The sequence below is a fragment of the Janibacter sp. FSL W8-0316 genome, assembly GCF_038004165.1.
GTDB lineage: Bacteria > Actinomycetota > Actinomycetes > Actinomycetales > Dermatophilaceae > Janibacter > Janibacter indicus.
The window spans coordinates 3266930-3441915 of sequence record NZ_JBBOQX010000001.1 but is presented as its reverse complement, the minus strand read 5'-3'; the positions used below and the strand labels follow the sequence as shown (position 1 = coordinate 3441915).

Here is a 174986-nt window from a genome sequence, read left to right as displayed (position 1 = left end):
CGAAGGACAACCGCGACGCCGCGGAGGTGATCACCGGGATGCCGAGCCGCACGCTGGCCTGCACCTCGACGCCTCGCAGGGTCAGGTCCGCCAGGGCGTTCGCCCGCGCGGCGCCGGCGGTCAGCTCGGGGTCCTCGGCCCGCGCCTCACGAGCGACCTCGTCGACCGCGGCCTGGATCGCGAGCGCCGCCTCGGTGGGCAGCGTCGCGTACATGTCGCTGCAGCCGACCGGCCCCTCGGCGAAGCCGACCTGCAGCAGGTCTCGCCGGTTGCGCTTGGCCTTGCGCTCCAAGACCTCGGGCTCGACCCGGGTGAGCATCCGTCGGATCGCCTTGCGCAGCTCACGGTCGTCGAGATCACCGGCGCGCACCGTGTCGGGCCGCCCACGAAGGGGGCCGAGCAGGTGATCGACGACCTCCGCCACCGCATCGGCGCTGGCACCGCGGGTCTCCTTGGCGACGATCTCGAGCGACCGCTCGCGCATCCGGCCGGCCGCCACCAGGTCGGCCAGGCAGCTCAGGTCGGTGACCGCTCGAGCCGCCAGGTCGCAGCGGCGCCCGGCTTCAGGAGGACCCGCGCCGACGGCCAGTGCGACGGCCTCGATCGCGAAGTCGGCGACCTCACCGGCGGGCAGGTGCACGGGTCGGTAGACGTGATCGTCACCGATCTCTTCGCCCCACCGCGCCGCGTGCCCGATCACGGTCAAGGCAAGCGCGTCGGCCGCACGTCTGAGGCGCTCGGCCGCCTGCAGCATCTCGCCCAGCGACGCCTCGTCAGCCCGCGTGGCCTGCTCCCCCACCCCCTCGCGGACCCGTCCCAGCCCCCTGAAGGACTCCTCCACCACGGCCAGCTCGTCTTCGAACATGTGTCCATGTTTGCAGCATCCACCGACAACGCTTCCCGGAACGAGTCGAGGCTCACTGGTCAATCACCTCGATGAACTGCATCAGGACTGCCCAGCCTTCTAAGCTCGCGACCGTCCGGGTCGAGTCCAACTCAGGGGGCCGAGTGAGCGCCATCGAGGTTGTTGGAGCGGTCATCCTCCACAACGGACTGGTCCTCTGCACTCAGCGAGGTCCAGAAGGCGACCTCGCCGGCCTCTGGGAGTTCCCCGGGGGCAAGGTCGAACAAGACGAATCACCACCGGACGCCCTTCGTCGCGAGATTCGTGAGGAGCTCGGCTGCCGGGTCTCCGTCGGCGAGAGCGTCATCGCAACTCGCCACGTCTACCCGTTCGCCACAGTCGTCCTCACGACCTACTGGTGCAGGCTCACAGCGGGTCAGCCAGCGCTGACCGTGCACTCAGATCTGGCATGGCTGCGACCCGAGGAGTTGCCGCAACTCCCGTGGGCACCCGCTGACATCCCCGCCGTCGAAATGATTGCGTCCGCAGCGACACCGGGTACGCGCTAGTTCCCTCGTCGTCGCTCGGGGCTGGCAAGCTCACATTCGTGAGCGATGGAGACGCACTTCCCGAGGGCCTCTACGAGTCATTGCTGACTCGCCGCCTGCAAGAGCTGCTCGACCAGCGCACCGGCGTGCAGCACATTATGAACAACGTCGACGAAGGCGATCAGCCACACGTCCTCGCGCGTCACGTCGCCGCGTCGCTTCAGCGAGCGCTGGCCGCGGAGAAGGACGCGGATCGCCGCCTCGCACTCGTCAATCACCTGTTGTCCGAGATGGGTGACAACTCCGACGAGGTTCTCGGGCGCAGTAGCCAACTCTTCTTCTTGCACCGCCCACCAGGGCCGGGCATGGACTACGTCCTGCCAGAAAGGGGGGCCTGACCCCGGTTCTTGGACACGCTGAATCCAGCATCTGCTGGGGAAGCGAGATGATCGAGGGACCATGGCCAGGAAGAACTACTCCGAGGAGTTCCGTCGTCAGGCCGTCGACTTGTATGAGTCCACGCCGGGGGCCACGGTCCGCGGTATCGCTGAGGACTTGGGCATCGTGCGCGGCACGCTGCGTCAGTGGCTCCGGGCGTACGGGTCGGGCAAGAAGACCGCTGCCGACGGGACGGCGACCTCCAGCCCCTTGCAGTCCAAGGCAGCGCCACCGGGGCCGAGCGAGAAGGAGTCGCTCGAGCAGCGGGTGGCTCGGTTGGAGGCCGAGAACGCGACGCTGAGGGTGCAGGCGACGAAGCTGACCACCGAGCGGGAGATCCTGCAGAAGGCGGCCAAGTATTTCGCCGGGGAGACGCGCTGGTGAGTCGCTTCCAGTTCGTCGCCGACAACTCCGCCACCTACCCGGTGAAGCGACTGTGCGAGCTCCTCGAGGTGAGGCGCTCATCGTTCTACGCCTGGCAGGCAGGCGCACCAGCCAGGACCGAACGGGCTGCGGCGGACGCCGAGCTCGAGACTCGGATCCGCAAGGTCCACACCGCCGACAACACCGTCGGAGCCCCGAGGATCACTGCCGAGCTCAATGACGGGGTCCCCCAGGGCGAGCGGGTCAACCACAAGCGGGTGGCGCGGGTGATGCGCGCGGCCGGGATCACCGGATACGTCAAGCGACGCAAGGTCCGCACGACCGTGCCCGAGCCGGCCGATCGGAAGGTGCCTGACCTGCTCAAGCGCGACTTCACCGCCACCGCGCCGAACCGGCGCTACGTCGGTGACATCACCTACCTGCCGTTGTCCCAGGCAGCCGGCGGTGGGAATCTCTACCTCGCGACCGTGATCGACTGCTACTCCCGTCGCCTCGTCGGCTGGGCCATCGCCGACCACATGCGCACCGAGCTCGTCGAAGACGCGCTCAAGGCCGCCGCCGCGACCAGAGGATCACTCGCTGGGGCCGTCTTTCACAGCGACCACGGGTCGGTCTACTGCTCGAAGGACTACGCCACACTCTGCAGCACGCTCGGCGTCGCTCAGTCCATGGGCGCCGTCGGCTCCTCGGCCGACAACGCACTGGCAGAGTCGTTCAACGCCGCTCTGAAGCGAGAGGTCCTCCAGGACGCCAAGACCTGGCCCGACGAGCTCACCTGCCGCCGGCAGACCTTCAAATGGCTCACCCGCTACAACACCAAGCGCCGCCACTCCTGGTGCCGCTACAACACGCCGATCACCTACGAGATCGCCGCCACGGCTACGCTGCAACCTGCTGCGTAATCACACCCCGTGTCCAAGGACCGGGGGTAGGGCCCAGGCCTGCCACCCCGCTGTCCGAAGCCGCACTGCTCACGAACACTGCTGGCGAACCGAACCTTGGGTCGGAGCTGCGAGCGGAGCTCGAGACTGCTGATTCAGTCGATCTGCTGATCGCCTTCGTCAAGTGGCACGGGCTCCGACTGCTCGAACCGCAGTTGCGCAGGCTGTTGGCTCGAGGCGTCTCTTTGCGCGTGATCACCACGACCTACATGGGAGCGACAGAACGCCAGGCTCTGGATCGACTGGTCACGGAATTCGGGGCAGAGGTGAGGATCCAGTACGACGCCCTCCGCACCCGGCTTCATGCCAAGGCATGGCTCTTTCGGCGCGAGACCGGTTTCGACACCGCCTACGTCGGTTCGTCCAATCTTTCGCGCGCCGCCCTCCTCGACGGCGTCGAATGGAATGTACGGCTCTCCGCCATAGCTACCCCGGCGCTCATGAACAAGTTCTCAGCCACCTTCGAGACGTACTGGAACGACCCGACGTTCGAGCCATACGACCCCCGGCAGGACCGGGACCGACTCGACGACGCACTGGCAGAGGCCTCCGGTCGACGCCAACCGGCGCCTACGCAATTGGGCATTGCCAGCCTCGATGTTCAGCCGTATCCGTACCAGGCGGAGATGCTCGAGTCCCTGGACGTCGAGCGGCTGGTCCACGACCGGCATCGCAACCTCGTCGTCGCGGCGACGGGGACTGGTAAGACCGTGCTGGCCGCGCTCGACTACCGCCGGATCAGCGAACGACTCGGTCGATTCCCCCGCCTGCTGTTCGTTGCTCACCGTCAAGAGATCCTGACCCAGAGTCAACGGACCTACCGCGAGGTGCTGCGCCGACAGGACTTCGGGGAGCTCCATGTCGGCGGCGCTCGGCCCGAACGATGGGACCACGTCTTTGCGTCCGTTCAATCGCTGACTTCCTATGGAGTCACCGATATCCCGGCCGACCACTTCGACATCGTCGTTATTGACGAGTTTCACCACGCGCAGGCGCGGACCTACCGAGACGTCTTGGCGCACTTGGCCCCGCAGGAACTCTTGGGACTCACCGCGACGCCTGAGCGTTCGGATGGAACCGACGTCGCCGCGACGTTCTTCGAGGGACGAACAGCGGCTGAACTGCGGCTGTGGGACGCCTTAGGGTCTGAGCTTCTCTCCCCGTTCCACTACTTCGCCGTCGCCGACGGCACGGACCTCTCGGGACTCTCGTGGAAGCGGGGCGCGTACGACACCGAGGCCCTGAGCGACCTGTACACGGGCAACGACGCGCGGGCGGCACTCATCCTGAAGGCCGTAGGCGACAAGATCGCCGATCCGCGATCCATGCGTGCGCTGGGCTTTTGCGTCTCGATCGCGCATGCCCAATACATGGCCCGGGTCTTCAGCGATGCGGGAGTGCCTGCCGCCGCCGTGACAAGTGCCCCCGAGAGCCCTGACCGGGCGCAGACCCTCACCGCCCTGCGCGACGGGCGGATCGCAGCCATCTTCACCGTGGACATGTTCAACGAGGGTGTGGACCTGCCGACCATCGATACCGTTCTCTTCCTCCGCCCCACCGAGTCCTCGACGATCTTCCTCCAGCAGCTCGGCCGTGGTCTTCGGCGCGCCAACGGCAAGGCCGTGCTCACGGCTCTGGACTTCGTGGGCCATCAAAACAAGCAGTTCAGGTTTGCGGATCGTTTCCGCGCCTTGACCGGGAGCACGCGAAAGGCTCTGCAGGACCAGATCGCCAGAGGCTTCCCCTTCCTCCCCTCGGGATGCCAGATCATCCTCGATGAGCAGGCTCAAAACATCATCCTTGACAACGTCAAGGGCCAGCTGATCACCACTCGCCCAGCCCTCGTGCGTGAGCTGAGGGCCCGTCCGACCAACGACTTGGCTCAGTTCCTTGATCAGGCCGATGTTGAGCTCTCGGAGATCCTCAAGTCGGATCGCTCGTGGACACGGCTTCGACGTGAGGCGGGCATCGAACTCCCCCCGCAGGGTCAGAACGAAACCGCGCTCCTCAAGCGTGTTCGAGCCTTCGCGCACGTCGACGACCCTGAACGGGCTCACGCCTACCTGTCCTTGCTCGACGACGACGCGACGTCGTACGACGCGTTGTCTCCCCGAGCCCGAGAGTTCGCCCGGATGCTCTTCTTCTCCTTGTGGCCATCCGGGGGCGAGTTCGCGACCTATGACGACGGCTTGCGATCGCTGCGCGCCGAGCCAAACGTCCGCGACGACCTCCGGCAGGTGATCTCAATCGGGCTGGCACAGGCTCAGCACGTCACACACCCACTCGTGGGCGAACTGGGTCACCTCCCACTGCATGTGCATGCTCGATACACCCGCGAGGAAGCCGTCAGCGCACTGCGTTACGCCTCGCTCGAGGGTCGCGCCCCCAACAGCTTCAGGGAGGGCGTTCTCTACTCGCCCGAGATCGCCACCGACGCATTCTTCGTCACCTTGAAGAAGTCCGAGGCCGACTACTCGCCCACGACGATGTACCGGGACTACGCCATCAGCCCAGAGAGATTTCACTGGGAATCTCAGTCCAGCACGGCGATCGCGTCGCGGACCGGGCAGCGATACATCCACCACGCTGAGCGTGGCAGTTATGTCCTTCTGTTCGCCCGCGCGACGAAACTCAATGAGTTCGGATCGGGTGTTCCCTACGTCTTCCTGGGACCTGCCACCTACGAGAGCCACCGTGGCGAGCGCCCAATTGCGTTTACCTGGCGCCTCCACACTCCGCTGCCGCAGAGCATCTACCTGACGGCCGCGGCTGCTGCTTCATAGCTCGCCTCTTCGCGGCACGCCGAAGGGGGCCAACCGGACTCGCCGGTTGACCCCCTTCGTCAGCTACGGATGCGGATCAGCTGCAGCCGCTGGTGGAGCCACAGCCCTCGCAGACGTAGCAGGAGCCGGCGGGACGCATCTTGGTGCCGCAGGTCATGCACATCGGTGCGTCGGCGGTCTTGCCCTGGAACTTCTCGAGCAGCTCGGCCGAGGAGTGGACCGTGGCGTCGACCTCGCGGACGGAGGCGGCACCGGAGCCGGTGTGGTCAGCGGACTCCTGCTCGGAGGTGGCGACGGCGGCCGTGGGCGACTCCTTGGCCTCCTTGACTTCCGAGGTGGCGGCCGACTGGCTGAAGGACTCGTCGTAGTCGCTGTCGTCGTCGGACGCCTCCGGGGCGTAGGAGCCCGTCTCTAGCTGGCGAGCACGCTCCTCGGCGGTGTGGATGCCCATGAAGGACCGGGTGTCGAAGTCCAGGTAGTCCAGCGCCAGGCGACGGAAGACGTAGTCCATGATCGACTGCGCCATCCGCACGTCCGGGTCGTCCGTCATGCCGGCCGGCTCGAAGCGCAGGTTGGTGAACTTCTCGACGTAGGTCTCCAGCGGCACACCGTGCTGCAGCGCGATCGAGATCGCGATGGAGAAGGCGTCCATCAGACCGGCCAGGGTCGAGCCCTGCTTGCCGAACTTCAGGAAGATCTCGCCGAGCTCGCCGTCGTCGTAGGTGCCCGCGGTGAGGTAACCCTCCGCGCCACCCACGGCGAAGCTCGTGGTCTGCGAGGTGCGGCGCTTGGGCAGGCGGCGACGCAGCGGGCGGTACTCGACGACCTTCTCGGTCTCGACCGCAGCGGCCTCGGCACCGGCCTTGGCGTCCTTGGCGGTGGACCCACCGTCGGACAGCGGCTGGCCGACCTTGCAGTTGTCGCGGTAGACGGCGAGCGCCTTGAGGCCGAGCTTCCAGCCCTGGACGTAGACGTCCTCGATCTCCTCGACCGTGGCCGACTCCGGCAGGTTGACCGTCTTGGAGATCGCGCCGGAGAGGAAGGGCTGCACCGCAGCCATCATCCGCACGTGCCCCATCGGGGCGATGGCGCGGGCGCCCATGGCGGTGTCGAAGACCTCGTAGTGCTCGGGCTTGAGGCCCGGGGCGTCGATGACGTGACCCTTGTCGGCGATGAACTCGACGATCGCCTCGATGGTCTCCTCGGCGTAGCCGAGCTTCTTCAGCGCGCGCGGGATCGTCAGGTTGACGATCTGCATCGAGCCGCCGCCGACGAGCTTCTTGAACTTCACCAGCGAGAAGTCGGGCTCGATGCCGGTGGTGTCGCAGTCCATCATGAAGCCGATGGTCCCGGTGGGGGCGAGCACCGACGCCTGGGCGTTGCGGTAGCCGTTCTTCTCGCCCGTCTTGACGACCGCGTCCCAGGCCTTCGTGGCGAAGGCGTGGATGTCCTTGTCCATGGTGTGCATGGTGCGGATCTGGTCGTTGGCCGCCTGGTGCTTGCGCATGACGCGCTTGTGCGCGTCGGCGTTGCGGGCGTAGCCGTTGTACGGGCCGACGATGCCGGCGAGCTCCGCGGAGCGCTTGTAGGACGCACCGGTGAGCAGCGAGGTGATCGCCGCGGCCAGCGCACGGCCGCCGTCGGAGTCGTAGCCGTGACCGGTCGCCATGAGCAGGGCGCCGAGGTTGGCGTAGCCGATGCCCAGCTGGCGGTAGTCACGCGTGGTCTCGCCGATCGACTCGGTCGGGAAGTCCGCGAAGCAGATCGAGATGTCCATCGCGGTGATGACCAGCTCGGCGACGGCCTGGAAGCGCTCGGCGTCGAAGGTGTCGTCGTCCCCCAGGAACTTCAGCAGGTTGAGCGAGGCCAGGTTGCACGAGGAGTTGTCGAGCGACATGTACTCGCTGCACGGGTTGGACGCGGTGATCCGACCGGTCTCGGGGTTGGTGTGCCAGTCGTTGATCGTGCCGTCGTACTGGATGCCCGGGTCGGCGCACTCCCACGCGGCGGTCGCGATCTTCTTCATCAGCTGGCGCGCGTCGACGGTCTCGATGACCGAGCCGTCCTTGCGCGAGGTCAGACCGAAGTCGGTGCCCTCCTCGACCGCACGCATGAACTCGTCGGTGACCCGAACGGAGTTGTTGGCGTTCTGGTACTGGACGGAGGTGATGTCGGCGCCACCGAGGTCCATGTCGAAGCCGGCGTCACGCAGCGCGCGGATCTTGTCCTCCTCGCGCGCCTTGGTCTCGACGAACTCCTCGATGTCCGGGTGGTCGACGTCCAGGACGACCATCTTGGCCGCGCGACGGGTGGCGCCACCGGACTTGATGGTGCCGGCGGAGGCGTCGGCACCGCGCATGAAGGAGACCGGGCCGGAGGCGGTGCCGCCGGAGGAGAGCAGCTCCTTGGAGGAGCGGATGCGGGAGAGGTTGAGGCCGGCGCCGGAGCCGCCCTTGAAGATGAAGCCCTCCTCCTTGTACCAGTTGAGGATCGAGTCCATCGAGTCGTCGACCGAGAGGATGAAGCAGGCGCTGACCTGCTGCGGGCTCGCGGTGCCGACGTTGAACCACACGGGCGAGTTGAAGCTGAAGATCTGGTGCAGCAGCGCGTAGGTCAGTTCGTGCTCGAAGATCTCCGCGTCGGCGGGCGTCGCGAAGTAGCCGTGCTCCTTGCCCGCCTTGACGTAGGTCAGGACGACGCGATCGATCAGCTGCTTGAGACCGGCCTCACGCTCCGGGGAGCCCACCGCGCCGCGGAAGTACTTCGTCGTGACGATCGTCGAGGCGTTGACCGACCAGAAGTCGGGGAACTCGACGCCGCGCTGCTCGAAGATCGTCGCACCCGTCTTCCAGTTCTGCTGGACGACGTCGCGCTTCTCCCAGGTCACCTCGTCGTAGGGGTGGACGCCCTCGGTAGTGTGGATGCGCTTGATCGTCAGGCCCTTGGTGCGGGACCCGCGACGGGCGCTCGGCTTGCCGGCGGTCTCGGTCATGCTGCTTCTCCTCGATCCGTGTGGTGACGGTCTGCTGCTGGTCGGTGTGGAGTGCTGGTCTGGTCTAGGGAGCGGGCGCGTGCTCGGCGCGCAGCCGCTCGATGGCGGTCTCGAAGTCCTCGAGCGAGTCGAACGACTGGTAGACCGACGCGAAGCGCAGGTAGGCGACCTCGTCGAGCTCGCGCAGCGGCGGCAGGATCGCCATGCCCACCTCGTGGGCGTCGATCTCGGCGCTGCCCTGCGAGCGGATGCTCTCCTCCACGCGCTGAGCGAGGATGGCGAGCTGGTCCTCGGTGACCGGTCGGCCCTGGCAGGCCTTGCGGACACCGGCGAGCACCTTGGCCCGGCTGAAGGGCTCCGCCGCACCGGACCGCTTGGTCACGGTCAGGCTGGCGCTCTCCAGGGTGGTGAAGCGCCTGCTGCACTCGGGGCACTGACGGCGGCGCCGGATGGCGCTGCCGTCCTCGGTCGTGCGGCTGTCGATGACCCGGGAGTCGGTGTGCCGGCAGAACGGGCAGTGCATGCCTACTCCCTTCGATCGACGCCGTCCTGTGGACGGTGCGGTGGACAGATCTGGGGACGAAACCCCATTTCCTGTGGAGAACCGGCTTCATCCTGTGCACTAGATGTGGACGAATGACAACGGTGTAACCACTAGATGTAGTGACCATTAGAAACCCTTGTGAGCCGCGACGCAAGTCCCCCGGCAGGTCGGTCGACGAACGGCACATCGGCCGCCTCCACGCGCTGTGGAGACGGCCGATGGCGGGCCCGGGCTGGGTCGAAGAGCCCGGGAGTCAGGGGCGCCTCAGGGCGCGGGGATGGTCAGCGTCTGACCGGCGTGCACGTGGCTCGAGGGCAGGTCGTTGGCCAGCTGGATGCGGGTGACGGCCTCACGGGTGGGCACGTCGGACAGCTCGGTGGCGGCGATCTGACCCAGGGTCTGCCCGGGCTCGACCGTCACGGTCTGCGGCGTGGCGGCCGGGCCGCCGAAGGCCATCGTCGCGCCGGCGATGCTCGCGACGAGCACGGTCGTGGTCGTGATGGCCAGGCGCCCACGACGGGTCAGGCGAAGGGAGGCCGGCGCACGGTCGGTGACCGCGTCACCCGTCGGCACGGAGACGAGGTGACGGGAGCGTGCCGGCCGGCCGGGGCGCACGTCGATGCGGACGGGGGCGGCGGTGAGAGCGGTCATGCGGTCCTCCTCGTGGCGGCTCTGTCGAACCGGTGTTCGATAGAACGTCTGTACGATGTCTAGCACGGCTGTTCGAAAGAAATCAACAACACGCTCGAACATGTGTTTGAAATACGTGTTCGACCGGCCTACTGTCGGTCACACCGAGAAGTTGACCAGCGACCACCGACAACGGTGTCGCGGCAGACGGACGAAGGGGTCGAGATGGGCGACGAGGACAACATCCACCAGCTCCCGCAGCGGGACACCGGCGACGGGCTGACGGTGCGCCAGCGCAAAGTGCTCGAGGTGATCCGCAATGCCGTCGCCACCCGTGGTTACCCGCCGAGCCTGCGCGAGATCGGTGAGCTCGTCGGGCTGACCTCCCCCAGCTCTGTCGCCCACCAGCTCTCCTCCCTCGAGCGCAAGGGCTACCTGCGGCGCGACCCCAACCGCCCCCGCGCCATCGAGGTCATCTCCCCCGACGGCGAGCCGACGCCGACCGAGCCCGCCGCGGTCGCCGACATGGCCGGCATGCGTGGTGGCGCGAGCGCCGACGACGAGGTCGTCGACCCGACCGGCTCCGGCGACGAGCACCCCGAGGCGAGCTATGTCCCCGTCCTGGGCCAGATCGCCGCCGGCGTCCCGATCACCGCCGAGGAGGTCGTCGACGACGTCTTCCCGCTGCCCAAGCAGATCGTCGGCGAGGGCTCGCTCTTCCTGCTCAAGGTCGTCGGCGACTCGATGATCGACGCGGCGATCTGCGACGGCGACTGGGTCGTGGTGCGGCAGCAGCCGAGCGCCGACAACGGCGACATCGTCGCCGCGATGCTCGACAACGAGGCCACGGTCAAGACCTTCAAGCGCAAGGACGGCCACGTGTGGCTGCTCCCCCACAACCCCGCCTTCGACCCCATCGACGGCGACCACGCGACGATCCTCGGCAAGGTCACCGCGGTGCTGCGGCGCCTCTGACCTCCACCTCCACGAGGTCGACGAGGGAGCGAAGGGAGTCCCCCAGCTCCCCGTCGACGCGATGGTCGACGAGGTCGTCGCCCCGGGTCGGCCCCCGGGTGATGAGCGAGACCGGGATCCCGCGCCTGGCCGCGTGCCGGACGAAGCGCAGCCCCGACATCACCTGCAGCGAGCTGCCGAGGACGAGCAGGCTCGGCGCCGCGTCCACGAGGTCGAAGCAGTGCTGGACGAGCGGCTTGGCGACCGCCCCGCCGAAGAAGACGACGTCTGGCTTGAGTGTGTCCGCACCGCACTGATCGCACGCCGGCGCGACGAAGCGCTCGACGTCGACCGCGTCCAGGCGCACGTCGCCGTCGGGCCGGATCTCGTCGCTGTCGACGTCGAAGCCGGGGTTCTGCGCAGCCATCCGCGCGTCGAGCGTCGGCCGGTCGATGCGTGCGCCGCACGTCAGGCAGACGACCTCGACGAGGTTGCCGTGCAGCTCGACGACATCGCGCGTGCCGGCGGCCTGGTGCAGGCCGTCGACATTCTGCGTGATGAGCGGTCCGACCGCGCCGAGCTCCTGCAGTCGGGTCACGAGGTGGTGCGCTGCATTGGGCCGGGCCGCGTGGAAGCGTCTCCAGCCGACGAAGCTGCGTGCCCAGTAGCGCTGCCGCGCCTGGCTGCTCCCGACGAACTCGGACAGGTGCATCGGCGTCACCCGGCGGGTGCCGTCTGGCCCGCGGTAGTCGGGGATGCCGCTGTCGGTGGACATGCCCGCGCCGGTGAGCACGAGCGCCGGGCCAGCGCACAGCACGGCTGCAATCTGCTCCGTGACCGCCTCGGACGCATCTGCCATGGACCGATCGTAGGTCGGCGCGACAGACCGGTGGAACCAGCCGCCCCCGGCCGACGTCGCAGTCCACGAGGATGGTCACCACCACCCGCCGCCGGAAGGACCCGTCGTGCGACTCCCCCTTCGTGCCGTGTCACTCGTCGCCGCCACCGGGCTGCTCGCCGCGTGCGCTCAGACCACGGCCGATCCGCGATCGACGTCCCCGAGCTCCTCCCTGTCGATGGCCATGCCGACGTCGGTACCGGCGGCGAAGGGAGAGGTCACGGCCCTGGCGATGGTCATCGAGAAGGACGATGGTCCGCGAGCCTGCCTCGGCGGCGTCCAGGAGTCGCTGCCGCCGCAGTGCGACGGTCCGCGGCTCGAGGGGTTCCAGTGGTCGGACGTCACCTCGGACGAAGCGAGCGGCGTGAAGTGGGCGCAGCCTGTGCGGGTGACGGGCACCTGGGACGGCACGACATTGACGCTCACGGAGCCGGCCGCTGACGAGGCGCGCCCCGACACCACCGCCGGTCCCGCCCCACGGACCACGTGCGACGACGCCGAGCGCATCCACGACGAGATCTGGCGGGACGAGGACTCCCTGCCGCCGGGTGCGCTGTCCGGCTACCCCGGCTCGGGCTGCGTCGAGCTCTTCGTCACCTACGACGACGGCTCGATCCAGCGCGCCCTGGACGCGAAGTACGGCGACGGCGTGGTCGTCCAGTCGGCGCTGCGGCCCGTCGGCTCGGGCTCGTCCACCGACTGAGGCTCCACGACCTACCATGGGCGCATGATCGACGCCGCTGGGCTGCGCGTGATGCGGGCCATCGCCGAGGAGGGCAGCTTCACCGCCGCTGCCCTCGCGCTCGGTTACTCGCAGCCGGCGGTCTCGCAGATGGTCAAGCGCCTCGAGCAGCGCACCGGCACCGTCCTCGTCGAAAAGGTCGGTCGCTCCGTCCGGCTCACCGAGGCCGGGGCCGTCCTGGCCCGCCACGCCACCCCGGTCCTCGCCGCGCTCGACGCCGCCGAGGAGGAGGTCGCTGCCATCGCCGGGTTGCGGTCCGGACGGGTGCGCCTCATGGCCTTCCCCTCGTCGTCGGTCACGCTCGTCCCCCGTGCGCTGGCCGCGGTGCGTGCCGAGCACCCCGACCTGTCCGTCCAGTTCACCGAGGCCGAGCCCCCGGAGTCGCTCGCCGCGCTGCGCGCCGGCGAGGTCGACCTCGCCGTCGCCTTCTCCTACGACGGCAGCGACCTGGCCCGGGGTGAGGACCTCGAGGGCTTCGTCGTGCACCCGCTGCTCGACGAGGAGGTGCGTGTGGCCCTGCCGCGCCACCACCCGCTCGCCGGTCAGGAGGTCGTCTCGATGACCGACCTCACCGACGACGAGTGGATCGCCGGCTGCGCGCGCTGCCGGGGACACCTGCTCAAGATCGCCCACGACGCAGGCTTCGCCCCCAAGGTCGCCTTCGAGACCGAGGACTACGTCGCGGTGCAGGGTTTCGTCGCCGCCGGCCTCGGCGTCGCGCTGATCCCCGACCTCATCCGGGCCGCGACCTCCAACGACGACGTCGTGATCCGCCCTCTCGACCCGCAGACCCGTCGGCGCATTCACGTCGTGACGACCGACGACCTGCTCAAGGTGCCGGCGGTCGCGACCACGCTCGAAGCGCTCACGGCCTCGGCGCGCCTCTCGGGCGCGGCCTAGACCACCGCGCCGCCACCGGCTAACGCGCCGTCACCACCGTCGGCCCGTCGAGGACCGCGACGTCACCGTGGCGGTCGGTGCGCAGCACACGGGCCCCGTGCCGCCCCGCCCACGCCAAGGCGGTCGGCGTGGGGTGACCGTAGGTGTTGTCCGCCCCCACGCTGACGAGTGCGATCGGTGCGGCCACCGCGTCCATCAGCCCGAGGTCGAGGTTGCTCGACCCGTGGTGCGGCATCTTGACGACGTCGAGGTCGGTCGCCGCGGCCGCCATCGCGGGGTCGCGCCGCAGCGCGAGCCGAATCGCCCCACCGGCCTCGCGCTCGATGTCGCCGAGGAGCAGGGCACTCACCTCCCCCACCTCGACGTGCAGGACGATGCTGCCGTTGTTGGCCGCGGACCCGCCGGCCATCGTCCGCGACGGCCACCAGGTCGTCGCGGTGACCGCGCCGATCCGCCACCGCTCGCCGGCCCGCGCCGTGCGCACCGGGACACCCCGCTCCCCCGCGATCTCGTGGACCCGACGCACCGCCCACTGCGGGTCCTCCACCGGGGAGACGATGACCTGACCGACCGCCCGCCCGTCGATCGCGGCGGCCAGGTCGCCGACGTGGTCGTCGTGGAAGTGCGTCAGCACGACCGCGTCGAGCGTGCCCACGCCGAGTCGTCGCAGGCAGCCGTCGATGCCCCCGTCCTCCGGTCCGACGTCGACGAGTACCGCGCGCCCCGGTCCGGACGCGAGGACGAGCCCGTCGCCCTGCCCCACGTCGCAGGCGACGACCCGCCACCCGGACGGCGGCCACGCGAAGCTGCGCGTGGGCACCGCCCCCGCCACGACCACGACGACGAGCCCGAGGGCGATGAGCGGACTGGCCCGGGTCCGTCGGATCGCCCACGGCCCACCGAGGACGACGAGCGTCGTGACGACCGTCAGCAGGACCGCACCCGGTGGCCCGTCGGGCCAGGGCATCGCGCCGCCGGGGACGTCGGCGCTCACCCGGGCCGTCCACGCGATGGCGAGGGCGAAGGGGGCCCCGCACCAGGCGACGAGCCCGGCCAGGGTCGCGCTCACCACGGCGACGAGGGCGGCGCTCACCCCGAGGACCGTCGCCGGGGCGACGAAGGGGGCCGCCACGAGGTTGGCGGCGACGGCCACGATGCTCACGTCTCCCTGCAGCAGGACGACGACGGGACCGCACACGAGCTGCGCGGCGACCGGGATCGCGACCGCGGGACCGATGAGGTGCAGGCGCCGGGGCAGGTGCGCGTTGATCGCCGCCGACCACGGGCGCACGAGGAGCAGCAGCCCGAGCGTCGCGAGGGTCGACAGGACGAATCCGTAGGAGCGGGCCAGCCACGGGTCGAAGGCCAGCAGGGCGAGCACGGCCGCGCACAGCGCGGGGGTGCCCGCGCCGCGCCGGTCGGTGCTCATGCCGAGCAGGCCGATCGCCCCCATGGTCGCCGCGCGGATGACGCTCGGCTCCGGGCGGGCGAGCACGACGAAGAAGGCCAGCCCGGCCCCGGCCACCCAAGGTCTCCAGCGCCGGGGCAGGCCGGCAGCCCGGCAGGCGCCGACGAGCGCCGCCAGGACGACCGCGACGTTGGACCCGCTGACCGCAGACAGGTGCGACATGCCGGTGACGAGCATGTCGTCGGTGAGGTCCTCGGGCGTCATCGAGGTGTCGCCGATGACGAGCGCCGGCAGCAGGCCCCGGGCATCCGCCGGCAGTGGCTCGACGGCCTGCCGCAGACCCGCCCGCAGGTGCTCTGCGGCCCGGCGCACGAGCGAGCGATCACCCACCGGAGCCGGCGGCCCGCGCGGGCTGAGCAGGGCGACCTCGGGGTCGGCGAGGTCGGCGGGAGCGAGCTTGCCGGACAGGGTGATCCGGTCGTGCCAGCCCACCTGCGACCACTCCGCCTGCGCACGGACGTAGACGGGCGCGTCGACCCGGGTCGTCACACCGCGAGCGGTCACCGACTCCAGCCGCACGCGCAGCAGGACCTGCTGGGGCGCCTCGCCGCCCTCGTCCCCCGAGCCGCGCCCCGCCCGCACGATCGGCTCGGTGAGCACGACCCCCTCGGCGCGGATCATCGCCCGCTCGTGGGCCAGCTCGTCGACCGGCCCGACCCGCCGGGTCGACTCGTGCGCCGCCGACGCCCCGAGCACGAGTGCCGCGGCCACCAGGCCGAGCGCGAGGACCGCGGGCCCGTCACGGCGCAGCGACGGGCGGGCGTGCCGACCTCGGTAGCGCACCCCGGCCCCGAGGAGGACGAGCACGCCGACGACCGAGGCGAGCGCCACGGACGCCCGCACGCCACCCGACCACGAGAGCGCCCAGGCCCCGATGCCCCACGCGCCGAGGCAGGGCAGCAGCAGCCGCAGGTCGAGGGCCGGCGGCTGGTCCCGCGTCACACGGTGACCTTGGGCGCGAGCTGGGCGTAGATCTTGTCACCGATGCCGCTCACCTCACCGAGCTCCTCCACCGCGGTGAAGCGACCGTGCTCGGTGCGCCAGTCGATGATCCGCTGGGCGAGGACCGGCCCCACCCCGGGCAGGGTCTCGAGGGTGGCCAGATCGGCGGTGTTGAGGTTGACCGTGTCGCCGGCGGCCGGCGCGGCGCCAACCGCTGGAGCGCCGCCTGCCGGTGCCCCAGCAGCCGGGGCGGCGGCACCGGGCGCGGGGGCCGCCGCGATGCTCTCGCCCGGCGTGGGCACGACGACCTGCTCACCGTCGACGAGCAGCCGCGCGAGGTTGACGCTGCCGAGGTCGGCTCGCCCCGTCGCGCCCCCGACCTCGTCGATGGCGTCGGCCACCCGCGCCCCGGCGTCGAGGGTGACAATGCCCGGTCGCCGCACCTGCCCGACGACGTGGACGGTCACCTTGCCGGTCGACGTGCCGGGGGCCGTGGACCCCGCCGGCGCGGCGCCGCTCGCGGCCGCCCCTGCTCCCCCCGGCTCCGCCCCGCCCGGGTCCGCTCCGCCCTCGCCCGGCTCCGACTGCCCCACCTGCTCGACCCCCACGGGCTCCGGTGCGGCCTCCTCGCGCGCGAGGACGAAACGCCCGGCGAGCATGGCCACGGCCAGCGCGACGACGAGGGCGACGCCGATCACCGCCTGTCGGCTCACGCCGTAGCGGCCACCCGCGAGCGTCGACGGCAGCTCGAGCGGGCGCGGGTCACGCGACTCGTCGAGGATCTCGGTGACCCGCTCGGACGGCTCCGTGGTGCGTCGGCTCATGAGTTTCTCCTATGTCAAGCAGCTGCTGGCAGGGCAGTCGATTGATCAGTGGTGTGGTCGGTGGTCAGGTGGTGGAAAACGACGCGTGCCAGGCGTCGCTTGAGGCAACGCAGGGCCTCGCGGTTGGACATGCCTTCGGCCTTCTTCTTCTCGTAGTACGTCTTGCCCAGCGATCCTTCGAGGCGGATCTGGGTGATCGCGATGCGGTGCAGCGCGGCGTTGAGCTGGCGGTTGCCCGAGCGGGTCATCCGAACTCGCCCGGCGGTGTTGCCCGACCAGACCGGGATGGGCGCGACCCCGGCGTGGCGTGCGAACGCGGCCTCGGAGTGGAAGCGGGATGCTCCGGCGGACTCACCGACCAGCTTGGCGGCGGTCAACGCGCCCACCCCGGGCATGGCCAGCAGGGTCGGCGCGGCCTGCTCGGTCATCGCGGTGATGCGCTTCTCGTACGCCTTGGCCCGGGCGGTCAGGGCGATGATGTCGTCGAGCTCGTCCAACGCCAGTTCGGCCACGACCCCGTCCAGGGTGGTCAGCCACCCCCGCAGGGCTTGCTGGTGCTTGGCCAGGTCCAACGAGCCAGCCTTGGGCGCGTGGGCAGGGTCGAGCTCGTGCACCCGCCACAACAGCGAGTTGATGACCGCGGTGCGTTGCGCGACAAGGGTTTCGCGGCGGTCGACAAGCAGCTTCAGCTCCCGGGAGGTCTCGTCGTGCGAGGCCACCGGCAGGCTCGGCTCGCGCAGGTAGGCCCGGGCCACGGCCAGCGCGTCGATCGGGTCGGACTTGCCTCGGGTACGCGCCACCCGACGCTGCTCGGCCATCATCTTCGGCGGCACCCGCACCACGTGCTGCCCAGCGGTCAGCAGGTCACGCTCCAAGCGAGCGGACAGGTGCCGGCAGTCCTCGATGGCCCACACGAGCTCGTCCCCGAAACGTTCCCGGGCCCAGGCCAGCGCCTTGCGGTGGCCCTCTGTGACAGCCGCGACGGTGACCTGCCCGACCTGCTTGCCCACGGCATCAACCGCGACAAAGGTGTGCGTGCGCTTGTGGACATCGGCTCCAACAACAACCATGGTGGTTGCCTCCTTCACTGACGAGTGACTGGACGGTTGGGCCGGTCGGCGGACACATCTCAGTGGGGGCGATGCCACGCTCCTATCAAGTCACGCCGGCCGGTCCTTCACACCAGGTGCCGGCAAAACGCATGCTCATCAGCCCGAAGGCGACAACGACGCTACGAGCCAGACACCCAGTGCTCAGGATCCAACCACCGCAACAGCGGCAACATCACCCTGACACTGACCTCGACGCTAGGCAGCCCGGCGCTGCGCGGACCCCGGGTGCGGCAGTCTGTGGACGAACCCCCTTCAGGCCGTCGGCCTGTGGATCAGCGCGGTCTCGGGCTGACGACGACCCCGATGGTGCCCAGCCCGACGTGCGCGCCGATGACGGCGCTCATCGGCGCCAGCTCGACGGGCCCCTCGATGCGCTCGGCCAGGGCGGCGGCGAGCGGCTCGGCCCGGGTGGCCGCGTCGAGGTGGTGCACCCCGACCTCGACGCCGTCGGCCCAGTCGGGCAGCGCCTCGCACTCGGCCACCGTCAGCTCCTGGAGCCGGGCGATGGCGCGGCCCGCCGTGCGCACCCGCTCGAGCGGCTCGACGTGCCCGTCGACCATGTGCAGCACCGGCTTGATCGCCAGGGCGGAGCCCAGGAGCGCCCTGGCCCCACCGATCCGGCCGCCCCGGTGCAGCCGGTCGAGCGAGTGCACGAGCAGGCGCACGCTCGTCGCCGCGCACCGCAGCTCGGCGCGCTCGACGAGCTCCGGCAGCTCCCGCCCGGCCGCCGCATCCCGCGCGGCCCCGATGACGGCGAAGCCCAGACCCATGCCCACGGAGCGCGAGTCGACGACCCGGACCGGCACCGGTGCCTCGTCCGCCGCCGCCCGGGCCGCCTCGATCGTCCCCGACAGACCACCGCTCAGGTGGAGCGAGACGATGGCGTCGGCGCCCCCCTTCGCCGCCTGCTCGTAGGCCCGCAGGAAGGTCGCCGGTGACGGCCGGGAGGTGCTGATCTCCGCCTTGTGGTGCAGCGCGTCGACGACGACGGAGCCATCGGCGCCGTCGCCCTCGATCCGCTCGCCACCGTCGATGACCAGCTGCAGCGGGACGACCCGGATGCCGTGCTCGGCGACGACCGCCGCGGGCAGCGTGGCGGTCGAGTCGGTGATGACGGCGGTACTCACAGGCCGAGACTACTCAGAGCCCTAGCCTGTGGTCATGGCCGACACCGACCGACTGCCCTACCTCGACAGGTCCCTGCCCGAGGCGTGGAAGGCCCTCAACGCCCTCGCGCTCAAGGTCTCCGCCGCGGCCGAGGCCGCCGGCCTCGAGCGCGAGACCGTCGAGCTGATGAACGTGCGCATCTCGCAGCTCAACGGCTGCTCCTTCTGCCTCGACCTGCACACCCGGCAGGCCACCGAGGCCGGCGCCACGCTGCAAAAGCTCGCGCAGCTGCCCGCGTGGCGCGACTCGACGCTCTTCGACAGCGTCGAGTGCGCCGTCCTCGACGTCGCCGAGGCGACGACGACCCTGCCCGACCCGCACGTGCGCGGCGAGGCCCTCACCGCCGCCCGGTCGCTGCTGGGCGACGAGCCCTTCGCCGCGGTCGAGTGGGCCGCGGTGACGATGAACGCCTTCAACCGGGTGTCGATCCTCTCCGAGCACCCCGTGCGCATCAGGTAGAACGCGTCAGGAGCTAGACGGGCACGACGTTGACCAGCTTGGGCGCCCGCACGATGACCGTGCGGACGCCGCCCTCGGTCGCGGCCACGATCTTGTCGCGTGCCAGGGCGAGCTCGCGCAGGTCCTCCTCGCTGATGTCGGCGGGGACCTCGACGCGGTCGCGGACCTTGCCCTTGATCTGGATGACGCAGGTGACGCTCGCCTCGACCATCTTGCTCGGGTCGGCCACGGGGAAGTCCTCGTGCGCGAGCGAGTCCGGGTGGCCCAGGCGCGACCACAGCTCCTCGGCCAGGTGCGGGGCGACCGGTGCCACCATGAGCACGAGCGGCTCGATCGCCGCACGCGGCACCGCCTTGAGCTTTGTCAGCGCGTTGTTGAGCTCGATGAGCCGGGCGATGGCGGTGTTGAAGCCCAGCGAGCCGTAGTCCTGGCTCACCGCCGCGATCGTCTGGTGGAGAAGGCGCTCGGTGTCGGCGTCGAGCGCGTCGTCGGTGACCCGCACCTCGCCGCTCTCCTCGTCGACGACATTGCGCCACAGGCGCTGCAGGAAGCGCTGGCTGCCGACGACGGCACGCGTCTCCCACGGCTTGGACTGCTCGAGCGGGCCGAGCGACATCTCGTAGACGCGGAAGGTGTCGGCACCGAACATCTCGTACATCTCGTCCGGGCTGACGGCGTTCTTCAGCGACTTGCCGATCTTGCCGTACTCCTGGGTGACCGGCTGGCCCTGCCAGGTGAAGCTCGTCTCGCCGTCGTCGCCGACGTGCTCCTCGACCTCGCCGGCCGGCACCGGCTGGCCGCGGTGGTCGCGGTAGGCGTGCGCCTGGATGTAGCCCTGCGAGAAGTACTTGCGGAAGGGCTCCTCGCTGGTCACGTGGCCGAGGTCGAAGAGCACCTTCTGCCAGAAGCGGGCATAGAGCAGGTGCAGGACCGCGTGCTCGACGCCACCGATGTAGAGGTCGACGCCGCCCGGGTCACGGGTGCCGGCGGGGGCGCCGGGCACGGCCTCGTCGCGGGGGCCGACCCAGTAGGCCTCGTTGGTCGGGTCGACGAGCGCCTCGGAGTTGGCCGGGTCGAGGTAACGCAGGTGGTACCAGCACGAGCCGGCCCAGTTGGGCATCGTGTTGGTCTCGCGGCGGTAGATCTTCGGGCCGTCGCCGAGGTCGAGCTCGACCTCGACCCAGTCGGTGGCCCGCCCGAGCGGCGGCTCGGGCTCGCTGCTCGCGTCGTCGGGGTCGAAGGTGCGCGGGCTGTAGTCGTCGACCTCCGGCAGCTCGACGGGCAGCATCGAGTCGGGCACGGAGTGCGCCACGCCGTCCTCGTCGAAGACGATCGGGAAGGGCTCGCCCCAGTAGCGCTGTCGGGAGAAGAGCCAGTCGCGCAGCTTGTAGTTGACCGTGCCGCGGCCGACGCCCCGCTCCTCGAGCCAGGTGGTGATCGCGGCCTTGCCCTCGGTGACCGACATGCCGTCGAGGGAGATGGAGTCGTTGGTCGAGTTGATGATCGCCCCGTCGCCACCCCAGGCACCCTCGTGCCCCTCGGGTGCCTGCACGGTCGGCACGATGTCGAGGCCGAAGGCGGTCGCGTAGTCGAAGTCGCGCTGGTCGCCCGACGGCACGGCCATGATCGCGCCGGTGCCGTAGCCCATGAGGACGTAGTCGGCGATGAAGACCGGGATGCGTGCGCCGTTGACCGGGTTGGTCGCCCAGCCGCCGGTGAAGACACCGGTCTTGTCCTTGGTCTCGATCTGGCGCTCGACGTCGCTCTTGCGGCTGGCGGCGTCGCGATAGGCCGACACGGCGGCGAAGGGGGTGTCCGCGCCACCGGTCCACGCGTCGAGGGTGCCCTCGGGCCAACCGCCCTGCGGGACGAGGGAGTCCACGAGCGGGTGCTCCGGCGCCAGGACCATGAAGGTCGCGCCGAAGAGGGTGTCGGGGCGGGTCGTGAAGACCTCGATCGGGTGCTCGGTGCCGTCAGCACCCGTCGCGGTGAAGGCCACCTGCGCGCCCTCGCTGCGGCCGATCCAGTTGCGCTGCATCGCCTTGACCTTGTCCGGCCAGTCGACGCGGTCGAGGTCGTCGGCGAGGCGGTCAGCATAGGCGGTGATGCGCATCATCCACTGCCGCAGGTCGGCCTTGAAGACCGGGTAGTTGCCGCGCTCGGAGCGCCCGTCGGAGGTGACCTCCTCGTTGGCCAGGACGGTGCCCAGGCCCGGCGCCCAGTTGACCGGCGCGTGGCTGGTGTAGACGAGGCGGTACTCGTCGAGGACGTCGGAGCGCTCCTTGGCCGACAGCTGCGACCAGGTGCGGGTCTCCCCCTTCGGCAAGGGGCGCTCACCGGACTCGAAGGACGCGACGAGCTCCGCGATCGGCCGGGCCCGACCTAGGCCGCCGTCGGGCCGCACGGCCTCCTCGTCGTACCAGGCATTGAAGATCTGGCTGAAGATCCACTGCGTCCAGCGGTAGTAGTCGGGGTCGATCGTCGCGAAGGCGCGTCGGTCATCGTGGCCGAGGCCGAGGCGGCGCAGCTGGCGCTTCATCGTCGCCATGTTGGCCTCGGTCGTCACCCGCGGGTGCTGACCGGTCTGCACGGCGAACTGCTCGGCGGGCAGGCCGAAGGCGTCGTAGCCCAGGCAGTGCAGCACGTTCTTGCCGAGCATCCGCTGGTAGCGGGCGTAGACGTCGGTCGCGATGTAGCCGAGCGGGTGCCCGACGTGCAGGCCGGCGCCCGAGGGGTAGGGGAACATGTCGAGGACGAGCATGTGGCCGTCGTGCTCGCGCACGCGCTCCGGCTCGGCCCACGGGCCGCCGGGGTTGGGCGCGCGGAAGGTCCCGAGCTCCTCCCACCGGTCCTGCCAGCCGGTCTCGATCCGACCGGCCATCTCCGCGGTGTAGCGGTAGGGCGTCTCGCTCATCTGTGGTGCTTCTCCCGGGGTCGACATGTGCGGCCCCAGCCTACGTGTCCCCCCGGAGGTCGAGGACGTAGTGGTCACCCTCGGGGGTGAACCCGAGGCGGGCGTAGTAGGGGTTGCGCATGCCCGCCGGCGTGCGCACGAGCCGGTAGCCGCGCCGACGGAAGGGACCGTGCTCGCCGAAGACGAACTCACCCGGGGTGCGGTCGCGGTAGCGCGCGGTGACGTGGTCGAGGAGGACCCGGGCCTCCCCCTTCGCCCCGGGTCGCACGACGACCACCCCCACGGTCTCGTCGCCGGTGAGTACGAGGTAGCAGTCGTCGTCGGCGCCCGGGTCGTGGACGAAGCCCGGCTGCCAGCGCTCGATGTCGGCGGCGTGCACCCTCAGGACGTGCCGCAGGTAGCTGTCGTCCGCGGCGACCTCGAGGACCTCGTAGGCGCGGCCGTCGTGGCGGTCGCGGTGGCCGCGCACGAGGTACCAGACGTTGATCGCCGCGAGCACGACGTTGAGCCCGACCATCGGCCACACCCCGACGAGGCCGTTGTAGCCGATGAGGATGAGGCAGCCGACGAGGTTGATCCACCTCAGCCGGTGCAGGTTGGTCTGCAGCAGGGAGACGACGAGGACCGCCGAGCCGACCCAGCCGACGACCTCGAGCAGGGTCGCGTTCATCCCGTGAACCTACCGGCCTAGGGTGCCGTCATGGAGCCCTTGCCCGACGCCCCCATCATCGACGTCCACACCCACTTCATGCCGCAGCGGGTGCTCGACAAGGTGTGGGCGTACTTCGACTCGGCCGGTCCGCTCACCGGCCGGCCGTGGCCGATCACCTACCGCACGGACGAAGGGGAGCGCCTGGCCACCCTGCGAGCGCTCGGTGTGCGGGCCTTCCCCTCGCTCAACTACGCCCACCGACCCGGCATGGCGCAGTGGCTCAACGACTGGTCCACCGACTTCGCCGCCCGCGTGCCCGAGGCGATCCACTCGGCGACCTTCTACCCCGAGCCGGGCGCGGCGGAGTACACGCAGGCGGCGGTCGACGCCGGGGCGCGCATCTTCAAGGTGCACGTCCAGGTCGGTGACTACCCGCTCGACGACCCCCGGCTGGACGATGTCTGGCCGGTGCTCGAGCGCTCGCGCACGCCGATCGTCATGCACGCCGGCAACGGCCCGGCACCGGGCCGCTTCACCGGACCGGCCGCCGTGCGCGACCTGCTCGAGCGGCACCCCCGCCTCGTCCTCGTCATCGCCCACATGGGCATGCCCGACTACGGCGACTTCCTCGACATCGCCCGGGCGCACCCCGACGTGCACCTCGACACGACGATGGCCTTCACCGACTTCACCGAGGCCCTCACCCCCTTCCCCACCGACCGGCTCGACGACCTGGCCGAGCTCGGCGACCGGGTGCTCTTCGGCAGCGACTTCCCCAACATCCCCTACCGCTACGAGCACGCCATGCAGGTCATCACCGATCTCGGGCTCGGCGATGACTGGACGCGGGCAGTGCTGCACGACAACGCCGCTCGCCTGCTCGGCGAGTGATGTCGGCGCGGCTCAGTCCGTCGGGCGGTGCAGCACCGCCCGCAGCACCAGGCCGGCCACCAGCGCCCAGAAGGCCGCGCTGACCCCGGCGACCGCGATGCCCGACGCCGCGACGGCGAAGGTGACGACGGCCGGCACCTGCTCGCCCGGTTCGGCCAGGGCGGAGCGCAGTGAGGCCGCGAGGGTGCCCATGAGCGCCAGTCCGGCGACGGCCGGCACGACCCCCTCGGGGGCGAGCGAGACGAGGGTCGCGAAGGCGGCCGCGGCGATGCCCACCGGGACCAGGACGAGCCCCGAGGTGACGCTCGCGACCCATCGGCGGGAGCGGTCCTCCCCCGCGTCGGGGCCGGCGGCGAGCGCGGCGCTGATGGCGGCGAGGTTGATCGCGTGCCCTCCGGCGGGCGCGCCGAGGACCGTCCCGGCACCCGTGACGAGCATCGCGCGCCGCCAGGGGACCTCGTAGCCGAAGCCGCGCATCACCGCGACTCCCGGCACGTTCTGCGAGGCCATCGTCACGAGGTAGAGCGGCAGGGCGATGCCGACGAGGGCGCCGAGGGTGAAGGTCGGTGCGGTGAGCTCCAGGCGCGGGACGAGGGAGGACGTCTCGACGGTCGTGCCGGAGCGGGTGAGGTGCACGGCGATGACACGGCGGCCGCGGCGAAGGCCAGGGGCGAGGCCCACCTCGGCAGCAGGCGAAGGGAGATCACCCACACGAGGACCACCGGTCCGACCGCCCACGGGTTGGCGGCCATGCCCGTCACCGGCCCGAGGCACAGCTGCATGACGATGCCGGCGAGCATCGCCTGCGCGACGGAGGCGGGGATCCGGGTGATGAGCGACCCGAGGGCCGGCACGAGTCCCGTGGCGAGGACGAGGACGCCGGTGACGACGAAGGCCCCGACCGCCGCCGGCCACCCCCCGTGGACCGTCCCCGTGGAGGCGAGCAGCGCGGCTCCGGGCGTGGACCACGCCACGGTGATCGGCAGTCGGGTCGTCAGGGAGAGGACGACCGAGCTCAGGCCCATGAGGATCGTCACGGCCAGCAGCCCGCTGGCGGCCTGCTCGTGGGTCGCCCCGACGGCGGTCAGGCCCTGCAGGACGACGACGAAGGCGCTCGTGAAGCCGACGAGCGCCGTGACGACGCCGGCCGCGACCGGGCGGCTCGTCTCGATCGGCATGGGCACACGCTAGAGGGTGCCGCGACATGCAGAAGGCCCGGACCGCGATGCGATCCGGGCCTGCTGGCTCCCGGGTGGAGCTGAGGGGATTCGAACCCCTGACCCCCTCCATGCCATGGAGGTGCGCTACCAACTGCGCTACAGCCCCGAGTGGGTTCCCCCGAAGGGGACTGCGAGAGTTTAACCCTACGCACCCCCGCTTTTCCAAATCGGGCTCCGCGAGGGGCTCACAGGCCCTCGGCGGAGGCATTCCACTGGGTGATCCGCCAGCCGGAGCGCCCCTGCTCGACGACCGCCCAGTGGCAGTTGCCGAAGCCCCCGAGCACCCGCCAGGCGGTCTGCTGCTCGAGGCCGACGAGCTCGGCGACGACGGTGCGGCCGGTCACGCCGTGGGTCGCGACGACGACGGTCTCGCCCGGGCCCATGCCGTCGACGAGCTCGTCGATGGCCGGGCGCACCCGCTGGGCGAGCTCGGCGAGCGACTCGCCGTGGCCACCCCGCTTGAAGTCCTCGCCGCTCACGAGCCGCTCGGCGTCGAGCGGGTACTGCTCGCCCACCTCCGCGGCCGTCAGCCCCTGCCAGGCGCCGGCATGGATCTCCCGCCAGCGCTCGTCGACGGCCACGTCGATGTCACCGCTCGCGGCGGCGACGGCCAGCGCGGTGTCGTGGGCCCGGGAGAGGTCGGAGGTGACGATCCGCGTCGGGCGAAGGGAGGCGATGGCCCGGGCCGCAGCCGCGGCCTGCTCACGGCCGAGGTCGGTCAGCTCGTGGTCGAGGTGCCCCTGCCAGATGCCCTTGAGGTTGGAGACCGTCTGGCCGTGGCGCAGCACGACGAGGCGACGGGGCTCCCCCTTCGCCTCGGTCACCGCTCGTCGGACTGCTGCGAGCCCACGACACCGAGGTCCAGGTGCGGGCAGTCGCGCCAGAGGCGCTCGAGGTCGTAGAAGTCCTTTTCGTCGTCGTGCTGGGCGTGCACGACGACGTCACCGAAGTCGATGAGGACCCACCGGCCGGGGCCGTTGCCCTCGCGCCGCAGGGGCTTGATCTGGGCCTGCTCGCGCATGGCCTCCTCGACGGCGTCGACGATCGCCTGGACCTGGCGCTCGTTGTCGGCCGAGACGATGAGGAAGATGTCGGTGAGGGGCATCTGCCCGGACACGTCGAGCCCGGTGATGGTGGTCGCGAGCTTGTCGGCCGCAGCGTGTGCGGCGATGGTCGCGAGGTCGATGGCCTGCTGGGTGGCTACCACGGTGTGTCGGTCACTCCCGGTCGTCGGTGTAGAGCTCGTACTTGTTGATGTACTGCACGACCCCGTCGGGCACGAGGTACCAGACCGGGTCGCCGTCGGCGACCCGCTGGCGGCAGTCGGTGGAGGAGATCGCCATGGCGGGCACCTCCTGGAGGGTCACCTTGTCGTCCGGCAGCCCGGTCTCGCTGAGGTGGTAGCCGGGGCGGGTGACCCCGATGAAGTGGGCGAGGTCCCACAGCTCGCCGATGTCCTTCCACGACAGGATCTGCGCGAGCGCATCGGCGCCGGTGATGAAGAACAGCTCGTCGTCGGGCCGCTGCTCGCGCAGGTCCCGCAGGGTGTCGATCGTGTAGGTCGGGCCCTCACGGTCGATGTCGACGCGGCTGACGGTGAAGCGGGGGTTGGACGCCGTCGCGACGACCGTCATCAGGTAGCGGTGCTCGGCGGGGCTGACCTGCTTGTCCGCCTTCTGCCAGGGCTCACCCGTCGGCACGAAGACGACCTCGTCGAGCCCGAAGCGCGAGGCCGCCTCGCTCGCTGCGACGAGGTGACCGTGGTGGATGGGGTCGAAGGTCCCACCCATCACGCCGAGCCGCTTGCTCAGTGGTGGTCCCCGGCCTCGGGCCCGTGGTCATCGTGGGCGACGGTGTTGTCGGCGGTCGGGATCTTGGTCGCGGCCTGCCGGAAGGCGAAGAGGGCGGCCAGCATCATCGAGAAGACCAGCAGGGCGAAGAGGCCGTAGACCCAGGGCGCGACCGGCAGCTCGTTGTGGTGGCCGGTCTCTGCGGCGAGGGAGACGAAGGAACTCAGCATGGGTCCATGCTACCCGGCCGTTGTCCACCGACGTCATCCACAGACGTGTGGGAGAAGGCGTGGAGAGCGCCCTCTGCCTGTGGATGAGGCTGTGGGTGGCAGCCGCTCACCGATGCGTCACTCCTGACGTTGCCGAGGGCCACCGACCCCGCGTAGAACAGTCCCCACACCGCGGCTGCTTCACGGCGGCCGGCAGGACCACAGGGATAACGACGTCCGCACGTCTGGCACGGGGGAGGCTCCGCGTCGGGCTCAGGCGACTCGAGCGGCGTCGGCGCCTCCTGGTCCACGTGTCACCGCGACGTCGCGGCCCCGCGCCCGGCGTCGTGCTGCAGTCGCCGCAGGACCCCACGGGGCGTGCCACGGACAACGGTCGAGGGCCCTTCCCCGCGTCGGGGGAGGGCCCTCGGCCCGTCCGGGCGAAGGGGGGTCAGCCCCGGATCTGCCCGTCGCCCTCGACGACCCACTTGGTCGTCGTCAGCTCCGGCAGCGCCATCGGGCCGCGCGCGTGCAACTTTTGCGTCGAGATGCCGATCTCGGCACCGAAGCCGAACTCCCCACCGTCGGTGAAGCGGGTCGAGGCGTTGACGAGGACGGCCGCGGCGTCGACCTCGGCGGTCCACCGGCGGGCCGCGGCCCGGTCCTCGGTGACGATCGCCTCGGTGTGCCCGCTGCCGTGGCGTCGCACGTGCTCCAGTGCCGCGTCGAGGTCGTCGACGACCGCGACCGACATCTCGAGAGCGAGGTACTCGGTGTCGAAGTCCTCGTCGGTCGCCGGCTCGACGACCACCCCGTCAGGGGCGTGCTCGCGGGTGGCGTCGTCGCCGTGGAGGACGACGCCGGCGCCGGCGAGGTCGCGCAGCACGTCCGGGAGGACGTCGGCGGCGACGGAGCGGTGGACGAGCAGCGACTCGGCGGCATTGCACACGCTCGGGCGGTGCGTCTTGGCGTTGAGCACGATCGCGAGCGCCTTGTCAGGGTCGGCGGCCGCGTCGACGTAGACGTGGCAGTTGCCCACACCGGTCTCGATGACGGGCACCGTCGACTCGGTGACGACGGCCTGGATCAGGCCCGCTCCCCCGCGCGGGATGAGCAGGTCGACCAGCCCGCGGGCGGTCATCAGCGCCTTGACCGCGTCGTGGTCGCCCTCGAGGAGCTGGACGGCGTCGGCCGGCAGCCCGTGCGCCGTCAGGGCCGAGCGAAGGGCGGCGACCAGGGCCCGGTTGGTGCTCGCCGCCGCGGAGCCGCCGCGCAGGATCATCGCGTTGCCGGACTTCAGGCCGAGGCCGGCGGCATCGACGGTGACATTGGGGCGGGCCTCGTAGATCATCCCGACGACGCCCATCGGCACCCGCACCTGGCGGATCTGCAGGCCGTTGGCCAGCGTCGAGCCACGCACCACCTCACCGACGGGGTCGGGCAGGCCGGCGAGGTCGCGCAGCGCGTCGGCGACGGCCGCGACGCGGTCGGCGTCGAGGGTCAGGCGGTCGAGGAGGCCGGTGGCCATCCCCCCTTCGCGCCCGCGCTGCAGGTCCTCGGCATTGGCCGCGACGACGTCGTCGGTGGCGGCATCGACCGCGTCCGCGAGCGCGAGCAGGGCGGCGTCCTTGTCGGCGCGGGTGAGCAGGGCGAGGGTGCGGGAGGCGACGCGGGCCCGCTCGGCGAGGTCCGTGACCGTGGCGATGCTGTCCGTCATGTTCACAGGCTACGACCGGGCGATGCGATGATGCCGGGGTGACCACGATTCTGTCGATCCAGTCCCACGTCGCCTACGGCCACGTCGGCAACTCCGCTTCTGTCTTCCCCATGCAGCGCCTCGGTGTCGAGGTCTGGCCGGTGCACACGGTCAACTTCTCCAACCACACCGGCTACGGCGCGTGGCGGGGTCCGCTGATGGACCCGGCCGACGTCGCCGACGTCATCACCGGGATCGGCGAGCGTGAGGCCTTCGCCGAGGTCGACGCGGTCCTCTCCGGCTACCAGGGCGGCGAGGGCATCGGCGCGACGATCCTCGAGGCCGTCGCGGCGGTCAAGGCCGCCAACCCCGAGGCGATCTACGCCTGCGACCCGGTGATGGGCAATGCCAAGTCCGGTTGCTTCGTCCACGAGTCGATCCCCGTGCTGCTGCGCGAGCAGGTCGTCCCGCAGGCCGACCTCATCACGCCCAACCAGTTCGAGCTGGGCTTCCTCACCGGGACCGAGCCGGAGACGCTCGAGGAGACCCTCGCCTCCGTCGACGCCGCCCGCGCGATGGGGCCCAGCACCATCCTCGTCACCTCGGTACTGCGCCCCGACCGGCCCGAGGGCACGATCGAGATGCTCGCCTGCCACGAGGACGAGGCGTGGATCGTGCGCACCCCCCACCTGCCGCTCAAGGCCAATGGCTCCGGCGACGTCACGGCCGCGCTCTTCACGAGCCACTGGCTGCGCAGCCGCGACCTGCAGCAGGCGCTCGGTGCCACGGTCTCCGCCGTCTTCGACCTGCTGCAGCTCACGCTCGACTCGGGTCGACGCGAGCTGCAGCTGGTGCAGGCGCAGGAGGCCTACGCCCACCCGCGCATGCAGTTCGAGGTCACGCGGGTGCGCTGACGCTCACAGGAGCGCGAGGTGGTCGCGGTGGATGACCTCGCGCTCGTACTGCGGGCCGATCTCCTTGGCGAGGTCCTTGGTGCCGCGGCCCATGAGGTGCGGCAGCTCGCCCGAGGTGTAGTTGACGAGGCCGCGGGCGATGACGGCACCGTCGGGACCGACGACGTCGACCGGGTCACCGTCGACGAAGGACCCCGTGACGCCGGTGATGCCGGCCGGCAGGAGCGAGCGGCCGCGCTCGCGCAGGGCGGTCACGGCCCCCTCGTCGATCTGGACCGAGCCCCGGGGTGTCGTGGCGTGCGCCAGCCACAGCGCGCGCGATCCACGGCTGCGCCGCTGCGGGCGGAAGGCGGTGCCGACGTCCTCGCCGGTGAGGGCCGCCGTGACGTTGTCGGCGGAGGTGAGCACCGTCGGGATGCCAGCCGCCCCGGCGATGGTCGCGGCCTCGACCTTGGTCGTCATGCCGCCGGACCCGACGGCCGACCCGGTGCCACCGATGGAGATCGACGCCAGCTCGGCGGGGTCGCCGACCTCCGCGACCCGCTCGGCGCCGGGGGTGCCGGGCTTGGCGGTGTAGAGCGCATCGACGTCGGTGAGCAGGACGAGCCCGTCGGCGCCGACCAGCTGCGCGACGAGGGCGGCCAGGCGATCGTTGTCGCCGAAGCGCACCTCGTGGGTCGCGACCGTGTCGTTCTCGTTGACGATCGGCAGCACCCCGAGGTCGAGCAGGGAGTCGAAGGTGCGCTTGGCGTTGGTGTAGCTCGTGCGGCGGGTGATGTCGTCGACGGTGAGCAGGACGAGCCCGATGGTGTGCCCGTGCCGGCCGAAGGCCCGGTCGTAGGCCGAGAGCAGCACCCCCTGCCCGACGCTCGCCGCGGCCTGCTGACGGGCCAGGTCGTTCGGGCGGGTGCCCATGCCGAGCGGCCCGATGCCGGCGGCGATGGCGCCCGACGAGACGAGGACGACCTCGGTGCCCTCGCTGCGGCGCGCGGACAGGGCGTTGACCAGGGCGGTGAGCCGGGCGAGGTCGAGCTCTCCCCCGGCGGCGCTCGTCAGCGACGACGAGCCGACCTTGACGACGATGCGCCGGGCCCGGGCGATCGCCTGCCGGGCATCGCTGCCCATCAGTCCTCCTCGGTCCAGTGCCCGGCCTCGCGCTCGGTGCGCAGGTCCTCGCGCGCCGCGGTCTGGGCGTCCTTGCGCGCGTGGAACTGCTCGCGACGCTCCTGCGTCGTCCGGCGGGTGTTGTCCTCCAGACGCAGGTCGGTGCCGCGGCCACCGAGGAGCTCGGCGCCACCGACGAGGGTGGGCTCCCAGTCGAAGACGACCGCGTCGTCCTCGGGGCCGATGAGCACGGTGGAGCCGGCGACCGCACCGGCCTTGGTCAGCTCCTCCTCGACACCCGCACGGTTGAGGCGGTCGGCCAGGTAGCCGACGGCCTCGTCGTTGGCGAAGTCGGTCTGGTGCACCCAGCGGGTGACCTTGGCGCCGAGGACACGGAAGACCTCGCCGTCGGAGCCGCCCTCGCGGCGCACGACGAAGCCGGCGTCGTCGACGGCCTTGGGGCGCAGCACGACCCGCTGCGGTGCGACCTCGACGGCCGACTCCTCGCGGGCGGCCGTCACGTGGCGGGCCATCGCGAAGGTCAGCTCCTTCAGGCCGGTGTGGGCGACGGCGGAGACGATGAAGACCTCCAGGCCGCGCTCCTCGAGGTCGGCCTTGACCATGTCGGCCAGGTCGAGCGCGTCGGGCACGTCGGCCTTGTTGAGCACGACGATGCGGGTGCGCTCGGACAGCGGGCGCCCGCCCAGGGTCTCGTCGGCGACATAGGCCGACAGCTCGGCCTCGATGACGTCGAGGTCGCTCATCGGGTCACGGCCCGGCTCGAGCGTGGCGCAGTCGATGACGTGGACGAGCACCGAGCAGCGCTCCACGTGCCGCAGGAACTCCAGGCCCAGGCCACGCCCTTCGCTCGCGCCGGGGATCAGGCCCGGGACGTCGGCGACGGTGTAGCGCACGTCGCCGGCGGTGACGACGCCGAGGTTGGGCACGAGCGTGGTGAAGGGGTAGTCGGCGATCTTGGGGCGGGCCGCCGAGAGCACCGAGACGAGCGAGGACTTGCCGGCGCTCGGGAAGCCGATGAGCGCGACGTCGGCGAGCGACTTCAGCTCGAGGACGACGTCGGTGGACTCCCCCGGCTCACCGAGGAGGGCGAAGCCGGGCGCCTTGCGCCGCTGGCTCGACAGGGCCTTGTTGCCCAGCCCACCGCGACCGCCCTCGGCGGCGACGAAGCGGGTGCCGGGCGTGACGAGGTCGGCGAGGACATCACCGGCACGGTTGGTGACGACGGTGCCGGCCGGCACGGGCAGGACGAGGTCCTCGCCGTTGGCGCCGTTGCGCTCGTCGCCGGCACCGGGCGCGCCGTTGGTCGCGCGTCGGTGCGGGCTGCGGTGGTAGTCCAGCAGGGTCGTGACCTGGGGGTCGACGACGAGGACGACGTCGCCGCCGTGCCCGCCGTTGCCTCCGTCCGGGCCACCGAGCGGCTTGAACTTCTCCCGGTGCACGGACGCGACGCCATGGCCACCGCGGCCCGCCTCGACGTGCAGGGTGACCCTGTCCACGAAGGTCGTCACGACCTCACCTTTCCTTCGATCTGGTACGGCGAAGGGGGCAGGTCACCTCGACCCGCCCCCTTCGCTCACGCTGTGGCTCGCGTCAGCCGGCGGCACCCGCCGGGAGGACGCTGACGACCTTGCGGCCGCGCTTGGCGCCGAACTGGACCTCGCCGTCCGCCAGGGCGAACAGCGTGTCGTCGCCACCGCGGCCGACGTTGTCGCCCGGGTGGAAGTGGGTCCCGCGCTGGCGCACGATGATCTCGCCGGTGCCGACGAGCTGGCCGCCGTAGCGCTTCACGCCGAGGCGCTGGGCGTTGGAGTCGCGACCGTTCTTGGAGGAGGAGACACCCTTCTTGGAGGACATGTCAGTGGGTTCCTAACTGTTGAAGGAAGGCTCAGGCCTTGATGTCGGTGATCTTCAGCTGGGTCAGCGGCTGACGGTGACCCTGACGCTTGCGGTAGCCCGTCTTGTTCTTGTACTTGACGATCGTGATCTTGGGGCCCTTGGCGGCACCCACGACCTCGGCCTTGACGCTGGCCTTGGCCAGCTTGTCGGCGTCGCTGGTCACGGACGAACCGTCGACGAGCAGGATCGGCTGCAGGTCGACGCTGTCGCCGGCCTCGCCCTTGATCGAGTTGATGAGGATGGTGTCGCCGACGGAAACCTTTTCCTGGCGGCCACCGGCGCGAACGATCGCGTACATCTGGGGGAACTCACTCTCTGTCTGTAGCGCACTCGCTCTGTCTGACCGGCCAACAGTCCGCATGCCGCATGGCACGAAGCGTTCGCTCGGTGGGCGCACCAAGGGTCAAGACTACCGGCGACCCCCTCCACCGGACAAACCGGCGAAGGGGGTCGACGTGCGGTCGCGAGGTCAGGCCTTGGGCGGGCCGGCCTCGGAGGTCACGCGCTTGCGCTTGCGACGGGCCGGGGCGGCCGGCTCGGGGTCGGCGACCGGCGTGGTCGCAGCCTCGCCGGACTCCCCCGCGACCTTGGTCAGCGGAGCGCCGGTCGGCTCGGCCGGGGCGGTGAGGTCGACGGCCTGCAGGGCCACCGGCGCACCGGCGCTCGAGGCTGCTCGGCGGCCACCACGACGCCGCGTCGGAGCCGGCGTCTCCTCGGCCTGCTCCGGCGCGGGAGCCGCGACCGGCTCCGGCTGCGGCTCGGGCTCCGGCTGCGGCTCGGGTTCGGGGGCCGGGGTCTCGGAGAGGTCGACGGGCTCGAGGGCGACGGGGGCACCGGCGCTGGACGCGGCCCGGCGGCCACCGCGGCGTCGCTTGGGCGCCTCCGGCTGTGGCTCCGGCTCGCTCTGCTCGACCGGCTGACCCGGCTCGACCACCGTCGTGGACTCGAGCTGGGCGACGTCGTCCTCGCCGGCCTCGCCGGCGATGTTCTTGATCGCCGCCGCGTGTGCCGCCGCCGCGATCTGGGCCGCGGTGCGGCCGTTGGCGTCGGTCTGCTCCTCGACCGGCTCCTGGCGCTGCGAGGAGGTGTCCTTGTCCCCCTTCGACCGGCCACGACGGGACTTGCCGCCGCCACCGTTGCCGCCGTGGTTGCCGCCGGCGTGACCACCGGGGTCGTGGGCGACGGGCTCGCTGTGGACGATGATCCCGCGGCCGTGGCAGTGCTCGCACTCCTGCGAGAAGACCTCGATCAGGCCCGCGCCGACCCGCTTGCGGGTCATCTGGACCAGGCCGAGCGAGGTGACCTCGGCGACCTGGTGCTTGGTGCGGTCACGGCCGAGGCACTCGAGGAGGCGCCGGACGACGAGGTCGCGGTTGGACTCGAGGACCATGTCGATGAAGTCGACGACGATGATGCCGCCGATGTCGCGCAGTCGCAGCTGCCGGACGATCTCCTCGGCGGCTTCGAGGTTGTTCTTGGTCACCGTCTCCTCGAGGTTGCCCCCGGACCCGGTGAACTTGCCGGTGTTGACGTCGACGACCGTCATCGCCTCGGTGCGGTCGATGACGAGCGAACCGCCGGAGGGCAGCCAGACCTTGCGGTCCATCGCCTTGGCGATCGCCTCGTCGATGCGGTGCGCCGCGAAGACGTCGCCCTCACCCGTGTAGCGCTCGAGACGGTCGGACAGGTCGGGCGCGACGTCGTCGACGTAGCCCTTGATCTCGCGCCAGGCGTCGTCGCCGGCCACGACCATCTTGGCGAAATCCTCGTTGAAGATGTCGCGGATGACCCGGACGGTCATGTCCGGCTCGGCGTGCAGCAGGACGGGCGCGCCGCCGGCAGAGCCCTTCTTGCCCTTCTTCGACTTGGCCGTGGAGCTGATCTTGTCCCAGGCCTTGGTGAGCCGCTCGACGTCGGCGGTCAGCTCGGCCTCGGAGGCCCCCTCCGCGGCGGTGCGCACGATGACGCCCGCGCTGTCCGGGACGACCTGCTTGAGGATCCCCTTGAGGCGGGAGCGCTCGGTGTCGGGCAGCTTGCGCGAGATGCCCGTCATGCTGCCCTCGGGCACGTAGACGACGTAGCGGCCGGGCAGCGAGATCTGCGAGGTGAGGCGCGCCCCCTTGTGGCCCACCGGGTCCTTGGTCACCTGGACGAGGACCGAGTCGCCGGAGGAGAGCGCATTTTCGATCCGTCGGGCCTGGCCGTTGCCGACGCCCTGGGCCTCCCAGTTGACCTCACCGGCGTAGAGCACCGCATTGCGGCCCTTGCCGATGTCGATGAAGGCGGCCTCCATGCTGGGCAGCACATTTTGCACCCGGCCGAGGTAGACGTTGCCGACGAGGGTCGAGGTCGTCTCGCGGGAGACGTAGTGCTCGGCGAGCACGCCGTCCTCGAGGACACCGATCTGCGTGCGATCACCGTGCTGGCGCACGACCATGGTCCGCTCGACGCTCTCGCGGCGGGCGAGGAACTCCGCCTCGGTGATGATCGTGCGGCGTCGACCGGCCTCGCGGCCCTCTCGGCGGCGCTGCTTCTTCGCCTCGAGGCGGGTGGAGCCCTTGATCGCCTGGGGCTCGTTGCGGCGCGACTCGCGCACCTTGGTCACGGTCCCGGGCGGGTCGTCCTGGCCGCCGTTGCCCCCACCGCCACCACGGCGACGGCGGCGACGCCGGCGGGAGCTGCCGCCGCCCTCGTCGTCGGAGTCACCGTCGTCGTCGGAGGAGTCGTCGCGCTGGGAGTCGACGTCCTCGGCGGCCTGGGCGTCGTCACCCGAGTCGTCCGCGTCGGCCGACTTCTTGGACTTGCCGCGGCCCTTGCCGCCCTTGCCGCCCTTGCTCTTGGCGGAGCCCTGGGCCTCGTCGTCGGACTCGTCGGACCCTCGCTCGTCCCGGGAATCACCCGAGTCCGAGTCGTCGGAGCCGTCCTGGTCACCGTCACCCTCGTCGCCGGAGCGGTTGTTGCGGCCGCGGCCACCACGACGGCGGCGACGGCGCCCCCCTTCGCCCTGGCCGGAATCGGCGTCGTCCGAGGACTCGGAGCCGGAGTCGGCGTCCTCGTCGGGCGACTCGTCGTCCTCGTCAACCGGCTCGGGAGCCGGGTGGCGGGCCGGGGCCGGCGCCGGGGCGGGGGGCTGGAAGAGCAGTCCGAAGCTCGGGACTGCGGCGGGAGCTTCGGTCGTGGTCTCGTCGACCGGCTCGTCGTTGTCGGTGGCCATGTGGCACCTCCTGCACCGCGGCAGGACCCCGACACCGGCACCCCTGGGGGTGCAGTCCAGCCGCCGCGCGGCGTGGCGGGCGCTCGCCCGCGGAAAGGTCCGTGTTGCCTCGACGTGGCTCGCGCCCAGCGCGGCACCCCGTCAGGGCCGACGACGACTCAGTCGGTGGCCAGAGGGTCGGCCACGCTCTCGATCTCGCTGCTCCAGATCCCCTGCGCCAGGCGCGTCGCCTTGGGCGATCGCGTCGGCGCGAACGAGGTGGCAGCGGTGATCGCGCTGAGGACGTCGTCGGGGCGAACGGCAGGTGTGGTGTGCCGCACGACCATCGTCAGTATCGCACAGCCGTCGTCCGAGCGACCGGTCTCTGCCCGGATGACGGGCTCGCGCGCGTCGTAGGACTTCATCCCGCGCTTGAACATCCGGCTGACCTCGACCCGCTCCTCGGCGAGGAAGCCCTCGACCGCACGCTCGAGATCGGCCAGCTCGACGCCCGGGAACTCCAGCAGCCACCGGCTCGCCTGCAGCCGATCGGCCAGCGCGCCCGGCTCGGCGTCGACGACCGCGACGATGTCGAGCCCGTCGGGCAGGGCGGCGTCCAGAGCCCGGCCGAGAGCGTCGGGGTCGACCCGCTCGGTCACCGAGATCTCGAAGTACTCCGCCTCGCTCGCCGCGCCGGTGGCCGCGCCGTTGGCGTAGGAGATCTTGGGGTGCGGGTGGAAGCCCGCGGAGTAGGCCATGGGGACACCAGCACGACGCAGGGCCCGCTCGAGGGCGCGCCCGAAGTCACGGGTCGAGGAGTAGCGCAGCCGGCCACGGCGGGCGTACTGGATGCGCAGCTTCTGGACCGGCGGCGGTGGCGGCGGACCGTCGGGGGTGCGTTGCGGGGACATGGGAGTCAAGCCTAATGGCGACCCCGTCGTGGGCTGATCACCGACCGGCGAGCAGCTCCACGAGGTGGACCCCGGTCCGCTCCGACAGGTCGGCGATCTGCGTCTGGCAGGAGAACCCGTCGGCGAGCACGACCGTCTCGCGGCCAGCCGCCTCGATCGCGGGCAGCAGCTGTTGCTCGGCGACCTTGACCGAGACCTCGTAGTGGCCCAGCTCGACGCCGAAGTTGCCGGCGAGCCCGCAGCACCCGCCGAGCCGGGTCACCGTGGCACCGGTCCTGGCGAGCAGCGCCTCGTCGGCCGACCAGCTCATCACGGCGTGGTGGTGGCAGTGCGGCTGCGCGACGATCTCGGTGCCGGTGAGGTCGGGGGCGACCCAGCGCCCTTCGTCGATGGCGCTCGTCAGCACCTCGGCGACGGTCCGCACTCCCCCGGCCACCTGCCGGGCCGCACCGGAGTCGACGAGGGCCGGCAGGTCGTGGCGCAGGGCCGCGGTGCAGCTCGGCTCCATGCCGACGACGGGGATGCCGGCGGAGACGACCGGGGCGAGGACGTGCGCGGCCTCGGTGAGGGTCTTCTTCGCCGCGTCGAGCTGACCCGTGGAGATGAAGGTCAGGCCGCAGCACAGCGCCTCGGCGGGGACGAAGGGGGTGAACCCCGCCTCCCGCAGCACGGCCACGGTGGCCCGCCCGACCTGCGGCGAGAAGTGGTCGGTGAAGGAGTCGACGAAGAGCGCGACGGGGTGGTCGGTGGCGGCGGCCTGGGCGGCCGACGCGACGAGCCCCTCGTCGGCGGCCCAGGAGCGGAAGGTCTGCCGCGCGAAGGTCGGGATGCTGCGCCGCGGGTCGACGCCGGCCGCGGGCAGGGTCACCCGCTTGAGCCCGGGGAGCGAGGTGAGCGCGTTGGCGACCCGAGGGATCTTCGAGGCGACGCGCGCCAGCTGCGGCAGCCGGCCGAGCGAGTAGTGGCTGCGCGGGCGGATGCGGCCCCGGTAGGTCTGGTGGAGGGTCTCCGACTTGTAGGTCGCCATGTCGATGCCGGTCGGGCAGTCGCTGGCGCAGCCCTTGCACGACAGGCACAGGTCGAGCGCGTCGTGGACCTCGGGCGAGCGCCAGCCGTCGGTGATCGTCGTGCCGTTGAGCATCTCCTGCAGGGCCCGGGCGCGGCCGCGGGTGGAGTCCTTCTCCTCCCTCGTCGCGAGGTAGCTCGGGCACATGACGGTGCTCGACGTGCCCGCCGCACGACACTTGCCGACACCCGTGCAGCGGTGCACGGCCTGGCTGAAGTCGCCGTCGTCGCCTGCGTAGCCGAAGGCCAGCGGCACGGTGACCTTGTGCGCGGCGGGGATGCGGATGTCGGCCTCGACGGGTGCGGCGTCGACGAGGACGCCGGGGTTGAGCAGGTTGGTCGGGTCGAAGGCGTGCTTGACCGCCCCGAAGATCGCCATCGTCTCGGCGTCGTACATGCGCGGCAGCAGCGCCGAGCGGGCCCGGCCGTCGCCGTGCTCCCCGGAGAGCGACCCGCCGTAGGAGGCCACGAGGTCGGCGGCCTCCTCGACGAGACGGCGGTAGCGGTCGGTGGCGTCGGGCGCGTCGAGGTCGACGTCGAGGCGGATGTGCAGGCAGCCGTCGCCGAAGTGCCCGTAGGGCAGGCCCTGCACGTCGTGCGCGTCGAGCAGCGCGTCGAAGTCGCGCAGGTAGTCGCCCAGCCGCTCCGGCGGCACGGCCGCGTCCTCCCATCCCGCGTGGGCGGGTCGGTCGCGGGGCGAGCGCGAGGACAGGCCGGCGCCGTCCTCGCGGATCTTCCACAGCGAGCGGGCGTGGCCGGGGTCGGTGACGACGAGCGAGTCGGTGTGCGGGATCTCGTGGCAGACCCGCTCGGCGGCGGCCTGCGCCGCGGCGGGGTCCTCCCCCGGCACCTCGACGAGCATCCACGCGGCGCCGCGCGGCAGGTCGGGGACGGCCTGCGGCCCGCGACGGCGGCGCACGATGTCGACGATGCGCGAGTCGATGCCTTCTGCCGCAACGGCGCCCAGCCCCTTGAGCTGGTGGGCGACGTCGCCGGCGGCGTAGATGTCGGGGAAGCCGAGGACGGCCAGGCAGGTGGCGGCCGGGTCGGTGACCAGGCGCACCCTGGCCTGCGTGACGACGGCGAGGGTGCCCTCGGAGCCGACGAGCATGCGGCCGATGTCGCGACCGCGCTCGGGCGCGAGGTGCTCAAGGGCATAGCCGGAGACCTGTCGGCCGAAGCGGCCGAACTGCGTGCGGATCGTGCCGAGGTGGTCGTCGGCCAGCTGCGTCAGGCGGGCGACGAGGGCGTCGTCCCCGGTGAGCGAAGGGGGTCCGCCCGCCACTCCCGTCGTCGCGGACAGGGTCGCGCCGGCCGCGGTGAGCAGCTCCATGCCCACGATGTTGTCGCTCGTGCGGCCGTAGCCCAGGGCGCGGTTGCCGCACGCGTTGTTGCCGATCATCCCGCCGACGGTGCAGCGGCTGTGGCTGCTCGGGTCGGGACCGAAGCGCAGCCCGATCTCGCGGGCACGGGCCTGCAGCGTCGCGTGGACCGTGCCGGCCTCGACGAGCGCGGTCGCGCTGTCGCGGTCGACGTCGAGGACCCGCCCCAGATGTCGGGCGGTGTCGATGACGATGCCCGGACCGACGGCATTGCCCGCGCACGAGGTGCCGGCGCCGCGGGTGGTCACCGGCACGCCGAGCTCGCGGGCGACCGAGAGGGTCGCGGCGATCTCGTCGGTGTGCCTCGGGAAGACGACCGCCCGCGGCGGGACCCGGTAGATCCCGGCGTCGGTGGCGTACATGCCGATCGTCAGGGCGTCGGTGCGGGCGTCGGTGACCCCCTCCCGGCGCAGTGCCTCGGTGAGCACGGTGGGCGTCGCGGTCGTCGGCGTCGCGGTCATGTGGCGCATTGTCCCCCTTCGTCCTCGTGACGTGCCGAAGGGGGCCGCAGGCTGGTCAGCTGCGCTGCACCCACCACGGGACGACGACGAGCGCGACGAAGACCAGTGCGACGAGAGCCGCACCGCCCATCGTGTAGCGGGTGCGCGAGGACTCGCTCCACCGCCGCATCGGCAGGACCGCGAAGCCGATCCCGTAGATCACGGCCACGGCCCCCACGACCATGGCACCGGTCTGGACTGACATCTCCTGCTCCCCCTGCTGGACGACGTGCGTGCCTCCAGCGTGGCAGAGCCCCGGCCCGACCGACAGGGTGCCGGGCCCGCGGACCTCAGGAGCTGATCATGTCCTGACGGCCGGACCCGAGGACGGTGAGCGGCAGCAGCGTCTTGCCGGTGGGGCCGATCTCGATGTCGGTGCCCATCTGCGGGCAGACGCCGCAGTCGAAGCACGGGGTCCAGCGGCAGTCCTCGACCTCGGTCTCGTCGACCGCGTCGAGCCAGTCCTGCCACAGCCACTCCTTGTCGAGGCCGGAGTCGATGTGGTCCCAGGGCAGGACCTCGGCCTCCTCGCGCTCGCGGGTGGTGTACCAGGCGACGTCGACGCCGGTGCCCGCCAGGGCGGTCTCGGCCGCGGCCATCCAGCGGTCGTAGGAGAAGTGCTCGCTCCACCCGTCGAAGCGGCCGCCGTCGCGCCAGACCTGCTCGATGACCCGGCCCACGCGGCGGTCACCGCGCGAGAGCAGACCCTCGACGATGCCCGGCTTGCCGTCGTGGTAGCGGAAGCCGATGGACCGGCCGTAGCGCTTGTCGGCGCGGATCGCGTCGCGCAGCTTGTGCAGCCGCTCGTCGGTCTCCTCGGCACCGAGCTGGGCCGCCCACTGGAAGGGGGTGTGCGGCTTGGGCACGAAGCCGCCGATGGAGACCGTGCAGCGGATGTCGTTGTGCCCGGCGACCTGACGGCCGGTCTCGATGACCCGCTTGGCGACCTCGGCGATCTGCAGGACGTCCTCGTCGGTCTCGGTCGGCAGCCCGCACATGAAGTAGAGCTTGACCTGGCGCCAGCCGGCGCCGTAGGCGGCCGAGACGGTCTTGATGAGGTCGTCCTCGGTGACCATCTTGTTGATCACCTTGCGGATGCGCTCGGAGCCACCCTCGGGGGCGAAGGTCAGGCCGGAGCGGCGGCCGCCCCGGGTCAGCTCGTTGGCCAGGTCGATGTTGAAGGCGTCGACGCGGGTGCTCGGCAGGGACAGGCCGGTGTTGGTGCCCTCGTAGCGGTCGGCCAGGCCCTTGGCGATGTCGCCGATCTCGGTGTGGTCGGCGCTGGAGAGCGAGAGCAGCCCGACCTCCTCGAAGCCGGTCGCCTCCAGGCCCCGCTCGACCATCTCGCCGATGCCGGTGATCGAGCGCTCCCGGACCGGACGGGTGATCATGCCGGCCTGGCAGAAGCGGCATCCGCGGGTACAGCCGCGGAAGATCTCGACGCTCATCCGCTCGTGGACCGACTCCGCGAGGGGGACGAGCGGCTTCTTGGGGTAGGGCCATGCGTCGAGGTCCATGACCGTGTGCTTGTCGACGCGCCACGGCACGCCGGTCTCCACCGGGGCGACGCGCTGGATCCGCCCGTCGGGCAGGTAGTCGACCTCGTAGAAGGCCGGGACGTAGACGCCACCGGTCGCCGCGAGGCGACGCAGCACCTCGACACGTCCGCCGGGACGGCCCTGGGCCTTCCACTCGCCGATGATGTCGGTGGCGGTGAGCACCGCCTCCTCGCCGTCGCCGACGATCGCCGCGTCGATGAAGTCGGCGACCGGCTCGGGGTTGAAGGAGGCGTGCCCGCCCATGACGACGAGCGGGTGCTCGTCGCCCCGGTCGGCCGCGTGCAGCGGGATGCCGGCGAGGTCGAGGGCCGTGAGCATGTTGGTGTAGCCGAGCTCGGTCGAGAAGCTCAGACCGAAGACGTCGAAGTCGCCGATCGGGCGGTGGCCGTCGACGGTGAACTGCGGCAGCCCGTGCTCGCGCAGCAAGGCCTCCATGTCGGGCCACACCGCGTAGCTGCGCTCCGCGAGGGCGTCGGGGCGCTCGTTGAGCACTTCGTAGAGGATCATCACGCCCTGGTTGGGCACGCCGACCTCGTAGGCGTCGGGGTACATCAGGGCCCAGCGGACCGTGAGGTCCTGCTCGTCGGGGCCGTGGCCGCCGACGTGCCAGTCCTTGACCGTGGAGTTCAGCTCGCCCCCGACGTACTGGATGGGCTTGCTGACCCGCTCGAGCAGGGGCTCGAGGGCAGGGAAGATCGACTCACCGGACATGCCTCCAAGGGTAGGTCCGGTGCGCGGCTGTCCCAAACGCCGCGGCACCGGACCTCCCTTCGGCCGGTCAGCTCGGGTACATCTCCTCGATGTCGCCCTTGAACTTGTCGGCGACGACCTTGCGCCGCAGCTTCAGGCTCGGCGTCAGCTCGCCGTCCTCGACCGTCAGGTCGCGACCGAGGATGTGGAAGCGCTTGATCTGCTCGTGGCGGTTGAGCCCGGCGTTGAGCTCGTCGACGTAGGACTGGACCATGTCGCGGGCCTGCATCGACGAGACGATCTCGGTGTAGCCGGCGCCGGCCAGGCCGTTGGCCTCGGCCCACGGCTTGATGGCCTCCTCGTCGAGGGTGACCAGGGCGGTGACGAACTGGCGATTTTCGCCGTGGACGAGGAACTGACCGACATAGGGGCACAGACCCTTGAAGGTGGACTCGATCTGCGAGGGCGCGACGTACTTGCCGTTGCTCGTCTTGAAGAGGTCCTTCTTGCGGTCGGTGACCTTGACGAAGCCGTCGGCGTCGACCTCACCGATGTCGCCGGAGTGGAACCAGCCGTCCGCCGTGAGCACCTCGGCGGTCGCCTCGGGGTTGTTGTGGTAGCCCTCCATGACGTGCTCGCCGCGGATGAGGATCTCGCCGTCGTCGGCGATCTTGATCTCGGTCTGCACGTTGGGCCAGCCCACGGTCCCGACGCGGAGGGCGTAGGGCCGGTTGACCGTGGCCGCCGCGGAGGTCTCGGTGAGGCCGTAGCCCTCGAGGATCGGCAGGCCGGCACCGTTGAACCAGTGGGCGATGTCGGTGTTGAGCGCCGCGGATCCGGAGATGAAGAAGCGCACCCGGCCACCGAATCGGTCACGCACCTTGGCAAAGACGAGCTTGTCGGCGATCTTGTGGCGGACCCCGAGCAGGGCGCCGGGCTTGCGCCCGTCGGAGAGCGCCTGAGAGTACTGGCGGGCGGTCTCGGCGGCGAAGTCGAAGATCTTGGCCTTGGCGCCGCCCTCCTCCTGCATGCCGAGGCTCAGCTTGCCGTAGACCTTTTCGAAGATGCGGGGCGCCGCGGCCATGAAGGTCGGACGGACCTCGCCGAGGTTGTCCACGATCTTGTCGATGCGCCCGTCGACGGCGGTCTGCATGCCGACGTCGGTGCTGATGAGCAGCAGCACCTTGGCGAAGACGTGCGAGAGCGGCAGCCACAGGTAGTGCACGTCGTCCTCGGCGAGCATGCCCGTCGCCCGGATCGCCGCGCCCTGGTAGGTCCACGTCGCGTGCCGCAGCCGCACCCCCTTGGGGCGGCCGGTCGTGCCCGAGGTGTAGATGATCGTCGCGAGCGACGTGGGGCCGGTGCCGTCGATGCGGGTGTCGACGACCCCCGGCTCGGAGGCGAGCAGCGCGGCGCCGCGGGCCTCGAGGTCCTCGAAGGAGATGACCCAGTCGTCGAGGTCGACGCCCTCGGTGTCGACCACGACGACCGTGCTCACGCCGGGGATCGCGTCGCGCACCTCGCGCAGCTTGTCGACCTGCTCGGCGTCCTCGGCGATGATCACCGTGGACCCGGAGTTGTCGACGATGAAGGCGACGTCGTCGCTGATCGACGTCGGGTAGATCGTCGTGGTGGCCGCACCGGCCGCCATGATCGCGTAGTCGGCGAGGACCCACTCGATGCGGGTGCTCGACGCCAGGGAGACGCGGTCCTCCGGCTGGACCCCGAGGTCGACGAGGCCGGCGGCAAGCGCCCACACCCGCTCCCCGAGCTGGGCCCACGTCAGCTCGCCCCAGGCGATGCCCGAGGGGAACGAGTAGGCGATGTTGTCTGGGCTCTTGGCGATGCGGTCACGGAGCAGGTGACCGACCGAGGGAGCACGGTTGTCGAAGACGCTTGCGTCGAAGACCTCGTCGGACGCGCGCGAGGGGCTGGGGTCTGGCACGAGAAGTCCACTCCTTCGTGGGCTGCGGGTGGTGCGCGCATCGTCTCCCGAAAGCGCCCTCCCTGTCACCGGTCAGACCGCAGCGTGACCGTTTGGTGACCAAAGGCTGGCAGTCGGCCCCGCGGCGCCGCGGGCTCAGGCCCGCTTGCGCCGCACGTAGAGCTGCTTGCGGTAGCGCGCCACGAGGGTTCCGTCGGCCGCGACGACGTCGTTGTCGCACCAGACCAGGTGCTTCGACCCGTCGGCCGTCGCGGCCCGGATCCCGTCGAGCAGCTCGTCGGTGATCCGGATGCTCGTGCGCACGTCGGTGCGCCCGGGGCTGACGAAGTCGATCTCGCCGGCCTTGTCCCAGACGATGTAGTCCTCGCCGAGGCAGCGCAGCGCCCCGAGCATCCACCACGGGTCGCACATCGCGAAGAGCGAGCCGCCGAACTGGGTCCCGACGTAGTTGCGGCTCCACGGACGCATCCGCAGCGAGACGTCGAACTCCCGGAAGTCGGGCGAGATGCGGTCGACGTGGACGCTCGCCGCGAGGAAGGGCGGCCACAGGTTGAGCCCACGGCGCAGGGCCGTGGCGCCGAGGTCCTTGGACAGGGTCTGGAAGGTCGGGATCTGCACGGCGCCATCGTCACCGACGCGGGCGCACCGGTCCACGACCTGTGGCGGACCTCTCCTCCCGGGTCACGGCGACGACCAGCCCCACCGCGGCCCAGCAGGCGAACATCGAGGACCCGCCGTAGGAGAGGAAGGGCAGCGGCAGGCCGGTCACCGGCAGCAGGCCGAGGTTCATCCCGAGGTTCTCGACGGACTGCACCGCGAACCAGCTCGCGACCGCCCAGCACACCAGTCGCACGAAGGGGTCGTCGCTCCGGGTCCCGGCCAGGGCGATGCGCGCCACGACGAGCCCGAGCAGGCACACCACAAAGGCCGCGCCGACGAAGCCGAGCTCCTCCCCCGCCACCGAGAAGACGAAGTCGGTCTCCTGGAAGGGGATCGCCCCCGAGCTGGTGAGGTCGCCCGCGTGCAGCCCCTGACCGCCCCAGCCACCGTCGGCGATCGCCCGGCGCACCTGCTGGGTCTGGTAGCCGATGCTCAGGGGGTCGGCGCTCGGGTCGAGGAAGGCCGTGAGCCGGTCGCGCTGGTAGGCGCTGAGCAGCGGCGTCGTGAAGGCCGCGACCACGGCGGCGACGCCGGCGAGCAGCACCCCAGCGAGCCATGGCCACGATGCCCCGGAGACGACAAGCACCCCGAGGGCGAGCGCGACGAGGACCAGGGCCGAGCCCAGGTCGGGCTGGGCCATGACGAGGAGCACGGGCACGGCGGTGACCAGCCCGGCGAGCAGGATCTCGCGGGGTCGCGGCCGGTCCCGACGCTCGGCGGCGGGGGCGAGCAGCATCGGCAGGGCGACGCACAGCCCCACCTTGGCCATCTCGCTGGGTTGGATCGAGAAGCCGCCCGGCACCTGGATCCACGACCGGGAGCCGTTGATCTCGGAGCCGAGCGGGGTGAGGACGAGGACCAGCCCGACGACCCCGGCGAGGTAGACGAAGGGGGCGAGTGCCCGCAGCGCTGCCCGGTCCAGCCGGACGATCGCCAGGGCGATGAGCAGGCCGATGACGAGGTTGAGCAGGTGCCGCACGAGATAGGCAGACCCGGCGTCGGCGCGGGTCGCCGAGTGGACGAGCACCGCCCCGAGGCCCGAGGCGATGAGAGCCGCCGCGAGCAGGACGAGGTCGGAGCGCAGCAGCTGCCGCGCGAAGCCCCGCCGACCGTGCCCCGGCACCGTGGAGGTCAGCGCTCGAGCAGGTCGCGGGTGCGCTCGACGTCGCGCGCCATGGCCACGAGCAGCTCGTCGATCGAGTCGAAGCGCAGCGTCGGGCGCACGTGCCCGACGAAGTCGACGGCCACCCGCTCGCCGTAGAGGTCGAGGTCGGTGCGGTCGAGGACGTAGGACTCGACGACGCGGACCTGCCCGTCGAAGGTCGGGTTGGTCCCGACCGAGATCGCGGCGGGCAGACGTCGCTCGGGGTCGCCCTCGGGCAGGTCGAGGCGCACCAGCCAGCCCGCATAGACGCCGTCGGCCGGGACGAGGCCGAGGCTGTCGGCGCCGAGGTTGGCCGTCGGGTAGCCGAGCTCGCGCCCCCGGTGGTGACCGTGGACGACGGTGCCGACGACGCGGTGCGGCCGCCCGAGGATCAAGGATGCTTCGGCGACCTCGCCGGCGGCGAGATGGGTGCGCACGGCCGAGGAGGACCAGCGCTCGGTCTCGCCCTGGTCCTCGATGACGACGACGTCGAAGCCGTGCTCCTCGCCGAGGCTGCGCAGCAGGTCGACGTCACCGGTGTAGCCCGCGCCGAAACCACGGGTGTCGGCCCCGACGACGAGGGCCTGGGCCTGCAGCCCGGTGACGAAGGTGTCGACGACGTAGTCGACGGCGCTCGTCTGCGCGAACTCGGTGGTGAAGGGCAGGGAGAGCAGACCCGCGATCCCGGCCTGCTCGAGCAGCTCGTCACGCAGCGGGCCGGGCGAGATGATCTCGGGCGCCCGCTCGGGGTGCATGACCTCGATCGGGTGCGGGTCGAAGGTCACCGCGACGGCCGGCAGGTCACGCTCGCGGCCCTGCCGGGTCAGCTCGTCGAGGATCGCGCGGTGGCCGCGGTGCACCCCGTCGAAGTTGCCGAAGGTCGCCACGCACGGCCGCAGCTGCGGCGGGGTGTCGCTCGGGGATGTCCAGTGCTGCACGAGAGGACACTCTACGAACTGGCGGGGGCGAAGACGACGTGGGCTCGGGCACGGGCCCGACTCTCGTCGAGCACCGCGACCAGCTCGCCGGTCGGCGACAGGGCCGCGACGGGCTCGACCCGGCCCGGCTCGGCGCTGGCGATGCGCTGCCCGTAGCCCAGGGCGCGGGCCTCGTCGTCGGTGAGCGCCCGAGTCGTCAGGGCCGCCGCGGCCGCCTTCTCGAGCGGCGTGATGGGCAGCACCGCGTCGTCGCCGCCGCTCTCGCGCAGGGCGGTGAGCTCGTCGAGGGTGTGGGCGTGCTCGAGCGTCAGGCCACCCACCCTTGTGCGGCGCAGCGCGGTGAGGTGACCCCGGCTGCCGAGGTCGGCGCCGAGGTCGCGGGCGAGGGCCCGCACGTAGGTGCCCGAGGAGACCTCGACGACCACGTCGACGTCGAGCACCGGGTGGCCGTCGGCCTCGGTCGGGCGCACGTCGAGCACGTCGAAGCGCGAGACGGTCACCGCACGTGCGGGCAGGTCGACCTCCTCCCCCGCGCGGACGCGGTGGTAGGAGCGCTGGCCCTTGATCTTGATCGCGCTCACCGCACTGGGCACCTGCTCGATGTCGCCGGTGAGCCGGGTGACGGCCGCGTCGATCGCAGCCCGGTCGATGCCGGCCACCTCGCCGAGGTCAGTGATCTCCCCTTCGGCGTCGTCGGTGATCGTCGCCTGCCCGAGCCGAATCGTCGCGGTGTAGGTCTTGTCCGCGCCGACGAGGAAGGTGAGCAGCTTGGTCCCCCGCCCGACGCCGAGGACGAGGACGCCCGTGGCCATCGGGTCGAGGGTGCCGGCGTGGCCGACCTTCTTGGTCCGGTAGAGCCGGCGGCCGCGGGCGACGACGTCGTGGCTGGTCCAGCCAGCCGGCTTGTCGACGACGACCAGGCCCTCGCTCACGCCTCGGTCGAAGGGGAGGTCCCCTCGCCCTCCTCGGTGGTCCGGTAGGGGTCGGCGTCGCCGGCGGGCTGAGCGCCGCTGCGGGAACGAGCCAGGTCCTCGTCGCGCTCGCGCGCCGAGCGCAGCAGGTCGTCGATGTGCGATGCGCTCTCCGGCAGGGCGTCGGGGATCAGCTCCAGCGTCGGCGTCAGCCGGATGCCCAGCTGCTTGCCGACGAAGGAGCGCAGCTTGCCGCGGTTGGCCTCGAGGACCTCGGCGCTGCGCTCGCGCTGCGCGTCGTCGCCGAAGACGGTGTAGAAGACCGAGGCGTGCTGGAGGTCACCGGTCACCCGCACGTCGGTGATCGTCACGAACCCCAGGTCGGGGTCCTTGACGACCTGCTGCAGGTTGGCCGCGATGAGCTCCTGGATGCGGTCGGCGATCTTGCGGGCGCGGGCCGGGTCGGCCATGGCACACCTCCGTGAGGGGCTTGGGGTGGGGACACCCCTACGGTATGCGACCCGGCCCGCGGTCGGCTCAGTACTCGTTGTAGACGGCGTTGGCGAAGCCGAAGACGAGCGAGAGCACGGTGAGCAGCAGCCCGACGACACCCAGGACGATCCCGGCGATGAGGAAGGGCTTGGCGTCGCTGTCGGGCTCGCGCTTGAGCTGGCTCAGCCCGGCGATCCCCGTGCCGACGGCGGCCACGGCGGGGATCCAGCCGATGAACCAGCAGCAGCAGGCGAAGGGGACGCCGACGGCCCCGGCGATGACCGAGATGATGCCGAGGGGTGCGGGCATTGCCGGTGCGCCCGGGCGGGCCGCCCTGCGGGTAGGGCATCGGCGGGGGCGGGCCGACCGGCGGCTGACCCGGGGGCTGGCCGCCCGCGGCACCGCGGTAGGGGTCATTGGGGTCCGGCGGGAGGGTGCCGTAGCCGGGCGGAGGGGGAGGCATGCTCATGGTGAAGTCCTGTGTCGTGGCGTGAGACGAGAGCCCCCGGTGCGTCGGCACCGGGGGCCCTCACCTGTGAGATCGAGCCTCAGTTGGTGTAGACGTCGAGCGAGCCGGTGGCGATGAGCACCGGCCACATGATCACACCGAGCACGACACCGACGATGCCGAGGATGAGACCGATCTGCGCCTTCTTGTGGCTGTCGGCGCTACCCGGTGCCTTCTTGCCCAGGATGCCCAGGATGATCGCGGCGATCGAGAAGACGAACCAGGTGCAGCACAGCAGGCCGATGCCGCCGGTGACGAGGGAGATGATCGCCATCGTCTTGGCCTTGTCCTCACCGCCCTGGGGGAAGCCACCGGGAGCCGGCGGCGGAGCCTGGGGCGGCTGGCCGGGGGCCGAGCCGTAGTCGGGCGCCGAGCCCTGACCGGGCATGGAGCCCGCGCCGGTGTTGCTCGCGGACGGGTCGTAGGGCTGGTTGCCCCCGCCACCGGGCGGAGGAGGTGGCGTCGTCATGTCGCTCCCCTGAGTGTCGAGTACGTGGACGGGACCACCCTAGTCGGACGGCGACCCTGCGCAGCGCTTGCGACACGGGGAGAACTCCCCATCGGGACACGACGACGGCGCCGCCCCCAGAGGGGACGGCGCCGTCGGCACGGGAGCGCGTCAGTCGCGCGGCTTCTCGCGCATCTCGTACGTGGTGATGAGGTCGCCCTCCTGCACGTCGTTGAAGCTGCCGAGGTTGATACCGCACTCGAAGCCCTCACGGACCTCGGTGACGTCGTCCTTGAAACGACGCAGGCCGGTGAGCTCGAGGCCCTCGGTGAGCACCACGCCGTTGCGGGTGATGCGCGCCTTGGAACCGCGCTTGATCTCGCCGCTGCGCACGATCGAACCGGCGATGTTGCCGAACTTGCTCGAACGGAAGACCTCACGGATCTCCGCCGTGCCGAGCTCGACCTCCTCGTACTCCGGCTTGAGCATGCCCTTGAGCGCCTGCTCGATCTCCTCGATGGCCTGGTAGATCACGCCGTAGTAGCGGATCTCCACGCCCTCGCGCTCGGCGACCTCGGCGTTCTGGCCCTCGGCGCGGACGTTGAAGCCGATGATGATCGCGTCCGAGGCCATGGCGAGGTTGATGTTGTTGAGCGTGATCGCGCCGACGCCGCGGTCGATGATCCGCAGGTCGACGTCGTCGCCGACGTCGATCTGCAGCAGGGCGTCCTCCAGGGCCTCGACCGAACCCGACACGTCACCCTTGAGGATGAGGTTGAGGGTGTCGATCTTGCCCGCGGCGATGACCTGGTCGAGGTCCTCGAGGCTGATCCGCTTGCGCGCCTTGGCCAGGCTGGCCTGACGGTCGGCGGCCTCACGCTTCTCGGCGATCTGGCGCGCGGTCCGGTCGTCGGGGGCGACGACGAAGGTGTCGCCGGCCCGCGGGACCGAGGAGAGACCGAGCACCTGGACCGGACGGGACGGGCCCGCCTCGTCGACCTGCTTGCCGTGCTCGTCGAGCATGGCGCGCACACGACCGAAGGCCGAGCCGGTGACGATCGCGTCACCGACGTGCAGCGTGCCGGACTGGACGAGGACGGTCGCCGTGGCACCGCGACCCTTGTCGAGGTTGGCCTCGATCGCGACACCACGGGCGTCGCGATCGGGGTTGGCCCGCAGGTCGAGCGCCGCGTCGGCGGTGAGGAGCACCGCGTCGAGCAGGCTGTCGATGTTCTGACCCTGCTTGGCGGAGACGTCGACGAACATCGTGTCGCCGCCGTACTCCTCGGCCACGAGGTTGTACTCGGTGAGCTGGCCGCGGATCTTCGCCGGGTCGGCGCCCTCGACGTCGATCTTGTTGACCGCGACGACGATCGGGACGTCGGCCGCCTGGGCGTGGTTGAGCGCCTCGATCGTCTGCGGCATGACGCCGTCGTCGGCCGCGACCACGAGGATCGCGATGTCGGTGACCTTGGCACCACGGGCACGCATGGCCGTGAAGGCCTCGTGACCCGGGGTGTCGATGAAGGTCAGCGCGCGCTCGTTGCCGTCGTGCTCGGTGTGGATCTGGTAGGCACCGATGTGCTGGGTGATGCCACCGGTCTCGCCGGAGCCGACGTCGGCGTTGCGGATCGCGTCGAGCAGACGCGTCTTGCCGTGGTCGACGTGACCCATGACGGTGACGACCGGCGGGCGGGCCACCAGGTCCTCCTCGTCCTCGGCGTCGACCCCGATCTCGAGGTTGATGTCGAAGGAGTCGAAGAGCTCGCGCTCCTCCTCCTCGGGCGAGACGATCTGGATGTCGTAGCCGAGCTCGGCGCCGAGGAGCTGGAAGGTCTCCTCGTCGAGCGACTGCGTGGCCGTGGCCATCTCACCGAGGTTGAACAGCACGGTGACCAGGGACGCGGGGTTGGCGTTGATCTTGTCCGCGAAGTCGGTCATCGAGGCGCCCTGACGCACGCGCACCACGGTCGAGCCGTCGCCCCGGGGGACGATGACGCCGCCGATCGACGGCGCCTGCATCTGCTCGAACTCGGCCCGCTTGGCGCGCTTGCTCTTGCGCTGCTTGCGCTTGCCGCCACCGCGACCGAAGGCACCCTGGGTGCCGCCACGACCGCCGGGGCCACCGCGGTAGCCACCGCCACCGGGGCCGCCACCGGGACGGGCACCGGGGCCGCCACCGGGACGACCACGACCGCCACCGGGGCCACCACGGCCACCGGGACGCTCACCCGGCCGCGGGACGGCCGAGCTCGACGGCATCATGCCGGGCGAGGGACGGGCGCCACCGGGACGGGGACCGGCCGGGCGCGGACCGCCCTGACCGCCGCCCGCGGCAGCCGGACGCTGACCGGCGCCACCGGGGCGCGGGCCACCGGGACGCTGGCCGGGGCGCGGCATGCCCTGGCTGGACGCGAAGGGGTTGTTGCCGGGGCGGGCGCCGCCGGAGCCACCCCCTTCGCCACGACGGGTCCCCATCCCCTGGCTGGAGGCGAAGGGGTTGTTGCCCGGACGCGGGCCACCGCCGCGCGCGGCAGGCTTGGCCGGGGCCGGCTTGGGGCCGGGCGTCGGGGGCTTGGGGCCGGGCGTCGCGGACGCGGCCGGCGCTGCGGGTGCCTCAGGAGCCGCCGGAGCCTCAGCGGCCGCGGGGGCCTCGGGTGCCGCCGGCGCCTCGGGCGCGGCAGGCGTCGGCTTGGGGCCTGGCGTCGGCGCGGCCTTGGGGCCGGGCGTCGGCGCGGCGGGCTGCTCGGCTGCCGACGGCTTGGGGCCGGGCTTGGCGGCCGGCTTGGCCGCCGCCTTCTTCGCCTTGGGGTCGGCGGCGGGCGGGTTGTCCTTGACCCGACGCACGACCGGCGCCTCGATCGTCGAGCTCGCCGACTTCACGAACTCCCCCATGTCGCCCAGGTGGGCGAGGAGGGCCTTGCTGGAAACCCCGAGCTCCTTGGCGAGCTCGTGGACACGGACCTTGGCCACGTTTCTCCTTCTCTGGTCCGTACCTGAGAGAAGGCGCGGACCGTCGTCAGTTGAGGTGAATGCTCATTGCTGAGTACTCATCGGGTGCTCATCAGCGTCAAACCCGCTCTCGGTTGCTGTACGTACGGATTGCGACTGCGCCATCTGCTCGATCCAGGCACGAAGGGCGTCGGTCGCCTCGACCGGGCGTCGGAACGCTCGAGAGAGGGCCCGCCGCCGGACGGCGAGGTCCAGACAGGCGATGTCGGCGTGGAGCCATGCCCCACGACCCGGCACACGCCGCCGAGGATCGGGGACGGCCGTGGCGATGCCTCGGTCGTCCGTCTCCACGACGATGCGCAGCAGAGTCGACCGGCTATCCCGTCCGCGACACCCGATGCAGGTCCTCACCGGACCCGAGACGGGTGGGTCGGACTGGAGTCCAGTCCGGTCGATCCCCATCAGTCTAGCCCCTGTGCCGTCTGACCTCGTCACCCCTCCGGCTGGCCGGGGACGGCGACGCCCCCGCTGGAGTCCGGAGCGGTGTCGGGTCGGATGTCGATGCGCCAGCCGGTGAGCTTGGCCGCGAGACGGGCGTTCTGCCCCTCCTTGCCGATGGCCAGGGACAGCTGGTAGTCGGGCACGACGACGCGGGCCGAGCGCAGCTTCGGGTCGACGACCGTCACCGACTCGACCTTGGAGGGCGAGAGCGCGGCGGCGATGAAGCGCTGCGGGTCGTCGGACCAGTCGACGATGTCGATCTTCTCGCCCTGCAGGTGGGCCATCACCGCCCGCACCCGGGCACCCATGGCCCCGATGCAGGCGCCCTTGGCGTTGAGGCCCGGCACCTTGGAGTGCACGGCGATCTTCGTGCGGTGACCGGCCTCGCGGGCGAGCGCCGAGATCTCGACCGAGCCGTCGGCGATCTCGGGGACCTCCATGGCGAAGATCTTGCGGACGAGGTTGGGGTGGGTGCGCGAGAGGGTGATCTCGGGACCGCGCAGGCCCCGCTTGACCGAGACGACGTAGACGCGGATCCGGTCGCCGTGGTTGTAGACCTCGCCGGGCACCTGCTCCGAGGAGGGCAGCACCCCCTCGACCGTGCCGAAGTCCACGAGGACGTTGCGGGGGTTGGAGCTCTGCTGGATGACGCCTGCGACGATGTCGCCCTCGCGGCCGCGGAAGTCGCCGAGGATCGCCTCGTCCTCGAGGTCACGCATGCGCTGCGTGATGACCTGGCGCGCGGTAGCCGCGGCGACGCGGCCGAAGTTGTCGGGGGTGTCGTCGAACTCCGGACCCAGCTCGCGGCGCGTGCGGGTGCGCATGAGGGGGGCGCCCTCCTCGTCGACGGGAGGCTCCTCCCCTTCGCCCGCCTCGACCGGGACCTGCTCCTCGACGACGTGCTCCTCACGGGCCCACACGACGACGTGGCCGTCCTTGCGGCCGAGCTCGGCCCGGGCGTTCTTGTAGGCCCCCTCGGTGCGGTGGTAGGCCCCGAGCAGCGCCGCCTCGATCGCGTCGACGAGCACGTCGAAGGGGATCTCGCGCTCGCGCTCGAGCGCCTTGAGGGCGTGGATGTCGATGTCCATGTCAGTCCTCCGTCTCGCCGGGGGCCGGCGTGGTGTCGGGTCGCGTGAACTCCACCTGGGCGACGCCCTTGGAGATCTCGGCGAAGGGGATGTGCTGGGTGTGCGGGGCGTACCGTTTGGTGCCCTTGACGTGCAGGTCGACCCCATCGGCGGTCGTCGCGAGGACCCGGCCGGTGATCTGGGTGCCGTCGCCCTTCGCTCCCTGAGGTGCGAGGCCGTCCGCGGCCGAGCCTCGAAGGGTCACCTCGACGAGGCGACCGACGGTGCGGCGGAAGTGCATCGGCTCGGTGAGCGGTCGGTCGGTGCCCGGGGTGCTCACCTCGAGGGTGTACGGCTGGCTGCCCATGACGTCGCTGGCGTCGAGCGCGTCGCTGACGAGCCGGGTCGCGTCGGCGATCTCGTCGAGCGTCAGCGGCTCGACGGGGGTGTCACCGACGGGGTCGGCGACCGGCCGCTCGACGGTGATCCGCGCGACGCGGCGCTTGCCGGCGGGCGTGACGGCCACTGCGGCCACGGTGAAGTCGTCACCCAACGCGTCGGACACCTGCTCGAGGATGTCCTGGTCCGAACCCATGGGAAGCCTTCCGTGTGGAGTTGCCGTGCTGGCCGCACACTCTAGTCATGATCGGCGCCGGGCGCGGCGTGCGAAGATCGACCACGTGCCCGAACGACCCAGCCGCCGACTCATGCTCACCGGCGCCCTCGCCGTCGCGACGACGGCGCTCACCGGGTGCGGGGTCCGGCTCGAGGACGACGCGCCGGACCTCCCCTTCGTCCCGCGGCGGGAGCCGATCCCCGCGGAGCAGGCGCTGCTCGCGGTCCTCGGGGCCCTCGAGGCCGGGGGCGAGGAGCACGCGACGCAGCGCGCCGACCTGCTGCGCGAGGTCCTCGTCGAGGCCCAGGTACCCGAGAGCGTGATCGCCGACGCGAGCGCGCCGGCGAGCGACGCGGAGACGGCGGCGGCCTTCGAGGCGGCGGTGCGGGAGTGCGGCGCCGGCATGCTCGGGCTCGTCGGCCGGCTCACCGCGACCCACCGCATCACCAGCCCGCTCGGCGACAAGCCACGGCTGTGGACCACTCCCCCGGCCGAGGCCTGGACCGCCGGCAAGATCGCCGCCGACGCCCTCGAGGCGACCCGGGCGACGATGTACGCCCTCGACCTCATCGCGGCCCGCTCCTCCACGACCGTGTCCAAGGCCGTGCTGGACACGGGCACGGAGCTCGAGGGGCTGGCCGTGCGCCAGACCACGGCCGCCGGTAAGCACGTCGGCAGCGCCACCCTCGGCTACGAGCGGCCCGACGACCTGCGCGGCAGCAAGGCGATGGAGTGGGGCACCGAGTCCTTCGGCAAGCTCCTGGTCGCCTACGGCGCCTGCTTCGACGGGCTCGCCGACGACCGCGACGCCGCCCTCGAGACGGTCACGTGGATGGTGACGGCCGAGCGCCTGTCCCGACCGCGTTTCGCCCAGCCGGTCCCCGTGCTCTACGGGGACACGACCGCGACCGGATGAGGGTCGAGGACGCCGCGGCCCTCGTGCCGGCGGACTTCGCGGCGCGAGTCGCGGGCTTCGCTGCCGAAGGGGGTCCCGCCGGCGGTGACTGGGTCGCCGCCCTCCCCCGCCTCGTCGCCGAGGTCCTCGCCGAGTGGGAGCTGACAGTCGACGACGGCGCGATGACCGGCCACTGCTCGCTCGTGCTGCCCGTGCGCCGGCCCGACGGCCGGGCCGTGCTCAAGCTCGGCTGGCCGCACCGCGAGTCCGACGGGGAGCACCTGGCGCTGCGGGCGTGGGACGGACGTGGCGCCGCACGGCTGCTGCGGGCCGACCCGCGTCGGTCGGTGCTGCTGCTCGAGCGGCTGACGAGCGAGGACCTCACCGAGCAGTGGGACGAGGAGGCCGTCGCGGTCGTCGCCGGGCTCTACTCCGACCTGCACGTCGACCCGCTGCCGCAGCTGCCGGCACTCGTGCCGTGGGTCGGGGAGATCCTCGACCGGCCGGCCGCCCGGCGGGTGCCACGGCGATACGTCGAGCAGGCGCGGTCCTCCCTTCGCTCGCTCGGGACCGAGGAGTCTGCTGCGCGATTGCTTCATGGGGACCTGCACTACGGCAACGTCCTGTCCGACGGCACCGACTGGGTGGCGATCGACCCCAAGCCGCTCGTCGGCCACCCCGCGTGGGAGGTCGCTCCCCTGCTCACCAACCGGTGGGCGGAGATGGGCACCGGCCCGTCGCTGCGCTGGTCGGTGCGGCGCCGGGTCGAGGTCGTGTGCGATGTCACGGGGCTCGACGAGGACCTCGTGCGGGCGGTCAGTGCGCTGCGGGCCATGGTGGGTGCGATCTGGGGTGTCGAGGACGGTGACGCCGAGGCGGTCTCGCGAGCGGTGACGCTCGTCAAGGCGCTGGGCGACTGAGGGGTCCCGGCGGGGTCACTCGACAGCGTTGGTGTCACCTGTCGGCGTTGACGCCGCCTGGTTGCCCGGAGAAGGGGGACCAGGTGGCAGCAACGCCGTCAGGCAGCCAGGGCCAGCCCACGCTGGATCTTGGCGCGCACGACCGTGAGGTCGTCCAGATCTGCCCACGTCAGTCGGACGACGACATATCCCAGCGCCCGGAGACGGTCCTCCCTCATCTTCTCGTCCCACAGGTCCTGCGCCTTCTCGTACTTCTTGCGACCGTCGACCTCGATGACGAGCTTCATGTCCTCGTAGAGGAAGTCGACCCGCGCCACGAACTCACCGGCGTCGTCGAAGATCTCCACCTGGGGCGTCGGCATCCGCAAGCCCAGCGTCCGCAGTGCCCATCGCGTGCGGGACTCCGCACCTGACTCCGCGCGGCCGTCCACGAGGGCGAGCATCTTGGCGGGCTCACGCGACCACCGCCACGGTCGAAGGGCGACCATCGCCGCGTCGAGGTCGGCGCGGGTCATCACCTCTCGGTGCAGAGCGTGGTCGGCGCTCACGAGGCCAGCCTCCCCTCCGAAGTGGCTGGCGACCTGGACGCAGGCCACGGCCGGGATGACGGTCAGCAGGCCCCGATGGACCGATGTGAGGGACTCATCGAGAGGCCGGTGGCTCGCCAGACCCGTGTCCGTGCGCCCACGCCCCGACCCGATGCGTGCGACGTGCACGCGGTCGTCGACCCCGTGGACGTCGATACCGCGCACCGCCAGGGCGCTGTGGTGGGTGAGGGCCAGCGGTGGCTTGTGGCCGAGGGCGCGGACCACGGCTCGGGCGCGCAGGTCATGGCGATCCCACGGCTTGGTCTCCCGCCAGCGCTCGCCCTCGACGAGCGCATTGCGGCGGACCCGCACCAGGTCGCCCGCACCGATGGCCCGCTCGACATCGCGGCGACTCGCCCCGCGCCGGTGCAGATCGGCGCTGCTGGCGGTGCCATCACCCGCGTCGAGCGCGGCCCGGATGATCGGATGCATGCCCACATCGTGACCGGGATCGTGGTGGGGGCCGCGGAGTTCTCCACAGCCCGGTGGCCCCGAATCGCCCGGGCCCGAGCCTGTCGGCGTTGCTGTCACCTGGTTGTCCCTCTCCGGGCAACCAGGTGACATCAACGCTGCCCGGTGACATCAACGCTGCCCGGTGACCGAGCGGGTCGACAACATGCTGGTGCACGAGCGGCCCGAGGTGCACGTCGTCGGTGAGAGCCTCGGGGCGACGGCGGGGCAGGCGGTCTCCAGCGGCTCGGGAGCCGAGCGCCCGCGATCGGTGTGCTCGGTGCTGTGGACGGGAACACCCAGCGGGCACCGCGTCGGGCTGCCGCGCGAGGTCTCGGTCGCCAACCTCGACGACCCGGTCGTCCACGCGCGTCGCTGCGCGACGTCGTCGTGCCGCCCGACGGGGCCCAGCGGTGGCTGCCCGTCGTGAGCGCGGTGCACAGCGCGGCGGACTTCGTCGGGCCGCTCGAGGTGCCTGACGGCAGCGGTCACCGCTACGGCCCGGAGCAGGCCGATCGGCTCGCGACGTGCTCGTCGACGAGCTAGTCGACGACGTCGTGGGTCGTCACGGAGCCGGGGGTGATCGGCTCGTCCCAGTCGATGTCGCGGTGCGAGCGCGACCTCAGCCAGGCCAGTGCCGCGCGGATCGTGTGCTCGTGGCTCACGACGACGAGGTGGTCGGGCTGCTCGATGAGGGCCGGGGCGAACCAGTCGCCGACCCGGTCGAAGACCTCCTGCATCGACTCGCCGCCCTCTCCCCAGCGGACCTCGCTGATGTGCTGCCCCTCGGGCACGGGGACCGCGCTCAGCGAGTCGGTGCGCTCGCCCTCGAGGTGGCCGAGCGCCTGCTCGCGCAGGCCGGGCTCGTTGCGCACCGAGGCGCTCCAGCCCATGGGGCGCAAGGCGACCGAGATGATCTCGGCGGTCTGCAGCGCCCGCACGAGGTCGCTGCTCCACAGCGGGAGGGAGTGCTCGCGGCGCGGCGGGCCGATCCGGGCCGCGAGGGCCATGCCGGCGCGCGCCGCGTCGCCCCGCCCGGTGTCGGTGAGCAGGGCCTGGTTGGGCCCCTCGTGGGCACCCTGGACCAGTCCGTCACGGTTCCACGTCGACTGCCCGTGACGGATGAGGTGCACGTGCGTCGGGCTCACGGGCCCCACGCTAGTGGGCAACCGTAGAGTGTCGGTCCGTGAGCGGACTCCTGATCACCGGCACCTCGTCCGACGCGGGCAAGTCCCTCGTCGTGACCGGGCTGTGCCGAGCCCTCGCTCGACGAGGACTGTCGGTCGCGCCCTACAAGGCGCAGAACATGTCCAACCACTCGATGGTCTGCCACGACGGCTCCGAGATCGGTCGCGCGCAGTACCTCCAGGCGCAGGCCGCGGGCGTCGAGGCGACCTCCGCGATGAACCCCGTACTCCTCAAGCCCGGCAGCGACCGTCGCGCGCACGTCGTCGTGCGCGGACGGCCCGCCGGCGAGCTGATGGCCGGCGAGTACGCGACCGGTCGGGCGCACCTGGCCCAGGCGGCCTTCGCCGCCTACGAGGAGCTCGCGACCGAGCACGACCTCGTCGTGTGCGAGGGCGCCGGATCCCCCGCCGAGATCAACCTACGCGCCGGCGACTACGTCAACCTCGGTCTGGCGCAACGGTTTTCGCTTCCGACCGTGCTCGTCGGCGACATCGACCGCGGCGGCGTGCTCGCTGCGCTCTACGGCACCTGGGCGCTCGTGTCCGACGAGGACCGACCGCTGCTCGCGGCCTATGTCATCAACAAGTTCCGCGGCGATGCGTCGGTCCTCGAGCCGGGGCTGGCCGAGATCACCCGCCGCACCGGCATGCCCTCGCTCGGGGTCCTGCCGTGGCTGCAGGAGGTGTGGCTCGACTCCGAGGACTCCCTGTCGATGGGCGCCTGGGGCGACGCCGAGGACGGCGTGCCCGCCGACCGCCGGCTGTCGGTCGCGGTGGTGCGCCTGCCCCGCACCTCCAACGGCACCGACGTCGACGCGCTGGCCGCCGAGCCCGGCGTCGACGTGCGGGTGACGGTCGATGCCGATGCGGTGCGCGAGGCCGACCTCGTCGTCCTGCCCGGATCCCGAGCGACGGCCTCGGACCTCGCGTGGCTGCGGCGCACCGGCCTCGCCGACGTCGTCCTCGAGCGGGCCGCTCGCGGTGCGCCGGTGCTCGGCATCTGCGGTGGCTACCAGATGCTCCTCGACGAGATCGTCGACGACGGGGTCGAAGGCGATGTCCTGAGGTGCGACGCAGGAGCCACGAAGGGGGGCGAGACCACCTCTGCCGCAAGCGTCCCGGGCCTTGGCCTGCTGCCCGGTCGGGTCGTCTTCCACGAGGACAAGGTGCTCGCCCGCCCGAGCGGGAGCTGGCGCGGGCACGGCGTCGAGGGCTACGAGATCCACCACGGCGTCGTCGCGCCGAGCGGCGGCGAGGACTTCCCCGGCGGGCACGCGGTCGGAGCGGTCCGCGGGTCGATCTGGCACGGGACGCTAGAGTGCGACGCCTACCGTCGCGCCCTGCTCGACGACGTGGCCGCGACGACCGGGGCGCGGTGGTCCGCGGCCCCCGGGGCGACCCCCTTCGCCGCTCGTCGTGAAGGGATGATCGACATCCTCGCCGACGCCCTGGAGACGCACGTCGACGTCGACGCCGTCATCGCCATCGCAAAGGAAGGCCGTTGAGCACCAAGGCCCCTCGCCGCATCCACCTCATCGGCATCGGGGCCGGCTCACCCGAGCACGTGACCGCCGAGGCGGCCGCGGCGCTGGCCGAGGTCGACGTCTTCCTCGTCGCCGACAAGGGTGGGGTCAAGGACGAGCTCGTCGCCGTGCGCCGCGCGATCTGCGACCGCTTCATCCCCGCCGACCACGCCTACGAGTTCGTCACCGTGCCGGACCCGAAGCGCGGGCCCGACGCCGACCGCGACTCCGCGGAGTACGCGCAGGGGGTGCGTGACTGGCACGCCGCCCGCACCGACGCCTACGTGCGGATCATCGACGAGCTGCCCGCCGACGCGGTGGTGGGCTTCCTCGTGTGGGGTGATCCCGCCTTCTACGACAGCACGATCCGGGTCGTCGACGCGATCGGCGAGCGGATCCCTACGCGGGTGCGGGTCATCCCGGGCATCTCGGCCTTCCAGACCCTGGCGGCCGCGCACGGCGTCGTGCTGCACCGCGTCGGCGAACCGGTGCACATCACGACCGGCCGCCGCCTCGTCGACGAGTGGCGCGCCGCAGAGGCCGCTGACCTGACGCTCGGCACGGTCGTCGTCATGCTCGACGGGCACCTGCACTGCCGCGAGCTCGCCGCGACCCACCCCGACACGGTGATCCACTGGGGCGCCTACGTCGGCATGCCGCAGCAGAAGCTGCGCGCCGGGCGCCTCGCCGACGTCATCGACGAGATCGTGCAGCTGCGCGCCGATCTGCGCGAGGAGCACGGCTGGGTCATGGACGTCTATGCACTCACCCCTGCATTGCCGTAGGGCAATGCAGGGTCAGCGGGTGCGGGCGGCGATGCGGCGCACGGCGAGGCCCTGCAGCACCATCGAGGCCGCGAGGCAGGCGCCGACGCCCTCGCCGGAGCGCAGGCGCAGGTCGAGCAGCGGCTCCAGACCGAGCTCGCGCAGGACGAGCGCGTGGGCCCGCTCGCGGCTGACCTGTCCGGCGAGCAGGTAGGCCTGGGCGGCCGGCTCGAGGCGCGCGGCGATGACGCCGGGCAACGACGCGGCGAGACCGTCGAGCACGACGGGTGCACCTGCGGCCGCGGCCCCGAGCGCCACGCCGGTGAGCAGGGCGATCTCGGGTCCACCGACCATCGCGAGGAGGCGAAGGGGGTCCCGCTCACCCTGCGTACGCGCCACCGCAGCGGCCACGACCTCCCGCTTGCGGGCGACCATGTCGGCGTCGGAGCCGGAGCCCAGGCCGACGGCGTCCTGAGGCTCGAGGTCGAGGAGGGCACAGGCGAGGGCCGCGGCGACGGTCGTGTTGCCGACGCCGACCTCGCCCAGGCAGACCAGACCGGAGGCCGCGGCCTCGGTGCCGATCTCGCGCCCGGCGGCGACGAGGGCGGCGGCGTCGGCGAGCGTCATGGCTTCCGTGGACGCGAGGTCGCCCCGCTCCCCCGCTGGTCGGGCTCCGTGCGCACCCGGGACCGCCTGGGACACACCGGCGTCCACCCCGACGACGGCGAGCCCGGCTCCCTTCGCCGTGGCGGCACCGAGCGAGGTGCCGGCGACGGTCGCGGCGAGCACGTCGTGGGTGGTCGCTGCGGGGAAGGCGCTGACGCCGAGGCCCGTGACCGGGTGGTCCGCGCCGGCGAGGACGAGGGTGCCGCCGGTGACGTCCTGGGCACCGACGGCGAGCACGCGGTTGAGTGCGCGGTCGAGGACGCCGAGCGACTCCGGCGGCGAGAGCAGCTCGTCGGCGGAGTCGGTCGCGCCGACGAGCCGGTCCGGCTCGGGCCCGCGCAGGTGCGAGACCGGCTGCTGGGGCGCGCCCTCGTCGGCCGGCCAGCGCTCCCGCAGGACGACCTGCTCGAGCGGGGTCTTCTTCGACCAGGCGGCGCGCTCGAGACCAGGCGACGGCGGGCGCTCGTCGGGCCAGCCGAGACAGAGCCAGCCGAGCGTGACGACGCCCTCGGGCAGGCCGAGGAGGTCGGCGAGCTCGTCGGGGTCGAAGAGCGTCACCCACCCCATGCCCAGGCCGTGGGCGCGGGCGGTGAGCCACATGTTCTCGATCGCGGTCGCGCACGACCAGACGTCGGCGTCGGGGAAGGTCGCCCGGCCGAGCACGCCCGTCGCCGGGGTGCGCCGGTCGCAGGCGACGACGACGCCGACGGGGGCCTCGCGCAGGCCCTCGAGCTTGAGGTCGAGCATGCGCGCCGCCCGCTCCGAGGCGAGGTGCGCGGCCTGGTCGACCCGCGCCCTGTCGGCCATCGCGGCGGCCCGGTCACGGGTCGCCGGGTCGGTGACGACGATGAAGCGCCACGGCTGCGAGTGACCGACGCTCGGCGCCCGGTGCCCCGCCTCGAGAACGGCCGTGATCAGATCCTCCGGCACGGCGTCCGGCCGGTAGCGCCGGATGTCACGACGCCCCGCGACGACCGCGGCGAGGGCCTCGGTGACCGCCGCGCCCATCGCCCACCCGGAGGGGTCCTCGCGGCGCTGCGCCGCGCTGCTCGTGTCACCGATCGTCGGGACCGGGCGGGCGTACCTGACGCCTTCGAGGCGCCCACGCGGCGCGTGGGACCCACTACGTCGCTCCTCAGGCACCGGAGGCTCCGTCGTCCTCGAGGTCGCCCTCGATGTCGAGGTAGACCTGCTGCATCGCCCGGACGACCTCGGGGTCGGGCTCCTCCCACAGGCCGCGGTCGGCGGCCTCGGTGAGCTTCTCGACGATGCCGCGCAGCGCCCACGGGTTGGCCCGGCGCATGAACTCCTGGTTGGTCTCGTCGAGGACGTAGTCCTGCGCGATCCGGTCGTACATCCAGTCGTGCACGACGCCGGCCGTCGCATCGAAGCCGAAGAGGTAGTCGACGGTCGCCGCGAGCTCGAAGGCGCCCTTGTAGCCGTGGCGCTGCATCGCCGAGATCCAGCGCGGGTTGACCACGCGCGAGCGGAAGACGCGGTTGGTCTCCTCCTGGAGCGTGCGGGTGCGCACCGCGTCGGGCGAGGTCGAGTCGCCGACATAGGCCTTGGGCTCGGCCCCGGTGAGCGCTCGGACGGTCGCGACCATGCCGCCGTGGTACTGGAAGTAGTCGTCGCTGTCGAGGATGTCTGACTCGCGGTTGTCGACATTCTTCGCCGCGACCTGGATGCGGCGGTAGGTCCGCTCCATGTCCTCGGCGGCCGGTGCACCGTCGAGGTCGCGGCCGTAGGCGTAGCCGCCCCACGCGGTGTAGACCTGCGCGAGATCGTCGTCGCTGCGCCAGTTGCCCGACTCGACGACCTGGAGGATGCCCGCTCCGTAGGAGCCGGGCTTGGAGCCGAAGATCCGTGTGCGAGAGCGCCGCTCGTCACCGTGCTCGGCGAGGTCGGCGACCGTGTGGGCGCGCACGTGGTTGTCCTCGGGGGCCTCGTCGAGACCGGCGACGAGCGCGACGGCGTCGTCGATGAGGGCGATGACGTGCGGGAAGGCGTCGCGGAAGAAGCCCGAGATGCGCACGGTGACGTCGATGCGCGGGCGGCCGAGCTCGGCGAGCGGGATCGGCTCGAGCCCGGTGACGCGGCGGGACTGCTCGTCCCACACCGGGGTCACGCCGAGCAGCGCGAGCACCTCGCCGATGTCGTCGCCGGAGGTGCGCATCGCGCTCGTGCCCCACATCGACAGGCCCACCGAGGTCGGCAGCTCGCCGGTCTCCTCGCGGTAGCGCGCGAGCAGCGAGTCGGCCATCGCCGTGCCGGTCTGGTAGGCCAGCCGCGATGGGATCGCCTTGGGGTCGACGGAGTAGAAGTTGCGCCCCGTGGGCAGGACGTTGACGAGGCCGCGAAGGGGGGACCCGCTCGGCCCCGCGGGGACGTAGCCGCCGTCGAGGGCGTGCAGCACCATCGGCAGCTCGCGCTCGGTCGCGGCGAGCCGCGGCACGACCTGGGTCGCGGCGAACTCGAGCACCCGGGTGACCTCCGCGGCCGCCTCCGGGGCGAGATCGGGCTCGTGCTGCGCGACGAGATCGCCTGCGGCAGAAGGGGACCAGTCCGCGGCGGCGAGGGCCTCGACGAGGTGACGGGCCCTCCCTTCGACCGCATCGGTCTCGGTGGTCGAGGCGTCCTCGGCGAGGCCGAGCGCCGCCCGCAGGCCCGGGACGGACCCGACCTGGCCGGAGAAGACCTGCGCGGCCCGCAGGACCGCGAGCACGAGGTTGACCAGCTCCTCGCCCTGCGGCGCCTGGCCGAGGACGTGGAGGCCGTCGCGGATCTGGACGTCCTTGATCTCGCAGAGCCAGCCGTCGACGTGCATGACGAGGTCGTCGAAGCCGTCGGCGTCGTCGAGGTCGACGTCGTCGCCCAGCCCGAGGTCGACGTGCATCTGCGCGGCGTGCAGCAGCTGCCAGATCTCGCCACGCAGGGCCGGCGCCTTGGCCGGGTCCATGACCGAGACGTTGCCGTACTCGTCGAGGAGCTGCTCGAGGCGAGAGATGTCGCCGTAGGACTCGGCGCGGGCCATCGGCGGGACGAGGTGGTCGACGATCGTCGCGTGGGCACGGCGCTTGGCCTGCGTGCCCTCACCGGGGTCGTTGACGAGGAAGGGGTAGACGAGCGGCAGGTTGCCCAGGGCAGCGTCAGTGCCGCACGAGGCGGACATCGCGAGGTTCTTGCCGGAGAGCCACTCGAGGTTGCCGTGCTTGCCGACGTGGACGACCGCGTGGGCGCCGAACTCCTCCTCGATCCAGCGATAGGTCGCGAGGTAGTGGTGGGTCGGCGGCAGGTCAGGGTCGTGGTAGATCGCGATGGGGTTCTCGCCGAAGCCGCGGGGCGGCTGGACGAGCAGGGCGACATTGCCGCGGACGAGCGCCGCGGTGACGATCTCCTGCTCTCGAGGCTCCTCCGTCGCACCTCGACCCACGTCCCGCACGAAGACCTCGCCGGGCGCCTCGCCCCAGTGCTCGGTCATCGCCTCGCGCAGGTCGGTGGGGAAGGCGTCGAACCACTCCCGGTAGCGCGCGGCCGGGATGCGCACCTGCGCGCCCTCGACCTGCTCCTGGGTGAGCCACTCCTCGTCCTGCCCACCGGCGGCGATGAGCTCGTGGATGAGGGCATTGCCCGACGTCGTGTCAGCGGCCTCGCCTTCGACCGGAGGGAGCGGGTCCATCCCGACGAAGCCGTCACCGAGGTCGTAGCCTGCCTCCCGCATCGCGCGCAGCAGGCGGATCGTCGAGACCGGGGTGTCGAGGCCGACGGCATTGCCCAGGCGGGAGTGCTTCGTCGGGTAGGCCGAGAGGACGACGGCGATCTTGCGCTCGGCGACGGGCGTCGAGCGCAGGCGCGCGTGGTTGACCGCGATGCCGGCGACGCGGGAGGCGCGCTCGGGGTCGGCGACGTAGTGCGGCAGGCCCTCGTCGTCGAACTCCTTGAAGGAGAAGGCGACCGTGATGAGGCGGCCGTCGAACTCGGGGACGGCGACCTGGGTCGCGACGTCGAGCGGGCTCATGCCGTCGTCGGACTCCTCCCAGTCGGCGCGGCCCCAGGTGAGGCACAGGCCCTGGAGGATCGGGATGTCGAGGGCGGCGAGCTTCTCCACGTCCCAGGCCTCGTCGTCCTCGCCGGCGCCGGCGGTGGCGGGCTTGGTGCCGCCGGCCGCGAGGACCGTCGTGACGAGCGCGTCGAGGGTGCCGAGGTGCTCGAGCAGACCGTCGGGGGCGTCGCGCAGCGAGGCGGAGTGGATGACGACGCCCTGGCCGCCGGCAGCGTCGATCGCGTCGGCGAGCGCGTGCGCGTAGTCGGTGTTGCCGGCGGCGTACTGGGCCCGGTAGATGAGGACGCCGACGCGGGGACGACGGGTGTCGCTGCCGGAGGTGTCGAGGGCGGCGGGCTCGTCGCGCTCGAGGACGCCCCACTGGGGCAGCGCCTGCGGCGCCTCGAAGCCCTCGCCGGTGAGCAGGAGGGTGTCGCCGAGGAAGGCGTGCAGCTGCGCGAGGTTGGCCGGTCCCCCTTCGGCCAGGTAGCGGTGGGCCTCCGCGGCGGTGCCGGGCGGGACCGTCGACAGCTCCATGAGCGCGGCGTCGGGCTCCTGGGTGCCGCCGAGGACGACGAGCGGGGCGCTGGCCGAGCGCAGGTCGGCGAAGCCCTCCCACAGCCCCTGCGGGGAGCCGAGGTAGCGCACGACGACGATGTCGGCACCGGCGACGCGCTCGGCGATCTGCTCGTCGGTGAGGCGGGCCGGGTTGCCGACGACGTAGTCGACGCCAGCGCTGCGCGCGCTCAGCAGGTCGGTGTCGGAGGTGGACAGCAGGGCGACGGTGGTCACGTCTGGCTCCTTGGCGGGGGTCCGCGCCCCGCGATCGAAGGGAGGGACCCGCACGGTCTCGTGCAGGCCGGCCGACAGAGCGTGTCTGACTCGCGAAGGGGGCTTCGCTCACAGTGGCGGGACCGTCCCGGACTTGCACCGGGTTCCGCGCTGCTCGGTTGCGGGCAGCCTACCGGGGGCCCGCAGTAGCGCGGCAGCGCTGTGAGTACACCGCCGCGTAGGCTGCCCTGCCGTGAGCACACCGACGCCCTCCCGCAGCGGGGCCGACCGCTGCCCGGGGCTGCTCACCCCCTTCGTCTCGGCAGACGGGGCGATGGTGCGCCTGCGGGTGCCGGGAGGCCGGGTGGACGCCGCCAGCCTGCTCGAGATCTCTTCTCTCGCAAGCCGGTTCGGCAACCCGGACATCACGGTCACCTCGCGCGGCAGCCTGCAGCTGCGCGGCCTGCCCGACCCGCTCCCTCGCGAGCTCATCACGGCGATCGACGACCTCGGGCTCGTCCCCTCCGGGCCGCACGACAAGGCGCGCAACATCGTCGGCGATCCACATGCCGGACTCGACGACCTCGTGACCGCCCTCGACGAGGAGCTGCTCGCGGACCCCGGGCTGGCGGAGCTGCCGGGCCGCTTCCTGCTCGCCGTCGCCTCCCCCGACGGGCCCGTGCTCGCCGAGCCGTGGGACGTCGCGGTCATCGCCCCGCCCCTGCCTGAGCCCACGCTGCCTGAGGTGCGACGAAGGAGCCTCGAAGGCACCGCACAGGTCGTCGCCGACGGTCGCGCAGTCACCGTCTCGCGCGCCCGGGCCGCCGCGACGGCTCTCGACGTCGCCCGGCGCTTCCTCGCCGCCCGGACCGACACCCGCACGTGGAACCTGCGCGACCTGCCCGACGAGGACCGGGGCGACCTGCTGCCGGGGGGCTCCCCCTTCGACGTCGTGGCGGGCGACCCACCTGAGCCGGGGCCGGCGGGGGACGACCTCGTGGCGCTCGTGCCGCTGGGGCTGCTGACTCCGGCGATGGTGGAGGGGCTTCGAGAGGTCGCCGGGTCTCGAGAGTCGTCGCAGGGCTCCTCCCACCTCGACCAGCGGATCGTCGTCACGCCCTGGCGCTCGGTCGTCGTGCCGGGGGCCGCGGGGCGGGCCGAGGAGCTCGCGGCGGCCGGCTTCGCCACGGCCGCCGACTCCCCCTGGACCGTCCTCACCGCCTGCGCCGGAGCCCCCTCGTGCGGGCGGACGACGACCCGCACGCGCGACCTCGCCAGGGAGGCCGCCCCCTTCGTCGACGTCGCCGGACCGGCCGTGCACGTCATCGGCTGCGAGCGCTCGTGCGGCCACCCCGCCCGCGCCCACGCGACCGCCCTCAACCCCACCAACGCAGCGGATGTCGTTGCGGCACAACACGAGAAGGCTTGATGAACCCCCTTCGCCAACCGCCTCGCCGGTACGACTACGTCACCGACGGGCAGGAGATCTACCGCCGCTCCTTCGGGATGATCCGCGACGAGGCCGACCTCAGCGGTCTGCCCGCCGACCTCCACGGTGCTGCCGTGCGGATCATCCACGCCGCTGGTGACGTCGGCATCACGAGCGAGATCGCCGGCCACCCCGAGGTCGCCGCTGCCGCCCACGCTGCGCTCGTCGCCGGGGCGCCGATCCTCACCGACAGCAACATGCTCGCGCAGGGCGTCACCCGCCGCCGCCTGCCCGTCGACAACGAGGTGGTCTGCACCCTGCGCGAGCCGCAGGTGCCCGACCTCGCCGCCCAGTGGGGCACGACCCGCGCGGCCGCCGCCGTCTCCCTCTGGGGCGAGCGGCTCGAGGGTGCCGTCGTCGCGATCGGCAATGCGCCGACCGCCCTCTTCCACCTGCTCGAGCTGCTCCACGACGGCGCCCCGTGTCCGGCCGCGATCGTCGGGATGCCCGTCGGCTTCGTCGGGTCCGCGGAGTCCAAGGTCGCCCTCGCCGAGCACGACCTGCCCGGCGGCCCGGTCCCCTGGCTCGTCGTCCACGGCCGCCGCGGCGGGTCCGCGATGGCCGCTGCCGCGCTCAACGCCCTCGCCCACCGGGACGAGCTGGCATGAGCGGCGGCCGCTTCTACGGCGTCGGCATCGGCCCCGGCGACCCCGAGCTCATCACTCTCAAGGCCGCCCGGCTCATCCGTGACGCCGACGTCATCGCCTACCACGCGGGCACCGGCAAGCAGTCGCTCGCGCGCTCCATCGCCGCCGACCTCATCCCCGAGGGCGCCATCGAGGAAGAGCTGCGCTACCCGGTGACGACCGGCTTCACCGACCACCCTCGCGGCTACTACGGGGCCCTCGCCGACTTCTACGACGAGTGCTGCGACCGGCTCGAGACCCACCTTGCTGCCGGCCGCAGCGTCGTCGTCCTCGCCATCGGCGACCCGCTCTTCTTCGGCTCCTTCATGTACGTCCATGACCGGCTGAGTCCGCGCTACCCCACCGAGGTCGTCCCCGGGATCACCTCGCTGTCCGCCGCCACCGCCGCGGTCGCGACCGGCCTGTGCCGTCACGAGGACACCCTCACCGTCCTGCCCGGCACCTTGCCCGTGCCCGAGCTGGCCCGGCGTCTCGCCGACACCGATGCGGCGATCATCATGAAGCTCGGCCGCACCTTCGCCGGTGTCCGCGAGGCCCTGCGCCAGGCAGGGATGCTCGAGCGTGCCGTCTACGTCGAGCGCGCGTCCTACCCGGGCGAGCTCGTCATGCCGGCTGCCGAGGTCGACGAGGGCCGGGTGCCCTACATGTCGATCGTTGTCGTCCCGGGCGAGGGGCTGCGTGACGATGCCGCCGGCCGGGCCGCGGACTTCGCGCGGCTGACGGGTGGTACGGAGTCCCCTGATCTCGAGGGTCGGCTGCGGGCGGCCTCCCACCTCGATCAGCGGGAGGTGGGCACGGTGCACGTCGTCGGGCTCGGCCCGGGTCCGGACCACTGGCTCACGCCGCAGGCGAGCGAGGTGCTCGCCCGGGTCGACCACGTCGTCGGCTACGCGCCCTACGTCGCGCGGGTGCCGCAGCGCGAGGGCCTGACCCGCCATGCCTCCGGCAACTCGGTCGAGCTCGACCGCGGGCGCCTGGCGCTCGACCTGGCCCGCGAGGGGGCGGACGTCGCACTCGTCTCGGGCGGTGACGCTGGTGTCTTCGGCATGGCGACGGCGCTCTTCGAGTCGCGCGAGGCGGCCCTCTCCGACGACCCCGGCTACGCCGACGTGCCCGTCGAGGTCGTGCCCGGCGTCACCGCAGCACACGCGGCGAGCGCCCTCGTCGGCGCCGCCCTCGGCGGCGACCATGCCCTGGTCAACCTCAGCGACAACCTCAAGCCGTGGGAGGTCCTCGCCGCACGGCTGACCGCGCTGGCGACGAACGACATCTCGGTCGCCCTCTACAACCCGCGCTCCCGCTCGCGCCCGGACACCCTCGGGGCCGCCCGTGACCTGCTCGTCGAGGCCGTCGGCCCGGAGCGCGTCGTCGTCGTCGCGCGCCACGTCGGCCGCGACGAGGAGTCGTCATGGGTGACGACGCTCGGCGAGCTCGACGTCGAGGCCGTCGACATGGGCTGCCTCGTCGTCGTCGGCGCCTCGACGACCCGGGTCACCGACGACGGTCGGGTGTGGACGCCGCGCTCGGTCGGCTGACTCCCGTGCACAAGAGGTCCCGCTGAGGGCGATCTGGGGCGGTCAACGCCACGAGATGCACCAGGACGACCTCTTGTGCTCACCCCCAGAAGGGCGGCGGTCCTGCCGGCGCGTCCTCGCGCGGTGACGGCAGCCGGGTACCGTCTCCCCACCCCTTCGCCCACTCCGGCACGTGGCTCGGCGGAGGCGTCATCCCGAGCATCGGCCACAGCCGGTCGGTATCGACGCCCTTGCCCCGCTGGAGGAAGCGCATGCGCACCAGAGTCTGCGCGCTCACCTGACCGTCGGCGACGAAGCGCTGCTCGAAGAAGACGCTGACCCGGTCCCAGCCGGCGATCACGGTGTGCAGCTCGTAGGCCTGCAGCGGCTGCAGCGAGCTGCGGAAGGTCATCGTCTCCTGCATGACGACCGGTGCCACCCGCCGCCGGACCTGCGCCAGCCCCCACCCGGAGCGGATCGCCAGGTCGATGCGCCCGAGGTCGGCCATCGTGAAGTAGACGCCGTTGTTCATGTGCCACGCGAAGTCGATGTCGTTGGGCAGCACCCGCAGCGGCAGGACGGCGACCTCGCCGGGGGCGACCGGGCCGCGCCGCCTCGCGGTGGCGACGGTCCACAGAATGCGGGGGACGCGGTTCATCGGGGTCCTCGGTGGGTGTCCGGAGCAGGGCCGAGGCAGCCTAACCCGGGCGGGAACCGCTGCTAGCGTGCCAGCCGTGAGCGCCTCCACGATGCCCACCAGCCCTGACTGGGACCTCGTCCGCCGTGCCGAGGGCCCCCGCGCCCCGCTCGCCGACCGGGTCGCCAGCGAGCTCGAACGCGGCCGCCGCGACTACGCGCCGCCCGAGGTCGGCAGCGACGTCGTGAGCGACAAGGTGCGCCGCGTCCAGGAGGACGCCTACAACCGGGCCCGGCTCGAGCGGATCGCCGACGTCGTCCTGCCCGGCGAGGAGCTCGTCGAGGTGGGGTGCGGCGCCGGGTTCGTCGCCGCCCGCGCCCTGGCGGCCGGTGCCGCGTCGTACCGGGCCATGGACCTCGAGGCCAGCTGCGTGCGGCGCACCGGACGGCTGCTCGACGCGCTCGGCCACGAGGACCGGGTCCGCTCGATCGTCGAGAAGGACCTCTACACCCTCGAGCCCGGTGACCTCGACGACGCCTCGCTCGTCATCTGCTCCGAGGTGGTCGAGCACGTCCCCGACCCCGAGCTCGCTCTTGAGACCCTCGGCCGGGCGCTGCCCGAGGACGCCGACCTGCTCTTCACCGTGCCCCTGCTCGGCCGGCTCGAGCAGGTCTGGGGCCACCTGTCGATCTTCACCGCCGAGCGACTCCAGTCGATGCTCGAGCGGGCCGGGCTCGAGGCCCTGCTTGTCGAGCCGCTCGCCGACCGCTGGGTCCTCGTCGTCGCGGGCCACCCGGGCGGGTCGCAGCGGCGCACCGCCCGCGTCGAGCAGCTCCTCGCCGCCGGCAGCCGGCACCCCGAGGTCACCCGCGACGAGGCGTCGCCGGCCACCCCGCCGCAGCCCACGCGGTTCGACAACGTGCCGCTGGGCTCGCTCGACGTCTCCGCCGTGAGCTCCTCGCGGGCCGCCGTCGAGGTCACCCCACCGACCCCTGACGAAGGGAGCGCCGCCGCCACCGTCACCGCGGCGGGCTCGCCGCTCCCGTGGCGCCGAGCCACCGGAGGGCTCGCCCTCTCCCTCGCCGACGTCGACCCGGTGCAGGGCGTGCGCCTCGAGCTCGAGGTCGACTCCCTCGCCGACGTCACGGCGGTCACCGTCACCTTCCCCGGCGCCGCGTCGGGCCGCTCCGCCACGTGGACCTGGTCGCCCTCGCGACGGGACGTGCAGAGCCACCGGCGGCGGACCTTCTCGCTGCGCCCGGGGCGGAGCATCACCCCCTTCGCCGCCCCGCGGAGCGCCGACCTCACCGGGGCGCGGCGCGTCGAGGTGACCCTCACCGTGCGCCCGGGGCGCACCGCCCACCTGGACCTCAGCCGCATCGCCTGGATCCGCTGACGGCTGTCGGTGGCACCAGCCACGCTGGGTCGATGGCGACGATCTACTGCACCGCGACGAGTCTGGACGGCTACATCGCCGACGACGAGGAGAGCCTGTCGTGGCTCTTCGCGACGCCGGCCCACGACAAGGACCCCGGCGGGAGGTACGGCGACGGCGACAGCCTCGACTTCGACCAGTTCCTCCCGACGGTCGGCGCGGTCGTGTGCGGTGCCAACACCTATGCGTGTGTCCACCGCGAGCTGACCCACGACGGGCAGGACTTCGCGTGGCCCTACGAGCAGCCGTCGTGGATCATCACGCACCGCGACCTCGACCTGCCCGACGGCGTGCGGGCCCACGCGGGTGACGTGCGCGAGGTGCAAGCGGCCGCGACGGAGGCGGCCGACGGCAAGGACGTGTGGATCGTCGGGGGCGGTGACCTCGCCGGGCAGTTCGCCGACGCGGGGCTGCTCGACAAGGTGTGGGTCCACCAGACGCCCGTCGTCCTGGGGGCGGGCGCTCCCCTGCTCCCCCGGCGCCTGCGGCTGCGGCGCGAGCGGGTCGAGCGCGACGGTCAGTTCACCGCCATGCTCTTCGAGGTCGTCGGCCCGGAGCCGCGGCGTGCCGGTGAGGTCGACGGCGCGGCCGGGGTATACGCCGAGGGGTGAGCCGGGGCTACGGTCGAGGGGTGAACCCGCACCCCTTCGAGCACGAGGTCTCCTTCGACGCTCCAGCACGCGAGCAGCTGCTCGCGTTCGTCGACGAGCACCGGGCGGCGCTCGGCCGGTGCCTCGACGACCTGACCGAGGACGAGGCGCGACGCGGCCTCGTGCCCTCGCGCACGACCCTGCTCGGGCTGGTCAAGCACGCGACCTTCGTCGAACGGGTCTGGTTCGACGAAGGGGTCCGCGGCCGCTCGCGCGCCGAGATCGGGATCCCCGCGACCCCTGACGAGTCCTTCGAGCTGAGCCCGCACGACACCATCGCCTCGGTCCGGGCCGCGCACCGCCGGGCGTGCGAGGACAGCCGGGCGGCGATCGCCGGGCTCGACCTCGACGACGTGGTGACCGGCAACCGACGGGGGCCGCTCCCCCTTCGCTGGGTCCTGCTGCACGTGCTGCGCGAGCTCGCCCAGCACGCGGGCCACGCCGACATCCTGCGCGAGCAGATCCTCGCCTCCCGCGAGGGCTGACCCACCACTCAGCAAGAGAAACTGCCGCTTCGCAAGAGTTCGAAACTCCTGCGAAGTGGCGGTTTATCGGGTGACCCGAGAATCTTGGGACAAATGGGACGACGCGAGTGCCACCGCCACATCGGCGGGCGTGCGGGGCCAGCCGGCCGCGGCCGGTTCGATCCCCATCTCGCGCAGCACCTGCACCGACCACGGCGGGCGCAGCCGGGCCGCCTCGACGAGGGCACCGTCGGTCAGGGCGTCGGTCACCTCGCCCTGGTGGACGACGTGGTCGACGACGAGCGCGACCTCGTCGGCCCAGCGCCACGCGAGGTCGACGTCGTGGGTCGACAGCACGACGGTCGTGCCGTGCCCCTCGAGCGCCGCGACGGCGGCGAGCATCTCCTCGACCCCGGCCGGATCGAGCCCCGCCGTCGGCTCGTCGAGCAGCAGCACCCGGGGGTGCATCGCGAGCGCACCGGCCACCGCGACCCGCTTGCGCTGACCGAAGGAGAGCCGGTGCACCGGGCGCTCGGCGAGTGCCTCGAGCGAGAGCACCGCGAGCGCCTCGTCGACCCGGGCGGAGACCTCTGCTGCGGGCAGCCCCAGGTTGGTCGGCCCGTAGCCGATGTCGCTGCGCACGTCGGCGCTGAAGAGCTGGTCGTCCGGGTCCTGCATGACCAGCTGCACCCGCTGCCGGTGGGCGGTCAGACCGCGTCGGGTGTGCCGCAGCACCTCTCCACCGGAGACGACGGCCCCCTCGGCCGGCTCGTGCGCACCGGACAGCACGCGCAGCAGCGTCGTCTTGCCGGAGCCGTTGGCCCCGAGGATCGCGATGCGCCGGCCGGTGCCGATCGTCAGGCTGACGCAGTCGAGGACGCCCGGAGCGCCCGGGTAGCCCGCGTGCACCCCGCGCAGGGCGAGGACGGTGGCCGCGTCGTCGGGCGGGGTCCAGGAGCCGAGGCGGTGCGTCATGCCAGCCCCGCCCGCAGCGACAGCCCGGCGAGCCCGAGGACGAGGCCCCCGGCCGCCAGGACGAAGGGGGTCGACACGGACCGGGCAGGGACGAGCGGCACGGCGGCGACTCCCCCACGACCGGCCAGTCCGTCCTCGAGGCGGCGGGCCTTGTCCCACGCGGCGACGAGCACCGCGGCGCACAGCTGACCGACCGACCGTCGCGCGGCCCGACCGCTCGCGTAGCCCAACCGCCCGGCCTGCGCGGCACGGATCGCCGACGCGGCGTCGAGCAGGGCGAAGATCATCCGGTAGGTGACGGCGGCGATGTCGACGGCCACCTCCGGCACCCGCGCCCGGCGCAGCCCGGCGAGCAGGTCGACCATCGGGGTGGTCGCCGCCAGCAGGACCATCGCGCTCGTGGCCGCGAGCGCCCGGGCGGCGACGAGCACGGCCCGGGAGGCACTCCCGCCGTCCACGCCGATCGGACCGAGGGACCACAGGTCGCCGGGACCGAGGGTCACTGCGATCGTCACTGCTCCGATGCCGACGAAGACCGCCGGCCCGAGCATCGCCCGCAGCCAGACGCCGGCCGGGACCCGGGCGAGGGCCGCGAGGCCGACGGTGCACACCCCGACGAGGCCGGCGACGACCAGCGAGGTCGTCGTCGCGGCGACGAGGAGCAGGCCCAGGCATAGGAGGGACTTCTCCAGCGTCGAGCGGGTCCGCCATCGGGAGGACCACGCCGCGTCGTCGAGGGTGGGCCTCATGCGCGGGGGTCGACCGTCTCGGTCCGGGTGCGCCGTCCCTTGAGCCGACCGAAGACGTAGCCGAGCGCGAGACCGCCGAGGCCCGCCTGCAGGGCGAAGAGCCCGGACTCGATCTCGCCGCCGGCGGGGGGCATGAGCGGCTCGAACCACGGCTCGTGGCCGGCCTCCTCGAGCTGGGCGGTCGCGGCGGCGTCGGACCCGCCGAAGGCCTCCTCCTCACCCGATGCGGCCCGGCCACCGAGGTAGAGCGCGACGACGAGGACGAGGACGATGGCGGCGACGACGAGCGCGACGCCGCGCCGACCGAGGGTCTGGGTGGACTCACGCACGAGCGGCCTCCGTGGTCTCGACGGTGTCGGCGGGCACGACCTGCAGGTCCTCCAGCTCGGGCCGCGCCCACGTGATGAGCGCGTTGAGGAGCAGCACTCCGACGAGCCCCTCGACGACGGCGAGCGGCACCTGGGTCACGGCGAAGATCCCGAGGAAGCGACCCCACGCCTCGACGAAACCGCCCTCGGGGTAGGCCAGGGCGAGCTGGGTGGCGGTCGTGACATAGGTGGCGAGGTTGGCCATCGCGACGCCGACGAAGACCCGCACGACGAAGGGGGCCGCGGCCAGCAGCCGGAAGAGCCCGTAGCCGACCCAGGGCCCGACGACCGCCATGGAGACGACGTTGGCGCCGAGCGTCGTCAGCCCGCCATGGGCGAGCAGCAGCGCCTGGAAGAGCAGCACGATCGTGCCGAGCAGGGCCATGACCGGCGGACGGAAGATGATCGCGCCGACGCCGGTGCCGGTCGGGTGGGAGCTCGAGCCGGTGACCGACGGCAGCTTGATCGCCGACATGACGAAGGTGAAGGCGCCGGCGGCGCCGAGCAGCAGGCGGGCACTCGGGTTGTCCCGCACGATGCGGGCGGCACTGCGGGTGCCGTGGATGACGAAGGGGGCGGCGACAGCAGTCCACGCGGCGGCGTGGACCGGTGGCAGGAAGCCCTCGGCGATGTGCATCAGCGCACTCTCTCTCTGGCCGGATGACGCGTCCGGCCGCTGCAGCCCTCGCCCCGGAGTTCCTGACTCGCGGAAGACCCGCTCACAGTGGCGCGACCGTCCCGGACTCTCACCGGGTTCCTCCAGGTGGAGGCGATGGCTGGGGCCGAGACTAGCGAAGCCCGCCCGGGATGTCTGCTGCCGTCCGCTCCTCGCGCCCGGCCGCGCGGCGGCAGGAGTAGAGGTGCGACTCGACGAAGCCCTCGGCCCGCAGGGCCCACCCGACGATGATGATCGCGGCCTGCCGCAGGTCGTGCGCCTCGACCTGGTCGGCGATGTCGGCGAGGGTGCCGCGCAGGACGATCTCCTCGGGCTGCTCGACCCGGTAGGCCACGGCGACGGGGCAGTCGGCGCCGTAGTGCTCGGCGAGCCGGCCGGCGAGCTCGCGGGCGCGGCGGATCGCCAGGTGAAGCACGAGGGTCGCACCGGTCGCGGCGAAGGCCTCGAGCGATTCCCCCGACGGCATGGCCGTCGAGTCCCGCTGGGCGCGGGTGAGCACGACCGACTGGGCGACCTCGGGCACGGTGAGCTCGCGGCCGAGCCGGGCGGCGGTCGCGGCGTAGGCGGCGATGCCGGGCGTGATGTCCCACGGCACGCCGGCGGCGTCGAGCCGGCGGGTCTGCTCGGCGATCGCGGAGTAGACGCTCGGGTCGCCGGAGCACAGCCGGGCGACGTCCTCGCCCCGCTCGTGCGCGGCGACGAGCTCGGCGGTGATCCCGTCGAGGTCGAGGTCCTGGGTGTCGACGAGCCGCGCGCCATCGGGGCAGTGCTCGAGGACGGCGGCATCGAGGTAGGTCCCGGCGTAGAGGCAGACCGGGCTCGCCGCGAGCAGGCGGGTCGCCCGGATCGTCAGCAGGTCGGCGGCACCCGGGCCGGCGCCGATGAAGTGAACGGTCATGTCGGGTCCTCGGATTCGGTACGGATCGCGGCGATCTGGGTGACGGTGCGGGCGGGGGTCCACGACAGGAAGCGACCGAGCGGGACGGCCCGCTCCACGGACAGGCGGGTGAGCTCGCCGCCGGTGCGGGCGTGCCGGCCGATGAGCGCGGCGTCCCCCTCGAGCGTCACGGCGTGCGCGACGAGGCGTCCGCCGGGGCGAAGGGAGGACCAGGCCCGGTCGAGCAGGTCGGGGTCGAGCCCGCCGCCGACGAAGATCGCGTCGGGCGTCGGCAGCGTCGCCAGGTCGGTGCTGCCGGTGTCGCCGACGACGACGTCGACGCGGCCGGCGAGGCCGAGGGCGGCTGCGTTGTCGCGGATGCGCTGGGCGCGGGTCGCGTCGCGCTCGACGCAGGTGACGGTGGCGCGGTCGGCGGCGAGGCACCACTCGAGGGCGACGGAGCCGTTGCCGGCACCGAGGTCCCACAGGTGGGCTCCGGGGGTGGGTCGCAGTCGGGCCAGACCGCTCGCCCGCACGTCGCGCTTGGTCAGCTGGCCGTCGTGGTCGATGAAGTCCTCGGGGCGCCCCGGGACCGGTCCGGCGGTCGCGGCAGTCGCCGCGGGGTCGTCGGCGCGCACGTCGAGGCAGGCGACCACGAGGTCGGGGGTGGCCTGGGCGAAACTGTCGGCGCGCTCGGAGCGAGCGCCCTCGTCGGGGCTGCCAAGGTGCCAGCGGGCGGTGAGCATGCTTGCGCCCCAACCGTGCTCGGTGAGCAGTGCGCCGAGCCGAGCCGGGTCGCCGCCCCCGGAGAGGAGGACGACGAGTCGCGCGCCGGGGGCCAGGTGGGGCAGGACCGCGCGCAGGTCGCGCCCGACGGTCGTGACGACGACGGTCTCCTCGGCGGACCACCCCTGACGGGCCCGGGCGAGGGCATCGCTGCCGATGGCGGGGTGGACGCGCACGCGGTCGGCGCCGACGAGCTCGACGAAGGTCGTGGCGATGCCGGAGCGCAGCGGGTCACCGCTGGCGAGGACGACGGCGTCGGGGTGCGCCTCGACGAGGGCGGGCAACGCCGGGCGAAGGGGGCTGGGCCAGGGCACGAGCTGCGCCTCGGGTGCGTGGGGGGCGACGAGGTCGAGGTGACGGCCGCCCCCGACGAGGGTCGCGGCACCGCTGATGAGGGCGCGCCGGGCCTCGTCCAGACCGGACCACCCGTCGTCCCCGATACCCACGACCTCGATCACGGACGCCCACCCTAGGGCCTCGCCCTCCTGTGAGAGGATCGCGCCCAGGCACTCCCCCGAGGAATCCGGTGCAACTCCGGAGCGGTCCCGCCACTGTCACGGCCCACGCGGCCCGAGCCAGACACTCGGTCGGTGCCCGTCGTCGCGAACCCGCGTCGATGTCGTCGGACGGCGAGCGTGGACACTCGCCAGGAGGCCGCCACTGTGAGCCGCACCGGGTCCCGGACCCCCACCTTCCCCTTCACCGCGCTCGTCGGTGCCGACGAGCTGACGTCGGCGCTGCTGCTGAGCGCGATCTCGCCCGAGATCGGCGGCGTCCTCGTCCGCGGCGAGAAGGGCACCGCCAAGTCGACCGCCGTCCGCGCCCTCGCCTCGGTCCTGCCCGAGCAGCGGGTGGCGAGCGAGTGCCGCTTCGGCTGCGACCCCGACCGCGACGAGGACTGCCCCGACGGCCCTCACGAGGGCGCGGCCACGACCCGCCCGGCCCGCCTCGTCGAGCTGCCCGTCGGTGCGACCGAGGACCGCGTCGTCGGCTCCCTCGACCTGCGCCGAGCCCTGGGCGACGGCGAGGCCGCCTACCAGCCCGGCCTGCTCGCCGAGGCCCACCGCGGCATCCTCTACGTCGACGAGGTCAACCTCCTGCACGACCACCTCGTCGACGTGCTGCTCGACGCTGCCGCCATGGGGCGCAACACCGTCGAGCGCGACGGTGTCTCGATCTCGCACCCGGCGCGGATCACCCTCGTCGGCACGATGAACCCCGAGGAGGGCGAGCTGCGCCCGCAGCTGCTCGACCGCTTCGGCCTGACCGTCCACGTCGCCGCGAGCCGCGACCCGCACGTGCGCGCCGAGGTCGTGCGTCGCCGGCTCGAGGCCGACCTCGACCCGGCGGGCTTCGCGGCCCGCTTCGCCGACGCCGAGGCCGAGCTCACCGCGCGCCTGGCCGTGGCCCGCGAGGCGGTGCGCCGGGTCGCGCTCGACGAGCGGACCCTGCGGACCATCGCGCGGGTGTGCGCCGGATTCGACGTCGACGGCATGCGCGCCGACATCGTCACCGCCCGCGCCGCCGCGGCGCACGCCGCGTGGGAGGGTCGCGACCACGTGACCCGCGAAGACATCCGGGCCGCAGCGCTGCTCTCCCTGCCCCACCGCCGCCGTCGTGCCCCCTTCGACGCGCCGGGTCTCGACGAGGACCTGCTCGACCGGCTGCTCGACGAGGAGCCCGAGGACGACCCGCCGGGCGGCGGCGAGGAGGAGCCCGACGGCGGGGACCAGCCCGACGAGGGCCCGGGCGAGGCGCCCGACGCCGACCCCTCGAGCCCGGCCCCGAGCTCGACGTCGTCCGAGGACCAGCCCCCGACCGGGCCCCAGTCGTCCGCCGACCCGACCCCCGACTCCACGGACGAGTCGGCGGAGGCCCCCGAGTCACCCCCTTCGCCCCCTGCCGGTGCCCAGCAGGCCCCCACCGGCACCGCCGCGGCCACCGAGCCCTACCGGGCCCGTCGCCTCGAGCTCACCGGCGTCGGCGCCGGCCCGACCGGTCGCCGCTCCCCCGCGCTCACCCCCCGCGGGCGGGTCGTCGGCAGCCACCCGGCCGGGCACGAGCCCGCCGGGTCGCCGGTGCACCTGACCGCCACCCTTCGTGCCTCCGCCGCCCGCCGCGCGGCCCACACCGGACCCGCCCGGGTGACCGGCGACGACCTGCGCCACGCCGTGACCCGCGGCCGCGAGGCCAACCTCGTCCTCCTCGCCGTCGACGCCTCCGGCTCGATGGCCGCGCGCAAGCGGATGGGCGAGGTCAAGACCGCCGTCCTCTCGCTCCTGCTCGACGCCTACCAGCGGCGCGACCGGGTGGGTCTGGTGACCTTCCGCGGGACGGGCGCGGAGCTGGCGCTGCCGCCCACCTCGTCCGTCGACGCCGCCGCCGCGCGCCTCGCCGAGATGCCGCACGGCGGACGGACCCCGCTCGCCGAGGGCCTGACCGAGATCGCCAGAGTCGTTGCGAGAGAGCGCATCCGCGACCGCAACCAGCGCGCCCTCGTCGTCCTCGTCACCGACGGTCGGGCCACCGCGGGCCCCGACGCCCTCGCCCGGGCCCAGGCCATCGCCGACGCCTGGGGGCACACGGCGGAGACCGTCGTCGTCGACTGCGAGTCGGGCCGCTTCCGCATGGGCCTGGCCGCCGACCTCGCCCACCGCATGGGCGCCGAGCACATCGCCCTCGAGCAGGTCGCCGCGAGCGGCCTCGTCGAGATCGTCACCGACCGCACCGCCTCCCGAAGGAGCGCCGCCTGATGGCCCAGGGGCAGACCCCCGTCACGCCGAAGGACGGGCTCACCACGCGGCAGCGCCGCAACCGGCCGCTCGTCGTCGTCCACGGCGGCGTCGGCAAGGGCAAGTCAACGGCGGCCTTCGGCCTCGGCCTGCGCGGGTGGAACCAGGGCTGGTCGATCGGCGTCTTCCAGTTCGTCAAGTCAGCGAAGTGGCGCATCGGCGAGGAGGAGGTCTACAAGACCCTCGGCCGGGTCCACGAGGAGACCGGCGAAGGGGGCCCCGTCGAGTGGCACAAGATGGGCTCCGGCTGGTCCTGGTCGCGCAAGGCCGGGTCCGAGGAGGACCACGCCGCCGACGCGCGTGAGGGCTGGGAGGAGATCAAGCGTCGCCTCGCCGCCGAGACGCACACCGTCTACATCCTCGACGAGTTCACCTATGTCATGAAGTGGGGCTGGGTCGAGCTCGACGACGTCATCGACACCCTGACCAACCGGCCCGGCTACCAGCACGTCGTCATCACCGGCCGCGACCCGCACCCGCGGCTGCTCGAGATCGCCGACGTCGCGACCGAGATGACCAAGGTCAAGCACCCCTTCGACCAGGGGCAGAAGGGCCAGAAGGGCATCGAGTGGTGACGGCCCTCCCCCGGGTGCTCGTCGCGGCGCCCGCCTCGGGCCACGGCAAGACGACGATCGCCGTGGGGATCATGGCCGCCCTCGCCCGGCGCGGTCTGACCGTCGCGCCGGCCAAGGTCGGGCCCGACTACATCGACCCCGGCTACCACGCGCTGGCGACCGGCCGCCCGAGCCGCACCCTCGACCCGTGGCTCGTGGGCGAAGGGAGGGTCGCTTCCCTCCTCGCCCGCGGCGCCACCCACCCGACCCTCGCGGACGTCGCGGTCCTCGAGGGCGTCATGGGCCTCATGGACGGACGGCTCGGGGGCGACGGCTTCGCCTCCAGCGCGCACGTCGCCACCCTGACCCGCACGCCCGTCGTCCTCGTCGTCGACATCAGCTCGACCTCACGCACCGTCGCCGCCACCGTGCACGGCCTCGCGACGATCGACCCCGAGCTCGACGTCGTGGGTGTCGTGCTCAACAAGGCCGGCACCCCGCGCCACGGCCAGGAGGCCCGCCGGGCGGTCGAGGCCGTCGGCGTCCCCGTGTGGGGCGTGCTGCCCCGCGACGCCGCGATGCACGTGCCCTCGCGCCACCTCGGGCTCGTCCCCGCCGCCGAGCGCGGCGAGGCCGCAGCGACGCTCGACCACATCGCCGCCGTCGCCGAGGAGCACCTCGACCTCGACGCGCTGCTCGCGGCCTCCCGCACGGCCCCCGACCTCGATCTCGAGCCGTGGGCCCCTGCCGCCGCCCTCCCTTCGCTCCAGTCCCCGCTCCCTGAGGAGCGTGCTCTGCATTCGTCCCGACGGGAGGTGGTCGTGGCCGTCGCCGGGGGCCGCGCCTTCACCTTCCGCTACCCCGAGACGGTCGAGCTCCTGGAGGCCGCCGGCGCCCGGGTCGTCGAGCTCGACCCGGCCCGCGACGCCGCGCTGCCGGAGGGCACGAGCGGGCTCTACCTCGGCGGCGGCTTCCCCGAGGTGCACGCGCGCACCCTGGCGACCAACCGCCCTCTCGTGCACCAGATCCGCACCGCCATCGCGGCCGGCATGCCGACGATCGCCGAGTGCGCCGGCATGCTCTACCTCGCCGAGACCCTCGACGACCACCCGATGGTCGGCGCCCTGCCGGCCCGGGCCGCGATGGGCCGCCGCCTCACCCTCGGCTACCGCGAGGCGACCTCGCTCGTCGACTCCGTCCTCGGCCCGGCCGGGACCCGGGTCGCCGGCCACGAGTTCCACCGCACGGTGACCGATCCCCCCTTCGGCACGAGCGCGGCATGGGACCTCGGTGGCCGCACCGAGGGCTTCGCCCTCGACCCCGCCGGCACCGGTCGCGCGACCCTCGTCGCCTCCTACCTGCACACGCACTGGGCCGGCTCGCCCTCCGTGGCGGGGTCCTTCGTCGAGGCCGCTCGTGGCTGGGGCCACGACGCCCCGCGACCGGCTCAGCCCTTGAGTCGCACCACCCCGGCCCGATCCACGTCCTTGGCAGACCCCCTTCGTCATCACGGGGACGCCGAGGTGTCGAGCGAGCTGGTGGACCTCGCCGTCAACGTGCGGCTCACCCAGCCGCCGGGGTGGCTCGCGCAGGCCCTCGCCGAGGAGCTGTCGACCGTCGCGGCCTACCCCGACCCCACCCGGGCTCGGGATGCGATCGCCGCGCGGCACGGTGTGGCCCGCGACCAGGTGCTGCCGACGAGTGGTGGGGCCGAGACCTTCACGCTGCTCGCGCGGGCGCTGACACCGCGCGACGCGGTCGTCGTGCACCCGCAGTTCACCGAGCCCGAGGCCGCGCTGCGCGCCGCGGGGCACGAGGTGCGGCACGTCCTGCTGCGGCCGGAGGACGACTTCGCACTCACGACCCAGGCGCTCGGGCAGATCGGCGACGCCGACCTCGTCGTCGTCGGCAACCCGACCAACCCGACGGGCGTGCTCCACCCGGCAGCGACGCTGCGCTCGCTCGTGCGGCCCGGCCGGGTGGTCCTCGTCGACGAGGCCTTCATCGACTCCGTCCCCGGCGAGCGCGAGACGCTCCTGGGGGGCGACCTCACCGGCCTGCTCGTCGTGCGCTCGCTGACCAAGACCTGGGCCGTCGCCGGCATCCGCGCCGGCTACGTCGTCGGAGACGCCGAGCTCGTCGCGGCCCTGGCCGAGCACCAACCGCACTGGTCCGTGGGCTCCCTCGCGCTGCGCGTCATGATCGAGACCGCCACCCCGGCCGCACTCGTCGAGGCCGACCGGGCCGCCGAGGAGATCGCCGGGTGGCGGGCCCACCTCATGCGGGGGCTGCACACGCTGGGCATCCCGACCGCCGGCGGGGACGCCCCCTTCGTCCTGGCCCGGGTCGGCACGGGTGTCCGCGAGGCGCTGCGCGATGCCGGGTGGGCCGTGCGGCGAGGCGATACGTTCCCGGGGCTCGACACCGCATGGGTGCGGATCGCCGTCCGTGACCCCCACACCATCGACGGGTTGCTGAGAGAGCTGACCCACCTGCACCACCGGAGGACCGCATGACCGACGCCACCACCGCCACCGGGCGGGTCATCCTCGTCGGCGGAGGTCCGGGCGACCCCGGACTGCTCACCGTCGCCGGACGCGACGCCCTCGCGGCGGCCGACGTCGTCGTCACCGACCGCCTCGGTCCGGTCGCGGCGCTCGACGAGATCGCCCCGCAGGCCGAGATCGTCCACGTCGGCAAGATCCCCCGCGGCGAGTTCACCCCCCAGGAGCGGATCAACGAGCTGCTCGTCGAGCACGCCCGCGCCGGCCGGACCGTGGTGCGGCTCAAGGGCGGCGACGGTTACCTCTTCGGCCGCGGCGGCGAGGAGTGGAACCACTGCGTCGCCGCCGGCGTGCCCGTCGAGGCCGTGCCGGGCGTCTCCTCCGCCTTCTCCGTGCCGGCCCTCGCCGGCATCCCGGTGACCCACCGCGGCCTGTCCCAGGGCGTCGCGGTCGTCTCCGGGCACGTCGCCCCCGACGACCCGTGCAGCGAGGTCGACTGGGCGGCGCTGGCCACCTCGCGTCTGACGATCGTCATCCTCATGGGGGTCGCCACCCTCGGGGCGATCGCCGAGGCGCTCGTCGCGGCCGGCCTGTCCCCCGACACCCCCGCCGCGTGCATCGCCGACGGGGCCACCCCGCAGCAGCGCTCGGTGCGGGCGCCCCTGTCGCAGATCGCCTCCGCGGCCGACGAAGGGGGCTTCGCTCCCCCGGCCATCACGGTCGTCGGTGACGTCGTCGGCGCCCTCGACTCACCGGCCCCCACCTCGCCGTGAGCGCGTCCGAGGGGCTGCGCCTGGCCGTCGGGACCTTTACCCGGTTACCGAGTGGCCGGGTGACGATCACCCCCGACACCGCGCGCACCGCGCTGCTCCTCGCGCCGCTCGCGGTCCTCCCCCTCGCGCTCCAGGTCGTCCTCGTCGGGCTCACCGTCGAGATCGGCGTGCCACCGCTCGTCGCCGCGGGCCTCGCCCTCGGCGTGCTCGCCCACGGCTCACGGGGCATGCACCTCGACGGCCTGGCCGACACAGTCGACGGCCTCGGTGCCGGCTGGGACCGCGAGCGGGCGCTCGAGATCATGCGGCGCGGCGACGTCGGCCCGATGGGGGCGGTCGCGCTCGTCGTCGTGCTGCTCGTGCAGGCCGGGGCGATCGCCACTCTCCTCGGGTCCGGCTGGCGCGGGGCCCTCGTCGTCGGGGCCGCCGTCGTGGCGTCCCGGGCGGCTGCCGCCGCCGTCTGCGGTCGCGGGCAGCAGGCCGCGCCGGGCTCGAAGCTCGGGACGGCCTTCGTCGGCACCGTGCCCTTCGTCGGCGCCGCGCTCGTCGTGCTCGCCGTCGCTGCGCTCCTCGTGGCATCGGTGCTGCCGGTCGCCCTGCTGCTGGGGGGTCTGGGTGGCGGGAGCTCCGCGGCCCCCTCCTGGATGGTCGCGCGGGCCGTGCTCGTGGCGGCAGTGGCCGCGCCCGTGGCCGTCTGGGCGGCGATCTCGCTCCGGGACAAGGCTGTTCGCACCTTCGGCGGTGTGGGTGGCGACGTCATCGGGGCCGGTGTCGAGGTGGCTCTCACCGTGCTGCTCGTCCTGCTGACGGTGGCCTGGTGAGCATGCGCGTCCTCGTCACCGGCGGCGTCCGCTCGGGCAAATCACGGCACGCCGAGTCCCTCCTGCTGCCCCCGCACGTGCCCGAGGGCACGCCCGTCACCTATCTCGCGGCCGGCCCGCAGCGCGACGACGCCGACTGGGCGGCTCGCGTGGCCGCGCACCGGCAGCGGCGACCGGCGACCTGGTCGACCGTCGAGAGCACGGACGCGGCGAGTGGCCTGTGGGAGGCCGAGGACCCGGTCCTGCTCGACTGCCTCGGCACCTGGCTGACCGCCCAGCTCGACGAGATCGGGGCCTGGGAGGCACCCGAGCACCACTGGGGCCCCGCGCTCGAGCAGCGGGTGGACGACCTCGAGGCGGCCTGGCGAGCAGCCCCCCTCGTCGTGGCCGTGACCAACGAGGTCGGCTGGGGGCTGGTCTCGGAGCACCGCTCCGGACGGATCTTCGCCGACCGGCTCGGCTGGCTCAACCAGCGCATCGCCGCGTCCGCCGACCGGGTCGACCTCGTCGTCTCGGGGCAGGTGCTGACGATCAAGGGGGCCGGGTGAGCGACCCCGTTGCCATCGGCCTCTTCCTCGGGTGGGCGGCCGACCGGGCTCTCGGCGACCCACGACGAGGGCACCCCGTCGCGCTCTTCGGCACGTGGGCCGGCTGGGTCGAGACGCGCACCCATCGCGACTCCCGGGCCGCCGGTGTCCTCACCGAGGCGCTCGTGCTCGCGCCGCCGCTCGCCCTGGGGGTCGCCGCCACGCGCCTGCCCGGGCCGGCGCGTGCCCTTGCGACCGCGGCCCTGACCTGGGCGGCACTCGGTGGCACGAGCCTGGGTCGCGAAGGGCTGGCGGTGCACGACCTGCTCGCCTCCGACGACCTCCCCGGAGCGCGCACCCGGGTCCGCAACCTCGTCGGTCGGGTCACCGACGACCTCACCGCCGACGAGGTCGCCCGGGCCGCCGTCGAGTCCGTCGCGGAGAACACCTCCGACGCCGTCGTGGGCACGCTCGTCTGGGGTGCCGCGCTCGGCCCGCTCGGCGTCGTCCTCCACCGGACGGCCAACACCCTCGACGCGATGCACGGCCACCGCACGGCCCGCTATACCCGATTTGGTTGGGCCGCAGCCCGACTCGACGACCTGCTGGGCTGGGTCCCCGCCCGGGCCACCGTCCTCGCGACCGCTGCGGCCTCCCCCCTTCGTGCCGGTGAGGTGGTGCGCACGGCGGTGCGGGACGGGCGCGACCACCCCAGCCCCAATGCCGGTCCGGTCGAGGCGGGCTTCGCCGCGGCCCTGGGCCTGCGCCTCGGTGGGCGGACGGTCTACGCGAGCGGCGCCGAGGACCGGGTCGTCATGGGCTCCGGTCCGGCGCCTACCGTCGCGGACCTGCCGCGCGCCGTGCTCCTCGCCCGCCGAGTGGGTGTCGTCACGCTGGTCGCGGTCGTCGGGGCCCGCCTGCTCGCCCGCCGCTGAGTCGGGTCAGTCGCTGATCTGGCCCTCGACCCACGTCGTGGCGGCGTCGGCATCGCTCGCCTCCGCGACGCCCGGCGCCCGCGCCGGGCGCGACACGACGACGACCGGCACCCCGAGGTGTCGGGACGCGTCGAGCTTGGCCTCGGTGTAGCGACCACCCGAGTCCTTGGTGAGCAGCACGGTGACGCCGTGCTCGCGCATGATCGCCTCCTCGTCGGCGACGGCGAAGGGCCCCCGCGAGCGCAGCACGGTCCAGGCCGCCGGCAGCGGCCGCTCCGCAGGCTCGACGAGCCGGACGAGCACCGGCCGGTCGGCCCAAGCGTCGATGTGGTGGTGCAGGGTCTGCCGCCCTGTCGTGACGAAGGGGGTCCCGCCCACCTCGTCCGCCGCCTCCCGGGCAGCCACGTGGTCGCCCACCCAGGTCCACGACGCGGCGTCCGGGTGCTGCGCCCAGCCGGGCCGGGCCAGCCGCAGCAGCGGCACCCCCAGTGACGAGCAGGCTTGTGCCGCATGGGCGCCCATCGTCGCGGCGAAGGGGTGGGTGGCGTCGACGACCGCGCTCACCTCGTGCTCACGGAGCCAGTCGGTCAGGCCAGCGACCCCACCGAACCCGCCGATCCTCACCGGCCCGACCGGCAGTCGCGGCTGCGACACCCGGCCGGCGAGGGAGGAGGTGAGGGGCACCCCCTGCGCGTCCAGGCGGGCGGCGAGATCCCTCGCCTCGGCGGTCCCTCCGAGGATCAGCACGTGCGACATGGGCTCACCCTCCCACGCACAGGTTGTCCGCATACGGTCACCCCGTGCAGCACCTCCTCGACCGCCTCTCCCCCGCGAGCCCCGCACCCGAGCTCGCCGGGTGGACCCTCGTCGCCGTCCTCGCGCTCGGCTGCGTCGCGGCGACCTGGTGGCCGGCGTGGCGGGTGCTGCGGCTCGTCGTCACCCTCGTCCACGAGCTCGGGCACGCCCTCGTGGGCGTGGCGTGCGGGCGACGCTTCACCGGCTTCGTCCTGCGCTCGGACATGTCCGGCCACGCCGTCACCGTGGGCCCCGCCAGCGGTGCGGGCGTGGTCGCGACGACCTGGGCCGGCTACCCGGCTCCGGGGATCGTCGGCGCCCTGCTCGTGGGGCTCGCGACGGCCGGGTGGGCCGCCCCGATGCTCACCCTCCTGCTCGTTGGGCTGCTCACCACCCTGACCCGGGTGCGCTCGGCGCTCACCGGACTCGTCGTCGTCGCGGTGCTCGCGGCGGGCGCCGCCCTGTGGTGGTGGCGCGACGATGCCCTGCAGCAGCAGGTCCTCGTCGGTGTGGGCCTCCTGCTCCTCGTGGGGGCCTGGCGCCACCTGGCGACGATGCTCGTCGGCATCGAGTCCCGCAGTGACCCGGGCTCGCTCGCCCGTACGACGGGGGTGCCTGCGGTGCTGTGGGTCGCGAGCTTCGCCCTGGTCCTCGCCGGCGCGACCTGGCTCGCCGCCAGCAGCCTCCTCGGTGCCGTGGGAGTCTGAGACATGTCCTCACCACTGCGTGCCGTCGGGCAGGCGCTGCTCGGTTCCTTCCTCGTCCTCGCGGGCGTGGCCCACCTGACCTTTGCCCGCACCGAGTTCCGGGCCCAGGTGCCGCCGTGGTTCCCCGCTGACGCCGACCTCGTCGTCCTCGTCTCGGGTGTCGTCGAGATCGCCGTCGGCGCGGCCCTGCTCCTCGTCTGGCGCCATCCCGCTCGAGCCGTGGTCGGCCTGGTGACGGCAGCTCTCTTCGTCGCGGTCTTCCCCGGCAACATCGCGCAGCTCACCGAGCACCGCGACGCCTTCGGACTGACGAGCGACACCTCACGGGCGGTCCGGCTCGTCTTCCAGCCGGTGCTCGTCGTGTGGGCGGTGTGGAGCACCGGCGCCTGGCGCTGGTGGCGCCGGCGTCGGGTGCCCCCGCCCGAGCAGCACGCCTAGGCGGCGAGCCAGCCGTCGACGATCTCGAGGACGTCGATCAGCTCGTGCGCGACGCCATCGGGCTCGACGTCGACGGTCACCTGCTGGTCGGCCGGGATGTCGCTGTGCGGCACCCAGATCGCGCGCATCCCGACCTCCTGGGAGCCGAGCACGTCCTCGAAGAGCCGGTCGCCGACGTAGACGGCATTGGCCATCGGCACGCCGACGGCCGCGGCCGCGGCCTCGAAGGCCTCCCGGTGCGGCTTGACCACCTGGATCTCCGACGAGTAGACGTCGCCGTCGATGAGGTCGAGCACGCCGTCACGCTCGAAGATCTCGCGGTGGTAGTCCCCGCTCCAGATGGTGTTGGACAGCACCCCGACCTTGAGACCCCGAGCGCGCAGCCCCTCCCAGAGCGGCCGCACCTGCGGGTCGGTGTGGGTGTGCGGCTCCCAGAAGCGACGGTAGGCCGCGAGCGCGACGTGGTGCCGGTCGTGCTGTGGGTCGATGCCGGCCTTGCGCAGGATGTCGTCGAGGTGCGCGCCACGCTGCTCGTCGCGCACCTGCTGCCAGGCATCGGCCTCGACGGCGTGGATCCGCTCGGCGAGCTCGTGTGCGCGGTCGAGGTCCTCCTGCGGCACCTCGTCGGACTCGATCGGGATGCCGTGGACCTCCCGCGCGAAGACGCGCCACTGCTGGCCCAGGTCGATCGTGTGCCACGGGGTGAGCGTGCCGCCCCAGTCGAAGATCACCGCCTCGACGGGCCCGGCCTCGGGCCGCTCACGCACGGTGAGCGGGTGGCGCATCTCGTCGACGCTCACGCGCCGCCACGCACCTCGGCGAGCACGGCCTCGACGGCCTCCCCCACCGGCACCTCGCGGCGCTCACCGCTGCGGCGGTCCTTGACCTCGACGACCCCGTCGGCCAGGCCCTTGCCGACGACGAGGATCGTCGGGACACCGATGAGCTCGGCGTCCTTGAACTTCACGCCCGGGCTCACCTTGCCGGCGCGGTCGTCGAAGAGGACGCGGACCCCCTTCGCCTCGAGCTGCGCGGAGAGGTCGCCAGCGGCGGTGAAGATCTCGTCGCCCTTGCCCGCCGCTACGACGTGCACGTCGAAGGGGGCGAGCTCACGCGGCCAGATGAGGCCCAGCTCGTCGTGGTTGTCCTCGGCGACGACACCGACCGCACGGGTGACGCCGACGCCGTAGGAGCCCATCGTCACGGTGACGAGCTTGCCGTTCTCGTCGAGGACCTTCAGGCCCAGAGCCTCGGCGTACTTGGTGCCGAGCTGGAAGATGTGGCCCATCTCGACGCCGCGGGCGAGGGTCAGCGTGCCGGAGCCGGTCGGGCTCGGGTCGCCCTCGCGGATCTCGGCGGCCTGGATCGTGCCGTCGGCGGTGAAGTCACGGCCGTGCACGAGGTCGATGACGTGCTTGCCGTGCTCGTCGGCGCCGGTGACCCAGGCGCTGCCCTCGGCGATGCTCGGGTCGAGCAGGTAGCGAATGCCGGCGGACCGCTCGGACCCCAGGACGCCGGGGCCGATGTAGCCCTTGGCCAGCTCGGGGTGGGCGGCGAAGTCGGCCTCGCCGAAGTCCTCGACCTCGGCCGGCGCCACCTGCGCCTCGAGGCGCTTGGCGTCGACCTCGCGGTCGCCGGGCACGCCGATGGCCAGCGGCTCGCGCCACGGCTCGTCGTGCTCCTCGTCGGCGGGGTGGACGAGGGTCACGAGGACGTTCTTGAGGGTGTCGGCAGCCGTCCACTCGCGGCCGTCGGTGCGCGGGTGCGCGGAGTTGAGAGCAGCGACGAGGGTCTCGATCGTCGGGGTGTCGGGGGTGTCCTCGACGTGCGCGGGACCGGCGGTCACCTCCACCGGCGGGGCCTGCGGCACGACGACGGCCTCGACATTGGCCGCGTAGCCGGAGGCGTCGCGCACGAAGGTGTCCTCACCATTGGGGCTGACCGCGAGGAACTCCTCGCTCGCGCTGCCACCCATGGCACCGGAGTCGGCGTGGACGATGACGTACTCGAACCCGAGCCGGTCGAAGATCTTGATGTAGGCGTCGCGGTGCGCGTCGTAGGCCTTCTGCAGGCCGGCGGCGTCGACGTCGAAGGAGTAGGAGTCCTTCATGATGAACTCGCGGCCGCGCAGCACGCCGGCGCGCGGGCGGGCCTCGTCGCGGTACTTCGTCTGGATCTGGAAGAGCGCGAGCGGCAGGTCCTTGTAGGAGGTGTACATGTCCTTGACCGCGAGGCAGAACATCTCCTCGTGGGTCGGTCCGAGGAGCATGTCGGCGTCTTTGCGGTCGACGAGCCGGAAGAGGTTGTCGCCGTACTCGGTCCACCGGTTGGTCGCCTCGTAGGGCTCCTTGGGCAGCAGCGCCGGGAAGGACAGCTCCTGGGATCCGATCGCCTCCATCTCCTCGCGCACGATCGCCTCGACCTTGCGCAGGACCTTCAGCCCCAGCGGCAGCCAGGTGTAGATGCCCGGTGCGGCGCGGCGGATGTAGCCGGCCCGCACGAGGAGCTTGTGGCCCGGCTGCTCCGCGTCAGCGGGGTCCTCCCGGAGGGTGCGGAGGAAGAGGGAGGACATGCGGGTGACCACGGACGGTGCTCCTGGCGGGTCGAAGGGGGTGTACCGCGTCAGGATATCCGCTCACCCATGAGCGCCGCCCCCGCAATACCGAGCTGTCGGGTCACGAGCCGCACCGCGGCCCGCTCGGCCCGGTCCGGCCGCGAGAGCGCGACGATCCACCGGGCGGAGGGCACGTCGACGAGCGGCACGAGGGCGAACTCGTCGGCCGAGCGGGTCGTGTAGCGCGGCAGCAGGGCCAGGCCCTCGCCGGCCGCCACGAGCGCGGCGACGAGGTGGTTGTCACGGATGCGCAGCCGCCGGTGCAGCGGGCGGGCGCAGGTGGCCTCGATCCGCTGGAGGACGGTGTCGAAGGGGTAGTGCTCGGGCACGCAGATCCACGGCTCGTCGACGACGTCCTCGGGTCGGAGCGTGGCGCGAGCGGCGAGCGTGTGGTCCGGCGGCACGGCGACGTCGAGCGGCTCACGGGTGAGCACGGTGGCGACGAGTCCCTCGCTGCCGACCGGCACCTCGCTCGTCAGCGAGTGCGCCACGACGATGTCCGCGTCGGCCGCGGCACGTGCGTAGTCGTGCTCGGCGAGGTCGAGGTCGTCGATGCTCAGCTCGACGTCGCTGTCGGAGAGCAGGACGAGCGCACCCGGCAGCAGGGCAGTCAGCCCGCTTGGGAGGCCGGCGACGCTCACCCGCCCGGTCGGCCGGCCACGGTGCTCGGACAGCCGTGAGTCCACGCGCGCGATCGCCGCGGCCACCTCGTCCGCGCCGTCGGCGAGCAGCTCGCCCGCCTCGGTGAGCCGCAGGCCCCGCCCGTGGGGTTCGACGAGCGGCGTGCCGGCGACCCGCTGGGCCGTGCGCAGCTGCTGCGACAACGCCGAGGGAGTCCGGTGCGTCGCCGCGGCGACGGCGGCAAGACTGCCTCGTTCGCGCAGGTCGCGCAGCAGCTCGAGGTGCCGGATGTCCATGCAGGCAGCCTAAAGGGAATCGTCATGATGATTCGCTTGTCCTGCACAGTCAGGTGACCGACGATCGTCGAGTGCCGATCCGCCACCGCCTGCTCGCCGTCGTCGTCGCCGTCCTCTGGGGCGCCAACTTCGTCGCCATCCACGCCTCGCTCGAGATCTTCCCACCCTTCCTGTGCTCCGCGCTGCGCTTCACCCTCATGGCGATCCCGACGATCCTCTTCGTCCCCCGCCCCCAGGTGCCCACGCGCTGGCTCGTCGGCTACGGCATCGGCTTCGGCATCCTCCAGTTCGCCTTCCTCTACCTCGCGATGGACGCCGGCATGCCGACCGGTCTGGCCTCCCTCGTGCTGCAGAGCTCGGCCCCCTTCACCGTCGTCCTCGGCGCGGTCCTGCTCGGCGAGCGGCTGAGCGGCCGCGCCGCGAGCGGCGTGGCGGTCGCAGCCCTCGGCATGGCCGTCGTCGGCTCCCAGCGGCTCGACGCGGAGGCAGGGCTCCTCCCCTTCGTCCTGACGCTCATGGCCGGCCTCGGCTGGGCCTTCGGCAACCTCGCCTCCCGCCTGGCCGCGGCACCGAAGCCGCTCCACCTGACGATGTGGATGACGGTGATCCCGCCGGTCCCGATGCTCGTCCTGTCGCTGCTCGTCGAGGGGCCGGAGCGCATCGGCACGGCCTTGGCCGACTCGCTCTCCACCGCGGCGATCCCCGCCTGGCTGGGCCTGGCCTACACGACCGTCCTCGCGACGCTCGTGGGCTCGGGCATCTGGACCTGGCTCATGGCCCGCCACCCGTCGGGGACGGTCGCCCCCTTCTCCATGCTCGTGCCGGTGACCGGCCTGGCCCTCGCGTGGCTCCTCCTCGACGAGGTGCCCGCACCCCTCGAGCTCGTCGGAGGCGCCCTGGTCGTCGGCGGGGTCCTGTGGGCCTCGACCCGGCGCCACTCCGCACCGCTGGCCGCAGATCCCGTCCCGGACGCAGCGGTCCCCGTGGGAAGGTGACGCCATGAGCGAGGACGTCATCCGCACCGTCGACGAGCTGCGTGACGTCGTCGGCCACCCGCTGCCCCGGACCCGCGACAAGGTCACCGACCGCCTCGACGAGGTCCACCGCCGGTGGCTGGAGCACACCCCCTTCGTCGTCCTGGCGACCGCCGGCAGCGAAGGTCGCACCGATGCCAGCCCCAAGGGAGACCCGCCCGGACAGCTCGTGCACGTCATCGACGAGCGCACCGTCGCCCTCGCCGAGCGCCCGGGTAACCGGCGCGTCGACGGCTACCTCAACGTGCTGGACAACCCGCACGCCGGGCTCGTGTGCATCATCCCCGGGCGCGGGGACACGCTGCGGATCAACGGGCGGGCTCGCCTGGTGCGCGATGCTCCGTGGTTCGACGAGATGGTCGTCAAGGGGCACCGTCCGTTGCTCGCCCTCGTCATCGACGTCGAGGAGGTCTTCTTCCACTGCGCCAAGGCCTTCATGCGCAGTCGCATGTGGCACCCGGACGACTGGGACCCGACGGCGGTCTCCTCCCGCGCCGAGATCGCCCAGCTGCTCGAGCGGCCCGACGAGACGATCGAGGCCCTCGAGGAGTACTACGGCTCGCAGTACTCGACCGGCCTCTACTGAAGCGCAGCCACCAGCTCGGGCAGCACCTGCGCGGCGGTGCCGCGCACGACGTGGTGGCACATGTCGGAGATCTCGGTGTCGACGGGGTTGACCTCCACGACCGTCGCGCCCTCGGCCCGCGCCATCGCCGGGTAGCCCGCGGCCGGGTAGACGATGCCGGAGGTGCCGATGACGAGGACCACGTCGCCCGGCTCGAGGGCCTCGATGGCCGCCTCGGTCGCGGCGACGGCGTCGTCCGGCAGGACCTCACCGAACCACACGACACCGGGACGCACGTCCCCTTCGCACTGCGGGCAGGTCGGCGGGTCGATGCGCTCGGTCGGCTCCGCGGGCAGGTCGACGTCACCGTCGTAGGGGGTCTCGCAGTCGCTGCACCGCAGCGCGAAGATCGACCCGTGCAGGTGCGCGGCGACGGCCGAGCCGGCGCGCTCGTGGAGGTCATCGACGTTCTGCGTCGAGATCGTCACCTCACGCAGGCCGGCGAGCTCGGCGAGCGCCCGGTGACCGTCGTTGGGCTCGACGCCGCGGACCAGCTGCATCCGCCACGCGTACCAGGCCCAGACGAAGGGAGGATCCAGCCGGAAGGCCTCGGCCGTCGCCAGCTGGCTCGGGTCGAACTCCTCCCACAGCCCGGTCTGGGCATCACGGAAGGTCGGCACGCCCGACTCCGCGCTCATCCCGGCCCCGGAGAGGACGAGGACGCGGCGGGCGCCGCGCACGGCGTCGACCACCTCGTCGGGAATCGTCATGGACTCGTTCTCGACGTCGGTCATGATCCCTCCGAGATGGTCGGCTGCTCGTACTGGGCACGGGTGCCGTGGCCCCGGAAGCCGAGGCGTTCGTAGAGCGAGCGGGCGGGGTTGTCGCAGCCGACGGCCAGCCAGACCTCGTCGGCACCGGCCCGCTGGAGGGCCGTGAGCGAGCGGGCGACGAGGTGGGCGCCGAGCCGGTGGCCGCGCCACTCGGGGACGACCCCGACCTCCTCGATCCACCCGTCGGAGAGGGTGACGAAGCCGGCGACGTGGCCGCTGCGGTCCATCGCGACCCGCGAGTCCTCCGGCTGGAAGCCGCGCTGCTCGCGCAGCCACCGACCCCAGGCACGGGAGCTGCCGGCGGTGTAGCCGGGCCGGTCACCGAAGGAGGCGGCGTAGGCGTGGCGGAAGGCCTCGGAGGTGTCGTCGGTGAAGGGCAGGGTCACGATGTCCTCGGGACGCCGGACGAAGGGGATCGAGCGCAGGCTGTGCCGCATGATCGACTCCGCGAAGCCGCGGTGCAGACCGAGCTCGGCGAAGAGGGTCTCCGCCTCGGGGCTCACCGAGTCCAGGACGAAGCGCACCGGGCCCACCGAGTGGCCGATGACCCAGTCGGCGATCTCCTGCCCGATCCCCTGCCCCATGGCGGCGGGGTCGATCAGGCCGGTCGCCGTCCGAGAGCCGTCGGCACTGATGCCGATGGCGGCCGCCGCGACGATGTCACCGAGCTCGTCCCGCCCGCAGATCGACAGGTCGGTGAGGTAGCCGTCGCGCAGGTGCTGCGGGTCGGCGAGGTCGGGCAGCCCGCCGTCGCGGTCGAGGCAGGCCTGCCCGAGGCGGACGAGCGAGGCGACGTCCTCCTCCGTCGTGGGCGACCACTCGAGCGTGCTCATCGTCAGCCGCCCCGGGCGGCGCGCAGCGCCGTGCGCACCAGGGGCCACTGGAGCGGCAGCCGGGCCAGCGTCCCGGCGAAGAAACCGACCGCCTGCGGCGTGCCCTTGCGCCGTGCCCGACGCCCGTGGTCGACGCTCATCTGGACATTGGCCGGCAGCACCCCGAGGAGGAGCGCCGCGCTGGCCCAGCCGGCGGCCGGGCGCGTCGCCGGCACGAGCAGCCCTGCACCGCAGGCGATCTCGGCGACCCCTGAGGCGAGGACGAGCTCTCTGGCCCGCCCGCGCAGGGGCGCGGGGATGATCGGCTCGTAGACCTCGGGACGCACGAGGTGCAGCACCCCACCGCCGACGAGGAGGACAGCCAGGCCGGTCGTGGGCAGGTCGGGTCGGGTCATCAGGTCTCGTCTCCCTCTCAGAGGATCTGTCGCAGGTTGACCCGCGACAGGTCGAGCAGCTCGTCGCCGCGTCCGGACATCACGGTACGCAAGGCGTAGAGGGTGAAGCCCTTGACCTGCTCGGCGGAGATCGCCGGCGGGATCGTCAGCTCCTGGCGTTCGGTGACGACGTCGACGAGCGCCGGGCCGTCGTGGGCGAAGGCCTCGCGCAGGCTCGTCTCGAGATCGGCGGCCTCGGTGACCCGCCAGCCCTTGATGCCGCAGGCCTCGGCGACCTGCGAGAAGTCGGGATTGTGCAGGTCGGTGCCGAAGCCGGGCAGGCCGGCGGCCTTCATCTCGAGCTCGACGAAGTTGAGCGAGGAGTTGTTGAGCACGACGATCTTGATCGGCAGGTCGTGCTGGCGCACGGTGAGCAGCTCGCCCATGAGCATCGCCAGGCCACCGTCACCGCTCAGCGTGACGACCTGCCGCTCGGGCTGCGCGAGTTGCGCGCCGACGGCCTGCGGCACGGCATTGGCCATCGACCCGTGGATGAAGGAGCCGATGAGCCGCCGGTCACCCCGGCACTCGAGGTAGCGCGCGGCGTAGACGACGGGCGAGCCGACGTCGGGGATGAAGACGGCGTCGTCGGCGGCGATCTCGTCGACGAGCCGAGCGAGGTACTGGGGGTGGATCGCCTCGTGCTTGCGGCCCCCGAGCAGTCCCTTCTTGGGCGGCTCGGCGAGCTCGTCGAGCTTGTCGCGCGTCTTGCGGTAGTGCTTGACCGAGTCCTCGAGGTGCTTGCGGTCGCGGGCCGGCTGCAGCAGCGGCAGCAGGGCCCGGATCGTGTCGCCGACATCGCCGACGAGCCCGAGGTCGAGCGGCACCCGCCGCCCGAGGTGCTCGCCCCTGGTGTCCACCTGGATGAAGCGCGCGCCCTCCGGGTAGAACTGCCGGTAGGGGAAGTCGGTGCCGAGCATGAGCACGGTCTCGGCCTCCTCCATCGCCCGGTAGCCGGAGGCGAAACCGAGCAGGCCGGTCAGGCCGACGTCGAAGGGGTTGTCCCCCTCGATGTCCTGCTTGGAGCGAAGGGTGTGCACCACCGGTGCCGCGAGCAGGTCCGCGAGGGCGAGGACGTCGTCCTTCGCTCCTGCTGCCCCGGCCCCGACGAGCAGGGTGGTGCGCTTCGACGCGCCGAGCAGCTGCGCGGCCCGCTCGAGCTGGTCTGGGGCGGGGACGATCCGCGCGCGGGCCCGCTCGACGACGGTCACCCGCTCGTCGGCGGCCTCGGTCTGGGCGACGTCTCCGGGGACGACGAGCACGGCGACCCCGCGCTCCTGGATCGCCGCGCGCATCGCGGTCTCGAGCATCCGCGGCATCTGCGAGGCGTCGGTGACCATCTCTGCCCAGACGCTGCACTCTCGGAAGAGCTCCTGCGGGTGGGTCTCCTGGAAGTAGCCGCTGCCGATCTCTGAGCTCGGGATCTGGGCCGCGATGGCGAGCACCGGCACCCGGCTGCGCTGCGCGTCGAAGAGACCGTTGATGAGGTGGAGGTTGCCAGGGCCGCAGCTGCCGAGGACGACGGCCAGGTCGCCGGTGAGCTCGGCATCGGCCGCGGCGGCGAAGGCGGCGGACTCCTCGTGGCGCACCAGCCGCCAGGCGATCGATCCGTCCCGGCGCATGGCCTCGGTGAAGCCGTTGAGCGAGTCCCCCGGCACGCCGTAGGCGCGGGTGACCCCGTTGGCCCTGAGGGTGGCGATGACGTTGTCGGCGATGGTGCCCATGCGCAACTCCTTGCTCGGGAACAGTCGGTAATGCCCACGCTAGTGCCCGGTGGCAGAGTAGGGCGCATCGTCCCCGATCGAAGGGAGCGCACCGATGCGCGCCGTGTACGCCGAGAGCATCAACAGCAAGGACCCGCTGGCCGGGCTCGTCGTCGGGGAGCGCCCCGACCCACAGGCACCGGAGGGCTGGGCTCGAGTCACCGTCAAGGCCGCCGCGCTCAACCACCACGACGTGTGGTCGCTGCGGGGTCAGGGACTCAAGGCCGACGCGCTGCCGATGATCCTCGGCTGCGATGCCGCGGGCCTTGACGAGGAGGGCAACGAGGTCGTCGTCCACGCCGTGATCAACGACCCCGGCTTCACCGGCGCCGATGAGACGACCGACCCGCGACGCTCGCTGCTTTCCGAGCGCTACCAGGGCACCTTCGCCGAGACCGTGGTCGTCCCCCGCCGCAACCTCGTGCCCAAGCCCGAGGGGTTGAGCATGGTCGAGGCGGCCTGCCTGCCGACCGCGTGGCTCACGGCCTACCGCATGCTCTTCGTCCGGGGTGGCCTGCGTCCCGGCGAGTCGGTACTCGTCCAGGGCGTCGGCGGCGGCGTCTCGACCGCGCTCATCACCCTGGCGCGGGCCGCCGGCCTGCGGGTCTACGCGACCTCGCGCAGCGAGGACAAGCGGGCGCGGGGCCTCGAGATCGGCGCGCACGAGGTCTTCGCGTCCGGCGAACGCCTGCCGGTCAAGGTCGACGCCGTCATGGAGACCGTCGGTCGCGCCACGTGGGAGCACTCGGTGCGCTCCCTTCGACCCGGCGGCCGGATCGTCATCTCGGGCACGACGAGCGGCCCGCAGGTCGACGACGCGATGCTCACCCACGTCTTCTTCCTCCAGCTGAGCGTCATCGGCTCGACGATGGGCACGCGCGACGAGCTCGACGCTCTCGTGCAGCTGCTGCACTCGACCGGCGCCCGCCCGCTCGTCCACGCCGAGCTCCCGCTGGAGCGGGCCCGTGAGGGCTTCGAGCAGATGGTCGCGGGCGACCAGGTCGGCAAGATCGTCTTCACCCTCTGAGGCTCTAGAAGAGGATCGTCGAAAAGGTCCCGAGCCGCTCCATGCCGATGCGCCGGTAGGTCGCGAGCGCCGGCGCGTTGAAGTCGTTGACGTAGAGCGTGGCGAAGGGGGCGTGGTCGAGCATCGCCTGCTCGACCATCGACGCCATGAAGCCGGCGGCCAGGCCTTGCCCGCGCAGCTCGGGCGCGACCCAGACCCCCTGGATCTGCATCGCCCCGAGCCCGACCGAGCCGACGTCGGCCTTGAAGATCACCCGACCGCGCTCGATGACGACATAGGTGCGCCCGGCGCGGATGAGACGCCAGATCGAGTCGCGGTAGAAGGAGGAGTTGCCGGTGTAGGGCCGGTAGCCGATCTCGGCGGTGAACATGTGCTCGGCGGCAGGCAGGACGAGGTCGACCTCGTCGACGGTCGCCGGGCGTACGCGGGAGTCGAGCTGCACCCCGAGCTGCGACGGCGGCGTGTGCGTGCCCATGAGCGGCTGTTCGGCCCGCACCGCCCGGGGCCTGGGGAAGTCGTGCTGGGTCGCCCCCCACAGGCCGGCGACCTCGGTGCGCGGCCCGAGGAAGGAGGCGCAGCGCCGGCGCACCTTGCGCACCTGCGCCGCCAGGTGGCTCCAGCTCGCGTCGGAGGTGCCGACGGGCACGACATTGGCGATGGTCCACACCAGCCCCTCGAGCCGGCCGTCCTCGAACCACCCGTAGGCGGCGGTCGACCCGGCGCCCAGTCCCCCGTCGAGGATCCGGCTCGCGACGAAGACATTGGCCGCGGGGTCGCGCGCGCACAGGTCGAGAGCGGCATCGACGTCGTCGACGCCGAGCAGCCGGGTGGGGTTACGGGTGCGCAGCACCCCGCCAGCCTAGGGCTCAGCCCACCGTGACGGTGGCCCCGGCGTCCTCGCCGTCGACGGACTCGCCCATCTCCTCGGCGATGCGCAGGGCCTCCTCGATGAGCGTCTCGACGATTTTGCTCTCGGGGACGGTCTTGATGACCTCGCCCTTGACGAAGATCTGGCCCTTGCCGTTGCCCGAGGCGACACCGAGGTCGGCCTCGCGGGCCTCGCCGGGGCCGTTGACGACGCAGCCCATGACGGCGACGCGAAGGGGGACGGTCATCCCTTCGAGCCCGGCGGTGACCTCGTCGGCGAGCTTGTAGACGTCGACCTGGGCGCGGCCGCAGCTCGGGCAGGAGACGATCTCGAGCTTGCGCGGACGCAGGCCGAGCGACTGCAGGATCTGCTGGCCGACCTTGATCTCCTCGACCGGCGGGGCCGAGAGGGAGACGCGGATGGTGTCGCCGATCCCCTTCGACAGCAGGGCGCCGAAGGCCGTCGCCGACTTGATCGTGCCCTGGAAGGCGGGGCCTGCCTCGGTGACACCGAGGTGCAGCGGCCAGTCGCCGGCCTCGGCGAGCAGCTCGTAGGCCCGGACCATGGTCACGGGGTCGTTGTGCTTGACCGAGATCTTGAAGTCGTGGAAGTCGTGCTCCTCGAAGAGGCTGGCCTCCCAGACGGCCGACTCGACGAGCGCCTCGGGCGTGGCCTTGCCGTACTTCTCGAGCAGTCGCTTGTCGAGGCTGCCGGCGTTGACGCCGATGCGGATCGAGGTGCCGTGGTCCTTGGCTGCCTTGGCGATCTCCTTGACCTGGTCGTCGAACTTGCGGATGTTGCCGGGGTTGACCCGGACCGCGGCGCAGCCGGCCTCGATCGCCTGGAAGACGTACTTGGGCTGGAAGTGGATGTCGGCGATGACCGGGATCTGGCTGTGCTGGGCGATCTCGGCGAGCGCGTCGGCGTCGTCCTGGCTCGGGCAGGCCACGCGCACGATGTCGCAGCCGGCGGCGGTGAGCTCGGCGATCTGCTGCAGCGTGGTGTTGACGTCGGAGGTGAGCGTCGTCGTCATCGACTGCACCGAGATCGGCGACTCACTACCGACGCCGACCGACCCCACCTTGATCTGCCGGGTCTGGCGACGGGGCGCGAGCACGGGGGCCGGAGCCTTGGGCATACCGAGGGAGACGCTCATGCCCCCATTATGCGACCTCGATGCTGGATGTCCGCTGTGGCCCTGGCTTCGAAGCACCCCCACCGGTGGTCTGGGTCCCACGTTCCGCGTGGGCGGTGCGAGGGCGCCCCGCGCCCGAGCCTCGAGACCTAGGTCAGCTTCACCGGCTTGACGATGTCGGCGTAGACGAGCAGCAGGGTCATGCCGATGAAGGCGAGGGCGACGACATAGGCCAGCGGCAGCGCCTTGGCGACGTCGACCGGGCCCGGGTCGGGCAGGCCCCGCAGCTTCGCCCACCCCTTCTTGACCGCCTCCCACAGGGCGCCGGCCACGTGGCCGCCGTCGAGCGGGAGCAGGGGCACGGTGTTGAAGGCGAAGAGCACGAGGTTGAGCGAGCCGAGCAGGCTGAGCAGCAGGATCGCCTTGTCGCTCGTGTCGCCGAAGATGTCGGAGCTGGCCACCTCACCGGCGACCCGGCCCACGCCGACGACCGACATCGGCCCCTCGGGGTCGCGCTCACCGCTGCCGAAGGCCGCCTCCGCGACGCCGACGAGCTTTTGCGGGATGCGCACGAGCAGGCTGTAGGTCTGGCCGAGCTGCTCGGCGAAGAGCCCGGGCACGGCCGTGATCGGTTGCTGCTGCATCTCCTGGCTGCCGGTGGCGCCGAGGAAGCCGGCGCGCTCGGTGCGCACCTGCCCGGTCGCGTCGGTCTCGGCGCGGCCGTTGTCGTCGTAGACCGGCATGTCGAGCACGATCGGGTCGGCCTCGAGGGTGCGGGTCGAGCCGTCGCGGTCGACGGTCATCGTCAGGGGCTTGTCGAGGTTGGCGCGGATCTCGGTGCGCACGTCGGTCCACGTCGAGACCTGCGTGCCGTTGATCGAGGTGATCGTGTCGCCGGGCCTGAGCCCGGCCTCGTTGGCCGGGGCGACGGGCATGTCATCGGTGCACTCGGTCGCCGCGGTCTGGCCCATCTCCTTGATGTCGACGCACTCGTTGACCGCCGAGACGGTCGTCGTCGTCACGGCCAGGCCGTTCATCGTCCAGATGCCGCCGAGGACGGCGAGGGCGATGAGCAGGTTCATCACCGGGCCGCCCATCATGATGACGATCCGCTTCCAGATCGGCAGCTGGTAGAACATCCGGCCCTCGTCCTCGGGGCGGACCTCCTCGAAGCTCTGCTGCCGGGCCTCGTCGACGAGCTGGCTCATCCGCCCGGTGCTCGTGGTGCGCACCCGCCCGTCCTTGGCCGGCGGGAACATCCCGATCATCCGGATGTAGCCGCCCAGGGGGATCGCCTTGATGCCGTACTCGGTCTCACCGCGACGGCGCGACCAGACCGTCGGGCCGAAGCCGACCATGTACTGCGGCACCCGCAGGCCGAACTTCTTGGCCGGGACCAGGTGGCCGATCTCGTGCAACGCGATCGACAGCGCGATGCCGATGACGGCAAGCAGGACCCCCAGCAGATAGAGCATGCCCCGATCGTCTCACGCGGTCCTGAGCAGCCCGGCCGCCTCGTCGCGAGCCCAGGCGTCGGCCGCGAGCACGCCCTCGACCGTGTGCGCGTCGAAGCGCGCGTCGTCGTGCCGTTGCAGCACCTGCTCGATCGTGTCGACGATGTCGGTGAAGCGCGCCGCACCGTCGTGGAAGGCGTCGACGCCGACCTCGTTGGCCGCGTTGTAGACGGCCGGGTGGGTGCCGCCGGCGGCGCCGACCTGCTGGGCGAGCCGCACCGCCGGGAAGGCCTCGTCGTCGAGCGGCTCGAAGCGCCAGTCCTGCGCCTGCGTCCAGTCGACGGGCGTCTCGACGTCGGTGAGCCGCTCCGGCCACGACAGCCCGAGCGCGATGGGCGCGAGCATCGTCGGCAGCCCGAGCTGGGCGATGACGGCCCCGTCATGGAACTCGACCATCGAGTGGATGATCTGCTGCGGGTGGACGACGGCCTCGATGCGCTCCATGGGCACGTCGAAGAGCAGGTGCGCCTCGATGAGCTCGAGCCCCTTGTTGACGAGCGTCGCGCTGTTGGTCGTGATGACCCGCCCCATCGCGAAGTTCGGGTGCTTGAGCGCCGCCTGCGGAGTCACCTCGCGCAGCGCGTCGCGGTCCATTCCGCGGAAGGGCCCGCCGCTCGCGGTGACGACGAGCTTGCGCACCTCGTCGGCGCGGCCGGAGCGCAGCGCCTGGGCGATCGCGGAGTGCTCGGAGTCGACGGGCACGATCTGTTCGGGCGCGGCGGTGTCCTTGACGATCGGGCCGCCGATGATCAGCGACTCCTTGTTGGCCAGCGCCAGGCGGGCGCCGGAGCGCAGCGCCGCCAGCGTCGGCCGCAGCCCGATCGCGCCCGTGATGCCGTTGAGCACGACGTCGGTCGGTGCGCCGGCGGCGATCGTCGCGGCCCCCTCCCCCACGACCACCTCGGGCGCATACCCTGGGTCACCGGCCGCGGCGGCGATGGCTGCGGTCAGCTCCTCACGGGTGCCGGCAGCAGCCGCGACGAGCGAAGGGCGAAAGCGCGCGGCCTGGGCGGCGAGCAGCCGCGTGTTGGCACCACCGGCGAGCACCTCCACCGCGAAGCGCTCGGGGTGGGCCTCGATGACCTGCAGGCCCTGCGTGCCGATCGACCCGGTCGAGCCGAGCAGGGTGACGCGCGTGCTCACGCGCGCTCCTCCCGACGGCTCGACTCGATGGCCTCGCGACGGGCGAGCCGGTGGGCCCGGCGGATCTCGGCCTCACGGAATCGCCGCTGCTCCTCGGGCGTCTCGATGCTCAGCTCGGGGACGTGACGGGTCCCCCCTTCGGCATCGACGGCCACGAAGACGAGGTAGGCGCTCGCGACGTGGACGCGCTCGGTGACGGCGTCCCAGCGGTCGACCTCGGCCCGCACGCCGACCTCCATCGACGAGGTACCGGCCCAGTTGACCTGGGCGCTCACGTGGAGCACGTCGCCGACGCGCACGGGGTTGAGGAAGGCCATCTCGTCCATCGCCGCCGTGACGGCCGGCCCCTGCGCGAAGCGGTTGGCCGAGACGCCGGCGGTGTCGTCGACCATCTTCATGATGTTGCCGCCGTGCACATTGCCCAGGAGGTTGGCCTCGGCCTGGGACATGACGCGGGAGAGGGTGATGCGGGTGTCGGTGGGTGTCGTCACCGCGTCATCATCCCCCACGTTGGTCGAGGTGCGAGGCCGCCCGCGGCCGAGCCTCGAGACCCGGCGAGCGGTCTCGAGGGCCTCGCTGGCGCTCGGCCACCTCGACCAGCGGAAAGACCCCTCAGCGATCGGCCACCACGATGCTCAGGTCCGGGTACTCGTCGTCGAGGTCACCGAGCACGTCGAGCACACCCGGGTCTGCGCCGCCGTGGCTCGGGCGCCACACGAGCGTCCACGGCCCGTCGTGCCGGTCGGCGACGTCGCGCAGGCAGTCCATGAGGGCGTCGAGGTTGCGCCCGAAGTGCTCGGGCAGCACGAGCGCCTCGGCGAAGCGGTCGTAGGTCTCCTCCCGCCCGGAGCCGCCGTCGACGAGGTGCACGTGGTCGGTGCCGGTGACCGCGCGGGCGAGCAGCCCGTCGACCCCAGCGGCCTCGATGTGGATCACTGCCCCTCCTCGATCTGGGCGAAGCTCGCGTAGTGATCGTCCGTGTAGTAGCGGTCGCCGTCCTGCCCGCCGACGATCCGCCGCGCGCCGCGGTCGTCCTCGCCGGGTGTCGGCACCGTGTACTCGCGGTAGTAGCCCCGCGACTGGTCCGGCAGGATCCCCTCGCGGTTGCCGAAGGTGATGCCGTCCCGGTCGTAGGGGAAGGGGCCGTCGGAGCGGATCAGCTCGAGCGTCTCCCGACCCTCCGGCGGCAGCTGCGACTCAGCGATCGTCTCGAGCCCGGAGTCCGGCGTGGAGCCGGACTCCGTCGTGCCCGAAGGGGGCTCCCCGGCCTCGGTCTGCGAGGTCGCCGATGTCGCGGCGGAGGTGGTCGACCCGCCCGGCGAGGAGTCGCCGCCACCACCGGTGATGACGATCCAGGCCGCGAGCAGGATCAGCAGAACTCCCCCGGCGAGCTGGAGCCGGGTCCGCCAGGTCTTCGACAACTCGGTGAGCCCGCGTCAGAGCGCCAGGCCGACGTACTTGGTCTCGAGGTACTCCTCGATGCCCTCGAATCCCCCTTCGCGGCCGAAGCCGGAGTGCTTGACCCCGCCGAAGGGGGCCGAGGGGTTGGAGACGACGCCCTGGTTGATCCCGACCATGCCGAACTCGAGCCCCTCGGCGACGCGGATCGTCCGAGAGGTGTTCTCGGTGAAGACGTAGGCGACGAGGCCGTACTCGGTGGAGTTGGCCAGAGCGACGGCCTCCTCCTCGGTGCTGAAGGTCGTGATCGGGGCGACCGGGCCGAAGATCTCCTCGGTGAGCACGCGGGCGCTCGCGGGGACGTCGGTGAGGACCGTCGGCGGGTAGAACCAGCCCTTGCCCGAGGGCACCTCGCCACCGACGAGGGCCCGGGCGCCCTGCGAGACCGCGTCGTCGACGAGCTCGGCGACTCCGGCGCGCGCCTTCTCGGTGATGAGCGGGCCGACGTCGACCCCCTTCGTCGTGCCCTTGCCCATGGTCAGGGCGCCCATGCGGTCGGCCAGGGCTGCGGCGAAGTCGGAAGCGACCGACTCGTGGACGATGAAGCGGTTGGCGGAGGTGCAGGCCTCGCCGATGTTGCGCATCTTGGCGAGCATCGCACCCTCGACGGCGCGCTCGAGGTCGGCGTCCTCGAAGACGACGAAGGGGGCATTGCCCCCGAGCTCCATGGAGGTGCGCAGCAGCTGCTCGGAGGACTGCTCGACGAGCCTCTTCCCGACGGCCGTGGAGCCGGTGAAGGTCAGCTTGCGCAGGCGCGGGTCGCGGATGATCGGCTCGCTCACCTCGCTCGAGGAGCTCGTCGGCACGACGTTGAGCACGCCGGCGGGCAGGCCGACCTCCTCGAGCAGTCGGGCCAGGGCGAGCATCGTCAGCGGCGTCTCGTGGGCCGGCTTGACGACGGTGGTGCAGCCGGCGGCGATTGCGGGGCCGATCTTGCGGGTGCCCATGGCGAGCGGGAAGTTCCACGGCGTGATGGCGAAGACCGGCCCGACGGGCTGCTTCATCGTCATCAGGCGGGTACCGCCGCTCGGGGCGACGGCGTAGCGCCCGTGGATGCGCACGGCCTCCTCGGCGAACCAGCGGAAGAACTCGCCGCCGTAGGTCACCTCGCCGCGCGACTCGGCCAGGGGCTTGCCCATCTCGAGGGTCATGAGCATGGCGAAGGTGTCGGCCCGCTCGGTGATGAGCTCGAAGGCCGAGCGCAGGATCTCCGAGCGCACCCGCGGGTCGGTCGCGGCCCACTCGGCCTGCGCGGCGACGGCGGCGTCGAGCGCTGCCTTGCCGTCGGCGACGGTCGCGTCGGCGACCTCGACGAGGGTCTTGCCCGTCGCCGGGTCGCTCACGGCGAAGGTGGCGCCGTCACCGGCGTCGCGCCACTGCCCCCCGATGAAGAGCTGCGTGGGGGCGTACTCGAGGGCTGACTTCTGCGTCACGGCTGTCATGGGGTCTACGTTACGACCAACGGCCGCATTGGGCGACTGGCGCAAATCCTTCGGTTTTGCCACGCTATGAGCGTTGAACTTCCAGATTTCGCCGCCGGAGGCCGCAATGACTGTCACGACCCCCTTCGCCCGGGTGCTCCTCGACCAGGCGCACAGCAGCGCGTGGTCCATCGACCCCGAGCTCGCCGCGCGGATGAACCCCGCCAACCCCGGCGACGCGAGCCTCGCCCGGGCCGCCGCGGTCCTGCGCGAGCGCGGCACCGAGGTCCTGGCCCACACCGACGGTGAGCTGACGCCGGCGGCGCTGGCCGGCACCGACGTCCTCGTCATCGCGCACCCCGCTGCCGCCTCCAGCGAGCGCGTCGCCGGCGACCTGCCGCCGGTCCTCTCCCCCGCCGAGGTCACCGCCGTCACCGACCACGTGGCGAAGGGGGGCGGTCTCGTCGTGCTCGGCGAGTGCGACCACGACGCCCACGGCAACAACCTCAACGAGCTGCTGGCTCCCTTCGGCCTGAAGATCGTCTCCACGCTCGTCCACGAGCGCGCCGACGGCGGCCGCCGCCACCAGGGCAACGCGACCTGGATCCTCGGCGAGACGAGCACCGGCCCCGGGCAGGGCGTCATGGCCGGCATCGGCGAGCTGTGCTTCTACCGCGCCGGGACCATCGACGTCTCCGGCGCTCCGGGTGCGCGCGTCCTCGCCCGCACCTCCGCCACCGCCCACCCCGCGGCCCAGCCGCTCGCCGTCACCGTGCAGCACGGCGCCGGCCGCGTCGTCGTGCTCGCCGACTCCGACCTCGTCGGGGACGACTCGATCGGTGAGCTCGACCACGAGGAGTTCTGGGTGAATCTCGTGACGTGGGCGGGGAACGGGGCGCGAGGTCTCGAAGGTTCGGGTCTCGAGGCTCAGGCCGCAGGCGGCCTTCGCACCTCGACCAGCGGGGTGGAGGGTCTCGAGGGTTCGGCCGCGGGCGGCCTCACCGCCTCGACCAACGTGGAGGGGAGCCCCGCATGGGTCGCGCTGAAGGCCGCCGTGGAGGAGCTGCGGCTCATGCAGACCAAGGACGGCTCGCTCGCCGAGGACGCCGACCGCGAGCGGGCGAGCGCGCTCGTGGCCGTCATGGCCGAGCGGATCACCGAGCTCGCGCCGCGCTTCCCGCACGACGCCGACTACCTCGCCGCGCTGCCCGTCGACCTGCAGCGGTGGGTCGACGGCGGCTTCGGGGTGCCCGACTTCCTCGACTCGCTCATGGCCTTCCGCCCCGACCAGCACCGCGTCGAGGGCACGCAGCACCTCGCCGTCTTCCCCATGTACACGCAAAACGGCAACCTCGACCGGGTCTTCGAGGCCGTGCTCTTCGACGTCATGTGGCCGCAGTGGCTCGCCGACGTCGAGGCCACCTACGACAACCCGATGTTCCTGCCGGTCCGCTTCATCGACTTCACCCCCGGCTACGACACCAACTCGGCCGTCCTCTTCCCCGAGACCGTCGCCGTGCGCGAGGTGCCGAAGTTCAGCTGGGGCGCGATCTTCTGCGACCGCGAGGCCGCCCGCTTCCGTCGCGTGACCTCCGCCTCCGCGCAGGTGCTCGGCCTCGACCTGCCGCCCGAGGGCGAGCGGCTCGTCGCCTCGCAGGAGGTCGCCCAGGCGACCTTCGCGATGTGGGACCTCATCCACGACCGCACGCACAGCCACGGGGACCTCCCCTTCGACCCCTTCATGATCAAGCAGCGCATGCCCTTTTGGATGTACGCCCTCGAGGAGCTGCGCTGCGACCTCAACACCTTCCGGCAGAGCGTGACGCTCGCGGAGGCGGGGCACCCCTACGCCCGCGCCGTGCAGCTGGCGATCCTCTTCGACCGGCTCTTCCGCTTCCCCGTCACCGGCGACCGGGTGCGCAACTACGACGGCCTCGGCGGGCAGCTGCTCTTCGCGTGGCTGCACAAGCGCGGAGCGATGCGCTGGACCGACAACACGCTGACCTTCGACTGGGGTCAGGTCCCGGCCGCGGTCGTCGCCCTCTCCGACGAGGTCGAGACCCTCTACCGCGAGGGCATCGACCGCTCCCGGGTCGGGCACTGGATGGCCGCGCACCAGTTCATCGCCGGCTACGTCGCACCGCACCCGGCGTCGGCCTGGGCGAAGGGGGCCGAGCACCTGCCCCTCGACGGCCCGCCCAAGGGTCTGACCGACCTCGTGCAGCCCGACGAGTTCCCGCTCAACGTCTTCTACGAGGCGCTGCGCAAGAAGCTCGCGCCCGTCATCGAGGCCACCCGCGGCATCACCGGCAGCCTCGACCCCCGCGCGGCGGAGTCTGCCGCGGCTGAGAGGATCCCCGCGTGACCGACACGACCACCCAGGCCTCCCCCTTCGCCCCGCTCCACGACCCGTCGAGCCGCGGGTTTGCCAGCGACAACTACGCCGGCGTGCACCCCGAGGTGCTCGCCGCGATCGTCGCGGCCAACGGCGGCCACCAGGTCGCCTACGGCGAGGACGTCTACACCGCGCGCCTGACCGAGGTGCTCTCCGAGGTCTTCGGCACGGCGGCGCAGGTCTACCCGGTCTTCAACGGCACGGGGGCCAATGTCCTTGCGCTGCAGGCGTGCACGCCGCGCTGGGGGTCGGTGCTCACGACAAGCAGCGCCCACATCCACGTCGACGAGGCCGCCGCACCCGAGCGGGTCGGTGGGCTCAAGGTCAACGTCATCGACACCCCCGACGGCAAGCTGACGCCCGAGCTGATCCGCGCCTACCCGGCCCGGGTCGGCGACGAGCACTTCGCCCAGGTCGGCGTCGTCTCGATCACCAACTCCACCGAGGTCGGCACCGTCTACACGCCGGCCGAGATCCGCGCGATCGCCGACCTCGTCCACGAGATGGGGTGGGTGCTGCACCTCGACGGCTCGCGGCTGTCCAATGCCGCGGCGGCCCTCGGTGTAGAGCTGCGCGAGCTGACGACCGACGCGGGCGTCGACATCCTCTCGCTCGGCGGGACCAAGATCGGCGCGATGCTCGCCGAGGCCGTCGTCGTCCTCTCCCCCGACCGGGTGACCGGCGCGACCTTCCTGCGCAAGCAGTCGATGCAGCTGGCGAGCAAGATGCGCTTCGTCTCGGCGCAGCTGCTCGCGATCTTCGAGGGCGACCTGTGGCGGCGCAATGCCGAGCACGCCAACGCGATGGCCCGCCGCCTCGCCGACGGCGTCGCCGACATCGACGGGATCACCCTGCCCACCGAGGTCGAGGCCAATGCCGTCTTCCCGATCCTCGCCCGGGAGTCGAGCGAGCGGCTCATGGAGTCCTTCCGCTTCTACTTCTGGGACGAGACGACCGGTCAGGTGCGCTGGATGTGCGCCTGGGACACGACCGAGAGCGACGTCGACAGCTTCGTCGAGGCGGTGCGCGCCGAGCTCTCCTGAGGCGCACCCGACCCCGGACGCGGGTTCCGGGCGGACCTGTGCAATTGCTCACAGATGGCGTGTTCTTCAGGTTCCGTTCAGACTCGTCCACTATCCCTAGAGGGTGGCCCGACTCCCTCGACTGACCAGCGCACCGGTCCTCGCCGGTGCGCTCGTCGTGTTCACGCTGCTGGCAGCGGGCCCACTCCAGCCCTATGACGAGCGCTTCCAGGGCTACTGGGCCAAGCGCTACACGCCCAACTGGTGGCAGTTCCTCGACTCGGTGCCCAATGCCGTCGCCGGTCAGGCGGTCTGCCTGCCGGTCCTGCTCGCGGTCGCCCTCGTGCTCGCCTGGCGCCACCGCACCTGGCACCCGCTGGCGATCGTCGCCGCGGCCGAGGTCGGCTTCTACGTCGGCATCGGCGGGATGAAGGTCCTGCTCGGTCGCTCGGCACCCATCCACGGCACCGGTGGTGGCTTCTGGGACGGCGGTCCGATCGCCCACGGCTTGTACGGCATCGCCTACCCCTCCGGCCACGCCGCCGAGGCGGTCCTCATCTACGGCGCCGCGGCCTACCTGATCCTCGCCTACGCCGGTCCCGACGCCCGCCTGCGCCGCCGCCTGACCTGGCTCGTCACGCTCATCGCGCTGCAGGCGATCGTCGTCGCCTTCTACCTCGGCTTCCACTGGCCCACCGACCTCATCGCCGGGCTGCTCGCCGGTGGGCTCGTGCTGCGCCTGATCGTCAACGGTGACCGTGCGCTCACCCGGCGGGGCCTCCCCTTCGGCTGGAGCTACGACCTGCCGGGCCGCCGTGGCCGCGACAGCGAGCCCGAGGTCGCGTCGGCGACGACCCCGCGACCCCAGCCGGTGCCGGTGCCCGCCGCGGTCTGGCTGCGCACCTCCCCCTTCGACCTGCCGCGGCCGTCGGTGCAGCACCTGCGCCCGCTCACCGCGCAGTGGTCGGTGCGCACTCCCGGCACGCCCACGCACCGGCGACCCGAGCGCGAGCTTCAGCTGCACTGACTCTCCCCCCAGGCTGCATTGCCCTACGGCAATGCAGCCTCCAACAGCATTGCCGTAGGGCAATGCGCACCCCAGCCCGCATCTCCTCAAGGTCGTGCGGTCTGGGGGCTGCGGTTGGGGGCGGCCGGGTCCCGCTCCTCGATCCCCCACGGCGAGCCGTAGCCCTGCGGGGCGGGAGCAGCGAGCAGCTCGAGGAAGGGCCTCGCATCGAAGGCCTCCGGCCCCTTGGCCCCCGCACCCGACCAGACGCCCGTCGCGAGAAGCTCGAGCGCGACGACGGGGTTGATCGCCGTCTGCCACACGACCGCCTGGGCGGCGTAGTCGCGCATCGAGACCTCGTTGTCGGCCACATGGTAGAGGTAGACCGCCCGCGGCGCGCCGTCCTTGGTGCCCGTGACGAGCAGCCCGGCGCAGGTCTTGCCGGTCATCCGCGGGCCGATCGTCGCCGGGTCGGGCAGCACGGCCGCGACGACGTCGCGGGGGCTGACCTGCACCCCCTTGACGTCGACCGGGTCGGTCGAGTCGAGGCCGAGCTCGTGGAGCATCTTGAGCATGGAGATCATCTGCTCGCCCAGGCCGTACTTGAAGGTCACCCGCCCGGCGTCGACCCAGCGCGGCATGAGCAGGACCTCCTCGTGCTCGACGTGGACGCACTCGACGGGCCCGATCCCCTCGGGGAAGTCGAAGACCTCCGGGTCGGCGAAGGGAGGCAGCGTCGCGAAGCCCGCCTCGACGTCACCGCCGGCCCGCGCGCGCTCCCACACCACCGGTGGGTTGAGGCACTCCTCGATGATCGTCCACATCGAAAAGCCGGGGGCGAAGACCTCGTTGCCGTCGTCGTCGTGGACGACGAGGTTGGCCCCGTCGCGGGTGCCGAGCTCGTCGATCTCGTCGAAGAGCTCGTCGGCCGCGTAGCGGGCGAAGACATCGGAGAGGCCCGGCTCGACCCCGATGCCGAGCAGCGCGAGCCGGCCCGCGGCCTCCCACTCCCCCGACCGGGCCAGCTGCAGGTCACCGAGTTTGACCCCGGGCAGCTCGTGCGGTCGCTCCGGGTGCGGCGTGGACAGCGACATCGCCATGTCGAGGTAGTCGGCCCCGGCGGCGAGCGCCCCGTCGAAGATCGGCATGACGAAGCGCGGGTCGACGGCGTTGAAGACGTGCGTCGCACCGTGCTCGCGGGCCAGCGCCGTCACGGCCGCCGGGTCGGAGGCGTCGACCTGCGCCGCGACAAAGGTGCCGTCACTCCCCCTTCGCGCCGTCGCTGCGGCAACCGTCGCCTCGGCCCGCTCCAGCGAGTAGTCGGCCACCACCCACAGCTCGAAGAAGTCGCGCTCGGCGGCGATCTTGGCCGCCGCGTCACCGACCCCGCCGGCACCGATCATGAGCACACGCATGAGAGCCTCCCGACTCACTTCGAGGTACGGCTGCTCGCCACGCGCTGGCCCACCACGACGAGCAGGACCGCGATGACGAAGAGCGAGAAGCCGATGACATTGGCCTGGGCGGGGATGCCGCGCAGGTAGCTGACGTAGACGAACTTCGGGAAGGTGCTCGTGTCACCCGAGACGAAGTTGGTGATGATGAAGTCGTCGAAGCTCAGGCTGAAGGCGAGCATCGCGGCGCCGACGATGCCCGGCAGCACGAGCGGCAGTGTCACCCGCCAGAAGGTCTCGCCCGGCCCGGCGTAGAGATCCTGGGCGGCCTCCTCCATCCGCGGGTCGAGGCTCTGCAGCCGCGCCCGCACGGTGACGACGACGAAGCTCAGGCAGAACATGATGTGCGCGATGACGATCGTCCAGAAGCCCAGCCGCAGACCGACCTGCGAGAAGCCCTGCACGAAGATGGTCAGCAGGCTCGCGCCGAGGACGATCTCGGGCGTGGCCATCGGCACGAAGACGAGGACATTGCTCGCGGACTTGCCGCGGAAGCGGTGCCGCACCATCGCGAAGGCGATCATCGTGCCGAGCACCGTCGCGACGAGGGTCGCGAGCAGCCCCACCTGCAGCGAGGTCGCGAGCGAGTCGCAGATGCCGGGGGCGCCGCACGGGTTCTGCCAGTGCTTGAGTGTCGGGCCGGCGTTGGAGTTCCACGTGATGTTGGACTTGCGGTAGTCGTTGAAGCTGAAGACGAAGGTGTAGAGCACCGGCAGGAAGAGGTAGAAGAGCACGAGGAGCGCGGCGATCATCGCGAAGCGGTCGCCGATCCAGCGGGTCACGGTGCGCATCTCAGACCAGCTCCTCGGTGCCGAAGCGCCGCACGTAGAAGAAGACGAGCACGAGGATCATCGCCATGAGCGTGAAGCTCAGCGCCGCGGCCGTGTCGTAGCCGCCCGGCACCTTGAAGAACTGGCTCTCGATGACATTGCCGACCATCTTGGTGCTGCGGTCGGAGCCGAGCAGCTCGGCGTTGACGTAGTCGCCGGAGGCGGGGATGAAGGTGAGCAGGGTGCCGGCGAGCACGCCCGGCATCGACATCGGCAGCGTCACCCGGGCGAAGGTCGTCAGGCCGCTCGCGTAGAGGTCGCCGCCGGCCTCGATGACCCGCGGGTCGGCGCGCTCGAGCGAGGCGTAGATCGGCAGCACCATGAAGGGCAGGAAGTTGTAGGTCAGGCCCGCGACGACCGCCACCCAGGTCTCGGTGATCCGCCCGCCCGGCAGCAGGTGCAGGGAGGTGAGCACGCTCGCGACGACGCCGTCGTCGGCGAGGATCTGCCGCCACGCGATGGTCCGCAGGATGAAGGAGGTGAAGAAGGGGGCGATGACGCAGATGAGCATCACCGGGCGCCATCGGCCGGCCTTGAAGGCCATCGCGTAGGCGAGCGGGTAGGCCAGGACGAAGGCGAAGAAGGTCGCGAGGGCACCGAAGAGCAGCGAGCGCAGCATGTGCGGCCAGAACTCCACGAGCGCGTCGACGTAGTTGGAGAAGTTGACGTCGCGGTAGTAGTAGCCGGGCGCCCCCGGGTAGTCGCTCTGCAGGCTGACGGTGAAGAGCTGCACGACCGGCACGACGAAGAAGACGACGAGCCACAGCACGCCCGGCAGGAGCAGCAGGTAGGCGATCCGGCGGGAGCGCCGGCCCTCGACGACGTCGGGATCGACTGCGGCCGAAGGGGGTCCGCCCGCCGTCGCGGTGGTCACGATGCCTCCCCCGCGGTGGCGATGAAGGCCTTGCCCTCCGCCCCCTCGGGCACGTCGTCGGCGGCGACGACGAAGGCGTGGGCGGGGTTCCACGACAGCCACACCTCGTCGCCCGGCCGGGTCGACTGCGGCTCGACGTCGAGATTTTGCTCGTAGACCGACCATTGGCCGCCGGAGGGCACCGTGACGAGGTACTGGGTGGCGACGCCGGTGAAGGAGACGTCGGTGACCGTCGCCCGCACGTCGCTCCCGGCCGACTCCGGACGAAGGGGGTGCAGCCGCACCTTTTCGGGACGGACGCCGAAGAGCACCTGTCCCTCGGTCACCGCGGCCCGCGAGTGCGGCACCCGCACGGTCGTGCCCGCCGCGTCGGCGACGAGGTGGTCACCGTCGCTGCCGGTGACCGTCGCGGGCACGAGGTTGGACTGCCCGACGAAGCCGGCGACGAAGGCGGTGCCCGGCAGGTCGTAGAGCTCCTCGGGGGCACCCATCTGCTCGATGCGCCCCTTGTTCATCACCGCGACCGTGTCGGCCATCGTCATGGCCTCCTCCTGGTCGTGGGTGACGTGGATGAAGGTCAGGCCGACCTCGGTCTGGATCCGCTTGAGCTCGACCTGCATCTGGCGCCGGAGCTTCAGGTCGAGGGCGCCGAGCGGCTCGTCGAGCAGCAGCACCTCCGGGCGGTTGACGATCGCCCGGGCGAGGGCCACGCGCTGCTGCTGGCCGCCGGAGAGCTGCGCGGGGCGACGCCCGGCGAGGTGGGCCATCTGGACCAGCTCGAGCGCCTCGTCGGCGAGGCGGACCGCGTCACCCTCGCCGCGGCGCTTCGGTCCGAAGGCGACGTTGTCGCGGATGCTCAGGTGCGGGAAGAGCGCATAGCTCTGGAAGACGGTGTTGACCGGGCGCTCGTAGGGACGTGAGCCGGTGAGGTCGGTGTCGCCGATGAGCACCCTTCCGGCAGAGGGCTGCTCGAGGCCGGCCACCATTCGCAGGGTCGTCGTCTTGCCGCAGCCCGAGGGGCCGAGCAGGGCGAAGAAGGAACCACGCGGCACCCGCAGGTCGAGGTCGTCGACGGCGGTGAAGTCCCCGAAGGTCTTGGTCACCGATTCCAGGACGAGATCTCCCTTGGCCTCGCGGACACCACCGGTCGAGGATCGTGTGAACAGGCCCATCAGTTGCCCACCGCCTTCGCCCACAGCGCGCTGTAGTCCGCGTCCTCCTGGGAGGACAGTGCCCTGAAGCCGACGATGTCGTGGTCGGCGATGTAGTCCTCGCTCGGGAAGATGAAGGGCGACTCCGCGAGGTCGGGGTCGATCTTCTCCATCTCCGCCTGGGCGCCCTCGACGGGGCAGATGTAGTTGACCCACGCGGCGACCTCGGCGGCCACGTTGGGGTCGTAGTAGTAGTCCATGACCTGCTGGGCATTGCGCCGGTGGTGGCTCGTGATCGGCACCATGAGATTGTCGCTCCAGAGCATCCCGCCGGACTCGGGGATGACGAACTCCCAGTCGTCGTCCTCGGTCTCGGCCCGCAGGACGAAGAGGTCACCGGACCAGACGATGCCGGCCACGGCATTGCCGCTCTTGAGGTCGTTGAGATAGCTGTTGCCCTTGATCCGGCGGATGTAGCCCTCGGTGAGGCGCTTGTCGACCTCACCGATCGCCGCCTCGAAGGCGGCCTGGTCGAAGTCACCGGAGGGGTCGACGCCCTGCGACTGCATGATCAGGCCTAGGGTGTCGCGGAACTCGCTGAGCACCGAGATGCGGCCCTTGAGGTCGTCGGCCCACAGGTCCTCGATCGCCTTGAGCTCCCGGCCGACCTTGCCCTTGTGGTAGCCGATGCCGGCGAAGCCGGACTGCCAGGTGAGGGAGTACTGCCGCCCGGGGTCGAAGGAGACGTCCTTGAGCGGGGCCAGGAGGTTGCTCGCATTGGGCATCTGGATCAGCTCGAGCGGCTGGCACAGCCCCTCGCGGATGATCCGGTTGGCCATCCAGTCGGTGAAGGTGAAGATGTCGCGGTTGATGTCCTGCTTGGCCCGCAGCTGCGGCGCGATCTTGTTGAAGTAGGTGTCGTTGTCGTCGACGTCCTCGGTGTAGGAGACCTTGATGCCGGTCTGCTTCTCGAAGGCGGTAAGCGTCGGGTAGGTCTTGCCCGCGTCGTCCATGTCGAGGTAGGCGGTCCAGTTGGCCCACCGCACCGTCTTCTCCCGCTCGGACCGGTCCTCGGGCAGGTCGAGCTCGGCGACGCCGCCGGCCGGCGGCTCGGGCGGGGCGCACCCTGCGAGGAGGGTGGCCCCCAGCCCGAGGGCGCCGGCCCCGAGCATCGTGCGTCGGCTCGGCTGGAAGGAGCCGCGCGAGCGGGCCGAGGCCTGCGCGGCCCGGATCAGCGCGGCGGTTCGGGGGTCGGCAGGTCGCCGGAGGCGGTCCATCTCGGACCTCGCTTCCGTGAGGAGGGACGAAGGGGTGTGGCGCCGGCGAGGAGCCGGTCAGCTCTCGATGTTGGCCATGACGTGCTTGACCCGGGTGTAGTCCTCGAAGCCGTACATCGACAGGTCCTTGCCGTAGCCGGACTTCTTGAAGCCGCCGTGCGGCATCTCGGCGACGAGCGGGATGTGGGTGTTGATCCAGACACAGCCGAAGTCGAGGCGCTTGCTCATGCGCATCGCGCGCCCGAAGTCCTTGGTCCACACCGACGACGCCAGGCCGTACTCGACGCCGTTGGCCCAGGCGACGGCCTGGTCCTCGTCGGTGAATCGCTGGACGGTGATGACCGGGCCGAAGATCTCGTCCTGGATCGCCTCGTCGTCCTGCAGCAGGCCGGAGACGACCGTCGGCGCGTAGAAGAAGCCGTCGCCCATCGCGGTGAGCCGCTCGCCACCCTGCGCGAGGTTGGCGTGGTCGGGCAGCCGGTCGATGAAGCCGGCGACCTTGGCCAGCTGGTTGCTGTTGTTGACCGGGCCGAGGAGCGCGTCGGCGTCGTCGGGCATGCCGACCTTGGCGTTGTCGCGGGCGTACTCGGCGAGGGCGGCGACGAAGTCGTCGTGGATGCCGGGGGCGGCGAGCACGCGGGTCGCGGCGGTGCAGTCCTGGCCGGCGTTGAAGTAGCCGGCCGTGGCGATGCCCTCGACCGCGGCCTCGATGTCGGCGTCGTCGAAGACGACGACCGGCGCCTTGCCGCCGAGCTCGAGGTGGGCCCGCTTGAGGTTGCGCGCAGCGGAGGCGGCGACCTCGACACCGGCGCGCACCGAGCCGGTGATGGCGACGAGCCCGGGGGTGTCGTGCTCGACGACCATGCGGCCGGTGTCGCGGTCACCGGTGATGACGTTGAAGGTGCCGGCGGGCAGAAACTCGCTGGCGATCTCCGCCATGAGCAGGGTCGTCTCGGGGGTGGTGTCGCTCGGCTTGAGGACGATCGAGTTGCCGGCAGCCAGGGCCGGACCGATCTTCCACGTGGCCATCATCATCGGGTAGTTCCACGGGGTCACCTGACCGACGACGCCGATGGGCTCGCGGCGGATCCAGCTCGTGTGGCCCTTCATGTACTCGGCGGAGGCGCGTCCCTCGAGCACACGCGCGGCACCGGCGAAGAAACGCAGCTGGTCGCACATGACCGGCACCTCCTCGGTGGCGGTGAGGGCGTGCGGCTTGCCGGTGTTCTCCCCTTCGAGCCGGATGAGGTCGTCGGCGCGGGCCTCGAGAGCATCGGCGAACTTGAGTAGCGCGCTCTGCCGCTCGCCCGGCGTCGCCTCGGACCACTCGGCGAAGCCGGCCTCGGCGCTGGCGTAGGCCGCGTCGACATCGGCCTGCGTGGATACAGGAGCGTGGGCGACGACCTGCCCGGTCGCGGGGTTGACCAGATCGATGCTCGCATCGCCGGTGGCGTCGACGTACTCGCCACCGATGAAGTTGCGCAGGGTCCGGGGCTGGGTCACGACTGGGGTCCTTCCGATCGGGAATGTGACCCAGACGATAGTGCGCCGTCGACGAAATCGACAGGCTTTGGCACTCAGATTTGTGAAAACATCAGCGATCGCCAGTGTTTCGTGCGGATTTCGTCGCGCTCGGCTTGCCATGCGACCGGGATCACGCCACGATGGCGCCATGACCACCCCTGCTCCGCTCGACGAGATGAGCAAGCAGATCATCGAGCACCTCCAGGAGGACGGCCGCCAGTCCTACGCGACGATCGGCCGGGCCGTCGGCCTCTCCGAGGCCGCGGTGCGCCAGCGGGTCGGCCGGCTCATCGACGGTGGTCTCATGCAGATCGTCGCGGTCACCGACCCGCTCCAGGTGGGCTTTCGCCGCCAGGCCATGATCGGCCTGACCGTCGACGGCGACATGGGGCCGGTCGGCGATGCTCTCGCCGAGATCCCCGAGGTCGACTACGTCGTGACCACCGCCGGGAGCTTCGACCTGCTCGTCGAGGTCGTCTGCGAGGACGACGCGCACCTGCTCAGCCTGCTCACCGAGCGCATCCGCACCCTTCCGGGCGTGCGCTCCACCGAGACCTTCGTCTATCTCAAGCTCAACAAGCAGCACTACAACTGGGGGACCAGATGACCAACGAACACGGCACCACCTCCCGTACTGCTCGAGGCACCGACCTGCAGCAGGCCGCCCGCGACCACCTGTGGATGCACTTCACCCGCCACTCCGTCTACGAGGAGGGTGGGCGCGTCCCGACGATCGTCCGCGGCGAGGGGCACAAGATCTGGGACGACACCGGGCGCGAGTACATCGACGGTCTCGCCGGCCTCTTCGTCGTCCAGGTCGGCCACGGCCGCACCGAGCTCGCCGAGACCGCGCTCAAGCAGGCCGAAAAGCTGGCCTTCTTCCCCATCTGGTCCTACGCCCACCCGGCGGCGATCGAGCTCGCCGAGCGTCTCGCTGCGGGTGCCCCCGGCGACCTCAACCGGGTCTTCTTCACCACCGGCGGCGGCGAGGCCGTCGAGTCCGCGTGGAAGCTGGCCAAGCAGTACTTCAAGCTCACCGGCAAGCCGAAGAAGCACAAGGTCATCTCCCGCTCGATCGCCTACCACGGCACCCCCCACGGCGCCCTGTCGATCACCGGCCTGCCGCCGCTCAAGGAGGACTTCGAGCCGCTCGTGCCGGGTGCCCACAAGGTGCCCAACACCAACATCTACCGCGCCTCTGAGGACCTGCGCGACGACCCCAAGGCCTTCGGCCGCTGGGCCGCCGACCGCATCGCCGAGGCGATCGAGTTCGAGGGCCCCGACACCGTCGCCGCCGTCTTCCTCGAGCCGGTGCAGAATGCCGGTGGATGCTTCCCGCCGCCCCCCGGCTACTTCGAGCGGGTGCGCGAGATCTGCGACGAGTACGACGTGCTGCTCGTCTCCGACGAGGTCATCTGCGCCTTCGGCCGGATCGGCTCGATGTTCGCCTGCGAGGACTTCGGCTACGTGCCCGACATCATCACCTGCGCCAAGGGGATGACCTCGGGCTACTCCCCCATCGGCGCGATGATCGCGAGCGACCGTCTCTTCGAGCCGTACAAGAGCGGGACCAACAGCTTCGCCCACGGTTACACCTTCGGTGGTCACCCGGTGAGCGCGGCCGTCGCCCTGGCCAACCTCGACATCTTCGAGCGCGAGGGCCTCAACACCCACGTGAAGGAAAATGCTCCGGCCTTCCGCCGCACCCTCGAGCGGCTGCTCGACCTGCCGATCGTCGGCGACGTGCGCGGCGAGGGCTACTTCTACGGGATCGAGCTGGTCAAGGACAAGGCGACCCGCGAGACCTTCAATGCCGCAGAGTCCGAGTCGATGCTGCGCGGCTACCTGTCCAAGGCGCTCTTCGACGCGGGCCTGTACTGCCGCGCCGACGACCGCGGCGACCCGGTCGTCCAGCTCGCTCCCCCGCTGACGATCGGCCAGGCCGAGTTCGACGACATCGAGCAGCGGCTGCGCACGGTCCTCACCGAGGCCCCCAACCACCTCTGACCCCGAAGCTGCATTGCCGTACGGCAATGCAGCCTCCCGACGAGCTGCGGGCCCGCCCCTTCGTGACGAAGGGGGCGGGCCCGCTGGTTGTCCCACCTCGCATCAGCCGGCGGCCACCTGGAGCAGGCCGGTGGGCGTGCCGGACGGCGCGTCGGTGATCGCGTCGACCGACGCGTCCTGCAGCCCCTGGCTCACCGCGTCGGGCGTCGCCCCCGCGTTGGCCTCAAGGTAGAGGGCGGCCCCGCCGGCGATGTGCGGGCTGGCCATCGACGTACCGCTGTAGGTGTCGGTGCCGCCACCGGGCACGGTCGACTCGATGTCCTGGCCGGGGGCATAGCCCTCGACGACCGAGCCGTAGTTGGAGAAGCTCGCGTTGCCGTCCTGGTCGGTCGACGCCGCGGTCGTGTAGACCCCGTCGGCGTTCGCCGGCGAGACGTTGGCGGCGTCCTGCGACTCGTTGCCCGCGGCGACGGCGGTGAAGACACCGCTGTCGACCAGACCGGTCGCGGCGTTGTTCAGGGCCGGGTCCTTGGCGCCACCGAGCGACATGTTGGCGACCGAGGGACCGTCGGCGTTGGCCGCGATCCAGTCCATGCCCTCGATGATGCCGGCCGTGCTGCCGCTGCCGCTGTCGTCGAGCACCTTGACGCCGACGAGGTCGACGCCCGGCGCCACACCGTAGGAGTTGCTGCCGATCGTGCCGGCAACGTGCGTGCCGTGGCTCTGCCGGTCCAGACCGTCACCACCGGTCGCGTCGAAGCCCACCGAGGCGCGGCCACCGAAGTCCGGGTGGTCGGGGTCGATGCCGGTGTCGAGGATGTAGGCCGTGACGCCCGCGCCGGTCTGGGCCGGCTCGTAGGTGCCGTCGAGCGGCAGCTGCGGGTCGTCGATCCGGTCGAGGCCCCACGGGGTCTCGCCCGCGGCCTGGCCGGAGGGCTTCTCGACGTTGATCGTCATGTTCTCCGAGACCGCGGCGACGCTGGCGTCGGCGCGCACCGAGTGCAGCTGCTCGGGCGTGAGCTTCGCGGAGAAGCCGTCGAGCACGTGCTCGTAGACGTGGGTCGGCGTCACGCCGAGGTCCCGGGCCACATCGGCGGCCGCCTCCCCCTCGTCGAGGGTGACGACGTAGGTCTGCTCCCCCTGCATCGTCACGACGTCGTCGCCGTGGGTGGTGAGAGGAGCCAGGTCGTCGCTCCCCTGCGCCGTCGCGAAGGGGGCCACCGCCAGCATCAGTGCCGCAGAGGAAACCACAACTCCGGTGCTCTTCATCGAGTACTTCATGTGTTCCTTTCGTCGCCGACCCCGGATCTCGGGGACGCGGTGACCGGGACACTACGAGCGCTCCACGAGGGTGTCCACGGATGGGCGAGCACGGCCCGCAGCCGTCAGCGGACAGTAAGAATCACTGCGGCACAGCCCATTTGGTGCGGTTCTTTCGGGTATGTCCGGCTGGCAGCGGACACCCCTGGCAGCGCCCCGGAAGCGCAAATCCTTGAGGGAATCCATACGGTTCGCCAACGCCGCGGACACCACGTCAGGGCGGCTGGCAAGGTTGTCGGCATGACTCGGGAGACCCGCCGCCACCCCCTGCGCGACCGGTTGGGCCGCCGGCCGGACCACCCCGCCTACCGCGAGGTCCACGACGAAGGGGGTCTGCGTCGCCTCACCGCCTCGGGCACCCCGCTCGCCGGCTGGCGCCTGCAGGGCCTGGACCTCGAGCCCCACGCCGCGCACCTCTCCCGCGCCGACGTGCGCGGCCTCGTCGTGCTCGGTGGTCGGGTGCCCGACGAGCTCGCCCGCGACCTCGTCGCGCGCGGCGCGGTGATCATCCCGCCCGACCCGACCTGCCCAGTCGAGCCCTTCCGCGCGCGGCTGTACTCCCCCTTCGACCTCTACGGCGGACTCGAGACCGCCGGCTACCCGAGCACGGTCGACGCCCGCGCCTACGCGTGGAGCCGTGAGGCGCGCACCCAGCACGACGCCTGGGCGACGCTGCTGCGGGCGGTCCACGACGACGCGGTGCAGGACGCGCTCGGCGAGGCGCTGCACGGACTCGACGTCGTCGGGGTGATGGGCGGGCACGCGCTGGAGCGCGGGAGCAGCGACTACGCCGACGCCGCCCGCCTCGGCCACGCGCTGGCCGACGCCGGTCGCGTCGTGCTCACCGGTGGTGGCCCGGGGGCCATGGAGGCGGCCAACCTCGGCGCACTCGCCCCGACCGCCGACGCCGTCGAGACGGCCCTCGGTCGACTGTCCGCCGTGCCGAGCTTCCGCCCGTCGGTCGAGGCCTGGGCCGAGCTGGCGCTGCAGGTGCGCGATGATCTTGGGGCCGGCGACGGCCCGGCCCGCAGCTACGGCATCCCGACGTGGTTCTACGGGCACGAGCCACCCAATGTCTTCTGCGACGGCATCGCCAAGTACTTCTCCAATGCGCTGCGCGAGGACGTGCTGCTCGCGCAGAGCGCCGGCGGGCTCGTCGTGCTGCCGGGCGCGGCGGGCACCGTGCAGGAGATCTTCCAGGCGTGCACGCCGCTGTACTACGCGCCCGAGGGTGAGCCGCTGCCGCCGCTCGTGCTCGTCGGCCTCGAGCACTGGACCGAGACCGTGCCGGTGTGGCCCGCGCTGCGGGCGCTGGGGGCCGGCCGCCCCCTCGGCGAGGTGCTGCACCTCGTCGAGACGCCCGAGGAGGCGGCGGCACTCCTGCTCGGCTGACCTCCGCACCGAGTCGATGACGAGCGGGAGTGGCGAGACCTGCCCCCGTCGCATGACCCAACGGCGATGCGAAGGGAGATCAGTCGAAGACGATCGTGCGCCGGCCGCGCAGGACGACCCGGCGCTCGACGTGCCAGCGCAGGGCGCGGGCGAAGGCCATCGCCTCGAGCTCGGCACCCGTCGCGGCGAGCTGCGCCGGGGACATCCGGTGGTCGACCCGGCGGAAGTCCTGCTCGATGATCGGGCCCTCGTCGAGGTCGGAGGTCACGTAGTGGGCCGTGGCCCCGATGACCTTGACCCCGCGCTCGTGGGCCTGCGAGTAGGGCCGCGCCCCCTTGAAGGAGGGCAGCAACGAGTGGTGGATGTTGATGATCCGACCGGGGAAGTCGGCGCAGAGGTCCTCGGAGAGCACCTGCATGTAGCGCGCGAGCGCCACGGTCTCGACCCGCTCGGTCTCGATGATCTCGCGCAGCCGTGCCTCGGCCTGCGGCTTGGTCTCGCGCGTCACCGGCACGTGGTGGAAGGGGATGCCGTGCCACTCGACCTCGGCCCGGAAGTCCTCGTGGTTGGACACGACTGCCGGCACGACGACGTTGAGCTGGCCGGTGCGCACCCGGAAGAGCAGGTCGTTGAGCACGTGCCCCTGGCGGCTGACCATGATGAGCAGCCGGTGAGGCTCGTGCGGGTCGTGGACCTCGACGTCGACGCCGAGCTCGGCCACGATCCGCTGGCGCTCGGCCTCGAGTCGGTCGACGTCGATCGGGGCGTCGGCCTGCAGGTGCATCCGCAGGTGGAACTCCCCCGTCGACGGGTCGCCGAACTGCTGGCTGTCGAGGATGTTGAGGTCGAGCCCGACCATCGCGCCGGTCACCGCGTGGACGATGCCGCGCCGGTCGGGGCCGCTCAGGGTCAGGACGATCTCGCGGCCGAGGCCGCCCGGGGTCGCCGTGCTCATGCCGTGGCCGCCGCTAGCTGGCCGCAGGCCCCGTCGATGTCGCTGCCACGGGTGTCGCGCACCGTCGTCGGGATGCCGTGGGCGCGCAGCCGCTCGACGAACTGCTGCTCGACGCCCCGCCGCGACGCGGTCCACTTCGAGCCCGGCGTCGGGTTGAGCGGGATCGGGTTGACGTGCACCCAGCCCTTGCCGCGGGCGGTGAGCTTCTTGCCGAGGAGGTCTGCACGCCACGCCTGGTCGTTGATGTCGCGGATCAGCGCGTACTCGATGCTCACCCGCCGCCCGGTGCGCAGGTAGTAGCGGTGGGCGGCGTCGATCGCCTCGTCGACCTTGAAGCGGGTGTTGATCGGCACGAGCTCGTCGCGCAGCTCGTCGTCGGGCGCGTGCAGCGACAGCGCGAGCGTCACCGGGATGCCCTCCTCGGTGAGCCGGTCGATGCCGGTGACCAGCCCGACCGACGACATCGTGATGCCGCGGGCACTCATGCCCAGCCCCTCGGGCGAGGGGTCGACCATCCGGCGGATGGCACCGATCGCGGCCTTGTAGTTGGCCAGCGCCTCCCCCATGCCCATGAAGACGACGTTGGTGACCCGGCGGCCGGAGGACGAAGAGAGGGACTCCCCTTCGTCATCGGCCTCGGCCCCGAGCGCGGCGCCGGCCTCGTCACCCAGCGGCAGGTCGCCGGCCTCGGCCAGCAGCCGGTTGGCAGCGACGACCTGGTCGACGATCTCGGCCGTCGACATGTTGCGCGTCAGGCCCTCCTGGCCGGTGGCGCAGAAGGGGCAGTTCATCCCGCAGCCGGCCTGGCTGGAGATGCAGATGGTCGCCCGCCGGGGGTAGCGCATGAGGACCGACTCGACGAGGGCGCCGTCGTGGAGGCGCCAGACCGACTTCAGGGTCGCGCCACGGTCGGCGGTGATCGTGCGCACCGGTGCGAGCAGGCGCGGGAGCATCGCGGCGGCGAGCTCGTCACGGGCTGCCTTGGGCAGATCGGTCATCTGCTCGGGGTCGTCGGTGTGGTGGGCGAAGTAGTGCGTCGACAGCTGCTTGGCGCGAAAGCCCGGCAGACCGAGCTCCTTGGCCCACTCGACCCGACCGGCGAGGTCGAGGTCGGCGAGATGGCGCGGCGGCTTGCCGCGCCGGGGCGCGGTCATCGTCAGCTGGCCGGGCGCCGGGCGGGCGGTCGAGGGCGTGGGCAGGTCGGTCATCCCGACCATCATCTCAGGTCAGGAGCGTGCCCCACCAAAGCTGCCCGCTGCCGGGTCGGCGGCGTCGCGCCCCCGGCCCTCGCCGTGTGCAGCCTCGCCGGGCGCCGGGGCAGAATCCGGACCGGAGAGCGCGCCGACGAGGGCTTCGTGCACCGCCTCGGCGCTGCCGACGCTCGGCTGGTCGGCGAGGTGGTACCACTCGTCGGCTCCCTCGTAGCGCACCCGGGCGACGACCACCCCGTCCTGCTCGCCCGTCTCGAGCTCGATGCGGCCGGTGATGGTGCCGACCTCGCGGGTGGTCACGCCACCGGGTCGGGCGGTGAAGGTGCTCGTACGGCTCATCGTCGTCAGCAGCTCTCGAGTCGGGTGCTCAGCGCGGTCTTCTCCGCCGTCTGCAGGGCCAGGCCCCAGCGGTACTTCGTCGCGACCCACATCTTCGCGTAGGTGCACGCGTAGGTCGTGCGGGTCGGCCACCACGTCGACGGGTCCTGGTCCCCCTTCGACCGGTTGGACGAGGCCGAGACCGCGATGAGCTGCGGACCCTCGAGGTCGTTGGCGAAGTCCTCCCGCTCCTGGTCCGACCACGAGTCGGCGCCCGAGCGCCACGCCTCGGCGAGCGGGACGACGTGGTCGATGTCGAGGTCGCTGCCGTCGGTGAAGGACTCGCCGTCGTACTCGCTGTACCAGTCCCCCGAGGTGGGGCGGCAGTCGGAGCCGACCTCGACGTCGTCGCCGTCGCGGGCCAGAACGGTCTCGCGGGTGTCGCACCCGTCGACGGTGATCCAGTGGTTGAACTCGTCGCGGTCGTAGCCGGTCATCGAGCCCTCCGTCTCGACGGGGAGGGCGGCGAGCTGGCTGATGGCGGTGTCCGTCGAGGGGATGCCGGGAGGTGCGGCGGTGGCCGACGCCGCCGGCGCCAGCGCGATGGACGTGGCCGCGGTGGCGGCGAGGACGGAGCAGGTGGTGCGCAGGCGCATGACGGGTCCTTGGCGGTCGGGTGCCGGGCACGAGCGACGCTAGGGGCGGGTGAGCGACCGCGGGTGAACACGCGGTCAGGCGCAGCCGGGAACCCCGTCAGAGGTCGGTCAGGGCCGTCAGTGCGGGGCGATGATCCGCAGCGCCACCCACATGAGCGGGATGACGAGGACGAGGGAGTCGAGCCGGTCCATGAGGCCCCCGTGCCCCGGGAGGATGTTGGACATGTCCTTGATCCCGAGGTTGCGCTTGAGGCTGGACTCGATGAGGTCCCCGATCGTCGCGACCGGGGCGGTGAGGGCCCCGAGGATCGCGCCCTGCCACCACAGGCCGTCGAGGGTGAGCGGGATGACGATCGCCCCGACCGCGGCGCACGAGAGGACCGACCCGGCGAAGCCCTCCCAGGACTTCTTGGGCGAGAGCTTGGGCGCCATCGGGTGCTTGCCGAAGAGCACCCCGAAGGCGTAGCCGCCGATGTCGGAGCAGATCGTGATGAGGATGAAGACGAGGATGCGCCACTGCCCCTGGGGCTCGGCGAGCATCAGCGCCGCGAAGCCGGCGAGCAGGCACGGGTAGAGCAGGATCAGCGCGCCGGCGCCGACATCGCGCAGCGCGCCGGCCAGCCCGTCGGCGACCCGCCAGATGAGCGTGGCGACGAGCGTCAGGGCGGCGGCGAAGACCAGCGCCTCGGCTCCGCGCAGGTAGGCGGCGACCGTCATGCTCACCGCGCCGATGGCGACCGGGACGAAGGGGGCGAACAGCCCCCCTTCGCTCAGGGCCTGGCGCATCTCCCACACCGCCACGACCATGGCGATGCAGATGACGACGACGAAGGCGACGGGGTGGATCACCAGCGCCGCGGCGGCGCCGGCACCGAGGCCGACGCCCGTGGCGATGGCGACCGGCAGGTTGCGCCCGGCGCGACCCGTCGGCGCCGGAGCCGGCGCGGGCGCGGCCGCGCGGGCGGAGCGACGGGTCGCGAACTCGGGCTCGGTCACATCAGACCTCGGAGAGCTCGGCTTCCTTGGCCTTGAGCAGCGAGTCGACGGTCTCGACGTACTTCTTCGTCAGCGCGTCGAGCTCCTTCTCGCCCCGGGTGCCGTCGTCCTCGCCGACCTCGCCGTCCTTGACGAGCTTGTCGATGGTGTCCTTGGCCGCCCGGCGGACGTGCCGGATCGAGACCTTGGCGTCCTCGCCCTGGCTGTGCGCGAGCTTGATGTACTCCTTGCGGCGCTCGGCCGTCAGCTCGGGCATGGTCACCCGGATCACGGTGCCGTCGTTGCTCGGGTTGGCCCCGAGGTCGGAGTCGCGCAGCGCGCTCTCGATCGCCCCCATCGACGACTTGTCGAAGGGGGTGATGAGCAGCGTCCGCGCCTCGGGCGTGGCGAAGGAGGCGAGCTGCTGCAGCGGCGTCGGCGACCCGTAGTAGTCGACCATGACCCCGCTGAAGAGGCCGGGGTTGACGCGGCCGGTGCGGATACCGGCGAAGTTGTCCTTGGCCACCTCGACGGCCTTGGTCATCTTGTCCTCGGCCTCGAGCAGTGCGTCCTCGATCATGTGCGTCCTCTCCTGTCCGGCCACGGGGGCCTCGCGTGCGGCGGCGCCGCGGTGGTCTGGGGTCAGTCTCTCACTCAGGCGTGCACGACCGTGCCGATGGACTCGCCGAGCAGGGCACGGGTGACGTTGCCCTCGCCCTCCATGCCGAAGACGACCATCGGCAGCTCGTTCTCCCGGCAGAGGCTGAAGGCCGCGGCGTCGACCACCTTGAGGTCCTGCTGGATGGCCTCCTCGTAGGTGACGCGCTCGAGCTTGCGGGCGTCGGGGTTGGTCCGCGGGTCGGAGTCGTAGACCCCGTCGACGCCGTTCTTGGACATCAGGACCGCATCGCACTTGATCTCGAGGGCGCGCTGGGCGCTCACCGTGTCGGTGGAGAAGAAGGGCATGCCGGCGCCGGCGCCGAAGATCACGACCCGGCCCTTCTCGAGGTGGCGGATGGCCCGGCGCGGGATGTAGGCCTCGGCCACCTGACCCATCGTGATGGCGGTCTGGACCCGGGTGTCGACGCCCGCGTCCTCAAGGAAGTCCTGGAGGGCCAGGCAGTTCATCACGGTGCCGAGCATGCCCATGTAGTCGGCACGCGTGCGGTCCATGCCCTGCTCCTGCAGCTGGGCCCCGCGGAAGAAGTTGCCGCCGCCGACGACGATCGCGACCTGGATGCCCTCGCGCACGGCCGCGGCGATCTGCTCGGCGATGCCGCGCACGACGTCGGGGGCGACGCCGACCTTGCCGCCACCGAAGGCCTCGCCGGAGAGCTTGAGGAGGACGCGTCGGTAGTTGGTGGGGGTCTCGTCGGACACGGGTGTGCTCCCTGTGGGTCGAGGTCGGGGATTCGCTCAGATCCTTCCACAGGTGCGGGCCTGCGGACGCACGCACGATGACGAGGCCGCTTATCCTTGCCGGTCGTGAGCACCGCACCCGCCGACCGGTCGGCCCCTGTCACCGTCTCGATCACCCGCACCGTCCGCCCCGAGGACGAGGCCCTCATGCAGGTGTGGGCCGACGCCGGGACCACCCTCGCGCGGCGCTTCCCCGGCTTCCTCGGCTCGGGGTGGGTGCGCCCGTCGCTCGGGTCCGATCAGTGGCACATGCTCTACCGCTTCGCCGACGCCGACGCCCTCGAGCAGTGGCAGGAGTCCCACGAGCGGGCCCGGTGGCTCGGTGCCGCCGCCCGCCTCGTCGAGGCGACCCGGATGGAGTCGCGCACCGGCATCGAGGGGTGGTTCGACGAGCCGCACGAGGTGACCGGGTACGACATCGCCCCTCCCCCGCCGCCGCGGTGGAAGCAGATGGTCGTCATCTTCTGCGCCTTCTTCCCCACGAGCCTGGTGCTCACCTACGTGCTCGCCCTGGTCACCGAGGGGTGGCCGGCGTGGGGCCGCGTGCTGCTCACCTGCGCCATCGCTATCCCGTGGATGACGTACGTCTTCCTCCCCTTCGTCACACGGCTCTTCCTGCCGTGGACGCAGCCGCGGCGCTCGCCGTGACCTGCCTCCCGGCATGACGAAGGGCGCCGCCCCCCGGCTGGGGGGCGGCGCCCTTCGGCTGTGCGAGGTTCGTCAGGAACCGACGCGGAAGCGAGCGAACTGGGTCGCGCTCGCGCCGGCCTCCTCGAGGACCTTGCCGACGGACTTCTTGGAGTCCTTGGCGAAGGGCTGGTCGAGCAGGACGTTTTCCTTGAAGAAGCCGTTGACCCGGCCCTCGACGATCTTGGGCAGGGCAGCCTCGGGCTTGCCCTCCTCCTTGGCCGTCTCCTCGGCGATGCGACGCTCGTTGGCGACGACGTCGGCGTCGATCTCGTCGCGGGTGAGCACGTTGGGGCTGAAGGCCGCGATGTGCATCGCGACGTCACGGGCCACCTGGTCGTCGCCACCCTCGGTGCCCAGGAGGACACCGATCTGGGCCGGCAGGTCGGGGCTGGTCTTGTGCAGGTACGCCGAGACGTTGGGGGCCTCGACGCGGGCGACCCGCTTGACCTCGATCTTCTCGCCGATGGTGGCGTTGGCGTCGTCGAGGAGGTCCTTGACGGTCTTGTCCCCGGCGGGGGCAGCCAGCAGGGTCTCCGCGTCGGTGGCCTTGGCCGCGACGGCCGCGGCGAGGACCTCGTCCGCGAGGGCGCCGAACTTCTCGCCCTTGGCGACGAAGTCGGTCTCGCAGAGGACCTCGACGAGGGTGCCGACGCCGGCCTCCGCCTTGGCGACGACCAGACCGTTGGAGGTCGTGCGGCCCTCGCGCTTGGTCACGCCCTTGAGGCCCTTGATGCGCAGCAGCTCCTGGGCCTTGGACTTGTCGCCCTCGGCCTCGTCGAGCGCCTTCTTCACGTCGAGCATGCCGGCGCCGGTGCGCTCGCGCAGCTCCTTGATGTCAGCGGCGGTGTAGTTCGCCATGTGTGTCCCGTTCTCCTTCGAGAGAGGTTGACGGTGGTCGGTGAGGTGGTGCTCAGGCCTCGGGGGTGGCCTCGGCGGCCGGAACCTCGGCGGCGGGCGCCTCGGTCGCGGGGGCCTCGGCGGCGGGGGCCTCGGTCGCGGGAGCCGCGGCCTCGGTGCCCTCACCGGCGAGGAGCTCGCGCTCCCACTCGGCCATCGGCTCGGCCTCGGCGGCGGAGGCACCCTCGGTGGCGTTGCCGCCACCACGGGCCATCAGGCCGTCGGCGACCGCGTCGGCGACGACGCGGGTGAGCAGGGTGACCGAACGGATCGCGTCGTCGTTGCCCGGGATCTTGTAGTCGACCTCGTCGGGGTCGCAGTTGGTGTCGAGGATCGCGATGACCGGGAGGCCGAGCTTGCGGGCCTCGTCGACGGCCAGGTGCTCCTTCTTGGTGTCGACGATCCACACGGCCGAGGGAACCTTGGCCATGTTGCGGATACCGCCGAGGGTCTTCTCCAGCTTGTCCTTCTCACGACGAAGGATGAGCAGCTCCTTCTTCGTGTAGCCGGAGCCGGCGACGGTGTCGAAGTCGATCTCCTCGAGCTCCTTCAGGCGGGTGAGGCGCTTGGAGATCGTCTGGAAGTTGGTGAGCATGCCACCGAGCCAGCGGTGGTTGACGTAGGGCATCCCGACGCGCGTCGCCTGCTCGGCGATGGGCTCCTGGGCCTGCTTCTTGGTGCCGACGAACAGGATCGTGCCGCCGTGGGACACGGTCTGCTTGACGAACTCGTAGGCGTCGTTGATGTAGGTCAGCGACTGCTGCAGGTCGATGATGTAGATGCCATTGCGCTCGGTCATGATGAAGCGCTTCATCTTGGGGTTCCACCGGCGGGTCTGGTGCCCGAAGTGGACGCCGCTCTCCAGGAGCTGGCGCATGGTGACGACGGCCATGCCGAAGTCCTCTCTCGTCGATTGTCAGTTGTTTCCTGGTGCTCCGACCCACCCCGCCCGACCGAGGTCGGGACTGCCGTGGTGTGGCCCCGGATTCGCAGTGATCTGATCACCCGGCGAGGAACACGCGAATTCATCCAGACAGACTGGATGTGCCCCTCATCCTACGGCTGCGGGGCGAAGGGGGGAAATCGTCGCCCGCGTAGCCTGCGGGCATGAGCTCACCCCTCGTCGACCGCATGGAGCCGCACGCCGAGACGATCTTCGCGACGATGTCGGCCCTGGCGTTGGAGCACGACGCGGTCAACCTCGGTCAGGGCTTCCCCGACACCGACGGTCCCGAAGAGGTCCTCGAGGCGGCCCGGGCGGCGATCACGGCCGGCCACAACCAGTACCCACCGACGATCGGCATCCCCACCCTGCGCGAGGCGGTCGCCGCGCACCAGGCGCGCCACCACTCCCTTCGTCATGACCCGGCGACGGAGGTGCTCATCACCTCGGGGGCGACCGAGGCGATCGCCGCGAGCCTGCTCGGGCTGGTCTCCCCCGGCGACGAGGTGGTGACCTTCGAGCCCTACTACGACAGCTATGCGGCGGGCATCGACCTGGCCGGCGGGGTGCGGCGGACCGTCCCGTTGTCGTACCCGGACCTGACCTTCGACCCCGAGCAGCTCGCCGCGGCCTTCTCCGAGCGCACGCGCGTGGTCCTGCTCAACTCGCCGCACAACCCCCTCGGCAAGGTCTTCACCCGCGCCGAGCTCGAGGTCGTCGCCGATCTCGCCCGCCGGCACGACGCCTGGGTCATCAGCGACGAGGTCTACGAGCACCTGACCTTCGACGTGCCGCACGTGCCCATCGCGACGCTGCCCGGGATGGCCGAGCGCACGCTGACGATCGGGTCCGCGGGGAAGTTCTTCTCCGTCACCGGGTGGAAGGTCGGGTGGGTCACTGGTCCGGCAGCTCTCGTGCGCGCCGCCCGCGTGGTCAAGCAGTACCTGACCTTCACCACCGCCTCTCCTCTGCAACACGCCGTCGCCCACGCGCTCGACCTGGGAGCGCAGGTGCTCACCGACCTCACTGACTCCCTGCAGGAGCGCCGTGACCTGCTCGTCGCCGGATTGGCCGACGCCGGGCTCGACGTGCGCCCGAGCGACGGGACCTACTTCGTCGTCGCCGACGCCGCACCGCTCGGCGTCCCCGACGCGCTCCAGTGGTGCCTCGACCTGCCCGCGGCGGCGGGGGTCGCGGCCGTGCCGGTCTCGGTCTTCTGCGACGACCCCCAGCGCATGTCGACCCTCGTGCGCTTCGCCTTCTGCAAGCAGGTGCCGGTCATCGAGGAGGCCTGCCGCCGTCTCGCGGCCTTCACCGGCTGATCCACAGTCCTCGGCGGGGCGGCGGCCCCGTCCACAGGTCTGACGGGGACCACCGGCGGCGGCGCGAAGGGGGTCACGCTCACCCCATGAGCACCGTCACCTTCGTCGCCCTCGCCCTGGCCGGGGCCCTCACCGGTCCACCCGCCCCACCTGCCGCGGCTCGCTGGTCGTGGCCGGTCGGGGGCGGTGCCCGCCCGGCCGTGGCGGCCCCCTTCGACGCGCCGGAGGAGCAGTGGGGCGCCGGTCATCGCGGCATCGACCTGTCGACCGCGCGGGGCGGGCCGGTCACCGCGGTCGCCGACGGGGTGGTGACCCATCGTGGTCGGATCGCCGGTCGGGGCACGGTGAGCGTCACCCACGCCGACGGTGTGCGCAGCACCTACGAGCCGGTCGACGCCACGGTCTCGACGGGTGACCGGTTGGCGCGTGGCCAGCGGATCGGCACGATCGGGCCGGAGTCGGGGCACTGCGCTCCCGCGGCCTGCCTCCACCTGGGTGCGCGTCGCGGGCCGACCTACCTCGACCCGATGACCTTCTTCGGTGCCCGCCGGGTGATCCTCCTGCCCGTCCCGTGAGCGCCTGCGCCGTGGTGCCGGGTCGAGGTGATCCCGACCGGCATCCGGTCGGTGACACCTCTACCCGCTCGCAGGGCTCAGGCGCGGGGGTGCGCCTGCTCGTAGCTGCGGCGCAGGCGGTCGAGCGAGACGTGCGTGTAGATCTGGGTCGTCGCGAGCGAGCTGTGGCCGAGGAGCTCCTGGACCATGCGCAGGTCAGCGCCACCCTCGAGCAGGTGCGTCGCGGCCGAGTGGCGCAGGCCGTGCGGCCCCACATCGGGCGCATCGGGCACGTGGGCGAGCAGGGAGTGGACGACCTCTCGGACCTGGCGCGGGTCGACCCGGCGGCCCCGATGGCCGAGGAAGAGCGCCGGGCCCGACCCCTCGACGACCACCCGGGGTCGTCCACGCTCCAGCCACTCGCCGAGAGCCTCGTCGGCGGGCGCGCCATAGGGCACCACGCGCTCCTTGCGACCCTTGCCGAGGACCCGCACGACCCGTCGACCGCGATCGAGGTCGTCGACGTCGAGGCCGGTGAGCTCGCTGACCCGGATCCCGCTCGCGTAGAGCAGCTCGAGCACGGCGCGGTTGCGCAGGTGGATCGGGTCCTCGTCGTCCGCGGCGACTGCCGCGACGTCGAGCACGGCACTCATGCCGTCGCGGGAGACGACGTCGGGCAGGGTGCGCTGCCGCTTGGGGGACGCCAGCCGCAGTGCGGGGTCCGTGGCGGTGCGGCCGGTGCGCGTCGTCCAGGCGAAGAAGGTGCGTACCGCGGCCGACCGGCGGGAGAGGGTCGCGCGGGCGGCGCCCCCCGAGGCGAGGCTGCCGAGCCAGGACCTCAGCTGCGCCAGCGTGACGTCGGCGAGCGCGTCGCTGCCGTCGTGGGCACACCACATGAGGCAGGCGCGCACGTCGCCCGCATAGGCCCTGATCGTGTGCTCCGATCGATCGCGCTCACGCAGCAGGTGCGCGGCGTAGGCGTCGACGGCCTCGCCGACCCACGCTGGGGTCGGCGCCGGCTCCGGGGTCGACGCAGCGCTCACGCCCCCACGGTGCCACGGTCGGGCCGGCGCGTCCCGCAGGTCACGCCGTGAGGACCTCGTCGAGCCGCTGGGCCACGCGCCAGCCACGGCTGTCGTGCGCAGCCAGCGGGCGCGTCGCACCCAGCGCGCGACCGCCTCGGTCCTCACCCTGCCGATCCCTCGCCCCGATCCTTCGCGGCACCTCGACGCTGGGAGCCGGATCGGGCTGGCGGGGCGAACGACTCGTGAGGGTCTCTTCATCTGACCTTCATCTGGGCCCCGGGCCGGGGCCGCGACGCCAGCCGCCGGTGTCGTCCTGCACCACCCACCCCTCGAGCGACATCTCCGCCAGGTCGGCGAGCACCTCCTCGAGCGGCACCACGAGCTCGATCGCGAGCTCGCCGACCGGGACTCCCCTGCGGCTGCTCAGCAGGTCGTGGATGCGGCGGTGCGGCGGCCGGAGCACGTCGAGGTCACGGGCCGGACCGAGGAGCTCGACCGGTTGGTCGACCTCCTCGCCCACGCGTCCGGCCAGGGCGAGCAGGTCCGCGGTGTCGGTGACCAGACTGCCGCGATGCTTCTGGATCCACTCGTGACAGCCCGCGGACGACATCTGGGTCACCGGACCGGGCACGACCCCGACGGGGCGGCGCATCGCCTCGGCCCAACCGGCGGTGTTGAGCGAGCCGGACCGCAGCCCCGCCTCGACGACGAGCGTCGCCTGCGACAGGGCAGCGATGATCCGGTTGCGCGAGAGGAATCGGTGCCGCATGCCCACGGTCCCGATGGCCAGCTCCGTGATGACGACCCCCTGCTCGGCGACGGCGTCGACGAGCCGCCGGTTGCCCTCCGGGTAGACCCGGTCGGGCCCGCACGGGAGCACGGCGATGGCCGGCCCGTGCACGGCGAGCGCCCCCTGGTGGGCCGCGGCATCGATGCCGAAGGCCGCACCGGACACGACCGTCCAGCCCCGACCCGCGGCGCCCGCCCCGATCTCCCGGGCGATGGCCTCGCCGTAGCCCGTGCTCGCCCGCGAACCGACGATGGCGACGGCCCGGGCCGACAGGTCGGTGAGCGACCCCTGCCCCCGCACGTGGAGCAGGTGCGGGGAGACGAGGGGGTGCGAGAGGACCTCGGGCCAGTCGGCGTCTCCCGGGATCACGACCCGGGCCCCCGAGCGCTCGACGCGGTCCAGCTCGCCGTCGACGTCGACCCCGGCCACGTGCGCGCGGGCACTCGCCGAGCGGGGCAGGTCGCCATCGGCAAGGCGGTGCCAGGCCTCGACGTGACCGACCTCTGCGAGGACGGACTGCAGGGCGTGTGGTGCATCGCTCACCCGCTCGCGGCGCAGTTCGAGCACCCGCGACCAGGCGACCCGCGCCCGCCGCTCGTTGGACCCGACCATCGCGTGGGCGCGAGCGACCTCGGCACTCGTCGGGATGCCAGCGACCTCGGACCGGCTCATGCCGCCACCGCGCCCTGCGTGCGGTACATCAGCGCCAGACCCACATCGGTCGGGCTCGGGACGGTACGGCCGTTGAGGTCCGCCGAGGTCCACGCCAACCTCAGGATCCGGTCGTAGCCGCGGACCGTCACCTGCCCCAGGTCGAGCGCCCGATCGAGCGTGGCAGTCGTGGCTGACGGCAGGCGCCACGGTCGGCGGCGCAGCTGCGGCCCGGGGACTTGGCTGTTGAGCGACCAGCCGAGCGGCTCCCACCGGCGTCTCTGCACCTCGCGGGCGGCCAGCACGCGGGCGGCGACCGCCTCGCTCGAGTCGGGCGGGTCCTCGCTGAGGTCGGCCAGGCTGACCTTGGGCACCTGCACCTGGATGTCGACCCGGTCGAGCAGCGGTCCGCTGAGCCGGGCCGCATAGGCCCGCCGCTCGGTCGGTCGACACCGGCAGGCCAGTCCCTTGCCGTGGCCCTCCCCGCACGGGCACGGGTTGGCCGCGAGGACCAGCTGGACCCGGGCCGGGTAGGTCACCCGCTCGCGCGCCCGGGCGATGACGACCCGCCCGGACTCGAGCGGTTGCCGCAAGGCCTGGAGCACCGCGCTGCCGAACTCAGCCGCCTCGTCGAGGAAGAGCACCCCGTGGTGCGCCTGGGACAGCGCGCCCGGCAGCACGACGCCCGAGCCCCCGCCGACGAGGGCTGCGACGCTCGCGGAGTGGTGCGGCGCGACGAAGGGGGGCACGACGTCGAGGCCGGTCGGCGGTGCCACCCCGACGAGGGAGCGCACGGCCAGGGTCTCGAGCGCCTGCTCGCGGGTCAGCGGCGGCAGAATCGTCACGAGCCGCTCGGCGAGCATCGTCTTGCCCGAACCCGGTGGACCGTTGAGCAGCAGGTGATGCCCGCCCGCCGCTGCGAGCATGAGTGCCGTGCGGGCCTCGTGCTGGCCGGACACCTCGGCCAGGTCCAGCCGTCGAGCTGCCGGCCCACCGGGCGTCACGGATGCCTCGTCGGCCGGGTGGAGGCCGCCGCCCTCGCGCTGCGCCGAGCGGTAGGCGAGCACGAGCTCCCCGAGCGTGCCGGCCGTGGAGACCCGCACCCCCTCGACGAGCCGGGCCTCGGCCACGTCCTCGGGTGCGACGACGACGTGCTCGCAGCCGGCGGCCTGCGCGGCGAGCACCGCCGGCAGCACCCCGGTGACGTGCCGCAGCCGCCCGTCGAGGCCGAGCTCGGCGAGGTGCACGACGGGTCGTACGAGCGCCGCCGGCAGCTCCTCGCAGGCGGCGAGGACGGCGACGGCGATGCCGAGATCGAAGCCCGTGCCGTGCTTGGGGATCGATGCGGGCGACAGGTTGACCGTCAGCTGGCGGGAGTTGAGCGAGAAGCCGGCGGAGATCGACGCTGCCCGCACCCGCTGGGGTGCCTGGCGCAGCGCCGCGTCGGGCAGGCCGCTGATGTCGAAGGCCGGGAGCCCTCGCCCGACGTGGCACTCGATGTCGACGAGGTGACCGGTGATCCCGCGCAGCGCCACCCCGCGGGTCACCCCGATGCTCACTGCCCCACCCCGGGCCGGAAGTCGACCTCGTAGAGGCCGTCGGCGTCGCGGACCAGCCCGACGAAGTCCAGCCGCACGCCCGGGGCGTCGACCCGGTGCTCGGCGAGCCACCGCCCCGCCAGCCGACGCAGCCGCGCGAGCTTGGCCCGGGTGATCGCGTGCACGGGGTCACCGAAGGCACGGCTGCGCCGCGTCTTGACCTCGCAGACGACGACCACGTCGCCGTCTCTCATGACGAGGTCGATCTCGCCCTCGCTGCACCGCCAGTTGCGGTCGAGCAACTGCATGCCCTGCCTGGTCAGGAAGGTCACGGCGAAGTCCTCGCCGTCCGCTCCCACGCTCGCCCGTGTGGGCTCCACCTCGGTCATCTGCGACCACCTCCGACCTCCAGTCAAGGTGGCCGGTGGCTCCGACGAGGCCATCACCTCGCGGCTGTGGACACCGCTGCTCGCCGCACCGGGTCTGGGGACGGGGTCCCGACTCGGCTAGAAGCCGCCGTCGGGCATCTCGAGCTCGGACTTGGCGAGCTCCTCGACGTTGACGTCCTTGAAGGTGACGACCCGCACCTGCTTGGCGAAGCGCGCGGGACGGTAGATGTCCCACACCCACGCGTCCTGCATCGTCACCTCGAAGTAGACCTCGGCTCCCTCGCCGCGGACCGTGACGTCGACGCTGTTGGCGAGGTAGAAGCGCCGCTCGGTCTCGACGACGTGGCTGAAGAGGTGCACCACGTCGCGGTACTCGCGATAGAGCGCGAGCTCCATCTCGGTCTCGTACTTCTCCAGGTCCTCAGAGCTCACCGGGACCTCCCTTCGCTCACCGTGCCGGCGAGCAGCTCGTGGCCCTCGCCCGGTCCGACCTCATCATCCCCCACGGCCTGCGGCACGACGGCCGCCACCCCCGGCAGGGACCACGAGCGGCGATGCTCCTCACTCGGCCCGTGGGCCGCGAGCGCGTCGAGATGGGCACTCGCGGAGTAGCCCTTGTTGTCGGCCCAGCCGTAGTGCGGGTGTGTCTGCGCGAGCTCGACCATGCGGGAGTCGCGCTCGACCTTGGCCAGCACGCTCGCCGCCGCAACCGAGCTGCACCGCATGTCAGCCTTGATCATCGTGCGCACCGGCGGCGTCGAGGCACCACCGGACAGCTCGGCGAAGAGCCCGACCTCCTCGGGGGCGGTGAGCCAGTCGTGGTTGCCGTCGAGCAGCACCAGGTCGGGGACGACGTCGATCCGGGCCAGGGCACGGCGCCCGGCGAGCCGCAGGGCGGCGATGATGCCGATCTCGTCGATCTCGGCCGGCAGCGCGTGGCCCACGGCGTGCGCGAGCGCCCAGCGCTGCAGCCGCGGGACCATCGCCTCACGCGCCGCGGGCGTGAGCAGCTTGGAGTCGCGCACACCGGCCGGCGCGGTGCGGCAGGTCTCGTCGATGACGACGACCCCGACGCTCACCGGCCCGGCGAGCGCACCGCGCCCCACCTCGTCCATGCCGGCGAGCACCCGGTGCCCGGCACGCTGCAGCTCGCGCTCGACGCGCAGGCTGGGCTTGCCGGAGAGGCCACGCCCGGAGCGGGGCCCGCGGCGAGCGGGCGTCACGACGTGTGCGGCTCGCGCGCGGGCGGGCCGAGCGAGCGGTTGCTGCCCGCGTCGGGGACCTCGGAGAAGACCTCGCTGTGGTCGCTCAGCGTCGTCATGCGGTCGAAGGGCCAGACGGTGACGACGGCACGACCGACGACGAGGTCGATCGGGACGGACCCCTTGTCGCCGGTGCCGCCAGGGTCGTGGAAGCGCGAGTCGCTCGAGTCGCTGCGGTTGTCACCCATGACCCACAGGCTCCCGCTCGGCACGGTGATGTTGAACTCCTGATCGCTCGCCTCGACCCCGGGCTTGAGGTAGGGCGACTCGTCGACCGGCTCGCCGTTGATGAGCAGGCGCCCCTCGGCGTCGCAGCACTGCACGTGGTCACCGGGCAGGCCGATGACCCGCTTGATGAGGTGCCCCTCGGAGGTGTCGGGGAGCAGGCCGACGAACATCAGCGCGTCACGCACCCCGTCGAGCACCGGCCCGCGGCTCGTCTCGGGGGTCGGGCTGAGCCAGTCGCCCGGGTCCTCGAAGACGACGATGTCGCCGCGCTTGATGTCGAAGGGACCCGGCGTGAGCTTGGAGACGACGACCCGGTCGCCGACGAGGAGGGTGTCCTGCATCGACTCGCTGGGGATGAAGAAGGCCTGGACGAGGAAGGTCTTGACGATGAAGGACAGGGTCAGGGCCATCGCCAGCACGACGACGATCTCCTTGACCGCCGCGCCGAGCCGGGCGCCGAAGCCGCGCTCGTTGGTCGTCCGCTCGTCCCGGGCCCGCTCCCGCTCGGCGTCCTCGGCCTCTGCGTGGGCCGAATCAGGATCGTGTGCCACAGGTCTCTTCCTCTACCGCGCCCCGGGTTCGGGCGTCATCCGCTCCAGTATTGCTGCTCGACGCCCGCTTCGGCGCATCCGTGACCACCGTGTCCCGGCAACCGGTCGCTCACGCGGCGTGGTCCCCGAAGCCACCGATCCGGTCCAGCGGCCAGTAGCGCCAAGCCACGTGGCCGACGACGTCGTCGACGGGGACCATGCCACCGCCGGGGTCACCGAGGTGGGCACGGGAGTCGGCGGAGTCGTCGCGGTTGTCGCCGAGGACGAAGAGGCGCCCCTGCGGGACGGTGACGTCGAAGGGGGTGTCGCAGGCGGTCGTCCCCGGCTCCAGCCAGGGCTCGTCGACGGGTTGGCCGTCGACCTGCAGACCGTCCTCGGGCGTGCACGTCACCCGGTCTCCCCCGACCCCGGCGACCCGCTTGAGGAAGTCCTGCTCGCCCAGGTCGATCGACAGGGTCGAGGCGATCGCGGACAGGGTGCGCCCGATGACCCCGTCGGAGGCGAAGGGGGTGCGGTCGGCGGCCGCGAAGGTGTCGGTGCCGTCGAAGACGATGACGTCACCGCGCTCCACCTCGCCCGCGCCGATCTTGGTGACGACGACCCGGTCGCCGGGCATGATCGTCGGCTCCATCGACCCGCTCGGGACGTGGAAGGACTGCATGACGAAGGCTCGCAGCAGCACGACGAGCAGCACGGCGATGCCGATCTCGAGCAGGAGCCGGCGGGCCGGACACGCGTCGACCCCCGCCGGGTCTCCGGCGGGGGTCGAGGCGCTGGTGTCCTGGGTGGGCTCGGTCGACATCGGGGTCAGCCTAGAGCCCGCGGCAGGGCAAGGGTCAGCTCGCGGGGGTCTCGCGACGCTCGCGGATGCGGGCCGCCTTGCCGCGCAGGTTGCGCAGGTAGTACAGCTTCGCGCGGCGGACGTCACCACGGGTGGCGACCTCGATCTTCTCGATGACCGGCGTGTGGAGCGGGAAGGTGCGCTCGACACCGACGCCGAAGGAGACCTTGCGGACGGTGAAGGTCTCGCCCACGCCGCCGCCGTGGCGGCGGATGACGACGCCCTGGAAGACCTGGACACGAGAACGGTTGCCCTCGATGACCTTGACGTGGACCTTGAGGGTGTCGCCGGCCCGGAACTCGGGGATGTCGTCCCGCAGGGACGCCTTGTCGATCTCGTCGAAACGCTGCATGGCGCTGTCGCTTTCTTGCGGACGCCACAGGTCGTCCGCCCTCGTCAGTACTGTGTGAGGTGTCGCGCCCACCGCCGCGTGCAGCGGGTGACGATGCCTGTCGGCCTCGTCGCTCCCGGCACTCCCCCTGTGGCAGGGGCGGTGTCCATGAGCGCGATGTCCAAGTCTGCCAGAGGGAGCGCGTGACCAGAAATCGACCGACCGCCGACGAGGCGACGTCCGTCGGCGGCACGCGCCTCGGCCGTGCCGTCGGTGCCGTGCTCACCGTGACCCTCCTCGCGCCGGCGACTGCCGTCCTCACCTCGCGGCTGCGCGGGCTCATCGACCTCGAGGCCGGGCTCGGGGCGCAGTGCGGTGGCATCGACGCCCTCGGCCCGGCCCTGCGGACCAGCCTGCCCGTGGTCTTCCTCGTGCTGGCGATCCCGGTCGCCCTGCTCTCCCTGGGTCACCGGGCGCGTGGGTGGGTCTGGCTGCTCGCGGCCCTCGTGGGCACCGCCGCGCTCGAGGTCGCCCTGCGCGTCTGGCTCCCGGCCTGCCTGTGACCCCTCCCCTCGTGACGAAGGGGGTGACTCACCTGCGCACGGGACGGCTGAGGTCGACCGTGCCCGGGCCCTCCCCGGGGCCGCACACGCGGTACCCGGCCTTCTTGTACAGCCGCAGCAGACGCGACTGGTCGGCCCCGGTGTTGAGCCAGTAGGTCCGCACGTCGGCCGGGGCGAGGGCCTCTGCGTGCGCGAGCAGCGCCCGCCCCAGCCCCCGTCCCTGCAGATCGGGCGCGACCATGAGGCGCCCGATCTGCCAGGTCGTCGGCTCCTGCGGGTCGCGCCGCACCCGGACCGACCCGACGAGACGCCCCTGCGAGCGGAAGAGGTGCGTCGTCCAGTGCTCGAGGTTGTCGGCGACGGTCGCGGCGTCCTCGGCGGGCGCGCCCCACCAGTGCTGCTCGGGCGTGACCATCTCGATCCAGCAGGCCTTCTGCAGCACGGTCAGCTCCGCGGCATCCGCCCGGGTGGCGACCGAGTGCTCGAGCCCGGCGAGCTCCTCCGTCGTCGCCGCCACGTGCAGCAGGTCGGGACGACGGGCGGCGGTACGAGCGAGCCGCTGCTCGTGACGCCACTGCGCGATGGCCGCGTGGTTGCCCCCGAGGAGGACGTCGGGCACGGTGCGCTCGACCCCGTCACCGCCGTCCCACACCGCGGGCTTGGTGTAGATCGGGTACTCGAGCAGACCCCCTTCGTGCGACTCCTCGACGAGCGACTCGGCGTTGCCGACGACGCCGGGCAGGAGCCGACCGATGGCCTCGACCATCGCCAGGACGGCGACCTCGCCGCCGTTGAGCACGTAGTCGCCGAGCGAGACCACCCGCACGGGCATCCGCTCGGCCGCCCACTCGTAGACCCGCTCGTCGATGCCCTCGTAGCGGCCGCAGGCAAAGGCCAGCCAGGGCGCCTGCGCGAGCTCGCGCGCGGTCGCCTGGGTGAAGCGCTCACCGCCGGGCCCGGGCACGACGAGCACCGGCGCCGGGCCGGTCGTCTCGTCCGCCGAGTCGAGGACGTGAGTAAGGGCCTCGCTCCACGGCTGCGGCTTCATGACCATGCCCGCTCCCCCGCCGTAGGGGGTGTCGTCGACGGTGCGGTGCCGGTCGTGGGCGAAGTCGCGCAGGTCGTGGACCCGCAGGTCGATGATCCCCTCGCGACGGGCCTTGCCGATGAGCGAGATGTCGAGGGCCGCGAGGTAGTCGGGGAAGATCGAGACGGCGTCGATGCGCACGGCTCACTCCCCCTTCGCGTCGATGTCGAGCAGACCGGGGGGCGCGTCGACGACGAGTCGGCCGGCCTCGGGGTCGACCTCCGGGACGAGCGCCTCGACGAAGGGGACGAGCGCCTCGCTGCCGTCGGGTCGCCGCAGTCGCAGCCGGTCCTGGGCGGCGCCGAGCTCGAGCGCGACCACCTCGCCGACCGTGGTGCCGTCGGGCGCGAACGCGGTCAGGCCCACGAGGTCCGCCTCGTACCAGCCCTCGTCGTCGGCTGTCGGGTCTGGCTCGTCGGCCGACAGCACGAGCCGGGTCCCGCGCAGCGACTCGGCGCCCGTGCGGTCGGGGATCTCCTCGAACCCGAGCAGCCAGATGCCGCGGTGCACCCGCGTCGTCGCCAGGGTGAGGCGACGCGGCACGCCAGACCCGGGCTCGGCCCGGGTCTCGAAGACGGCGCCGGGCACCAGCCGGCTCTCGGGGTCGTCCGTGTGCAGCTGGACGGTCACCTCGCCGCGCAGCGCGTGGGGCTTGCCGATGCGGGCGACGACGTGGCCCTGCGTGGAAGTCATGCCGGACAAGATATGTACCCGCGCCCCGACATGGCGAATGGCCGCCACCCCGCAGGGTGACGGCCATCCGTCATGACGTGGGCGCTGCCCTCAGCGCTCGCGGTCGGTGTCGACGATGTCGATCCGCACGTTTTCCCCGCCGGAGAGCGCACCGAGGACGGTGCGCAACGCGGAGGCGGTGCGGCCGGAGCGGCCGATGACGCGACCCAGGTCGTCGGGGTGCACGCGCACCTCGAGGATCTGGCCGCGACGCAGCTGCTTGCTCCGGACGACGACGTCGTCCTTGTGGTCGACGATGCCGGTGACCAGGTGCTCGAGCGCCTCGTCGAGCATGTCAGGCCTCGGTGGTGGTCTCGGCCTCGGCCGGGGTCTCCTCGGCGGGGGCCTCGGCAGCCTCGGCCTCGGCCTTCTCCGCAGCGGCCTTCTCCTCGGCAGCCTTCTTGTCGGCGGCCTCCTTGTCGGCCTTCTTCTTCGCGGTGATGGCCTCGTGCTCCGCGCCCTCCTTGTCGGAGGAGGCGAGGGCGGCCTCGTAGAGGTCCTTCTTGGAGGTCTTGGGCTCCTTGACCTTGAGGGTGCCCTCGGCGCCGGCCTCACCCTTGAACTTCTGCCAGTCACCGGTGACCTTGAGCAGGGCGGCGACGGCCTCGGTGGGCTGGGCGCCCTGGGAGAGCCAGTACTGCGCGCGCTCGCTGTCGATGTCGATGACCGAGGGCTCCTCGGTGGGGTGGTACTTGCCGATCTCCTCGATCGCCCGGCCGTCCCGCTTGGCACGGGAGTCCATGATGACGACGCGGTAGAAGGGGGCGCGGATCTTGCCCATCCGCTTGAGACGAATCTTGACGGCCACGGTGCGTGGTCTCCTTCGAGTTCATGAGCACGGCGAGACCGTGCGCGGATCGCACGGGGTATCGAGCTCGGGGTGTAGGCATCCGGCGCACGCAGGAGAGATCCCCGGCGCGGACGGGTACGAAGGGGGATTCTTCCACGAGGAGTCACCCCCGGCAAAAACCGGTCAGCGGTTCTCCCAGGCCCCGGGGGCCGCCACCGCCTCGGTGACCGCGTCGGGGAAGTCACCGGTCAGCACGTCGGCGAGGCTCGTGCCGTCGAGGACGGAGCGCACGCTCGAGCGCACGGCCACCCAGACGGTGCGCAGGTGGGTCGCCGCCCCCTCGTAGCTCGTCGCCTGCGGCCGCTCCCCGCGAACCTCGGCGAGCGGGCCGTCGACGGCGCGGATGACATCACCGACGGTGATGTCGGCGGAGGCCCGGGCGAGGAGGTAGCCGCCGTTGGCGCCCATGCGGCTGGAGACGAGCCCCGAGCGGCGCAGGTCGGCGAGGATCGCCTCGAGGAACTTGCGCGGCAGCTCCTGCTCCGCAGCCAGCCGGACGACGGAGACGGGTGTCCCCCCTTCGCCCGAGGCGGCCAGGGTGAGCATCGCGCGGACGGCGTAGTCCGATCGGGCCGAGATGTCCATGCCCCCAGTATCGCCGCTCGCCCACCGACGCCCGGACCACACCCTGAGACATAACTGACCGTTACTTGACCCATAAGCGAGCCGTAGGTAAAACTCCCTCTAGTCCCATGGGAGATGCCCTGACTTCCCGGGCCGTCGCACACTCCTCACGGAAAGAGTCCTCCGTATGCGCAAGCTCGTCCTCCTGGCCGTCGTCGGCCTCCTCGCCCAGCTCGTCGACGGATCGCTCGGCATGGCCTACGGCGTCACGACGACCACCCTGCTCCTGGCCATCGGCACCAACCCCGTCGCCGCCTCCGCCACGGTCCACCTCGCCGAGATCGGCACGACGCTCGTCTCGGGCGCCTCGCACTGGCGCTTCGGCAACGTCGACTGGCCGGTCGTGCTCAAGATCGGCGTCCCCGGCGCGGTCGGCGCCTTCGCCGGCGCGACCTTCCTCGCCAGCCTCGACACGTCGACGGCCAAGCCGATCATGTCCGGCATCCTGCTGGCCCTGGGTCTCTACGTCCTGCTGCGCTTCACCTTCAAGGGCCTGCGCAAGGACCGCCTCGGCACCCCGCTGCGCAAGCGCTTCCTCGCTCCTCTGGGGCTCTTCGGTGGCTTCGTCGACGCGACCGGTGGCGGTGGCTGGGGTCCCGTCGGCACCCCGGCGATCCTCGCCAGCGGCCGCCTGGAGCCGCGCAAGGTCATCGGCTCCATCGACACCAGCGAGTTCCTCATCTCCCTCTCCGCGAGCATCGGCTTCCTCGCCGCGCTCGGCTCCCAGGGGATCAACTTCTCGTGGGTGGCCATGCTGCTGCTCGGTGGCGTCATCGCCGCTCCGATCGCCGCGTGGCTCGTGCGCACCATCCCCCCGCGCGTCCTCGGGTCCGCCGTCGGCGGGATCATCGTCCTCACCAACTCCAAGACGATCCTCGAGAGCGTCGGCGTCACCGGCGCCCCCACCGTGACCGCCTACGTCCTGATCCTCGCCCTGTGGATCGGTGCCGTGGCCTGGAGCGTCCGCGCCCACCGTGCGGAGGTCGCCGCCGACGCGGCAGCCACCGACGGCGAGACCGAGCGCGAGCTCGTCGGCGAGCCGGCCTGACCCCCGCCCGCCGACCCCACGGGTCGAAGGGGGTCAGCGACCGCCCACGCGAGCGCCCCGCAGGATGACGTGTGCCGGTGTGCCGCAGGCGCGCACGTCCTCGCGGGGGTCGTCGGCGAGGACGACGAGGTCGGCGTCCTCGCCCTCGGCGATGGCGGGGTGGCCCAGCCAGTCACGGGAGCGCCACGTGCCGGCCGCCAGGGCCTCGCGGGTGGAGAAGCCCGCGCGGGTGAGCAGCTCCATCTCCTGCGCGACGAGGCCGTGCGGCAGCGAGCCCCCGGCGTCGGTGCCGACGAAGACGTCGATGCCGGCGTCGTGCGCCGCGGCGATCGTCTCGAAGCGCCGTTCGTGCAGCTGCAGCATGTGCCGGTGGTAGTCGGGGAACTTCTCCGCGGCGGGGGCCGCGATCTGCGGGAAGGTCTCGATGTTGACCAGGGTCGGCACGATGGCGATGCCCTGCGCAGCGAAGGTCGAGATCGTCTCCGGCACCAGCCCCGTGGCGTGCTCGATGCAGTCGGTGCCCGCGGCGGCGAAGTCGGCGAGCGACTCCTCGCCGAAGCAGTGGGCGGTCACCCGCGCCCCCTCCTCGTGGGCGGCGGCGATCGCCTCGACGAGCACCTCGCTGGGCCAGCAGGGAGCGAGGTCGCCGACTCCGCGGTCGATCCAGTCGCCGACGAGCTTGACCCAGCCGTCGCCGGCACGGGCCTCGGCCCGCACACGCGAGACGAGCTGCTCGGGCTCGACCTCGTGCGCGTAGTTGCGGATGTAGCGCTTGGTCCGGGCGATGTGCCGGCCGGCGCGGATGATCTTGGGCAGGTCGTCGCGCTCGTCGATCCAGCGGGTGTCGGCCGGGGAGCCGGCGTCACGGATGAGCAGCGTCCCGGCGTCGCGGTCGGTGAGCGCCTGCTGCTCGCTCGTCGCCTCGTCGGCCGCCCCGTGGGCGTCGAGACCGACGTGGCAGTGCGCGTCGACGAAGCCCGGCAGGACGTAGCCGGTCACCGTCTCGACGTCACCGCTGGTCGGCGGCGTGAAGGAGACCTTGCCGTCGATGACCCACAGCTCGGGCACGCTCTCCTGCTCGGAGACCAGCACCTCGCCCTTGACGTGCAGCACATCAGCCATGACCCGAGGCTAGCCCGAGATCGCCTCGTCGATCGGAGTCTCCCCGTCGTGGAACTCGATGGTGCGCCGCACGGTGCCGTTGGCCTCGAGGGTCGCCGCGATCACCCGGGCGACATTGGCTCGCGAGACCTGACCGCTCCCCTCCCGGCCGACCTGGATCTTGCCGGTCGGCGGGTCAAGGGTCAGGTTGCTCGGCCCGAGGATGGTCCAGTCGAGGTCGGTGCCGCGCAGGTGCTCGTCGGCCGCGGCCTTGGACTCGGCATATGCGTAGAAGGGGTCGCTCGGGTCGACGCCGTGGTCGGGCCCGGCGCCGCAGTAGCTCAGCATGACGTAGCGCCGCACGCCGGCCTGTCGCGCGGCCTCCATCGAGCGGATCGCCGCGTCCTGGTCCACGGCCCGGGTGCGCTCGGGGTCTCCCCCGCCGGCGCCGGCGGACCACACGACCGCGTCGTGGCCCGCGAGGACCTCGGCGATGCCGTCGGTGTCGAGCATCTCGACATCGGCGACGTGCGGGGTCGCCCCTGCCGCCTCGACGTCGGCGGCGTGATCGGGGTTGCGGATGACGGAGGTCACCGAGTGCCCGAGTTCGGCGAGGATCGGGGTGAGCAGCAGGGCCACCTTGCCGTGGCCACCGATGACGACGATGCGGGACATGATCAGGTCCTCTCGGTCGAGGTGCCCGGCGGGTCCGCCGGACCCCTCTACTCCATCACACTCCGGCGTCCGCGTGACGAGGTGATGAGCGTCCGCAGCGCCTGGAGCGTCACCTCGGGCGCCTCGGAGTGCACCCAGTGCCCGACACCCTTGACGGTCACGAGCCGCACCCGGGGGAAGAGCCGTCGCATCTCGGCGAGGTCGTCGTCGGTGACGTAGAGCGATCGCTCGCCGGCGAGCCACAGCACCGTCTTGTCGAAGGGGGCGAGACCCGCCACCTCTTCGGTGGGCCAGCCGCCGATGGTGGCGATGTCGCGGCCGATCACCTCGAGGTTGGGCTGCCAGCGCCAGCCGTCGCCCTCCCGGCGCAGGTTCTGCAGGAGGAAGGCCCGCACCCCTGGATCGGGTGCGGCCTCGCGCATCGACGCGTCGGCCTGCTCACGGGTGGTGATGCTGCCGAGGTCCATCGCCTGCATCGCGGCGATGTACGTCTCGAACTCGCTGAAGCTCGTCGTCGCGGCCGGCGAGATGTCGACGACGCACAGCCGGTCGACGAGCTCGGGGTGGCGCAGGGCCACGAGCATGGCGATCTTGCCGCCCATGGAGTGCCCGACGACGATCCACGGCTCGGTGTCGTCGATCGCACGAAGGGAGTCGGCGACGAGGTCGGCCGCCCCGGCGTAGTCGAAGCGCTCGGTCCACGGCGAGCGCCCGTGGTCAGGCATGTCGAGCAGCGTCGGGCGGCAGATGTCCGCCAGGCCCTTGGCGATCTGGGTCCAGTTGCGGCCCTGCCCGAAAAGGCCGTGGCAGAAGGCGACCCGGGGACCGGACTCCCCCGAGGTCACGGCGTGCAGCATCGGCGTGCTCATGCTGGGCTCAGCTGCCCCCGCCCAGGAACTTGTCGAAACCCTTCGGCAGCTGGCTCGGGTCGAGGTCGGCCGGGAGGCCGCCCGGTCCGCCCTGGGCACCGCCGGCACCGGCGCCGCCACCGAAGGAGGACCCGGCAGGCCCGCGGCCCGCAGCCCGCTCGGCCGCCTCGCGCTCCTGCTGGGCGCGCTTGGCGGGATTGCCGGACTTGCCCTTCTTCTTCGGCTGCTTGGTCTGCTTCTTGCGGCCCCCGCCGCCCATGCCGGGGACGCCGGGCATGCCCGGCATGCCGCCTCCGCGGGCCATCTGCTTCATCATCTTCTGCGCCTCGGTGAAGCGCTCGAGCAGCTGGTTGACCTCGGAGACCGTGACGCCCGAGCCCTTGGCGATGCGCGAGCGGCGCGAGCCGTTGATCTGCTTGGGGTGGGTGCGCTCGAAGGGGGTCATCGAGCGGACCATCGCCTCGACCCGGTCGAACTCCCGCTCGTCGAGGGCGTCGAGCTGGGCCGACATCTGGCCCATGCCCGGCATCATCTTGAGCATCGACTTCAGCGAGCCCATCCGCTTGATCGCGGACATCTGCTGGAGGAAGTCGTCGAAGGTGAAGTCCTCCTCGGCGAGGAACTTGCGCTGCATCTCCTCGGCCTCGCCACGCTCGAAGGCGCGCTCGGCCTGCTCGATGAGCGTGAGGACGTCACCCATGTCGAGGATCCGACCGGCCATGCGGTCGGGGTGGAAGACCTCGATGTCCTTGGTCTGCTCGCCGGTGGAGGCGAACATGATCGGCCGCCCCGTCGTGCCCGCGACGGACAGCGCGGCACCACCTCGGGCGTCACCGTCGAGCTTCGACAGGACGACACCGGTGAAGTCGACGCCCTCGGCGAAGGCACGCGCGGTCTCGACCGCGGCCTGGCCGATCATCGAGTCGATGACGAAGAGGACCTCGTCGGGCTCGATCGCGGCGCGGATGTCGGCGGCCTGCTGCATCAGCTCGGCGTCGACGGCGAGACGGCCGGCGGTGTCGACGATGACGACGTCGTGCTGCTGGGCCTGCGCGTGCGCGATGCCGGCGCGGCTCACGCCGACCGGGTCACCGAAGGAGCGGGTGCCCTCCCCCGACTCGAGGACCGCGTCGTGGCCGCCGGTGTTGCCGCGCTCGGGCGCGAAGACCGGGACCCCGGCACGCTGACCGGTCACCTCGAGCTGGGTGACGGCATTGGGGCGCTGCAGGTCGGCCGCAACGAGCAGCGGGGTGTGCCCCTGCTCCTTGAGCCAGGCGCCCAGCTTGCCGGCGAAGGTCGTCTTGCCGGAGCCCTGGAGGCCCGCGAGCATGATGACCGTCGGCGGCCGCTTGGCGAACTGGATCGTGCGGGTGTTGCCACCGAGGATCGTCACGAGCTCGTCGTTGACGATCTTGATGACCTGCTGGGCGGGGTTGAGCGCCTGGCTCACCTCCGCGCCGGTGGCCCGCTCGCGGACGGCGGCGGTGAACTCCTTGACGACGGGCAGCGCCACATCGGCGTCGATGAGCGCCATGCGGATGTCACGGACGGTCTTGTTGACGTCGGACTCGGACAGGCGCCCCTTGCCGCGGAGGTTCTTGAAGGTCGCGGTCAGGCGGTCGGACAGGCTGGTGAACACCCGGCCAAGGCTATCTGCCCGCGGCGCTCCCTTCGTCCACCTCCCCGTCACACCCGTCGATGACGGCCGACACGGTCCGCGCCACGGCCGCCGGACCGAGCTCCCGACCGTCCCGATCGGTGACGTAGAAGGTGTCCAGGGTCTGCCCCGCGTGGGTCGAGATGTGCGCGGAGCGCACGCTGATCCCCTCGGCAGCGAGGACCAGACCGAGGTCGTGCAGCAGCCCGGGCCGGTCCTGGGAGCGGACCTCGATGACCGTCGCCCCGCTCCCGGCGCTGGGCAGCACGAAGGCCCGCGTGCCGCCGGCGGTCCCCGGACGCTCCGGGCCGCGGCGACGGCGCGCGAGCGAGCCGAGTGCCGCGCGGTCACCGGCCTCGAGCCGGGTCAGCCCGGCCGTGATCCGCAGCGGCTCCGGAGGGTCTCCCCCTGGCGACTCGACGAACCACTCGTCGACGGCGATGCCGTCGACCGTCGCCAGCCGGGCGCGGCGCACGGTCATGCCGTGGGCCGCGAGCAGGCCGGCGGTGTCGGCGAAGAGCCCCGTGCGGTCGCGGCCGTGAATCGTCAGCGTCCAGCCACCCGGCCCCGGGTCGACGCGCACGTGCGGCCGGCCGGCGACGACGTCGCCGAGGGCCTCCTCGTCGACCTGCGGGTCAGGGGCGAGCGGCGGCACCGGCGGCGCCACCCCGGTGAGCCGGTCGCGAACCTGCCCGGTCAGCGTGTCGAGCAGGCTGGCCCGCCAGTCGGTCCACGCGGTGGGGCCGGCGGCCCGGGCGTCGGCGACGGTGAGCGCCCGCAGCAGTTCGAAGGCCTGCGGGTCCTGGCCCACGAGGTCGCACACGGCGGCCGACGTCGCCGGGTCGGAGAGGTCACGGCGCGTGGCCATCTCGATGAGCGTCAGGTGCTCGCGCACGAGGAGCACGACGAGCTCACGGTCGGCGTCGGCCAGTCCCCAGCGCCGCAGGACGGTGTCGGCGATGTCGGCACCGGTGCGGGAGTGGTCGCGGGCCCCGGCGATCTTGCCGATGTCGTGGAGGAGCGCAGCGAGGAGCAGCAGGTCCGGGCGGGCGACGTCGCGGGCGAGCGCCGTGGCCTGCGCGACGGTCTCGAGCAGGTGCCGGTCGACGGTGTGCCGGTGCACGGGGTTGTGCTGCGGGCGGCACCGCACAGCGGCCCACTCCGGCAGCCAGCGCTCGACGACGCCGACCTGGTCGAGCCCCTCCCAGACGGCCTCGAGCCCGGGCCCGGCGGCGAGCAGGTCGGTGAGCAGGTCGCGGGACTGACGGTCCCACGGTGTCGGCAGGTCCGGGCAGTCGGCGAGGTTGGTCAGGGTCTGCGGCGCGAGCGGCAGGCGGTGGCGTGCGGCGACGACACCGGCGCGAAGGGGGAGGGTCGGCTCGACGCCGACGAGCCGGGTCGTACCGAGGACGGCCTCGCCGTCGTGCGCGAAGAGTCCGTGCCCGAGCGGGGTCATCGACGGGCGGCGCGGGCCGACCCGCAGGACGCGGGCACGCTGGCTCTGACCGGCACGGCGCATCGTCGACTCGAGGGCCCAGGCGATGGTGCGGGCGCTGCTCGAGACGCTCGTGAGCAGCTCGTCGGCGTCGGCGTGGCCGAGCAGTGCGGCGACGGCGTCGTGCTCCTCGCGCAGCAGCCGGTCGCGACCGCGCCCGCTCACGACGTGCAGGGCGTCACGCACATCGAGCAGCCGGGTCAGGGCCGGTCCGACGGCACCGTGCGGTCGGTCGGTGAGCCAGGCCCGGGTGAGGGCGTCGAGCACGGTGACGTCCCGCAGGCCGCCGAGGGCCTCCTTGAGGTCCGGCTCGATCTGCTGGCTGAGGTCGCCGTGCCGGTGGTGGCGGGCGCGCACGGACTCGACGAACTGCGGTAGCCGGGTGCGGGCACCCGAGCGCCAGTCGTGGGAGACGGTGGAGCGCACCCCCGCGACGAGCTCCTCGTCGCCGGCGACGAGGGAGAGGTCGAGCAGGCCGACCGCCGCTGACAGGTCCTCCCGGGCGACGCTGCGGCACTCGGCCGCGGAGCGGACCGAGTGGTCGAGCGCCAGCCCGGAGTCCCAGATCGGGTACCAGAGCCGGTCGGCCATGGCCGTGAGGTCGTCGGCGCGGATGCTGCGGCCGTCGTGGACGAGGACGAGGTCGAGGTCGCTGAGCGGGCCGGACCAGCCACGCCCCAGGGAGCCCACCGCGGCGAGCGCGATGCCGGGGCGCTCCCCCACGGCGTCGAGGTGGAGATCGGTCAGCCAGCTGCGGGTCGCCTCGCTGATCGCGGCGCGGCGGGCCTCGCCGGCACCCGGGAGCGTGAACTCCCGGGTGCCGGCGAGATCGAGCCGCGCGGATCGCATGTCGCTTCCGGTGCGGGTCATGGTGTCCGAGGCTCAGATCGCCTCGACTCCCTTCTCCCCGGTGCGCACGCGCACGACGTCGTCGATGGGGGTGACCCAGACCTTGCCGTCACCGATCCGACCGGTGCGGGCCGCCGAGACGACGACGCCGACGACGGACTCGGCGTCGATGTCCTCGACGAGGACCTCGAGGCGGATCTTCGGGACGAAGTCGACGGTGTACTCGGCCCCGCGGTAGACCTCGCTGTGGCCGCGCTGGCGGCCGTAGCCGCTCGCCTCGCTCACGGTCATGCCGGTGATGCCGAAGGACTCGAGGGCCTCCTTGACGTCGTCGATCTGGTGCGGCTTGATGATGGCGGTGACGAGCTTCATGCCCGGACCTCGCTTTCGGTGACCGTCGCGGCGGTGGTGGGGAGGGTGCTGCTGAGGACGGAGCGGGCACGGCTGGCGCCGACTCCACCCAGGTCGTAGCCGGACTCGGCGTGCTCGGCGGCGTCGATGCCGGACACCTCGTCCTCCTCGGTGATCCGCCAGCCCATCGTCGCCTTGAGGGCGATGGCGATGACATAGGTGAGGACCGCGGAGATCACCAGGCTGATGAGCGCGACGACGATCTGCAGGAGCGTCTGGTCGAAGCCGTCTCCGTAGAGGAGCCCGCCGTCCGTGGCGAGGAGGCCGGCACCGACGGTGCCCCAGAGGCCGGCGACGAGGTGCACGCCGACGACGTCGAGCGAGTCGTCGTAGCCGAAGCGGAACTTCAGGCCGACGGCGAGGGCGGCCAGGGCACCGGCGACGGCACCGAGGACCAGCGAGCCAACCGGCGAGAGGGCGCCGCAGGCCGGGGTGATGGCGACCAGACCGGCGACGACACCGGAGGCTGCGCCGACCGAGGTCGCGTGGCCGTCACGCAGCTTCTCCACGAGCAGCCAGCCAAGGATCGCGGCCGCGGTCGCAGCGGTGGTGTTGACCCAGACGAGGCTGGCGACACCGTCCGCGGCCAGCTCGGAGCCGGCGTTGAAGCCGAACCAGCCGAACCACAGCAGACCGGCACCGATCATCACGAGCGGGACATTGTGCGGCCGCATCGCGGTCTTGCCGAAGCCCAGGCGCTTGCCGACGACGAGCGCCAGGACAAGGCCGGCGATACCGGCGTTGATGTGGACGACGGTGCCGCCGGCGAAGTCGATGGGCGCGACGTCCGCTGCACCGTTCGAGCTGCCGAACATCCACGACGCGACGCTCCGCTCGGCGCCGGAGAGCAGGCCGCCGCCCCAGACCATGTGGGCGATCGGGAAGTAGACGGCCGTCAGCCAGATGGCGACGAAGACCAACCAGGTGGAGAACTTCGCCCGGTCGGCGATGGCCCCGCTGATGAGCGCGACCGTGATGATCGCGAAGGTCAGCTGGAAGCCGGCGAAGAGGACCTCGGGGATGAAGACGTCGGCACCGAAGACGTCGATGACCGGCATGCCGTCGGCCCCGACCGTCCCGGTGACACCCTCGACCGTGCTGGCGACGCCGCGCAGGCCGAACTTGTCGAAGGGGTTGGCGAGGACGCCGCCGATGTCGGACCCGCCGAAGGACATCGAGTAGCCCCACAGGACGTAGACGACACCGGCCACGCCCATGGCGCCGAAGCTCATCATCATCATGTTGAGCACGGACTTGGCCCGGGTCATGCCGCCGTAGAAGAGGGCCAGGCCCGGAGTCATCAGGAGCACGAGGGCTGCGCAGATGATCATGAAGGCCGTCGCGGCCGGGTCGATCGATGGTGGGGTCGCCGCAAGGGGCGTGATGGCTGGACTCATGGGTGGAAGACTCCTGCGCCGCAGTTTCACCACGGCGTGCGAGATGTTTCGGTGGTGTTTCCCCTCACCCGCCCGCGTTAATCCTCTGTGTCGCGAGCGGGTGCGTCCCACGGAGTGGGACGATCGGTCCATGCGTCCGATCCTCGTCTTCGACGGCGACTGTGGCATGTGCACCACGTGCGCCGACCTCGTGCAGCGTCGCCTGCGCCGCTCCCCCGACGACTACGACGTCGCCCCGAGCCAGCGGCTGGACCTCCCTTCGCTCGGCCTGACGCAGGAGCAGTGCGACGAGGCCCTGCAGTGGGTGGCCGCCGACGGGCGGACCAGCTCGGGGCACGACGCGGTGGCCGACCTCCTCGCCGCCTCCCGGTGGTGGGTCCGGCCGGTGGCGCTGCTGCTGCGCCTGCCCGGTCTGCACGCGCTGGCAGGTGTTGGATACCGTTGGGTTGCAGGACACAGACAGGTATTTCCGGGGGGAACGCCGGCATGCAGCCTCCCGGCGCATCGCGAGCAGGGAGAGTCATGACGCAGCCCCCCACCCCTCCGGGACAGCCCGGTCCGCACCAGCAGCCCTACGGGCAGCAGCAGCCCTACGGCCAGCAGCCCGGTTACGGCCAGCAGCCCTACGGTCAGCAGGCGACCAACCCCTACGGCGGTCAGCCCGGCGGCCCCGGCGGCACTCCCCCGGCCAAGGGCGGCGTCCCCGTGTGGGCCTGGGTCGTCGGCGCCATCGGCCTCGTGCTCGCCCTCGTCTGCGCCGGCGGCATCGGCCTGGTCGCCCTCAACGACAGTGACGAGGAGACGACGACCGCGTCGTCGACCGAGGACCCCACCACCGAGGACCCGACCACCGAGCCCACGACGACGACCGAGCCGACGACGACCACCGAGCCGACGACGCCCTCGTCGACGTACACGCCGCCCTCCTCGACGACGCAGTCGGTCCCGCCGGCCCCCTCCGGCACGCCCAACACGAGCAGCAAGCACCAGCTGAGCGCCGACGAGCTCGAGGGCCAGATCGCGCGCGGCATGAGCCAGTACGGCCACACCAAGTCCGACATCAACTGCGTCGGCGGGATCGTCCTCATCGAGGGCCGCACCGCCACGTGCACCGCGCCCGTCCCGGGCGACTCCAGCCGCACCTCGACGGTCAACGTCAAGGTCGCCTGGGCGGTCAACACCTCGACCCAGCTGCGCTACTACCTGACCTTCAACCAGCGCACCTGATCCGTGCCGCCGGGTGCCGTCAGGGCCCGGTGGGCAGATCGAAGGGGGCGCGAGCGGGTCAGCCGACGATCGCGTCGACGAAGGCCTCGGGCACGAAGGGGGCCAGGTCGTCGGGTCCCTCACCGAGGCCGACGAGCTTGACCGGGACGCCGAGCGTGCGCTGCACGGCGACGACGATGCCGCCCTTGGCGGTGCCGTCGAGCTTGGTGAGTACGACGCCGGTGACGTCGACCGCCTCGGCGAAGACCTTGGCCTGGGCCAGGCCGTTCTGGCCCGTCGTCGCGTCGAGGACGAGCAGGACCTCGTCGATGGGGGTCTGCTTCTCGATGACCCGCTTGACCTTGGACAGCTCGTCCATGAGGCCAACCTTGTTGTGGAGCCGGCCGGCCGTGTCGATGATCACCGCATCGGACTCCATCTCGGCCGCGGCCTTGACCGCGTCGAAGGCGACGGCCGCCGGGTCCGCCCCCTCGCGGTCGCTGCGGATCGTGGGCACGCCGACGCGGGCACCCCAGGTCTCGAGCTGGTCGGCAGCGGCCGCGCGGAAGGTGTCGGCCGCACCGAGCACGACGTCGCGGTCGTTGGCGACGAGGACGCGCGCCAGCTTGCCGACGGTCGTCGTCTTGCCGGTGCCGTTGACGCCCACGACGAGGATGCACGCGGGGCGACCGTCGACGCGCGAGGCCGCCAGGCCGCGGTCCATCGTCGGGTCGACGAGCTGGAGGAGGTCGGCGTAGAGCCAGTCCTTGGCCACCTCGGGGTCGGTCGTGCCGTCGACGGAGACGTGGTTGCGCAGCGAGTCGACGAGCTCGGTCGTCGGCTCCATGCCCAGGTCGGCGACGAGCAGGGTGTCCTCGACCTCCTCCCAGTCCTCCTCGGAGAGCTTGCCCTGCGACAGCAGCGCGAGCAGACCCTTGCCGATGGCGCCGTTGGAGCGGGCCAGGCGGCTGCGCAGCGCGCGCATCCGGTCGCGGGTGGGTGCGGGGGTGTCGAGCTCCGGCTCGGGCTCGGCGGGGGCCGGCTCCGCGACCTCCGGATCGGTGGTCTCCGCCTCGGTGGTCTCCGGCTCGGCCGGGGCCGGCGGCTCGTCGGTCTCGTCCTGCGGGGTGACGGGCGGGACGGTGCGCGACCGCTCGACGTCTGCGTCGGACTCCACGGGGGTGAAGTCCTCGGCCGGTGCGCTCTCGTCCGGCGTCTCGGTGACCGGCTTCTCCGCGGCAGGCTTCGCCACAGGGGTCTCATCGGCCGGGGGCTGCTCCCCCTTCGCCTCGGCCGGCGGAGCCTGCGGCTGGGCGTGCTCGCTCGGCCGGTCGAGGACGATCGTGCCGCTGCGGTGGTCGGTCGTGCCCTTGGGCCGCTCCGGCGGTCGCTGCTGCGGCGGCAGCTCCTTGGTCGTGCCGCGGCCGCCGCGCAGGAGCCCGACGGCGAGCCCGCCGAGGAGGACCAGCAGCCCGACGGCGACGACGATGTACTCGGTCAGCGTTTCGATACCCATCACCCGGTCATCTTCTCAGGGTGAGCGGGCCGCGACGAACCTGGTCGCCGCCCGCGGGGACTGCACGTCAGGAGCGAAGGGAGGGCACCGGCACCTCGGCCGACGGGTCGCCCGTCATCGCCCGCGCCCAGGCGACGAGCCCGGCGACGTCGATCCCGTGGGGCGCGATCGCCACGTAGCGCTCGATGGCATCGGCCCCGCGCGAGGCGACGCTCGCCGCGCCGCGGGTGTTGCCGCGTCGCTGGTGGGTCAGCCCGACGGCAAGCTGGGCCAGCCCCTGCCACAGGGCCCGCTCAGGGTCGGGGGCGGACTTCCACTGCTCCTCGAGGACCTCGTGGGCGTGGAACGGCATCTCGTGGTCGAGGTACTCCTGCGCCTCGGCCAGCGCCTCGTCAGGGGTGCGATCGCGCGCCTCGACGCGCTCGACGCCGGGGCTGCCGTGCGGCAGCGGCCGACCCAGACCGTCACGCGGCCGGGCATTTTCGGCGCGGCCGTGCGCGTCCCGGTCACGGTCGGCACCGGACGACGTCACCACGACCTCAGAAGAGCGAGACCCGCTGCTGCGGGTCGAGCCACATCTCGTCGCCCTCGGCGGTGCCGAAGGCCTCGTGGAAGGCGTCGATGTTGCGCACGGCGTTGGCGCGGACGTCCTGCGGGCTGTGCGGGTCGATCGAGAGCAGCCGCACGGCCTCCTCGGGCCGGGCGTCACCGCACCAGACCCGGGCCCAGTTGCTGAAGAAGCGCTGGTCGCCGGTCAGCCCGTCGTCGCCGACCTGCTCGGCCGCGTCGCCGACGGCGATCCGGTAGGCGGCGTGGCCGATGGCCAGACCGCCGATGTCGCCGATGTTCTCGCCGACGGTCAGCGCGCCGTTGACCGTGTGGCCGGGTGCGTGGCGCGTCGAGTAGCGGTCGAACTGCGCGATGAGCGCGTCGCGACGCTCCTCGAAGGCCGCTCGGTCGGCCTCGGTCCACCAGTCGCGGAGGTTGCCCTGCCCGTCGAAGGTCGAGCCGGCGTCGTCGAACCCGTGCCCGATCTCGTGGCCGATGACCGCGCCGATACCGCCGTAGTTGTCGGCGTCGTCGCCGTCGGCGTCGAAGAAGGGCGGTTGCAGGATGGCCGCCGGGAAGACGATCTCGTTGAGCCCGGGGTTGTAGTAGGCGTTGACCGTCTGCGGGGTGAGGAACCACTCGTCGCGGTCGACCGGGCCGCCGAGCTTGCCCAGCGCGCGGTCCACCTCGAAGGCCGCGACGCGGCGGACGTTGCCGACGAGGTCGTCGGCGGCGATCTCGAGCTGCGAGTAGTCGCGCCACGACTGCGGGTGCCCGATCTTGGGGGTGAAGGCCTCGAGCTTGGCGGCGGCCTCGGTCTGCGTCGCCTCGCTCATCCACGAGGACTGCGCGAAGGAGCGGCGGAAGGCCTCGACGAGGTTGTCGACGAGCTCCCCCATCCGCTCGCGTGCCGCCGGCGGGAAGTGCCGCTCGACGTAGAGCCGGCCGACGGCCTCGCCGAGGGATGCGTCGACGAGCGAGACGCCGCGCTTCCAGCGGGCGCGCTGGTCGGGGATGCCGGAGAGCGTGCGACCGACGAAGTCGAACTCGGCGGCGACGATGTCGGCGTCGAGGTAGGCCGCGTGCGCCTGGACGATGCGCAGCCGCAGCCAGTCCTGCCAGGTCGCGAGGTCGACCGTGTCGAGGGCGGTCGAGAGCCCGCGCAGGAAGTCGGGCTGGCGCACGACGACCTCGGCGAAGGGGGTCGCCGCCCCCAGTTCGCTGGCCCAGGCGCTCCAGTCGACGGCCGGGGCGAGCTCGGTGAGCCCGGCGGCGTCGACGAGGGTGTAGGTCTTGAGCGGGTCGCGGTTGGTGACGCGGTCCCAGTGCTCCCCGGCCAGGCGGGTCTCGAGCTCGACGACGCGCCCCGCGGTTTCGGCCGCGACGTCCTCGTCGAGCTCCAGGGCCAGGACGAGCAGGCGCGCGACGTGCTCGCGGTAGGCCGCGAGGGCTGCCTCGTGCTGCTCCTCGCGGTAGTAGGACTCGTCGGGCAGCCCCAGACCACCCTGCTCGAGGTAGAGCACGTAGCGCGAGGAGTCCTTGTCGTCGGTGTTGACGAAGGGGAGGACGAAGCCGCTCACCCCGTCGCGGGCCAGCCGACCGGTCAGCCCGACGAGGTCGGGCACGCTCGTCACCGCGTCGACGGCGGCGAGCAGGTCGCGGATCGGCTCGACGCCCAGCTCGTCGGCACGGGCCTCGTCCATGAAGGAGCGGTAGAGGCCGCCCACCTTGGCGGACACCGGGTCGTCGGCCTCGCCGGACTCGACGGACGCCGCGACCTCGTCGATGAGGACGCGCACATCGCGCTCGGCGCGCTCGCGCAGCACGTCGAAGACGCCGTAGCGGCCCCGGTCGGCCGGGATCTCCACCGACCGCAGCCAGTGGTTGTTGACGTGGCCGAAGAGGTCGTCCTGAGGACGGACCTCCTCGTCGACGGGCCCGCGGATGCTCAGCTGGTCGAGGTCGCCGCTCATGAGGCCTTGCGCTTACCGGGGCTCGCGCTCGAGATCAGGCCGGACGTACGGCTCGCGGCACCGTCGGCGCTCTCACGGACCTTGACCACGACGCGCTCCCCGCGGGCAGTGAGGATCTCGCGCCCCTCACGGCGGGCGGGCACTGCGACGAGCCCCATCACGGCGACGGACAGGGCGAGGCAGACCAGCAGGCCCACGATCATGGCGGTCATGGGCCCATGCTCCCCCGTGCGGGCGACCGGCTCAACTCGACCCGCCGGGAGTCCCGAAGGCTGGATCGGCGTCAGGAACCGGGCAGCACCCGCCTCAGGCCGGCTGGGCCTGCTCGTCGGCGGGGGCCACGTCACGCAGCCGCTGGCTGACGACGGTGGTGATGCCGTCGCCGCGCATCGAGACGCCGTAGAGGGCGTCGGCCACCTCCATCGTCTTCTTCTGGTGCGTGATGACGATGAGCTGGCTGGAGTCGCGCAGCTCCTCGAAGAGCATGATCAGGCGCCCGAGGTTGGTGTCGTCGAGGGCGGCCTCGACCTCGTCCATGATGTAGAAGGGCGAGGGCCGTGCCTTGAAGATCGACACGAGCAGGGCGACGGCCACGAGCGAGCGCTCGCCACCGGAGAGCAGCGACAGGCGCTTGACCTTCTTACCCGGGGGGCGGGCCTCGACCTCGATGCCCGTGGTGAGCATGTTGCCGGGGTCGGTGAGCACGAGGCGCCCCTCGCCGCCGGGGAAGAGGCGCGAGAACACCCCTTCGAACTGCTCGGCGGTGTCGGCGAAGGCCTCGGAGAAGACCTGCTCGACCCGCTCGTCGATCTCGGCGACGATGTCGAGCAGGTCCTTCTTCGACTGGCGCAGGTCCTCCAGCTGCGTGGTGAGGAAGGTGTGCCGCTCCTCGAGCGCCGCGAACTCCTCGAGCGCCAGGGGGTTGACCTTGCCCAGGGACTTCAGCCCCCGCTCCGCGGTCCGCAGGCGCTTTTCCTGCAGCTCACGCACGTAGGGCTGCGGCTCGGGGAAGTCGTCGGCCTCCGGGTCCTCGTCGGGGCCCGCGACGTGCGGCACGAGCTGGTGCGGGCCGTACTCCTCCATGAGGACGTCGGGGTCCATCCCGAGTTCCTCGATGGCCTTGGTCTGCAGCTGCTCGATCTTTGCGATCTGCTGGGCCCGGGCCACCTCGTCGCGGTGGACCTCGTCGGTGAGCTCGCGCAGCGCGTCCTGCTGCTCGGTGAGCTCGGTGCGCAGGCCGCGCAGGGCCTCGTCGCGCTCGGCGCGCGCGGCCTCGCCCGCGTCACGCTGCTGCGCCGCGACCGTCGCGGCCGCTGCCGTCCGCTCGGCCGACCACGTCGCCGCGGTCTCGACGGCGGCAGCGACCTCGGCCTCACGACGCCGACGCTCACGACGGGCGCGCAGGCGCTCGCGGGCGGCGATCTCGTTGCGGGCGGCACCCTCGAGGGACTCGGCGCGACCGTACAGGGAGCGGGCGCGCTCCTCCTTGGTGCGAAGGGAGAGACGCACCTCGGTCTCGGCGGTGCGGGCCGAGCTGGCCTCGAGCTCCAGCCGCTCGCGGTCGTCGGTCGCGTCGTCGCCGTCGTCGTCGGTGGGCTCGGACGAGGCGTCCTCGAGCCGCTGCTCGAGCTCGGCGAGCTCGGTGCGATCGGCATCGAGCGCGGTGGTGACGTCGGCGATCTTGGCGCGGGTGCGCTCGGCCTCGGCCCGGGCCGTGCGCGTGGTCGTGCCCAGACCCCCGAGCTGCTCCGCGACCGCGGCCATCCGCGCGTCGGACTCGTGGAGGGCCTCCATGGCCGCGTCGCGGGCCTCGACCCGCTCGGCGAGCGTCGCCCGGGCGGAGGTCAGCGCAAAGGTCGACTCCTCGCTGCGCCGGGTGGCGTCGAGCAGCACCTCGCGGGTCTCGTCGACGGCGGCCTGCAGCTCGAGCAGGCTCGGCGCGGCACTCGAGCCACCGCGCACGAAGCCCGGCCCGTAGACGTCGCCCTCCTCCGTCACCGCCGTGAGGTCGCCGACCTCGTCGAGCAGGGCCAGGGCGGCCGGGGTGTCGGCCACGAGGGCGACCCGCTCGAGCACCTGCTCGACGGCGGGTCGCACGCTCTCGGGTGCGGTGACGACGTCGAGCGCCCACACGGCGCCTGCCGGCAGCGAGGGCCACGCGGTCCGGTCGGAGGGGCGTGCGGTTGCCCCGACGACGAGGGTCGCGCGGCCGGCGTCGTCGGTGCGCAGCCGCTCGACGGCCCGGGCAGCGGCGTCGATGCTGCCGAGGGCGAGGGCATTGCCGGCCTGGTCGAGTGCGGCGGCGACGGCGGCCTCGTGGCCCCCGGTCACCGTGACCAGCTCGGCGACCGAGCCGAGGATCTCGTGCTCGTCCTCGGCGGCCTCGCGCAGGGCCTCGACGCCGTCCTTTCGGCGCAGGCTGAGCTCGAGCGCCTCGAGACGGGCCTGCGCGGACTGTCGGTCGCGGTCGGCGACCCGGCCGGCCTCGACGATCCGCTCGACCTCGGCCTCGGCGGCGTCATGGGCCTCGGCAGCGCGCTCGTAGACCTCGTCGAGCCCCTCCTCGCTGCCCTCCTCGTCGGCGATGGTGCCCTCGAGCCGGGTGAACTCGCGGTCGGCCTCGTCGGCTCGGGCGAGCGCGGTGGCCACGACCTCCTCGAGGCGGCCGACCTCGGCCTCGCGCGCCTCGATGCGGGAGCGTCGGGCCCCGACCTGCCCGGCGAGCCGGGCCAGGCCCTCGCGGCGGTCGGCGGCGCGCTGGGCCAGGGCGGCGATGCGCTGCTGCTCGGCCGCGTGCGCGCGCTCGGCGGCCTCGCGGGCGGCGACGGCCGCGGCGAGCTCCTCGCCGACGCGGGCGATGTCGGCGCGCAGCTCCTCCTCGTCGGCACGGGCCCGGGCGGCCTGCTCGCGCAGCGCCTCCGGGTCACGGCCGCTCGTCGTCTCGACCTCCTCGTCCTGCCCGAGCAGGCGCACGCGCTCGGCGGCGAGCGACGCGGTCGCGGTCAGCTTGTCGGTGAGCGAGGCCAGGCGCACGGCCCGCTGCTGGGCGGCGGCCAGCTCGGCGGCCGCCGAGGCACCGGCCTCCTCGTGCTCGGTGATGCGGGTGCGGGCGGCGAGCACCGCCTGCTCGAGGACCTTGCGGCGCTCGAGCATCGCCTGCTCGTCGGCCACCTCCTGCTGGAGGGCGGAGGTCATGCGCACGAGGTCATCGGCAAGGAGGCGGTGGCGGGCGTCGCGGGCGTCGGCCTGGATGACGGCGGCCTTGCGCGCGGTCTCGGCCTGACGGCCGAGGGGCCCGAGCTGGCGCCGGATCTCGGTCGTCAGGTCGGCGACGCGCGAGAGGTTGGCCTCCATCCCCTCGAGCTTGCGGATCGCCTTTTCCTTGCGCTTGCGGTGCTTGAGGACGCCGGCGGCCTCCTCGATGAAGCCACGTCGCTCCTCGGGCGTCGCGCGCAGCACGGCGTCGAGCTGCCCCTGCCCGACGATGACGTGCATCTCGCGACCGATGCCGGAGTCGGAGAGCAGCTCCTGGATGTCGAGCAGCCGGCACGAGGTGCCGTTGATCGCGTACTCCGAGCCGCCGTTGCGGAACATCGTGCGGCTGATCGTCACCTCGGTGTAGTCGATCGGCAGCGCGCCGTCGGAGTTGTCGATCGTCATCGTCACCTCGGCGCGGCCCAGGGCCGCACGACCCGTGGTGCCGGCGAAGATGACGTCCTCCATCTTGCCGCCCCGCAGGGACTTGGCCCCCTGCTCCCCCATGACCCAGGCGAGCGCGTCGACGACATTGGACTTGCCCGAGCCGTTGGGCCCGACGATGCACGTGATGCCCGGCTCGAGCCGCATGTGGGTCGCCGAGGCGAACGACTTGAAGCCCTTGAGGGTGAGGCTCTTGACGTACACGAGCGGGGCGCTCCTCGGGCAGACGGTGGTCGAGTTGGGGCGGGTGTGGGCCGGCCAGTGCGGGCCACTCTACTTTCCGGCCGCATCACACCCAGGGAAAGCGCGCACGGTGGTTGACTCGCCCAGGTGAACCTCACCATCTCCCCGGCCGACTGGGACGACCCTCGGCTCCCGGCCTTCCTCTCCGAGCACCTGCGCGAAATGGAGCCCACCGCCCCTCCGGAAAGCCGTCACGCCCTGGACCTCTCGGGGTTGCAGACCGGTGGGGTGCGCGTGTGGATCGGGCACCTCGGCAGCGCGCTCGCCGGGACGGTAGCCCTCGCGCCGCTGACGCCCGGGCACGAGGAGCTGAAGAGCATGCGCACCGCACCCGACCTGCGCGGTCACGGGGTCGCCGGTGCGCTCCTGCAGCATGCCCTCGCCGACGCGCGGGCGCGCGAGGTCACCCGGGTCTCCCTCGAGACGGGGAGCATGGACTTCTTCGCCCCGGCGCGTGCGCTGTACGGGCGGCACGGATTCGGCCCGTGCCCTCCCTTCGGTAGGTACCGGGAGGACCCCAACAGCGTCTTCATGACGCTTGAGCTGGCCGTCAGGCTGTGAGGATGAGCGGGTCGCCGTCGGTGATGGCGACCGTGTGCTCGCTGTGCGCCCCGCGGGAGCCGTCGACGCTGCGCAGGGTCCAGCCGTCGGGGTCGGTGAGGATCTCGTCGGTGCCGGCCATGAACCACGGCTCGATGGCGATGACGAGACCGGGACGCAGGGGGATGCCCCGGCCCGCGCGCCCGTCGTTGGACACGTGCGGGTCGCCGTGCATCTCCCGGCCGACCCCGTGACCGCCGAACTGGGTGTTGATCGAGTAGCCCTCGCCGCGCGCGACGGCGGCGATGGCGGCGCTGATGTCGCCCATCTTGTTGCCGCCGCGGGCCTGCGCGATGCCGGCTGCCAGGGCGCACTCGGTCGTGTCGATGATCCGCAGGTCCTGCGGGTCGGGGGTGCCGACGACGAAGGACTTCGCCGCGTCGCAGACCCAGCCGCCGACGGAGACGGCGAAGTCGACCGACAGCAGGTCGCCGTCACGCAGCCGGTAGTCGTGCGGCAGCCCGTGCAGCACGGCGTCGTTGACCGAGGTGCACAGCACCTTGCCGAAGGGGCTGGCCCCGAAGGAGGGGTGGTAGTCGATGTAGCAGGAGGTCCCGCCGGCCGCGTCGATCATGCGGTGCGCGAGGGCGTCGAGCTCGAGGAGGTTGACGCCGACGTCGGCGGCCTCGGTGAGGGCGGCGAGCACGTCGCGCACGAGCCGACCGGCCGGGCGCATCGCCTCGATCTCGGTGGGCGTCTTCAGCTCGATCATCGGGTCTCCCCCTGCTCGCCGGCGGCCTGCTCGTGGGCGATCTGCTCGTGGTGGTGGATGACCTCGGCGATGACGAAGGTGAGGAACTTCTCCGCGAAGACCGGGTCGAGACCGGCGGTGTCGGCGAGGTCGCGCAGCCGCGCGATCTGCCGCTCCTCGCGGGCCGGGTCGGCGGGCGGCAGGTCCATCCGCGCCTTGAGCACCCCGACGCTCTGGGTTGCCTTGAAGCGCTCGGCCAGCAGGTGGATCAGGGCCGCGTCGATGTTGTCGATCGACTGGCGCAGGCGCAGCAGCTCGGGGGGTGTCTCGCTCACCCGCTCAAGGTTAGGTCACCGCTGGCAGGCGCCCGACGGGCCGTCTCACTTCTCGACGAAGCCGGCGATCCCTCCCTTCGCCGGAGCGTCCTGGCGCACCACCGAGGTGACGTGGCCGGGGCGCCGCGTCGTCGACGGCTCCTCCCGCAGCAGCCGGTCGAGCCCCTCCAGGGACGAAGGGGGACCCTCCCCCACGACCTCGACCCGCCCGTCGTCGGTGTTGCGGGCGTGCCCGACGAGGCCGAGCTCGAGGGCCCGGGAGCGCGTCCACCAGCGGAAGCCGACCCCCTGGACCCGACCGCGGACGAACCACGTGGCGCGCTGCGTGCTGCTCATGCGGGCGAAACTACCCGGCCGCACGGTGCGCCTCCCCCACCCGGGCGCCGCTTGTGCCTAGCGTCGTGCCCGTGGGTCAGCAGCCTTCCGCCACCGTCGACGCCCCGTCCGCGCCCGACGCGCTCGCCCCCGCCGCCGCCACGTCGGCGCAGGGGCGGCCTCTGCGTGGCCACCTGGCGGGCCTCGACGGTCTGCGCGCCCTGGCGATCATCGCCGTCGTCGTCTTCCACCTCGACCCCGCGTGGCTACCCGGCGGCTTCCTCGGGGTCGACGTCTTCTTCGTCATCTCCGGCTTCCTCATCACGACCCTGCTCGTCCGCGAGCGCCGCTCGACCGGCGGCGTGGACCTGCGCGGCTTCTGGACCCGGCGGGCCCGCCGCCTGCTGCCCGCCCTGCTCCTCGTCGTGCCGGCCGCGGTCCTCATCGCGCGCACCGTCGAGGCCGACCTGCTCGTCGGCATCCGCCGGCAGGCGCTCGGCGCGCTGACCTTCTCGACCAACTGGCTCGAGATCGCCGGCGGCTCCAACTACTTCGCGGCGACCTCCCCGCAGCTGTTCATGAACTTCTGGAGCCTCGCGGTCGAGGAGCAGTTCTACCTCGTCTGGCCCCTCGCGATGCTCGGCCTGCTCGCGCTGCACCGGCGCTTCGCGCTCACCGAGTGGGTCCTCGCGAGCCTCGTCCTCGGCGTCGGTGTCGCCTCCGCGCTGAAGATGGCCCTGACCTACGACGCGGCCAACCCCACCCGGGCCTACTACGGCACCGACACCCACCTCTTCGGGCTGATGCTCGGCGCCGCCCTGGCCATCGTCTGGACCGGCCCGCTGCGGGCCTACACGACCTCCTCGGTGTGGTGCTCCCGCCGGCGCTGGGTCATCGGTGGCTCGGCCGTGACGATCGCCGCCCTGCTCTTCCTGGCCGGCGAGGAGCACGCCTGGACCTTCTCGCTCGGGATCCCACTCGTCTCCCTGGCCACGGCCGCACTGCTGCTCGCGGCAGTCGAGCGCCCCGGCCGCCTGCGGACCGTGCTCGAGCTGCCGCCGCTGACGTGGATCGGACAGCGGTCCTACGGCATCTACCTGTGGCACTGGCCGGTCATCCTCATCATCGCCCAGGACATCCCGACCAACGCCGGCACCGCCCCCTTCGTCTGGACCCGGGTGTGGGCCGTCGTCGTGACGCTCGCCCTCGCCGACCTGTCCTACCGCTTCGTCGAGACGCCGGTGCGCCGGCTCGGCTTCCGCGAGAGCGGGCGTCGCGTCCTCGGCGCCTTCGCCCACCTGCGCTCCGTGCGAGTGCGCCGGGTCGTCGCCGGGGCCGCCCTGGCCGCCGCGCTCGTGCTCACCGCCGTGCTCGTCACGGCCCCCGACCGCACGAGCACCCAGCGCACGATCGAGGCCAACCAGGCCAAGGCGGCCGCCCCGCGCAAGACCGAGCCGGCCCCGACCTTCTCCGGGACCAAGAGCTTCACGATGCCCGAGGGCGACGAGATCGATGTCTTCGGCGACTCGATGGTCGTCGGCTCGGTCCCCGCGCTCGAGTACTACTTCCCCGGCATCCAGATCGACGCCCGCTCCAACCGCCAGTGGTCCGCGGGGCTGTCGGCCGTCGAGTCCGCCGGCGACTCGCTGCGCCGCGCCGTGGTCCTGGCCTTCGGCACCAATGCCGGCACCGATCCCGACACCGTCGAGCAGATCCTCGAGGAGATCGGCGACGACCGCATGGTCGTCATCGTCAACCTCCACGCCGACCGGCTCTCCCGCATCGACGACGACAACGCCGCGCTCGAGCGGATCGCCGACGAGCACCCCAACGTCGCCCTCGCCGACTGGGACGCCGCGGTGAGCGCCGAGGACCTCCAGTCCGACGGCATCCACCCCTCGCTCGGCGGCGCGCACACCTACGCCGCGACGATCCGGCAGGCCTTCGCCGACCTCTCCGAGAAGCACACCGGCAAGGCCGTGCAGCTCAAGGAGCTCCCCCGCCCCTGACGTCGCATTCCCTTGAGGTCATGACGAAGGGGGTCAGCCCCGGGCCGCCCGCGGCCGCACCTGGCAGCGGGGGCAGCTGGTCGAGCTGCGGTTCATGAACTGCTCGCGACGCATCGTCGTGCCACACCGCGGACAGGGGCGGCCCTCCTGGCCGTAGGCCGACGGCGACCGGTCGAAGTAGCCCTCTACCCCCTGTGACATTGAATACCTATGGTGCTGCGCTACTTCGATGCACGGCGAGCGTTGACCAGACCGCTTGTCGGAAGCACTGGATACGATCTAGAGGCAGTGGCCCGCCCCACATCGAGCAATCCCTCGGAGCGGAAGATGGAGACAGAGTGACGGACATCGAACTGCGATCGCTTGCCCCGGAGTACAACGAGGATCACCACCAGACCTACGTGTCCCGGTTGAACGCAGCCGTCTCTGATCCGCGGAACAAGAACATCGCGCTCACCGGTCGTTACGGGGCCGGCAAGTCGAGCATCCTCGACGAGTTCATTCAGGGCCAGGAGACCCCTGAGAGCGAGGATCCCGGGAACGAGAGCTCTGAGGAGGTGGCGAAGACGACCAAGAAGAAGCGCAAGAAGGCTTCTTCCAAGAAGGTCCTACGCATCAGCATCAACACGCTCGGGCCCGACAAGGGCGAAGACCTGACGAACCGGATTCAGAAGGAGCTCGTCAAGCAATTGGTGTACCGGGCGAAGCCCGGCGAGGTCCGTAGTTCGGAGTTCGCGAGGACGCCGCGGTTGAGATGGTGGCGAGCCGGTCTCGACGCGCTCGCCGTTGCGGTGGTTCTCGTCGGCCTACTTTGGCTGTTCGGATTGCGTCCTATCAAGGATTCCCTCGGGACTGACAACTATTGGCTACCGATGGCTACGTTGTTCTTTCTCGTACTGGGGATGCTGTGGGCCGCACGTTGGTACATCGGCAATCGCGTAGTGGCTCAAGTGTCGGCCGGAGGAGCCTCGATCGCGTTGGAGGGTAAGAGCGACTCGTTCTTCGACAAATACCTCGACGAGCTGATCACGTTCTTTGAAGCCACTGAGCCAGACATCGTCGTATTCGAGGACCTTGATCGGTTCGATGACCCGCGGATCTTCGACTCGCTGCGCGAACTGAACACTCTGGTCAACAGCTCCGCCCACTGGAAGGGCCGCCCGGACCGGCCGCTCAGGTTCGTCTACGCGATCAAGGACAGCTTGTTCGAGAAGCTCGGTGACGAGCAGCAGGAGAAGGACGAGGCGGAGAACCGGCAGAACGAGGATTCAACTACGGACACCTCCAAATCGGCGGCGGACAAGAAAAAGGACACCGCGGCCGAAGCGGTAGAGCGCGCTAATCGGACAAAGTTCTTCGAGATAGTTGTTCCGGTGGTGCCTTTCCTTTCCCACAGCAACGCACGTGACCACTTTCTAAATGAACTCGGAAAGCTGAAGCTCCCCAAGGGCACGAATGTAGAACATGGTCTCATCGACATCGTGGCGCGTCACACGACCGACATGCGTTTGATGATCAACATCGGCAATGAGTTCGTAGTCTACGCAGAACGTTTGCTGTGGGTCGAAGTAGACAAGCTCGCTCCTGGGCTAACGGCCGATCGACTATTCGCACTCGTCGTCTACAAAAACTTCCACCTCGCGGATTTTGAAGCACTTCCCCATCGAGGCAGCGCCCTCGACACGTTGGATAAGTCACGCCGCGATCTGGTGGACGAGTCGATCAGGATCCTGCGGAATGAGCGAGCCGACCTGGTGCGCGGAGTGACGAAGCTACAGAAACAACGGGACCTTTCGGTCCATCTCAGCCAGCGGCTTGAGGCGTTGCAGAGAGTCTCGCGCATGACGCTCAAATCAGCAAAGGTCGGCAACAACGAGCTCGATGTAGCGGCGACCAGCGAGCCAACATTCTGGCAACCAATTGGGCGATCCGGGTCGGTGGACATGTCTTTCCAGCACCATTCGGGGCATAACGAGGTCGTCCGGCTTGATCGAAACAACCTTGCCTTGCTATTCCCAGAAGCCTCGGATTCAGCTAGCTGGCTGGAATTGCCGCCATCCGACGTGAGCCGGTTAGGTGAGATCGACGTAGAGATCGCGACGCTGCGTGGTGCGGACTTCAAGAGCCTCGTGGACGATGAGCGCTACGAATACAAGGATCAAACGTTCAGAGCGATCGCCGAACAAACTCTCCCGTCAAAGCTCGCTATCGACCTGGTCAAGCAAGGGTACATCGATCGGTTTTACGCCGAGTATGCGACTGTCTTCTACGGTGAGTTCTTAGGCGTGGACGTTGCGAAGTTCTTCCGGAACAGCGTGTGGCCCAATGAGATAGACACTCAGTTCGAATTCACGACTCCCGGGGCGGTCGGGAACGTCCTGGCGCAGGCACCCGCCGATTTCCTTGGCACGCGGAGTGCTCTCAACATCGACATCGTAAATCACCTCATGACCATCGATGCCTCGACATCGATCCATCTCATCGACTTCCTGGCGCGACCGCACAACGCGGATGGCCATCAGTTCCTCTCGACCTATCTCAATATGCCGACAAGTCATAGTGGAGATCTGGTCTCGCGGCTGGCTGCCAAGCCATGGTCAGGACTGTTCAGCTTCATTGCCTCCGAAGGCACGATCGACGGCGACGAGACGAACGTGAGTCTGCTCAACGCTGCCTTGCGGAGCGCACCGAGTTTCGAGACCTTCGAGCTCGATGACAACGCACGAGCACTCATCGCACGTCTGCACGCGAAGATCCCTGCGTTCTGCGAGACTCAGCGTGGTGTGCCTATGAAGACTCTTTTCGCCTTCCTGACGGCTGCGCTGCCCAGCGTCCCTAACCTTCGCGCGCTCTCGCCGGAGCTCCAGAATCTGGTGGTCGACGCGAAGCGATACACGCTTGACGCCAGCAACCTTCGGGCCGCGGCGACGTTGCCAGACGAAGCACCGATCTCTGCGGACAACCTTATGGCCAAGACAGTGGTCTGGCAGCACTGCGCCGAGAACGTCGAAGGCTACCTGTCGCTGGTCGAGAGTGATGAGCAAACAACCAGTAGCTGCGCGTCCCCCGAGGTCCTCGCTCAGGTCGTCAACGCGCAGCTCGAAGAGTGGTCGGCCGATCAGATGGACGCATTCTTGGATGCCAGCGCCGAAAGCGCGGCGCTGCCTGACATCACCGTGGTGGAGCAGACTGCGTGGGCGACGGTGGTTGAGCGGCTGTGCGTCGTACCGAACTTCACGAATCTTGAGGCATACGTGACCAAGATCGGCGTGGACGATGCGCTCGCAGCGTTGCTCACGGACGATGATGGGGCGGTCGTCGATATCATCAACGTGGAGGACGCGACCGAAGACCAGATTGAGCCCTTGGTCGCCTTGCTGCTGAACGCGCAAACTGTGCTCCAACCGCGACAGCGTGTGCAACTGGCCAAGCAGATGCTGGAAGCGCCGAACGGCCCCAGCTTTGATCTCAGCGAGGTCGAGTCGAGTCCTGATGAGCTACTAGCAGAGCTGCTGCGGGCACACGTCATCGAGGACACCGAAGTGACTTTCGCTCACTTCTCGGGTGCTGGTTGGGCGTCCATTGGCCCCGCCCTGCGAGTGTCCACCAATGCCAAATCGTTTATCACCCCGGCGTTAGTCCAAAGTCACGCCGAGGAGGTCGTGCGCGGAAACACCTTCCCGGAAGCAACGAGGCGTGCGCTTCTTGAGCGGCTGGTCGAGTTCGCTCCCACCGAGGATCAGTCATTCCTAGTCGCGGCAGCGTCGGCAGCACGGACCTTGCGTGTCTTGTTGCCCACGGACGCACTCCTACTCATCGCCCCAGCTGTCCGTGACCATGAAGATGTCGTGTGGCAACTAAAGGAGCAATCTGATTCGATCAGGGCAGGTACGGCAATGCAGATCCTAGGCAGTATGTCCGGCGACTTCATTGGATTCGCAGGGACTGCGAGCCAGAAGTTCGAGGTTAGCGACACGCCGTCGCTGGAGGCCGTTCTGAATTACTTGAAGCGTTCGGACATGATCGTCCCACAACCTGGCAGGCAGCCCAGAGGGCGGTGGAAGCTGCGAATCGCATAGGCATCTCTCTCCGACTTTGACGGCTCTTCACCGATGAGTGTGGGGTCGTAGGTTGAGGCCGCCGCCGATGAGGAGCATGCGGAGGCGGTAGTTGTCGCGGTTGCGAAAGCCGCGGGCTACGCGGCGGTGGAGCTCAATGAGGCCGTTGATGGCTTCGGTGCCGCCGTTGTTGGCGCCGTTGGTGTCGAAGTAGCCGAGGAACTCGCGGCGCCAGGTGTTCAGGGTCTTGCCCAGGCGGGCGACCTCGGGGATCGGGCATGAGGCGAAGGTGTGGAGGATCTTCTCGGCGACCGCTCGCCCGGCAGCATGAGTGGCCTGGTGGTAGGCGGAGCGGACCTGCTGGGCGCACACCCAGGCGACCTCGACCTCGAGGTGGCGTTCGTCGGCAGCCCACGCCGCCTCGAGCCGGGCGCGTTGTCGCTCGGTGAGGTTCTCGGCGCCGGCGCGCAGGATGTTGCGGATCCGGTACAGCGGGTCGTTCTTGCGGCCTCGGTGGCCGTGGATCTGCTGCTGGACACGTCGGCGGACGTCGTCGACGACGGCGGTGGCGAGCTTGACGACGTGGAAGGCGTCCAGGACCGAGCGGGCGTCCTCGAGCTGGTCGTCGATCGCGTTCTTGTACCCGTGGAACGGGTCCAGCGTGGCCACCTCGACCCGGGCTCGGAAGGCCTGGCCGCGCTGGTCGAGCCAGTCCTTGTACACGGCGCCGGAGCGACCCGGGACGAGGTCGAGCAGCCGGGCCCTGGTGCGCCCGCCCGCATCACGGGTCAGGTCGACCATCCCGGTCAGCTCCTTCGGGCCGCGTCCGCCGTCCTCGATCGGCTTGGTCGAGACGTGATGCCACACATGTTCATCGACCCCGAGGATCGCGACCCCCTCGAAGCGCGACACGTCGTCGGCTGCGGCCTGCAGCAGCGGCCGGATCGACTCCCACACGGTCCGCCACCCTGTCCCGAGCTGGCGCCGTACCCCGTTGACGCTGGCGTGCTCGCGGCGGATCTGCTCGATCGCCCACCGGCACGCCCGGGCCGTCAACAACCCGCGAGGCGTCGCGACAGCGTCGTCCTGCTCCACGAACGAGCCGACCCCGCACGCGGGCTCCAGGCACAGCCAGCGGCGCTTGCGCCAGATGATCCGCACCGGCCGGCCAAACGCCGGCGCGTCGACCAGGCGCACCTCCACCCGTCCGTGGCCGCGGGCGATGACCCCGCAGGAGCGGCATCCCATCGGCTCCGGAGCCGACTCCACCGTCACGACTAACCGGTCGTCACCGTGCTGCTCGACAGCGATCACATGCAGCCCGGGTAGTCCGACGAGCACGTCGCAACGGTCGCAGTAGCCGCCGCGCACACGGCAGCACAACGTAGGCTCGGGCATCGTCGAGGTCCTTGCGATCAGGAGAGGTAAGAGTCCTCTGATCTTCGAGGGCCTCGACCCTTTCCACCCTTACCCCACGCACCGGCGCGTCGCGCTCACCCCACACTCATCGGTGAAGAGCCACTTTGACCGGCACTCAGAGCGAGAGTTGTCGCGGGCCATTGTCCGCGTGGCAAAGAGGGTCAGCCCCGGGCCGCCCGCGGCCGCACCTGGCAGCGGGGGCAGCTGGTCGAGCTGCGGTTCATGAACTGCTCGCGACGCATCGTCGTGCCACACCGTGGACAGGGGCGGCCCTCCTGGCCGTAGGCGGCGAGCGACCGGTCGAAGTAGCCCGAGGCGCCGTTGACGTTGACGTAGAGCGCATCGAAGCTCGTGCCGCCCTGGTCGAGTGCCTGCGCCATGACGTCGCGGGCATGGTCGAGCAGCCGGGCGATGGCCGGCTTGGTCAGCGAGGAGGCCAGCCGCTCCCCGTGGACCCCCGCCCGCCACAGGGCCTCGTCGGCGTAGATGTTGCCGATGCCCGACACGACCGTCTGGTTGAGCAGGACCCGCTTGATGCCGCTGCGTCGACGCTTGATGTCGCGCACGACGGCGTCGCGGTCGTAGCCCGGGTCGAAGGGGTCGAGCGCGATGTGGGCGACGGTGCTCGGCACGCCGTCGACGAGGTCGGCCAGGGCGAAGCCGCCGAAGGTGCGCTGGTCGACGAAGCGCAGCTCGTGCCCGCCGTCGGTGAAGACCAGACGCCCGTGCGTGTGCTTGGCCAGTGGGTCGGCAGGATCGGTGACGAGCATCTGCCCGCTCATGCCGAGGTGGACGATCAGCCCCTCGTCGGGGACGGCGTCGGGCGCATCGGCGAGGGCGAGCCACAGGTACTTGCCCCGGCGGTGGGCGCCGGTGACCGCTCGCCCGGCGAGGCGGTCCTCGAGGTCGCGAGGACCGGGCACGTGACGTCGCGCGACCCGCTCCCCCGTGAGGACGACGTGCTCGAGGGTGCGGCCACTCACGTGGTCGGCCAGGCCGCGACGGACGACCTCGACCTCGGGCAGCTCCGGCACGTCAGGCCGGCTGGTCGGCCGTGAGCGCCGCGTAGGCGTCGGCGGCTGCCTTCTGCTCGGCGACCTTCTTGGTGCGGCCGGCACCACGCCCGCGCACCTGCTCACCGACGAGGACCTCGGCGGTGAAGGTCTTGTCGTGGTCGGGACCCTCGTCGCTGGTGCGGTACTGGACCGCGCCGAGGTCCTGCGTCGCCGCGACCTCCTGCAGCGAGGTCTTCCAGTCGAGTCCCGCGCCGAGGGTCGCGGAGTGCTTCATCAGCGGGTCCAGGAGGGAGTGGACCAGCCGGCTCGCGGCATCGAGACCGCCGGGTTTGGCCGTGGAGAGGTAGACCGCGCCGATGACCGCCTCGACGGTGTCCGCGAGGATCGAGTCCTTGTCGCGACCGCCGGTGCTCTCCTCGCCCTTGCCGAGCATGACGAAGTCGCCCAGGCCGATGGTGCGCCCGACGTCGGCGAGGGCACGCATGTTGACCACCGCCGCCCGCAGCTTGGCCAGCTCACCCTCGCTGAGGTCGGGGTGAGCGCCGTGCAGGTGGTCGGTGACGACGAGGCCGAGCACCGAGTCGCCGAGGAACTCCAGGCGCTCGTTGTGCGGCAGCCCGCCGTTCTCGTAGGAGAACGACCGGTGGGTGAGGGCACGCGTGAGCAGCGGCTCGTCGACGGGCTCCCCGGTCACCTCGGTGAGGTATCGGGAGAGCTCCTCGACGGGCCGCTGCTCCGGTGAGGTCCTGTCGCTCATTGCGACAGGTGGCTCAGGCCTGGTGCTCGGTGCGGTCCGCGGTCGCGTAGTAGCGACCCTTGTAGGTACCGCAGCTCGGGCAGGCCTGGTGGGCCGGCGCGGGCGACTTGCACTGCGGGCAGGTCGACAGCGCGGTGGGCGTCGCCTTCCAGTTCGCCCGACGGCTACGGGTGTTGGAGCGCGACATCTTCCGCTTCGGGACGGCCACGTCAGTTCCTCTTCTCTTCGTTGTCCTCATCCCCCGACGGGGTGGCCAGAGGCGCAAGCGCCTCGAGTGCCGCCCACCGGGGGTCGATCAGCTCGTGGTGGTGCTCCGGGTCGTCCTCGAGCCTGGCTCCGCACTCGGAGCACAGTCCCGGACAGTCGTCCCGGCACACCGGTTGGAACGGCAGGTTCGGCAGAACCGCGTCCCGCAGCACCGGCTCGAGATCGATCATGTCGTCCTCGATCCAGTGCTCTTCCTCCTCGTCGGCCTCCGCGTCCACCTCGCGGTGGTGCTTCGCCCGATCGGGCCAGACGAACAGCTCCTGGAACGAGCTGTCGACCGGCAGGTCGATCTCGTCCAGGCACCGCACGCAGGCACCCGTCGCCATGGCAGAGACCGTCCCGCTCACCAGCACGCCCTCGTGCACGGACTCCATCCGCGCCTGCAGGTCCATGGGCTGGCCCTGCGGGACGGACAGCACATCCGTGCCGAAGTCGGCGGGTGCGTCGGCCTGGAGCGACACTTCGTGCATCGACCCGGGTCGGCGGCCCACATCCTTGGCATCGAGCACCAGGGGCGAGGCGGGGGCGTTGCGGTTCATGGCTCCAGTCTCCGACAGAACGGTCCACGACACGACGACGTAGACCGACGCACCAGACTACCGGCGATCCCCCTTTCGTCCCAAACCGACGAAGGGAGTGGGCCTCAGGGCCGGGGCAGACGCTCGACGAGGGCGTCGCGCACCTCGTCGGAGACGAGACCGGTGACGTCGCCGCCGAAGCGCGCGACCTCCTTGACCAACGAGGAGGAGACGTGCTCGTGGCGCGGGTCGCCGGGGATGAAGAGGGTCTCGACACCGGTGAGATGACGGTTCATGAGCGCCATCGGCCACTCGTAGGAGAAGTCGGTCTCCCCGCGCAGGCCCTTGAGCAGCACCCGGGCCTCGAGCTCGGTGCACACGTCCACGATCAGCCGGTTGGCGAAGGCCTGCACCCGCACGTTGTCGAGGTCGGCCACCTGCGCCTCGATGAGGGCGACCCGCTCGTCGACGGTGAAGGTCCCCTGCTTCGCGGGGTTGTGCAGGATCGCCACGACGACCTCGTCGAAGAGCGTGGCGCCCCGGCGGAAGACGTCGACGTGGCCGACGGTCACCGGGTCGTAGGAGCCCGGGCAGACAGCGCGCGTCACGACGGCTGGTCGTCGTTGGGCAGGAGCCCGTCCTCGTAGGCCTGCTTCACCAGCGACTCGACCTGCTCGAGCGACCCGGCGCCGTCCTCGAGCAGCTCGTTGCGTCGGGCGGCCCAGCCGGCACCCAGCTGCTGGCGCAGCTCCTCGGAGGCGTCCTCGCGAGCCGGGTTGAGGATGGTCTGCTCCTCCTCGCCGATGTGGTGGTTGAGCACCTC

At 71.8% G+C, this 174986-nt stretch carries 165 protein-coding genes, 1 tRNA gene, 2 pseudogenes and 3 riboswitches (1 of these 171 cut by a window edge); of the genes and pseudogenes, 49 read left to right on the top strand and 119 right to left on the bottom strand.

Annotated features, from left to right (window positions below; genetic code table 11):
• The coding region (locus NYE39_RS16820) for a hypothetical protein (RefSeq protein WP_341013347.1) at window positions 1-865 on the bottom strand (865 nt) is incomplete at its 3' end.
• Window positions 866-1008: 143 nt separating this feature from the next.
• Between NYE39_RS16820 and NYE39_RS16815 the strand changes: the two genes are divergently transcribed.
• The 4 genes from NYE39_RS16815 (at window position 1009) to NYE39_RS16800 (ending at window position 5938) form a co-directional block, all read left to right on the top strand.
• Window positions 1009-1413 carry a (deoxy)nucleoside triphosphate pyrophosphohydrolase gene (locus NYE39_RS16815; RefSeq protein WP_341013346.1) on the top strand — a complete coding sequence of 135 codons (405 nt, stop codon included), beginning with the start codon at window positions 1009-1011 and terminating at the stop codon, window positions 1411-1413.
• A gap of 38 nt (window positions 1414-1451) precedes the next feature.
• Window positions 1452-1790, top strand: coding sequence for a hypothetical protein (locus NYE39_RS16810; RefSeq protein WP_341013345.1), 339 nt, complete (start codon window positions 1452-1454; stop codon window positions 1788-1790).
• A gap of 61 nt (window positions 1791-1851) precedes the next feature.
• A protein-coding gene (locus tag NYE39_RS16805) for an IS3 family transposase (protein WP_404813217.1) occupies window positions 1852-3116 on the top strand; the annotation gives its coding sequence in 2 pieces (ribosomal slippage) (window positions 1852-2194 and window positions 2194-3116; 1266 coding nt in all).
• Window positions 3116-5938 (top strand): DUF3427 domain-containing protein, encoded by a 2823-nt coding sequence (locus NYE39_RS16800; RefSeq protein ID WP_445667091.1) that lies wholly within the window; start codon window positions 3116-3118, stop codon window positions 5936-5938. The genes NYE39_RS16805 and NYE39_RS16800 overlap by 1 nt, the downstream gene beginning before the upstream one ends.
• A 76-nt stretch (window positions 5939-6014) precedes the next feature.
• On the opposite strand, the gene NYE39_RS16795 is transcribed toward NYE39_RS16800, so the two are convergent.
• From NYE39_RS16795 to NYE39_RS16785, 3 genes are all read right to left on the bottom strand, one after another.
• Window positions 6015-8930, bottom strand: coding sequence for a vitamin B12-dependent ribonucleotide reductase (locus tag NYE39_RS16795; protein ID WP_192911772.1), 2916 nt, complete (start codon window positions 8928-8930; stop codon window positions 6015-6017).
• A 64-nt stretch (window positions 8931-8994) separates the two neighbouring features.
• A complete protein-coding gene (gene nrdR, locus NYE39_RS16790; protein ID WP_072624242.1) occupies window positions 8995-9453 on the bottom strand; it encodes a transcriptional regulator NrdR in 459 nt (152 codons plus the stop codon).
• A gap of 285 nt (window positions 9454-9738) precedes the next feature.
• Window positions 9739-10125, bottom strand: coding sequence for a LysM peptidoglycan-binding domain-containing protein (locus NYE39_RS16785; RefSeq protein WP_072624241.1), 387 nt, complete (start codon window positions 10123-10125; stop codon window positions 9739-9741).
• Window positions 10126-10329: 204 nt separating this feature from the next.
• Here NYE39_RS16785 and lexA point away from each other — a divergent pair, with 204 nt between their 5' ends.
• Window positions 10330-11079, top strand: a complete 750-nt coding sequence (gene lexA, locus NYE39_RS16780) for a transcriptional repressor LexA (RefSeq protein ID WP_072626153.1) — start codon at window positions 10330-10332, stop codon at window positions 11077-11079.
• Here lexA and NYE39_RS16775 read toward each other — a convergent pair.
• Entirely contained in the window at window positions 11054-11917 is an 864-nt protein-coding gene (locus NYE39_RS16775; RefSeq protein WP_072624240.1) for an NAD-dependent protein deacetylase, read from the bottom strand. The genes lexA and NYE39_RS16775 overlap by 26 nt on opposite strands.
• Window positions 11918-12023: 106 nt before the next feature.
• On the opposite strand from NYE39_RS16775, the gene NYE39_RS16770 reads away from it, so the two are divergent.
• Window positions 12024-12659, top strand: a complete 636-nt coding sequence (locus tag NYE39_RS16770; protein ID WP_341013343.1) for a hypothetical protein — start codon at window positions 12024-12026, stop codon at window positions 12657-12659.
• Window positions 12660-12683: 24 nt separating this feature from the next.
• The gene (locus NYE39_RS16765; protein WP_192911770.1) at window positions 12684-13598 is read left to right on the top strand and encodes a LysR family transcriptional regulator; all 915 of its coding nucleotides are present in this window, start codon (window positions 12684-12686) and stop codon (window positions 13596-13598) included.
• 19 nt (window positions 13599-13617) lie between these two features.
• On the opposite strand, the gene NYE39_RS16760 is transcribed toward NYE39_RS16765, so the two are convergent.
• The 4 genes from NYE39_RS16760 to NYE39_RS16745 form a co-directional block, all read right to left on the bottom strand.
• Window positions 13618-16008, bottom strand: a complete 2391-nt coding sequence (locus tag NYE39_RS16760) for a ComEC/Rec2 family competence protein (RefSeq protein WP_341013342.1) — start codon at window positions 16006-16008, stop codon at window positions 13618-13620.
• Window positions 16005-16832 carry a ComEA family DNA-binding protein gene (locus NYE39_RS16755; RefSeq protein WP_341013341.1) on the bottom strand — a complete coding sequence of 276 codons (828 nt, stop codon included), beginning with the start codon at window positions 16830-16832 and terminating at the stop codon, window positions 16005-16007. Before NYE39_RS16755 ends, NYE39_RS16760 begins: the two co-directional genes overlap by 4 nt.
• A 14-nt stretch (window positions 16833-16846) precedes the next feature.
• On the bottom strand, window positions 16847-17920 hold the full coding sequence (locus NYE39_RS16750; protein ID WP_341012462.1) for an IS110 family transposase: 1074 nt from the start codon (window positions 17918-17920) through the stop codon (window positions 16847-16849).
• Window positions 17921-18216: 296 nt separating this feature from the next.
• Window positions 18217-19071, bottom strand: coding sequence for a DegV family protein (locus NYE39_RS16745; protein ID WP_341013340.1), 855 nt, complete (start codon window positions 19069-19071; stop codon window positions 18217-18219).
• Window positions 19072-19105: 34 nt separating this feature from the next.
• Between NYE39_RS16745 and NYE39_RS16740 the strand changes: the two genes are divergently transcribed.
• Window positions 19106-19570 carry a carboxymuconolactone decarboxylase family protein gene (locus tag NYE39_RS16740; protein ID WP_185221897.1) on the top strand — a complete coding sequence of 155 codons (465 nt, stop codon included), beginning with the start codon at window positions 19106-19108 and terminating at the stop codon, window positions 19568-19570.
• 13 nt (window positions 19571-19583) lie between these two features.
• Here the strand turns inward: NYE39_RS16740 and leuS are convergent, their stop codons facing one another.
• The gene (gene leuS, locus NYE39_RS16735) at window positions 19584-22484 is read right to left on the bottom strand and encodes a leucine--tRNA ligase (protein WP_341013339.1); all 2901 of its coding nucleotides are present in this window, start codon (window positions 22482-22484) and stop codon (window positions 19584-19586) included.
• A 40-nt stretch (window positions 22485-22524) separates the two neighbouring features.
• Entirely contained in the window at window positions 22525-23154 is a 630-nt protein-coding gene (locus NYE39_RS16730; protein ID WP_341013338.1) for a hypothetical protein, read from the bottom strand.
• Between the two features lie 30 nt (window positions 23155-23184).
• On the opposite strand from NYE39_RS16730, the gene NYE39_RS16725 reads away from it, so the two are divergent.
• Complete coding sequence (locus NYE39_RS16725; RefSeq protein ID WP_341013337.1) at window positions 23185-24027, top strand: amidohydrolase family protein; 843 nt, start codon at window positions 23185-23187, stop codon at window positions 24025-24027.
• A 12-nt stretch (window positions 24028-24039) separates the two neighbouring features.
• Here the strand turns inward: NYE39_RS16725 and NYE39_RS16720 are convergent.
• The 7 genes and pseudogenes from NYE39_RS16720 to NYE39_RS16690 form a co-directional block, all read right to left on the bottom strand.
• Window positions 24040-25205: pseudogene (locus tag NYE39_RS16720) on the bottom strand (benzoate/H(+) symporter BenE family transporter).
• Between the two features lie 75 nt (window positions 25206-25280).
• Window positions 25281-25353: transfer RNA gene (locus NYE39_RS16715), tRNA-Ala, on the bottom strand.
• A 79-nt stretch (window positions 25354-25432) separates the two neighbouring features.
• The gene (locus tag NYE39_RS16710; protein ID WP_185221894.1) at window positions 25433-26071 is read right to left on the bottom strand and encodes a histidine phosphatase family protein; all 639 of its coding nucleotides are present in this window, start codon (window positions 26069-26071) and stop codon (window positions 25433-25435) included.
• Complete coding sequence (rsfS, locus tag NYE39_RS16705) at window positions 26068-26454, bottom strand: ribosome silencing factor (protein WP_072624230.1); 387 nt, start codon at window positions 26452-26454, stop codon at window positions 26068-26070. Before rsfS ends, NYE39_RS16710 begins: the two co-directional genes overlap by 4 nt.
• Before the next feature lie 10 nt (window positions 26455-26464).
• A complete protein-coding gene (nadD, locus tag NYE39_RS16700) occupies window positions 26465-27037 on the bottom strand; it encodes a nicotinate-nucleotide adenylyltransferase (protein WP_192912222.1) in 573 nt (190 codons plus the stop codon).
• Between the two features lie 17 nt (window positions 27038-27054).
• Window positions 27055-27267 (bottom strand): hypothetical protein, encoded by a 213-nt coding sequence (locus NYE39_RS16695; protein WP_072624228.1) that lies wholly within the window; start codon window positions 27265-27267, stop codon window positions 27055-27057.
• A 430-nt stretch (window positions 27268-27697) separates the two neighbouring features.
• Window positions 27698-28963 (bottom strand): glutamate-5-semialdehyde dehydrogenase, encoded by a 1266-nt coding sequence (locus tag NYE39_RS16690; protein ID WP_185221892.1) that lies wholly within the window; start codon window positions 28961-28963, stop codon window positions 27698-27700.
• A gap of 38 nt (window positions 28964-29001) precedes the next feature.
• On the opposite strand from NYE39_RS16690, the gene pdxY reads away from it, so the two are divergent.
• Window positions 29002-29856, top strand: a complete 855-nt coding sequence (gene pdxY, locus NYE39_RS16685) for a pyridoxal kinase PdxY (protein WP_072624227.1) — start codon at window positions 29002-29004, stop codon at window positions 29854-29856.
• 3 nt (window positions 29857-29859) lie between these two features.
• Here the strand turns inward: pdxY and proB are convergent, their stop codons facing one another.
• From proB to rimP, 21 genes are all read right to left on the bottom strand, one after another.
• On the bottom strand, window positions 29860-30981 hold the full coding sequence (gene proB, locus NYE39_RS16680; protein WP_341013336.1) for a glutamate 5-kinase: 1122 nt from the start codon (window positions 30979-30981) through the stop codon (window positions 29860-29862).
• Window positions 30981-32489 (bottom strand): GTPase ObgE, encoded by a 1509-nt coding sequence (gene obgE, locus NYE39_RS16675; protein ID WP_072624225.1) that lies wholly within the window; start codon window positions 32487-32489, stop codon window positions 30981-30983. The genes proB and obgE overlap by 1 nt, the downstream gene beginning before the upstream one ends.
• A gap of 82 nt (window positions 32490-32571) precedes the next feature.
• Window positions 32572-32835: a 50S ribosomal protein L27 gene (gene rpmA, locus NYE39_RS16670; protein ID WP_072624224.1), complete on the bottom strand. Its 264-nt coding sequence runs from the start codon at window positions 32833-32835 to the stop codon at window positions 32572-32574.
• 31 nt (window positions 32836-32866) lie between these two features.
• Window positions 32867-33175: a 50S ribosomal protein L21 gene (gene rplU, locus NYE39_RS16665; RefSeq protein ID WP_072624223.1), complete on the bottom strand. Its 309-nt coding sequence runs from the start codon at window positions 33173-33175 to the stop codon at window positions 32867-32869.
• Between the two features lie 171 nt (window positions 33176-33346).
• Window positions 33347-36091, bottom strand: coding sequence for an Rne/Rng family ribonuclease (locus NYE39_RS16660; protein ID WP_341013335.1), 2745 nt, complete (start codon window positions 36089-36091; stop codon window positions 33347-33349).
• Window positions 36092-36249: 158 nt separating this feature from the next.
• Complete coding sequence (locus tag NYE39_RS16655; RefSeq protein ID WP_226283054.1) at window positions 36250-36981, bottom strand: TIGR03936 family radical SAM-associated protein; 732 nt, start codon at window positions 36979-36981, stop codon at window positions 36250-36252.
• A gap of 37 nt (window positions 36982-37018) precedes the next feature.
• A complete protein-coding gene (locus tag NYE39_RS16650; protein WP_341013334.1) occupies window positions 37019-39889 on the bottom strand; it encodes an FAD-binding and (Fe-S)-binding domain-containing protein in 2871 nt (956 codons plus the stop codon).
• Between the two features lie 55 nt (window positions 39890-39944).
• Window positions 39945-40133: a hypothetical protein gene (locus tag NYE39_RS16645; protein ID WP_125932790.1), complete on the bottom strand. Its 189-nt coding sequence runs from the start codon at window positions 40131-40133 to the stop codon at window positions 39945-39947.
• Between the two features lie 85 nt (window positions 40134-40218).
• Window positions 40219-42198 (bottom strand): TIGR03960 family B12-binding radical SAM protein, encoded by a 1980-nt coding sequence (locus tag NYE39_RS16640; protein WP_341013332.1) that lies wholly within the window; start codon window positions 42196-42198, stop codon window positions 40219-40221.
• 67 nt (window positions 42199-42265) lie between these two features.
• Complete coding sequence (locus NYE39_RS16635; RefSeq protein WP_192911758.1) at window positions 42266-44122, bottom strand: AMP-dependent synthetase/ligase; 1857 nt, start codon at window positions 44120-44122, stop codon at window positions 42266-42268.
• Between the two features lie 135 nt (window positions 44123-44257).
• The gene (locus NYE39_RS16630; protein ID WP_200811105.1) at window positions 44258-44740 is read right to left on the bottom strand and encodes a DUF4442 domain-containing protein; all 483 of its coding nucleotides are present in this window, start codon (window positions 44738-44740) and stop codon (window positions 44258-44260) included.
• A gap of 10 nt (window positions 44741-44750) precedes the next feature.
• A complete protein-coding gene (locus NYE39_RS16625) occupies window positions 44751-45905 on the bottom strand; it encodes an FtsW/RodA/SpoVE family cell cycle protein (RefSeq protein ID WP_341013331.1) in 1155 nt (384 codons plus the stop codon).
• An 8-nt stretch (window positions 45906-45913) separates the two neighbouring features.
• Window positions 45914-46864: a bifunctional riboflavin kinase/FAD synthetase gene (locus NYE39_RS16620; RefSeq protein ID WP_341013330.1), complete on the bottom strand. Its 951-nt coding sequence runs from the start codon at window positions 46862-46864 to the stop codon at window positions 45914-45916.
• A gap of 11 nt (window positions 46865-46875) precedes the next feature.
• Window positions 46876-47796 carry a tRNA pseudouridine(55) synthase TruB gene (gene truB, locus NYE39_RS16615; RefSeq protein WP_072624215.1) on the bottom strand — a complete coding sequence of 307 codons (921 nt, stop codon included), beginning with the start codon at window positions 47794-47796 and terminating at the stop codon, window positions 46876-46878.
• Window positions 47793-48245, bottom strand: a complete 453-nt coding sequence (rbfA, locus tag NYE39_RS16610; protein ID WP_072624214.1) for a 30S ribosome-binding factor RbfA — start codon at window positions 48243-48245, stop codon at window positions 47793-47795. The genes truB and rbfA overlap by 4 nt, the downstream gene beginning before the upstream one ends.
• Window positions 48246-48312: 67 nt before the next feature.
• Complete coding sequence (locus NYE39_RS16605) at window positions 48313-48576, bottom strand: DUF4190 domain-containing protein (protein ID WP_192911756.1); 264 nt, start codon at window positions 48574-48576, stop codon at window positions 48313-48315.
• Window positions 48577-48815: 239 nt separating this feature from the next.
• Window positions 48816-49244, bottom strand: coding sequence for a DUF4190 domain-containing protein (locus NYE39_RS16600; protein ID WP_072624212.1), 429 nt, complete (start codon window positions 49242-49244; stop codon window positions 48816-48818).
• 150 nt (window positions 49245-49394) lie between these two features.
• A complete protein-coding gene (infB, locus tag NYE39_RS16595; RefSeq protein WP_192911755.1) occupies window positions 49395-52196 on the bottom strand; it encodes a translation initiation factor IF-2 in 2802 nt (933 codons plus the stop codon).
• A gap of 63 nt (window positions 52197-52259) precedes the next feature.
• Window positions 52260-52637, bottom strand: coding sequence for a YlxR family protein (locus tag NYE39_RS16590; RefSeq protein WP_072624211.1), 378 nt, complete (start codon window positions 52635-52637; stop codon window positions 52260-52262).
• 29 nt (window positions 52638-52666) lie between these two features.
• Entirely contained in the window at window positions 52667-53764 is a 1098-nt protein-coding gene (gene nusA / locus NYE39_RS16585) for a transcription termination factor NusA (RefSeq protein ID WP_072624210.1), read from the bottom strand.
• Window position 53765: 1 nt separating this feature from the next.
• The gene (gene rimP / locus NYE39_RS16580; RefSeq protein ID WP_072624209.1) at window positions 53766-54338 is read right to left on the bottom strand and encodes a ribosome maturation factor RimP; all 573 of its coding nucleotides are present in this window, start codon (window positions 54336-54338) and stop codon (window positions 53766-53768) included.
• A gap of 85 nt (window positions 54339-54423) precedes the next feature.
• Between rimP and NYE39_RS16575 the strand changes: the two genes are divergently transcribed.
• Window positions 54424-55275 (top strand): hypothetical protein, encoded by an 852-nt coding sequence (locus NYE39_RS16575; protein WP_341013329.1) that lies wholly within the window; start codon window positions 54424-54426, stop codon window positions 55273-55275.
• The gene (locus tag NYE39_RS16570) at window positions 55272-56174 is read left to right on the top strand and encodes an aminoglycoside phosphotransferase family protein (protein WP_072624207.1); all 903 of its coding nucleotides are present in this window, start codon (window positions 55272-55274) and stop codon (window positions 56172-56174) included. Before NYE39_RS16575 ends, NYE39_RS16570 begins: the two co-directional genes overlap by 4 nt.
• A gap of 98 nt (window positions 56175-56272) precedes the next feature.
• Here NYE39_RS16570 and NYE39_RS16565 read toward each other — a convergent pair whose 3' ends face one another.
• A complete protein-coding gene (locus NYE39_RS16565) occupies window positions 56273-57193 on the bottom strand; it encodes an endonuclease domain-containing protein (protein ID WP_341013328.1) in 921 nt (306 codons plus the stop codon).
• Window positions 57194-57356: 163 nt separating this feature from the next.
• Between NYE39_RS16565 and NYE39_RS16560 the strand changes: the two genes are divergently transcribed.
• On the top strand, window positions 57357-57641 hold the full coding sequence (locus tag NYE39_RS16560) for an alpha/beta-hydrolase family protein (RefSeq protein WP_072624205.1): 285 nt from the start codon (window positions 57357-57359) through the stop codon (window positions 57639-57641).
• A gap of 112 nt (window positions 57642-57753) precedes the next feature.
• Here NYE39_RS16560 and NYE39_RS16555 read toward each other — a convergent pair whose 3' ends face one another.
• Complete coding sequence (locus tag NYE39_RS16555) at window positions 57754-58359, bottom strand: histidine phosphatase family protein (protein WP_072624204.1); 606 nt, start codon at window positions 58357-58359, stop codon at window positions 57754-57756.
• A gap of 38 nt (window positions 58360-58397) precedes the next feature.
• On the opposite strand from NYE39_RS16555, the gene NYE39_RS16550 reads away from it, so the two are divergent.
• Together NYE39_RS16550 and cobF are read left to right on the top strand one after the other, a co-directional pair.
• Window positions 58398-59903, top strand: a complete 1506-nt coding sequence (locus tag NYE39_RS16550; RefSeq protein ID WP_192911750.1) for a cobyric acid synthase — start codon at window positions 58398-58400, stop codon at window positions 59901-59903.
• Window positions 59900-60706 (top strand): precorrin-6A synthase (deacetylating), encoded by an 807-nt coding sequence (gene cobF / locus NYE39_RS16545; protein WP_072624202.1) that lies wholly within the window; start codon window positions 59900-59902, stop codon window positions 60704-60706. The genes NYE39_RS16550 and cobF overlap by 4 nt, the downstream gene beginning before the upstream one ends.
• Window positions 60707-60718: 12 nt before the next feature.
• Here the strand turns inward: cobF and bluB are convergent, their stop codons facing one another.
• Window positions 60719-62494 carry a 5,6-dimethylbenzimidazole synthase gene (gene bluB / locus NYE39_RS16540; protein WP_341013327.1) on the bottom strand — a complete coding sequence of 592 codons (1776 nt, stop codon included), beginning with the start codon at window positions 62492-62494 and terminating at the stop codon, window positions 60719-60721.
• Entirely contained in the window at window positions 62487-66185 is a 3699-nt protein-coding gene (gene cobN, locus NYE39_RS16535) for a cobaltochelatase subunit CobN (RefSeq protein ID WP_341013326.1), read from the bottom strand. The genes bluB and cobN overlap by 8 nt, the downstream gene beginning before the upstream one ends.
• Window positions 66186-66244: 59 nt before the next feature.
• Window positions 66245-66374, bottom strand: a riboswitch (cobalamin riboswitch).
• A 43-nt stretch (window positions 66375-66417) separates the two neighbouring features.
• Here cobN and NYE39_RS16530 point away from each other — a divergent pair.
• The 3 genes from NYE39_RS16530 to NYE39_RS16520 are packed head-to-tail and all read left to right on the top strand — an operon-like array spanning window position 66418 to window position 69835.
• A complete protein-coding gene (locus NYE39_RS16530; RefSeq protein ID WP_072624199.1) occupies window positions 66418-67593 on the top strand; it encodes a hypothetical protein in 1176 nt (391 codons plus the stop codon).
• Window positions 67593-68261: a precorrin-8X methylmutase gene (locus NYE39_RS16525; protein WP_341013325.1), complete on the top strand. Its 669-nt coding sequence runs from the start codon at window positions 67593-67595 to the stop codon at window positions 68259-68261. The genes NYE39_RS16530 and NYE39_RS16525 overlap by 1 nt, the downstream gene beginning before the upstream one ends.
• The gene (locus NYE39_RS16520) at window positions 68258-69835 is read left to right on the top strand and encodes a precorrin-2 C(20)-methyltransferase (RefSeq protein ID WP_341013324.1); all 1578 of its coding nucleotides are present in this window, start codon (window positions 68258-68260) and stop codon (window positions 69833-69835) included. Before NYE39_RS16525 ends, NYE39_RS16520 begins: the two co-directional genes overlap by 4 nt.
• Window positions 69836-69914: 79 nt before the next feature.
• Here NYE39_RS16520 and NYE39_RS16515 read toward each other — a convergent pair whose 3' ends face one another.
• Window positions 69915-70472 (bottom strand): acyl-CoA thioesterase, encoded by a 558-nt coding sequence (locus NYE39_RS16515; RefSeq protein WP_072624196.1) that lies wholly within the window; start codon window positions 70470-70472, stop codon window positions 69915-69917.
• A 76-nt stretch (window positions 70473-70548) separates the two neighbouring features.
• Between NYE39_RS16515 and NYE39_RS16510 the strand changes: the two genes are divergently transcribed.
• The 3 genes from NYE39_RS16510 (at window position 70549) to NYE39_RS16500 (ending at window position 73021) form a co-directional block, all read left to right on the top strand.
• Window positions 70549-71847 carry a class I SAM-dependent methyltransferase gene (locus NYE39_RS16510; protein ID WP_192911745.1) on the top strand — a complete coding sequence of 433 codons (1299 nt, stop codon included), beginning with the start codon at window positions 70549-70551 and terminating at the stop codon, window positions 71845-71847.
• A gap of 32 nt (window positions 71848-71879) precedes the next feature.
• The gene (locus NYE39_RS16505) at window positions 71880-72497 is read left to right on the top strand and encodes a dihydrofolate reductase family protein (protein WP_341013323.1); all 618 of its coding nucleotides are present in this window, start codon (window positions 71880-71882) and stop codon (window positions 72495-72497) included.
• A gap of 77 nt (window positions 72498-72574) precedes the next feature.
• Entirely contained in the window at window positions 72575-73021 is a 447-nt protein-coding gene (locus NYE39_RS16500) for a DinB family protein (protein WP_445667090.1), read from the top strand.
• Window positions 73022-73084: 63 nt separating this feature from the next.
• Here NYE39_RS16500 and NYE39_RS16495 read toward each other — a convergent pair whose 3' ends face one another.
• The 6 genes from NYE39_RS16495 to NYE39_RS16470 form a co-directional block, all read right to left on the bottom strand.
• The gene (locus tag NYE39_RS16495; protein ID WP_072624192.1) at window positions 73085-73975 is read right to left on the bottom strand and encodes an energy-coupling factor ABC transporter ATP-binding protein; all 891 of its coding nucleotides are present in this window, start codon (window positions 73973-73975) and stop codon (window positions 73085-73087) included.
• A complete protein-coding gene (gene cbiQ / locus NYE39_RS16490; RefSeq protein WP_072624191.1) occupies window positions 73972-74724 on the bottom strand; it encodes a cobalt ECF transporter T component CbiQ in 753 nt (250 codons plus the stop codon). The genes NYE39_RS16495 and cbiQ overlap by 4 nt, the downstream gene beginning before the upstream one ends.
• Window positions 74721-75053, bottom strand: a complete 333-nt coding sequence (locus tag NYE39_RS16485) for an energy-coupling factor ABC transporter substrate-binding protein (RefSeq protein ID WP_072624190.1) — start codon at window positions 75051-75053, stop codon at window positions 74721-74723. The genes cbiQ and NYE39_RS16485 overlap by 4 nt, the downstream gene beginning before the upstream one ends.
• Entirely contained in the window at window positions 75046-75729 is a 684-nt protein-coding gene (locus tag NYE39_RS16480; RefSeq protein ID WP_072624189.1) for an energy-coupling factor ABC transporter permease, read from the bottom strand. The genes NYE39_RS16485 and NYE39_RS16480 overlap by 8 nt, the downstream gene beginning before the upstream one ends.
• A 56-nt stretch (window positions 75730-75785) precedes the next feature.
• Window positions 75786-75852: riboswitch (cobalamin riboswitch) on the bottom strand.
• 28 nt (window positions 75853-75880) lie between these two features.
• Window positions 75881-76666, bottom strand: a complete 786-nt coding sequence (cobM, locus tag NYE39_RS16475) for a precorrin-4 C(11)-methyltransferase (RefSeq protein ID WP_072624188.1) — start codon at window positions 76664-76666, stop codon at window positions 75881-75883.
• A complete protein-coding gene (locus NYE39_RS16470; protein ID WP_072624187.1) occupies window positions 76663-77889 on the bottom strand; it encodes a bifunctional cobalt-precorrin-7 (C(5))-methyltransferase/cobalt-precorrin-6B (C(15))-methyltransferase in 1227 nt (408 codons plus the stop codon). The genes cobM and NYE39_RS16470 overlap by 4 nt, the downstream gene beginning before the upstream one ends.
• Window positions 77890-77947: 58 nt before the next feature.
• Window positions 77948-78016: riboswitch (cobalamin riboswitch) on the top strand.
• Between the two features lie 50 nt (window positions 78017-78066).
• On the opposite strand from NYE39_RS16470, the gene NYE39_RS16465 reads away from it, so the two are divergent.
• From NYE39_RS16465 to NYE39_RS16435, 7 genes are read left to right on the top strand one after another with little or no spacing between them, the layout of a single operon-like run.
• Window positions 78067-80184, top strand: a complete 2118-nt coding sequence (locus tag NYE39_RS16465; RefSeq protein ID WP_341013322.1) for a VWA domain-containing protein — start codon at window positions 78067-78069, stop codon at window positions 80182-80184.
• Window positions 80184-80798 carry a cob(I)yrinic acid a,c-diamide adenosyltransferase gene (gene cobO, locus NYE39_RS16460; RefSeq protein WP_341013321.1) on the top strand — a complete coding sequence of 205 codons (615 nt, stop codon included), beginning with the start codon at window positions 80184-80186 and terminating at the stop codon, window positions 80796-80798. The genes NYE39_RS16465 and cobO overlap by 1 nt, the downstream gene beginning before the upstream one ends.
• The gene (locus tag NYE39_RS16455; RefSeq protein WP_341013320.1) at window positions 80795-83293 is read left to right on the top strand and encodes a cobyrinate a,c-diamide synthase; all 2499 of its coding nucleotides are present in this window, start codon (window positions 80795-80797) and stop codon (window positions 83291-83293) included. Before cobO ends, NYE39_RS16455 begins: the two co-directional genes overlap by 4 nt.
• Window positions 83290-84054, top strand: a complete 765-nt coding sequence (cobA, locus tag NYE39_RS16450; protein ID WP_072624183.1) for a uroporphyrinogen-III C-methyltransferase — start codon at window positions 83290-83292, stop codon at window positions 84052-84054. Before NYE39_RS16455 ends, cobA begins: the two co-directional genes overlap by 4 nt.
• Window positions 84051-84875: an adenosylcobinamide-GDP ribazoletransferase gene (locus tag NYE39_RS16445; RefSeq protein WP_072624182.1), complete on the top strand. Its 825-nt coding sequence runs from the start codon at window positions 84051-84053 to the stop codon at window positions 84873-84875. Before cobA ends, NYE39_RS16445 begins: the two co-directional genes overlap by 4 nt.
• A gap of 2 nt (window positions 84876-84877) precedes the next feature.
• Window positions 84878-85423, top strand: coding sequence for a bifunctional adenosylcobinamide kinase/adenosylcobinamide-phosphate guanylyltransferase (locus tag NYE39_RS16440; RefSeq protein WP_341013449.1), 546 nt, complete (start codon window positions 84878-84880; stop codon window positions 85421-85423).
• A complete protein-coding gene (locus tag NYE39_RS16435) occupies window positions 85420-86337 on the top strand; it encodes a cobalamin biosynthesis protein CobD/CbiB (protein ID WP_341013319.1) in 918 nt (305 codons plus the stop codon). The genes NYE39_RS16440 and NYE39_RS16435 overlap by 4 nt, the downstream gene beginning before the upstream one ends.
• Before the next feature lie 6 nt (window positions 86338-86343).
• Here NYE39_RS16435 and NYE39_RS16430 read toward each other — a convergent pair whose 3' ends face one another.
• Window positions 86344-87093, bottom strand: coding sequence for a cobalt-precorrin-6A reductase (locus NYE39_RS16430; protein ID WP_072624179.1), 750 nt, complete (start codon window positions 87091-87093; stop codon window positions 86344-86346).
• 44 nt (window positions 87094-87137) lie between these two features.
• Here NYE39_RS16430 and NYE39_RS16425 point away from each other — a divergent pair, with 44 nt between their 5' ends.
• Entirely contained in the window at window positions 87138-87839 is a 702-nt protein-coding gene (locus tag NYE39_RS16425) for a M50 family metallopeptidase (protein ID WP_341013318.1), read from the top strand.
• A 3-nt stretch (window positions 87840-87842) separates the two neighbouring features.
• Window positions 87843-88277 (top strand): DoxX family protein, encoded by a 435-nt coding sequence (locus NYE39_RS16420; protein WP_072624177.1) that lies wholly within the window; start codon window positions 87843-87845, stop codon window positions 88275-88277.
• Here the strand turns inward: NYE39_RS16420 and NYE39_RS16415 are convergent.
• The 3 genes from NYE39_RS16415 to NYE39_RS16405 are packed head-to-tail and all read right to left on the bottom strand — an operon-like array spanning window position 88274 to window position 91808.
• Window positions 88274-89077 (bottom strand): HAD family hydrolase, encoded by an 804-nt coding sequence (locus tag NYE39_RS16415; protein ID WP_083546034.1) that lies wholly within the window; start codon window positions 89075-89077, stop codon window positions 88274-88276. The genes NYE39_RS16420 and NYE39_RS16415 overlap by 4 nt on opposite strands.
• Window positions 89074-90849 (bottom strand): proline--tRNA ligase, encoded by a 1776-nt coding sequence (locus NYE39_RS16410; RefSeq protein ID WP_341013317.1) that lies wholly within the window; start codon window positions 90847-90849, stop codon window positions 89074-89076. Before NYE39_RS16410 ends, NYE39_RS16415 begins: the two co-directional genes overlap by 4 nt.
• A gap of 50 nt (window positions 90850-90899) precedes the next feature.
• Window positions 90900-91808, bottom strand: a complete 909-nt coding sequence (locus NYE39_RS16405) for a LysR family transcriptional regulator (protein ID WP_072624176.1) — start codon at window positions 91806-91808, stop codon at window positions 90900-90902.
• Between the two features lie 71 nt (window positions 91809-91879).
• On the opposite strand from NYE39_RS16405, the gene NYE39_RS16400 reads away from it, so the two are divergent.
• On the top strand, window positions 91880-92803 hold the full coding sequence (locus NYE39_RS16400) for an EamA family transporter (RefSeq protein ID WP_072624175.1): 924 nt from the start codon (window positions 91880-91882) through the stop codon (window positions 92801-92803).
• A gap of 4 nt (window positions 92804-92807) precedes the next feature.
• On the top strand, window positions 92808-93428 hold the full coding sequence (locus NYE39_RS16395) for an MSMEG_1061 family FMN-dependent PPOX-type flavoprotein (protein ID WP_341013316.1): 621 nt from the start codon (window positions 92808-92810) through the stop codon (window positions 93426-93428).
• On the opposite strand, the gene NYE39_RS16390 is transcribed toward NYE39_RS16395, so the two are convergent.
• Genes NYE39_RS16390 through poxB form a run of 4 tightly spaced genes read right to left on the bottom strand, consistent with a single transcriptional unit; the run spans window position 93422 to window position 97231 of the window.
• Window positions 93422-94201, bottom strand: a complete 780-nt coding sequence (locus NYE39_RS16390) for an SIR2 family NAD-dependent protein deacylase (RefSeq protein WP_269466346.1) — start codon at window positions 94199-94201, stop codon at window positions 93422-93424. The two genes, NYE39_RS16395 and NYE39_RS16390, sit on opposite strands and share 7 nt — an antisense overlap.
• Entirely contained in the window at window positions 94198-95073 is an 876-nt protein-coding gene (locus NYE39_RS16385) for a GNAT family N-acetyltransferase (RefSeq protein WP_192911736.1), read from the bottom strand. The genes NYE39_RS16390 and NYE39_RS16385 overlap by 4 nt, the downstream gene beginning before the upstream one ends.
• Window positions 95074-95075: 2 nt before the next feature.
• Window positions 95076-95468, bottom strand: a complete 393-nt coding sequence (locus tag NYE39_RS16380; protein WP_192911735.1) for a DoxX family protein — start codon at window positions 95466-95468, stop codon at window positions 95076-95078.
• A gap of 17 nt (window positions 95469-95485) precedes the next feature.
• Window positions 95486-97231 (bottom strand): ubiquinone-dependent pyruvate dehydrogenase, encoded by a 1746-nt coding sequence (gene poxB / locus NYE39_RS16375; RefSeq protein WP_192911734.1) that lies wholly within the window; start codon window positions 97229-97231, stop codon window positions 95486-95488.
• A 94-nt stretch (window positions 97232-97325) separates the two neighbouring features.
• Between poxB and NYE39_RS16370 the strand changes: the two genes are divergently transcribed.
• Window positions 97326-98297: a zinc-binding dehydrogenase gene (locus tag NYE39_RS16370; RefSeq protein WP_072624171.1), complete on the top strand. Its 972-nt coding sequence runs from the start codon at window positions 97326-97328 to the stop codon at window positions 98295-98297.
• Window positions 98298-98301: 4 nt separating this feature from the next.
• On the opposite strand, the gene NYE39_RS16365 is transcribed toward NYE39_RS16370, so the two are convergent.
• The 8 genes from NYE39_RS16365 to NYE39_RS16330 all read right to left on the bottom strand — a co-directional run bounded on the left by NYE39_RS16365 (window position 98302) and on the right by NYE39_RS16330 (window position 105857).
• Complete coding sequence (locus tag NYE39_RS16365; RefSeq protein WP_341013314.1) at window positions 98302-99147, bottom strand: GNAT family N-acetyltransferase; 846 nt, start codon at window positions 99145-99147, stop codon at window positions 98302-98304.
• A gap of 16 nt (window positions 99148-99163) precedes the next feature.
• Window positions 99164-100321, bottom strand: coding sequence for a flavodoxin-dependent (E)-4-hydroxy-3-methylbut-2-enyl-diphosphate synthase (gene ispG / locus NYE39_RS16360; RefSeq protein WP_072624169.1), 1158 nt, complete (start codon window positions 100319-100321; stop codon window positions 99164-99166).
• Window positions 100322-100449: 128 nt separating this feature from the next.
• On the bottom strand, window positions 100450-101775 hold the full coding sequence (locus NYE39_RS16355) for a M50 family metallopeptidase (RefSeq protein ID WP_341013313.1): 1326 nt from the start codon (window positions 101773-101775) through the stop codon (window positions 100450-100452).
• 12 nt (window positions 101776-101787) lie between these two features.
• Entirely contained in the window at window positions 101788-102957 is a 1170-nt protein-coding gene (gene dxr, locus NYE39_RS16350; RefSeq protein ID WP_341013312.1) for a 1-deoxy-D-xylulose-5-phosphate reductoisomerase, read from the bottom strand.
• Complete coding sequence (locus tag NYE39_RS16345; protein WP_341013311.1) at window positions 102954-103448, bottom strand: acyl-CoA thioesterase; 495 nt, start codon at window positions 103446-103448, stop codon at window positions 102954-102956. The genes dxr and NYE39_RS16345 overlap by 4 nt, the downstream gene beginning before the upstream one ends.
• A gap of 121 nt (window positions 103449-103569) precedes the next feature.
• Entirely contained in the window at window positions 103570-103893 is a 324-nt protein-coding gene (locus NYE39_RS16340; RefSeq protein ID WP_072624165.1) for a barstar family protein, read from the bottom strand.
• Complete coding sequence (locus tag NYE39_RS16335) at window positions 103890-104378, bottom strand: ribonuclease domain-containing protein (protein ID WP_192911730.1); 489 nt, start codon at window positions 104376-104378, stop codon at window positions 103890-103892. Before NYE39_RS16335 ends, NYE39_RS16340 begins: the two co-directional genes overlap by 4 nt.
• A gap of 15 nt (window positions 104379-104393) precedes the next feature.
• Window positions 104394-105857, bottom strand: a complete 1464-nt coding sequence (locus tag NYE39_RS16330) for an NAD-dependent succinate-semialdehyde dehydrogenase (RefSeq protein WP_072624163.1) — start codon at window positions 105855-105857, stop codon at window positions 104394-104396.
• A gap of 106 nt (window positions 105858-105963) precedes the next feature.
• On the opposite strand from NYE39_RS16330, the gene NYE39_RS16325 reads away from it, so the two are divergent.
• From NYE39_RS16325 to NYE39_RS16315, 3 genes are all read left to right on the top strand, one after another.
• A complete protein-coding gene (locus NYE39_RS16325; RefSeq protein ID WP_341013310.1) occupies window positions 105964-108201 on the top strand; it encodes a DUF6421 family protein in 2238 nt (745 codons plus the stop codon).
• Window positions 108198-109274 carry a threonine aldolase family protein gene (locus NYE39_RS16320; protein ID WP_072624161.1) on the top strand — a complete coding sequence of 359 codons (1077 nt, stop codon included), beginning with the start codon at window positions 108198-108200 and terminating at the stop codon, window positions 109272-109274. Before NYE39_RS16325 ends, NYE39_RS16320 begins: the two co-directional genes overlap by 4 nt.
• Window positions 109275-109377: 103 nt before the next feature.
• A complete protein-coding gene (locus NYE39_RS16315) occupies window positions 109378-110280 on the top strand; it encodes a phosphatase PAP2 family protein (RefSeq protein ID WP_341013309.1) in 903 nt (300 codons plus the stop codon).
• A gap of 86 nt (window positions 110281-110366) precedes the next feature.
• On the opposite strand, the gene NYE39_RS16310 is transcribed toward NYE39_RS16315, so the two are convergent.
• From NYE39_RS16310 to NYE39_RS16285, 6 genes are read right to left on the bottom strand one after another with little or no spacing between them, the layout of a single operon-like run.
• A complete protein-coding gene (locus tag NYE39_RS16310) occupies window positions 110367-111674 on the bottom strand; it encodes a saccharopine dehydrogenase family protein (protein WP_341013308.1) in 1308 nt (435 codons plus the stop codon).
• 14 nt (window positions 111675-111688) lie between these two features.
• A complete protein-coding gene (locus tag NYE39_RS16305) occupies window positions 111689-112504 on the bottom strand; it encodes an ABC transporter permease (protein WP_341013307.1) in 816 nt (271 codons plus the stop codon).
• Between the two features lies 1 nt (window position 112505).
• Window positions 112506-113417 carry an ABC transporter permease gene (locus NYE39_RS16300; protein WP_341013306.1) on the bottom strand — a complete coding sequence of 304 codons (912 nt, stop codon included), beginning with the start codon at window positions 113415-113417 and terminating at the stop codon, window positions 112506-112508.
• Entirely contained in the window at window positions 113414-114589 is a 1176-nt protein-coding gene (locus NYE39_RS16295; protein ID WP_341013305.1) for an ABC transporter ATP-binding protein, read from the bottom strand. Before NYE39_RS16295 ends, NYE39_RS16300 begins: the two co-directional genes overlap by 4 nt.
• A complete protein-coding gene (locus tag NYE39_RS16290; protein ID WP_341013304.1) occupies window positions 114589-115845 on the bottom strand; it encodes an ABC transporter substrate-binding protein in 1257 nt (418 codons plus the stop codon). Before NYE39_RS16290 ends, NYE39_RS16295 begins: the two co-directional genes overlap by 1 nt.
• A gap of 57 nt (window positions 115846-115902) precedes the next feature.
• Window positions 115903-117348, bottom strand: a complete 1446-nt coding sequence (locus NYE39_RS16285) for a gamma-aminobutyraldehyde dehydrogenase (protein WP_341013303.1) — start codon at window positions 117346-117348, stop codon at window positions 115903-115905.
• Between the two features lie 169 nt (window positions 117349-117517).
• Here NYE39_RS16285 and NYE39_RS16280 point away from each other — a divergent pair, with 169 nt between their 5' ends.
• A complete protein-coding gene (locus tag NYE39_RS16280) occupies window positions 117518-117976 on the top strand; it encodes an Lrp/AsnC family transcriptional regulator (RefSeq protein WP_185221842.1) in 459 nt (152 codons plus the stop codon).
• Window positions 117973-119376, top strand: coding sequence for an aspartate aminotransferase family protein (locus NYE39_RS16275; RefSeq protein ID WP_341013302.1), 1404 nt, complete (start codon window positions 117973-117975; stop codon window positions 119374-119376). Before NYE39_RS16280 ends, NYE39_RS16275 begins: the two co-directional genes overlap by 4 nt.
• A 102-nt stretch (window positions 119377-119478) precedes the next feature.
• Here NYE39_RS16275 and NYE39_RS16270 read toward each other — a convergent pair whose 3' ends face one another.
• Complete coding sequence (locus NYE39_RS16270; protein WP_341013301.1) at window positions 119479-120645, bottom strand: S8 family peptidase; 1167 nt, start codon at window positions 120643-120645, stop codon at window positions 119479-119481.
• A 291-nt stretch (window positions 120646-120936) separates the two neighbouring features.
• Here NYE39_RS16270 and NYE39_RS16265 point away from each other — a divergent pair, with 291 nt between their 5' ends.
• Complete coding sequence (locus NYE39_RS16265; RefSeq protein WP_341013300.1) at window positions 120937-122088, top strand: SLOG cluster 4 domain-containing protein; 1152 nt, start codon at window positions 120937-120939, stop codon at window positions 122086-122088.
• A gap of 79 nt (window positions 122089-122167) precedes the next feature.
• On the opposite strand, the gene purU is transcribed toward NYE39_RS16265, so the two are convergent.
• From purU to pyrH, 7 genes are all read right to left on the bottom strand, one after another.
• The gene (gene purU / locus NYE39_RS16260; RefSeq protein ID WP_341013299.1) at window positions 122168-123043 is read right to left on the bottom strand and encodes a formyltetrahydrofolate deformylase; all 876 of its coding nucleotides are present in this window, start codon (window positions 123041-123043) and stop codon (window positions 122168-122170) included.
• A complete protein-coding gene (gene rlmN / locus NYE39_RS16255) occupies window positions 123040-124251 on the bottom strand; it encodes a 23S rRNA (adenine(2503)-C(2))-methyltransferase RlmN (RefSeq protein ID WP_341013298.1) in 1212 nt (403 codons plus the stop codon). Before rlmN ends, purU begins: the two co-directional genes overlap by 4 nt.
• A gap of 18 nt (window positions 124252-124269) precedes the next feature.
• Window positions 124270-124593 (bottom strand): hypothetical protein, encoded by a 324-nt coding sequence (locus tag NYE39_RS16250; protein ID WP_341013297.1) that lies wholly within the window; start codon window positions 124591-124593, stop codon window positions 124270-124272.
• Between the two features lie 5 nt (window positions 124594-124598).
• A complete protein-coding gene (locus NYE39_RS16245) occupies window positions 124599-125228 on the bottom strand; it encodes an HNH endonuclease family protein (RefSeq protein ID WP_185221839.1) in 630 nt (209 codons plus the stop codon).
• 117 nt (window positions 125229-125345) lie between these two features.
• Window positions 125346-126224: a phosphatidate cytidylyltransferase gene (locus tag NYE39_RS16240; protein WP_341013296.1), complete on the bottom strand. Its 879-nt coding sequence runs from the start codon at window positions 126222-126224 to the stop codon at window positions 125346-125348.
• A gap of 1 nt (window position 126225) precedes the next feature.
• Window positions 126226-126783: a ribosome recycling factor gene (frr, locus tag NYE39_RS16235; protein ID WP_072624147.1), complete on the bottom strand. Its 558-nt coding sequence runs from the start codon at window positions 126781-126783 to the stop codon at window positions 126226-126228.
• Between the two features lie 74 nt (window positions 126784-126857).
• Entirely contained in the window at window positions 126858-127583 is a 726-nt protein-coding gene (gene pyrH, locus NYE39_RS16230; protein WP_072624146.1) for a UMP kinase, read from the bottom strand.
• Window positions 127584-127688: 105 nt separating this feature from the next.
• On the opposite strand from pyrH, the gene NYE39_RS16225 reads away from it, so the two are divergent.
• Window positions 127689-128270, top strand: a complete 582-nt coding sequence (locus NYE39_RS16225) for an antibiotic biosynthesis monooxygenase (protein WP_318843255.1) — start codon at window positions 127689-127691, stop codon at window positions 128268-128270.
• Window positions 128271-128342: 72 nt separating this feature from the next.
• Here NYE39_RS16225 and tsf read toward each other — a convergent pair whose 3' ends face one another.
• Together tsf and rpsB are read right to left on the bottom strand one after the other, a co-directional pair.
• Complete coding sequence (tsf, locus tag NYE39_RS16220) at window positions 128343-129170, bottom strand: translation elongation factor Ts (protein WP_072624144.1); 828 nt, start codon at window positions 129168-129170, stop codon at window positions 128343-128345.
• A 52-nt stretch (window positions 129171-129222) separates the two neighbouring features.
• Window positions 129223-130101, bottom strand: coding sequence for a 30S ribosomal protein S2 (rpsB, locus tag NYE39_RS16215; protein WP_072624143.1), 879 nt, complete (start codon window positions 130099-130101; stop codon window positions 129223-129225).
• Between the two features lie 215 nt (window positions 130102-130316).
• Here rpsB and NYE39_RS16210 point away from each other — a divergent pair, with 215 nt between their 5' ends.
• Both NYE39_RS16210 and NYE39_RS16205 read left to right on the top strand, forming a co-directional pair.
• Window positions 130317-131474: a pyridoxal phosphate-dependent aminotransferase gene (locus NYE39_RS16210; RefSeq protein WP_072624142.1), complete on the top strand. Its 1158-nt coding sequence runs from the start codon at window positions 130317-130319 to the stop codon at window positions 131472-131474.
• An 86-nt stretch (window positions 131475-131560) separates the two neighbouring features.
• A complete protein-coding gene (locus NYE39_RS16205) occupies window positions 131561-132049 on the top strand; it encodes a murein hydrolase activator EnvC family protein (protein WP_341013295.1) in 489 nt (162 codons plus the stop codon).
• Between the two features lie 77 nt (window positions 132050-132126).
• Here the strand turns inward: NYE39_RS16205 and NYE39_RS16200 are convergent, their stop codons facing one another.
• The 9 genes from NYE39_RS16200 to rplS form a co-directional block, all read right to left on the bottom strand.
• Entirely contained in the window at window positions 132127-133071 is a 945-nt protein-coding gene (locus NYE39_RS16200; RefSeq protein WP_341013294.1) for a tyrosine recombinase XerC, read from the bottom strand.
• A 247-nt stretch (window positions 133072-133318) separates the two neighbouring features.
• Complete coding sequence (dprA, locus tag NYE39_RS16195) at window positions 133319-134515, bottom strand: DNA-processing protein DprA (RefSeq protein WP_341013293.1); 1197 nt, start codon at window positions 134513-134515, stop codon at window positions 133319-133321.
• Window positions 134512-136053, bottom strand: a complete 1542-nt coding sequence (locus tag NYE39_RS16190) for a YifB family Mg chelatase-like AAA ATPase (protein WP_072624139.1) — start codon at window positions 136051-136053, stop codon at window positions 134512-134514. Before NYE39_RS16190 ends, dprA begins: the two co-directional genes overlap by 4 nt.
• Window positions 136050-136421: a YraN family protein gene (locus NYE39_RS16185; protein WP_192911715.1), complete on the bottom strand. Its 372-nt coding sequence runs from the start codon at window positions 136419-136421 to the stop codon at window positions 136050-136052. The genes NYE39_RS16190 and NYE39_RS16185 overlap by 4 nt, the downstream gene beginning before the upstream one ends.
• Window positions 136422-136538: 117 nt before the next feature.
• Window positions 136539-136853, bottom strand: a complete 315-nt coding sequence (locus NYE39_RS16180) for a DUF2469 domain-containing protein (RefSeq protein WP_072624137.1) — start codon at window positions 136851-136853, stop codon at window positions 136539-136541.
• Window positions 136850-137644 (bottom strand): ribonuclease HII, encoded by a 795-nt coding sequence (locus tag NYE39_RS16175; RefSeq protein WP_341013292.1) that lies wholly within the window; start codon window positions 137642-137644, stop codon window positions 136850-136852. Before NYE39_RS16175 ends, NYE39_RS16180 begins: the two co-directional genes overlap by 4 nt.
• Complete coding sequence (gene lepB / locus NYE39_RS16170) at window positions 137641-138462, bottom strand: signal peptidase I (protein ID WP_341013291.1); 822 nt, start codon at window positions 138460-138462, stop codon at window positions 137641-137643. Before lepB (NYE39_RS16170) ends, NYE39_RS16175 begins: the two co-directional genes overlap by 4 nt.
• 109 nt (window positions 138463-138571) lie before the next feature.
• Window positions 138572-139264 (bottom strand): signal peptidase I, encoded by a 693-nt coding sequence (gene lepB / locus NYE39_RS16165; protein WP_341013289.1) that lies wholly within the window; start codon window positions 139262-139264, stop codon window positions 138572-138574.
• Window positions 139265-139298: 34 nt separating this feature from the next.
• Window positions 139299-139655 carry a 50S ribosomal protein L19 gene (gene rplS / locus NYE39_RS16160; RefSeq protein ID WP_341013288.1) on the bottom strand — a complete coding sequence of 119 codons (357 nt, stop codon included), beginning with the start codon at window positions 139653-139655 and terminating at the stop codon, window positions 139299-139301.
• Between the two features lie 182 nt (window positions 139656-139837).
• Between rplS and NYE39_RS16155 the strand changes: the two genes are divergently transcribed.
• Window positions 139838-140197, top strand: coding sequence for a hypothetical protein (locus NYE39_RS16155; protein ID WP_341013287.1), 360 nt, complete (start codon window positions 139838-139840; stop codon window positions 140195-140197).
• 28 nt (window positions 140198-140225) lie between these two features.
• Here NYE39_RS16155 and trmD read toward each other — a convergent pair whose 3' ends face one another.
• The 5 genes from trmD to NYE39_RS16130 form a co-directional block, all read right to left on the bottom strand.
• Window positions 140226-141425 (bottom strand): tRNA (guanosine(37)-N1)-methyltransferase TrmD, encoded by a 1200-nt coding sequence (gene trmD, locus NYE39_RS16150; RefSeq protein WP_341013286.1) that lies wholly within the window; start codon window positions 141423-141425, stop codon window positions 140226-140228.
• A gap of 3 nt (window positions 141426-141428) precedes the next feature.
• Entirely contained in the window at window positions 141429-141977 is a 549-nt protein-coding gene (gene rimM, locus NYE39_RS16145) for a ribosome maturation factor RimM (protein ID WP_192911712.1), read from the bottom strand.
• Between the two features lie 90 nt (window positions 141978-142067).
• Window positions 142068-142310 (bottom strand): RNA-binding protein, encoded by a 243-nt coding sequence (locus NYE39_RS16140; protein WP_072624131.1) that lies wholly within the window; start codon window positions 142308-142310, stop codon window positions 142068-142070.
• A gap of 1 nt (window position 142311) precedes the next feature.
• Window positions 142312-142824, bottom strand: coding sequence for a 30S ribosomal protein S16 (gene rpsP, locus NYE39_RS16135; RefSeq protein ID WP_072624130.1), 513 nt, complete (start codon window positions 142822-142824; stop codon window positions 142312-142314).
• Between the two features lie 165 nt (window positions 142825-142989).
• Window positions 142990-143451: an RrF2 family transcriptional regulator gene (locus NYE39_RS16130; RefSeq protein ID WP_072624129.1), complete on the bottom strand. Its 462-nt coding sequence runs from the start codon at window positions 143449-143451 to the stop codon at window positions 142990-142992.
• 166 nt (window positions 143452-143617) lie between these two features.
• Here NYE39_RS16130 and NYE39_RS16125 point away from each other — a divergent pair, with 166 nt between their 5' ends.
• On the top strand, window positions 143618-144538 hold the full coding sequence (locus NYE39_RS16125) for a sulfite exporter TauE/SafE family protein (protein ID WP_341013285.1): 921 nt from the start codon (window positions 143618-143620) through the stop codon (window positions 144536-144538).
• Window positions 144539-144571: 33 nt separating this feature from the next.
• Here the strand turns inward: NYE39_RS16125 and NYE39_RS16120 are convergent, their stop codons facing one another.
• The 7 genes from NYE39_RS16120 to NYE39_RS16090 are packed head-to-tail and all read right to left on the bottom strand — an operon-like array spanning window position 144572 to window position 152992.
• Window positions 144572-145660: an amidohydrolase family protein gene (locus tag NYE39_RS16120; protein WP_341013284.1), complete on the bottom strand. Its 1089-nt coding sequence runs from the start codon at window positions 145658-145660 to the stop codon at window positions 144572-144574.
• A gap of 9 nt (window positions 145661-145669) precedes the next feature.
• A complete protein-coding gene (locus tag NYE39_RS16115) occupies window positions 145670-146314 on the bottom strand; it encodes an SDR family oxidoreductase (RefSeq protein ID WP_341013283.1) in 645 nt (214 codons plus the stop codon).
• Between the two features lie 47 nt (window positions 146315-146361).
• Window positions 146362-147183, bottom strand: a complete 822-nt coding sequence (locus tag NYE39_RS16110) for an alpha/beta fold hydrolase (protein ID WP_341013282.1) — start codon at window positions 147181-147183, stop codon at window positions 146362-146364.
• 7 nt (window positions 147184-147190) lie between these two features.
• Entirely contained in the window at window positions 147191-148822 is a 1632-nt protein-coding gene (ffh, locus tag NYE39_RS16105) for a signal recognition particle protein (protein WP_072624124.1), read from the bottom strand.
• Between the two features lie 10 nt (window positions 148823-148832).
• On the bottom strand, window positions 148833-151205 hold the full coding sequence (locus tag NYE39_RS16100) for a [protein-PII] uridylyltransferase (RefSeq protein WP_341013281.1): 2373 nt from the start codon (window positions 151203-151205) through the stop codon (window positions 148833-148835).
• A gap of 12 nt (window positions 151206-151217) precedes the next feature.
• Window positions 151218-151556: a P-II family nitrogen regulator gene (locus NYE39_RS16095; RefSeq protein WP_007927419.1), complete on the bottom strand. Its 339-nt coding sequence runs from the start codon at window positions 151554-151556 to the stop codon at window positions 151218-151220.
• The gene (locus NYE39_RS16090; protein WP_072624122.1) at window positions 151553-152992 is read right to left on the bottom strand and encodes an ammonium transporter; all 1440 of its coding nucleotides are present in this window, start codon (window positions 152990-152992) and stop codon (window positions 151553-151555) included. The genes NYE39_RS16095 and NYE39_RS16090 overlap by 4 nt, the downstream gene beginning before the upstream one ends.
• Window positions 152993-153122: 130 nt before the next feature.
• On the opposite strand from NYE39_RS16090, the gene NYE39_RS16085 reads away from it, so the two are divergent.
• Together NYE39_RS16085 and NYE39_RS16080 are read left to right on the top strand one after the other, a co-directional pair.
• Window positions 153123-153518: a thiol-disulfide oxidoreductase DCC family protein gene (locus NYE39_RS16085; protein ID WP_072624121.1), complete on the top strand. Its 396-nt coding sequence runs from the start codon at window positions 153123-153125 to the stop codon at window positions 153516-153518.
• The gene (locus NYE39_RS16080; protein WP_341013280.1) at window positions 153515-154219 is read left to right on the top strand and encodes a DUF4333 domain-containing protein; all 705 of its coding nucleotides are present in this window, start codon (window positions 153515-153517) and stop codon (window positions 154217-154219) included. Before NYE39_RS16085 ends, NYE39_RS16080 begins: the two co-directional genes overlap by 4 nt.
• 58 nt (window positions 154220-154277) lie before the next feature.
• On the opposite strand, the gene ftsY is transcribed toward NYE39_RS16080, so the two are convergent.
• The 5 genes from ftsY to smc form a co-directional block, all read right to left on the bottom strand.
• A complete protein-coding gene (gene ftsY, locus NYE39_RS16075; protein ID WP_192911706.1) occupies window positions 154278-155714 on the bottom strand; it encodes a signal recognition particle-docking protein FtsY in 1437 nt (478 codons plus the stop codon).
• 67 nt (window positions 155715-155781) lie between these two features.
• A complete protein-coding gene (locus tag NYE39_RS16070; RefSeq protein ID WP_084449461.1) occupies window positions 155782-156249 on the bottom strand; it encodes a DUF309 domain-containing protein in 468 nt (155 codons plus the stop codon).
• Window positions 156250-156253: 4 nt separating this feature from the next.
• Window positions 156254-158236 (bottom strand): M13 family metallopeptidase, encoded by a 1983-nt coding sequence (locus NYE39_RS16065; RefSeq protein ID WP_192911705.1) that lies wholly within the window; start codon window positions 158234-158236, stop codon window positions 156254-156256.
• A complete protein-coding gene (locus NYE39_RS16060; RefSeq protein WP_072624116.1) occupies window positions 158233-158448 on the bottom strand; it encodes a hypothetical protein in 216 nt (71 codons plus the stop codon). The genes NYE39_RS16065 and NYE39_RS16060 overlap by 4 nt, the downstream gene beginning before the upstream one ends.
• Window positions 158449-158542: 94 nt before the next feature.
• Entirely contained in the window at window positions 158543-162139 is a 3597-nt protein-coding gene (gene smc / locus NYE39_RS16055; protein ID WP_192911704.1) for a chromosome segregation protein SMC, read from the bottom strand.
• A 126-nt stretch (window positions 162140-162265) separates the two neighbouring features.
• Between smc and NYE39_RS16050 the strand changes: the two genes are divergently transcribed.
• Window positions 162266-162739 carry a GNAT family N-acetyltransferase gene (locus NYE39_RS16050; protein WP_143445378.1) on the top strand — a complete coding sequence of 158 codons (474 nt, stop codon included), beginning with the start codon at window positions 162266-162268 and terminating at the stop codon, window positions 162737-162739.
• Here NYE39_RS16050 and map read toward each other — a convergent pair.
• Genes map through NYE39_RS16035 form a run of 3 tightly spaced genes read right to left on the bottom strand, consistent with a single transcriptional unit; the run spans window position 162729 to window position 164140 of the window.
• Window positions 162729-163490, bottom strand: a complete 762-nt coding sequence (gene map / locus NYE39_RS16045) for a type I methionyl aminopeptidase (protein WP_192911703.1) — start codon at window positions 163488-163490, stop codon at window positions 162729-162731. The two genes, NYE39_RS16050 and map, sit on opposite strands and share 11 nt — an antisense overlap.
• Entirely contained in the window at window positions 163487-163804 is a 318-nt protein-coding gene (locus NYE39_RS16040) for a chorismate mutase (protein WP_072624112.1), read from the bottom strand. Before NYE39_RS16040 ends, map begins: the two co-directional genes overlap by 4 nt.
• A gap of 45 nt (window positions 163805-163849) precedes the next feature.
• Window positions 163850-164140 (bottom strand): acylphosphatase, encoded by a 291-nt coding sequence (locus tag NYE39_RS16035; RefSeq protein ID WP_072624111.1) that lies wholly within the window; start codon window positions 164138-164140, stop codon window positions 163850-163852.
• A 71-nt stretch (window positions 164141-164211) separates the two neighbouring features.
• Here NYE39_RS16035 and NYE39_RS16030 point away from each other — a divergent pair, with 71 nt between their 5' ends.
• Window positions 164212-166128: an acyltransferase family protein gene (locus NYE39_RS16030; protein ID WP_192911702.1), complete on the top strand. Its 1917-nt coding sequence runs from the start codon at window positions 164212-164214 to the stop codon at window positions 166126-166128.
• A gap of 33 nt (window positions 166129-166161) precedes the next feature.
• Here the strand turns inward: NYE39_RS16030 and NYE39_RS16025 are convergent.
• Window positions 166162-166320 (bottom strand): annotated as a pseudogene (locus NYE39_RS16025) (zinc finger domain-containing protein); the annotation flags it as partial.
• A 146-nt stretch (window positions 166321-166466) separates the two neighbouring features.
• On the opposite strand from NYE39_RS16025, the gene NYE39_RS16020 reads away from it, so the two are divergent.
• Window positions 166467-170207, top strand: a complete 3741-nt coding sequence (locus NYE39_RS16020; RefSeq protein WP_341013279.1) for a YobI family P-loop NTPase — start codon at window positions 166467-166469, stop codon at window positions 170205-170207.
• Between the two features lie 27 nt (window positions 170208-170234).
• Here NYE39_RS16020 and NYE39_RS16015 read toward each other — a convergent pair whose 3' ends face one another.
• From NYE39_RS16015 to NYE39_RS15985, 7 genes are all read right to left on the bottom strand, one after another.
• The gene (locus NYE39_RS16015; protein WP_226282965.1) at window positions 170235-171584 is read right to left on the bottom strand and encodes an ISL3 family transposase; all 1350 of its coding nucleotides are present in this window, start codon (window positions 171582-171584) and stop codon (window positions 170235-170237) included.
• Window positions 171585-171766: 182 nt separating this feature from the next.
• On the bottom strand, window positions 171767-172639 hold the full coding sequence (mutM, locus tag NYE39_RS16010; protein WP_192911700.1) for a bifunctional DNA-formamidopyrimidine glycosylase/DNA-(apurinic or apyrimidinic site) lyase: 873 nt from the start codon (window positions 172637-172639) through the stop codon (window positions 171767-171769).
• Window position 172640: 1 nt separating this feature from the next.
• Window positions 172641-173378 carry a ribonuclease III gene (gene rnc / locus NYE39_RS16005; RefSeq protein ID WP_192911699.1) on the bottom strand — a complete coding sequence of 246 codons (738 nt, stop codon included), beginning with the start codon at window positions 173376-173378 and terminating at the stop codon, window positions 172641-172643.
• Window positions 173379-173391: 13 nt separating this feature from the next.
• Entirely contained in the window at window positions 173392-173586 is a 195-nt protein-coding gene (gene rpmF, locus NYE39_RS16000; RefSeq protein WP_007927847.1) for a 50S ribosomal protein L32, read from the bottom strand.
• A gap of 1 nt (window position 173587) precedes the next feature.
• Entirely contained in the window at window positions 173588-174184 is a 597-nt protein-coding gene (locus tag NYE39_RS15995) for a YceD family protein (protein WP_192911698.1), read from the bottom strand.
• Window positions 174185-174288: 104 nt separating this feature from the next.
• Window positions 174289-174771, bottom strand: a complete 483-nt coding sequence (gene coaD / locus NYE39_RS15990; RefSeq protein WP_072624106.1) for a pantetheine-phosphate adenylyltransferase — start codon at window positions 174769-174771, stop codon at window positions 174289-174291.
• A protein-coding gene (locus tag NYE39_RS15985) for a hemerythrin domain-containing protein (RefSeq protein WP_072624105.1) crosses the window boundary here: on the bottom strand, window positions 174768-174986 show its 3' end. It continues 336 nt past the right edge of the window; 219 of the gene's 555 nt are visible here — the last part of the coding sequence; its start codon lies beyond the right edge, outside the window; the stop codon is at window positions 174768-174770. The genes coaD and NYE39_RS15985 overlap by 4 nt, the downstream gene beginning before the upstream one ends.

What these genes read in the sequence shown, in the direction of transcription:
- NYE39_RS16795 (WP_192911772.1), bottom strand. Translation starts at nt 8,930, where the DNA reads ATGACCGAGACCGCCGGCAAGCCGAGCGCCCGTCGCGGGTCCCGCACC.
- nrdR (WP_072624242.1), bottom strand. Translation starts at nt 9,453, where the DNA reads ATGCACTGCCCGTTCTGCCGGCACACCGACTCCCGGGTCATCGACAGC.
- NYE39_RS16785 (WP_072624241.1), bottom strand. Translation starts at nt 10,125, where the DNA reads ATGACCGCTCTCACCGCCGCCCCCGTCCGCATCGACGTGCGCCCCGGC.
- lexA (WP_072626153.1), top strand. Translation starts at nt 10,330, where the DNA reads ATGGGCGACGAGGACAACATCCACCAGCTCCCGCAGCGGGACACCGGC.
- NYE39_RS16775 (WP_072624240.1), bottom strand. Translation starts at nt 11,917, where the DNA reads ATGGCAGATGCGTCCGAGGCGGTCACGGAGCAGATTGCAGCCGTGCTG.
- NYE39_RS16765 (WP_192911770.1), top strand. Translation starts at nt 12,684, where the DNA reads ATGATCGACGCCGCTGGGCTGCGCGTGATGCGGGCCATCGCCGAGGAG.
- NYE39_RS16755 (WP_341013341.1), bottom strand. Translation starts at nt 16,832, where the DNA reads ATGAGCCGACGCACCACGGAGCCGTCCGAGCGGGTCACCGAGATCCTC.
- NYE39_RS16740 (WP_185221897.1), top strand. Translation starts at nt 19,106, where the DNA reads ATGGCCGACACCGACCGACTGCCCTACCTCGACAGGTCCCTGCCCGAG.
- leuS (WP_341013339.1), bottom strand. Translation starts at nt 22,484, where the DNA reads ATGAGCGAGACGCCCTACCGCTACACCGCGGAGATGGCCGGTCGGATC.
- NYE39_RS16730 (WP_341013338.1), bottom strand. Translation starts at nt 23,154, where the DNA reads ATGAACGCGACCCTGCTCGAGGTCGTCGGCTGGGTCGGCTCGGCGGTC.
- NYE39_RS16725 (WP_341013337.1), top strand. Translation starts at nt 23,185, where the DNA reads ATGGAGCCCTTGCCCGACGCCCCCATCATCGACGTCCACACCCACTTC.
- nadD (WP_192912222.1), bottom strand. Translation starts at nt 27,037, where the DNA reads ATGGGTGGGACCTTCGACCCCATCCACCACGGTCACCTCGTCGCAGCG.
- NYE39_RS16695 (WP_072624228.1), bottom strand. Translation starts at nt 27,267, where the DNA reads ATGCTGAGTTCCTTCGTCTCCCTCGCCGCAGAGACCGGCCACCACAAC.
- NYE39_RS16690 (WP_185221892.1), bottom strand. Translation starts at nt 28,963, where the DNA reads ATGACGGACAGCATCGCCACGGTCACGGACCTCGCCGAGCGGGCCCGC.
- proB (WP_341013336.1), bottom strand. Translation starts at nt 30,981, where the DNA reads ATGGGCAGCGATGCCCGGCAGGCGATCGCCCGGGCCCGGCGCATCGTC.
- rpmA (WP_072624224.1), bottom strand. Translation starts at nt 32,835, where the DNA reads ATGTCCTCCAAGAAGGGTGTCTCCTCCTCCAAGAACGGTCGCGACTCC.
- rplU (WP_072624223.1), bottom strand. Translation starts at nt 33,175, where the DNA reads ATGTACGCGATCGTTCGCGCCGGTGGCCGCCAGGAAAAGGTTTCCGTC.
- NYE39_RS16660 (WP_341013335.1), bottom strand. Translation starts at nt 36,091, where the DNA reads ATGGCCACCGACAACGACGAGCCGGTCGACGAGACCACGACCGAAGCT.
- NYE39_RS16655 (WP_226283054.1), bottom strand. Translation starts at nt 36,981, where the DNA reads ATGTCCCCGCAACGCACCCCCGACGGTCCGCCGCCACCGCCGCCGGTC.
- NYE39_RS16650 (WP_341013334.1), bottom strand. Translation starts at nt 39,889, where the DNA reads ATGACCGCGACGCCGACGACCGCGACGCCCACCGTGCTCACCGAGGCA.
- NYE39_RS16645 (WP_125932790.1), bottom strand. Translation starts at nt 40,133, where the DNA reads ATGTCAGTCCAGACCGGTGCCATGGTCGTGGGGGCCGTGGCCGTGATC.
- NYE39_RS16640 (WP_341013332.1), bottom strand. Translation starts at nt 42,198, where the DNA reads ATGTCCGGTGAGTCGATCTTCCCTGCCCTCGAGCCCCTGCTCGAGCGG.
- rbfA (WP_072624214.1), bottom strand. Translation starts at nt 48,245, where the DNA reads ATGGCCGACCCGGCCCGCGCCCGCAAGATCGCCGACCGCATCCAGGAG.
- NYE39_RS16605 (WP_192911756.1), bottom strand. Translation starts at nt 48,576, where the DNA reads ATGCCCGCACCCCTCGGCATCATCTCGGTCATCGCCGGGGCCGTCGGC.
- NYE39_RS16600 (WP_072624212.1), bottom strand. Translation starts at nt 49,244, where the DNA reads ATGACGACGCCACCTCCTCCGCCCGGTGGCGGGGGCAACCAGCCCTAC.
- NYE39_RS16590 (WP_072624211.1), bottom strand. Translation starts at nt 52,637, where the DNA reads ATGGGGATCGACCGGACTGGACTCCAGTCCGACCCACCCGTCTCGGGT.
- nusA (WP_072624210.1), bottom strand. Translation starts at nt 53,764, where the DNA reads ATGGACATCGACATCCACGCCCTCAAGGCGCTCGAGCGCGAGCGCGAG.
- rimP (WP_072624209.1), bottom strand. Translation starts at nt 54,338, where the DNA reads ATGGGTTCGGACCAGGACATCCTCGAGCAGGTGTCCGACGCGTTGGGT.
- NYE39_RS16570 (WP_072624207.1), top strand. Translation starts at nt 55,272, where the DNA reads ATGAGGGTCGAGGACGCCGCGGCCCTCGTGCCGGCGGACTTCGCGGCG.
- NYE39_RS16565 (WP_341013328.1), bottom strand. Translation starts at nt 57,193, where the DNA reads ATGCATCCGATCATCCGGGCCGCGCTCGACGCGGGTGATGGCACCGCC.
- NYE39_RS16525 (WP_341013325.1), top strand. Translation starts at nt 67,593, where the DNA reads ATGAACCCCCTTCGCCAACCGCCTCGCCGGTACGACTACGTCACCGAC.
- NYE39_RS16520 (WP_341013324.1), top strand. Translation starts at nt 68,258, where the DNA reads ATGAGCGGCGGCCGCTTCTACGGCGTCGGCATCGGCCCCGGCGACCCC.
- NYE39_RS16515 (WP_072624196.1), bottom strand. Translation starts at nt 70,472, where the DNA reads ATGAACCGCGTCCCCCGCATTCTGTGGACCGTCGCCACCGCGAGGCGG.
- NYE39_RS16505 (WP_341013323.1), top strand. Translation starts at nt 71,880, where the DNA reads ATGGCGACGATCTACTGCACCGCGACGAGTCTGGACGGCTACATCGCC.
- NYE39_RS16495 (WP_072624192.1), bottom strand. Translation starts at nt 73,975, where the DNA reads ATGACGCACCGCCTCGGCTCCTGGACCCCGCCCGACGACGCGGCCACC.
- cbiQ (WP_072624191.1), bottom strand. Translation starts at nt 74,724, where the DNA reads ATGAGGCCCACCCTCGACGACGCGGCGTGGTCCTCCCGATGGCGGACC.
- NYE39_RS16480 (WP_072624189.1), bottom strand. Translation starts at nt 75,729, where the DNA reads ATGCACATCGCCGAGGGCTTCCTGCCACCGGTCCACGCCGCCGCGTGG.
- cobM (WP_072624188.1), bottom strand. Translation starts at nt 76,666, where the DNA reads ATGACCGTTCACTTCATCGGCGCCGGCCCGGGTGCCGCCGACCTGCTG.
- cobO (WP_341013321.1), top strand. Translation starts at nt 80,184, where the DNA reads ATGGCCCAGGGGCAGACCCCCGTCACGCCGAAGGACGGGCTCACCACG.
- cobA (WP_072624183.1), top strand. Translation starts at nt 83,290, where the DNA reads ATGACCGACGCCACCACCGCCACCGGGCGGGTCATCCTCGTCGGCGGA.
- NYE39_RS16440 (WP_341013449.1), top strand. Translation starts at nt 84,878, where the DNA reads ATGCGCGTCCTCGTCACCGGCGGCGTCCGCTCGGGCAAATCACGGCAC.
- NYE39_RS16430 (WP_072624179.1), bottom strand. Translation starts at nt 87,093, where the DNA reads ATGTCGCACGTGCTGATCCTCGGAGGGACCGCCGAGGCGAGGGATCTC.
- NYE39_RS16420 (WP_072624177.1), top strand. Translation starts at nt 87,843, where the DNA reads ATGTCCTCACCACTGCGTGCCGTCGGGCAGGCGCTGCTCGGTTCCTTC.
- NYE39_RS16410 (WP_341013317.1), bottom strand. Translation starts at nt 90,849, where the DNA reads ATGTCCTCCCTCTTCCTCCGCACCCTCCGGGAGGACCCCGCTGACGCG.
- NYE39_RS16405 (WP_072624176.1), bottom strand. Translation starts at nt 91,808, where the DNA reads ATGGACATCCGGCACCTCGAGCTGCTGCGCGACCTGCGCGAACGAGGC.
- NYE39_RS16395 (WP_341013316.1), top strand. Translation starts at nt 92,808, where the DNA reads ATGAGCGAGGACGTCATCCGCACCGTCGACGAGCTGCGTGACGTCGTC.
- NYE39_RS16390 (WP_269466346.1), bottom strand. Translation starts at nt 94,201, where the DNA reads ATGACCGACGTCGAGAACGAGTCCATGACGATTCCCGACGAGGTGGTC.
- NYE39_RS16385 (WP_192911736.1), bottom strand. Translation starts at nt 95,073, where the DNA reads ATGAGCACGCTCGAGTGGTCGCCCACGACGGAGGAGGACGTCGCCTCG.
- NYE39_RS16380 (WP_192911735.1), bottom strand. Translation starts at nt 95,468, where the DNA reads ATGACCCGACCCGACCTGCCCACGACCGGCCTGGCTGTCCTCCTCGTC.
- poxB (WP_192911734.1), bottom strand. Translation starts at nt 97,231, where the DNA reads ATGGGCACCATCGCCGACAACGTCATCGCCACCCTCAGGGCCAACGGG.
- NYE39_RS16370 (WP_072624171.1), top strand. Translation starts at nt 97,326, where the DNA reads ATGCGCGCCGTGTACGCCGAGAGCATCAACAGCAAGGACCCGCTGGCC.
- ispG (WP_072624169.1), bottom strand. Translation starts at nt 100,321, where the DNA reads ATGAGCGTCTCCCTCGGTATGCCCAAGGCTCCGGCCCCCGTGCTCGCG.
- NYE39_RS16355 (WP_341013313.1), bottom strand. Translation starts at nt 101,775, where the DNA reads ATGCTCTATCTGCTGGGGGTCCTGCTTGCCGTCATCGGCATCGCGCTG.
- NYE39_RS16330 (WP_072624163.1), bottom strand. Translation starts at nt 105,857, where the DNA reads ATGACAGCCGTGACGCAGAAGTCAGCCCTCGAGTACGCCCCCACGCAG.
- NYE39_RS16325 (WP_341013310.1), top strand. Translation starts at nt 105,964, where the DNA reads ATGACTGTCACGACCCCCTTCGCCCGGGTGCTCCTCGACCAGGCGCAC.
- NYE39_RS16310 (WP_341013308.1), bottom strand. Translation starts at nt 111,674, where the DNA reads ATGCGTGTGCTCATGATCGGTGCCGGCGGGGTCGGTGACGCGGCGGCC.
- NYE39_RS16305 (WP_341013307.1), bottom strand. Translation starts at nt 112,504, where the DNA reads ATGCGCACCGTGACCCGCTGGATCGGCGACCGCTTCGCGATGATCGCC.
- NYE39_RS16295 (WP_341013305.1), bottom strand. Translation starts at nt 114,589, where the DNA reads ATGGGCCTGTTCACACGATCCTCGACCGGTGGTGTCCGCGAGGCCAAG.
- NYE39_RS16290 (WP_341013304.1), bottom strand. Translation starts at nt 115,845, where the DNA reads ATGGACCGCCTCCGGCGACCTGCCGACCCCCGAACCGCCGCGCTGATC.
- NYE39_RS16280 (WP_185221842.1), top strand. Translation starts at nt 117,518, where the DNA reads ATGACCACCCCTGCTCCGCTCGACGAGATGAGCAAGCAGATCATCGAG.
- NYE39_RS16275 (WP_341013302.1), top strand. Translation starts at nt 117,973, where the DNA reads ATGACCAACGAACACGGCACCACCTCCCGTACTGCTCGAGGCACCGAC.
- NYE39_RS16270 (WP_341013301.1), bottom strand. Translation starts at nt 120,645, where the DNA reads ATGAAGAGCACCGGAGTTGTGGTTTCCTCTGCGGCACTGATGCTGGCG.
- NYE39_RS16265 (WP_341013300.1), top strand. Translation starts at nt 120,937, where the DNA reads ATGACTCGGGAGACCCGCCGCCACCCCCTGCGCGACCGGTTGGGCCGC.
- purU (WP_341013299.1), bottom strand. Translation starts at nt 123,043, where the DNA reads ATGAGCACGGCGACCCCGGGCGGCCTCGGCCGCGAGATCGTCCTGACC.
- rlmN (WP_341013298.1), bottom strand. Translation starts at nt 124,251, where the DNA reads ATGACCGACCTGCCCACGCCCTCGACCGCCCGCCCGGCGCCCGGCCAG.
- NYE39_RS16250 (WP_341013297.1), bottom strand. Translation starts at nt 124,593, where the DNA reads ATGAGCCGTACGAGCACCTTCACCGCCCGACCCGGTGGCGTGACCACC.
- NYE39_RS16245 (WP_185221839.1), bottom strand. Translation starts at nt 125,228, where the DNA reads ATGCGCCTGCGCACCACCTGCTCCGTCCTCGCCGCCACCGCGGCCACG.
- frr (WP_072624147.1), bottom strand. Translation starts at nt 126,783, where the DNA reads ATGATCGAGGACGCACTGCTCGAGGCCGAGGACAAGATGACCAAGGCC.
- tsf (WP_072624144.1), bottom strand. Translation starts at nt 129,170, where the DNA reads ATGGCGAACTACACCGCCGCTGACATCAAGGAGCTGCGCGAGCGCACC.
- rpsB (WP_072624143.1), bottom strand. Translation starts at nt 130,101, where the DNA reads ATGGCCGTCGTCACCATGCGCCAGCTCCTGGAGAGCGGCGTCCACTTC.
- NYE39_RS16210 (WP_072624142.1), top strand. Translation starts at nt 130,317, where the DNA reads ATGAGCTCACCCCTCGTCGACCGCATGGAGCCGCACGCCGAGACGATC.
- NYE39_RS16205 (WP_341013295.1), top strand. Translation starts at nt 131,561, where the DNA reads ATGAGCACCGTCACCTTCGTCGCCCTCGCCCTGGCCGGGGCCCTCACC.
- dprA (WP_341013293.1), bottom strand. Translation starts at nt 134,515, where the DNA reads ATGAGCCGGTCCGAGGTCGCTGGCATCCCGACGAGTGCCGAGGTCGCT.
- NYE39_RS16185 (WP_192911715.1), bottom strand. Translation starts at nt 136,421, where the DNA reads ATGACCGAGGTGGAGCCCACACGGGCGAGCGTGGGAGCGGACGGCGAG.
- lepB (WP_341013289.1), bottom strand. Translation starts at nt 139,264, where the DNA reads ATGTCGACCGAGCCCACCCAGGACACCAGCGCCTCGACCCCCGCCGGA.
- rplS (WP_341013288.1), bottom strand. Translation starts at nt 139,655, where the DNA reads ATGCAGCGTTTCGACGAGATCGACAAGGCGTCCCTGCGGGACGACATC.
- rimM (WP_192911712.1), bottom strand. Translation starts at nt 141,977, where the DNA reads ATGACTTCCACGCAGGGCCACGTCGTCGCCCGCATCGGCAAGCCCCAC.
- NYE39_RS16140 (WP_072624131.1), bottom strand. Translation starts at nt 142,310, where the DNA reads ATGCTCGACGAGGCGCTCGAGCACCTGGTCACCGGCATCGTCGACCAC.
- NYE39_RS16130 (WP_072624129.1), bottom strand. Translation starts at nt 143,451, where the DNA reads ATGGACATCTCGGCCCGATCGGACTACGCCGTCCGCGCGATGCTCACC.
- NYE39_RS16125 (WP_341013285.1), top strand. Translation starts at nt 143,618, where the DNA reads ATGCGCAAGCTCGTCCTCCTGGCCGTCGTCGGCCTCCTCGCCCAGCTC.
- NYE39_RS16120 (WP_341013284.1), bottom strand. Translation starts at nt 145,660, where the DNA reads ATGGCTGATGTGCTGCACGTCAAGGGCGAGGTGCTGGTCTCCGAGCAG.
- NYE39_RS16115 (WP_341013283.1), bottom strand. Translation starts at nt 146,314, where the DNA reads ATGTCCCGCATCGTCGTCATCGGTGGCCACGGCAAGGTGGCCCTGCTG.
- NYE39_RS16110 (WP_341013282.1), bottom strand. Translation starts at nt 147,183, where the DNA reads ATGAGCACGCCGATGCTGCACGCCGTGACCTCGGGGGAGTCCGGTCCC.
- NYE39_RS16100 (WP_341013281.1), bottom strand. Translation starts at nt 151,205, where the DNA reads ATGACCCGCACCGGAAGCGACATGCGATCCGCGCGGCTCGATCTCGCC.
- NYE39_RS16095 (WP_007927419.1), bottom strand. Translation starts at nt 151,556, where the DNA reads ATGAAGCTCGTCACCGCCATCATCAAGCCGCACCAGATCGACGACGTC.
- NYE39_RS16090 (WP_072624122.1), bottom strand. Translation starts at nt 152,992, where the DNA reads ATGAGTCCAGCCATCACGCCCCTTGCGGCGACCCCACCATCGATCGAC.
- NYE39_RS16085 (WP_072624121.1), top strand. Translation starts at nt 153,123, where the DNA reads ATGCGTCCGATCCTCGTCTTCGACGGCGACTGTGGCATGTGCACCACG.
- NYE39_RS16080 (WP_341013280.1), top strand. Translation starts at nt 153,515, where the DNA reads ATGACGCAGCCCCCCACCCCTCCGGGACAGCCCGGTCCGCACCAGCAG.
- ftsY (WP_192911706.1), bottom strand. Translation starts at nt 155,714, where the DNA reads ATGGGTATCGAAACGCTGACCGAGTACATCGTCGTCGCCGTCGGGCTG.
- NYE39_RS16065 (WP_192911705.1), bottom strand. Translation starts at nt 158,236, where the DNA reads ATGAGCGGCGACCTCGACCAGCTGAGCATCCGCGGGCCCGTCGACGAG.
- NYE39_RS16060 (WP_072624116.1), bottom strand. Translation starts at nt 158,448, where the DNA reads ATGACCGCCATGATCGTGGGCCTGCTGGTCTGCCTCGCCCTGTCCGTC.
- map (WP_192911703.1), bottom strand. Translation starts at nt 163,490, where the DNA reads ATGATCGAGCTGAAGACGCCCACCGAGATCGAGGCGATGCGCCCGGCC.
- NYE39_RS16035 (WP_072624111.1), bottom strand. Translation starts at nt 164,140, where the DNA reads ATGAGCAGCACGCAGCGCGCCACGTGGTTCGTCCGCGGTCGGGTCCAG.
- NYE39_RS16015 (WP_226282965.1), bottom strand. Translation starts at nt 171,584, where the DNA reads ATGCCCGAGCCTACGTTGTGCTGCCGTGTGCGCGGCGGCTACTGCGAC.
- rnc (WP_192911699.1), bottom strand. Translation starts at nt 173,378, where the DNA reads ATGAGCGACAGGACCTCACCGGAGCAGCGGCCCGTCGAGGAGCTCTCC.
- NYE39_RS15995 (WP_192911698.1), bottom strand. Translation starts at nt 174,184, where the DNA reads ATGAACCGCAACGCCCCCGCCTCGCCCCTGGTGCTCGATGCCAAGGAT.